The organism is Pseudomonas sp. zfem005 (genome assembly GCF_032621735.1).
Taxonomy (GTDB): Bacteria; Pseudomonadota; Gammaproteobacteria; order Pseudomonadales; family Pseudomonadaceae; genus Metapseudomonas; species Metapseudomonas solani.
Map to the genome: position 1 here is coordinate 54525 of NZ_JAVYJE010000011.1, position 219826 is coordinate 274350.

The 219826-nt window shown below is 65.1% G+C and carries 233 protein-coding genes, 2 tRNA genes and 3 pseudogenes (2 of these 238 only partly in view); 104 read left to right on the plus strand and 134 right to left on the minus strand.

Annotation, left to right across the window (positions count from 1 at the left end; all coding sequences use genetic code 11):
- Window positions 1–1389, plus strand: the 3' portion of a protein-coding gene (locus RTW82_RS23530) for a pentapeptide repeat-containing protein (RefSeq protein WP_169708304.1). It extends 144 nt beyond the left edge of the window; 1389 of the gene's 1533 nt are visible here — the last part of the coding sequence; the start codon falls outside the window, past its left edge; its stop codon occupies window positions 1387–1389.
- A 271-nt stretch (window positions 1390–1660) separates the two neighbouring features.
- On the opposite strand, the gene RTW82_RS23535 is transcribed toward RTW82_RS23530, so the two are convergent.
- The 7 genes from RTW82_RS23535 to RTW82_RS23565 form a co-directional block, all read right to left on the minus strand.
- Window positions 1661–1990 (minus strand): antiterminator Q family protein, encoded by a 330-nt coding sequence (locus tag RTW82_RS23535; protein ID WP_021216673.1) that lies wholly within the window; start codon window positions 1988–1990, stop codon window positions 1661–1663.
- A 105-nt stretch (window positions 1991–2095) separates the two neighbouring features.
- Window positions 2096–3352, minus strand: a complete 1257-nt coding sequence (locus tag RTW82_RS23540; protein WP_300936548.1) for a tyrosine-type recombinase/integrase — start codon at window positions 3350–3352, stop codon at window positions 2096–2098.
- Window positions 3353–3363: 11 nt separating this feature from the next.
- On the minus strand, window positions 3364–3600 hold the full coding sequence (locus RTW82_RS23545; RefSeq protein WP_169708299.1) for a hypothetical protein: 237 nt from the start codon (window positions 3598–3600) through the stop codon (window positions 3364–3366).
- A gap of 70 nt (window positions 3601–3670) precedes the next feature.
- The gene (locus RTW82_RS23550; protein WP_021216676.1) at window positions 3671–4366 is read right to left on the minus strand and encodes a hypothetical protein; all 696 of its coding nucleotides are present in this window, start codon (window positions 4364–4366) and stop codon (window positions 3671–3673) included.
- The gene (locus tag RTW82_RS23555; protein WP_031286784.1) at window positions 4353–5330 is read right to left on the minus strand and encodes a hypothetical protein; all 978 of its coding nucleotides are present in this window, start codon (window positions 5328–5330) and stop codon (window positions 4353–4355) included. Before RTW82_RS23555 ends, RTW82_RS23550 begins: the two co-directional genes overlap by 14 nt.
- Window positions 5320–5949, minus strand: coding sequence for a hypothetical protein (locus RTW82_RS23560; RefSeq protein ID WP_021216678.1), 630 nt, complete (start codon window positions 5947–5949; stop codon window positions 5320–5322). The genes RTW82_RS23555 and RTW82_RS23560 overlap by 11 nt, the downstream gene beginning before the upstream one ends.
- Before the next feature lie 34 nt (window positions 5950–5983).
- On the minus strand, window positions 5984–6187 hold the full coding sequence (locus RTW82_RS23565) for a Cro/CI family transcriptional regulator (protein ID WP_021216679.1): 204 nt from the start codon (window positions 6185–6187) through the stop codon (window positions 5984–5986).
- A gap of 106 nt (window positions 6188–6293) precedes the next feature.
- Between RTW82_RS23565 and RTW82_RS23570 the strand changes: the two genes are divergently transcribed.
- Entirely contained in the window at window positions 6294–7022 is a 729-nt protein-coding gene (locus tag RTW82_RS23570) for an XRE family transcriptional regulator (protein ID WP_300936549.1), read from the plus strand.
- 2 nt (window positions 7023–7024) lie between these two features.
- Here the strand turns inward: RTW82_RS23570 and RTW82_RS23575 are convergent, their stop codons facing one another.
- On the minus strand, window positions 7025–7270 hold the full coding sequence (locus RTW82_RS23575; RefSeq protein ID WP_021216681.1) for a hypothetical protein: 246 nt from the start codon (window positions 7268–7270) through the stop codon (window positions 7025–7027).
- 25 nt (window positions 7271–7295) lie between these two features.
- On the minus strand, window positions 7296–7544 hold the full coding sequence (locus tag RTW82_RS23580; protein ID WP_021216682.1) for a DUF1654 domain-containing protein: 249 nt from the start codon (window positions 7542–7544) through the stop codon (window positions 7296–7298).
- A 342-nt stretch (window positions 7545–7886) separates the two neighbouring features.
- Here RTW82_RS23580 and RTW82_RS23585 point away from each other — a divergent pair.
- The 3 genes from RTW82_RS23585 (at window position 7887) to csrA (ending at window position 9160) form a co-directional block, all read left to right on the plus strand.
- Window positions 7887–7961 (plus strand) — tRNA-Gly (locus RTW82_RS23585).
- 19 nt (window positions 7962–7980) lie between these two features.
- The gene (locus RTW82_RS23590; protein ID WP_021216683.1) at window positions 7981–8847 is read left to right on the plus strand and encodes a ParB/RepB/Spo0J family partition protein; all 867 of its coding nucleotides are present in this window, start codon (window positions 7981–7983) and stop codon (window positions 8845–8847) included.
- 112 nt (window positions 8848–8959) lie between these two features.
- A complete protein-coding gene (gene csrA, locus RTW82_RS23595) occupies window positions 8960–9160 on the plus strand; it encodes a carbon storage regulator CsrA (protein WP_021216684.1) in 201 nt (66 codons plus the stop codon).
- Window positions 9161–9379: 219 nt separating this feature from the next.
- On the opposite strand, the gene RTW82_RS23600 is transcribed toward csrA, so the two are convergent.
- Complete coding sequence (locus RTW82_RS23600; RefSeq protein WP_081672008.1) at window positions 9380–10177, minus strand: toll/interleukin-1 receptor domain-containing protein; 798 nt, start codon at window positions 10175–10177, stop codon at window positions 9380–9382.
- 101 nt (window positions 10178–10278) lie between these two features.
- Here RTW82_RS23600 and RTW82_RS23605 point away from each other — a divergent pair, with 101 nt between their 5' ends.
- From RTW82_RS23605 to RTW82_RS23625, 5 genes are all read left to right on the plus strand, one after another.
- A complete protein-coding gene (locus RTW82_RS23605; RefSeq protein ID WP_021216685.1) occupies window positions 10279–11610 on the plus strand; it encodes a DNA cytosine methyltransferase in 1332 nt (443 codons plus the stop codon).
- Window positions 11611–11663: 53 nt separating this feature from the next.
- Entirely contained in the window at window positions 11664–11930 is a 267-nt protein-coding gene (locus tag RTW82_RS23610) for a hypothetical protein (RefSeq protein WP_169708305.1), read from the plus strand.
- 30 nt (window positions 11931–11960) lie between these two features.
- On the plus strand, window positions 11961–12284 hold the full coding sequence (locus tag RTW82_RS23615; RefSeq protein WP_021216686.1) for a hypothetical protein: 324 nt from the start codon (window positions 11961–11963) through the stop codon (window positions 12282–12284).
- 230 nt (window positions 12285–12514) lie between these two features.
- Window positions 12515–13732, plus strand: coding sequence for a site-specific integrase (locus RTW82_RS23620; protein WP_021216687.1), 1218 nt, complete (start codon window positions 12515–12517; stop codon window positions 13730–13732).
- Window positions 13733–13762: 30 nt separating this feature from the next.
- Entirely contained in the window at window positions 13763–15352 is a 1590-nt protein-coding gene (locus RTW82_RS23625) for an ABC-F family ATPase (protein WP_031286787.1), read from the plus strand.
- A gap of 62 nt (window positions 15353–15414) precedes the next feature.
- Here RTW82_RS23625 and RTW82_RS23630 read toward each other — a convergent pair whose 3' ends face one another.
- The 4 genes from RTW82_RS23630 to RTW82_RS23645 form a co-directional block, all read right to left on the minus strand.
- Complete coding sequence (locus RTW82_RS23630) at window positions 15415–16632, minus strand: winged helix-turn-helix domain-containing protein (protein WP_316926637.1); 1218 nt, start codon at window positions 16630–16632, stop codon at window positions 15415–15417.
- A 22-nt stretch (window positions 16633–16654) separates the two neighbouring features.
- Window positions 16655–17155, minus strand: coding sequence for a DUF3291 domain-containing protein (locus RTW82_RS23635; protein ID WP_316926638.1), 501 nt, complete (start codon window positions 17153–17155; stop codon window positions 16655–16657).
- A 24-nt stretch (window positions 17156–17179) separates the two neighbouring features.
- On the minus strand, window positions 17180–18061 hold the full coding sequence (locus RTW82_RS23640; RefSeq protein WP_316926639.1) for a PhzF family phenazine biosynthesis protein: 882 nt from the start codon (window positions 18059–18061) through the stop codon (window positions 17180–17182).
- A gap of 62 nt (window positions 18062–18123) precedes the next feature.
- Window positions 18124–18354: a DUF1127 domain-containing protein gene (locus tag RTW82_RS23645; RefSeq protein WP_184489398.1), complete on the minus strand. Its 231-nt coding sequence runs from the start codon at window positions 18352–18354 to the stop codon at window positions 18124–18126.
- A gap of 97 nt (window positions 18355–18451) precedes the next feature.
- Here RTW82_RS23645 and RTW82_RS23650 point away from each other — a divergent pair, with 97 nt between their 5' ends.
- Complete coding sequence (locus RTW82_RS23650; RefSeq protein WP_043242941.1) at window positions 18452–19303, plus strand: LysR substrate-binding domain-containing protein; 852 nt, start codon at window positions 18452–18454, stop codon at window positions 19301–19303.
- An 87-nt stretch (window positions 19304–19390) separates the two neighbouring features.
- On the opposite strand, the gene RTW82_RS23655 is transcribed toward RTW82_RS23650, so the two are convergent.
- On the minus strand, window positions 19391–20143 hold the full coding sequence (locus tag RTW82_RS23655) for a sulfite exporter TauE/SafE family protein (protein ID WP_316926640.1): 753 nt from the start codon (window positions 20141–20143) through the stop codon (window positions 19391–19393).
- A gap of 100 nt (window positions 20144–20243) precedes the next feature.
- On the opposite strand from RTW82_RS23655, the gene RTW82_RS23660 reads away from it, so the two are divergent.
- Window positions 20244–21197 (plus strand): LysR family transcriptional regulator, encoded by a 954-nt coding sequence (locus RTW82_RS23660; RefSeq protein WP_021216695.1) that lies wholly within the window; start codon window positions 20244–20246, stop codon window positions 21195–21197.
- Between the two features lie 162 nt (window positions 21198–21359).
- Here the strand turns inward: RTW82_RS23660 and RTW82_RS23665 are convergent, their stop codons facing one another.
- Complete coding sequence (locus RTW82_RS23665) at window positions 21360–21866, minus strand: RDD family protein (RefSeq protein ID WP_021216696.1); 507 nt, start codon at window positions 21864–21866, stop codon at window positions 21360–21362.
- A gap of 153 nt (window positions 21867–22019) precedes the next feature.
- Here RTW82_RS23665 and RTW82_RS23670 point away from each other — a divergent pair, with 153 nt between their 5' ends.
- Together RTW82_RS23670 and RTW82_RS23675 are read left to right on the plus strand one after the other, a co-directional pair.
- Window positions 22020–22472, plus strand: a complete 453-nt coding sequence (locus RTW82_RS23670; protein ID WP_184489401.1) for a MarR family winged helix-turn-helix transcriptional regulator — start codon at window positions 22020–22022, stop codon at window positions 22470–22472.
- A gap of 149 nt (window positions 22473–22621) precedes the next feature.
- On the plus strand, window positions 22622–23647 hold the full coding sequence (locus tag RTW82_RS23675; RefSeq protein ID WP_316926641.1) for an alpha/beta hydrolase: 1026 nt from the start codon (window positions 22622–22624) through the stop codon (window positions 23645–23647).
- Between the two features lie 69 nt (window positions 23648–23716).
- Here the strand turns inward: RTW82_RS23675 and efp are convergent, their stop codons facing one another.
- From efp to RTW82_RS23690, 3 genes are all read right to left on the minus strand, one after another.
- A complete protein-coding gene (efp, locus tag RTW82_RS23680) occupies window positions 23717–24283 on the minus strand; it encodes an elongation factor P (RefSeq protein WP_021216699.1) in 567 nt (188 codons plus the stop codon).
- A gap of 43 nt (window positions 24284–24326) precedes the next feature.
- On the minus strand, window positions 24327–25454 hold the full coding sequence (gene earP, locus RTW82_RS23685; protein ID WP_316926642.1) for an elongation factor P maturation arginine rhamnosyltransferase EarP: 1128 nt from the start codon (window positions 25452–25454) through the stop codon (window positions 24327–24329).
- A gap of 164 nt (window positions 25455–25618) precedes the next feature.
- Window positions 25619–25837: a hypothetical protein gene (locus RTW82_RS23690; RefSeq protein WP_021216701.1), complete on the minus strand. Its 219-nt coding sequence runs from the start codon at window positions 25835–25837 to the stop codon at window positions 25619–25621.
- Between the two features lie 184 nt (window positions 25838–26021).
- Here RTW82_RS23690 and RTW82_RS23695 point away from each other — a divergent pair, with 184 nt between their 5' ends.
- Window positions 26022–26243, plus strand: a complete 222-nt coding sequence (locus RTW82_RS23695) for a hypothetical protein (protein WP_021216702.1) — start codon at window positions 26022–26024, stop codon at window positions 26241–26243.
- Window positions 26244–26320: 77 nt separating this feature from the next.
- On the opposite strand, the gene RTW82_RS23700 is transcribed toward RTW82_RS23695, so the two are convergent.
- Window positions 26321–26788 (minus strand): gas vesicle protein, encoded by a 468-nt coding sequence (locus RTW82_RS23700; protein WP_184489405.1) that lies wholly within the window; start codon window positions 26786–26788, stop codon window positions 26321–26323.
- A 342-nt stretch (window positions 26789–27130) separates the two neighbouring features.
- Between RTW82_RS23700 and RTW82_RS23705 the strand changes: the two genes are divergently transcribed.
- From RTW82_RS23705 to RTW82_RS23715, 3 genes are all read left to right on the plus strand, one after another.
- Entirely contained in the window at window positions 27131–27448 is a 318-nt protein-coding gene (locus RTW82_RS23705) for a hypothetical protein (protein WP_148304242.1), read from the plus strand.
- A gap of 193 nt (window positions 27449–27641) precedes the next feature.
- Entirely contained in the window at window positions 27642–28640 is a 999-nt protein-coding gene (locus tag RTW82_RS23710) for a hypothetical protein (RefSeq protein ID WP_043242939.1), read from the plus strand.
- 184 nt (window positions 28641–28824) lie between these two features.
- Window positions 28825–29904, plus strand: a complete 1080-nt coding sequence (locus tag RTW82_RS23715; RefSeq protein ID WP_271660763.1) for a hypothetical protein — start codon at window positions 28825–28827, stop codon at window positions 29902–29904.
- A 75-nt stretch (window positions 29905–29979) separates the two neighbouring features.
- On the opposite strand, the gene RTW82_RS23720 is transcribed toward RTW82_RS23715, so the two are convergent.
- Complete coding sequence (locus RTW82_RS23720; protein WP_316926643.1) at window positions 29980–30624, minus strand: DUF4124 domain-containing protein; 645 nt, start codon at window positions 30622–30624, stop codon at window positions 29980–29982.
- 235 nt (window positions 30625–30859) lie between these two features.
- Between RTW82_RS23720 and RTW82_RS23725 the strand changes: the two genes are divergently transcribed.
- Together RTW82_RS23725 and RTW82_RS23730 are read left to right on the plus strand one after the other, a co-directional pair.
- A complete protein-coding gene (locus RTW82_RS23725; protein WP_021216707.1) occupies window positions 30860–31471 on the plus strand; it encodes a hypothetical protein in 612 nt (203 codons plus the stop codon).
- 29 nt (window positions 31472–31500) lie between these two features.
- Entirely contained in the window at window positions 31501–31917 is a 417-nt protein-coding gene (locus RTW82_RS23730; protein ID WP_021216708.1) for a hypothetical protein, read from the plus strand.
- Between the two features lie 156 nt (window positions 31918–32073).
- On the opposite strand, the gene RTW82_RS23735 is transcribed toward RTW82_RS23730, so the two are convergent.
- Together RTW82_RS23735 and RTW82_RS23740 are read right to left on the minus strand one after the other, a co-directional pair.
- Window positions 32074–32163, minus strand: a tRNA-Ser gene (locus tag RTW82_RS23735).
- A gap of 93 nt (window positions 32164–32256) precedes the next feature.
- A complete protein-coding gene (locus RTW82_RS23740) occupies window positions 32257–32475 on the minus strand; it encodes a hypothetical protein (protein ID WP_184489408.1) in 219 nt (72 codons plus the stop codon).
- A 199-nt stretch (window positions 32476–32674) separates the two neighbouring features.
- On the opposite strand from RTW82_RS23740, the gene RTW82_RS23745 reads away from it, so the two are divergent.
- The 5 genes and pseudogenes from RTW82_RS23745 to RTW82_RS23760 all read left to right on the plus strand — a co-directional run bounded on the left by RTW82_RS23745 (window position 32675) and on the right by RTW82_RS23760 (window position 37160).
- Complete coding sequence (locus tag RTW82_RS23745; protein WP_021216710.1) at window positions 32675–33364, plus strand: crotonase/enoyl-CoA hydratase family protein; 690 nt, start codon at window positions 32675–32677, stop codon at window positions 33362–33364.
- Window positions 33365–33587: 223 nt separating this feature from the next.
- Window positions 33588–34613, plus strand: a pseudogene (locus tag RTW82_RS32275) (cache and HAMP domain-containing protein); the annotation flags it as partial.
- A 117-nt stretch (window positions 34614–34730) separates the two neighbouring features.
- The gene (locus RTW82_RS32280; protein WP_374981923.1) at window positions 34731–35471 is read left to right on the plus strand and encodes a methyl-accepting chemotaxis protein; all 741 of its coding nucleotides are present in this window, start codon (window positions 34731–34733) and stop codon (window positions 35469–35471) included.
- 48 nt (window positions 35472–35519) lie between these two features.
- Window positions 35520–36371, plus strand: coding sequence for a substrate-binding periplasmic protein (locus RTW82_RS23755; RefSeq protein WP_316926644.1), 852 nt, complete (start codon window positions 35520–35522; stop codon window positions 36369–36371).
- A 69-nt stretch (window positions 36372–36440) separates the two neighbouring features.
- Window positions 36441–37160 (plus strand): 1-acylglycerol-3-phosphate O-acyltransferase, encoded by a 720-nt coding sequence (locus RTW82_RS23760; RefSeq protein ID WP_316926645.1) that lies wholly within the window; start codon window positions 36441–36443, stop codon window positions 37158–37160.
- Between the two features lie 69 nt (window positions 37161–37229).
- Here RTW82_RS23760 and RTW82_RS23765 read toward each other — a convergent pair whose 3' ends face one another.
- The gene (locus tag RTW82_RS23765) at window positions 37230–38099 is read right to left on the minus strand and encodes an alpha/beta fold hydrolase (protein WP_316926646.1); all 870 of its coding nucleotides are present in this window, start codon (window positions 38097–38099) and stop codon (window positions 37230–37232) included.
- 189 nt (window positions 38100–38288) lie between these two features.
- Between RTW82_RS23765 and RTW82_RS23770 the strand changes: the two genes are divergently transcribed.
- Window positions 38289–39260: a magnesium and cobalt transport protein CorA gene (locus RTW82_RS23770; RefSeq protein ID WP_271660759.1), complete on the plus strand. Its 972-nt coding sequence runs from the start codon at window positions 38289–38291 to the stop codon at window positions 39258–39260.
- Between the two features lie 67 nt (window positions 39261–39327).
- Here RTW82_RS23770 and RTW82_RS23775 read toward each other — a convergent pair whose 3' ends face one another.
- A complete protein-coding gene (locus tag RTW82_RS23775; RefSeq protein ID WP_021216716.1) occupies window positions 39328–40050 on the minus strand; it encodes an amidotransferase in 723 nt (240 codons plus the stop codon).
- 330 nt (window positions 40051–40380) lie between these two features.
- Between RTW82_RS23775 and RTW82_RS23780 the strand changes: the two genes are divergently transcribed.
- The 3 genes from RTW82_RS23780 to RTW82_RS23790 all read left to right on the plus strand — a co-directional run bounded on the left by RTW82_RS23780 (window position 40381) and on the right by RTW82_RS23790 (window position 41319).
- The gene (locus RTW82_RS23780; protein ID WP_184489414.1) at window positions 40381–40605 is read left to right on the plus strand and encodes a hypothetical protein; all 225 of its coding nucleotides are present in this window, start codon (window positions 40381–40383) and stop codon (window positions 40603–40605) included.
- Window positions 40606–40619: 14 nt separating this feature from the next.
- Window positions 40620–40880, plus strand: a complete 261-nt coding sequence (locus RTW82_RS23785; RefSeq protein ID WP_316926647.1) for a hypothetical protein — start codon at window positions 40620–40622, stop codon at window positions 40878–40880.
- Between the two features lie 67 nt (window positions 40881–40947).
- On the plus strand, window positions 40948–41319 hold the full coding sequence (locus RTW82_RS23790) for a glutathione S-transferase N-terminal domain-containing protein (protein WP_021216719.1): 372 nt from the start codon (window positions 40948–40950) through the stop codon (window positions 41317–41319).
- 4 nt (window positions 41320–41323) lie between these two features.
- On the opposite strand, the gene RTW82_RS23795 is transcribed toward RTW82_RS23790, so the two are convergent.
- Window positions 41324–41839, minus strand: a complete 516-nt coding sequence (locus tag RTW82_RS23795; protein WP_316926648.1) for a hypothetical protein — start codon at window positions 41837–41839, stop codon at window positions 41324–41326.
- A gap of 379 nt (window positions 41840–42218) precedes the next feature.
- On the opposite strand from RTW82_RS23795, the gene RTW82_RS23800 reads away from it, so the two are divergent.
- From RTW82_RS23800 to RTW82_RS23840, 9 genes are all read left to right on the plus strand, one after another.
- A complete protein-coding gene (locus RTW82_RS23800; protein ID WP_316926649.1) occupies window positions 42219–43490 on the plus strand; it encodes an amino acid deaminase in 1272 nt (423 codons plus the stop codon).
- A gap of 77 nt (window positions 43491–43567) precedes the next feature.
- Window positions 43568–44920 carry a gluconate:H+ symporter gene (locus RTW82_RS23805; protein WP_184489417.1) on the plus strand — a complete coding sequence of 451 codons (1353 nt, stop codon included), beginning with the start codon at window positions 43568–43570 and terminating at the stop codon, window positions 44918–44920.
- A complete protein-coding gene (locus tag RTW82_RS23810) occupies window positions 44920–45777 on the plus strand; it encodes a MurR/RpiR family transcriptional regulator (protein WP_316926650.1) in 858 nt (285 codons plus the stop codon). Before RTW82_RS23805 ends, RTW82_RS23810 begins: the two co-directional genes overlap by 1 nt.
- A 3-nt stretch (window positions 45778–45780) precedes the next feature.
- Window positions 45781–47235: a D-aminoacylase gene (locus RTW82_RS23815; RefSeq protein WP_316926651.1), complete on the plus strand. Its 1455-nt coding sequence runs from the start codon at window positions 45781–45783 to the stop codon at window positions 47233–47235.
- 12 nt (window positions 47236–47247) lie between these two features.
- Window positions 47248–47640, plus strand: coding sequence for a RidA family protein (locus tag RTW82_RS23820; RefSeq protein WP_316926652.1), 393 nt, complete (start codon window positions 47248–47250; stop codon window positions 47638–47640).
- A gap of 4 nt (window positions 47641–47644) precedes the next feature.
- Entirely contained in the window at window positions 47645–48550 is a 906-nt protein-coding gene (locus RTW82_RS23825; RefSeq protein ID WP_316926653.1) for a sugar kinase, read from the plus strand.
- Window positions 48551–48742: 192 nt separating this feature from the next.
- Window positions 48743–50134, plus strand: a complete 1392-nt coding sequence (locus RTW82_RS23830; protein ID WP_316926654.1) for an EAL domain-containing protein — start codon at window positions 48743–48745, stop codon at window positions 50132–50134.
- Between the two features lie 173 nt (window positions 50135–50307).
- Window positions 50308–50553 (plus strand): hypothetical protein, encoded by a 246-nt coding sequence (locus tag RTW82_RS23835; RefSeq protein WP_316926655.1) that lies wholly within the window; start codon window positions 50308–50310, stop codon window positions 50551–50553.
- A gap of 118 nt (window positions 50554–50671) precedes the next feature.
- Window positions 50672–51310, plus strand: coding sequence for a cell wall hydrolase (locus RTW82_RS23840; protein ID WP_316926656.1), 639 nt, complete (start codon window positions 50672–50674; stop codon window positions 51308–51310).
- A 6-nt stretch (window positions 51311–51316) separates the two neighbouring features.
- Here the strand turns inward: RTW82_RS23840 and RTW82_RS23845 are convergent, their stop codons facing one another.
- A complete protein-coding gene (locus RTW82_RS23845) occupies window positions 51317–51811 on the minus strand; it encodes a DinB family protein (RefSeq protein ID WP_316926657.1) in 495 nt (164 codons plus the stop codon).
- Between the two features lie 39 nt (window positions 51812–51850).
- Window positions 51851–52729 (minus strand): LysR substrate-binding domain-containing protein, encoded by an 879-nt coding sequence (locus RTW82_RS23850; protein ID WP_316926658.1) that lies wholly within the window; start codon window positions 52727–52729, stop codon window positions 51851–51853.
- A gap of 154 nt (window positions 52730–52883) precedes the next feature.
- On the opposite strand from RTW82_RS23850, the gene RTW82_RS23855 reads away from it, so the two are divergent.
- The gene (locus RTW82_RS23855; protein WP_316926659.1) at window positions 52884–53513 is read left to right on the plus strand and encodes a DUF998 domain-containing protein; all 630 of its coding nucleotides are present in this window, start codon (window positions 52884–52886) and stop codon (window positions 53511–53513) included.
- Window positions 53514–53562: 49 nt separating this feature from the next.
- A pseudogene (locus RTW82_RS23860) lies at window positions 53563–53697 on the plus strand (glyoxalase superfamily protein); the annotation flags it as partial.
- 46 nt (window positions 53698–53743) lie between these two features.
- Here RTW82_RS23860 and RTW82_RS23865 read toward each other — a convergent pair.
- Window positions 53744–54796, minus strand: a complete 1053-nt coding sequence (locus tag RTW82_RS23865; RefSeq protein ID WP_316926660.1) for an AraC family transcriptional regulator — start codon at window positions 54794–54796, stop codon at window positions 53744–53746.
- A 242-nt stretch (window positions 54797–55038) separates the two neighbouring features.
- Between RTW82_RS23865 and RTW82_RS23870 the strand changes: the two genes are divergently transcribed.
- Entirely contained in the window at window positions 55039–55989 is a 951-nt protein-coding gene (locus RTW82_RS23870) for a transporter (RefSeq protein ID WP_271660746.1), read from the plus strand.
- Between the two features lie 222 nt (window positions 55990–56211).
- On the opposite strand, the gene RTW82_RS23875 is transcribed toward RTW82_RS23870, so the two are convergent.
- The 5 genes from RTW82_RS23875 to RTW82_RS23895 form a co-directional block, all read right to left on the minus strand.
- Window positions 56212–57420, minus strand: a complete 1209-nt coding sequence (locus RTW82_RS23875; protein WP_271661294.1) for a DSD1 family PLP-dependent enzyme — start codon at window positions 57418–57420, stop codon at window positions 56212–56214.
- An 84-nt stretch (window positions 57421–57504) separates the two neighbouring features.
- Complete coding sequence (locus RTW82_RS23880) at window positions 57505–58815, minus strand: D-arabinono-1,4-lactone oxidase (protein ID WP_410478844.1); 1311 nt, start codon at window positions 58813–58815, stop codon at window positions 57505–57507.
- A 94-nt stretch (window positions 58816–58909) separates the two neighbouring features.
- Complete coding sequence (locus RTW82_RS23885) at window positions 58910–59278, minus strand: c-type cytochrome (RefSeq protein ID WP_316926661.1); 369 nt, start codon at window positions 59276–59278, stop codon at window positions 58910–58912.
- Window positions 59279–59451: 173 nt separating this feature from the next.
- Window positions 59452–59943 (minus strand): GNAT family N-acetyltransferase, encoded by a 492-nt coding sequence (locus RTW82_RS23890; RefSeq protein WP_316926662.1) that lies wholly within the window; start codon window positions 59941–59943, stop codon window positions 59452–59454.
- Window positions 59944–60365: 422 nt separating this feature from the next.
- Window positions 60366–61052, minus strand: a complete 687-nt coding sequence (locus tag RTW82_RS23895; RefSeq protein ID WP_265168180.1) for an endonuclease I family protein — start codon at window positions 61050–61052, stop codon at window positions 60366–60368.
- A 316-nt stretch (window positions 61053–61368) separates the two neighbouring features.
- Here RTW82_RS23895 and RTW82_RS23900 point away from each other — a divergent pair, with 316 nt between their 5' ends.
- Window positions 61369–61725 (plus strand): hypothetical protein, encoded by a 357-nt coding sequence (locus RTW82_RS23900; RefSeq protein ID WP_021222126.1) that lies wholly within the window; start codon window positions 61369–61371, stop codon window positions 61723–61725.
- On the opposite strand, the gene RTW82_RS23905 is transcribed toward RTW82_RS23900, so the two are convergent.
- Window positions 61700–62578, minus strand: a complete 879-nt coding sequence (locus RTW82_RS23905; protein WP_021222125.1) for a DMT family transporter — start codon at window positions 62576–62578, stop codon at window positions 61700–61702. The two genes, RTW82_RS23900 and RTW82_RS23905, sit on opposite strands and share 26 nt — an antisense overlap.
- Window positions 62579–62728: 150 nt before the next feature.
- Between RTW82_RS23905 and RTW82_RS23910 the strand changes: the two genes are divergently transcribed.
- Both RTW82_RS23910 and putA read left to right on the plus strand, forming a co-directional pair.
- Window positions 62729–62965 (plus strand): DUF3820 family protein, encoded by a 237-nt coding sequence (locus tag RTW82_RS23910; protein WP_021222124.1) that lies wholly within the window; start codon window positions 62729–62731, stop codon window positions 62963–62965.
- Between the two features lie 254 nt (window positions 62966–63219).
- Complete coding sequence (gene putA, locus RTW82_RS23915) at window positions 63220–67194, plus strand: trifunctional transcriptional regulator/proline dehydrogenase/L-glutamate gamma-semialdehyde dehydrogenase (RefSeq protein WP_316926663.1); 3975 nt, start codon at window positions 63220–63222, stop codon at window positions 67192–67194.
- Window positions 67195–67784: 590 nt separating this feature from the next.
- Here putA and RTW82_RS23920 read toward each other — a convergent pair.
- The 6 genes from RTW82_RS23920 to RTW82_RS23945 all read right to left on the minus strand — a co-directional run bounded on the left by RTW82_RS23920 (window position 67785) and on the right by RTW82_RS23945 (window position 72492).
- Window positions 67785–68303: an ankyrin repeat domain-containing protein gene (locus RTW82_RS23920; protein ID WP_316926664.1), complete on the minus strand. Its 519-nt coding sequence runs from the start codon at window positions 68301–68303 to the stop codon at window positions 67785–67787.
- Between the two features lie 154 nt (window positions 68304–68457).
- Complete coding sequence (locus RTW82_RS23925) at window positions 68458–68754, minus strand: antibiotic biosynthesis monooxygenase family protein (protein WP_263403076.1); 297 nt, start codon at window positions 68752–68754, stop codon at window positions 68458–68460.
- On the minus strand, window positions 68751–68903 hold the full coding sequence (locus tag RTW82_RS23930; protein ID WP_158480955.1) for a hypothetical protein: 153 nt from the start codon (window positions 68901–68903) through the stop codon (window positions 68751–68753). Before RTW82_RS23930 ends, RTW82_RS23925 begins: the two co-directional genes overlap by 4 nt.
- A gap of 732 nt (window positions 68904–69635) precedes the next feature.
- Window positions 69636–70409 carry an enoyl-CoA hydratase gene (locus tag RTW82_RS23935; protein ID WP_316926665.1) on the minus strand — a complete coding sequence of 258 codons (774 nt, stop codon included), beginning with the start codon at window positions 70407–70409 and terminating at the stop codon, window positions 69636–69638.
- A gap of 24 nt (window positions 70410–70433) precedes the next feature.
- Window positions 70434–71372, minus strand: a complete 939-nt coding sequence (locus RTW82_RS23940; protein WP_316926666.1) for an iron-sulfur-binding ferredoxin reductase — start codon at window positions 71370–71372, stop codon at window positions 70434–70436.
- A complete protein-coding gene (locus RTW82_RS23945; RefSeq protein ID WP_031287450.1) occupies window positions 71365–72492 on the minus strand; it encodes a sensor domain-containing diguanylate cyclase in 1128 nt (375 codons plus the stop codon). The genes RTW82_RS23940 and RTW82_RS23945 overlap by 8 nt, the downstream gene beginning before the upstream one ends.
- Before the next feature lie 224 nt (window positions 72493–72716).
- Between RTW82_RS23945 and RTW82_RS23950 the strand changes: the two genes are divergently transcribed.
- The 4 genes from RTW82_RS23950 to RTW82_RS23970 all read left to right on the plus strand — a co-directional run bounded on the left by RTW82_RS23950 (window position 72717) and on the right by RTW82_RS23970 (window position 80300).
- The gene (locus RTW82_RS23950) at window positions 72717–74240 is read left to right on the plus strand and encodes a fumarate hydratase (protein ID WP_021218686.1); all 1524 of its coding nucleotides are present in this window, start codon (window positions 72717–72719) and stop codon (window positions 74238–74240) included.
- A 329-nt stretch (window positions 74241–74569) separates the two neighbouring features.
- Window positions 74570–76936 carry a type II secretion system secretin GspD gene (gene gspD / locus RTW82_RS23955; RefSeq protein WP_410478840.1) on the plus strand — a complete coding sequence of 789 codons (2367 nt, stop codon included), beginning with the start codon at window positions 74570–74572 and terminating at the stop codon, window positions 76934–76936.
- Window positions 76937–76987: 51 nt separating this feature from the next.
- Window positions 76988–79792 carry a M66 family metalloprotease gene (locus RTW82_RS23965; RefSeq protein ID WP_316926667.1) on the plus strand — a complete coding sequence of 935 codons (2805 nt, stop codon included), beginning with the start codon at window positions 76988–76990 and terminating at the stop codon, window positions 79790–79792.
- Window positions 79773–80300 carry a hypothetical protein gene (locus RTW82_RS23970; RefSeq protein WP_316926668.1) on the plus strand — a complete coding sequence of 176 codons (528 nt, stop codon included), beginning with the start codon at window positions 79773–79775 and terminating at the stop codon, window positions 80298–80300. The genes RTW82_RS23965 and RTW82_RS23970 overlap by 20 nt, the downstream gene beginning before the upstream one ends.
- A 13-nt stretch (window positions 80301–80313) precedes the next feature.
- On the opposite strand, the gene RTW82_RS23975 is transcribed toward RTW82_RS23970, so the two are convergent.
- The 16 genes from RTW82_RS23975 to RTW82_RS24050 all read right to left on the minus strand — a co-directional run bounded on the left by RTW82_RS23975 (window position 80314) and on the right by RTW82_RS24050 (window position 96493).
- Window positions 80314–81630, minus strand: a complete 1317-nt coding sequence (locus RTW82_RS23975) for an Nramp family divalent metal transporter (RefSeq protein WP_316926669.1) — start codon at window positions 81628–81630, stop codon at window positions 80314–80316.
- Between the two features lie 111 nt (window positions 81631–81741).
- Window positions 81742–82242, minus strand: coding sequence for a hypothetical protein (locus RTW82_RS23980; protein WP_021218681.1), 501 nt, complete (start codon window positions 82240–82242; stop codon window positions 81742–81744).
- 129 nt (window positions 82243–82371) lie between these two features.
- On the minus strand, window positions 82372–82674 hold the full coding sequence (locus tag RTW82_RS23985) for a ribbon-helix-helix domain-containing protein (protein WP_021218680.1): 303 nt from the start codon (window positions 82672–82674) through the stop codon (window positions 82372–82374).
- Window positions 82675–83151: 477 nt separating this feature from the next.
- Window positions 83152–83733: a DJ-1/PfpI family protein gene (locus RTW82_RS23990; RefSeq protein ID WP_263400466.1), complete on the minus strand. Its 582-nt coding sequence runs from the start codon at window positions 83731–83733 to the stop codon at window positions 83152–83154.
- An 88-nt stretch (window positions 83734–83821) separates the two neighbouring features.
- Window positions 83822–84385 (minus strand): DUF2846 domain-containing protein, encoded by a 564-nt coding sequence (locus tag RTW82_RS23995; RefSeq protein WP_263400467.1) that lies wholly within the window; start codon window positions 84383–84385, stop codon window positions 83822–83824.
- Between the two features lie 77 nt (window positions 84386–84462).
- A complete protein-coding gene (locus RTW82_RS24000) occupies window positions 84463–85620 on the minus strand; it encodes a phospholipase D-like domain-containing protein (protein ID WP_263400650.1) in 1158 nt (385 codons plus the stop codon).
- Window positions 85617–86198, minus strand: coding sequence for a YceI family protein (locus RTW82_RS24005; protein ID WP_184488749.1), 582 nt, complete (start codon window positions 86196–86198; stop codon window positions 85617–85619). The genes RTW82_RS24000 and RTW82_RS24005 overlap by 4 nt, the downstream gene beginning before the upstream one ends.
- Window positions 86199–86318: 120 nt before the next feature.
- The gene (locus tag RTW82_RS24010) at window positions 86319–87626 is read right to left on the minus strand and encodes an OprD family outer membrane porin (protein WP_316926670.1); all 1308 of its coding nucleotides are present in this window, start codon (window positions 87624–87626) and stop codon (window positions 86319–86321) included.
- 137 nt (window positions 87627–87763) lie between these two features.
- Complete coding sequence (locus tag RTW82_RS24015; protein WP_021217695.1) at window positions 87764–88534, minus strand: IclR family transcriptional regulator; 771 nt, start codon at window positions 88532–88534, stop codon at window positions 87764–87766.
- Between the two features lie 75 nt (window positions 88535–88609).
- Window positions 88610–90097 carry an amidase gene (locus RTW82_RS24020; protein WP_316926671.1) on the minus strand — a complete coding sequence of 496 codons (1488 nt, stop codon included), beginning with the start codon at window positions 90095–90097 and terminating at the stop codon, window positions 88610–88612.
- Window positions 90094–91428: a citrate-proton symporter gene (locus tag RTW82_RS24025; RefSeq protein WP_316926672.1), complete on the minus strand. Its 1335-nt coding sequence runs from the start codon at window positions 91426–91428 to the stop codon at window positions 90094–90096. Before RTW82_RS24025 ends, RTW82_RS24020 begins: the two co-directional genes overlap by 4 nt.
- Window positions 91429–91444: 16 nt before the next feature.
- On the minus strand, window positions 91445–92653 hold the full coding sequence (locus RTW82_RS24030) for a M20 aminoacylase family protein (RefSeq protein ID WP_263400471.1): 1209 nt from the start codon (window positions 92651–92653) through the stop codon (window positions 91445–91447).
- A gap of 144 nt (window positions 92654–92797) precedes the next feature.
- Window positions 92798–93130, minus strand: coding sequence for a hypothetical protein (locus tag RTW82_RS24035; RefSeq protein WP_021217699.1), 333 nt, complete (start codon window positions 93128–93130; stop codon window positions 92798–92800).
- Window positions 93127–94239 (minus strand): serine hydrolase, encoded by a 1113-nt coding sequence (locus RTW82_RS24040; protein WP_316926673.1) that lies wholly within the window; start codon window positions 94237–94239, stop codon window positions 93127–93129. The genes RTW82_RS24035 and RTW82_RS24040 overlap by 4 nt, the downstream gene beginning before the upstream one ends.
- A 109-nt stretch (window positions 94240–94348) precedes the next feature.
- Window positions 94349–95134 carry an MBL fold metallo-hydrolase gene (locus tag RTW82_RS24045; RefSeq protein ID WP_263400474.1) on the minus strand — a complete coding sequence of 262 codons (786 nt, stop codon included), beginning with the start codon at window positions 95132–95134 and terminating at the stop codon, window positions 94349–94351.
- Window positions 95135–95608: 474 nt separating this feature from the next.
- Window positions 95609–96493, minus strand: coding sequence for an acyl-CoA dehydrogenase family protein (locus RTW82_RS24050; RefSeq protein WP_316926674.1), 885 nt, complete (start codon window positions 96491–96493; stop codon window positions 95609–95611).
- Between the two features lie 138 nt (window positions 96494–96631).
- Between RTW82_RS24050 and olsB the strand changes: the two genes are divergently transcribed.
- Window positions 96632–97402, plus strand: coding sequence for an L-ornithine N(alpha)-acyltransferase (gene olsB / locus RTW82_RS24055; RefSeq protein WP_021217564.1), 771 nt, complete (start codon window positions 96632–96634; stop codon window positions 97400–97402).
- 14 nt (window positions 97403–97416) lie between these two features.
- A complete protein-coding gene (locus RTW82_RS24060) occupies window positions 97417–98190 on the plus strand; it encodes a lysophospholipid acyltransferase family protein (protein WP_316926675.1) in 774 nt (257 codons plus the stop codon).
- Between the two features lie 3 nt (window positions 98191–98193).
- On the opposite strand, the gene RTW82_RS24065 is transcribed toward RTW82_RS24060, so the two are convergent.
- Together RTW82_RS24065 and RTW82_RS24070 are read right to left on the minus strand one after the other, a co-directional pair.
- On the minus strand, window positions 98194–99054 hold the full coding sequence (locus tag RTW82_RS24065; protein WP_184488742.1) for a universal stress protein: 861 nt from the start codon (window positions 99052–99054) through the stop codon (window positions 98194–98196).
- Between the two features lie 69 nt (window positions 99055–99123).
- Window positions 99124–99705 carry an ACP phosphodiesterase gene (locus tag RTW82_RS24070; RefSeq protein ID WP_316926676.1) on the minus strand — a complete coding sequence of 194 codons (582 nt, stop codon included), beginning with the start codon at window positions 99703–99705 and terminating at the stop codon, window positions 99124–99126.
- Between the two features lie 141 nt (window positions 99706–99846).
- Here RTW82_RS24070 and RTW82_RS24075 point away from each other — a divergent pair, with 141 nt between their 5' ends.
- The 3 genes from RTW82_RS24075 to RTW82_RS24085 are packed head-to-tail and all read left to right on the plus strand — an operon-like array spanning window position 99847 to window position 102430.
- Entirely contained in the window at window positions 99847–100155 is a 309-nt protein-coding gene (locus RTW82_RS24075; RefSeq protein WP_021217560.1) for an ArsR/SmtB family transcription factor, read from the plus strand.
- A gap of 46 nt (window positions 100156–100201) precedes the next feature.
- Window positions 100202–101365 (plus strand): MFS transporter, encoded by a 1164-nt coding sequence (locus RTW82_RS24080; RefSeq protein WP_184488740.1) that lies wholly within the window; start codon window positions 100202–100204, stop codon window positions 101363–101365.
- A gap of 15 nt (window positions 101366–101380) precedes the next feature.
- On the plus strand, window positions 101381–102430 hold the full coding sequence (locus RTW82_RS24085) for an alkene reductase (RefSeq protein WP_316926677.1): 1050 nt from the start codon (window positions 101381–101383) through the stop codon (window positions 102428–102430).
- A gap of 531 nt (window positions 102431–102961) precedes the next feature.
- On the opposite strand, the gene RTW82_RS24090 is transcribed toward RTW82_RS24085, so the two are convergent.
- Window positions 102962–103804 carry an ATPase gene (locus RTW82_RS24090; RefSeq protein ID WP_316926678.1) on the minus strand — a complete coding sequence of 281 codons (843 nt, stop codon included), beginning with the start codon at window positions 103802–103804 and terminating at the stop codon, window positions 102962–102964.
- A gap of 314 nt (window positions 103805–104118) precedes the next feature.
- Between RTW82_RS24090 and RTW82_RS24095 the strand changes: the two genes are divergently transcribed.
- Window positions 104119–104379: a hypothetical protein gene (locus RTW82_RS24095; RefSeq protein ID WP_021217930.1), complete on the plus strand. Its 261-nt coding sequence runs from the start codon at window positions 104119–104121 to the stop codon at window positions 104377–104379.
- Window positions 104380–104387: 8 nt separating this feature from the next.
- Here RTW82_RS24095 and RTW82_RS24100 read toward each other — a convergent pair whose 3' ends face one another.
- The gene (locus tag RTW82_RS24100) at window positions 104388–105377 is read right to left on the minus strand and encodes an NAD(P)-dependent oxidoreductase (protein ID WP_316926679.1); all 990 of its coding nucleotides are present in this window, start codon (window positions 105375–105377) and stop codon (window positions 104388–104390) included.
- A 174-nt stretch (window positions 105378–105551) separates the two neighbouring features.
- Between RTW82_RS24100 and RTW82_RS24105 the strand changes: the two genes are divergently transcribed.
- Window positions 105552–106610 (plus strand): saccharopine dehydrogenase family protein, encoded by a 1059-nt coding sequence (locus RTW82_RS24105; protein WP_316926680.1) that lies wholly within the window; start codon window positions 105552–105554, stop codon window positions 106608–106610.
- A gap of 1 nt (window position 106611) precedes the next feature.
- On the opposite strand, the gene RTW82_RS24110 is transcribed toward RTW82_RS24105, so the two are convergent.
- Window positions 106612–107508 (minus strand): LysR family transcriptional regulator ArgP, encoded by an 897-nt coding sequence (locus tag RTW82_RS24110; protein ID WP_316926768.1) that lies wholly within the window; start codon window positions 107506–107508, stop codon window positions 106612–106614.
- 91 nt (window positions 107509–107599) lie between these two features.
- Here RTW82_RS24110 and RTW82_RS24115 point away from each other — a divergent pair, with 91 nt between their 5' ends.
- From RTW82_RS24115 to sodB, 3 genes are all read left to right on the plus strand, one after another.
- Window positions 107600–108007, plus strand: coding sequence for an ACT domain-containing protein (locus RTW82_RS24115; RefSeq protein WP_316926681.1), 408 nt, complete (start codon window positions 107600–107602; stop codon window positions 108005–108007).
- 3 nt (window positions 108008–108010) lie between these two features.
- Window positions 108011–108613, plus strand: coding sequence for a LysE/ArgO family amino acid transporter (locus tag RTW82_RS24120; RefSeq protein WP_316926682.1), 603 nt, complete (start codon window positions 108011–108013; stop codon window positions 108611–108613).
- A gap of 206 nt (window positions 108614–108819) precedes the next feature.
- Window positions 108820–109401, plus strand: a complete 582-nt coding sequence (gene sodB / locus RTW82_RS24125; protein WP_111263062.1) for a superoxide dismutase [Fe] — start codon at window positions 108820–108822, stop codon at window positions 109399–109401.
- 756 nt (window positions 109402–110157) lie between these two features.
- Here sodB and RTW82_RS24130 read toward each other — a convergent pair.
- From RTW82_RS24130 to RTW82_RS24180, 11 genes are all read right to left on the minus strand, one after another.
- Window positions 110158–110742, minus strand: coding sequence for a hypothetical protein (locus RTW82_RS24130; protein ID WP_316926683.1), 585 nt, complete (start codon window positions 110740–110742; stop codon window positions 110158–110160).
- Between the two features lie 87 nt (window positions 110743–110829).
- Window positions 110830–111168: a hypothetical protein gene (locus RTW82_RS24135; RefSeq protein ID WP_021217580.1), complete on the minus strand. Its 339-nt coding sequence runs from the start codon at window positions 111166–111168 to the stop codon at window positions 110830–110832.
- Window positions 111165–113474, minus strand: coding sequence for a hypothetical protein (locus RTW82_RS24140; protein WP_316926684.1), 2310 nt, complete (start codon window positions 113472–113474; stop codon window positions 111165–111167). The genes RTW82_RS24135 and RTW82_RS24140 overlap by 4 nt, the downstream gene beginning before the upstream one ends.
- Window positions 113423–113599: a hypothetical protein gene (locus RTW82_RS24145; RefSeq protein WP_316926685.1), complete on the minus strand. Its 177-nt coding sequence runs from the start codon at window positions 113597–113599 to the stop codon at window positions 113423–113425. Before RTW82_RS24145 ends, RTW82_RS24140 begins: the two co-directional genes overlap by 52 nt.
- Window positions 113600–113655: 56 nt before the next feature.
- Window positions 113656–114459 carry a hypothetical protein gene (locus RTW82_RS24150; protein ID WP_316926686.1) on the minus strand — a complete coding sequence of 268 codons (804 nt, stop codon included), beginning with the start codon at window positions 114457–114459 and terminating at the stop codon, window positions 113656–113658.
- Complete coding sequence (locus RTW82_RS24155; RefSeq protein WP_316926687.1) at window positions 114456–115046, minus strand: RNA polymerase sigma factor; 591 nt, start codon at window positions 115044–115046, stop codon at window positions 114456–114458. The genes RTW82_RS24150 and RTW82_RS24155 overlap by 4 nt, the downstream gene beginning before the upstream one ends.
- Before the next feature lies 1 nt (window position 115047).
- Window positions 115048–116826, minus strand: a complete 1779-nt coding sequence (locus RTW82_RS24160) for a VWA domain-containing protein (protein WP_316926688.1) — start codon at window positions 116824–116826, stop codon at window positions 115048–115050.
- A 222-nt stretch (window positions 116827–117048) separates the two neighbouring features.
- Window positions 117049–118488 (minus strand): PLP-dependent aminotransferase family protein, encoded by a 1440-nt coding sequence (locus tag RTW82_RS24165; protein ID WP_021217585.1) that lies wholly within the window; start codon window positions 118486–118488, stop codon window positions 117049–117051.
- Between the two features lie 209 nt (window positions 118489–118697).
- Window positions 118698–119507 (minus strand): OmpA family protein, encoded by an 810-nt coding sequence (locus tag RTW82_RS24170; protein WP_316926689.1) that lies wholly within the window; start codon window positions 119505–119507, stop codon window positions 118698–118700.
- Entirely contained in the window at window positions 119504–119860 is a 357-nt protein-coding gene (locus RTW82_RS24175) for a DUF4398 domain-containing protein (protein ID WP_374981886.1), read from the minus strand. The genes RTW82_RS24170 and RTW82_RS24175 overlap by 4 nt, the downstream gene beginning before the upstream one ends.
- Window positions 119861–119872: 12 nt before the next feature.
- Entirely contained in the window at window positions 119873–120694 is an 822-nt protein-coding gene (locus RTW82_RS24180; protein WP_263403431.1) for a substrate-binding periplasmic protein, read from the minus strand.
- A 114-nt stretch (window positions 120695–120808) separates the two neighbouring features.
- On the opposite strand from RTW82_RS24180, the gene RTW82_RS24185 reads away from it, so the two are divergent.
- On the plus strand, window positions 120809–121732 hold the full coding sequence (locus RTW82_RS24185; RefSeq protein ID WP_316926690.1) for an alpha/beta hydrolase: 924 nt from the start codon (window positions 120809–120811) through the stop codon (window positions 121730–121732).
- A gap of 61 nt (window positions 121733–121793) precedes the next feature.
- On the opposite strand, the gene RTW82_RS24190 is transcribed toward RTW82_RS24185, so the two are convergent.
- Window positions 121794–122723: an electron transfer flavoprotein subunit alpha/FixB family protein gene (locus RTW82_RS24190; RefSeq protein WP_316926691.1), complete on the minus strand. Its 930-nt coding sequence runs from the start codon at window positions 122721–122723 to the stop codon at window positions 121794–121796.
- Window positions 122724–123473, minus strand: a complete 750-nt coding sequence (locus RTW82_RS24195) for an electron transfer flavoprotein subunit beta/FixA family protein (RefSeq protein WP_031287067.1) — start codon at window positions 123471–123473, stop codon at window positions 122724–122726.
- 324 nt (window positions 123474–123797) lie between these two features.
- Between RTW82_RS24195 and RTW82_RS24200 the strand changes: the two genes are divergently transcribed.
- Complete coding sequence (locus RTW82_RS24200) at window positions 123798–125462, plus strand: electron transfer flavoprotein-ubiquinone oxidoreductase (protein WP_021217592.1); 1665 nt, start codon at window positions 123798–123800, stop codon at window positions 125460–125462.
- 59 nt (window positions 125463–125521) lie between these two features.
- Here RTW82_RS24200 and RTW82_RS24205 read toward each other — a convergent pair whose 3' ends face one another.
- Both RTW82_RS24205 and RTW82_RS24210 read right to left on the minus strand, forming a co-directional pair.
- A complete protein-coding gene (locus RTW82_RS24205) occupies window positions 125522–126082 on the minus strand; it encodes a DUF1285 domain-containing protein (RefSeq protein ID WP_316926692.1) in 561 nt (186 codons plus the stop codon).
- 10 nt (window positions 126083–126092) lie between these two features.
- The gene (locus tag RTW82_RS24210) at window positions 126093–126695 is read right to left on the minus strand and encodes a DUF4823 domain-containing protein (RefSeq protein WP_031287068.1); all 603 of its coding nucleotides are present in this window, start codon (window positions 126693–126695) and stop codon (window positions 126093–126095) included.
- Between the two features lie 381 nt (window positions 126696–127076).
- Between RTW82_RS24210 and RTW82_RS24215 the strand changes: the two genes are divergently transcribed.
- The 4 genes from RTW82_RS24215 (at window position 127077) to RTW82_RS24230 (ending at window position 134992) form a co-directional block, all read left to right on the plus strand.
- Window positions 127077–127337 (plus strand): PepSY domain-containing protein, encoded by a 261-nt coding sequence (locus RTW82_RS24215; RefSeq protein ID WP_316926693.1) that lies wholly within the window; start codon window positions 127077–127079, stop codon window positions 127335–127337.
- Window positions 127338–127885: 548 nt separating this feature from the next.
- Entirely contained in the window at window positions 127886–131983 is a 4098-nt protein-coding gene (locus RTW82_RS24220) for a CHASE domain-containing protein (RefSeq protein WP_316926694.1), read from the plus strand.
- A 5-nt stretch (window positions 131984–131988) separates the two neighbouring features.
- Window positions 131989–132975, plus strand: coding sequence for a diguanylate cyclase (locus tag RTW82_RS24225; protein WP_271660519.1), 987 nt, complete (start codon window positions 131989–131991; stop codon window positions 132973–132975).
- Window positions 132976–133378: 403 nt separating this feature from the next.
- Entirely contained in the window at window positions 133379–134992 is a 1614-nt protein-coding gene (locus tag RTW82_RS24230) for a methyl-accepting chemotaxis protein (RefSeq protein ID WP_316926695.1), read from the plus strand.
- Between the two features lie 147 nt (window positions 134993–135139).
- On the opposite strand, the gene RTW82_RS24235 is transcribed toward RTW82_RS24230, so the two are convergent.
- The 15 genes from RTW82_RS24235 to RTW82_RS24305 form a co-directional block, all read right to left on the minus strand.
- Window positions 135140–136108: a GTP 3',8-cyclase MoaA gene (locus RTW82_RS24235; protein ID WP_021217600.1), complete on the minus strand. Its 969-nt coding sequence runs from the start codon at window positions 136106–136108 to the stop codon at window positions 135140–135142.
- A gap of 86 nt (window positions 136109–136194) precedes the next feature.
- Window positions 136195–136833, minus strand: coding sequence for a TetR/AcrR family transcriptional regulator (locus RTW82_RS24240; protein WP_316926696.1), 639 nt, complete (start codon window positions 136831–136833; stop codon window positions 136195–136197).
- 556 nt (window positions 136834–137389) lie between these two features.
- Window positions 137390–138175 carry a TatD family hydrolase gene (locus tag RTW82_RS24245; RefSeq protein WP_021217602.1) on the minus strand — a complete coding sequence of 262 codons (786 nt, stop codon included), beginning with the start codon at window positions 138173–138175 and terminating at the stop codon, window positions 137390–137392.
- A 66-nt stretch (window positions 138176–138241) separates the two neighbouring features.
- Complete coding sequence (locus RTW82_RS24250) at window positions 138242–138598, minus strand: PilZ domain-containing protein (RefSeq protein ID WP_021217603.1); 357 nt, start codon at window positions 138596–138598, stop codon at window positions 138242–138244.
- A 35-nt stretch (window positions 138599–138633) separates the two neighbouring features.
- Window positions 138634–139620: a DNA polymerase III subunit delta' gene (locus tag RTW82_RS24255; protein ID WP_184489255.1), complete on the minus strand. Its 987-nt coding sequence runs from the start codon at window positions 139618–139620 to the stop codon at window positions 138634–138636.
- Complete coding sequence (tmk, locus tag RTW82_RS24260) at window positions 139613–140245, minus strand: dTMP kinase (RefSeq protein ID WP_316926697.1); 633 nt, start codon at window positions 140243–140245, stop codon at window positions 139613–139615. Before tmk ends, RTW82_RS24255 begins: the two co-directional genes overlap by 8 nt.
- Complete coding sequence (gene mltG / locus RTW82_RS24265) at window positions 140242–141297, minus strand: endolytic transglycosylase MltG (protein ID WP_271660515.1); 1056 nt, start codon at window positions 141295–141297, stop codon at window positions 140242–140244. Before mltG ends, tmk begins: the two co-directional genes overlap by 4 nt.
- Before the next feature lie 3 nt (window positions 141298–141300).
- Window positions 141301–142113: an aminodeoxychorismate lyase gene (pabC, locus tag RTW82_RS24270; RefSeq protein ID WP_316926698.1), complete on the minus strand. Its 813-nt coding sequence runs from the start codon at window positions 142111–142113 to the stop codon at window positions 141301–141303.
- Window positions 142113–143357: a beta-ketoacyl-ACP synthase II gene (gene fabF, locus RTW82_RS24275; protein ID WP_031287073.1), complete on the minus strand. Its 1245-nt coding sequence runs from the start codon at window positions 143355–143357 to the stop codon at window positions 142113–142115. The genes pabC and fabF overlap by 1 nt, the downstream gene beginning before the upstream one ends.
- 107 nt (window positions 143358–143464) lie before the next feature.
- Window positions 143465–143701, minus strand: coding sequence for an acyl carrier protein (gene acpP, locus RTW82_RS24280; protein WP_016493661.1), 237 nt, complete (start codon window positions 143699–143701; stop codon window positions 143465–143467).
- 187 nt (window positions 143702–143888) lie between these two features.
- Window positions 143889–144632: a 3-oxoacyl-ACP reductase FabG gene (gene fabG, locus RTW82_RS24285; RefSeq protein WP_021217609.1), complete on the minus strand. Its 744-nt coding sequence runs from the start codon at window positions 144630–144632 to the stop codon at window positions 143889–143891.
- Window positions 144633–144646: 14 nt separating this feature from the next.
- Complete coding sequence (fabD, locus tag RTW82_RS24290; RefSeq protein WP_184489251.1) at window positions 144647–145585, minus strand: ACP S-malonyltransferase; 939 nt, start codon at window positions 145583–145585, stop codon at window positions 144647–144649.
- Window positions 145586–145690: 105 nt separating this feature from the next.
- Window positions 145691–146701 (minus strand): phosphate acyltransferase PlsX, encoded by a 1011-nt coding sequence (plsX, locus tag RTW82_RS24295; protein ID WP_081672074.1) that lies wholly within the window; start codon window positions 146699–146701, stop codon window positions 145691–145693.
- A gap of 3 nt (window positions 146702–146704) precedes the next feature.
- Window positions 146705–146887 carry a 50S ribosomal protein L32 gene (gene rpmF / locus RTW82_RS24300; protein WP_013791824.1) on the minus strand — a complete coding sequence of 61 codons (183 nt, stop codon included), beginning with the start codon at window positions 146885–146887 and terminating at the stop codon, window positions 146705–146707.
- Window positions 146888–146900: 13 nt separating this feature from the next.
- Window positions 146901–147428 carry a YceD family protein gene (locus RTW82_RS24305; RefSeq protein ID WP_021217612.1) on the minus strand — a complete coding sequence of 176 codons (528 nt, stop codon included), beginning with the start codon at window positions 147426–147428 and terminating at the stop codon, window positions 146901–146903.
- 107 nt (window positions 147429–147535) lie between these two features.
- Between RTW82_RS24305 and RTW82_RS24310 the strand changes: the two genes are divergently transcribed.
- Together RTW82_RS24310 and RTW82_RS24315 are read left to right on the plus strand one after the other, a co-directional pair.
- The gene (locus RTW82_RS24310) at window positions 147536–148114 is read left to right on the plus strand and encodes a Maf family protein (protein ID WP_265168006.1); all 579 of its coding nucleotides are present in this window, start codon (window positions 147536–147538) and stop codon (window positions 148112–148114) included.
- A gap of 98 nt (window positions 148115–148212) precedes the next feature.
- Window positions 148213–149435 (plus strand): IS3 family transposase gene (locus tag RTW82_RS24315; RefSeq protein WP_410478842.1). Its coding sequence is split into 2 segments (ribosomal slippage): window positions 148213–148564 and window positions 148564–149435, totalling 1224 coding nucleotides; the frame shifts between segments, so codons are not numbered across the junction.
- A gap of 71 nt (window positions 149436–149506) precedes the next feature.
- Here RTW82_RS24315 and RTW82_RS24320 read toward each other — a convergent pair.
- The 5 genes from RTW82_RS24320 to RTW82_RS24340 form a co-directional block, all read right to left on the minus strand.
- Window positions 149507–149878 carry a hypothetical protein gene (locus RTW82_RS24320; protein WP_021219458.1) on the minus strand — a complete coding sequence of 124 codons (372 nt, stop codon included), beginning with the start codon at window positions 149876–149878 and terminating at the stop codon, window positions 149507–149509.
- A gap of 10 nt (window positions 149879–149888) precedes the next feature.
- Window positions 149889–150692, minus strand: coding sequence for a putative RNA methyltransferase (locus RTW82_RS24325; RefSeq protein WP_316926700.1), 804 nt, complete (start codon window positions 150690–150692; stop codon window positions 149889–149891).
- Between the two features lie 2 nt (window positions 150693–150694).
- Complete coding sequence (dapE, locus tag RTW82_RS24330) at window positions 150695–151834, minus strand: succinyl-diaminopimelate desuccinylase (protein WP_316926701.1); 1140 nt, start codon at window positions 151832–151834, stop codon at window positions 150695–150697.
- Window positions 151835–151928: 94 nt separating this feature from the next.
- Window positions 151929–154520: a glycosyltransferase gene (locus RTW82_RS24335; protein ID WP_021219455.1), complete on the minus strand. Its 2592-nt coding sequence runs from the start codon at window positions 154518–154520 to the stop codon at window positions 151929–151931.
- A gap of 221 nt (window positions 154521–154741) precedes the next feature.
- Window positions 154742–155890 (minus strand): iron-containing alcohol dehydrogenase, encoded by a 1149-nt coding sequence (locus tag RTW82_RS24340; RefSeq protein WP_316926702.1) that lies wholly within the window; start codon window positions 155888–155890, stop codon window positions 154742–154744.
- Window positions 155891–156043: 153 nt separating this feature from the next.
- Here RTW82_RS24340 and tcdA point away from each other — a divergent pair, with 153 nt between their 5' ends.
- Window positions 156044–156847, plus strand: a complete 804-nt coding sequence (tcdA, locus tag RTW82_RS24345; protein ID WP_316926703.1) for a tRNA cyclic N6-threonylcarbamoyladenosine(37) synthase TcdA — start codon at window positions 156044–156046, stop codon at window positions 156845–156847.
- A 133-nt stretch (window positions 156848–156980) separates the two neighbouring features.
- Here tcdA and RTW82_RS24350 read toward each other — a convergent pair whose 3' ends face one another.
- The 9 genes from RTW82_RS24350 to map all read right to left on the minus strand — a co-directional run bounded on the left by RTW82_RS24350 (window position 156981) and on the right by map (window position 165802).
- The gene (locus tag RTW82_RS24350; protein ID WP_316926704.1) at window positions 156981–157385 is read right to left on the minus strand and encodes a SufE family protein; all 405 of its coding nucleotides are present in this window, start codon (window positions 157383–157385) and stop codon (window positions 156981–156983) included.
- Window positions 157382–158584 (minus strand): cysteine desulfurase, encoded by a 1203-nt coding sequence (locus RTW82_RS24355; protein WP_316926705.1) that lies wholly within the window; start codon window positions 158582–158584, stop codon window positions 157382–157384. Before RTW82_RS24355 ends, RTW82_RS24350 begins: the two co-directional genes overlap by 4 nt.
- Window positions 158585–158686: 102 nt before the next feature.
- Complete coding sequence (dapD, locus tag RTW82_RS24360) at window positions 158687–159721, minus strand: 2,3,4,5-tetrahydropyridine-2,6-dicarboxylate N-succinyltransferase (RefSeq protein WP_316926706.1); 1035 nt, start codon at window positions 159719–159721, stop codon at window positions 158687–158689.
- A gap of 78 nt (window positions 159722–159799) precedes the next feature.
- Entirely contained in the window at window positions 159800–160147 is a 348-nt protein-coding gene (locus RTW82_RS24365) for an ArsC family reductase (protein WP_021219449.1), read from the minus strand.
- 117 nt (window positions 160148–160264) lie between these two features.
- The gene (locus RTW82_RS24370; protein ID WP_043243670.1) at window positions 160265–160486 is read right to left on the minus strand and encodes a hypothetical protein; all 222 of its coding nucleotides are present in this window, start codon (window positions 160484–160486) and stop codon (window positions 160265–160267) included.
- Window positions 160487–160495: 9 nt separating this feature from the next.
- Window positions 160496–160882, minus strand: coding sequence for a hypothetical protein (locus tag RTW82_RS24375; RefSeq protein WP_271658803.1), 387 nt, complete (start codon window positions 160880–160882; stop codon window positions 160496–160498).
- 162 nt (window positions 160883–161044) lie between these two features.
- On the minus strand, window positions 161045–162238 hold the full coding sequence (gene dapC, locus RTW82_RS24380) for a succinyldiaminopimelate transaminase (protein WP_316926707.1): 1194 nt from the start codon (window positions 162236–162238) through the stop codon (window positions 161045–161047).
- A gap of 40 nt (window positions 162239–162278) precedes the next feature.
- Window positions 162279–164981 carry a [protein-PII] uridylyltransferase gene (locus tag RTW82_RS24385; protein ID WP_316926708.1) on the minus strand — a complete coding sequence of 901 codons (2703 nt, stop codon included), beginning with the start codon at window positions 164979–164981 and terminating at the stop codon, window positions 162279–162281.
- Between the two features lie 38 nt (window positions 164982–165019).
- Entirely contained in the window at window positions 165020–165802 is a 783-nt protein-coding gene (map, locus tag RTW82_RS24390) for a type I methionyl aminopeptidase (protein WP_021219444.1), read from the minus strand.
- A 269-nt stretch (window positions 165803–166071) separates the two neighbouring features.
- Between map and rpsB the strand changes: the two genes are divergently transcribed.
- From rpsB to ispD, 23 genes are all read left to right on the plus strand, one after another.
- On the plus strand, window positions 166072–166815 hold the full coding sequence (gene rpsB / locus RTW82_RS24395) for a 30S ribosomal protein S2 (protein WP_021219443.1): 744 nt from the start codon (window positions 166072–166074) through the stop codon (window positions 166813–166815).
- A 127-nt stretch (window positions 166816–166942) separates the two neighbouring features.
- The gene (tsf, locus tag RTW82_RS24400) at window positions 166943–167812 is read left to right on the plus strand and encodes a translation elongation factor Ts (protein WP_021219442.1); all 870 of its coding nucleotides are present in this window, start codon (window positions 166943–166945) and stop codon (window positions 167810–167812) included.
- A gap of 199 nt (window positions 167813–168011) precedes the next feature.
- Window positions 168012–168755: a UMP kinase gene (gene pyrH / locus RTW82_RS24405; RefSeq protein ID WP_021219441.1), complete on the plus strand. Its 744-nt coding sequence runs from the start codon at window positions 168012–168014 to the stop codon at window positions 168753–168755.
- The gene (gene frr / locus RTW82_RS24410; RefSeq protein ID WP_021219440.1) at window positions 168752–169309 is read left to right on the plus strand and encodes a ribosome recycling factor; all 558 of its coding nucleotides are present in this window, start codon (window positions 168752–168754) and stop codon (window positions 169307–169309) included. The genes pyrH and frr overlap by 4 nt, the downstream gene beginning before the upstream one ends.
- Window positions 169310–169321: 12 nt before the next feature.
- A complete protein-coding gene (gene uppS, locus RTW82_RS24415; RefSeq protein WP_031287671.1) occupies window positions 169322–170068 on the plus strand; it encodes a polyprenyl diphosphate synthase in 747 nt (248 codons plus the stop codon).
- Window positions 170069–170070: 2 nt separating this feature from the next.
- Entirely contained in the window at window positions 170071–170886 is an 816-nt protein-coding gene (locus RTW82_RS24420) for a phosphatidate cytidylyltransferase (protein WP_316926709.1), read from the plus strand.
- Window positions 170883–172073 (plus strand): 1-deoxy-D-xylulose-5-phosphate reductoisomerase, encoded by a 1191-nt coding sequence (gene ispC, locus RTW82_RS24425; RefSeq protein WP_316926710.1) that lies wholly within the window; start codon window positions 170883–170885, stop codon window positions 172071–172073. Before RTW82_RS24420 ends, ispC begins: the two co-directional genes overlap by 4 nt.
- 14 nt (window positions 172074–172087) lie before the next feature.
- The gene (gene rseP, locus RTW82_RS24430) at window positions 172088–173437 is read left to right on the plus strand and encodes an RIP metalloprotease RseP (protein ID WP_316926711.1); all 1350 of its coding nucleotides are present in this window, start codon (window positions 172088–172090) and stop codon (window positions 173435–173437) included.
- A gap of 74 nt (window positions 173438–173511) precedes the next feature.
- The gene (bamA, locus tag RTW82_RS24435) at window positions 173512–175863 is read left to right on the plus strand and encodes an outer membrane protein assembly factor BamA (RefSeq protein WP_043243656.1); all 2352 of its coding nucleotides are present in this window, start codon (window positions 173512–173514) and stop codon (window positions 175861–175863) included.
- Between the two features lie 43 nt (window positions 175864–175906).
- On the plus strand, window positions 175907–176410 hold the full coding sequence (locus RTW82_RS24440) for an OmpH family outer membrane protein (protein WP_031287668.1): 504 nt from the start codon (window positions 175907–175909) through the stop codon (window positions 176408–176410).
- A 1-nt stretch (window position 176411) separates the two neighbouring features.
- Window positions 176412–177470 carry a UDP-3-O-(3-hydroxymyristoyl)glucosamine N-acyltransferase gene (gene lpxD, locus RTW82_RS24445; RefSeq protein WP_316926712.1) on the plus strand — a complete coding sequence of 353 codons (1059 nt, stop codon included), beginning with the start codon at window positions 176412–176414 and terminating at the stop codon, window positions 177468–177470.
- Between the two features lie 48 nt (window positions 177471–177518).
- A complete protein-coding gene (gene fabZ / locus RTW82_RS24450; protein ID WP_031287666.1) occupies window positions 177519–177959 on the plus strand; it encodes a 3-hydroxyacyl-ACP dehydratase FabZ in 441 nt (146 codons plus the stop codon).
- Window positions 177956–178732 carry an acyl-ACP--UDP-N-acetylglucosamine O-acyltransferase gene (gene lpxA, locus RTW82_RS24455; RefSeq protein ID WP_021219431.1) on the plus strand — a complete coding sequence of 259 codons (777 nt, stop codon included), beginning with the start codon at window positions 177956–177958 and terminating at the stop codon, window positions 178730–178732. Before fabZ ends, lpxA begins: the two co-directional genes overlap by 4 nt.
- Window positions 178733–178736: 4 nt before the next feature.
- Window positions 178737–179870 carry a lipid-A-disaccharide synthase gene (lpxB, locus tag RTW82_RS24460; RefSeq protein ID WP_031287665.1) on the plus strand — a complete coding sequence of 378 codons (1134 nt, stop codon included), beginning with the start codon at window positions 178737–178739 and terminating at the stop codon, window positions 179868–179870.
- Complete coding sequence (gene rnhB, locus RTW82_RS24465) at window positions 179870–180472, plus strand: ribonuclease HII (RefSeq protein WP_021219429.1); 603 nt, start codon at window positions 179870–179872, stop codon at window positions 180470–180472. The genes lpxB and rnhB overlap by 1 nt, the downstream gene beginning before the upstream one ends.
- A 142-nt stretch (window positions 180473–180614) precedes the next feature.
- A complete protein-coding gene (gene dnaE, locus RTW82_RS24470; RefSeq protein ID WP_184487679.1) occupies window positions 180615–184139 on the plus strand; it encodes a DNA polymerase III subunit alpha in 3525 nt (1174 codons plus the stop codon).
- A 112-nt stretch (window positions 184140–184251) separates the two neighbouring features.
- Complete coding sequence (accA, locus tag RTW82_RS24475) at window positions 184252–185202, plus strand: acetyl-CoA carboxylase carboxyl transferase subunit alpha (RefSeq protein WP_021219427.1); 951 nt, start codon at window positions 184252–184254, stop codon at window positions 185200–185202.
- Between the two features lie 46 nt (window positions 185203–185248).
- Complete coding sequence (gene tilS / locus RTW82_RS24480; RefSeq protein WP_410478845.1) at window positions 185249–186565, plus strand: tRNA lysidine(34) synthetase TilS; 1317 nt, start codon at window positions 185249–185251, stop codon at window positions 186563–186565.
- A gap of 165 nt (window positions 186566–186730) precedes the next feature.
- The gene (locus RTW82_RS24485; RefSeq protein WP_031287661.1) at window positions 186731–188362 is read left to right on the plus strand and encodes a CTP synthase; all 1632 of its coding nucleotides are present in this window, start codon (window positions 186731–186733) and stop codon (window positions 188360–188362) included.
- A gap of 3 nt (window positions 188363–188365) precedes the next feature.
- Window positions 188366–189211 (plus strand): 3-deoxy-8-phosphooctulonate synthase, encoded by an 846-nt coding sequence (gene kdsA, locus RTW82_RS24490; protein WP_043243649.1) that lies wholly within the window; start codon window positions 188366–188368, stop codon window positions 189209–189211.
- 147 nt (window positions 189212–189358) lie between these two features.
- Window positions 189359–190648 (plus strand): phosphopyruvate hydratase, encoded by a 1290-nt coding sequence (gene eno, locus RTW82_RS24495; RefSeq protein WP_021219423.1) that lies wholly within the window; start codon window positions 189359–189361, stop codon window positions 190646–190648.
- Between the two features lie 60 nt (window positions 190649–190708).
- Window positions 190709–190990, plus strand: coding sequence for a cell division protein FtsB (gene ftsB / locus RTW82_RS24500; RefSeq protein ID WP_021219422.1), 282 nt, complete (start codon window positions 190709–190711; stop codon window positions 190988–190990).
- Window positions 190987–191697, plus strand: a complete 711-nt coding sequence (gene ispD, locus RTW82_RS24505) for a 2-C-methyl-D-erythritol 4-phosphate cytidylyltransferase (protein WP_316926714.1) — start codon at window positions 190987–190989, stop codon at window positions 191695–191697. Before ftsB ends, ispD begins: the two co-directional genes overlap by 4 nt.
- On the opposite strand, the gene RTW82_RS24510 is transcribed toward ispD, so the two are convergent.
- The gene (locus tag RTW82_RS24510) at window positions 191673–192584 is read right to left on the minus strand and encodes a LysR substrate-binding domain-containing protein (protein WP_316926715.1); all 912 of its coding nucleotides are present in this window, start codon (window positions 192582–192584) and stop codon (window positions 191673–191675) included. The genes ispD and RTW82_RS24510 overlap by 25 nt on opposite strands.
- A gap of 104 nt (window positions 192585–192688) precedes the next feature.
- Here RTW82_RS24510 and RTW82_RS24515 point away from each other — a divergent pair, with 104 nt between their 5' ends.
- The 8 genes from RTW82_RS24515 (at window position 192689) to rpoS (ending at window position 199964) form a co-directional block, all read left to right on the plus strand.
- On the plus strand, window positions 192689–193801 hold the full coding sequence (locus RTW82_RS24515; RefSeq protein WP_316926716.1) for an S-(hydroxymethyl)glutathione dehydrogenase/class III alcohol dehydrogenase: 1113 nt from the start codon (window positions 192689–192691) through the stop codon (window positions 193799–193801).
- A gap of 95 nt (window positions 193802–193896) precedes the next feature.
- Window positions 193897–194742, plus strand: a complete 846-nt coding sequence (fghA, locus tag RTW82_RS24520; protein WP_316926717.1) for an S-formylglutathione hydrolase — start codon at window positions 193897–193899, stop codon at window positions 194740–194742.
- Window positions 194743–194855: 113 nt separating this feature from the next.
- Window positions 194856–195329: a 2-C-methyl-D-erythritol 2,4-cyclodiphosphate synthase gene (gene ispF, locus RTW82_RS24525; protein ID WP_316926718.1), complete on the plus strand. Its 474-nt coding sequence runs from the start codon at window positions 194856–194858 to the stop codon at window positions 195327–195329.
- Window positions 195326–196384, plus strand: a complete 1059-nt coding sequence (truD, locus tag RTW82_RS24530; RefSeq protein ID WP_316926719.1) for a tRNA pseudouridine(13) synthase TruD — start codon at window positions 195326–195328, stop codon at window positions 196382–196384. The genes ispF and truD overlap by 4 nt, the downstream gene beginning before the upstream one ends.
- A complete protein-coding gene (gene surE / locus RTW82_RS24535; RefSeq protein ID WP_021219415.1) occupies window positions 196372–197121 on the plus strand; it encodes a 5'/3'-nucleotidase SurE in 750 nt (249 codons plus the stop codon). The genes truD and surE overlap by 13 nt, the downstream gene beginning before the upstream one ends.
- A 41-nt stretch (window positions 197122–197162) precedes the next feature.
- Window positions 197163–197798: a protein-L-isoaspartate(D-aspartate) O-methyltransferase gene (locus tag RTW82_RS24540; protein ID WP_169708397.1), complete on the plus strand. Its 636-nt coding sequence runs from the start codon at window positions 197163–197165 to the stop codon at window positions 197796–197798.
- Between the two features lie 203 nt (window positions 197799–198001).
- Window positions 198002–198862, plus strand: a complete 861-nt coding sequence (locus RTW82_RS24545; protein WP_037021684.1) for a peptidoglycan DD-metalloendopeptidase family protein — start codon at window positions 198002–198004, stop codon at window positions 198860–198862.
- Between the two features lie 103 nt (window positions 198863–198965).
- Window positions 198966–199964, plus strand: coding sequence for an RNA polymerase sigma factor RpoS (rpoS, locus tag RTW82_RS24550; RefSeq protein ID WP_021219413.1), 999 nt, complete (start codon window positions 198966–198968; stop codon window positions 199962–199964).
- A 478-nt stretch (window positions 199965–200442) separates the two neighbouring features.
- On the opposite strand, the gene fdxA is transcribed toward rpoS, so the two are convergent.
- The 27 genes from fdxA to RTW82_RS24685 form a co-directional block, all read right to left on the minus strand.
- Entirely contained in the window at window positions 200443–200766 is a 324-nt protein-coding gene (fdxA, locus tag RTW82_RS24555; protein WP_021219412.1) for a ferredoxin FdxA, read from the minus strand.
- A 138-nt stretch (window positions 200767–200904) separates the two neighbouring features.
- Window positions 200905–203505: a DNA mismatch repair protein MutS gene (gene mutS / locus RTW82_RS24560; protein WP_316926720.1), complete on the minus strand. Its 2601-nt coding sequence runs from the start codon at window positions 203503–203505 to the stop codon at window positions 200905–200907.
- Between the two features lie 19 nt (window positions 203506–203524).
- On the minus strand, window positions 203525–204505 hold the full coding sequence (locus RTW82_RS24565) for a tyrosine-type recombinase/integrase (protein ID WP_316926721.1): 981 nt from the start codon (window positions 204503–204505) through the stop codon (window positions 203525–203527).
- A gap of 10 nt (window positions 204506–204515) precedes the next feature.
- Window positions 204516–204719 carry a DUF4224 domain-containing protein gene (locus tag RTW82_RS24570; protein WP_236247043.1) on the minus strand — a complete coding sequence of 68 codons (204 nt, stop codon included), beginning with the start codon at window positions 204717–204719 and terminating at the stop codon, window positions 204516–204518.
- 68 nt (window positions 204720–204787) lie between these two features.
- Window positions 204788–205597, minus strand: a complete 810-nt coding sequence (locus tag RTW82_RS24575) for a site-specific DNA-methyltransferase (protein ID WP_316926722.1) — start codon at window positions 205595–205597, stop codon at window positions 204788–204790.
- Window positions 205597–206145, minus strand: coding sequence for a hypothetical protein (locus tag RTW82_RS24580; protein ID WP_316926723.1), 549 nt, complete (start codon window positions 206143–206145; stop codon window positions 205597–205599). Before RTW82_RS24580 ends, RTW82_RS24575 begins: the two co-directional genes overlap by 1 nt.
- Entirely contained in the window at window positions 206142–206372 is a 231-nt protein-coding gene (locus RTW82_RS24585; RefSeq protein WP_316926724.1) for a hypothetical protein, read from the minus strand. The genes RTW82_RS24580 and RTW82_RS24585 overlap by 4 nt, the downstream gene beginning before the upstream one ends.
- Window positions 206369–206671: a hypothetical protein gene (locus RTW82_RS24590; protein WP_316926725.1), complete on the minus strand. Its 303-nt coding sequence runs from the start codon at window positions 206669–206671 to the stop codon at window positions 206369–206371. The genes RTW82_RS24585 and RTW82_RS24590 overlap by 4 nt, the downstream gene beginning before the upstream one ends.
- Window positions 206668–207741, minus strand: coding sequence for a hypothetical protein (locus RTW82_RS24595; RefSeq protein ID WP_316926726.1), 1074 nt, complete (start codon window positions 207739–207741; stop codon window positions 206668–206670). The genes RTW82_RS24590 and RTW82_RS24595 overlap by 4 nt, the downstream gene beginning before the upstream one ends.
- A complete protein-coding gene (locus tag RTW82_RS24600) occupies window positions 207738–207941 on the minus strand; it encodes a hypothetical protein (RefSeq protein WP_316926727.1) in 204 nt (67 codons plus the stop codon). Before RTW82_RS24600 ends, RTW82_RS24595 begins: the two co-directional genes overlap by 4 nt.
- A gap of 3 nt (window positions 207942–207944) precedes the next feature.
- Window positions 207945–208199 carry a DUF551 domain-containing protein gene (locus RTW82_RS24605; RefSeq protein ID WP_316926728.1) on the minus strand — a complete coding sequence of 85 codons (255 nt, stop codon included), beginning with the start codon at window positions 208197–208199 and terminating at the stop codon, window positions 207945–207947.
- Between the two features lie 166 nt (window positions 208200–208365).
- Entirely contained in the window at window positions 208366–208692 is a 327-nt protein-coding gene (locus tag RTW82_RS24610; protein WP_316926729.1) for a DUF4406 domain-containing protein, read from the minus strand.
- Between the two features lie 61 nt (window positions 208693–208753).
- Complete coding sequence (locus RTW82_RS24615) at window positions 208754–209632, minus strand: hypothetical protein (protein ID WP_316926730.1); 879 nt, start codon at window positions 209630–209632, stop codon at window positions 208754–208756.
- Between the two features lie 71 nt (window positions 209633–209703).
- Window positions 209704–209856, minus strand: coding sequence for a hypothetical protein (locus RTW82_RS24620; RefSeq protein WP_316926731.1), 153 nt, complete (start codon window positions 209854–209856; stop codon window positions 209704–209706).
- Window positions 209853–210170 carry a hypothetical protein gene (locus tag RTW82_RS24625; protein WP_316926732.1) on the minus strand — a complete coding sequence of 106 codons (318 nt, stop codon included), beginning with the start codon at window positions 210168–210170 and terminating at the stop codon, window positions 209853–209855. Before RTW82_RS24625 ends, RTW82_RS24620 begins: the two co-directional genes overlap by 4 nt.
- Window positions 210171–210172: 2 nt before the next feature.
- Entirely contained in the window at window positions 210173–210667 is a 495-nt protein-coding gene (locus RTW82_RS24630) for a hypothetical protein (RefSeq protein ID WP_316926733.1), read from the minus strand.
- Window positions 210667–210864 carry a hypothetical protein gene (locus RTW82_RS24635; protein ID WP_316926734.1) on the minus strand — a complete coding sequence of 66 codons (198 nt, stop codon included), beginning with the start codon at window positions 210862–210864 and terminating at the stop codon, window positions 210667–210669. Before RTW82_RS24635 ends, RTW82_RS24630 begins: the two co-directional genes overlap by 1 nt.
- 286 nt (window positions 210865–211150) lie before the next feature.
- On the minus strand, window positions 211151–212266 hold the full coding sequence (locus tag RTW82_RS24640; protein ID WP_316926735.1) for an RNA-directed DNA polymerase: 1116 nt from the start codon (window positions 212264–212266) through the stop codon (window positions 211151–211153).
- A 268-nt stretch (window positions 212267–212534) separates the two neighbouring features.
- Window positions 212535–212891, minus strand: a complete 357-nt coding sequence (locus tag RTW82_RS24645; RefSeq protein ID WP_316926736.1) for a four helix bundle protein — start codon at window positions 212889–212891, stop codon at window positions 212535–212537.
- A gap of 39 nt (window positions 212892–212930) precedes the next feature.
- The gene (locus tag RTW82_RS24650) at window positions 212931–213503 is read right to left on the minus strand and encodes a DUF1566 domain-containing protein (protein ID WP_316926737.1); all 573 of its coding nucleotides are present in this window, start codon (window positions 213501–213503) and stop codon (window positions 212931–212933) included.
- 30 nt (window positions 213504–213533) lie between these two features.
- Complete coding sequence (locus RTW82_RS24655) at window positions 213534–214016, minus strand: hypothetical protein (protein WP_316926738.1); 483 nt, start codon at window positions 214014–214016, stop codon at window positions 213534–213536.
- A 73-nt stretch (window positions 214017–214089) separates the two neighbouring features.
- Window positions 214090–214347, minus strand: a complete 258-nt coding sequence (locus RTW82_RS24660) for a hypothetical protein (protein WP_316926739.1) — start codon at window positions 214345–214347, stop codon at window positions 214090–214092.
- A gap of 258 nt (window positions 214348–214605) precedes the next feature.
- On the minus strand, window positions 214606–214851 hold the full coding sequence (locus RTW82_RS24665; protein ID WP_236207432.1) for a DUF1654 domain-containing protein: 246 nt from the start codon (window positions 214849–214851) through the stop codon (window positions 214606–214608).
- Window positions 214852–215157: 306 nt separating this feature from the next.
- A complete protein-coding gene (locus tag RTW82_RS24670; protein WP_043246237.1) occupies window positions 215158–215490 on the minus strand; it encodes a DNA-binding protein in 333 nt (110 codons plus the stop codon).
- A 2-nt stretch (window positions 215491–215492) separates the two neighbouring features.
- Entirely contained in the window at window positions 215493–215810 is a 318-nt protein-coding gene (locus tag RTW82_RS24675; protein WP_043246235.1) for a type II toxin-antitoxin system RelE/ParE family toxin, read from the minus strand.
- A 163-nt stretch (window positions 215811–215973) separates the two neighbouring features.
- Window positions 215974–216474 (minus strand): DUF4124 domain-containing protein, encoded by a 501-nt coding sequence (locus RTW82_RS24680; protein WP_316926740.1) that lies wholly within the window; start codon window positions 216472–216474, stop codon window positions 215974–215976.
- Between the two features lie 22 nt (window positions 216475–216496).
- Complete coding sequence (locus RTW82_RS24685; RefSeq protein ID WP_236207434.1) at window positions 216497–217165, minus strand: LexA family protein; 669 nt, start codon at window positions 217163–217165, stop codon at window positions 216497–216499.
- A 98-nt stretch (window positions 217166–217263) separates the two neighbouring features.
- Here RTW82_RS24685 and RTW82_RS24690 point away from each other — a divergent pair, with 98 nt between their 5' ends.
- The 6 genes and pseudogenes from RTW82_RS24690 to RTW82_RS24715 all read left to right on the plus strand — a co-directional run.
- Window positions 217264–217500, plus strand: coding sequence for a transcriptional regulator (locus RTW82_RS24690; RefSeq protein ID WP_236207435.1), 237 nt, complete (start codon window positions 217264–217266; stop codon window positions 217498–217500).
- Between the two features lie 69 nt (window positions 217501–217569).
- Window positions 217570–218178: a hypothetical protein gene (locus RTW82_RS24695; RefSeq protein WP_316926741.1), complete on the plus strand. Its 609-nt coding sequence runs from the start codon at window positions 217570–217572 to the stop codon at window positions 218176–218178.
- A 38-nt stretch (window positions 218179–218216) separates the two neighbouring features.
- Window positions 218217–218303: pseudogene (locus RTW82_RS24700) on the plus strand (helix-turn-helix domain-containing protein); the annotation flags it as partial.
- 405 nt (window positions 218304–218708) lie between these two features.
- The gene (locus RTW82_RS24705) at window positions 218709–219053 is read left to right on the plus strand and encodes a hypothetical protein (RefSeq protein ID WP_316926770.1); all 345 of its coding nucleotides are present in this window, start codon (window positions 218709–218711) and stop codon (window positions 219051–219053) included.
- On the plus strand, window positions 219040–219819 hold the full coding sequence (locus tag RTW82_RS24710; RefSeq protein WP_316926742.1) for a hypothetical protein: 780 nt from the start codon (window positions 219040–219042) through the stop codon (window positions 219817–219819). Before RTW82_RS24705 ends, RTW82_RS24710 begins: the two co-directional genes overlap by 14 nt.
- On the plus strand, window positions 219812–219826 hold the beginning of the coding sequence (locus RTW82_RS24715; RefSeq protein WP_316926743.1) for a hypothetical protein. Its footprint extends 213 nt past the window's final position; 15 of the gene's 228 nt are visible here — the first part of the coding sequence; the start codon lies at window positions 219812–219814; its stop codon lies off the right edge, out of view. Before RTW82_RS24710 ends, RTW82_RS24715 begins: the two co-directional genes overlap by 8 nt.

Here is a 219826-nt window from a genome sequence, read left to right on the forward strand (position 1 = left end):
CGTTCATTTACGCATCCAGACATTAAAACCAGAGCAGAACTCAAACCCAAAGCAGCACAGGCATTTTTTTGGTGTCTAGTGTCCAGAACTGCTACTACGGGTGTCGGGGTAATTGCGATTCTTTCACTATGGCTCGCTTTTTACCAAACCCGAACAATCAGCGAGCAATCATCTTTGATGAAAGCTCAGATATTTTTAATGGAGCAGCAAAATCAAGCTGCTCTTCTTCCAAACAACTCCGAGATTCTAGCAAAAATCGAGTCGGAAATTCCTAGCCATACAAGCATGTGTAATAAAAGAACAGACACTCTCTGCTGGGATGCTGATGGTAAGTTCCGACCATCACTTGCAACATCTAGCAGAATTGCTGCCACAACACACATGCTTCCACCGCGCAGAATAGTTCTGGAATCACCACCACGCTGCAGCGAAGCAATTTTCTCCGAGGCAGTACACGCACTATCAGCGGAGATAAACTTCGAAAGAATCTATCGCACAAAACCAAGCAAAGAACAAAAAACCGCAAGACTAAAAAATTTAGCAAAAGCCATACTTGAATCAAATTCAAAAGATAAAAACAGCATCACCGAGAGCTTATTCGAATCAGTATCACGCGAATTATTCACATCTAAAACCACAACACTTGAACAGCGAATAAGTTGCAAATCCATGAGCCCCGAAAGAGGCCAACTTCTAGTCGGCCTAGCCGCCGCAGAAGTAAATTTGACCGACCTTACCGCTAAAGGTGCTACTTTCACCAATTCAGCTGTAGCTGGAATTATTAGCTCTGAAGCCCTTAGCAACTTAGATCTTTCAGACTCGGACCTAGCAGCAGCATCGTTCAAAGGCCCTCTACAGAATGTACGTCTGAGCTATTCAAATCTAGGAACCAACACACTAGATAGCAGCAAGATATCAGACGTTGATCTAGCAGGCGCCGAACTCGAACTAGATATTGCCTCAACACTATTCGGCTTAGGCTTCATGAGAAACAACAGCCCAGAAAACTTTATTAGCAAGCTAGGATTTACTCTCTATAATTCGCGTGATAGAAGCGATATCAACAGTTTCTTATGCAAGGCAATCGTAGGCAAAACAATACTAGAGCTAACGGGGAGCGCCGACCACAAAAATACTTTTGAAAAGGAGTATCTTCAGACAGGAATATTATCTGAAACCAGGAAAACAACAGAAGGCCGGTACAATTCAAAAGGAATTCTGGTACAGGGAGTCCTCAAAGACCAATTAACTATATTCACGGAGCCAAACACGCCTGAAGAGGCCGTCATCAGCTACTTCCCAATGAGTGATTGCAACTCACTTCTTGAGATGGACAAAGTAATTTTGACGCCCGGACCTTCTAAAAGCAAAATTCAGGATCCCACATAAAACTCAACTAAGGAATATCCTAGCAGCGCTATGAAAGCAGAACATGGAACCATCACATCATCACAGACAGCGCTGCATAGAAAACCAAAATCAAAAGTGCAACAGCAATCGCAAGATCCCCAGTTAGATCAGTCGCCGGTGGCGACCGATCCTTCCTAACCGCCCGCGCCTCCGCCCTTCGCCTATTCCGTGCCCGTGAAGCCATGCCCACTCCTCCGTGATGCAAAGCCTCACCCTAAGCACTTCAGTGCCCTCCTCCTAGGACACCCCCTCAGGCAACCCGCCTCACCTCCAACGCCCCATCAACCCACGCCACTCCGGCCTTCCAGAGCTGCCGCGTCTTCTCCTCTCCGAACCCCATCCGCTTGCCTACGATGCGGAAGGTCGCACCGGTCGTGTAATACCGAACGATCACCTCTGCGCACTCCTCGTAACGCTGCCCCAAACGGGCCACCAACCGGTCGATCAGCAACGCGTCGTCATCGGTAATCATCGCTGCAGCCTGGTAGCCCCGGATGCTCAGCCCTCGCACGCTGGCGCCCTGCCTCGCCCAAATGCCCCACTGTTCCAGCAGGCGCTCAGTGTCTTTCGTTGTTGCCATGGTCGGTCTCCAGTTGGTTTCTGATGCCCTTCCATGCGGCCGGTGAGGCTCCTGCTCGTCACTGATTCGGTGCCGCAGCGGCCTGCGGTACCCGATTCGCCTCCTCTACCGTGAAGAATCCGGAATAGCGCTGTAAGACTCGTGGTTGCTGGGCTCAAGCTGAGTTGCTGAAACGGCGCGTCTTGCACCTGTCGCACCGTGAATGGCATCGAAGCCACGCTCGTCTAGCCAGACGTGCCAGCGCTTCAACGCATCCAGCTTCAGGTCGTCGGCCGAGGTGTTGATGTAGGTTTCCGCAGAGAAGCCCATCGAGTGGTTCAGCAGCATTTCGCCGATGAGGTAATCCACGCCCAGGTCTGCCCAGCCAGTACGCGCCAGCTTACGCAGGTCGTGGCTGGTCCACGCGCCACAGCCCAGGGTGGTGAACACTTCACTCGCCTGACGAGCGCTGAAGGGCAAGCCATCACGGTCCACCAGCAGGTGGCCATCGCCTTTGCGGCCTGTACGTTCGAAGTAGCGCTCCAGCAACGCCACCGCCTGGTCGGTCAACGGCAGCACATGCTCGGTACCGGTCTTGGTGTTCTCTGCCGGCAGCAACCAGAGCCGTTCCCGCAGGCTGACGTGGCGCCTGTGCGCCAACCGCGTCTCGCCGATACGGCTTCCATGCGCAAGCATCATCAGCGCCAGCATCGCTTCCCCGGGCTCGCGCTCGAAGTGCTCTCCCAGCAGCTTGAGCAGTGACTCAACGCTCATGCTGTGCAGCCGTGCCGGTCGGGGCTTGCTGCGGGCCTTCACGAAGCGCCGGAAGCGCATGTCCGCCAACGGGTTGGTCTCGATCATCCCCAGCTCACGGGCCTGCTCCAACGCCATCACCAGCACCCGGAAGATATGCCGCAAGTGCCCAACCGAGTAACGCTGCTGCAGCGGCCACATGAGCAAGGCATCCACCTGCTCCACATCGACCTCAGAAAGCAACAGATCGCCCAACCTGGGGATCAGGTGCAGCTTCAAGATCGACAGCACAGAGTCACGTCGCCTCGCTGACAACCCTCGGTTGGTTTCGACGCGCCCCTGGTACCAGGTCAGCAGCTCACCCAGCGTGTGCCAATGCCCCTTGCCAATCACCGCATCCGGGTCGGCAGCCAAACGAACACGAGTAGCCCCGATTACCTCCAACGCCACACGGGTGCTCAGCTCTGGATAGCCACCGACGCGACGCCACCGCCGGCGGTGAATCAGAAACCAGCTGCCGGCCTGCCGATTACCGGTGAAGCGGAAGCGCACTCCCGGGTGCCGAGGATCACGCAACTCCACCGCTCGCCCCTCGGCCTGTCGTCGCAACTCAGCGTCGCTGAAGGTCACAACCTGAGTCCTCACGGCTGCACCTCCTGCGAGACTTTGTGCGCCCCGATCAACCTCGGAATGTCATCAGCCAAACCGGTGTACGCGAACGGCACAGCCCCTCCAGGCGCAGACACCGTGTAGCGTTTCTCCGGCAATCGGCACAGCGCCACGGTGTAGCCACATGGGGTCTCCCAGCAGTTGGCAATCGGTTGTCGGTTTCGATCGCGCTTCGTGCGCCACTTAAGCTCCTGGGCCTTGTCAGCCATGGTGCTCCCCTTTCGCCTCAGCAAGAGTCGCTTCGAAGCGCTCCCGCTAGGCACGGTCATAGCGTTTGAGTTAGTCACGGCGCGATCTTGGTTTACGCCGTCTTCCAGCAGTCAGTCCGTTGCGAATGGCCTGAAGTCGCTCGCGCACATCCGGGGAAGCCGGGGCACGCTGCCCGGTGATCAACCCCGCAATTGCATGGCCATCCTGGGTAACGTGCTTGCCACGCAGATCCGCCAGCAGTGCCTCTCCCTCTGGTGCTGGCAGTCGTCGCAGCAGCACCGCGCTCTCCACGGCAGCGGCTCTACGCTCCGCGTCAAAGCCGATGGATAGGGTCCACTTCACGGGCCGTCGGCTCTGCCTTGCCGCTTCCAGCAACCGATCGTAAGCACTCAGAAACGCCATGCGTGCCCCAATCCGGTCGCGTACCACTAGGCTTGGCTTGGCCACCTGCAGAGCCGCAAGCACCTCCTCGGTCAACATCACGGACTCGAACTCATCAGCGGCCATCAACGCGATGGACCACGCCTCATCACGCCCTGGCCGACCATCGGCGATCAGCACCCGCTGCAGAATTGCGGCAAGGGTCAACCGGCCGGCCACCTCCCGCCGGCAAGCCTGCAACGCTGCCGCAATCACCGGCTCGTCGTAGCCCCTCAGGTCCTCGATCATCATCAACGCGGCGCTCTCGGTCAGCTGGTGCCCCATCGCTTCCGCTGTTGCGAACAGCGCCACCAGCAGCCCCTCCTCCTGCTCAGCCGTCAGCATCGCTGCCCCTCCTCGCCCTCAGCGTCTCCAGGGCTCGCTCGGCAGCGCTCACGTTCGCCTGCCGGCTCTCCAGCTCCTGGGCGGTCCGGTTGGTCATCTGCGTGTTGGTTGCCCACTGCGTGTGGTATGCCTCGGCCCGGCTCAACAGGTCACCAATGCCGTGGCAGCCGTTGATCAGCCTCGCGTCGTTGATGCTCAGGAAGTACGCCGCCACGTGGTGGGCCACATCGCTGCCCAGGCGGTCGATCAACTGGCCCACCTGCCCAGCCACTCTGGCGTTCCAGATCGGCCATGCCTTGTAGCGCTTGCGATAGGCCATCGCGTAGTTCGCCCAGGCTCGGTAGGTCTTGCAGGCGGGGTCCTTGGGGCCCGGCATGTCATCCGGGATCTTGCAGCGCGGCTCAACCATCGGAGCACTTGTAGCAGGGGTCGCTGCACCGCCTTTGGCCGGCTCTGCCGGACGGGGGTCGGTAATACTCTCTGCTGTAATCTCTTCTGTAGTCTCTGTTGTAGTCTTACTAAGGAATGCTGGTTTCCCGCAGCCATGCGTGCTGGTTTCCCTCACGCTTGCCTGTGGGTTATCCGCAGCCTTGTCTGCTGGTTTTCCGCATACTGGTTTGCGGGGTTTCCGCTTCCTTGTTTGCGGCGTTTCCAAGCCCAAGGCCGCAGCAATCGCCTGGATGTTCACGCGGTAAAACAGCCGACACGGAACGCCCTTTTTCTGCTCCTCCAGCACACCCGCGCGCACCAGTTTCTTTCGTGCCCCCTCCTGCTCGAAACGGGTCATACCCGTCTCTTCCTGCCATTCCTCCATGGTCTTGAAAAACCAGCCATCCGTGCCGTCGGTTCGCCTGGACCAGTACACCGCCTGGGACAGCATCAGCGCCCCCGTGATGCCCGCTCCGAACGAAACGAACGCCCGCTGAAACGCAATCGGGCGATCCAGCAGATCGCTAAGAATCATGTCCCCCGCCTCGTGGTGACACATCCCTGTGGGCTCTTTGTTCTGCCAGTACCCGCTGAGCAGCAACACGCAGCTCACAAGCCCGGCCCTCCATCGCCAACAGACTGTCGACCATTGCCGGCAAGTGCTCCAGATCGGCTTCGTCCACCACGCCGTCTGCCAACACCACTGCGCATGCCTCAACGGCACCGCCCATGCGCGACACCAGTTCACCGAAAGCCGTCATAGGGCAGTCACCGCTCACGTCATCCCGCACGGCGAGCAACCCGTAACGGTTACTCAACTCGTTCAGGCAACGCTCCCGGTACTCAGGCTCCAGCGCCGCCACCCACGCCTCCTCCAGCCAACAAGGGAATTCGATTTCCGCAGTGATCCAGCGACGTACCCGCTTCCACCAGGTCGCGGTCTGTTTCAGGTACTCCTTGCCGTCGTTACCGGCGATGGCATCCAGGTTGGGCACCTTCTTCAGCACCGCCCTGCTGCCCATCTGCTGGTGGATCACCTGGTTCAAACGCGTTGCGAAAGTGGTCTCGGGAATCGCGCGGGTCACCATCTGCTGCGCATGGTCGAGCAGTACCTGTTCTCGGCTGCAAAGCCGTCTGCGGGAAGACGCTGTCATATCCGCCTCCAGTTCATAGCTTGTTGGTGGCCGCTCATGGCGACGGCCTGCGAAGAGACGGGGACGGGAACGGCTTTACCTCTTCCGCCGAGTAAGTGCCGTCGTCGTTGAGCCACACGTGGATTTGACGTTCAAGCCTCAAGGCCTTGCTAAGCGCACCTTGGGTCAATCCAAGGAGGAAGGCCGCATTGCGCTGCCCTTTTTCCTTGGCAAATTCCTTTATGGGGATCGGTTTCATATCGCTCTCCAGTCGCTAGGGCGGCCCGGAGTATTGCCCTTGGAAATTATAAAAAACAATCGCTTGGAAACTTGCTGGCGATTGCCTGCGGAAATAAACTGCTGCAATGATTGGAAAACGTCAGCTCGAAGACTGGGAAAAGGCTGAGTGCGCTGCACTAAAAGCTGAAATCGCGGCCTTCAACGCCACAAAACCACGTGCGCAACGCATCACACAGGAAGCTGTGGGAGCAGCACTGGGCATGTATCAGGGCTCGGTCAGCAACTTTCTGAACGGCAGAACCCTTCTGAATATGGAGTTCGCGATTGGTATCTCCCAGCTCATAGGAGTACCTGTAGAGCGCTTCAGCCCTCGCCTTGCGAATCAAATTGCTCGAATGTCGGCAATAGCGGAAAGCGTCGGAGAAGGCCTGAACTCGCTACCGGTGAGAGAGGTTGGCAAGTACCCGCTTCTCAGCTGGGACTCCGCTGTGAAACGAATTGATACACCTAACTACATGTCGCCGGATGATGGAAAAGAGTGGTATGAGAGCCTCGAAAACCCTGGCAGCAACGGATATTGGCTTTCCAGCAAAGGCAAATCCATGGTCTCGGACACTTCACCCTCATTCCCTGACGGCTCACCGATCCTGGTTCAACCAGACGGCTTCGATCTGGTGGACGGCAAGTACTACATAGCCTATGCACCTGGCGTAGAAGCCACCTTCAAGCAGTACATAGTCGAAGCCGGGGTTAGGTATCTTGCTTCTCTAAACCCCAGCTTCAGGCCCATTGAGATGGGGAGCGACTGGAAGATCATTGGTCGCGTGATAGACGTTAAACCCACCTGCCTCTGAGCTCACGCCAAACGCTTCAGCTCACGAGCCACCAGGCTCCGGTACTCCTGAGGTTTCAGCTTCTCCAGCTCTCTATCCGCCCAAGCATTCCAGTTACTTTTGAGACCATCCCTCTCCAGGTGCATACGACGCGCTTCGTCTTTCGCACGGCCGAGATTCTCCTGCCAGAAATTGAACAGCCGCAGCTTCTCTTCCTCATGTGCATTGCGCTCATAGGGATGTAGATCAGCAAGATTCTGTACAAACATGTTCATCACCTCTGATTAGGGCTTATCAGGTCCAATTAGCTTCAGCTTCTTGCCAGGCAAGAGTCACTGCGCCGTCTTCATCCTGCTTAACAACCAGCCCATCGGAATCGCGCAGATCCTCAATCAAGCGCAACCAGTCCTCCATCCCCTCCCCCTCCTCCAGCCGGATCTTCACGCAGCGGGCCAGCTGGGCAGGAGGGGACATGACCAACCTCTGCACTCGCTGAGCAAGCAATTCGAAGGTGGAGCGCTTTGGAACCTGTGCTTTGGCCATGAGGAATCTCCGAATACTGTTTTTTTATACAGTACATCTGACAGACATTGCCTCGCAAGTCGGCGGAAGTATCTGTTTACGCATAGTTACGGCTTTTTGAATTGAATTAAATAATGTCCTGCGGAACTATCAATGCGAACAACGCACACCAACCAATCCGGAGGCTCGCCGGATACCACGGACAGGGGGAAGCCTGTTCCAGGCCCCGAATAGGGATCGACCTGCCCGAGAGGGAACAGCACAGCGCCCAACCGCCGGTGGCGCCAATAACAGCGGGCTGATGAATCGACTTCAGGCTTCCCAAAAGCCTTCCCCCCTTCCCCGCTCACACCGGGGCTTTTTGCGGGCGTAGCTCAGCGGTAGAGCTTCTGCCTTCCAAGCAGGAAGACGCGGGTTCAACTCCCGCCGCCCGCTCCACATTCATGAGGAATGGCGCATGTCTGCGAAATCCTTCAAACAGATGATCAAGGACGGTGAGCTGAGGCGCGCAGACGCCATGAAAGCCCGCCTGGAAGACCTCTACGAAGAGCCCGGCTTCAACCTCCGAAGCGAGGGTGAAGACCTGGACCAGAGCGTTGCCGAACTGGCCGAGTACATCTACCAGGGTGGCCAGCTCCCGCCGCTCGAAGTCCGGCCACGGGCCGAAGGCGGCCTATGGGTTGTCGATGGCCACCGTCGTCGTCGCGCCTACCTGAAACTCGACGCAGAAGGCCGCCTCCCCCGCGATCCGAAGGACAACGAAGCCTGGATCGCTATCACGGCATTCACCGGCAACGACGCCGAACGGGTGCTGCGAGTAATCACCAGCCAAGAAGGCCGCAAGCTCTCACCGCTCGAACTGGCGGAGGGCTACAAGCGCTTGGCAGCGTTCGGATGGAGCCCGGAACAGATCGCCCAGAAAATGGGCAGAACGCGGCAACACGTTGACCAGGTACTCGTCCTGGGCAATGCCAACTCAGACGTACAACAGATGGTCGCCTCGGGCGAGGTAGCCGCCAGCACAGCCACCACCCTCGTGCGTAGGCACGGCGAAGCGGCCGGTAAGGTACTGAAAGAGAAGCTGGACCAGATCAAGGCTGCCGGCGGCAACAAGGTAACCCCCAAGGCCATCGCCAAACCCGACATTCCGCGGGCCTTGCGCAGGGACCTGTACTCGGTTTGCAAATCAATTGCAGACAGCTTCCCCGAGCAAGTGCAGGCCGCCATAGCCGATGGCGCTGAGTACATCACCATCACGCTCAAGGCCGAACAGATAGATCGCTTCACCGAACTGGTACGCCAAACGGACGAAGCGTTGCAGTAAACCGCCACAGGCAAATGAGTGGCGTCCGAAAAGGGCCTCGGCCCTTGGGAGGGCTCGGGTTCTGGCTGAGTGCCGAGCCCCTCCCACCTCACTTCAACGAAAGGAAATCGACATGCTGATTCTTACCCGCCGCCTCGGCGAATCCATCCTCATCGGCGACGACATCACAGTCACCGTGATGAGCATCCAAGGCAACCAAGTGAAGCTGGCAATCAATGCGCCAAGGGATGTAGCGGTGCATCGTGAAGAAGTGGCGGAGCGTATTCGCCGAGCGGAGCAGCAAGAGAACTCCCTGATTAATTCAGCAAGGTAGCTTCATTAACTGGCCGCCCGACCAAGGCGGCCAGTTTACAGTTCCACATTGCAATATCGATGAGTCAATAGGGTTAAACGTCTCTTCGAATACAACAAAGCCCACTAGAAAACAACTAATATGGTAATACGAATAAAGCCTTTACCTCATTACACGTAATACTCACCACCACAGCACATTTCACCCCTTAATAGCCTGATTACTCTCAAAGATCCTTCTTTAGCTAGCAGGTGGAGGAACGCCATCTGGGCTTAAAATAGTTACATCCGGCCTGAACTTCCTTATTTCTCGCTCTACCAAACTGAGTGGAAGCCCATTTTTTTGGCTGAACTCGGTAATTACTTCTAGCGGCGCACCCGAAGTCACCAAATTTCTTAGCTGCGCACCCACCCTAGAAGATGCTGGTGTAAAGAAGAATCCATCATTAGTTTGGTTTTCAAGCCTACCAACACGCGTGGTCAAAGCCCTTGTATTAGAGAGAATCTCTTCCAGAATGCTGGTATCTGAGCGTGGTTCTACAGGACCTTGATTGGGAGACTGATCCAGTGCTTCTTGGAATTTCCCCCTGAATTGAGGCCAATAAGTATCAAACACCTGACTAAGTATACGCTCATCCAGCGCAGCTAAATCCAAAGTAGAGTTCAAAGACCGCACCAATTCCCACATTGACTCCTTTTCCGGAAGGGTATGATTAAACTGCGCCAACGGATCTTCAATATCCGAGGGCATCAGATCAATCAGGAATGTACATACTCTACTTGTACTTAACCCCTTAGCAAGCGCACCTGCCTCAAACAGAATCCAAGGCTTCAGCTTATTTTCCTGAGTCAGACAAACTATACCCACAGCGGTGTCGCGCAGTTGGTCCGAAATTTCTGTAAACCAAATTGAGCCACGATCTATATCTCTTGTAGATATCCATGGCCTTGATGCCTGCAATACGCACTTGATCCAGTCGCTCATCAACTCTGCTACAAGCCTGCTGCGGCGGCCCGACCAACTAATGAAAACCTTCATCAACACCTCCTGTGGCTAGCGTTCCTCAACTCTGTCGAACCTACTCCACCCAATTCCAAAACGCCACTACGGAGCAACCCACTTACGTAGATAGGTCACCGATGGCAATTACCTATGGAACAGTCTGCAGCGGTATCGAGGCAGCATCAGTCGCATGGAATGAACTCGAAATGCAGCCAGTCTGGTTCGCTGAAATTGATCCATTCCCTTGTGCCGTTCTGGCATACCACTGGCCGACAGTCCCTAACCACGGCGACATGACCAGGCTCGCCCGACAAGTACTTACCAACATCATCTCCGCCCCCGACGCCCTTGTGGGCGGCACTCCATGCCAGACCTACAGCATCGCCGGAGAGCGAGACGGCCTGGACGACCCTCGCGGCCTCCTGGCCATCACATATGTGGAGCTTGCAGATGCAGTTGACCATGTTCGAATCCTGCGCGGCGACCCCGAGTGCGTCTTCGTCTGGGAGAACGTCCCAGGCGTCCTCTCGGACAAGACGAACGCGTTTGGCCACATCCTCGGCACCCTGGTGGGCGAACCCGAACCGCTTCAGCCGGCAGGGGGACGCTGGACGGACGCTGGTTGTGTGTATGGACCCAAGCGAACAGCCGCATGGCGGGTTCTGGATGCCCAATATTTCGGCCTGGCCCAACGACGCCGCCGTGTGTTCGTTGTCGCAAGTGCTCGAAAAGGGTTCGATCCCATTGCGGTACTTTTTGAGCAGGAAAGCCTGCGCCGGGATTCTCCGCCGAGCCGCAACCAGGAAGAAAACCTTGCCGGCACCCTTGCTGGCGGCGCTCGAAGCCAAGGCGGATACAGCTCCGACGACATCCCCCTTACCGTAGGCGCCCTCACCGCGGGCTGCGGCCCAAACGGCCATGGTGGTAGCGGGCTGGCTACAGACAAGGGTGCCGATGCTGGCCACATCCTCGCCTTCGGCGGCAACAACCAGGCAGGCCCGATCAACGTCGCAACAGCCTGCAACGCCGGTTCTGCTGGCAGGCTCGATTTCGAGAGCGAAACATTTGTCGTGCACGGCAGCCAAGACCCGAGCACCGCTTACGACAGCGCCCACTCCCTGGGTAGAAATGGCGGCCGGGAAAATGCCGTGCTTGCGGTCCACCAGAACCAGCGCGCCGAGGTAAAGCTCAGCCCCGTATCAGGTGCACTGCAGAGCGGAGGCGGAACGGTTGGCCAGGGCTACGCCGCGGCCATGGTTGCCAATGAAGTTCGTCGCCTCACTCCTCGTGAGTGCGAGCGTCTCCAAGGCTTCCCAGATGACTACACATTGATCCCCTGGCGCGGTCGGCCCGCAGAAGAATGCCCCGATGGCCCTCGCTACAAAGCCCTGGGCAACAGCAAGGCCGTGCCGGTGGTGAGATGGATCGGGCAACGAATCCTGCAGCAGCTCAACCCAACCAAGCCCTGACCCTGTAATTCCATAACTACAGCTCTGCGTCACGTACGCGGGAGGATCTAGCCATGACTACAGATATTGAAAACCTGCATTGCCCAGTCTGCGACTGGCTCGAAGACCTTGAAGGGGATGACTGGGTTGAAGCGTGCCAACTAATTGCTACTTGGAGGAAGGAGAAAGACGAGAGGGAAGCGAAGGAAACACAGGTGGTTCATGTGCGCAGCGATGATCTACGTGCCGTTTACCGCGCAGTAATCGATGCAGATGAGGAAGGTCTAGCCGGTCACGCTGAGCCAATGATCAGGATTGCAGCCGCTTTACCTCAACCCTGAAGTTGCTCACAAGCCGAGGTAAGCATAGACATGACCAGCCTTCACCTTCTCCCGCTGGCAATTGTCACCAAGGATCAGGACGGCCTGTTTCTTGAGGTGATCGACGCAAGCGAGCTCGACACAGATGGACTGCTGCCGGAGGGCGCCGAACTCTGTCTTCTGAGCGTTGCCCTGGATCTGCAGGATGAACTATCCGCTCTGGCCACGGAGAACCGCGAGCTGAGGGAGCGAAACGAGCTTCTAGCCCAAAAGAAACTGCATCCCAAGCGCATACGTGACTTCAGCGTAGAGCGCCGCAATGCCCACGGCATCCTCAGCCGATGGCGGCAGGCCTACTGCGGCAACAACCACTGACTCCCAACTAACAATCACCACCTGCCGACAATGCCGGAAGGGAGGGTTTCTATGTCCGCTCTACAGCGGCCCATCGAGTACGAAGACAAGGTGCCCGAACAAGTCATGGCGACTCTGCTCGGGCTTTCATACAGAGCCCTGGAAACAAGAAGGAGCAAAGGCCAGATCCCGCTTGGCGTCTGGAACAAGGTCAATGGCCGCATCATCTATAGCAGACGGAGATATGACGAATGGCTCGACAGCCAATGGGTCTGCCCCGAGGGGTGGAAATCATCGGACAGTCAGTCCGCATCCGCTTCATGTGGGACGGCCAAAGGCGATGCGAGACGCTCGCGTATCCCGCCACGGCGAAAGGGATCAAGAGTGCATCCGGTCTTCGAGATCAAGTAGTTCAGGCGATCAAGTACGGCATCATGGACGATGCCAAATACGCGGAATTCTTTCCCAACTCAGCCATTGCAGAGGAAGTGCGAGGCGTCATCCCGCTCTTCGGCGAGTATGCACAACTGTGGCTGGACAGCCGCGAGATCGTCCTAGGCACCCGCGACAACTACAAGAGCACACTCAATCTCTACTGGATGCCCCACCTGGCGTTCGTGCGAATCAACCTGATCACCGTAACGATGCTCCGCAGGATTGTGACTGCAACCGAATGGTCGTCAGCCAGCGTGAAGCGAAATGCTTTGATCAAGCTATCAAGCATCATGGAAGGCGCTATCAAAGACGGCCTGATCTCCAAGAACCCTGTTGCCTCGATTGAGATGCCTCGCCGCTCCAAGAAGATTGTCGATCCCTTCTCTCGCGAAGAGGCAGAGCAGATCATCGCCTACCTCTACGCCAGCCTTGGCAAGTACTCACGCATCTATGCAGCGCTCTATGAGTTCTTGTTCTTCACCGGCATGCGTCCTGGCGAAGCTTTCGCATTGCGATGGGACGAAGTTGATGAGGAAGCCCGGCGCGCTCACGTGTGCCGCATTGTCGTCGACCGAGGCATTGAGGAGCGGGTAAAGACCAAAAACGAGCGAGACGTACTGCTGAATGAGCGTGCCCTGCACGCCCTCAAGGAGGCCAAGCGCATCGCCAAAATTAAGCAAATGGCGTCAGTCTCGGAGTTCGCCAATAGCCCATTCGTCTTCCCACCTAGCAAGGGCGGGCTGTGGATCAAGGAGCCAAGTGTTACTATTAAGCACTTTTACGCAGCCCTCGATGCCCTTGGCATCCGCCGGCGTCGGCAGTACGACGCCCGACATACCTACGCAACCATGTGCCTGATGGCTGGAATGAACCCTGCGTTCATCGCCGGACAACTGGGTCATAGCGTCCAGATGTTGCTCACCACCTATGCCAAATGGATCAGCTCAGCTTCCGATTGGAACGAGCTGAACAAGCTCCCTGCCAGAATCAAAAATGGTATGGAATTGGTACAGGATGAGGATGAAGGCGATTAACCACCCCTGAAAAGCCCGCAGGATAAGCACTTGATTTCTACAGCCAACATCACCATGCAGTTCGGCCCCAAGCCGCTGTTCGAGAACGTTTCCGTCAAGTTCGGCAACGGCAACCGCTACGGCCTGATCGGCGCCAACGGCTGCGGCAAGTCGACCTTCATGAAGATCCTCGGCGGTGATCTGGAGCCTTCCGGCGGCCAGGTGATGCTCGAGCCGAACGTGCGCCTGGGCAAGCTGCGCCAGGACCAGTTCGCCTATGAGAACTTCAGCGTCATCGACACCGTGATCATGGGCCACGAGGAACTGTGGCGGGTGAAGGCCGAGCGCGACCGCATCTACTCCCTGCCAGAGATGAGCGAGGAAGACGGCATGGCCGTGGCCGAGCTGGAGACCGAGTTCGCCGAGATGGACGGCTACACCGCCGAATCCCGTGCCGGCGAGCTGCTGCTGGGCCTGGGCATCCCGCTGGCCCAGCATTTCGGCCCGATGAGCGAAGTCGCTCCCGGCTGGAAGCTGCGCGTGCTGCTGGCCCAGGCGCTGTTCTCGGACCCGGAAGTGCTGCTGCTGGACGAGCCGACCAACCACCTGGACATCAACACCATCCGCTGGCTGGAAAACATCCTCACGGCGCGTAACAGCACCATGATCATCATTTCCCACGACCGCCACTTCCTGAACAGCGTGTGCACCCACATGGCGGACCTGGACTACGGCGAGCTGCGCCTGTTCCCGGGCAACTACGACGAGTACATGACCGCGGCGACCCAGTCCCGCGAGCAACTGCTGGCCGACAACGCCAAGAAGAAGGCGCAGATCGCCGAGCTGCAGACCTTCGTCAGCCGCTTCTCCGCCAACGCCTCGAAAGCCAAGCAGGCCACCTCCCGCGCCAAGCAGATCGACAAGATCCAGCTGGCCGAGGTCAAGCCGTCCAGCCGCGTCAGCCCGTTCATCCGCTTCGAGCAGCACAAGAAGCTGCACCGCCAGGCGGTGACCGTGGAGAAGCTGGCCAAGGGCTTCGAAGACAAGCAACTGTTCAAGGGCCTGGACCTGCAGATCGAAGCCGGCGAGCGCGTCGCCATCATCGGCCCCAACGGCATCGGCAAGACCACCCTGCTGCGCACCCTGGTCGGTGAAATGACCCCGGACGCCGGCAGCGTGAAATGGACCGAGAGCGCCGAGCTGGGCTACTACGCCCAGGACCACGCCCACGATTTCGAAGACGACGTCACCCTGTTCGACTGGATGGGCCAGTGGACCCAGGGCGGCGAGCAGCTGGTGCGCGGCACCCTCGGCCGCATGCTGTTCTCCAACGACGAGATCCTCAAGTCGGTGAAGGTGATCTCCGGTGGTGAGCAAGGCCGCATGCTGTTCGGCAAGCTGATCCTGAAGAAGCCCAACGTGCTGGTGATGGACGAGCCCACCAACCACCTGGACATGGAATCCATCGAGGCGCTCAACCTGGCGCTGGAGAACTACCCGGGCACGCTGATCTTCGTCAGCCACGACCGCGAGTTCGTCGGCTCCCTGGCCACCCGCATCATCGAGCTCTCGGAGACGGGCGTGACCGACTTCAGCGGCACCTACGACGACTACCTGCGCAGCCAGGGCGTGATCGTCTGACGCCCCGCTCCGCCCCATGAAAAAGCCCCGCCGATGCGGGGCTTTTTCTTGCCTGCGCGCCCCTAGCCGGGGAGCCCCGCCAAGGCGGCGCGCAGCCGCTGGGTGCCGGGGCGCTGGCAGGTGATGGCCACCGCCTCCAGCCCCAACCAGGTGGCGAGGCTACGCAGCTGCTCGGCCAGGGCCTGGATGCCGGCCTCGCTCAGGCCCTGGGGCTCTTCGTGCAGCGCGTGCACGGCGAGGCGGTCCTGGGCCCGCTCGGCGCGCAGATCGACTCGGGCGGGCAGGCGTTCGTCGTGCAGGAAGGGCAACACGTAGTAACCGTACTGGCGCTTCTCCGCTGGGGTGTAGATCTCCAGGCGGTAGCGGAAGTCGAACAGGCGCTCGGTGCGGGCGCGCTCCCACACCAGCGAGTCGAAGGGTGAAAGCAACGCACTGGCGCGCACCTTGCGCGGCACCGTCGGCTCGCCGATGCAGTAGCCGGGCTGCTTCCAGCCGCGCACCGTCACCGCCTGCAGGTCGCCGCTCTCCACCAGCTCGGCGAGGGCCTGGCGGCTGTCGGCCGGGTCCAGCCGGTAGTAGTCGCGCAGGTCCTTCTCGGCGGCCACGCCCAGGGCCTGCGCCGAGTGCAGCAGCAACTGGCGGATGGCGGCGTCTTCCGGCAGTTCGGCGGCGTTGAGCAGGTCCGCCGGGATCACCCGCTCGGGCAGGTCGTAGAGGCGCTCGAAGCCGCGACGGCCGGCGACCGTCACCTCCCCCGCGGCGAACAGCCATTCCATGGCGTGCTTTTCGGCGCTCCAGTCCCACCAGGGGCCGGCACGCTCCTGGCGGGTGCTCAGGGCACCGGCACCCAGGGCGCCCTGCTCGCGCACGGCGGCGAGCACGCGCTGGATCACCTCCTGCTGCTCGCGACCGAAGCGCGCCAGCTGCTGGTAGATGCCTCGCCCCTGGGCCGCACGCTGCATGCGCCAGCGCAGCGCCGGGTAGAGGTCCAGCGGCAGCAGCGAGGCCTCGTGGCCCCAGTATTCGAAGAACTCGCGGCGACGCAGCTTGCCCCAGGCCAGTTCATCCAGCAGCTCGCGCGGGTAGTCGCCGAGGCGCGAGAAGAACGGCAGGTAGTGCGAGCGCACCAGAGCATTGACCGAGTCGATCTGCACCACGCCGAGGCGCCCGGCCAGCGCACGGACGTGGCTGGCGCGGATGGCGCCACGGGGCGGCCGCATGAAGCCCTGGGCGGCCAGGCCCAGGCGGCGGGCTTCGGCGGCGCTGAGTTCGAGGGGCATCGGCGGGGTCCTGGCGGCGGGATCAGCCCAGGACATTAGCACCCGTCGTGGCAGCTTTCCCATCGTTCGGCACGGGCGCCGGCGGCGGGAAGGGATGGCGGAAGGTGAAGGCCCGTGGCCCCGGCCCCTGCTCGCGCAGCAGGGCCAGGCGTTCGGCGGCTTCCCGGGCATCGGGGCGATGCCCGGCGGGCACCCACCAGCACACCAGGTGCGCTTCGCTGATGCGCGCGAACCACTCGTTGCGGCGCTTGAGCATCTCGGTGTGGGCGCCACGGTAGGTGAAGTCGCGCAGGGATTCCATGTCCCGCCAGACCGAGAGGTTGACCAGCACGTCGTCGCCGAAGGGGCGGATCGCCGTGGCGTCACCGCCCTCGTCCTCCAGGCGCCATACGTAGCCGGGCGACGCTTCCGCCAGGCCATTGATGCGCGCCAGGTTGGCGACGAAATCGGCCATGCCGGGGGAATCCAGCGGCGCGGTCATCAACGCGATATTCAGTTGTGCCAGTTCGAAGGCCGGGGCCATCGGGGGTCTCCTTTCCGTGTGGCGTCAGATATCGAGGGTCAGGGTGTGCATCACCTGGGCGTTGCCGCCAGCCATCAGGCGCTGGATGCGGCCTTCGCCGTCCAGGTCCAGGTCGACGGTGATCAGGCTCGGCGAGGCCGGTTGCATCAGGTAGCCCTGCTCGATCAGCAGCTGCGCCCCGGGCAGGCCCACGCGGTCGTGCAGGTAGCAGGCCAGTGGCCCGGCGGCCATGCCGGTGGCCGGCTCCTCGGGGATGCCGAAGCGCGGCGCGAACATCCGCGCACCCGCCACGCGGCCAGGCTGACGACTGTCACGGGAGAAAGCGTAGAAGCCCACCACGTCCAGTTCCTCGCTGATGCGCTCGAGGGCTTCCAGGTCGGTGCGGATGCTCGCCACATCGGCTTCGCTGCGCAGGGGCACGACGACAAAGGCGACCCCGGTGCTGACCCGCGACGGCAGCAACCCCTCGGCCAGTTGCCCAGGCTCCAGGCCCAGGGCCGCGAGGCTTTCCGCCAGCAGGCGCGAGCCCGGCTCGACGTCCTGGTACTGCGGCGCGCGCTGCTCCATGAACACCCGCTCGCCCTCGATGAAGATGTCGCGGTTGCCGTCGATGGTTTCCTTGTTGCTCCAGCCCTCGCCGACCCGGCCCAGCTGGCGCAACAGCGAGAAGGTGGCCACGGTGGCGTGGCCGCAGTGGGGGATCTGCCGGTTGGGGGTGAAGAACTCCAGCTTGAAGGCGGCCTGCCCGGAGTCGGAGACGAAGGCCGTCTCCGACAACCCGAGCTGGGCGGCGATCGCCTGCTTCTGCGCCGCGCTGAGCGCATCGGCACCGACCACTACACCGGCGGGGTTGCCACCCTGCCCGCCATCGACGAACGCATTCACGATCCTGACTTCGACTTGCATCGCTTTTCCTTGTTGTGTGGGTGTTGCGTGGGTTCATTGTTGCCGGGGGTCGCTGCGTGGGTTCATTTGCCCAGCGGGTCGTCCCAGAAAGGCCGCTCGCTTTCCTGCATCACATCGCCCCGGGTCAGGCCCAGGTCCTTGAGCATGGCATCACTCAGGCTGGCCAGCTCACGGCGCTGGCTGTACAGCTGGTACCAGCGCAGCAGGCGGGTACCGAGGGAAAGATGGGAGCCACGAACGGCAGGCCGGTGGGTGGGGTGCAGCGTGCCTACGAAACCGAATTGACCTTTCATCGCATCGCCCTCCTTGTGGGGTTGGCGCCAGTTTCCCGCGACGCTTATGATCAATCCAACGAATGTTTCTTATGCACTGCATCTCAGGAATTGATGAATGAGCTACCCCGCCATCGACACCGAACTGCTGCGCACCTTCGTCGCTATCGCCGACAACGGTGGCTTCACCCGCGCAGCGGAAGTGGTCAACCGCACCCAGTCGGCCGTGAGCATGCAGATGAAGCGGCTGGAAGAGGACGTGCTGGAACGCACGGTGTTCGAGCGTGACGGCCGCCAGGTGCGCCTGACCGCCGAGGGGCAGATATTGCTGAGCTATGCGCGGCGCATTCTCAAGCTGCACGGCGAGGTGATGACCACCCTGCGCGAGCCGCACATGGTCGGCTCGGTGCGCATCGGCACGCCGGACGATTACGTGATGCGCTTCCTGCCCGGCATCCTCTCGCGCTTCGCCCAGTCCTACCCGCTGGTGCAGGTGGAGGTGCATTGCGAGTCGTCCTCGCAGTTGCTGCAGCGCCAGGACCTGGACCTGTCCATCGTCACCCGCGAGCCGGGCACCGAGATCGGCCAGCTGCTGCGCCAGGAGCGCTTCGTCTGGGCCGAGGCCATCGGCTTCAGCCCCCACGAGCAGACCCAGTTGCCGCTGGCGATGTTCAACACCGACTGCTTCTGCCGCGCCTGGGCCTGCAACGCACTGGACGCCATGGAGCGCCCCTACCGCGTCGCCTACACCAGCCCGAGCCTGTCGGCGATCATGGCGGTGGTCAGCGCCGGCCTGGCAGTCACCGCCCAACTGCAGAGCCTGATCACCACCGACATGCGCATCCTCGGTGAAGCGGAGGGGCTACCCACCCTGCCCGCCTGCAGCATCGTGCTGGTGCGCAACCCCCGCAGCAGCTCGCCGGTCACCGAGACCCTGGCCGAGCACATCGTCGAAGGCTTCCGCCTGTAGCTCCGGCAGCGGACCATTGGCAGGCATTCTGCGCTTGCGGAACGCCCGTCCTGCCCACGTCACGCACGGCGCCCGCTTCGAGGTCGATCACTCGAACGCCAGCATCACCGCACACACCAGCAGGAACACGCAGAACGCCGTGCGCAGCACCCGCTCCGGCAAGGCGTGGGCCAGGCGCACGCCCCAACTGATGCTGAGCAGGCCGCCGACAGCCAACGGGATGCCCATCGCCCAGTCGACGTGGTGGTTGAAGCCGTAGGTGGCGAGGGTCACCGCGGTGCTGGGTGCGGCGAGGGACAGTGACAGCCCCTGGGCAACCACCTGGGTGGTGCCGAAGACGCTGGTCAGCACCGGCGTGGCGACCACCGCCCCACCCACGCCGAACAGGCCGCCCATGGCGCCGGCGAAGCCACCGAGCACGCCCAGCCAGGGCCAGGGGTGGCGCAACTCGGCACTGGTGGCGGCCTTGGCCATGAACATCCGCGCGAAGTTGTAGGCCGCCAGCACCAGCAGGAAGGCGACGAAGGCCAGGCGCATGTTCTCCGCCTCGATGCGCACCGCGAACAGCGAGGCCAACCAGGCACAGCCGAAGCTGGTCACCGCCAGCAGCAGCGCATAGCGCGGGTCGATGCGGTTGCGCTGGTGGTAGCGCCACAGCGCCAGCAGCACGTTCGGCACCACCATCACCAGTGCGGTGCCCTGGGCCAGTTGCTGGTCCAGGCCGAAGAACACCCCCAGGGCGGGAATGGCGATCAGCCCGCCACCGATGCCGAACAACCCACCCAAGGTGCCAAGAGCCGCACCGAGCACCACATTCAACGCAATTGCCAGCAGATCCATAACGCCTCCGTTCCGATGACGCGCATGCTACGCAGCGGCGGCTACCACGGAAACGCACAGCAGCGCACAATGGCTTTGCGAAATCCGCATAGGCACCTCCATGAACCCCGATGCACTGACCGACCAACTGGCCCTCTTTCTCGATGTACTGGAAGCGGGCAGCTTCTCCGCTGCCGCCCGGCGCCACCCACTGACGCCTTCGGCCGTGGCCCGGCGCATCGACGCCTTGGAGCGCGGCCTCGGCAGCGCCCTCTTCACCCGCAGCACCCACGCGGTGCGCGCCACCCCGGCAGGCCTGGCCTTTGCCGAGCGGGCAAAACGGATACTCGCCGAACTGCGTCTGGCACGTGCCGAGGCCGTGTCCCTGAGCAGTGCGCCGGAGGGGCTGATCCGCATCGATGCGCCCGCCCCGTTCGGCCGCCGCCACTTGGCGCCGGCCATCGCCGAATTCCTCGTCACCTACCCGGGCCTGGATGTTCAGTTGCGGCTGATCGACAGCTTCATCGACATGCACGGCGCCCACCTGGGCGAGGTGGACCTGGTGCTGCGCATCGGCCCGCTGGCCGACACCCGCCTGGTGGCGACGCCGCTGTCGCCCCTGGTGCGCGTGCTCTGCGCCAGCCCCGATTACCTGCGCCGACGCGGCGTCCCCAGCGACGCCCGCGAACTGACCGAGCACGACGGCCTCGACTGGGATGCCCTCGCACCGCCCTATGCCTGGCGCTTCGAGGTGGAGGGCCGCGCCCAGGTGATCCGCCCCCGGCGCATGCGCATGACCGCGAACAACGCCGAAACCCTGTTGTTCAGCGCCGTCGCCGGACTGGGCGTCGCCCACCTGCCGACCTGGCTGATCAGCGACTACCTGCTGCGCGGGGAACTGGTGCCGCTGCTCTGCGAAAACGGCTTGCCCGCTCCGGAACCGAGCGGGATCTACGCCCTGCGCCTGGAGGGCGAAGCCAGCTCGCGGAGCCGGCTGTTGCTGGAGTTTCTCAAAAACCGCTTTGGCCCCGTACCGCCCTGGGACCTGGCCCTGAGCGGGCTGGGGCAGTCTTGAGGGTACGGTGCGGCAACGCCGGCGAAACGCTTCGCGAGCAGAGCTCGCTCCTACCGATCCAGGGCAGAGCGGGCAAGCGCCGCAACGTAGGATGGCGTAGAGCGAAGCGAAACCCATCACCACAGAATAACCGCCCGGATCAAAGCCCGGGCGGCCGCGCCATCAGTTGGGCAGTTGCACCACGCGGGTGCTGGCGGTCAGGTCGTGCAGGCAACGGCGATCCGCGCGGAAGATGAACAGGTAGTTCGCCAGCAATATCAGGCCGCCGATGATCGGGATGTAGGCGACCAGGCCCCAGAGCAGGTAGCGCTTGAGGTACATCGTGATCCACTCGGGCTTGTTGCCCTGCAGGTCGACGATGGCAAGCTTGAGCACGCGCTTGCCGACGGTCTGGCCGTAGTTCTTCAGGAAGTGCCCGTTGATCGCCAGGAACACCACGATACCCACCAGCGAACCCAACGCCTGCTGGCCGAAACCGGGCTGCACGCCCTCCATGAGCCCATCGTAGACACCCAGCAGGTAGCTGATGGGGATGGTGACGCACAACAGGATCAGCCCGTCGATCAGCGCAGCGCCGAAGCGCGAGCCGCGGGCAGCCAGCGGCAGGCCGGTGGCTTCGTGAGTCAGCTCCGCCTGGGGCGATTGGTAGGGGTTCTGGGCATCGGTCATTTACAGCTCTCCTTGCAGGGGTCTAGCCGGCAATTCTGGCTGCTGCGCACGGCGGCGCAAGTCCCAGTGCGCCGGAATGAGAACCGGTCAAATTTTGCTCACGAAAGGCTTGTGCGCTAAATTATGTCCATTTCCGCCCCCAAGGAGGCCGCCATGAATACCCCGCTGGAACGTTGCGACGATCTGCTGCTCGATAACCAACTGTGCTTCGCCCTCTACTCCACCTCCCTGCTGATGACCAAGGTGTACAAGCCGCTGCTCCAGGAACTGGGCCTGACCTACCCGCAGTACCTGGCGATGATGGTGCTCTGGGAAGGCGACGGAATCACCGTGGGCGATATCAGCGCCCGCCTGCTGACCGACCCGGGCTCCCTCACGCCCCTGCTCAAGCGCCTGGAAGCCGAAGGCCTGATCACCCGCACCCGCAGTAGCGCCGACGAGCGCGTGGTGGAGCTGCACCTCACCGAAAAAGGTCGCGCCATGCACCAGCAGGCCCAGCGCGTGCCCGCCTGCATCCTCGCCGCCAGCGAGATGGACATCGCCGGCCTCGGCCAGTTGAAGGACGAGCTGGTGAGCCTGCGCAGGAGCTTGCAGAAGGCCGTCTGACGGCCTTATTCCCATCTGGCTGAGCGCTATTCGTTTTTCTTCTCAAGAAATACCTTGCGCGCAAACTAAAAGATCGCTAACTTTCTCTTCACGCATTTAGTTAGCGCGCAATATTTTACGAAACCAAACGAATTCAACGGAGAACCACCATGAACACCCAGCGCATCGCAAACCTCCTCACCGGTAGCCTCCTCGCCCTGTCCATCGGCAGCGCCTTCGCCGCCGGCAGCCCCGGCGTCGAACACAACACCCAGGCATTCCTCGAAGCCCTCGAAGCCGGCAACGGCAAACCGCTGGAAACCCTCGCGCCGAAAGATGCCCGCGCCGTGCTGGTGGGTGCCCAGGCCGGGGTCAAGGTCGACCTCTCCGGCACCCGCGTCGAGAACAAGACCATCAGCATCAAGGGCCAGCCCCTGGAGCTGACCATCGTCCGCCCCGAAGGCGCCAAGGGTGACCTGCCGGTGTTCATGTTCTTCCACGGCGGCGGCTGGGTGCTGGGCGACTACCCCACCCACGAGCGCCTGATCCATGACCTGGTGGTGAACTCCGGTGCGGTGGCCGTGTACGTGAACTACACCCCCTCGCCCGAAGCCAAGTACCCCACCGCCATCAACCAGGCCTACGCGGCGACTAAATGGGTGGCCGAGCACGGCAAGGACATAGGCGTCGACAGCTCGCGCCTGGCAGTGGCCGGCAACAGCGTCGGCGGCAACATGGCGGCAGTGGTGGCGCTGATGGCCAAGGAACAGGGCACCCCGAAACTGCGCGCCCAGGTGCTGCTGTGGCCGGTGACCGACGCCAACTTCGAGACCGCCTCGTACAACCAGTTCGCCCAGGGGCACTTCCTCACCAAACCGATGATGCAGTGGTTCTGGAACAGCTACACCACCGACCCGAAGCAGCGCGCCGAGATCCACGCCTCGCCGCTGCGAGCCACCACCGAGCAGCTCAAGGGCCTGCCGCCGACCCTGATCCAGACCGCCGAATTCGACGTGCTGCGTGATGAAGGCGAAGCCTATGCCCGCAAGCTGGATGCCGCCGGCGTCGAAGTCACCGCCGTGCGCTACAACGGCATGATCCACGACTACGGTCTGCTCAACGTGGTCAACCAGGTTCCGGCGGTGCGCTCGGCCATGCTCCAGGCCGGCGCCGAGCTGAAGAAGCACCTGCAATAACCGCGACGGTTGAATCGCAGGCAACAAAAAGCCCGGCCTAGGCCGGGCTTTTCACATCTCGCGAAAGGCTTAGGCCTTGACGCGGGATTTGTACTCGCCGGTGCGGGTATCGATCTCGATGGAGTCGCCGATTTCGCAGAATGCGGAAACCTGCAGCTCGGCACCGTTGTTCAGGCGAGCGGTCTTCATCACTTTGCCGGAGGTATCGCCACGCACGGACGGCTCGGTGTAAGCGATCTGGCGAACGATGGTGGTCGGCAGTTCAACGGAAATGACTTTCTCGTTGAAGAAGATGGCTTCGCAGACGTCGGTCATGCCGTCTTCGATGAAGGTCAGTACGGCTTCCAGATCGTCTTTCTCGATCTCGTACTGGTTGAATTCGCTGTCCATGAACACGTACAGCGGATCGGCGAAGTAGGAGTAGGTAACTTCCTTGCGATCCAGGATTACCGGTTCCAGCTTGTCGTCGGCCTTGTACACGGTCTCGGTGGCGGAACCGTTGAGCAGGTTCTTCAGCTTCATCTTGACGACTGCGCTGTTACGGCCGGACTTGTTGAACTCGGCTTTCAGGATGACCCAGGGGGAGCCATTGATGTTGGCAACCTGGCCAGCGCGGAACTCTTGAGCGGTTTTCATACGAATATCCGATTTGGATGAGTGACAAAAAACAGGCCGCGTATCATATCCAATTTGTATAAAAATGCACCAGCCCCGCAGCCAGATCCCGCCGTCCCGCCTGCAAGTCGCACCATTGCTCGGCGTGAGCCTGCAGTTGGGCCTCGAACGGCTGCAGCGCCAGCCAGGCGGCGCCCATGTCACCACCCTGGTTCCAGGCGCGCCAGGCCGCCAGCAACACTTGCGCCGGGGCATCGTCCAGGCCGGCGACGTAGAGCGCGAGGAAGGCCTCGAGCTTCTCCAGGTGGACGTCCTCTTCCTGCTGGTAGATGTGCCAGAACAACGGCCGACCGGCCCATTGGGCGCGCACGAAGGAATCCTCCCCACGCACGGCGTTTAAGTCGCAGCACCAGAGCAGGCGATCGTAATCGTCCTGGGGCATGAAGGGCAGCACCTGCACGGACAGGTTGCCGCGCTGGCCCTTGGCGCCGACGGCCAGTGAATCGACACCGAGCCAGCGCGCCACATCGCCCAGTACACGGCCTTCCGGCACCAGCAGCTGGGTTGGCCGGGACTCCCCGGCCAGCGCGTCGAGCCAACCGGGCAGCGCCGCGTTCTCGTAGGCGAACAGGGAGATCAAGCGGGCACCGGCAACCCGCTCCACGCCAAGCGTTCGCAGGAACTCGGCCTGGGCGGCGGCATCACTGCGCAGCGCATTGCGTCGTTCGATCAGCCCGCGCTCGCGCAGCAGGCCGCCGGTGCCTTCGCTGAAGCCGGGGAAGAAGAAGAACTTCTGCAACCCACCGGCCTGCGGGGATGGCAGGCCGTGAAAGCTGCCGACCCAGTCTTCGGCACTGAGGTATTCCAAGTTCAACCAGAGCGGCGCCCTGTCGCGTGCGGCCATGGCGTCTATGTAGGTGGCGGGCAATTGGCAGGCGAACGCCTCGATCACTGCATCCGCAGGCTCCACCGGCTGCCACTCGGTCGCCCAGCGACGCACCTCTACGCCCTGGCGCAGCTGGCAGTCGGCCGCCGCGTCGGCATCCGGGCACAGGCGCGCGAAGGCGGCCGGCTCGTCCACCCACAGGCGCACCTGCAAGCCATGCTCGGCGGCCAGCTGCCGTGCCAGGCGCCAGGTCACGCCGATGTCGCCGTAGTTGTCGACGACGCTACAGAAAATGTCCCAGTTCACATGGGGGCTTCCGCGATAAAAAGCCGGCAGTTTACCTGCAGCCGGCCCGGGCGGAAAAAACAAGGCCCGCCAAGTGGCGGGCCAAAGGGGGGTGCGGGATGGGCACCAGGAATAAACGGGCAGCCCCACGCTGCCAAAATGCGCCGGAGCGGGCGCAAGAAACCTCAGGCGGCCATGGCCAGGAAACCCTTGTGGCGCTTGGCCATTTTCGCCATCTCCAACTCCCAGATGGCCTTGCTGGCGCTGGCCATGTCCTGGGTGGTGTAGGGGCCGGATTTGCGCTGGCCGTCGATCACCACGAACCAGCAGGCGAGATGCCCTTGCGCTCGCAGCGCCTCGGGGACTGCACTTCCAACCAGGGACATGATGTCGATATGTGGCATGGCGACCTCCTTAACTCTGTTGGGAGCCACTTTATGGGGGCCTGGCGCGGCTTTGAAATCAGTCGTCTCGATAGTGCTTATGGATAAGCGCAATCACAGCCGGCATCCCGTTCGGGAAAATCGGCAAAACCAATTCCCGCCCTGCCCGTCTATTGGCAAGAACACCCCCGGCAAGGAGGAAGACATGAACGGGCACAACCGCTACGAGATCATCTACAAGGAAAACGGCAGCCCACGCGCCTTGATGGTCGAGGTGGATTACCAGCCGTCCAGCGCCGACATCTACGGGTTGCTGATGGAGAAACACGGCATCCCCTTTACCGGGGAGCCGCGGGACAACGGCGACTACCTGCGCATGACGGCCGAGAAGGGCATCACCGACGTCGCGGTGCGGCGCAAGTACTGAAAGCAACGAGGATTAGAAGCAAGAAGCCCCGGTCGATGCCGGGGCTTTTCTATTGCTGTACGACTTCCGCGCAGTGATCAGCTCAGGGTGCCGAGGTTGAAACCGGTCACCGAAGCGAGGGTGCCGCGCCACAGCGTCAGCCCGGTGCAGGTCAGGCCACCGGCGGCATAGACGTTGACGTTCTTCAGGTGGATGTACTGCGGTGGCAGCAGCTTGGGGTCGTCGCCGGTGGTTTTGGTCATCACCCCGATGTTGGCGAAGGTGGCGCGGATCTCCTCCCTGCCCTCTTGGGGCCAGGAGTTGGCGTATTCGTCGGCGAACTCGGCGAAGTAAGTCTCCACGGAAATGAGCGTGCCGCTGATCATCCCCGCCCCGATGGTCAGCGTGATCCCGACCTCTACACCCAGGTCGTTGGCCTGACGCACCAGCATCTGCAGGAACCAGTCCATGCTGCGGCCCGTCCACTCGAAATCCTTGGCCTTGCTCAGGTCATACTCGGGCAGGGCTGCGGGCTCCTGCTTGGCGAGTTTGCTTGTATCGCTCATGTGTCCGTCTCCGTGGCGTTGTGGCTTTAAACCATAGGGTTATAGCACGCGCCTTCGTTGGACCCGCTACGCCGCGCAGGAGTTGCGGCCATGTGCCAGGTATGTAGGGGATCTAGGGGTCACCCCTAAGCCGTGTAAGAGATTGCCGACAAGTGGTTAAGAAATGAGCTAGCTATCACCTAGCCATCACCGTACACTTGGCGCCAAGTTCATGGCGAACCTGCTGGCGTAGCGCCCCCTGCAACGCAGCGTTCAATCAATCCAAGGAAAGCAATCCAAGCTGTCAGTTGTGACTCGACCAGGAAGGCCGATCACCGTCAGCTTCACCGTCGAGCAGTCGGAATGAGTACGGCCTTCAAGCGCTCCATCTTCGCAGCGTTAATGATCACCAGTGCTTTTTTCTCCACCACCAGCAATGCCGGCCAAGCCGTTGGAAACATGGGCGTCAGCTTGACGATCTCCAGTTCCTGCGCGGTCGACAGCGGCTATGACGCCAGCTCCCGCTCCTACAGCGTGACGCGTCAATCCTGCTCCAAGGGCGGTGAATACCAGGTGCGCACCGAGCACGCCAACGGTCACAGCGAAACCCTCGCCGACCAGGCCGTGACCCAGGTCAGCGGCGACGCCAAAGGCGACACCCGCGTAACGCTCTACTGGTAACAGCGATGCTTTCCATCGCCAGCGCGCAAGCCTGGCGATGACCCCGCGCCAATCCGCCACACCCGCGCCACCCGCCGTTTTCCTAGGGGTTCCCCCTAGCGCCTCTTTGCCATCATTTCCTGTCTTTGCGCCCTGTGCTCTGCTGTGCGCCGGTCAAACACCTGACCGATTCATCAAGGAAAAGGACTGAGAGATGAAAAAGCTAGCGAAGCTGGTACTGGCCGGCGCCGGATTGCTCGGCGCCCAGGGATTCGCCCTCAACGCCATCGCCGCCGAATTACTCGGCAAATGGGACCTCAACGGCGACGGCACGCTGGAAAGCGTGTACCGCGGCACCGGCGTGCTGGAAGTGCGCAACGCCGCCGGCGCCCTGGAGCGCAGCTACAACTTCGGCAACGTCACCTGGAGCCTCGCCACTGCCGCCAACACCGACAGCCAGCCAGGCGCGGAACTGGTGGTGAAGGCCGGCCCGGACGTGGCGATCGTCAACCATGCGCTCAACGACGTGCGCAAATACACCATCGGCAACACCCTGTTCGATGTGGTCGGCACCGCTCAGCTGGATGGCGGCCAGGGCGATGAGGTGATAGTCCGCGCCGGCAACGCCCTGGTGCTGATCTCCAACCTCAACCGCACCAAGCGCACCGTCAGCGATGGCATCACCGGCACCTGGCAATACCAGGGCGCCTACACCCTCGGCAACCTGCCCTACGCCACCCTCGCCTACACCGCCGGCACCAGCCTGCGCCTGTATGACTACAGCCTGCAGGCCGGTCGCGAGTTCCCCACCGACGGCGCCACCAGCGTCATCACCGCCGCCGACCTCGACGGCGCGCCCGGTAACGAACTGGTGGCCCGCTCCAGCAGCAACCTGCTGGTGATCACCGGTGGCGTGCAGACCGCCGTGCTCAGCAGCTACGCCGGTGGCACCGGCGCCAACTGGAACGTCCACGGCACCCTCGCCGACACCGACGGCCAGCCGGGGCAGGAAGTCATCCTCGCGCTGCCGGGCAAGGTGCGCGTGGTGCACCAGCGCACCGGCCAGGCCAAGGACTATGCCGTCTCCGGCACCTACGCCATCTATGCCGTCGCCGACCGTGACGGCGTGGCCGGCGCCGAGATCACCGTGGTCGACAGCGCCAACCGCACCTTCATCATCAATGACCGCCTCGGCACCATCAAACCGCTGTAACCCGCCAGCTCCCGGCCCCGGCCGGGAGCTACCCCACCCACTAGTACAGATGTACTAGTCCTTCTCCAAGCGTGAGCAGGTTGGCGTAACGTGACGGCCACCGCCGCTATGCTCGGCCGCCCCGACTATTCCCCGCCCCTTTCCAGGGCGGAATTTCCAGGACCGCATCCAGAAGGAACGCCCCATGAACAAAGGACTCCCCTGCCTCAGCCTTCTCGGCCTGGCCCTGCTCAGCGGTTGCGTCGCCCGGCCCTCGCTGATCGACCAGCAGAACCAGTACACGCAGGATGTCGAAGCCCAGGCGCGCCTGTTGCACGCCGCCACCGACGACCTGTTCGAAGCAGCGATGGCCAGCGGCATGGCGATAGTCGTCACCACCACCGTCAACCTCGACAGTCAGCAATACAACTTCGAGAACAATGACGACACGGTCCGCTTCGAGAAGCTGCGCACCGCCACCGCCGTGTGGCGCAATAGCACCAACCCCGACAGGCAGCTGTTCGTGGGCAACAACATGCAGGCCGAGAAGATCGGCGCCCACGGCTCCCACTACCAGACCGTGTTCGGTCGCACCCTCTACCAGATCTACATCGTCGAGCCCGGCCATTACGACCTGGTCGGCAGCCTCTACAACTCGCCGCGCACCAGCACGCCCAACCCGCGCACCAACCAGGACATCAAACCCTCGACGCTGGGCCAGGTGACGCTGGTGGAAAAGGAATTCACCGAGTTCGACCGCGGCCAGCGCTGGCAGGATGCCCAGTACCGCACGGAAACGGTGAACCAGAGCTACTGCGCCGCCGTGCGCGTGGTCAGCGGCGAATGCGTGAGCTGGGGCAACAACTCCTACGATGTCACCAACCAGACCGCCGCCGCCGGCTGGGTTTCCAGCGTCAGCGCACGCAAGGTGGCGAGCGTCGAAACCCACAGCGAACTGAAGAAGGCCTTCGCCTCCTTCGATGTCGCCCCTGGCGAGGCCATCGTGGTCGACGGCTTCTACCCCGAAGCGCCCAACGTCGGTTTCGAGGAGAAGGACTGCCGCCGCACCGCCAACGATAAGCTCGAGTGCGAACTCTCCGCTCTTTATATGGTGCGCATCCCCACCGGCCTGCAGGAGTTCCGCGGCGCCACCGACCCCTCCAAGTACGGCTACATGAAGATGAGCAAGGCCCTGGCCAACCTGCAGTACCGCCCGGTGAAGCTCAACGCCAAGCCGGTGAAGGATGAAACCATCTGGGGCGAAACCTACGTGCTCAAGCGCTGAGCTGACGGCAGGCCCTGAAACGCAGAAGCCCCCTGGAGTCCTCGACTCCAGGGGGCTTTTTCATGCACGCGAAGATCAGCGCTTGATGAAGGTGTACGGCGGCCGCTTGAACAGCGACTGATCCGGCAGCAGCTTCAGGCTGCCCGCCTCGACACCGAGCAGGGTGTACTCGGAACGCTCCGTAGCCTCGCGCTCCCCATTGCCCGAGAAGCCGTCCTTGAAGGTGTTGCGGGTCACCACCCGCAACGTGTCGCCCTTCAGCTCCCAGGTCCCGGCCGAGCGCCCGGTTCCCATGCTGTCGACCAGGGTGCCGGCAAAGCTGCCGTCGGCCTTGAAGGTCCAGTCCAGCGTTTCTTCATCGTTCTTCATGTACCAGCGCCCGACGATATCGGCGCTCTTGAAGGCCGAAGGCTCCGCAGGCGCGGCTTCGGTGGTCTGCTTCGCAGTCGCCTCGGGCGCCTTCTCGGCCGGAGACGCCGCCGCCCCCTTGATCTGCTCCGCCCCGCTCGGCGGGGGCACGTTGCCGAACTGCACCTTGCCGTTGGCATCCACCCATTTGTAGATCTGCGCCCCGGCCACCACCGGTAGCCCCGACAACACCATCACTGCGGCGAGCGCCGCCAGCCATTTCCCTGAAACCAAGATGCAGCTCCCGATGTACCCATGAGTGAAGCGCCGACCGGCGCCCATGACTGAAACCGAACATGCCCAAGCAGGCATGGCAGTTTCCGGGTTGCGTCAGCAACCGGCAACCCATGCAGCAGTGACCCCACGCGAAAAAACCGGCACTGCGCCACAGGCAGGTTGCGACAGGGCGCACAACCCGCCTGACAGCACCGCGCCACTAGCTCATGCGCCCTATTCAAGTCGCCACGAGCGCTCGCTAACGTCCGCGCTTTGCCGTGCAAGGGGCTGGGCTCTCCAGTTGCCAAGCGGCCCTTCATGGAAGACACGCATGAACATCAAGAACAAAGTCGTACTGGGCGTATCGCTGGCACTGCTGCTGATCCAGGTCCAGCAATCGGCGATGGCTGCCGACTGGTGGGTGATCTTCGGCACCGGCGACCAGCCCAACCGTGACCTCTTCTACGCCGACGGCGCCTCCGTCGCCGAACTCAAGATGGAATCCGGCCAGGCAGAACCTGCCCGCTCCGTCACCGTGGTGCAGATATTCGAAACCGCCGACGCCCCCGACTTCGTTGCTTACGACCTGCAGTTCCAGTGCAACAAGCGCCTGCTGAAGGTCAACACCGTCACCGCCTACAACCGCTCCGCCACCGCCTCCACCCTGCCGGCGCCCAAGGGCTGGAACCCGGTCCCGCAAAGCTGGATCGACCGCTCCTACGACTTCGCCTGCAAACCCGACGGGCGTGAAGCCAACGCGATGATGCGCCTCGGCAACACCACCGCCGACGTCCTCGCCACCGTCACCCGCACCAAGATGTGGGGCATCACCCGCCCAAGCGCCTATGAAGAGAACCACGGCCCCAACGCCGTGAAGAACAGCAGCCAGGGCGTCCTGCGCGACCTCGACCTCCTCCTGGGCAACAAGCCCGCCAACCCGTGACAGGCAGCCAGGCCCCAGGAGACAGACAAATGAAAGCGCTACGGATACTCGCCCTGGCCTGCCTGCCGCTCGCACTGGGCGGCTGCATCCAGATGGACACGCTCCCCGAGCTCTACGCCGCCAGCCAATGGAAGGGCCGCTCCGCCGAGGAAGCCATCAACTTCTTCGGCAAACCGGACCAGATGAACCCCACCGGCACCGGTGAAGTCGTGCTCAGTTGGTACAGCGACACGTCCTACTACCAGAACGAAGTGGTCGGCACCTCGTCGGAGCAGCAAGGCAACGTCATCGTCACCACCAACTACTGGGACAACGTCCACCACCCCAACCGCTGCATCATCACCATCACCGTCGACAAGTCGAAGACCATCACTGCCTTCGAAGCCGATGACGGGCAGATGCTGCTGTCCCACGGCTGTGCGCAGATCGAGTTCGGGCCGCCGTAATAAACGTAACGACCGGATACCTCAAAAGCGCAACCCCTGGCTCCACCGGAGATCAGGGGTTTTGGTTTCTGGGGATGCGGGGTGTATAGGCACTATTTCAAGGGCAAACAAAAAACCCCTGACTCTTTCGAATCAGGGGTTTCTGTATACGGAAAGTGGCGGTGAGGGTGGGATTCGAACCCACGATACGGTTTCCCGTATACACACTTTCCAGGCGTGCTCCTTCAACCGCTCGGACACCTCACCGGAATCTCTCCGAGGCGTCAGCCCCGTCGAGGTGCGCTAATTTAGTGGAGTGTTTTCCGGAATGCAAACATTTTTTTGAGAATTTTCATGCGCTTATGGAGAACGGGGCGAGTCGCCGTCCTGGCCGTTGCGGTAGTCGTCGAATTTGAGGCTGCCGAAGAAGATGAAGCCGAAGGAAACGAACACCCCGGCGACGAATAACAGGAGCACGCCGGTGGGGTTCTGCAGGGTGGCGCTGTTGGCCACGAGCAACGAGCCGAGCAGCAGAACGACGGCGAGGATGATGCTGGCGCTGTGGGCGAATCGGTCCATGGGAGCTCCTTTCGACAATGGACGCGAACTTACCGGCCTCCCGCGGCCCCGCCCAATTGTCCCTGCCCATCACCCCCATAGAGAACGCCTTATAGGGAGGAAACGCCCGGCCCGCCTGACTTGTCAGTCAGTCAAAGCGCTTTACCTGAATCCTGCGCCTGAGTAGTGTCTGCCCCATTCCACAACAAGGACCCCTGCCATGAGTGAGCTGATCTCCTACCAATTCGAAGACGGCGTCGCCACCCTGACCCTTGCCAATGGCAAGGTGAACGCCATTTCCCCGGACGTGATCGCCGCCTTCAATGCCGCGCTGGACCGCGCCGAGCAGGACCGCGCCATCGTCATCCTCACCGGCCAGCCGGGCATCCTCTCCGGCGGCTACGACCTCAAGGTAATGACCTCCGGCCCGCAGAACGCCGTGAACCTGGTCGCCGCCGGTTCCACCCTGGCGCGCCGCATGCTCGCCCACCCCTTCCCCATCATCGTTGCCTGCTCCGGCCACGCCGTGGCCAAGGGCGCCTTCCTGCTGCTGTCGGCGGACTACCGCATCGGCGTCGAGGGCCCCTTCAGCATCGGCCTGAACGAAGTGCTGATCGGCATGACCATGCACCACGTCGGCATCGAGCTGGCTCGTGACCGCCTGACCAAGGCCGCCTTCCAGCGCTCGGTCATCAACGGCGAGATGTTCGACCCCAAGGGCGCCCAGGAAGCCGGCTTCCTCGACAAGGTGGTGCCGGCCGAAGAACTGCTGGCCACCGCCCAGGCCGTCGCCCAACAGATGAAGAAGATCAACTCCACCGCCCACAAGAACACCAAGCTCAAGGTGCGCAAGGCGCTGCTGGAGACCCTGGACGCCGCCATCGAGCAGGACAAGCAGCACCCGCTCTGATCACACCGTCCCCTGTAGAAAGCCCGGCCCCGTGCCGGGCTTTTTCATTTCCGCCTCCTGCCTCGCTGTAGCCGCCTAGACTCCCATCCCAGACGAGCAGCAGAAATTTCCGACAAGTGATGGCACTTTGCTTCGGACAAGCTCGAAAAGCTGTATTACTTTTAAGCCATGACGCCGGGCACGGACGGAAGGCATCAGGCATTTCACTCGCCAGGAGCTCCGCATGAAGATTGCCCACAAGGTCAGCCTTGCCGCCGCTGCAGTACTCTTCCTCACCACCGCGCTCCTGTCCCTGGCCCAGGTCAGCCAGGTCCGTAGCACCCTTCGCGCCCAAGCTGAATCCAGCATTTCCGAATCCAGCAACGCCCTGGCCCGCCAGATCGAAAACTGGTTGAACGCCAAACTGCGCCTGCTGGACCTCATGTCCCAGACCATCGACAGCAAATACAGCCCCGAGGAAACCCAGCGCGTCGTCGATTCGACGATGCTGAAGAACGAATTCATCCTGGTGTTCGGCGCCCTCGAAGCCGACGGCAAGCCAATCAAGAACGACCCCTCCTGGCAGCCCAAGCCCGACTGGGACGGCCGCCAGCGCCCCTGGTACGCCACTGGCAAGGCCGGCAGCCAGGCCGTGCTCACCGAGCCCTACGTCGACTCCACCACCGGCGAGATCCTCATCTCCGCCGTTGCCCGTATCACCGATGCCGGCAAGTTTCTCGGCGTGATGGGCGGCGACATCCGCCTGAAGACCGTGGCCGACGCGGTCAACACCCTGGACTTCAACGGGGCCGGCTACGCCTTCCTGCTCAGCCGCAACGGCAACATCATTTCCCACCCCGACACCAAACTGAACGGCAAGCCCTACAGCGAACTGTTCGGCGGCAAGAGCCCGGCCCTGAACAAGGACCTGCAGGAAATCGATACCGGCGACCAGCAACTGCTGGTGTCCTTCACCCCGCTGCCCAACCTCAAGGGCATGGACTGGTACATAGGCGTCGTGCTCGACCAGGGCAAGGTGATGGCCGAAGCCAACGCCCTCAGCTGGCGCGCCGTGGTCGGTACCGTGCTGGGCGTGATCATCAGCCTGGTGCTGCTGGGCGTACTGATGAAGAGCGTACTGCGACCGCTGGATGCCCTGGGTGACTCGCTGCACGAGATCAACAGCGGCCAGGGCGACCTGACCAAGCGCCTGCCGGCCGCCGGCAACGACGAAATCTCCCTGGTAGCCCGCGAATTCAACAGCTTCCTGCAGAACCTGCAGACCCTGATCGGCGACGTGATGGGCAGCTCCCAGCAAGTGCGTGGCAGCACCGACCTCACCTCCAATGAAGCCGGCCAGGCCGCCAACCGCCTGCAGGTGCAACTGATGGAGCTGGACCAGCTGGCCACCGCCATGCAGGAGATGGCCTCCACCGCCGAGGAAGTGGCGCGCAACGCCCAGGCCGCCGCCCAGGCCGCGCTGGCCGCCAACGAGGAGACCGAGAACGGCGTCACCGTGGTCTCCCGCTCCACTGAGGCGATCAAGCAGCTCGCCAACGAGATGGACGACACCGGCCAGGCCATCAACGAGCTGGCCAAGCTCAGCCAAAGCATCGAATCCATCCTCTCGGTGATCACCAGCATCGCCGACCAGACCAACCTGCTCGCCCTCAACGCCGCCATCGAAGCGGCGCGGGCTGGCGAGTCCGGCCGTGGTTTCGCGGTGGTGGCCGACGAGGTGCGCTCCCTCGCCTCGCGCACCCAGCAGTCGACCCAGGAAATCCGCCAGATGATCGACCAGCTGCAGACCGGCGTCCGCCAGGCCGAGCAGCGCATGCAGCAAAGCCGCGACACCGCCAGCAAGACCGCCGACGATGCCGGCGCGGCCAACGACATGCTCGGGCGCATCCGCGATGCCATCAACCGCATCAACGACATGAACCTGCAGATCGCCACCGCCGCCGAGCAGCAGAGCGCCACCACCGAAGAGATCAACCGCAACACCACCAACATCCGCGACATCAGCCACGAGGTTGCCGGCGGTGCCGAGCAGCAGGTGCGTCAATGCGCGGTGATGGTGGAACAGGTCGGCCAGCAGGACAGGTTGCTCAGCCGCTTCAAGATCTGACCCGGGCAGGCCGCGCATGAAGCGCGGCCGCTTTGCCGGAGGCATGCCATGCGCGCGTTTCTGCTGGTGGCCCTGCTCTGCGCCACGGCCCTGTGCCGTGCCCAGGGACCAACGCCCGTCGAGGTCACCATCCTCTGCGACTCGGGCTACCCGCCCTATAGCTACGAGGAGAATGGCGAAGCCAAGGGGCTCTATACCGATATCCTGCGCAGGGTCTTCGCCCTGATGCCGGGCTACCGCGTCACCATCCGCCCGGTGCCTTGGCCGCGCGGCCTGGCGGAAGTGGCCAAGGGCAACGCCTTTGCCCTCTACCCGCCCTACTACCGCCCGGACGAACGCCCGTGGATGGAGTACTCGCGGCCGATCATGGAAGAGCGCCTGGCGGTGTTCATCCGCCCGGGGCTGGCCGGCACCCGGAATTTCGACGACTTCCCCAGTGCCTACGCCGGGCTGCGCGTGGGCCTCAACAGCGGCTTCGTCACGGTCAACTCCCAGCGCTACCGCGAGATGGTGGAGACCGGCGAGATCGACCAGTCCTACGCCCGCGACAACCGCACCAACCTGCTCAAGCTGCTGCGCCAGCGGATCGACGTCTACATCAACGATCGCCTGTCGATCCTCTGGGAACTGCAACAGATGCGCGAAGACGGCAGCATCACCGAGGAGGAAGCCATCAGCCTGGTGGAAGGCCCGGTTCTGGCCAGCGAACGCGGCCACCTCGGTTTCACCCGTCTCAATGCGGTCGCCTACCCCTACAAGGCCGACTTCATGCAGCGCTTCGACGCGGCACTGACCCAGGTACAGGCCAACGGCACCCTCGACCGACTGGCCGAACACTACAGCTCGCCGGAGTTCCTCCCTGCCACGGCCAGCGGTACAGAAAAGGTTACAACCCCCTGACCGGCAGCAATTGCCCAATAAAGTGCACACCCGTACACTGCGCGCCTTTTGTCTGACTGGGCGATATCGATGCTTTTCCTTCTGCGCATGATCCTCATGGGCGTGCACTTCATAATCGCCGGCATCGCCGGTCTGTTGCTCGGCATCTGCCGCCCATTCAACCCGGATAACAGCCGTCTCTGCGCCCGCTTCTATTCCCTGCCGGCGCTGCGCATCCTGCGCCTGGACGTGAAGCCCGACGTGAAGCTGCTGGAGCACGACAAGGCCTGCGTCATCGTCGCCAACCACCAGTCCAACTACGACCTCTACGTGCTCGGCCGCGTGGTGCCGCCACGCACCGTCAGCATCGGCAAGAAGAGCCTCAAGTGGGTGCCCTTCTTCGGCCAGCTCTACTGGCTCGCCGGCAACGTGCTGATCGACCGTGGCAACGCCCGCAAGGCCCGCGAAGCGATGCTCACCACCACCGAGACGCTGCGCAACAAAGACACCTCCATCTGGGTCTTCCCCGAAGGCACCCGCAACCTCGGCGAGGAGCTGCTGCAGTTCAAGCGCGGCGCCTTCCAGATGGCCATCGCCGCCGGCGTGCCGATCATCCCGGTGTGCGTCAGCAACTACGTCAAGCAGATGCGCCTGAACCGCTGGAACAGCGGCAAGGTCATCATCCGCGCCCTGCCCGCCATCCCCACCGCCGGCCTGAGCCTGGACGACCTGCCCGTGCTCATCGAGGAATGCCGGCAGAAGATGCTCGACTGCATCAACGCCATGGACCGCGAACTGGCCCAGGCCTGATCGTCCGCCCATGAAAAAGCCCGGCTCGATGCCGGGCTTTTTCGTTTGCGCGGGCGTGCAGGGTGGGCTTCAGCTCACGCGGCTCGAAGCCTGCCCCTGTGCAACCAGGATGCCCCGCTCCACCAACCACCCCAGCACGAACTCCGCCACCGAACCCGGCGCTCGCAGCCAGGCGCTGTGGGGGTTTTCGTGGGGCGGCCGGGGCGACGGCAGGCGCTGCACCCGGGCCGGTGCCTGGATCAGCGCGGCCAGGCCGAGGGTGGAGGCTTCCGGCGAGAAGTTATCGCCTTCGATATTGACGAAGAGCGAGGTCACGCCCACCCGCGCCGGCTCCGCCAGGGGCAAGCCGACATGCTTGAAGTTGCCGCTGAAGGCCACCCGCCCCCATTGGCGGATCAGGCTGCGCGCCTCGTAGCCGCCGAAGCCGATGCGCGGCCCCGGCAGGTAGCCGAGCACCGCTGTCATCAGGTTGAAGCTCAGCGCCACCAGCGGCGTCATCAGGCGCTTGCGGCCGTGCCAGTGGCGGTAATGGATGTTGCCGCAGGCGACGCCGATCACCGTCACCTCGGCATCCGGGTTAGCCGCGGCATAGAGCGCCGCGACATGCCCACCCAAACTGTGCCCCAGCAACACCTGGCGGCTGCCGGGGAAATGCCGCGCGGCCATGGCCAGCAGCTTGGGCACGAAATCCTCCACCAGCTCGCGGTAGCCATAGTCATGGCCGCGGTCCGGGCGCGGCCGGCTGGTGCCCTGGCCCGGCCAGTCGGCCACCAGCACATTGCAGCCGGCGGCCACCAGCGCCTGGGCCAACGCCTCGTACTTGCGCGCCGCCACGCCCATGGCGGGCATCACCACCAGGGCCGGCGCACCCGGTTGCCCCGGATGGATCGTCACCGGGCAATCGAAAGTACCCGCAGCGAAAGGGAATGCCTCGTTCACGCCTGTTCTCCTTGTTATGAGCGGGAGCCGCCGAATCTAGAGCAAGCGCCGCACCGGCACCATGACCCGCCGGGTAATTCGGCCGAAGTGCCCGCCTTTGTGGAAGAACTCCCCGCATCCACCGACACTCTCAAGCAGGGGCGGGTTAAGCTCACCGCCGCTCACCATTCGAACAAGGAAAACCAGCGCATGGGTCATGTGGTTGCCGCCGCCGTCTACGCCAAGGGCAAGAAGATCACCGACATCAGCCTCGACGAGGGCAAGGAGTGGGCGAAGAAGCCCGGCCATTTCGTCTGGATCGGCCTGCACGATCCTGGCGCCGAGGAACTGACCAACCTGCAGCGCCAGTTCGACCTGCATGAACTGGCCCTCGAAGACGCCCTGGTGCGCCACACCCGGCCCAAGCTGGAAACCTTCGGCGACGCCCTGTTCCTGGTGCTCTACTCGCCCATCCGCACCGACGACGGTCTCACCTTCGTCGAGACCCAGCTGTTCGCCGGCACCGGCTACGTGATCAGCGCCCGCTACGGTGCCTCGGCGCCTTACTCCCAGGTGCGCCAGCGCTGCGAAGCGCGCCCGCTGCTGCTGGAGCACGGCGAGGACTTCGTGCTCTACGCGCTGCTGGCCTTCGTCATCGAAAACTACCGTCCGCTGATGGACGGCTACCACCTGGAGCTGGAAGCCCTCGAGCAGTTGGTGCTCGACCGCCCCCTCAGCCAGGAAGATGTCGAGCACATCCAGGGCGTGCGCCGCGACCTGCTGCGCCTGCGCCGCTACATCGGCCCGCTGGCGGAAATCTGCCAGGAGCTGCAGCGCCTGGAGTTCCCCTTCATCGACAAGAACATGCGGCCCTACTTCCGCGACATCGCCATCCACGTCAACCGCCTGCTGGAAGACCTCACCGGCCTGCGCGAAATGGCCGACCACGCCATCGAGATCGGCCTGCTGCTGGAGTCCTCGCGCCAGAGCGTGGTGCAACGCAAGTTCGCCGCCTGGGCCGCCATCCTCGCCTTCCCCACCGCCGTGGCCGGCATCTACGGGATGAACTTCCAGAACATGCCGGAACTCACCTGGCACTACGGCTACTTCGGCGTGCTCGGCTTCATCGCCGTCGGCTGCACCGGGCTGTTCGCCAGCTTCAAGCGCTCGGGCTGGCTCTAGCCACGAGCCTTGCCGCGCGCCCATGAAAAAGCCCGCCATCAGGCGGGCTTTTCATGACACGAAGCGGTCAGGCCGCGTTACGGCCCTGGGCGACGAAACGCATCATCCACTCCGCCACCGTCGTGCCCTGGTGCTGCTTGTCCAGGCTGGCGACGCCCTTGCCGTAGATCTCATCGCCGAGGAACTGCTGGCGGATGTCCAGCAGCGCGCGGGAATAGTCGTGGATGAACTCCGGGTGGCCCTGGAAGCACAGCACCTGGTCGCCGATGGCGTAGGCCGCGTTCGGGCAGAAGTCGCTGGAGGCGATCAGGGTCGCGTTCTCCGGCAGTTGGGTGACCTGGTCCTGGTGGCTGATCAGCAGGGTCAGCTGGTCCAGTGCCGGGCTCATCCAGGCCGGTTGCTCGGCGATGCGGTAGGCATGGGTACCGACGCCCCAACCCTGGGTCGCACGCTCGGTGCGGCCGCCCAGCAGCAGCGCCAGCAACTGGTGGCCGAAGCACACGCCCAGCAGCTTGTCGCCGTTCTCGAAGCGCTCCAGCAGGTAGGTGCGCAGGGTCTGGATCCAGGGGTCATCACCGAAGGAGTCGGCCTTGCTGCCGGTCACCAGGTAGGCATCGAAGCGCTCGCCGGCCGGCGGGTAGTTGCCCTCCACCACGTTGTAGACACTGAACTGGGCCTCGATCGGCTGCTTGGCGAACAGTTGCTCGAACATCTTCCCGTAGCCCTGGTACTGGTCGACCAGTTCGGGGCGAAGGAGATCAGTTTCCAGAATGCAGATACGTAACGGCATGGCGGACTTCCTGAAGCAATGAAAGGGGCAGCGCAAAGTGTGCGATTTATTTAACACAGGCACCCCTATAAGGAAATAGCGCCTACACCGAAGCGCCATAGAGGCTGACTAACAGCGGGATAGGGAACAGCAGCGGAGACGCCGTATGGGGCGGCCTTTCAGCAGATTCCCTTGCCACTCAGGCACTTGGATCGATCGTCAATAAAATTTTACGAACCGCCCAGACCTATTGGTTTCGTCGATAGTTGAAATGCCTGATATCCGTTTTTCTATCGAATCGCTTTTCGCGAAGCTGTGCCCACTCCACGGAACAGCCAAGCGGAAACCACCATGAGCAACCTCACCCTCAAATACGCACGCAATGGCGCCCTGGCTTCGCTCGGGCTCTACACCATCGCCATCTCCCTGCTGCTGGTGGTGAGCTTCAGCTACGAAAAGGCCCGCCTGGGTGTCAGCCCGGTGGACGGCTCCATGGGCTTCTACCAGCAGCTCAGCCAGAGCGTGCCGGCGTTGCTGATGAGCCAGAAACCGGTCAGTGGACGGCAAAGCGGCTGAGGAGCGAAATCGCCATGAAGGCACAACGCAAACGGCTTCTCCTGCTCGCCGGCCTGGCGCTGATGACCAACGGCTTTTCGCTGATGGGTTACGCCCACGGCTCGGTGGGCGGCGTGGCCAAGAGCATCGAGGCCCGCCACGAGATCGACCGCCAGCTCGCCAACGAGGTGGCGCTCAAGGGCGAACTCGGCAGCCCGCCGATCCGCCGGCAGTTCCAGCTGCCCGCCGCCTTCGTCATGGATTCACTGCTCTGCTGCCGCGACCGGTTGGCGTGAAAGCCGGTCGCAGCGCTGCGCATCGGGTAGACTGCCGGCCCGTTTTCCGCCGCAAGGGTTACCAACCGTGTTCATCAAGGCACTCCGCATCGGCCTGGGTCAGCTGATCATCCTCATCGACCTCGTCACCCGCCCGCGCAAGCTGCGCCGCAGCCCCGAGGCGCAAGCCCGGGTCGAGGAGGAAACCGCCGGCCTCGCCCTCTACCAGTTCCACGCCTGCCCCTTCTGCGTGAAGACCCGCCGCACCCTGCACCGCCTCAATCTGCCGGTGCAGCTGCGTGATGCCAAGAACGACGAAAGCCACCGCGCAGCCCTGCTGGCCGGCGGCGGCAAGGTCAAGGTGCCCTGCCTGCGCATCGACGAGAACGGCGAAAGCCGCTGGATGTACGAATCCAACGACATCATCCGTTACCTCGAAAGCCGCTTCGCCCAGGCCTGACCCGCTAGTTACTGCCGCCCGCGCCTCCAGCACCGCCCGCCGCCCCACCCGCAGCGCCCGACCCCGCGGTCGAACGGCCCTGGCCGGTGGTCGGCGCGCCGGGCACGGCAGTGGAAGTCCCGGGCAACGCCGTCGAACGCCCCTGCCCCGTGGTCGGCTTGCCCGGCGCATTGGTCGGCACACCCTGCCCCGTCGTCGGCGTACCGGGCGCCGTGGCGGAGCTACCCTGGCCAGTGGTCGGCGAGCCCGGCGCGGTGGTCGGATTGCGCGTGGTAGAGGTCGGCGTCCCCACCGAGCGACCGGAGTCCTCAGCGCCTGGCGTAGCCGCCGAAGACGGCACCCCGGAATTGTTCAACGCCGGTTGCTCGCCCTTGCGCTCTGCCTCCATGTTGGCGCCGATCTGGTCGCGCTCCTGCTCCATGGTCAGGTCCTCGTCATCGGCCAGCACCGCCGTGGAAACGGCGCCGACCAGCAGCAGCAACGGAAGATTCAGCCGTCTCATCTCAACCTCCAGGTTCATTCGGCATGACCTAGGGTGGACCCTGGCCAACGGCCGGGCGTTCAGCCAAAAGCGTGCGCGCAACCTCGATGTGCAAGCGCCGATCTCCGTGATCGCAGCGCTCATCGCCCGATGAATCCATGAGTCGGCACTGGCCAGGGGTGAGCCGATGCACCGTCCCGCACCGCCAACGCATCCAGCCGCCCGGGCGGGCGAATCCGGAACATCGCAGGTCGGAGAACACGCAGCCACGACAAGGAATCCGGCCAATACCCTGGCAATACGCTGTTTGCCGCAGATCCGCTCGCGTTTCCGAAGCTGCAAGGCAGGCCCGCTGGCACGTAGCGGAACGTCGGGAGGTAGTGGTACTTGTTTTCAGCGAACCAAGGAGGAAGACCCGATGGCTGAAAACAAATTTCAAGAACGGCCGCTCGACCCCAACGGCAAAGGCCTTGGCCCAGCACCCAGCGGCTGCCATATCGCCGACGTTACGAGCCTGGGCTGGAACATCCTCGCCGACGACGTCAGCCTGCCGGTCGCTGTACTGCGCCAGAGCCGCCTCGAACACAACCTGGCGTGGATGAGCCGGTTCATCCGCCACTACGGCGTACAGCTGGCACCCCACGGCAAGACCACCATGAGCCCCGCACTGTTCCGCATGCAGCTCGAACAGGGCGCCTGGGGCATCACCCTGGCCACCGCCCCACAGGTGCAGGCCGCCTACAACCACGGTGTGCGGCGTGTGCTGATGGCCAACCAACTGGTAGGCAAGGCGAACATGGCGCTGGTCGCGCACCTGCTCCGGGACCCGGCCTTCAGCTTCTGTTGCCTGGTGGATTCCAGCACCAACGTCGAGGCACTGGGGCGCCACTTCTCCGCCACCGGCCAACGCCTGCGGGTGCTGCTGGAGTTCGGCGTGCAAGGCGGTCGCACCGGTATCCGTGACGAGCGACAGGAGGCCGAGGTGCTCGCAGCCATCGGGCGCTGGCCTGGCACCCTCAGCCTGGTGGGCTGTGAAGTCTACGAAGGCGTGTTGCAGGACGAGCCCAGCGTTCGGAACCTGCTGCGCCATGTACTGGAACGCACGCGGCAGCTGGCCGCCAAAGGTTGCTTCGACGAGCCCGAGGTGATCCTCTCCGGCGCGGGCTCCGCCTGGTACGACGTGGTCGCCGAAACCTTCGGCGGCCAGGACATCGGCCAGCCCCTGCAGGTGATCCTGCGCCCGGGCTGCTACCTGACCCACGACGAAGGCATCTACCGCGAAGCGGCGCAGCGGATCCACGCCAGCAACACCGTGGCCAGGGAAATGGGTAGCAGCCTGCTGCCAGCGCTGCAGCTCTGGGCCCATGTGCAGGCGCTGCCCGAACCGGGCCTGGCGATCATCGGCCTGGGCAAGCGCGATGCCGCGTTCGATGCGGGCATGCCCCTGCCGGCGCTTCACCACCGCCCTGGCCGCGAGGCGCCGCCGGTGGTCGTTCCGGCCGCCTGGAAGATCACGCGGATGATGGATCAGCACGCCTTCCTGGAAACGCCCCCCGATGCCGACCTGCAAGTGGGCGACCTGCTTGCGTTCGATATCTCCCACCCCTGCCTGACCTTCGACAAGTGGCGCCAGTTGCTGCTGGTGGATGACCACTACCGGGTCATCGGCGCGGTGGAAACCTTCTTCTAGCTCACCCCCTGGAACGAGCCGGTTCCCGCCTTATCAGGCGGGGCGGCCGGCCTTTGCCCCGAGAAAAGGAGCACACCATGCCCGCCAGTTCCGGCACCTACCTGCTGATCCACGCACTGCTCGCCATCATTGCCCTGGTGCTGCTGATCGCGCGCTATCGGCTCAACCCCTTCATCGTCATCACCCTGGTGTCCATCGGCCTGGCCCTGACCACCGGCATGCCGGCCCAGGACATCATGGTCGCGTACGAGGCCGGCGTCGGCCGCACCCTCGGCCATATCGCGCTGGTGGTGGCCCTCGGCACCATGCTCGGCAAGATGATGGCCGAGTCGGGCGGCGCGGAACGCATCGCCCAGACCCTGATCACCCGCTTCGGTGAGCGCAACGCCCACTGGGCCATGGCCGCCATCGCCTTCCTCTGCGGGCTGCCACTGTTCTTCGAAGTGGGCTTCGTGCTGCTGGTGCCCATCGCCTTCACCGTGGCCCGCCAGGTCGGGGTATCGATCCTGATGACCGGCCTGCCCATGGTGGCCGGGCTATCAGTGGTGCATGGGCTGGTCCCCCCACACCCGGCGGCCATGCTGGCGGTGGGCGAATACTCGGCGCAGGTCGGCAGGACGGTTCTCTACGCCATCGTTGTCGGCATTCCCACGGCGGCGATCGCCGGGCCCCTCTTCACCCGACTCGTGGCCCCGCGCATCCAGTTGCCCGCCCACAACCCCATCGGTGAACAACTGCTCGGCTCCGGCAAGCCCGTGGCATCGCTGCCAGGCTTCGGCATCACCATCGGCACCATTCTGCTGCCGGTGGCGCTGATGCTGCTTGGCGGCTGGGCCGATCAACTGAGCACCCGGGGCAGCGGGCTTCACCAGTTCCTGTCGTTCGTCGGCAACTCGGTGATCGCCCTGCTGATCGCCACCCTGTTCAGCTTCTGGAGCCTGGGTCTGGCCCGTGGTTTCAACCGCGACTCCATTCTCAAGTTCAGCACCGAATGCCTGGCCCCCACCGCTGCCATCACCCTGCTGGTGGGTGCCGGCGGCGGCCTCAACCGCATCCTCATCGAAACCGGCATCACCACCGAGATCGTCGCCCTGTCGTCCCGCTTCGAGCTCTCGCCGCTGTTGCTGGGCTGGCTGGTGGCCGCGCTGATGCGCATCGCCACCGGCTCGGCCACCGTCGCCATGACCACGGCCGCCGGCATCGTCGCCCCCATTGCGCTGGCCAGCGGCTACCCGCACCCGGAGCTGCTGGTACTGAGCACGGGCGCGGGCTCGCTGATTCTCTCCCACGTCAACGATGGCGGCTTCTGGCTGATAAAGGAGTACTTCAACATGACCGTGGTCCAGACCCTGCAGACCTGGACGGTCCTGGAAACGCTGATCTCGGTGGTCGCCCTGGCCCTCACCTGCGGCCTGGCCCTGGTGCTGTGATGGACATCCTCTACATCATCCGCAGCCGCCAGGGCCGGCTCAGCGGCAACGCGGCGCGCATCGCCGAGGCCGTGCTGCACGACGTGGCCTTCGCGGCCGCAGCCAGCATCGATCAACTGGCGGCCAAGGCCGGCGTGAGCAAGGCCGCGATGTCGCGCTTCGCCCGATCGATGGACTGCAACGACCTGCGCGACCTGCGGCTCAAGCTGGCCCGGGCCTCCCTGGTCGGCCGCCGCTTCCTCGCCGGGGCTGCCACACCGGCGCTGCCTTTCCACGAACAGATCCTGGCAGACGTGGAAAACAGCCTGCGCCACCACCTCGACGGACTCGACCAGGCGCACCTGAGTGCCGCAGTGGACCTGCTGGCCTCCGCCCGCCGCCTCTACGCCTTCGGCATGGGCGGCTGCTCCACGCTGCTATCGACCGAGTTCCAGTTCCGGCTGGTGAGGCTGGGCTACCCGGTGTCCACCTACCACGACCCGGTGATGATGCGCATGGTGGCCTCCACCCTGGCGGAGGGCGACCTGCTGATCGTGCTGTCGCTCACCGGCACGCCGCCCGACCTGCCGAGCGTCCTGCGCCTGGCCAGGGACTACGGCGCCCGGATACTCGCCCTCACCCGAGCGGACGGCCCCCTCGCCGCGCTGGCCGACATCGTGCTGCCCGTGCACCTGGACGAAACCGAGTTCATCCATAAACCGACAGCCGCCCGCTACGGGATGCTGCTGATCATCGACCTCCTCGCCACCGAGCTCGCCTTGCGCAACGCCGAAGCCAGCCAGGAACTCCTGCGCCGGGTGAAGCTGGCGCTGGACGGCTATCGCCAGGGCGAGGACCGACTTCCGCTGGGGGACTGACACATGAACCACTACGACACACTGATCCGCCGCGCACAGGTCATGGACGGCAGCGGGACGCAAGGCTTCGTCGCCGACGTCGGCCTGCTGGACGGCCGCATCGCCCTGATCGGCGAGGCCGGCGATGCCACGGCCGAGCGCACCGTCGATGCCGATGGGCTGATCCTGGCCCCGGGCTTCATCGACGTGCACACCCACGACGACCTGGCGCTCATCCGTAACCCGGCCATGCTGGCCAAGCTGAGCCAGGGCGTGACCACGGTGATAGTCGGCAATTGCGGCATCAGTGCCGCCCCCGTGCGCCTGACCGGCTCTCCGCCGGACCCGATGAACCTGCTAGGGACGGCGGAGGCCTTCTGCTACCCGCGCTTCTCGGACTATCGCTCGGCGGTGGAACGGGTCCGTCCGGCGGTCAACGTCGCGGCACTGGTGGGGCACACCGCCTTGCGCAACAACCACCTGGACCGCCTCGACCGCAGCGCCACGGAAGCCGAGATACGCGCAATGCGCAGCGAGCTGGCAGCCAGCCTGGCCGAGGGCGCCATCGGCCTGAGCAGCGGCCTGGCTTATGCCTCGGCCCATGCAGCCGACGCCAACGAGGTGCGCCAGCTGGCCGAAGAGCTGAGCCGCTTTGGCGGGCTCTACACCACCCACCTGCGCGACGAGTTCGACGGCATCCTCGGTGCGCTGGACGAAGCGCTCGCGACCGGCCGCCATATCGACGGGCCGGTGGTGGTGTCCCACCTGAAATGCGCCGGTGTCGGCAACTGGGGCCGAAGCGCCGAGGTGCTCGCCCACCTGGACGCCGCCAGCACCGGGCAACCCCTGGGCTGGGACTGCTACCCCTACGCCGCCAGCTCGTCCACCCTCGACCTCAAACAGGTCACCGACGCCTACGAAATCCTCATCACCTGGTCGGAGCCGTACCCCCACATGGCTGGGCGCACGCTGGTGCAGATCGCCGCCGATTGGGCGCTTCCCCTGCTGGAGGCCGCGCGGCGCCTGCAGCCCGCCGGTGCGGTGTACCACTGCATGAGCGAAGCGGACGTGCAGCGCATCCTCGCCCACCCGCTGACCATGATCGGCTCGGACGGCCTTCCGGAAGACCCGCAACCCCACCCGCGGCTGTGGGGCACCTTCCCCCGCGTGCTCGGCCACTACGCCCAGGACATCGGCCTGTTCAGCATCGAAGAGGCGCTGCGCAAGATGACCTCGCTTCCCGCCAACCGCTTCGGCCTGCATGAACGAGGCGTGGTCGCCCGCGGCTACTGGGCCGACCTGGTGCTGTTCGACGCCCTGACCCTTTCCGACGTCGCCAGCTACACCGACCCGCAACGCCCCGCCACCGGCATCCACGCCGTCTGGGTCAACGGCACCCTGGCCTATTGCCCGGGGGAGGCCTGCCCAGACAGGGCGGGCCGCTTCCTGGCCCGCGACACCCCCTCCCCCGTGAACTGAAAGGAGCACCCCATGACCGAACTCAAACGCTACACCCGCGCCAGCGGCACCGCCGGCCAACCCATGCCCTTCGCCCGCGCCGTACAGGCCGATGGCTGGCTCCACGTCTCCGGGCAGACGCCCCTCCGCGACGGTGTGCTGGTGGATGGCGGCATCGTCCCGCAAGCCCGCCAGTGCCTGAACAACCTGATGGAGATTCTCGACGAGGCCGGTTATCGACCCGAGCACGTGGTGCGCTGCGGGGTCTGGCTGGATGACCCGAGGGACTTCGGCGCCTTCAACGCGGTGTTCCTCGAGTTCTTCGGCGACCACCCGCCAGCCAGGGCCTGCGTGGTCTCCAGCATGGTCATCGACTGCCGGGTCGAGGTCGACTGCATCGCCTACCGTGCGCCCGAAGGGAGGTAGCCGCATGCGCATCGCCTGCCTTGGAGAATGCATGGTGGAGCTCGCCGGCAACCCGCTGCGCCGCAGCTTCGGTGGCGACACCCTGAATACCGCGCTCTACCTCGCCCGCCTGCTGGCCGGGACGGCGCACCGGGTCGAATACCTCAGCGCCCTCGGCGATGACACCCTGAGCGAGGAGATGGAGCAAAGCTGGATCGAAGAAGGCATCGACACCCGGGAAGTGCTACGGCTACCGGGTCGTCGCCCCGGCCTCTACCTCGTGGAGGTGGACGCGCTGGGCGAACGGCGCTTCCACTACTGGCGCGAAGACAGTGCCGCACGCCACTGCTTCTCCAGCGGCGCAGCACTGGCGCGCTGGGTCGACCGCTCACGCATCGACATGCTCTATCTTTCCGGCATCAGCCTCGCACTGTTCCCGCCGCCGCGCCGGGAGGAGCTGCTGGTCGCGCTCGCCGCGTTCAAGGCCGAAGGGGGCCAGATCAGCTTCGACAACAACCTGCGGCCAGCACTCTGGAGTGCCACGCACGCCCGCCCGGTTCACGATCAGGTACTGGCACTGACCGATACCGCCCTGCTGACGCTGGCTGACGAATGCCAGCTGCACGGCACGCTGGGCGCACAGGCTGCTGCTGATCGCGCCCTGGGCCTGGGCTGCACGGAAGTGGTGATCAAGCGCGGAGGCGAGCCCTGCCTGGTAGCCACGGCGGAGCAGCGCATCGAGGTCCCCGCCCGCCCGGTGACCCGGGTGGTGGACAGTTGCGCGGCGGGCGATGCATTCGCCGCCGGCTACCTCGCCGCACGCATCCAGCAGCAGCCACTCCGGTTGGCGGCGGAAAGCGGGCACCGCCTGGCTGCAGCCGTGATCCAGCATCCGGGCGCGATCATTCCCCGCAGCGCGATGCCCATCTGAGCTGAAACCGACAACGACGAAGCCGGCCCGGGGCCGGCTTTGCGTCACCGCGCCGTTCACCGCCGACGCGCTGCCCCAGGTCACTTTCTCCAGCGGCGACATCGCCATCCCGACGCCCTCGAAAAGCGCCTTCTATAATCCACTCCAGCCTGCAGGGAGCCTTGTGGAGAGCAGGCTGTACGGGAACGCCGAATGATTGCGAAATCACGTTTCTTCAAGCGCGTCAGACAGCTCTGGCACGCCGCCGACCTGGTGTCGGTGGCCCAACGCCGCGAGCGGCGCATGCGTTTGCTGGCGAGCTGCGTGATGCTGGTGCTGGGGGTGATCTGGGCGGTGATCTTCGCCCTGCGGGGGTTCTGGGCCATCGTCGCGATGGATGCGGTGCTCATCGTCTCCGGCCTCACCGTGCTGATGCTCACCGTGCGCAACAAGGCCCGCAGCGCCAACCTCATCCTGTTCAGCGTGCTGATCGTGATCATCGCCGGCACCGCCATCGTGCTCGATGTGCCCAATGCCGCCGCGCCCCGCGCCACCCACCTGTACCTGTTGCCCCTCACCCTCGCCGCGCTGATGGCGTTCCGCGACGAAGGCCCATGGCTGCGCTACGGCATCGCCCTGCTGTGCCTGCTCACCTTCACCTGCCTCGCCTCCAGCAACTGGGCGCCCATCCTCGGCTACAGCCTGCCGGACGAGGTGCGCACACCGGGCTCCTGGGGCCAGGCCGGGGCGGCGATGGCGATGTTCTTCGCCCTGCTCCACGTGCTGCAGACCGACGCCGCCGAGCGCTCGGTGCTGGAGCGCGAGCTGCAGGCCGCGCTGCGCGAGCAGCAGTTCGAGCTCCACTACCAGCCCCAGCTGAACGTCGCCGGCCGGGTGATCGGCGCCGAGGTGCTGATCCGCTGGCGCCACCCGCAGCGGGGCCTGCTGCCCCCCGGCGAGTTCATCGACCACGCCGAGCGCAGCGGGCTGATCATCCCCATCGGCAAGTGGGTGCTGGAGCAGGCCTGCGCGCAACTGCGCACCTGGGCGGACGACCCGGCCCGCTGCGACCTGTGCCTGGCCGTCAACATCAGCCAGAAGCAGTTCCGCCAGGCCAGCTTCGTGCCCGAAGTCCTGGAGATGCTGCGGCGCTACGGCATGGACGCGCGGCGCCTGGAACTGGAGTTGACCGAGACCGTGCTGGTGCAGGACCTGGAAGACCTGACGCAGAAGATGTCGGTCCTGGTGCAGCACGGCGTGTCCTTCTCCCTGGACGACTTCGGCACCGGCTTCTCCTCCCTCAGCCACCTCAAGCGACTGCCCCTGGGCAAGCTGAAGATCGACCGCTCGTTCATCTGCGACCTGCTCACCGACGCCAGCAGCGAAGCCATCGTGCGCAGCGTCATCGCCCTGGGTCAGAGCATGGGCCTGACGGTGATCGCCGAAGGTGTGGAAACCGAAGCCCAGAAGGACTTCCTCCTGCGCCACGGCTGCGCGCAGTTCCAGGGCTACCTGCTGAGCAAGCCGCTGCCACTGGACGCCTTCCTGGACTTCACCCAGGCCATCACCGAACGGGAAAGCCGCGCGGGCAGCGGCATGTCGTAGGCGCAACTGGCAAGACGGTTCCGCAGCGGTAAAAGGTGACTTAGAGCCACGCCACCGGAGCCACCCATGCCGCTCACGCCCCTGCTGCGCTGCCACGACCTGCACGCCACCCGCCGTCACTAACGCGATGCCCTGGCTTCACCACCCTCGACTCGGCGCACGCGAGCCTCACCGTGCAGCTGCAGGATTGCCGCCTGATCTTCACCGAACAGAACCTGTGGGCCGCTCCCGTCGCCTGCTCCGGCACCCTCTACCTCGCCATCGCCGACGTCGCCCGCTACTACGAGCAGGTAAGGGACAAGGCCGAGATCGCCTGGCCCCTGCAGGAGATGGACTACGGCTCAAGGGAGTTCGGCATCCGCGACTGCAACGGCTACACCCTGGCCTTCACCCAGGTCGCGCCCGCCACCGGGGAATGATTGAGCGGCGCCGCAGTCTATCCCTCAAGCGCGGCAAGCCAGACGGCAGCCACGCCGACAACCGCCCCGCCTTGCCCCCAGGGGCGGCCCCGAACGCACAGCGATGGCGAGGTCGATCATGCGCTGGATACCAGGAATGCTTTGCGTCGCCGCCCTGCTGATCGGCGGCCCAACCTCCGCCGGGGAAACCCGGCAAAAAGCCCAGGCGGCGGAAACCAAGGCCGAGGTGCTGGAAGAAAAAGCCGCCAACCAGGCGCCACTCCCCGCTGGCACCCCGCCCATCACCCGCAGCGAAGCCAAGGCCGTGGACCCGGCCGGCGAAGCCCCTTTGGACGATCCCATCACCTGCCTCGCCCGCTCCATCTACTGGGAAGCCAAGGGCGCCCCGGCGCAAGACATGGAATCGGTGGCCAACGTGGTGATGAACCGCCTCGGCAACGAGCAGTTCCCCAAGACCGTTTGCGCAGTGGTCAAGCAAGGCTCGGAAAGCAAGAGCTGCCAGTTCTCCTGGTGGTGCGACGGCCGCCCCGATGAAGCCGTGGAAGAAGAACGCTTCACCCTCGCCCGCGAAATCGCCCGCAAGGCCCTCAACGGGCAATTGCAGGACCGCACCCACGGCGCCCTGTATTTCCACGACCGCAACGTCTCGCCGTCCTGGGCGAAGACGTTCACCCGCACGGCGCAGACCAAGCGCCTGCTGTTCTACAAACCGCGCCTCGAAGAGCCACTGGCCGGTGCGGAAGACACCCGCCCCTAGGGGCCGTCAGCGGGCTTCCCGACGCGCCGGCTCGGTGGCGTGCACGAACACCGTGTAGGTGTCCGCCGGGTGCGCCACGCCGGCCAGGTCCAGCGCGTGGGCGATGTTGCCGCGGTGGTAGGTGGCGTGGTTCAGCACGTGGAAAAACATCTCTTCGCGGGTCAACCGGCCCATGCGGCCATCGGTAAAGCGGAAGCTGATTGCTTCGGCGGCGGCGGCAGGCTCCAGCGCCGCCACCTGTTCGGCGTACCACTGGCCGGAAGCGAGCAGCCGGCGCTGCAACACCTCATAACCCGGCACCGCCTCGGTGTTGGTAGCCGGGTGAGGTTCCGCCGTGCCCGTGAGCCGCGCGCGGAACAGGTCCTCGACTATCACCATGTGGTTGAGCTGTTGCAGGGTGAAGGCCAGCGAGTCGGGGAAGCGCTCGGCGTCGATGAGGCCGATGGCCTCCAGCGCGCGTCGGTCCGCCCAGCACTTGTACTGAAAGGCCTTGGTCAACATCGGGGGTCCTCGGGGTCGGGTGGCTCGGAAACGGGGGCGTCACATCGACGATGGAGCTTCGCCTTCGGCGAGCAACCAGCGGGTGAAGGTCGCGAGCGCAGGTGGCGATTCGGCGGCGGGCCGGGTCACCAGCACGTAGCGCTCGCTGAGTTGCGGCAGCGTCGGCCAGGGCGCGCTCAGCCGGCCTTCGCCCAGTTCGTCCTCGACGTAGCGACGCGGCACCAGCGCCATGCCGAAGCCCGCCTTGGCAGCCTCGATGAGCAAGGCATAGCGGTCATAGACCGGGCCCGTCGTGGCGCTGGGCAAGGCCATGCCGGCCAGCTCCGCGTAGCGCGACCAGCCATAGGGGCTCTCGTGCTTGTGCAGCAACGGCATGCGCGCGTGCACCTCGTCCGCCAGGCGCGGGTGGCAGACCGCGACCATCGGCGCCTCGAACAGCGGCTGCACCTGCATGGAACGCCAGATGGGGTGGTCGTAGTTGATCGCCGCGTGCAGGTCGCTGTCCTCCAGGGTGAAGGGCTGCGTGCGCTCGCGCAGGTTGATCTCGATATCGGGGTGGCGTTGGCGGAAGCGTGCGAGCCGGGGAATCAGCCAGCGGCTGGCCAGGGTGGGGATGACGCCGATCTCCAGGGCGGTGCCAGCGGATGTTTCGCTCATCACCTGGCGGGTGTGGCGCTCCATGTCCGCCAGCAGTGTGCGCATCTGCGCCGCGTAGCGGGTGCCAGCGCTCGAAAGCTCGACCCGGTTTCCCACGCGAAGGAACAGGCGCACCCCGAGGAGCTGCTCCAGCTTGGCGATCTGCCGGCTGATGGCGCCTTCGCTCAGCGAGAGCTCCTGCGCGGCCCTGGCGAAGCTCTGGTGGCGCGCGGCAGCCTCCAGGGCGAGCAAGGCGGAGGTGCTGGGCAGGCGTCTGGTCATCGGTGGCCATCCGTGGATCGATGGGGCGACAGGATGACGCATGCGCAAGCTGCCTTGCAAAAAATTCGGTAACCGTATGCAGGGGTGCGCCCTAGCATGGAGCCGTGATTCCGCAGGAGTCGGAACGCCATCCGTGATGAGTGGGAGTACTGCCGTGAAGACGATTGACCGGGCCCTGCTGGGGCTGGGCGTGCTGATTCCGTTCTGGCTGTTCGCCGGTGTCGCGCTGACCGCGCTCGCCTACCCCGGCTACAGCCACCTCGACCAGGCGATGAGCCAACTGGGGGCCGCAGGAGCCCCCACCCGGGGCTTCTCCGCCTGGGTGAACAACGCTCCATTGGGGCTGCTGTTCGTGCTCTTCGCGGTGGGTGTGGCGAAGCGCTTCCAGGCCTCGCGCCTGGCCCTGCTGAGCGCTGCGCTGATCGCCCTGCATGGCCTGGCCAGTTTCGCCACCGGCTACTTCCCCTGCGACCAGGGCTGCGCACCGGCACAACCGTCGCTCTCGCAACAGGTGCACAACCTGGCAGGGCTGGTGATGTTCCTCTCGCTGACCCTGGCCAGCGCACTGTGGGTGTTTCTCGGCCGGCGCCTGCTCGGCGCCCCCGGCTTCGGGCTGTTCTCGGCGCTCTGCGTGGTGCTGGCCCTGACAACCGTGGCGCTGATGGGCAAGGCCTTCGCCGATGGCCACCTCTTCGGCCTCTACCAGCGACTCAACTACGGGGTCTCGGTGATTTGGGTCGCGGCCCTGGCGCTGCTCACCCTGTGGCGGGATCCACGGCGCTAGTTCGCGGATCCCCCCTCACACGAACGGGCTCGCCGACACGGGAGCCCTTATCACTACCCTGCGCGATGAACTGCTCGGCAAACGCTACAACTACGGCCGCCCGGACATCGTCCAGCAGGACTGGGGCCAGGAACTGCAGGTGTACGACCCCTTCGGCAACCGCATCAGGTTCTGTCAGTACTGAGTGAAAGGACGGCGGGCTGGGTGGATGCGTCCACCCAGCCCGCTAGCTAGTCAGCGCCCGTGGACAGGGATGGCGCCTCATCGCGATACGCCGAAGGGCTGAGCCCCGTCCAGCGCTTGAAGGCCCGGCGGAAGCCGCGAATGTCGCTGTAGCCGAGCTCCTCGGCGATACGCTCGATGGGCATCTCCGGGTTGCTCAGCAGGCTCATGGCCCGCGCGCGGCGCACCTGCTCCTGCAGGGCGTCGAAGGTCATGTCGTGCTCGGTCAGGCGGCGGCGCAGGGTGCGGCTGCTCATGTTCAGCTCGCTGGCCACCTTGTCGATATGGCAGCCCTGGGCCAGGTCGCGGGCGATGGCCCGCTCCACCGTCTGCAGCAGGCCCATCTTCTGTTGCACCTGGGCGCACTCCAGCTCCAGCAGGTTGAGCGCCTGGCGCAGGGCGACGGGCTGGTGGCTGGGCAGCTGCATGTCCAGCCAGAGGCTGTCGATCACCATGCGGTTGTGCAGGCAGCCGAAGTGCAGGTTGGGGCCCAGCAGGCGCTGGTACTCGGCCTCATAGGCCGGCGCGGCGTGGGTGAACTCGAAGCGCAGGGGCTGGAACTCGCTGCCGATCAGCGCGTTGTTGTAGACCACCAGGCTGGCGAAGAACTCTTCCACGGCGAACAGCTGCACATCGGCGTAGGGCAGCCGGCATTCCACTTCGACGAAGCTTTCGCCCGCGCCTTCGCGCAGGGTGTAGACGGCCATGCCGCCGGAGGTGTGCTGGAAGCGCTGGCCGATCTCGAAGGCGTCGCGCAGGGTCTTGCACAGGGACAGCACATGGCCCAGCAGGCCAAGGGTGCCGAGCACGTTGCGGTGCCCCACCCAGAGGCCGAGGCCGCGCTCGGGCAAGGCGGCCAGCGCGCGCTGGATCATGGTCACGGCCTGGCGATAGGAGATGCGCTGGGCAGGGTCCTGCAGCTCTTCGAGGGTGAAGCCGAGCCCGCGGCACAGGCGTTCGCCGCTGACGCCCTTGTCGTGCGCCACCTCCGCGAGGGTCTGCAGGAGGAAGGGCGAAACCAGGGCGAGGTCGAACTGGGCATCGGTGGTGGTAATGGACATGGCGAGCGGTTCCCCAGCCACGCGCCCGGAATTCTTGTTCTGGGTAGGGGCATGGCGGCGCCATCATATCGCGTTAGCGGGTGTCCCAGATGAGGGTGTAACTGAATATTGCGGCCTGGCCCCGAAAGGCCCCCTGATTGTCCGGCAATGCCCTGCATCCCTTGGCCTTGAGCGCTTATTTCTATGCAGCGGCCCGGGCCACGCCCCGGAGCCGTCCGCCAACAATAAGAAATGAGCTCACTATGAAACCTATCCGTGTCCCCCGGCTGTCCGTGCTGGCAGCCTCCCTCGCCATGGCGACCTCCCTCTCCTCACCGGCCCAGGCCACCGAAAACGGTGTCGACAACATCGGCCCCGGCACCGACGGCTTCTTCGTCCTGCCACTGGACGTGAACAACCTGCCGGACCACATGTTCGCCTTCAACCTCTACTACAACCACTACGAGTCGAAGAAGCTGGACATCAGCTCCCTCGGCGGCAAGGTGCCGGACGTGAAGATCACCTCCGACGCACTCATCCCGCGCCTGGACTACCTCAGCCCGCTGCGGGTGTTTGGTGGCCGTGTCGGCGGCTACGTCGCGCAGCCCTATATGCGCCAGCAGGTGGCCATGTTCGGCATGCAGAGCGAACGTGAAAGCCAGGGCGACACCACAGTCGCACCGCTCATCCTCTGGGACATGGGCAAGGACCTGACCCTGGGCGCCGCCCTGGAGATCACAATCCCCACCGGCAGCTACGACGCCGCGCGCCCGGCCAACACCAGCAACAACTTCTACACCTACAAACCGATGCTTTCGGCGACCTGGCAGCCCGACGACCGCACCGAGCTGTCGATCAAGACCACCTACAGCTTCAACGAGGAAAACCACGACACCGACTACCGCTCCGGTCAGCTGTTCCACTTCGACTACTCCGCCAGCTACCGGGTGACCGACAACCTGCGCCTGGGCCTGAACGGCTACTACGTGAAGCAGACCACCGACGACGAGCAGTTCGGCAGGACGGTGACCTTCATGGGCGAGGATGTGGACGACGGCGTGCGCGGCCAGGTCTTCGCCATCGGCCCGGCCGTGCACCTCACCTTCCTCAAGTACGCCAGCGTGGAGATGCGCTGGGCCAAGGAATTCGCCGTGGAGAACCGCCCGGAAGGCGAGATGTTCTGGGCCAAGCTGAACCTGCCCTTCACCCTCTGACAGGCAGACACGAAAACCCCGGGCCAATGCCCGGGGTTTTCGTTTTGCATCCTGCATCACGCGGCAATGCGCCTTGTAGGTCGGGTGCAACCCGACAGGGCTGGGCACGAGGGCAAACGCGGGTTTCACCCGCCCTACTTATCTGCCTACGTAGCGAGCCCCTGCATCGCCCCGTTGGGCCTCGCTGCGCTCGGCGCCAACCTACGGCGGTGTGCCATCCACTCAGCTATACACCGGCCAGGTGTCGACGATGCGCCCATCGCGCACCGCCAGCAGGTCGCCGAACTGCAGCAGGATGGATTCCGACTGGGTCGGCCGCAGGAACACCTGGTCATCCACGCCCAGGCCGACGGCGTGGGAGCCGTTGACCATTTCCTGGTTGGAGCTGCGCCCATAGAGGCCGTTGAACTGCAGCCCCCTGGGCGACTCCGGCTCGGCCATCCAGTTGCCGCCGTAGATGAAGAAGGTCTCGCGCTGGTTCGGGTCCCACCAGGAGAACAGCGCCGACTTGCCGTCCAGCGCCGGGATCCGCACCGCACCGGTGCTCTTGAGTACCGGCGTGGCGATATAGGCCGCCGGCTGGTGCTCCTCCAGGGACGGCAGGTCGTAATGGGTGGGCTTGAGCAGCGCCGAGCCCACCGACACCTCGCTGCTGGTGCGCTCGCGCTCGTGCATGCGGTAGCTCGGGCTGCCGGCGGTGTTCAGCGTCAGGCCCGGGCGCCACAGCGCGGCGTGCTGGGTGCGGGTGTAGTCGACGAAGCCGTCGTAGAGGGTCATCACCTTGGCGAACAACTCCTCGGGCGAGCCGAGGATGCCCGGCACGCCCATGCCGACGAAGGGGTCGTAGCCCATGAAGCCGGCGAACTCCAGGTGCTGCGGGTTGGCGCCGATCAGGCCGAGCATCCGCCCCAGGGTCGCCTGGTCCTGAACGCCGCCGCGGTGCAGCCCCACATCCAGCTCGATGTTGATGCGCATGCGCGTGTTCAGGCCCTTGGCCAGTGCCAGGTACTGCTCCAGCCGCTCGGGGGTGTCGAGCAGCCATTGCAGCTGGGTCGTCGGGTCGAAGGCGCCGCGATGGCTTTCGTAGAACAGTTGCGCCGAGCGCACCGGCATCGGCTTGCCGAGCAGCAGGTCGGAGTCGGGGAAGCGCTCGGCGTCGTGATTGAGGAAGGGCTGGTGGAACGACATCATCCGCCGGGTGCCCGCGCGCTTGGCGATGTAGTCGAGCAGCTGCGGCGACGGCAGCGACTTCTCCACCAGGCGCAAGGCCTTGCCGGCACGGCGCACCGACTGCATCACCACGTCGATGTTGTGGTCCAGCCGGTCCAGGTCGATCAACATCACCGGGTGCATCGGCCCCCGCTCCTTGAGCTCGCGGTTCAGCCGCGCGAAGTAATCGCTGTAGGGGGCGCCCTTGTCGGCCGGGCGCATCCAGGCACCGACACCGGCGAGCAGCACGCCGGCACCGGCGGTACCGACGAGGAATTTGCGACGGTTCATGGTTTCTCCTTGTTATCAGGCCACGCCGAGGATCGAGGACAGGTGCGCATTGAGGAACTTGCCGCTCGGGTCCAGCGCCTGGCGCACCTCGGTGAACTCCTTCCAGCGCGGGTAGAGCGGCTGCAGGGTCCGCGCATTCAGCGTGTGCAGCTTGCCCCAATGCGGCCGGCCGGCGTACTTCCAGAAGATCGGTTCGACGGCGGCGAAGAAGTTGTGGTGGTCCATGCCGTAATGCTGGTGCACGGAGATCGAACAGCTGTCGCGCCCCTCGAACATGCTCAGGGGAATGTCGTCGGCCTTCACGTAGCGGTACTCGATGGGGAACCAGGTGCGCAGGTCCTTCTCGCGGATCAGCGCAAGGATCTCCCGCAGGCAGGCCGGGCCGTGCTCAGCGGGCACCGAGTACTCCATCTCGTTGAAGCGCACGTTGCGCACGTTGGCGTAGATCTCGTAGGAGTCGCCGACCCGGTCATCGAAGCTGGCGATATGGCGCAGGCTGTTGAGCAGCGCACGGCGTGCGGCGGGGAAGTCGCTGCCGTACTTGTCGAGGTTCTCGATGATCTTCACGAACTCGTTGCCCCCCTCCTCCGCCGGGTCCAGCGGCGGTGTGGCCGGGTCGGTGGTCTCGTTGAGGGCGATGGACAGCGCGTAGTCGGAATGGGTGATCACCAGCATTTCCCAGTGCTGGTTGTCACGGGTGAGGTTGTCCACGTCCTCCAGCAGCTCCTCGGTGCTGGCGATCCACTGCTTCTCGCGCAGCCGGTAGGCCTCGCGGTTCTGCATGCGCACCCGGGTGGCGATGCCGAAGGCGCCAAGGGACACCCGCGCGGCATTGAACACCTCGGGATGGCGCTGGGCGTCGCAATCCAGCACCTCGCCGCTGGCGGTCACCAGTTGCAGGCCGGTGACATGAGCGGAATAGGAGCCGAAACCGACGCCGGTGCCGTGGGTCGAGGTGGCGATCGCCCCGGCCAGGGTCTGGTAGTCGATGTCGGCCATGTTGTGCAGGGCCTGGCCCACATCCTTGAGCGCCGGGCCCATCAGCGACATCGGCGTGCCGGCGGCGAACTCCGCCTGCAGGGTGGCCGGGTCGTGGCTGAGCAGACCATTGAAATAGGCGAGCGACACCAGGGTACCGTCGGTGGGCACCAGGGCGCTGAAGGAGTGGGCCGAGCCCACCGGGCGGACCTTGCCTTTGGCCTGGCGGATGGCCTGGACCAGCTCGTCCAGGTTCTGCGGGGCGAGGCGCGCCTGGGGCAGGCAGCTCTGCCCGCCGGACCAGTTGCGCCAGGGAATCAGGCGGGGTGCGCGGACCAGTTCCGCCATCGCCGGGGTGCAGGCCAGGGCCGTGAAGGCGCCAGCGACGCCGGCCCGCTGCAGCAGCTGGCGTCGGGTGAGATTCATAACCATGGAGGACGCCTTATTCGAGGTGCTGACCGGACATGAAGGAAATCAGCGCCAGGAACTGTTCTTCCGAGCACTGCATGCACATGCCCATCGGCGGCATGCCCTTGAAGCCATTGATGCTGTGGTCCAGCAGGCTGTCCGTACCCTGGGCTACACGAGGCGCCCAGGCCGCGGTGTCGCCACTCTGCGGGGCGCCGGAGGCGGGGTTGGCGTGGCACAGCTTGCAACTGGTGTCGTAGACCTTGGCCAGGGCCGGGTCGGTGGGGGCCAGGGTGGCGGCGTTCTGCGGCGCGGCCGGCTTGGCCTCCTCGCCACAGCCGCCAAGCAACCCGGCCAGGGCCAGCAGGGCGGCGGGAATCAGCAGTGTTCTGGGTTTCAGCATCGCACTCCCCTCTTCTACCGTGCCAGGCTGCCGGCACGGGCTCTTGTTGTGGTGGGTAGAGGGCAACGTTAAGCCAGCTGCTCGACAAGGGCTGAGGGCAATCGCGGACAGCCAGGGGGGCTTAAGGGGACAGCGCGGTGATTTCCGGCCAGGGACGGTGCCGGGATGGAGGCTTAGCCAATGGCCTTGGCCATCTCGCTGGTGGCCGCCCAGCCCAGCGCCTCGTACACCGGGCGACCGACCTGGGTCGCATGCAGCACGGCAAAGCCCAGGCCACGACGGGTGAATTCGGCCTCCGCCAGCTTCATCAGCGCCGACGCCAGGCCCCGACGCCGGTAGTCGGGCTCGACGAATACGTTCAGCACATAGCCGCGCTGGCCCAGCTCAGGATGGGCGGGGTGCGGCGGCCATTCGATGCTCATCATGCCGATGGCCGCCGCAATGCGCGCCTCGTCCATCAGCGCGAAGCCGTAGTAGCGGCCGTCGGCCAGGCGCTCCCGCAGCCACGGGCGGAAGTGCTCGGTCATCACCCGCAACCCCGCCGGGTCGCCTCCCGCCTCGAGGAACATCGCCTCGCGGTGCACGCAAACCCGCTCCAGGTCGTCCGGCACCAGCCGCCGCGCCTGCAGGTCAGGAAATTCGATACCGCCGGGAATTCCGTCCATCGCACTGCCCTCTTCATCGATGATCGATGCTAGGACGCAAGGCGCGGCGGCCGATAGGCACAGATCGCTGGGAAAAACGGCATACAGCGCCGGACTGCCCTGTAGAGGCGACTTCAGTCGCCCTGAACTACCCGGCCATTCGCAACCGGGGGCCTGCGGACGCTCTTTCGCGGCTGAAGCCGCTCCCACAAAGGGTGCCTCCACTGCCGCGTCGTGGGAGCGAATTCATTCGCGATGCGATGTTCCAGAAGGGTTCGCGGCTGATTCGCGGCGCAACCTGTAGGGGCGACTTCAGTCGCCAAGCAGCCCGCAGGGCTGCCCTCCGCAAGGCCGGGGCAACTCCGTTGCCCTGGGCGACTGAAGTCGCCCCTACATCGCGCAGATCAGGTTCGACACCTTCTTTCGCAGCAAGACAGCCACCCTCACTTGCACAACTTCAGGTTCACCGCCCCCACGAAGTGGTTGCCGTGGCCCATGGCGCAGGCGACGCGCTGGTTGCGATTGCGCTCCCAGGCTTCGGCCGGATACTGCTTGTTCCAGGCGCTGTAGAGCTGGCGGTCCTGCTTGGAGAGGCGCAGGCCGTAGCGTTCGCTCATGTAGAAGTAGGTGCGCGCGATCATGCCGCGCACCTGCTGGCGCGGCATGGCCTTGCGTGCCTTGAAGTCCACCACCATCGGGCAGGCGCCGTACTGGCTGGGCTTTTGTGGCAGCCAGCCGAAGCCGTAGTTGCTGCGGTCGCCGTTCACCTCGCCGATGCTCGGCACCAGGTTGTGCAGGTCGGCCTCGGCGCGGCGGAAGGCGGCGTCGTGCCTGGCGCAGTTCTCGCGCCCGCCCTTCTGCCAGCACTGGCGCTGATGGCCGATGACCCAGGCCGGGACGATGTGCTCCCACTCGATGCGCTTGGCCCGCTGGGCATTGGTGCGGGGCACGTAGCCGCAGCTCTTCAGGTCGACCTTGTTGCCGTTGTAGCGGCAGCCGCAATAGAACTCGACGGGGTGGGGGGCGTAGAGCTTCCAGGCGACCTTCTTGGCTTCCTGGAAGGTGCGGGGGGCGGAGGCGTGGGCGGTGCCGGCCAATAGAAGGCTCAGCAGCAGGACGAGACGGATCATTACTTCTGGGGTTCCCGGTACGGCTGTTTTCAAGGCCTTCACTGACAACGTTTATTCATCGGAGTTTGGTTGCAAACGAAGCGGCGAAGCTGATAGATGTATAAATATACAGTATTTCAGAGAAGCGTCCTATGAACCTTTCAGCCCCAACCGCCTTGCCAAAACCACTGTCACAAATCCCTGGGATCATCGTCTCCCAGGTCGCCGGTCTCGGCTTTCCACCCCGCTTGCCGAAGCGGCCGGCCCCCCGCCCCCTGCGCCAGTCGGCTGGAAGCCGCAACAAGGCGCAAGGCCTGCATTGAGGAGGAGAACAGGGATGGTCGACGTACTGCAGCTGAAATACACGGTCAATCGCATGGCCGTGGACGAGGTGAGCGAGGCGGTCGCGGAACTGCGCCTGGAAGGGCTGGTGACCGACGGCAAGACGCCGTTCACACGGGTGCACTTCAACACCTGCCTGGCGGAGATCGAGGCGCTGTTCCAGCGTGCCGGTTACCACAAGCAGCTCGATGTGGTGGGTTACCAGGGGCTGGCCTATGCCCTCTTCGACCCGGCCCGCTGGGAACCGGTGGAGGTGCTGCGCTGGCTCAAGGAATACGTCGACAACGCCCAGGCCAGCCACACGCTGGCCCGCAGCGCCGACGACTTCAGCGCCGCTGCGCGTAGGCCGTGAACAGGCCGCTGCCGACGATCACCAGGATGCCAGCGATACCGATGGCATCCGGCGCGTGGCCGAAGAGCAGGAAGCCGAGCAACCCGGCGAAGACGATCTGCCCATAGCTGAACGGCGCCAGCAGCGCCGGTGAGGCGTGGCGGAAGGCCTGGGTCAGCAGCACGTGCCCGCCCATCCCGCAGGCACCCAGCGCCAGCAACAGCAGGCCGTGGGCCAGCGTGGTCGGTGCTTCCCAGAAGAACGGCACCAGGGTGCTCATGATCAGGGTGTTGGTGATGCCGGTGATGAAGTTGCTGGTGCCCGGGCTGTCGGTCTGGCTCAGGCGCCGGGTGAACAGCTGGTAGAAACCGAAGCACAGCGCCGAGGCCAGCGGCAGGAGGATCGCCGGGGTGAACAGCGAGCTGCCCGGCCGCACGATCAGCATCACCCCGCCCAGACCCAACAGCACCGCCACCCATTGCCCGCGGGTGACGCGCTCGCCGAGGAAAGGCACCGACAACGCGGTCACCACCAGCGGCGCCAGGAAGTTCACCGCCGTGGCCTCCGCCAGGGGGATGTAGCGCAGGCCGGTGGTGAAGAACAGGCTGGTGCCGATCAGGCACAGCGCCCGGCCCAGCTGCAGCAGCGGGCGCTGGGTACGCAGCACGCGCAGGCCCTCGCGGGGCAGCAGGAAGCCCGCCATCAGCAGCGTGTGCACCAGGTAGCGCACCCACACCACCATGACGATCGGGTAGAAGGCCGACAGGTACTTGGAGATCGCGTCATGGCTGGAGAACAGGAAAATCGCCAGGCACACCAGCAGGATGCCCTTCAGGGGCTCCTCTCGTCGCAGCGATGGGGGGTTGGTGCTCATGGGGATTCCGGGGTGGTCCGCGCCCTATTTGGTAGCAGACTAATGATTAGGCGGCTCAAAAATATCGGCTTCGTGACTCAGGCTCAAGTGACAGTAGCCGGTTAGCAGGTATTCTTGCCCACTTCCCTCCTCCCGGCCGGCACGAGACCGATGAAACCCGAAGACCTGCTGCTCCTGGTGACCCGTGAAATGCCCTACGGCAAGTACAAGGGCCGCCTGCTCGCCGACCTGCCCGGCCATTACCTCAACTGGTTCGCCCGTGAAGGCTTCCCGAAAGGTGAGATCGGCAGACTGCTCGCCCTCATGCAGGAGATCGACCACAACGGCCTGAAGCCGCTGCTCGACCCCTTGCGCCGCCCCGGTGCAGCCCGTCGGCCCGCCGATTGATTCCACAGGTGCAACCAGAAAGCGTCTAGGCTTGTGACTGGCCGGTTACCCTGCCACCGGCCACCGGGTTGCACCTTATAAGGAAGCGCTACAGGCCACGGGCACCAAGGCGGTGCGGCTTTTGCTGCACGGCCCGGCCAATGGTCGGATTGACTGGAAAAACTTAGGTTGCACCTGGTTGCACCTCGCTTCATGCGCAGCTACTCTTGGCGCCGCAAAAGCCGTCGCGACCACGGCAAGAATGAGGATAAGAAATGGCAACCACCACCACCCTGGGCGTGAAGCTCGACGAAGCCACCCGTGAGCGCCTGAAAGAAGCCGCCCGCCAGATCGACCGCACGCCCCACTGGCTGATCAAGCAGGCTATCTACAGCTACCTGGAGACCCTGGAAAGCGGCAAGACCCTTCCCGAGCTCCAAGGCATCGCCGCGCGCCTGGCCGAGGGTGACCTGGAGGCCGTGGAAGCCCTGATCGATCCGATCCACCAGCCGTTCCTCGACTTCGCCGAAAGCATCCTGCCGCAGTCCGTGCTGCGTGCCGCCATCACCGGGGCCTATCGCCGCCCCGAGGAAGAAGTGGTGCCGATGCTGCTGGAGCAGGCCCGCCTGCCCGCCGACATGGCCGACGCCACCTACAAGCTCGCCTACGGCATCGCCGAGAAGCTGCGCAACCAGAAGAGCGCCAGCGGCCGCGCCGGCATCGTCCAGGGCCTGCTGCAGGAATTCTCCCTCTCCTCCCAGGAAGGCGTGGCGCTGATGTGCCTGGCCGAAGCCCTGCTGCGCATCCCCGACAAGGGCACCCGCGACGCCCTGATCCGCGACAAGATCAGCAACGGCAACTGGCAGCAGCACCTGGGCCAGAGCCCCTCGATGTTCGTCAACGCGGCCTCCTGGGGCCTGCTGATCACCGGCAAGCTGGTGTCGACCCACAACGAGGCCGGCCTCTCCAGCTCGCTGAACCGCATCATCGGCAAGTCCGGCGAGCCGCTGATCCGCAAAGGCGTGGACATGGCCATGCGCCTGATGGGCGAGCAGTTCGTCACCGGCGAAACCATCGCCGAAGCCCTGGCCAATGCCAGCAGCTTCGAGACCAAGGGCTTCCGCTACTCCTACGACATGCTCGGTGAAGCCGCGCTGACCGAAGAAGACGCCCAGCGCTACCTGGCCTCCTACGAGCAAGCCATCCACTCCATCGGCAAGGCGTCCCACGGCCGCGGCATCTATGAAGGCCCGGGCATCTCCATCAAGCTCTCCGCCCTGCACCCGCGCTACAGCCGCGCCCAGTACGAGCGGATGATGGACGAGCTGTACCCGCGCCTGCTGTCGCTGACCCTGCTGGCCAAGCAGTACGACATCGGCCTGAACATCGACGCCGAGGAAGCGGACCGCCTGGAAATCTCCCTCGACATGCTCGAACGCCTCTGCTTCGAGCCGCAGCTCAAGGGCTGGAACGGCGTCGGCTTCGTCATCCAGGCCTACCAGAAGCGCTGCCCGTACGTGATCGACTACGTCATCGACCTGGCCCGCCGCAGCCGCCACCGCCTGATGATCCGCCTGGTGAAAGGCGCCTACTGGGACAGCGAGATCAAGCGCGCCCAGGTCGACGGCCTGGAAGGCTTCCCGGTCTACACCCGCAAGGTCTACACCGACGTTTCCTACATCGCCTGCGCCCGCAAGCTGCTGGCGGTGCCGGATGCCATCTACCCGCAATTCGCCACCCACAACGCCCACACCCTCTCGGCCATCTACCACATCGCCGGGCAGAACTATTACCCCGGCCAGTACGAGTTCCAGTGCCTGCACGGCATGGGCGAGCCGCTGTACGAGCAAGTGGTGGGCAAGGTCGCCGAAGGCAAGCTGAACCGCCCGTGCCGCATCTACGCACCGGTGGGCACCCACGAAACGCTGCTGGCCTACCTGGTCCGCCGCCTCCTGGAAAACGGCGCCAACACCAGCTTCGTCAACCGCATCGCCGACCAGACCATCTCCATCAAGCAACTGGTGGAAGACCCGGTCGTCAGCATCGAAGCCATCGCCGCCGCCGAAGGCGCCCTGGGCAAGCCGCACCCGCGCATTCCCCAGCCCCGTGACCTGTACGGCGCCGCCCGCGCCAACTCCAGCGGCATCGACATGTCCAACGAGCACCGCCTGGGCTCCCTGTCCAGCGCCCTGCTCAGCAGCGGCCATGCCGACTGGCGTGCCCAGCCGATGCTCGGCTGCAACGCCAGCGCCGGCGAAAGCCTGCCGGTGGCCAACCCGGCGGACCGTCGCGACATCGTCGGCCACGTGCAGAACGCCAGCCTGGAAGACGTCGGCAACGCCGTGCTCGCCTCGCTGACCGCCGCCCCCATCTGGCAGGCCACCCCGCCGGTGGAGCGCGCCGCCGCCCTGGACCGCGCCGCCGACCTGATGGAAGCCGAGATCCAGCCGCTGATGGGCCTGCTGGCCCGCGAAGCCGGCAAGACCTTCGCCAACGCCATCGCCGAAGTGCGCGAAGCGGTGGACTTCCTCCGCTACTACGCCGCCCAGGCGCGCCACGACTTCGCCAACGACAGCCACCGCCCCCTGGGCCCGGTGGTGTGCATCAGCCCGTGGAACTTCCCCCTGGCGATCTTCAGCGGCCAGGTAGCCGCCGCCCTGGCCGCCGGCAACACCGTGCTGGCCAAGCCCGCCGAGCAGACCCCGCTGATCGCCGCCCAGGCCGTGCGCATCCTGCTGCAAGCCGGCATCCCGGAAGGCGCCGTGCAGCTGCTGCCGGGTGAAGGTCACACCGTCGGTGCCGCACTGGTGGCCGACGAGCGCGTCAAGGGCGTGATGTTCACCGGCTCCACCGAAGTCGCCGGCATCCTCGCCCGCAACGTCGCCGGCCGCCTGGACTCCCAGGGCCGCCCGATCCCGCTGATCGCCGAAACCGGTGGCCAGAACGCGATGATCGTCGATTCCTCCGCACTGGTTGAGCAGGTGGTCACAGACGTGGTCGCCTCCGCCTTCGACAGCGCCGGCCAGCGTTGCTCGGCCCTGCGCGTGCTGTGCATCCAGGAAGACGTCGCCGACCGCGCGCTGGAAATGCTCAAGGGCGCCATGGCCGAATGCCGCCTGGGCAACCCGGACAACTTTGCCATCGACATCGGCCCGGTGATCGACGCCGAAGCCAAGGCCGGCATCGACAAGCACATCGACGCCATGCGCAAGAAGGGCCGCCACGTGTTCCAGATCGCCCGTACCGAAGGCGACGTGATGAGCCGCGGCACCTACGTGATGCCGACCCTGATCGAACTGGAAAGCCTCGACGAGCTGGAGCGCGAAGTCTTCGGCCCGGTGCTCCACGTGCTGCGCTACAAGCGCCAGGACCTGGACCAGCTGCTGGACCAGATCAACGCCACCGGCTACGGCCTGACCCTGGGCGTGCACACCCGAATCGACGAGACCATCGCCAAGGTGGTGGACAAGGCCCACGCCGGCAACCTCTACGTCAACCGCAACATGGTCGGCGCCGTGGTCGGCGTGCAGCCCTTCGGCGGTGAAGGCCTCTCCGGCACCGGCCCGAAAGCCGGCGGCCCGCTGTACATGTACCGCCTGCTGGCCACCCGCCCGGTGGACGCCGTGAGCCGCACCTTCAAGCGCATGGACGAACAGGCCGCCGACACCCACCTGCGCACCAGTCTGCAGCAACGCCAGGGCAACCCCCTCGCAGCGCTGAAGGAATGGGCGGGCAAGGAAGGCAAGGCCGAGCTGGCCAGCCTCTGCGACGGCTTCGCCGAACTCTCCCAGAGCGGCCTGACCCGCACCCTCCCCGGCCCGACCGGCGAGCGCAACACCTACATGCTGCTGCCCCGCGCCAACGTGCTGGGCCTGGCCGACGACGAAGGCGACCTGCTGGTACAGCTGGCCGCCGCCCTCGCGGTCGGCAGCGCGGTGATCTGGCAGGAAGGCGACCTCACCAAGGCCCTGCGCGGCAAGCTGCCCAAGGCGGTACAGGCGCGCATCCAGCTGGTCGCCGACTGGAAAGCCGAAGGCGTGGAATTCGACGCCGTGCTGCACCACGGTGACTCGGACCAGCTGCGCGGCATCTGCCAACAAGTGGCTGCGCGCAAAGGCCCGATCATCGGCGTCCAGGGCCTGTCCCAAGGCGAGACCGCGGTACCACTGGAGCGCCTGCTGATCGAGCGCGCCCTGAGCGTCAACACCGCAGCGGCCGGCGGCAACGCCAGCCTGATGACCATCGGCTGATGGCCGGCGGGCCCGGCGAACACCTGGCCCGCCACCCGTTCCAACCAGGGGCTTCTGCCCCTGGCGCCCGCCTCCTCAAGAGGGATGTGGGCACCCAAGGTTCCCGGTGATCCGCCTGGCGCCTTTTCCAACAGGCGGCTCGTCCCGCCATCCAAGGCCTTCGGGCAAAGGAGCAGCGCCACAAGCGCCGCTCCTTTTTCATTTCTGGTGTTTGGAAATCTGAGAGGAAGGCTTTCGCGGGTTGCACCCGCCCTACGGCCGCCCCCTTTCCACGCCCTGTCGCCGACAGCTTTTGTAGGGTGGATGACGCTCTTTTCATCCACCAGGCGGTGCTACCTGTGAACTCGGAGCCCCGTAGGTTGGGCTGAGGTACGAAGCCCAACGCAACAGACCCGAACCACGCAACGTTGGGCCTCGCTACGCTCGGCACCAACCTACGGCACCGTGCCGTTGTAGGTCGGGTGCAACCCGACAAGGGGGTGCACCACGACAACGCGGGTTTCACCGGCCCTACGGGGTGACGGGGATGCGGCGGGCGCGGAGGCAATCCAGTCGCGGATAAATCCGCTCCCACCGTGCCCCATCCGGGATCAATGCCGGGCGGACAGCCGCTCCAGCGCTTGCGCCGCGCCCATCTGCCGGGCGGCGGACAGGGCGGTGGCGCCGCCGGCATCGGTGGCGTCGATACGGGCGCCATGGGCCAGCAGGCTGTCGATGATCTCGCCCCGGTTGAACATGGCCGCCATCATCAAGGCCGTCTTGCCGTCGGGCGTCGCGCCTTCCACATCGGCGCCGTGGGCGAGCAGCAGCTCGACCATGGCCAGGTCGCCCTTGAAGGCGGCACCGGCGAGCGGGGTCTGGCCGTTGTTGTTGCGCAGGTCCGGGTCGGCGCCGCGCTCCAACAAGGCACGCACCGTGTCTGTGTGGCCGTGGTAGCTGGCCAGCATCAGCAGGCTGTCGCCCTTGTGGTTGCGCAGGTCCGCCGGCAGCCCCTGGTCGAGCAGTGCCACCAGGTTGTGTGCATCTCCGGCGCGGGCCAGGTCGAACACCTTGTTGGCGAATTCCAGGGTGGCGTCATCCAGTGCGGCCGCTTTGTCTTGCTCGCTCATCAGGCTCTCCTTGAAGTGGCAGCCAGGCTGCGGAAATCAGTGGGGCCGATGATAGGGAAGCAGCCGAAGCGCGGCTCTTAGGGATTCTCTATAGGGTTGAAAGCCGCTGCGGATCGAGCGGGTACGCCTGCGCCATTGCAGCGCCGCGGTGAAGCTAGAGGGTGTCGCTGGAGTAGCTCGCCTCCAGCACCAGGGCGCCTTGCAGCACCTCCGCCAGGCATTGGCCGCAGGTGCCGTCGCAATAGTGCTCCAGCGCCGCCTGGCTGGCCCAGCGGCCCTGCAGCAACCACAGGTCGGGGTCACCCGGGGCGCGCAGCACCTCATGGCTGATGCAACCCTCGATGCGCCGCGCCGGTTCGACCAGGGCGAGCAGGCGCTCGCCCAGCTCGGCCGAACGCCCGTTGCGGGCGCGGATCGAGGCGAGGCTGGTAAAGGATGGGGATGGGGTCATGGACTGTTCTCCTCTTGCGCGTGGCCCAGGACACAGGCCTCGATCAATGGCGTGGCGAGAAACAGGGACGTCAGCACCAGCAACCACAGGATCACCGGCAGTGCTGCACGATCGGCCTTGCGCGGGTTGCTTCGCTGTTGCTCTCGCATCGCCTTCGACCTCGGCATGCGGCGCCCGTAGTCAGCGCCAATACAGCGAAAGACTACGGGCGGGAAGGCTTTCCCGGTTAGACGATTCCTGCGGGATGCTTGCCTGATCCTGCGAATCTCATGGCTCTGTCTGCATTAAGTGTTGCTAGAGGATTTGAACTCAGCTGATTGCCGAGCTCTGGTGATGTTTCTGGTTTCGCCCCCCGGGCGAGTCCCTTTTCTCAGTCGCCAGAAAAGGAACCAAAAGGGCTTGCCCCATCATCCGGCCCCGGCTCCGCCGGGGTTCCCTCACTCCATCGCCGCTCTGGGGGCCGGCTCGATGGGCCATCCATGGCCTGGCGCGCCTCTCGCGGCATCCATGCCGCTCGTCCCCCGGCGCAACGACTGCGTTCGGCCTCCTGGAGGGGCGTTGGCGGCTGCTCCAACTTTCTTCGCTCAAATCCACACATTGATGTGCGCACCAACCCAACGTGCACGTAGCGGTGGCTTTCGTAGGATGGCGTAGAGCGAAGCGAAACCCATGCGGTGGAGATGGCAGAAATACTTTGGTGCCCGGAAAGCACCGTGCTTGAGCTCCTGCATTAAAACCACAACAGCTAACGCACACAGAGCCAATGAATCGCCCCTACAACGTCCCCATCAGCCAGGTGGGCGCAACAGATGCGTACGGTGCCGTAGGTTGGCGCCGAGCGCAGCGAGGCCCAACACAGCGATGCCCGGGAAGGTTGAAACTCAGGCGAACCTGGAGAAATCCGGCTTGCGGCGCTGCATGAACGCCGAGAGCGCTTCGATGGCTTCGGGGGTGCGCAGGCGCTGACCGAACAGCTCGCCCTCTTCCATGATCACCTGGCGCAGTTCCTCGCGGCCCGGTTCGCGCATCAGGCGCTTGCTCACCGCCACGGCAGAAGGTGCCAGTTGCTCGAAGCGCTGGGCCATTTCACGGGCGCGGGCCAGGGTCGCGGCGCCGCTGTCCAGCGCCTCGTTGGCGATGCCCCAGGTCGCCGCCTGCTCGCCGGTGAAGGATTCGCCGAGCAGCAGCAGCTGGGCGGCACGGGCGTGGCCGAGCATGCGCGGGAGGATCAGGCTGGAGCCGAACTCCGGGCACAGCCCGAGGTTGACGAAGGGCATCTTCAGCTTGGCGTCGCGGGCCACGTAGACCAGGTCGCAATGCAGCAGCAGCGTGGTGCCGATGCCCACCGCCGGTCCGTTCACCGCCGCCACCACCGGTTTGGCGAAATCGAACAGCGACTTCATAAAGCGGAACACTTCGCTGTCCAGCCCGGACGGCGGCGCCTGGATGAAGTCGGCGACGTCGTTGCCACTGGTGAAGCAGGTCTCGCTGCCGGTGATCAGCACCGCGCGCACGCTGCGGTCTTCGCCGGCCGCGTCCAGGGCATCGGCCATGGCGCCGTACATGGCGCGGGTCAGGGCGTTCATCTTGTCCGCGCGTTGCATGCGGATGGTCAGCAGGCCCTGGTCACGTTCCAGGTGAATGTGCTCGCTCATGGTGGCTCCTCGGCGGTGGCCGCCTTAGAAGGAGCGGCTCAGGAATACGTCGGCCAGCAGTTGGTTGCGTGGCACGCCGGCCAGATAGAGGCGGCGCGCGAAGTCTTCGACGCTGGCGGGGCTGCCGCAGAGTAAGGCGACGGTCTGGCGCGAAACAAGCCGGAGATCGGCCAAAACACCTTGCAGCTGCGCCGGGGTCGTCAGTTCGACGCGCAGGCTGTCGTGGCGCGCGGCCAGGGCCTGCAGGGGCTCGGCGAGGTAATGCGCGGCCGGGTCATGGGCCAGGTGAATGAGGCGTATCGCGCCCTGGTGATGCTGGCGCAAGGCCTCGCGGAGAATGCCCCAGAGCGGCGCCAGACCGGTGCCCGAGGCGAGGATCAGCAGCGGGCGGCCGGCCCAGTCGGGGTCGTAGTGCAGCGCGCCGCCACGCAGTTCACCCAGGCGCAGCGTATCGCCGACCTGTAGCAGGCGCAGCGCATCGGCGAAGGCGCCGGGCTGGCGGCAGTCGATATGGAATTCCAGCCAGGGTTCCTCCCCTGGCACGCTGGCCAGGGAATAGGGCCGGGCGATGCCCTCGGCGCTCCACAGCAGCAGGTGCTGGCCGGCGCTGTAGCGCAACGGCCGCTGGGGACGCAGGCGCAGCCGCGCGACATCGCCCAGCCAGTCCAGCGCCACCACTTCGGCGGGGATGCCATCGCGTTGCGGGTCGAAGGCGTCCACCACCAGGTCGCCCACCACCTGGCACTGGCAGGCCAGGCGCCAGCCTTCGGCGCGGCGCTCGGGGTCCAGCGCTTCGGGGCGGGCATCGAGCGGCTCGCCGGCCAGGCAGCGCACCAGGCAGGCATGGCAACTGCCGGCCCGGCAACTGAAGGGCACCTTGCATCCGGCGGCGTTGAGCTGGTCCAGCAGGTTGCTGGACGGTGGTACGGTCCAGCGTCTACCCGCGACCTCTATTTCAGGCACCCTGCTCCTCCCACGCAGCAGCGCAGCGGTTACGTCCGCCACGTTTGGCCCGATAGAGTGCCTGATCGGCCCGCTGCAGCGCATCATCCAGATCATCCTGGATGCCCAGCAGCGTCATGCCGGCGGACAGGCTCAGCCCGTCCACCTCGACGCCCACCGGCTCGGCACTGGCGAAGGCTTCGCGCAGGCGCTCGCAGCAGGCGGTGAGGCGGTCGGCATCGCAGTTGGGCAGCAGCAGGACGAACTCCTCGCCACCGTAGCGCGCCAGGGTGTCGCCATCGCGCAGGCAGGCCCGCGCCACGGCGGCGAAGGTCTGCAGCACACGGTCGCCGGCGGCGTGGCCATGAACGTCGTTGATGCGCTTGAAGTGGTCGAGATCGATCAGCGCCAGACCGTGCTGGCGACCGGGGGCCAGGCCGTCCAGCTCGCGGGTGGCCAGGCGCAGGAAATGCCGGCGGTTGAACAGCCCGGTCAGCTCGTCGGTGGCCACCAGGTCTTCCAGCTGGCGCATCATGCCGCGCAGGGTGTCCTGGTGCGCCTGCAGGGCGAAGCGGCGTTGGCGCATGCGCTGGCGCAGGGCCTGCACATAACTGGCGAACAGGGTCAGCCAGGACAGCACCACGAACAACGCGCACACCTGCAGCACCGCCAGGGCCGGATCGGCGAGGCGCATCTGGTACGCCTCCCACAGGTTGAGCCCGGTGAAGGCGAAGAAGCCGATGGCCGCACAGCGTACGAAAACCCTGGGCTGCAGCTGGAACACGCCGAACAGCATGATCAGTACATAGACCACCAGCAGTGCGCCCCGGGCGCCCTCCAGGTCGGACAGCAGCAGGGTGTGCCAGGCGAGGGCCACCAGCACCTGCGCTTCGGTCAGGCTGGGATCACGGAATTCCAGGTTGCGGCCGCTAAGGAAGATGAACAGGAAGCACGCCTGCGACAGCACGATCAGCCCGCAGGCGGCCAGGGCACTGGTCATCGATGCCTGGTACAGGTCACCCAGCACGGCGATCCAGAACAGCGCCAGGGCAAGCGCATAGGTAGCCGCCGCCATGCCGAAGCGTTTCAGCAGCAGGCTTTGCAGCGCTCTATGGGTGACCCGTTGACTCGCTGTGCTCATGGGCTCCGTCCCGTGCTGGCACGATGCCGCCACTGTACGCGCGTGATCACAAAAAACCTAGGGGACGCGCACGGGCGATCAGCGACCAAGGTCGACTGTCGGCGGGTGTGCCCGCGCTTGAGCACGCGGTATACTTCCGCGCCATTTTCACCCCCAATCAGAATGCGCGCCGGGTCGTGGTCCGGCGCTTCCCGATGTTCCCGAATTCAAGAGGAGCGCGCCCCATGACCGTGATCAAACAGGACGACCTGATACAGAGCGTCGCCGACGCCCTGCAGTTCATCTCCTATTACCACCCCGTCGACTTCATCCAGGCCATGCATGAGGCCTACCTGCGCGAGGAGTCGCCCGCCGCGCGCGACTCCATGGCGCAGATCCTGATCAACTCGCGCATGTGCGCCACCGGCCACCGCCCGATCTGCCAGGACACCGGCATCGTCACCGTGTTCGTGCGCGTGGGCATGGACGTGCGCTGGGATGGCGCCACCCTGAGCGTCGACGACATGATCAACGAAGGCGTGCGCCGCGCCTACAACCTGCCGGAGAACGTCCTGCGCGCCTCCATCCTGGCCGACCCGGCCGGTGCGCGTAAGAACACCAAGGACAACACCCCGGCGGTCATCCACTACTCCATCGTTCCCGGCAACACCGTGGAAGTGGACGTGGCGGCCAAGGGCGGCGGCTCCGAGAACAAGTCGAAGATGGCCATGCTCAACCCCTCCGACTCCATCGTCGACTGGGTGCTGAAGACCGTCCCCACCATGGGCGCCGGCTGGTGCCCGCCGGGCATGCTCGGCATCGGCATCGGCGGTACCGCCGAGAAGGCTGCGGTAATGGCCAAGGAAGTGCTGATGGAGTCCATCGACATCCATGAGCTGAAAGCCCGCGGCCCGCAGAACAAGCTCGAAGAAATGCGCCTGGAGCTGTTCGAGAAGGTCAACCAGCTGGGCATCGGCGCCCAGGGCCTGGGCGGCCTGACCACCGTGCTCGACGTGAAGATCATGGACTACCCGACCCATGCCGCCTCCCTGCCGGTGTGCATGATCCCCAACTGCGCCGCCACCCGTCACGCCCACTTCGTGCTCGACGGCTCCGGCCCGGCCGAACTGCAAGCGCCGCCGCTGGACGCCTACCCGGAGATCGTCTGGGAAGCCGGCCCGTCCGCGCGCCGTGTCGACCTCGACACCCTGACCCCGGAAGACGTGCAGAGCTGGAAGCCGGGCGAAACCGTCCTGCTCAACGGCAAGATGCTCACCGGCCGCGACGCCGCCCACAAGCGCATGGTCGACATGCTCAACAAGGGTGAACAGCTGCCGGTGGACCTCAAGGGCCGCTTCATCTATTACGTCGGTCCGGTCGACCCGGTGGGTGACGAAGTGGTCGGCCCCGCCGGCCCCACCACTGCCACGCGCATGGACAAGTTCACCCGCCAGATCCTCGAACAGACCGGCCTGCTGGGCATGATCGGCAAATCCGAGCGCGGCCCCATCGCCATCGAGGCGATCAAGGACAACAAGGCCGTGTACCTGATGGCCGTCGGCGGCGCCGCCTACCTGGTAGCCCAGGCGATCCGCAAGTCCAAGGTCCTGGCCTTCGCCGAACTGGGCATGGAAGCGATCTACGAGTTCGAAGTGAAGGACATGCCGGTCACCGTCGCCGTCGACACCAACGGCGAGTCGGTGCACATCACCGGCCCGGCGATCTGGAACAAGAAGATCGTCGAAAGCCTGGCGGTGGAGGTGAAGTAAGCCTCCCCCGCTATACAAGAAGCCCGGCCCCGTGCCGGGCTTTTTCATGGGTGCAGGAAATCTACCGGCGCTCGGTGGGCAGCACAGCGACCGAAGGGAAAAGCCGCCAACGACGGGAAAGATGCAGGGATTTTCTGAAATATGCGGACCAGTCGCACATGCCCGACTGGTCAGGATTAATACTGTGAAACTGTACACAGTTGCTCACTGATTTTTAGTACAGGCGTGCAACTTTACATATCCTCGCCAGTCGCTCGGCCCAGGGCAGGGCCCTCCATAGAAAAACCAGCAAGGCGCACGGATGCGCGGATGTCTGTCGAGCTCTCCACATGCTTCGGATCACCCCCGTATCCCTGCCCCGGCGCCTGGCGGCCTGCGGCCCGCTGCTGGCGCTATGCGCCTGCCTCACCCTCCCATCGCTGCACTGCGAGGCGGCACCGACGGCCGCTGCAGCGCCATCGGCCGAGAGCGCCAGCGAAGCGCGCTGGACCATCAACCTGCGCGACGCCGACATCGCCGACTTCACCGAGCAGGTCGCCAGCATCAGCGGCCAGACGCTGGTGCTCGACCCGCGCGTCAAGGGCCGGGTCACCGTCCTCTCCGAATCGCCGCTGACCCTCAGCGAGGTCTACCAGTTGTTCCTGTCGGTGATGAGCACCCACGGCTACACGGTGGTGGCCCAGGGTAACCAGGCCCGCGTCGTGCCCGACATCGAAGGCCGCAGCGTTGCCAACAGCCCCACCGGCAGCGGGCCGGAAACCTTCGAGACACGCCTGATCCAGGTGCAGCAGACCCCGGTCAACGAGCTGCTGCCGATGATCCGCCCGCTGGTGCCGCAGAACGGCCACCTGGCGGCCATCCCCTCCAGCAACGCGCTGATCGTCAGCGACAAGCATGCCAACATCGAACGGCTGATGGCCCTGATCGGCCAGCTCGACCGTGCCGGCGCCGAAGACAGCGCGTTCTACGACCTCCAGCACGCCTGGGCCAAGGACGTGGCCGCGATGCTCCAGGAAAGCCTGCGCCGGGGCCAGACCGCCGGCAACGGCAACGCCCAGGTCATCGCCGACCCACGCACCAACCGCCTGTTGCTGCTCGGCCCGCCCGAAGCCCGCGAACGCCTGCTGCGCATGGCCAAGCAACTGGACACCGCGCCCATCCGCGCGGCTAATACCCGGGTGGTGCGCCTGCGCCACGGCGACGCCAAGGACCTGGCCAAGACCCTCGGCGAACTCTCCGAGCAACTGCGCGGCGCCACCTCGCCCACCACCACCCAGGCGCCGGTGCTGATCCGCGCCGACGAGGGGCTCAACGCCCTCATCCTGATGGCCGAGCCGGACATGGTCGGCCAGTTGGAAGAGCTCGTGCAGCAACTCGATGTGCCCCGGGCCCAGGTGCTGGTGGAAGCGGCCATCGTCGAGATGTCCGGCGATGTCAGCGAGGCCCTCGGCGTGCAATGGGCCATCGATGGCCGCTCCGACGGCAGCCCCATCGGCGGCACCAACTTCAGCAACACCGGGTTGTCGGTGGGCACCCTGCTCGGCGCCATCGAAGCCAAGACGCCGATCAGCCTGCCCGACGGCGCCATCGTCGGCATCGGCAACGACAACTTCGGCGCCCTGATCACCGCCCTCTCGGCCAGCGGCCACAGCAACCTGCTGTCCACGCCGAGCCTGCTCACCCTCGACAACCAGCAGGCGGAAATCCTCGTCGGCCAGAACGTGCCCTTCCAGACCGGCTCCTACACCACCGACGCCGCCGGCTCCAACAACCCCTTCACCACCATCGAGCGCAAGGATGTCGGCGTCACCCTCAAGGTCACCCCGCACATCAACGAAGGCGGCACCCTGCGCCTGGTGATCGAGCAGGAAATCTCCTCCATCGCCCCCAGTACCGGCGCCGCCTCCCGGGCGGTGGACCTGGTCACCAACAAACGCATGATCAAGAGCACGGTGCTGGCCGACAACGGCCAGGTGATCGTGCTCGGCGGGCTGATCCAGGACGACGTCACCCGCAGCGAAAGCAAGGTGCCGCTGCTGGGCGACATACCGCTGCTCGGCGGGCTGTTCCGCTCCAGCAAGGACGTCAACGTCAAGCGCAACCTCATGGTCTTCCTGCGCCCCCGGGTGGTGCGCGATGGCCCGCGCCTGGCCGACCTGAGCCAGGAGAAGTACCAGGACCTGCGGCAACTGGCGGGCCAGGACAGCCAGCGCGCCCTGCCCCAACAGCCGCTGCAACTGTTCCAGCCGGCTGGGCAGCAAGGCCCGGCAGCCACTCCGCCGCCCCGCCCGGCGCCCGCTCCAGCGCCCACGCCAGCAGCCGCCCCCGAGGCCGCGGCCGTGCGCGCCTATGCCGCGCCCACCGAGCGCCCCATCCAACCCGTCGCAGCGAGCGTCGCGCCACCGGCCAAGGCGCCGGAACCAGCGGCGACACCCGCCCCCAAACCCGCACCCGCACCGGCGGTGGCGCAGCGTTTCAGCATCAACCTCATCGAGGGCAGCAGCGAGCAATACATGCGCGCGCTGATGGCCCGTCACCCCGGGGAGCCCCTGCGCATCCAGCGCACGCAGCGCGATGGCCGGGACTGGTACCGCATGTTCTATGGCGACTACCCCCAGGCGGAGGCGGCCGAACGCGCCCTGCACAACCTGCCGGCCAGCCTGCCCAGCCACCGTGGCCAGGTGACCGCCCTGTAGTCCGACGACCGAATAACCACAACAACGCCGAACCGGAACTAGCGAGGGAACATGTTGCGCAAGATCGTTCTTATTTACGGATTGCTGAGCCTGGCCGGCTGCCTGGACCTGGGCGGCGGCGGAGGTGGCGGGGGCAGCAGCGCCGGCTCGGGCGGCTCCAACACCGTCACCACCCCGCCCACCCAGCCGGGCACCCCGCCCGATACCGGCAGCCCCGAAGAACCGGTCACGCCGCCCGTCACCCCGCCTGTGACCCCACCGGTGACGCCGCCGGTGACGCCACCGGGCGACCGCTTCCCCGAGCCGAGCGCAGCCGTGGTCGACGAGGTGAACGCCCTGGGCTTCTACGACCAGACCGCCGATGGCCAGACCCGCCCCGTGCGCAACGACCTGAGCGGCACCCTCGCCGCCATGCTGCAGTTCGTGCAGAGCCACTCGGTGGACCCGCAGGACAACGAAGCGAAGAACATGCCGCGCCTGACCAGCGAGCGCGAAGCCCTGCTGCTGGTCACCCCGGCCCCGGAGCAACCGCTGCCCAGGTCCATGCGCGTGCAGGTGCTGGTGGACGGCGCCCTCAAGGGTGAGCTCGCCCTGCGCCACCCCGACGAGCTCTACCGTGCCGACCGCACCGGCAGCGACGCCCGCCCCGACGTGGTCTATTCGCGCCGCGCCTGGTCGGCCGTGCTGCCCTGGAGCTGGGTGGTGCCAGGCATGAGCCTGCAGGTCAGCGACGACCAGGGCCGCACCGGCCAGCGCAGCGCCGAAGCCTTCGACTTCGCCCCGCCCGCCGAGCTGCTGGTACAGGCCATCCGCATCGGCATGCTGAGCAACGAGGTTCCGGGCGGCCAGCACTGGTTCAACAGCCAGCCGGCACAAGCCGCCACCGACTACTTCCAGACCGTGCCCATCGCCCGCCTGGTGGCCAGCCAGTACGAGGACGTGCTGCTGCGCAAGGTGATGGTGGCCAACGGCACGATCTACGACGCCGACCTCGGCCAGGTCAGCGCCACCACCGGCGACGTCTACAGCGGCGACATGCGCGAGAACACCGCCAAGTCCACCTTCAGCACCGGCATCAACCTGGCCAACTGGGGCATCACCAGCGCCGGCATGGCCAGCCAGGAGCAGCCGCAGCTGACCAACTCGGCGGTCATCCACCACGCCCGCGGCCAGTACGCCAACGGCCCCGTCAACCACGGCCTCAGCGGCGGCAACGGCATCCTCACGCTGATCGACTCGGTGGGTAACGAATTCAGCCACGAGATCGGCCACCACTACGGCCTGGGCCACTACCCGGGGCAGAGCGGCGACAACTACTTCTGGTCCGGCCATCACCACGACAGCGGCTGGGGCTACATCGCCTACCGCAAGCGCATGCGCGCCAACCTGCACTGGACCCGCGCCAAGACCGGCGGCCTCAACGGCATGCCGATCTACGCCGATGCCTACAGCTTCGCCACCGACGCCATGGCCGGCGGCAACTACGCCAGCGGCCTGTCGCACTACACCCACTACACCGGCTACAGCACCCGGCAGAAGATCCAGCCGGCGCTGAACCGCGCGGTCTGGGCGGCGGATTCCACCACCGGCTACCGCAAGTGGGACGCCAGCACCCGCAGGATGGAGGTGTTCCAGCCGAAGACGCCGACCTCCAGCACCGTCTGGTACAACAGCGCCGACGGCAACTACCGCAAGCCGCGCCTGTTCGGCGTCCCGGTCATCACCCTGCTCGGCGGCTACGACCCGGTCACCCACGACGCCGTGCTCTACCCGGCGCTGCGCGGCAACTGGGGCCAGGTCTACGACCTGCCGGCGCCGAACGCCGCCGCCACCAGCCAGCAATGCTGGCTGGAGGTCAGCTTCGCCAGCGGCGCGACCCAGCGCATCGCCGTCGCCCCGACCCGCCTGGGCAGCAACGCCAACAAGCTGCACGTCAACCTGGCGCAGGCCGAGCAGCCTACTGCGGCGGCCCTGCAGTGCCGCGACACGGCCGGAGCCGCCACCACCGAGCTGGCCAGCCTGATCATTCCCCAGGGGCTGCCGGCCATGGCGCCGGCCGTCATCGTCGGCCGTGACGCGCGCTTCGACGCCCTGCGCAACGAAGAGCTGCCCAAGCTCGACAACGCCCTGGCCGCCCTCGCCGGGCAAGCGGTGCCGGCCCTCAAGGGCGAGGCCCGGGTGCTCTACGACAGCTACAGCGACAGCCCCGACGGCCTCTCCGGCGCAGCCCAGCAGGTGCTGCAGCGCCTCAACGAACAGCAGGCCAAGGCCCTGCGCCTGAACCGCTGGCTGGACGCCTACGGCAGCCGCCTGGCCAGTGACGCCGAGGCCGCCAAGGCCCTCGACACCCTGCTGGCCACCCTGCAGCTCGACCCCACCCCGCTGCTGCCAGCGGCCCAACTGATGACGATGAACAACGGCAACTGCGTGCGCATCGAGCAGGCCGACGGCGCCTGGAAACCCTACGTCGCCGCCAAGGCCCAGTGCACCGGGGGGATCGAGGAGAAATGGCGGGTCGACGCCAGCGGCCGCATCCACAGCGCCGCCCAGCCGGCGCAGTGCCTGACCGCCAGCGGCGACATCGGCCTCAGCCCCTGCGACAGCCAGGTGGACGCCCAGGCCTGGGACCTCTCCGCCCTGCCGCAACTCAAGTACGGCAGCCGCTGCATGGACCTCTCCGGGGGCTACCTCACCGACGGCCGCGGCAAGCTGATCACCTACGGCTGCACCGGCGGCGCCAACCAGAAGTGGTACGGGCTGACGCTCAACGACAACGGGCTGTTCCCGCTGCTGCAGAGCCGCAACCTCAACCTGTTCAGCGCCTATGCCGAGCAACGTGCCAGCACCGCGCCCTAGCCCGCACCCGGGTCGCCGCAGCCTGGCGCTGCTGGCGGCCCTGTTGGCGAGCGCCCCCGCCCTGGCGGTACAACTGCCAGGAGCATTGCTCGCCGAGCCCGCCCCGCTGTCGCTGCAACCCCCTTCCCCGCTGCGCCCCTTGGTCGGCCTCGACGGCTGGCGCCTGTACAGCGTCTTCAGCCGGGGCGACGGCCAGGGCACGGCCTCCCTCAGCCTCGACGACGCCACCCTGCTGACCGTGCAGGCCGGCGTCCGGCTGCCCGGTGGCATCGAAGTGCTTGAAGTGCAGCGGGATCGCTTGCTGCTGCGACGAGGCACCGAGGTGGGCGAGCTGGTGATCCAGGGGCGCGCGTCCCGGGGTGCGGAGCTGTCCCCAGGCCCCGTCGTCGCCGAACGGGCGCCGGTCCTGCCCACGCTGCCGGCCGGCTGCGAATCCTTCGCCCAGGCGGGTGTACCCCTGGATGAGCTGCAGGCCCTGGGTGGCTGCCCTGAGGTGAACGCCCCCTAGCTGCTGGCGCTTTTCAGGCCATCCAGAAATACAGCAACGTCAGGTTGGCCAGGGAAATCAGCCCGAACAGGCTCCAGGCGACGGTGGCCACCAGGCGGCTGTTGGCGAAGGGGCCCATCAGCGCCGGGTCGCTGGTGAAGCGGATCAGCGGCCACAGGGCGAACGGCAGCTGCAGGCTCAACACCACCTGGCTCAGCACCAGCAGCTTGCCCACTGCGCTGTCCCCCAGCCAGACCACGCCGATCAGCGCCGGCACCAGCGCCAGGGCGCGGGTGATCAGGCGGCGCTGCCAGCAGGGGATCTTCGCCCGCAGGAAGCCCTCCATCACCACCTGGCCGGCGATGGTGCCGGTGAAGGTGGAGCTCTGCCCCGCCGCCAGCAGGGCGAAGCCGAACAGGAAGCTGGCCAGTGCGCCGCCCACCAGCGGGTCGAGCAGGTGGTAGGCGTCCTGGATTTCCACCACCTCGGTGTGGCCGCTGCCGTGGAAGGCCGCCGCCGCGAGGATCATGATCGCTGCGTTCACCAGCAGCGCCAGGGACAGCGAGCCGATGGTGTCGAAACGGGCGAAACGGATGGCGCTGCGCTTGCTCGCCTCGTCGTCGCCGTTGACCCGGGTCTGCACCACCGATGAGTGCAGGTAGAGGTTATGCGGCATCACCGTGGCACCGAGGATGCCGATCGCCAGGTACAGCGGCTCCTGGCTGGAGAGCACGTCCCAGGACGGCCGCAGCCCGGCGGCGACGTCCGGCCAGTAGGGTTTGATTAGCATCAGCTCGACGAAGAAGCAGGCGCCGATGGTGGTGATCAACCCCAGCACGATGGCTTCCAGGCGACGGAAGTTGGCGCCTTGCAGGGCCAGCACGATCAGCGTGTCGAAGGCGGTCAGCACCACGCCGGTGGTGATGGAGACGCCCAGCAGCAGGTGGAAGGCCAGGGCCGCGCCCAGCACCTCGGCCAGGTCGGTGGCGATGATCGACAGCTCGGCGAGCAGCCACTGCCCACGCGCCACGCCGGGGCGGTAGCGCTCCCGCGAGAGCTGCGCCAGATCACGCCCGGTGGCGATGCCCAGGCGCGAGCAGAGGCTTTGCAGCAGCATGCCCGAGAGGCTCGCCAGCACCACCACGAACAGCAGCGCATAGCCGAAGCGCGAACCCGCCTCGATGGCCGTCGCCCAGTTGCCCGGGTCCATGTAGCCCACCGACACCAGCAGGCCGGGGCCGACGAAGAGCATGAGCTTGCGCCCCAGGGACGCGTTGGCCGGCACCGCCACGCTGTGGCTGACGGCGGAGGGGCAGAACGGCGCGGTGGCCGTGGTGGGCAGCTTGTACATCGGGGGCGCGCCGAGCGGAGGGGATGACGCAGCTTAAACGCCGCGACGCTCTGCGCAAAAGCCCACTCGCGTGGGAGTGGGTCGGCCCTGGCAGGGGCCGACCCGGCGGGATCAGAGCTTGGCTTCCAGCGCCTTCTGGATGGCTTCGGCGCGGGCATCGACGTCGTCGACGTTGGTGTAGGGCTTGAAGTTCAGGCTCAGCACGCCGCCGTCGAAGGCCACGCCTTCGGGGTAGTTGCTGGAGGGCGCGGTGGCTTCGTCATAACGCACCACCACCTTGCTCAGCTTGGCCTTGAGTGCCTGCTTGCCCATGTCGTCCACGGCCACGGAGGCGAAGGCCTTCTCCAGCGGGGTGAAGTAGACCTGCTTCCAGAAACCGTCCTGGGTGTAGTTCTGCGACTGGTCGGGCAGCGCGATGCTGTTCCACTGCACGTCCACCGGCACCTCGAAACCGGCGGCGGTCTGGATGGCCTTCAGTTGCTCGACGTAGGGGCCTTCCTGGTAGGCGGTGATGGCGCGGCGCTCGGCCAGGGACGGGTCAGCGAAAGCGCTGGTGCCGGCAAGCAGGCTGGCGGCGAGAAGGGAAGCGGAGATGAGGCGTTTGGCAGCCATGAAGAAAACTCCTGGGATCTGGGCTCCAGCCACGACGGCGACTGGTAGACGCGCGGCCAAGGCATCCCTGCCACGCGCGCGAACAGCCTAGACCGCCCAGTCAGGGAATTCCGCCGACCGCCGCAAGTTTCAGCCAGCCCGTCGCGGCAAGACCGCCAGGTTGACCGGCGCGCTGCGCTGGGCCAGGTAACGGGTGCAGCTCACCCGCAGGAAGGAGGCGAAGTTCACCACCTCGCCGCGGTAGTCCATGACTTCTTCGTAGAGCTTGGCGATCAGCTGGTTGGTGGTCATGCCGTCCACCTCGGCGATCTCCCGCAGGATGTCCCAGAACTGGTTCTCCAGACGCAGCGTGGTCACCACGCCACGGATGCGCAGCGAGCGCGAGCGGGACTCGTAGAGGATCGGGTCGGCCTTTACATAGAGTTCGCACATGGAGCGGGTTCCTTTCTCGGGTGTGCCCTGAAAACCTGCAGGGGTGGATTCATTTGAACCTGGTAAACCACATCCTTGGGACGTCGTCATGAGCCATCGGCTCTGCCTATAACGATTCGACAGGATGAACCCGTGCCGTAGGGTGTGCCGTGCGCACCTCCGCTCGGTGCTTCCGGCGAGCTCCAGGTGCGCGCAGCACACCCTACGTCCGGAGTGAGCGACCGCTGCATGCTCCGCAGTCTTATGGTTCCCACGCTCAAAGAGCCAAAAGCAAAGCCAGGTTCCAAGAGCGTGGATGTTCACTCACCAAGCGGTGCTCAGCGGCGCCATTGTGCATCGAACGCCCACATGGCGCCGCACTTACGGGGTGGCACTTCGTAGGATGGCGTAGAGCGAAGCGAAACCCATCACGCGGTGCCACAGGCGGAACCGGGAATCCACTGATCCCCGGAACCACGGGCAACGCAGACTCGCCCCTTACAGGGTGATACGCGTGCCCAGCACCTCGAGGAACTTCGCCAGCCAGGCCGGGTGGGCGGGCCAGGCGGGGGCGGTGACCAGGTGGCCGTCGACGTGGGCCTGGTCCACGGGGATGTCCACGTATTCGCCACCGGCCAGGGTCACTTCCGGGCCGCAGGCCGGGTAGGCGCTGCAGGCGCGGCCCTTGAGCACGCCGGCGGCGGCCAGCAGCTGGGCGCCGTGGCAGACGGCGGCGATGGGTTTCTTGGCGGCGTCGAAGGCTTTCACCAGCTCGATCACCCGGGCGTTCAGGCGCAGGTATTCGGGGGAGCGGCCGCCGGGCACCACCAGGGCGTCGTAGTCCTCGGCGCGGACCTTGTCGAAATCGAAGTTGAGGGCGAAGTTGTGCCCCGGCTTCTCGCTGTAGGTCTGGTCGCCCTCGAAATCGTGGATGGCGGTGCGCACGCTCTGGCCGGCGCGCTTGTCCGGGCATACCGCGTGCACGGTGTGGCCGACCATCGACAGGGCCTGGAAGGGCACCATGGTTTCGTAGTCTTCGACGTAGTCGCCAACCAGCATCAGGATCTTCTTCGCCGCCATGGCGGGTTCCTCCGTGTAGGGCCTTCGAGGATTCAAAGGGTAGACGAAGTATCCGCCCGCCCTCCCCGCACCGGGTAACAGGCGGCTACTACAGATCGTCCAGCGGCTCGCCGGCGGAACCGAAGCGCTGCAACGGCTGCACCTCGTGGGTGGCGGCGATCTCGCTGGCACCCAGCTCCGTGCCCACCAGCTGCAGCGGGCCGTCGCCTTGGGGCGGCAGTTCGGCGTTGCGCGGCGGCGGGTTGAGTTCGTCGTAGCGCAGGTAGTAGGTGGCGCCGGCCTCGGCGTCGAGGGCGAAGCTGGTGATTTCGGTGAAGTCCAGCGGGCCGCCGGCGAAGAAGGTCCAGTAGCTGCCCAGCAGCGGCCGGCGCATCTCCAGGCGGTAGCTGGCGGTCTCGAACTCCAGGGGCAGGTAGGCGTTGCTGGGCAGCGCACCGATCAGCTCGCCGTTGAGGAACAGGCCCGGCGCTTCCAGTTCCTGGTCGGCCCAATCGCTTTGCGGCCGGTAGAGGTAGACCAGCGCATGGTCGGCGTCGCTGGGCGTGCGCGCGGCGAAGGCCGGTCCATCGCTGGCACCGAAGAAGGCCCCGGGGGTGGAGCAGCCGGACAGCAGCAAGGCGAGGAGTGACAGGGCGGGCAGCGGACGGCGCATGGGCGCATCTCTTGTTGTGGTTATGCACAGCAGAGTAGCCGGCACACGGGGCTCGCCGACACCCGACAAAGGTTCGGCTAGCGGCGACGGTCCAGCAGGTTGACGGCGAGGCGGTCGAGCCAACCCCAGAGCCGCTGGTAGAAGCGCTTGATCAAGGGCCGCGCGTGCCAGGCGTCGAGGGTGATCTCGCGGCTGTCGTCGAAGTCGCGGCTCAGGCTGGCGACCACCTGGGCGGTGAAGTGGCGGTCCAGCGCTTCCAGGTTGGCTTCCAGGTTGAAGCGCAGGTTCCAGTGGTCGAAGTTGCAGGAACCGACGCTGACCCAATCGTCCACCAGCACCATCTTCAGGTGCAGGAAGCGCGGCTGGTATTCGAAGATGCGCAGCCCGGCGCGCAGCAGGCGCGGGTAGTAGCGCTGGCCGGCGAAGCGCACCGGCGGGTGGTCGGTGTTGCGGCTGGTGAGCAGCAGGCGCACGTCGACGCCCCGCCGCGCGGCCTTGAGCAGCGCCCGGCGGACCTTCCAGCTGGGCAGGAAATAGGGTGTGGCCAGCCAGATGCGCGTCTTGGCGTTGCGGATGCTGCGCACCAGGGATTGCACGATATCCAAGTGCTGGCGGGCGTCGGCGTAGGCCACCCGGCCCATGCCGATACCGGCCGAGGGTTGCGGTGGCAGGCGCGCCAGGCCGGGCGCCTCGTCGGGGCGCCAGGGGCGCCGGTGCAGGTTGGCCAGCCATTGGTAGTCGAAGATCAGCTTCCAGTGCACCACCAGCGGCCCCTCGATGGCGACCATCGCCTCGTGCCAGCGGCTTTCGGGCTCCTGGGGCTGCCAGAACTCGTCGGTGGAACCGGTGCCGCCCACATAGGCGACACGGTCGTCCACCACCAGGATCTTGCGGTGGTCGCGGTAGAAGTTGCGCACCCCGCGCCGCCAGCGCACCGGGTTGTAGAACTGCAGCTGCACGCCGGCCAGCACCATGCGCTCGCGCAAGGCCGAACCGAGCTTCTTGCTGCCGAAACCGTCGAACAGGCAACGCACCTTCACCCCGCGCTGCGCCGCCAGGCACAGCGCCTCGGCCAGCGCCTCGCTGCAGCCCCCGTCTTCCACCAGGTAGAGCTCCAGGGACACATGGTGCTCGGCCCGGGCGATGTCGGTGAGCATCGCCGGGAAGAACTGCGGCCCGTCGATCAGCAACTCGAAGCGGTTGCCGGCCTTCCAGGGGAAGATGTGGCCCATCAGCGCGCGGTGAAGATCAGCACGGCCCCTACCGGCACCGAGAGGCTGATGGAGGGCAGGCCGGCCATTTCGCGCAGCATGCCGAGGGAGTCGGTGAGGCCGAAGTCCTCCACCTGCAGCACCAGCGGCGCCAGGGTCACCACCTGGAAGCGGCGGTCATCCAGGCGCGTGGCCAGCAGCTCGGTGCTGTAGTCGTGCTCGCGGCCGTGCAGCTTCACCTTCAGCGGCAGGCGCAATTCCAGTTGGGCGCCGGGGGCCAGGTCGGTGATGGGACGCAGGTCGAGCTGGGCGAAGACTTCCGCCTCGGGGTTGCGCTCGATCTCGAAGAACAGGTCGCGCAGGCGCTGGTCCCGCAGCGGGATGCCGGTGCTCACCGACTCCAGCTCGACACGCAGGTGCGCCTTGCCGCTGTCGGCGATGGTGCCGTGCAGGGTGAGGAAGCGATGCACCTCGGAAAGGTTGCCGCCCTTGGTGGAGATGAAGGACAGGCGCGAGGACTCGTTGTCCAGGTACCAGTCGGCCTGCACCGGCAGCGCAAGGGCGCCGAGCAGGGCGGGAATCAGGGGAATTAACTTGGACATGCAGGCTCCTGTCGCACAATCGCGCCACCTTAACCGGCAGCCGTTGCGCCTGCAAACCGCGAGCGCCGGGGCGGCTGGCGCTCAGGGTGGGAGGCGGCCGGGAACACCCCGGCCAACCGATCAGAAGCTATAGACGTAGTTCAGATACAGGCGTTCCGCATTGTGGGTGATGATCCCGGCGGGCCCCCGCGAGGGGGTGAAGCGGGTCACCCCGTCGGCACGCCCCTTGGTGTGGAACTCGTTGTGCAGCCAGATCAGACTCAGGCCATCCAGCAACCCGGCGAAGCGGTATTGCAGCACGCTCTGGAATTCCCGCCGGGAGAAGCCGTCGTAGCCGGCGGCGTGGTCGGAGAAGGCGTAGTGGCTGTCCAGGCGCAGGCGTGGCAGGCCAAGGGCCGAGAAGTCGGTGCCGGCCACCAGCTTGAACATCTCCTCGTCTTCGACACCGAACAGGTAGAACAGCTTGGCGCTGCTGTTCCAGGTGCCGTGGTCCTGGCTGAAGAAGAAGCGGTCGAAGTCATCGCCACGCACCTTGTTCCAGGTCATGCCCAGGTAGTGGTGCGGCCAGCGCATGCGCGCGGAGAGATCCAGGTAGCGCGCCCGGTGCGAGGCGTCCGCGTCGTACAGCCCACGCACGCCCTCGCGCTCGAACAGGCGCCCGGCGTCCTGCTGGGCACCGAGGGTGGCGTAGAGATCGAGAAAGCGCTCGCCGCCCAGGCCGAAGCTGCGCTCGACCTTCGCCGAGCCCACCCGCAGGTAGTCCTCCGACTCGCTGTACTCCAGCTTCAACGCGCCGAGCCCGGGCAGCTCCATACCCAGGGCGAACAGGTGCAGGGCATCGATCTTCTGCCCGCGGAAGTTGCTCAGGTCATCCGCCCAGCCCGACTCGTTGCGCGCGCTGAAGCCGTTGATACGGCTGTAGCGCAGCTCCAGGCCGGGGCGGCGGAACTCCACATCCGCGCCCAGGGTGGAGGGCGGCAGGATGCGGCTGAAGAGTTCGTCCTGGTACTGGCCGTAGCGCCGGCTCTTCTTGCCGACGCCCAGTTGCAGCTCGCCCGGCTCGCCTTCCAGGCGGGCGCGCAGGTAGGCCTCGATCGGCTTGGCGATGCCGTGGGGCGACTGCACCGAATGGCCCGCCTCCAGGTTGCTGATGCTGGTGGCATCGCTGCCCACGTGCAGGTCGTTGGCCAGGCCGTAGGCGTAGTCGAAGCCGAGCACCTCGCGGTACCAGCCGGAGTTGAAGCTGAGCAGCGTGGCCTGCACCCATTCGTCGCGCACGGGGCCGACTTCGCCGCCGTTGCTTTCCTTCCAGTAGTACTGGCTGTAGCGCACGGCGAGCTTGCTGTCTTCGAGGAAGGTGCCGCCCTGGCACAGGCCGGCGAGCGTGAGGCAGGCGAGACCCGCCAGGCCCTTTTCGAGCATGTTCATCTCATGTCCTTCTTGTTGTTCTGGATGAGGTGGATGCCGTCCGGACGGGCAGGCTCCATTGTCGATCCGGGACCGGGAAGGGCAATCGAATTGGGTTCCGCCCCACGGAACGGGGCGGCGGAGGGAAGCCCGTGGCTTCAGCCGAGGCTGCGTTGCAGGTCGTCGACGGCGTCGGCGAGGTCGTCCAGGTGGCGCCGGCTGACACACTCGACGCTGTCCTGGTCCCGTGGCCAATGCAGGGCCACGCTGCCCACCAGGCGCCCCTGGCGGTGCACCGGCAAGGCCATGGCGCGGATCAGGAAGGGCAGGCGCACCGAGTACTCCCAGGAGCCTTCGATGCGCTCGCCGAAGCCCTGGTCGTGGGTCTGCCGGTGGGCGAGCAGCAGCGCCTCGCCCGGCAGCGCATGGCGTTCGGCGAGGCGTTGCAGCTGCTCATCGTCCAGGGCGGCCAGGCAGGCGCGGCCCATGGCCGAATCGGCCAGGCTGGCCTTCAGCCCCACCACCAGGCGGTTGGCCGGGTAGCGGCGGCGCAGCACCTCGGGCACCGCGCTTTCCACCACGTGCAGGTCGTCGCCATCGAAGAACGACAGGTCGGCCACCAGCCCGGTGCGCTCGGCCAGCTCGCTGAGCAGAGGCGATGCCAGCTCCACCAGCTGGCGGGCGAAGCGCTGGTCCGGGTCACCGAACAGGCGCTGTGCACTGAGCCGGTAACGCCGGTCGCACAGGCCCCGGTAGAGCCAGCCCCGGTCCAGCAGAGTGTGCAGCAGGCGCGAGACCGTGGCCTTGGGCAGCCCGGTCAGGTAGTGCAGCTCCTCCAGCCCGAGCGAATCGTGCTCCCCCAGCAGCTCGACGATGGCCAGGGCGCGCTCCACCGACCGTACGGTGCCGCCTGCTTCTCTGCTTTGCATACCCGCCTCCATCACCCCGCCAACCGAGGCACCGGCCGACAACAGCAAGATACGGACCCACCCGCTGCACGCCCCTCAAGTGCCGCCGAGCAACGCCGGTGGGCGCCGCTGCACCCACTGCGTCTGCAACTCGTGGGCGTGGGCCAGCTGCAGCACGGCCAGGTCGCCACGGGGCGGCCCCACCAGCTGCAGCCCGGTGGGCAGCCCATTGGCGCCGAACCCCGCCGGCACGCTCATGGCCGGCAGGCCCGCCAGGGTCACGCCCACCACCACTTCCATCCAGCGGTGGTAGCTGTCCATCGCCCGGCCATCGATGGCCGGCGGCCAGTGCTGCGTTGCATCGAATGGAAACACCTGGGTGCACGGCAGCAGCAGGTAGTCGTAACGCTCGTACAGCGCCAGCAAGGCGCGGTACCAGTCGCTGCGGTCCAGCGAGGCCTGGAAGACGTCCCGGGCCGACAGGCGCAGCCCGCCCTCCACTTCCCAGATGGCTTCCGGCTTGAGCTGCGCGCGGCTGGCCGGGTCGGCATGGGCCTGGCCCAGGCTGCCGGCGATCAGCCAGTGGCGATGCACCAGCCAGCAGCGCCAGAGCCGCTCCGGGTCGAACGCCACGCTGCACGGCTCCACCTCGCAGCCGAGGGCACGGAAATCATCCAGCGCCGTTTCGCACAGGCCAAGCAGCCCCGGCTCCATGGGCAGGTGGCCGCCCAGGTCGCCCAGCCAGCCGATGCGCAGGCCGCGCACGTCGCGCTCCAGCGAGCCGGCCAGGTCGTCCCCGGTGTTCAGCGACAGCGGCGCCCCCGCCGCATAGCCCGCCTGGGTGCGCAGCAAGGCGGCGACATCGGCCACGCTGCGCCCCATGGGCCCTTCGGTGGCCAGCTGCTGGGCGAACAGCTCCGGCGTCGGCCCCAGCGGCACCCGCCCCTGGGACGGGCGCAGGCCATAGACGTTGTTGAAGGCGGCGGGGTTGCGCAGCGAGCCCATCATGTCGCTGCCATCGGCCACCGGCAGCATGCGCAACGCCAGGGCCACCGCCGCCCCGCCGCTGCTGCCCCCGGCGCTGAGCCCCGGGTCGTAGGCATTGCCGGTGGTGCCGTGGACGCGGTTGTAGGTGTGCGAGCCGAGGCCGAACTCCGGGGTGTTGCTGCGACCGATGAAGATCGCCCCGGCGGCGCGGGCGCGGGCCACCACGTGGGCGTCCTGAGCGGTCACCTGCCCGGCGAACAGCGGCGAGCCGAAGCTGGTGACCATGCCGGCGACGGCGGCCAGGTCCTTGGGCGCCTGGGGCATGCCGTGCATCCAGCCAAGCCACTGCCCCTGCGCCAGCAGGCGGTCGCGCTGCTCCGCCTCGGCCAGCAGGTGTTCGTCCGGCCGCACGCCCACCAGGGCGTTGACCCGTGGGTTGAAGCGGTGGATCTGTTCCAGGTAGGCCTGCATCACCTCCCGGCAGGACAGCTGCCGGGTACGGATGGCCTCGGACAGCGCCAGCGCGCCGAGGGCGACGATCTCGCTGCTCGCCGCCTGCACAGCCAGCTCGGCGAGGGGGTATTCGAAACGGCTCATTCGACGAGGCTCCGGGTGGATTGAGCGAGCAGCCGGCGGCGCTCGCGGCGCTCCAGTGCAGCGGGTGCACCTTCGCGCAGGTACCAGGCCGAGACCAGCCCGATGCTGGCGGCGAACAGCACGTAGTAGGCCGGGGCCACTGGGTCGGCGGTGACCTGGGTCAGCCAGGTGACGATGAAGGGCGCGAAGCCGCCGAAGAGCATCACCCCCAGGTTGTTGGACAGCGCCAGCCCGGTGGAACGCACGCCGGTGGGGAACTGCTCGGCGCCGGCGGTGGGGCCCGGCCCGTAAAGGGTGCCGATGGAGGCGCACAGCAGCAGCTGCATCACCAGCAGGCGCTCCAGGCCCGGCGCCGCCGCGACCCAGTTGAACAGCGGGTAGACCAGCACGAGGAAGGCGAAGGTGCCCGCCAGCAGCACCGGCCGTCGGCCGTAGAGATCGGAGAGTGCACCGGCGATGGGGATCACCAGGGTCATCAGCGCCACCGCCGCCATCTGCACCATGAACACCTGGTCCAGGGGCAGGCCGAGCTGCTTGTGGGCGAAGGTGGGCATGTTCACCAGCACCACATAGAAGGCCACGGTGCCGCTGATGGTGTTGCCCAGGGTCACCAGCACGGCGCGCCGGTTGTCCCGCAGCATCCGCCCCAGGCTGAGGTTTTCCCCACCCTGGCTGGCGCGGCTTTCGAGGAAGGCTTCGGTCTCTTCCATGTGCCGGCGCATCCACAGCCCCACCGGGCCGATCAGCAGGCCGATGACGAAGGGCAGGCGCCAGCCCCAGCTGTCCAGCGCCTCCGGCGAGAGGCTGTGGGTGACCAGCGCGCCCATGCCGGAGCCGGCGAACACCGCCAGGCACTGGCCGAACAGCTGCCAGGAGCCATAGAGGCCACGGCGGTTGGCCGGTGCGCACTCCACCAGGAAGGCCGTGGCGCTGGCGTATTCGCCGCCGGTGGCGAAGCCCTGGATCATCCGCGCGACCACGATCAGCAGCGGTGCACCGAGGCCGATGGCGGCGTAATCCGGGGCGAAGGCGATCAGGGCGATGGAGAGGGTCATCAGCAGGATGATCAGCTGCATGGCCGCCTTGCGTCCCTTGCGGTCGGCATACAGCCCCAGCAGCACGCCCCCCACCGGGCGCATGAAGAAGCCGACACCGAAGGTGGCCAGGGCCATCAGCAACGAGGTGTATTCGTTGTCGGACGGGAAGAACAACCTGGCGATGATGCTGGCCAGGAAGCCGTAGACGATGAAGTCGTACCACTCGAGGGCGTTGCCGATGACGGCAGCGGTCACCTGGCGGCCGCGCGAGGCGCCGCGGGTTGGCGTGTGCATGGTGAGCCTCCGGGGCTTAGGCGTGGGCGCGGGTCGCGCGGCTGGGCTGTTGGCTGCGGGCGGCCTGGAGCCAGGCTTCCGCCAGGGCGGCCCAGTAGGCGGCGCCACGGCCGAGGATGTCGTCGTTGAAGTCGTAGCCGGGGTTGTGGACCATCGGCCCCTCGCCGTTGCCGATCACCAGGTAGCTGCCGGGGCAGCGCTGCAGCATCCAGCCGAAGTCCTCGCTGCCCATCAGGGTTTGCGCCTCCTGCACGGCGCCCTCCCCCAGCAGGGCGCTGGCGACGTCACGGGCGAAGGCGGTTTCGGCCGCGTGGTTGACCGTGACCGGGTAGGCCGGGCGGTGCTCGATGGCCACCTGGCAACCGTGGCTCGCGGCATGCCCGCGGATGATGGCGGTGACCCGCTGCAGCTGCAGCTCGCGCACATCCGGGTCCAGCGCCCGTAGGCTCAGGCGCAGCAACGCGCTCTGCGGCACCACGTTGGCCGCCTCCCCCGCCTGCAGCGCGCCCACCGTGACCACGGCGGCACGTTGCGCATCGATGTTGCGCGCCACCACCGTCTGCAGGGCCATGACGATATCGGCGGCGGCCACCAGCGGGTCGACGCACAGGTGCGGCATGGAGCCGTGGCCGCCGACGCCGGTGACGACCACTTCCAGCAGGTCCTGGGAGGCCATCACCGGCCCGGCGCGGAAGGCCATGCGCCCCGCCTCCAGCCCCGGCATGTTGTGCATGGCGAACAGCGCATCGCAGGGGAAGCGTTCCAGCAGGCCGTCGGCGAGCATCGCCTCGGCGCCGCCCTGGCCCTCTTCGGCGGGCTGGAAGATCAGGTTGAGGGTGCCCTCGAAGCGCCCGGCCTCGGCCAGGTAGCGCGCGGCCCCCAGCAGCATCGCGGTGTGGCCGTCATGGCCGCAGGCGTGCATGCAGCCGGCGTGGCGGCTGCTGTGGGCGACCCCGGTGGCTTCGGTGATGGGCAGCGCATCCATGTCGGCGCGCAGCCCCAGGCGCCGCGTGCCATCGCCCCGGCGCAGCACGCCGACCACGCCGGTGCGGCCGACACCCCGGTGCACCTCGTAGCCCCAACCCTCCAGGGCACGGGCCACCAGCTCGGCGGTGCGGGTTTCCTCGAAGCCCAGTTCGGGGTGGGCGTGGATGTCCTGGCGCAGGCGACGCAGCTCGTCGTCGATGCCATGCAGCCAGGCAGGGATGTGCGCGTAACGGGTCATTGTTGTTGTTCTCCTCGTCGTGGCCACCCGGGAAGGCGGCCCGGCCCCAGTCAAGCGCCACGGGGCGAGGAGAACAATCGAAGACGGTTCCACAGGGTGGAACACCGGGCGCGGGCGCGTGGCCCGCCCCGGTGGGCGCCGCCGTCAGGGCAGGCGGTCGGCCTCGGGCAGCAGCTGGCAGCCCTGGCGCGGGCCGAGCCAGGCGGCGGTGGAGGTGGCGCCGAGGCCACGGGAGGTCACGCGCTTGGCGGCGGCGTCATCGAGGAAGGCGCTGGTGGGCACGTACTGCTTCACGTAGCCCACGCAGTAGTCCGCCGGGTTGTCCATGACGTAGCGGCAGGAGCAGTACTCCTTGGCGGTGTAGGCGCTGATGATGCCGGGGAAGGCCTGGATATGGACGCGGTTCTGCCAGGCGAGGCCGGCCAGCACCAGGAGCAGCAGCACCAGGATGGCGAGGATCGGGTGGCGGCGGATCATGGCTGCACCTCCTGGGCGAAGGCCGCCTGGGCCAGCTTGAGGAACTGGTTGTGCTGGTAGCTCTTGTCGCGGTCATCGGCGTAGCGAACGATCACCAGCTTCTGCGCCGGCAGCACGTAGAGCGCCTGGCCCCAGTGGCCGAGGGCGGCGAAGGTGTCTTCGGGCGCATCCGGCCAGGGCTTGGCGCTGCCCTCCACCACCGCGTTGAGCCACCAGTGCCCGCCGGGCACGGCATCGTCGGGGTGCTTGGGGTCGGTGCGGAATTCGGCGAAGGGCTTGCGGTTGAACGCCACCCATTCCTTGGGCAGCAGCTGGCGCTCGCCCCAGCGCCCGTCGCGCTGCATCAGCAGGCCGACGCGGGCGAGGTCACGGGCGCTCATGTACGCATAGGACGAGCCGACGAAGGTGCCGGCAGCGTCGGTTTCCCACACCGCCGAACGGATGCCCAGGGGGTCGAACAGCGCGGTCCAGGGGTAGTCCTTGTAGGCGGCGCCGACCATGCCCTTGAGCGCGGCAGAGAGCACGTTGCTGTCGCCGCTGGAGTAGCGGAAGCGCTTGCCCGGCACGGCGTCGAGCGGGTGCGCGGCGGCGAAGGCGGCCATGTCACCACGGCCCCGGGTGTAGAGCATGGCCACCACCGAGGACTTCAGCGGCGCGTATTCGTAGTCTTCCTGCCAGGCCAGGCCCGAGGCCCAGTGCAGCAGGTGGTTCATCTGCACCGCGCCATGGCCGGCGAAGGCCGGGTAGTGGCGGGCGACCGGGTCGTCGAGCTTGAAGCGGCCTTCGCCGTAAGCCACGCCCAGGGTGGCGGCGAGCAGGCTCTTGCTCACCGACCAGGTGAGGTGCGGCGTCTCGGCGCGGGTGGGGCCGGCGTAGCGTTCGTAGATGAGTTCGCCATCGCGGATCACCACCACGGCGTCGGTGCGCACGCCCTTGCGTTCGACATCGTCACGGGTGGGGAAGGCATAGGCTTCGAAGGCGTCGAGGGCGGCGCCGGACGGTTTGGCGCCCTGGGCCCATTCGGCGCCGGGCCAGGTTTCGCCGTGGGCGAGCGTGGCGGCGCAGAGGCCGAGCGTCAGGCTCAGGGTTCGCAGCAGCGGGACGGGCATTGGTCAGCCTCTTGTTGTCAGCGGAGGCGGAACCCTAGCACGGGGAAGATGACGCTAAAAAGCGCCGAACGTGCCGCTTCAAGGGACATTCGGCGCGAAAGGTCAGTGCTCAGCGCGGCAGGCGGTAGTCGTCCGGGCCCATCAGGTCGAGGCCGCATTGCAGGTTCTCGATCCAGTAGAGGAAGGCGCTGATCATTTCCTTGCCCACGAAGGGGCGGCCGTGTTGCGGCACGATCATTTCCACATCCATCTCGCGGACCATGGCGGCCCACAGGCGGCAGGCCTTGTTGCCGGCCATGTAGCGGCGGTGGAAGCCCTCCATCTCGGGCACGTGGTTGACGAAGTCGCGCACCGGGTTGGCGTCGTCGACCATGGACGCGCCCATGTCGCCGGAGAAGAGGATCTTGCTGATCGGGTCGTAGACCTGGAAGTTGCCCACCGAGTGCAGGAAGTGCGCCGGCACCGCCTTGAGGTTGCAACGCCCCAGGGGGATCGACTGGCCACGGTCCGGCAGCGCGATGATGCGGTCGTAGGTGGAGATGCCGTGGCTGATGGCCAGGTAATTGGCCGTCAGGTGCGGCAGGAAGCGCGCCCAGAGCTTGGAGCAGATGACCTTGGCGCGGGTGTGCAGCAGCCACTTGTCCAGCGACGCGATGATGTCCGGGTCCTGGTGGGAGGCGAAGATGTAGGTCAGTTCCTGCAGCGGGATGTGCTTGGACAGCTCCAGCGACAGGGGGGTGTAGGTCAGGTCGCCGCCCGGATCGAGCAGCAGATATTGCTCGTGGTCGGTGATCAGGAACTGGTTGGACTGCACGCCATCGCCACTGACCAGGTCATCGAACATCAGGCATTGGTGGGTGCCGTTATCGAACAGCACTATGGGTTCACGCCGCATGGAAACCTCGAATTGGTTGCTGCGGCCAGCATCGGGGTTGTGGATTTTTCCCGTACTGACCTGAATCAAGCGAACCCGGCGTCAAGGGCGAAAACGTCGCAGGGGCGGGCGCTACGTCGCGATTGGCGTGGAGCGATGTGCGGCGGGCGATGAGCCGCCCTGCACGGAGATGGGGCCGGCGTAGGGTGGAGGACGCTTTTTCCTCCACCAGGCGAGGGCCGGCGGGGCTCCGACGGCGTCGGGTTGCACCCGACCTACCGGTGCGTGCCGTAGGTTGGCGCCGAGCGCAGCGAGGCCCAACGGTGCAATGGTCGGCCGCGCGGTGTTGGGCTTCGTGCCTCAGCCCAACCTACGGGGTCCCGTGCCCCGGCCAGCCTCGATTTCCTTCCAGAGGTCCGGCCGGGCCCCCGATGATGGGTTTCGCGTAGCTCTACCCATCCTACGAAACAAGCCCAACCTACGGAGTTCTGCGGTTCAGCCCAGGCCGAGGCTGGCGCGGGCTTTTTCCAGGCGTTTGGCGCGGGGGCCGACGGCGAGGCTGAGCACGCCCTGGTCCCGTTGCCACAGCGAGGCCCATGCCTGCGGGCCGTTGGCGAGGGCGCTTTCCAGCTCGGGGCGCAGGCCGTCGAACTGGGCGAACAGGCCGGCCAGCATCAGGTGCATCGTCGGGCTGGTGGCGCACAGCCGGGAGACCTCGGCGGCGCTGCCGAGCAGCCCCAGCAGGCGCAGTTGCAGGGGCTCCGGCCAGCCGCTGTCACGGCCGACGCCGAGCAGCCAGCCGCCCATGGCGGCGAGCACGTGCAGGTCTTCGATGCTGCGGAAGGGCTTCACGTAGGCGTCCCAGCCATCGCCGGCCAGGCGCTCGCAGTGGGCGGCATCCAGGTGCAGGCGGGCGTGGGGGATGTCCGGCATCAGCGGCAGCGACGGCAGGGTCTCGATGCGCACGCCCGGGGCGCCATTGCGCACCACCACCAGGGCCAGGCGCGGCGGCTGGCCCTCGGCCTCCTCGCGGGCGGCCACCAGCAGCCAGTCGGCGGCATCGGCGGCGGTGACGAAATCCTTGCGCCCGGACAGGCTCAGGCCGGCCAGGCGGGTGTGCATGTCAGCCGGGCGGGTGCTGCGACTTTCGGTCACGCACAAGGCGCCGAGGCTTTGCGGCGCAGAAGGCCAAAGCAGGCGCAGGGCCCCCTGGTAGCCGGCGAGGAAAGCCAGCCCCGGGGTCGCCGCGAGCCGGCCGCCGAGCACCGCCAGTTCGAAGGGCGAGGCCTCGCCCAGGCGTTCCAGAAGCGCGCCGTACCAGTCCTCCATGGGGGCTGCGGGCAGGCGGTCGTTGATCTCCAGCAGGCGTTGCCAGGTCATTTCAGGCTCCTTTGGTCGCTGTCATTCAAGCATCACGGAAACGTCATGGTGGTGACACCGGGTCTCCCTAGCCTGACTTTGCACAACAAGATCGACCGGCTGCAACCGGGATCTAGCCGGCTAACGGAGGCTTTATTCATGACCCAGATCGCAATGACCCGCGACAACGCCGCCCGCGGCGAAAAAAGCCCACGTCGCCTGCAGGCCGAGCGCCTGACCGGCGTCGCCGCCCTGCGTGAAGCCCAGGCCCTGCGCTACCGCGTGTTCAGCGCGGAGTTCGATGCCAAGCTCAAGGGCGCCGAGTTCGGCCTCGACATGGACGACTACGACCCGCACTGCATGCACATCGGCGTGCGCGACCTGGACAGCGATTGCCTGGTGGCCACCACCCGCCTGCTGGACCACCGCGCCGCCAACGATATCGGCCGCTTCTACAGCGAAGAAGAATTCCAGCTGGTGGGCCTCGGCGAGCTGCAGGGCCCGGTGCTGGAGATCGGCCGCACCTGCGTCGACCCGGCCTACCGCAACGGCGGCACCATCGCCGTGCTCTGGAGCGAACTGGCCGAAGTGCTCAACGAAGGCGGCTACCGCTACCTGATGGGCTGCGCCAGCATCCCCATGCAGGACGGCGGCATCCAGGCCCAGGCCATCATGCAGCGCCTGCGCGAGCGCTACCTGTGCACCGAGCACCTGCGCGCCGAACCGCGCACCCCGCTGCCGGCGCTGGAGCTGCCCGGCAACGTCATCGCCGAGATGCCGCCACTGCTCAAGGCCTACATGCGCCTGGGCGCGAAGATCTGCGGCGAACCCTGCTGGGACCAGGACTTCCAGGTCGCCGACGTGTTCATCCTGCTCAAGCGCGACGAGCTGTGCCCGCGCTACGCCCGTCACTTCAAGGCGGCGGTCTGAGCAGAGGCGACGGCATGAGCAAACTGCGCCTGTACCTGCGCATCGCCCGCCTGCTGGCGGTGGTGGGCCTCGGCCTGCTGCTGGCGTGCTGGGTGGTGGTGCTGGAACGCATGTTCCGCGGCCGCGACATCATGGTGCGGCGCCAGCGCCTGACCCGCTGGTTCCTCGCCCGCCTGGCCGGTGCCCTGCCCTTCCGCGTGAAGGTGACGGGCGACGTACCGCGCCAGCCGATGCTGTGGGTGTCCAACCATGTGTCCTGGACCGATATCCCGCTGCTGGGCATGCTCGCGCCGCTGTCGTTCCTGTCCAAGGCCGAAGTGCGCGCCTGGCCCATCGCCGGCTGGCTGGCGCACAAGGCCGGCACGCTGTTCATCCGCCGTGGCGCGGGCGACAGCAACCTGGTGGGCCAGCAGCTCGCCCGCCACCTGGGGCTGGGCCGGCAACTGGCGATCTTCCCCGAAGGCACCACCACCGACGGCAGCCTGCTGCGCACCTTCCACAGCCGCCTGCTGACCAGCGCCTGCGAGACCGGCGTGGCGGTGCAGCCGGTGGCGATCCGTTACCTGCGCAACGGCCAGCGTGACGAGATCGCGCCCTTCATCGGCGACGACGACCTGCTTTCGCACCTGCTGCGCCTGTTGGGCAGCGAGGTGGCCGAGGTGGAGATCCACCTGCTGCAGCCCATCCCCAGTGCCGACCTGAGCCGCACGCTGTTGAGCCGCCAGGCCCACCGCGCGATCCAGACGGTGCTGTTCGGTGAAGAGGCCGCCGAGGAGCTGGCGGCCTGAGCCTCAGTCCCGCATCGGCGGGACGGCGAGGATGTCGCACTCGAACTCGCGCAGCGCCGCATCGGCGACGCTGCCGATCAGCACCCGCTTGATCCCGCCCATGCCCCGAGTGCCCAGCACCAGCAGGTCCGGCGGCGAGTCGGCCATGACCCGCCGCAGGATGGTCATCGGCAGCCCCTCTTCCACCCGTTGCTCCCCCACCACGCCCAGCAGGCCCTGTTCTTCGAGGAAGCCGGCCAGGTTGAGCCGCGCATTGCGCTCTTCGCTGGAGAGGTGATCGTCGAGCATCGGGGTGGTGATGCCGGCGTTCATCAGCATCACCCTGGCGAAGGGTTCGTAGGCGTGCACCGCCCGGCAACGCGCGCCATCCATCAGGCCCAGCGCCTTGGCCGCACGCACGGCACGGGCCGAGGTGGGCGAGAGGTCAAGGGCCAGCACCAGGTCGCGGTAGGAGGACTCGGGCTCGCGGTTGACCACCAGCACCGGTTTCTCGCAGGTGCGCACCACGCGCTCCAGGGTGGTGCCGACGAAGACGTCGCGCAGGGCGTTGCGTCGGTGAACCCCCATCACCAACAGGTCGATATCGCCCCAGCGCGCGCATTCGGCGATGCGCGGCGCCGGGTCACCGGTCTCCACCCAGATTTCCGGGGCACGGCCGGCCAGCTCGGTGAACTCATCGCGGCGCGCCTCGAGGTACCGGCAGATCTGCTCCACCTCCAGCTCGACGCGCAGCTGCGGCTGGTCGCTGTCCACCACATGGAGGATGAACCAGGGGCAATCGAACTGCCGCACCAGGCTCGCGGCGCGCAGCAGGGCACGCTCGGAGCGCGAGGACAGGTCGGTCGCCAGCAGCAGGGATTTCATGGGGCACCTCCGTAACCAGTTAGCTACTGATATTGCACGCCGGTACGGGGTTGCAGCGCTTGATGCAGGTCAAGCCGGGCGGGATGCCTCGCGGGCGAAGCCCTGCAGCTCGGGGTAGAAACGACGGAAGGTCTCGCTGAGTGGCTGGTACAGCTGTTCGATCTCCTCATAGGCGCCATCCAGCAGGCCGGGCCGGGAAAAGCGTCGCGACATGCCGGCCAGCACCTGCTCGATGATCGCGAAGTCTTGGTAGCTGCCGAGCCAGTCCTGGGCGGCCATGCGCGGGGCGATGAAGGCCAGCCGCTCGGGCAGCGCCGGCTCCTCGGCCAGCACCCGGTAGACCTGGCCGGTGAAGGCCGGTAGCGGCACCTCGGCATAGCGCCGCCAGTCCCGCGCCAGGCAGTGGTCGAAGAACAGGTCGAGGAGGATGCTGGCGACGCGGCGGCGCGAGGCCGGGAACAGCGCCTTGGCCTCGGCGGTGAGCGGGTGGGCGTCGGTGAACACGTCGATGCGCCGGTGCAGGCGGATGCCGGCCTCGATGTCCGCCGGCCAGCGCCCGTCCAGCGGCCCCTTGACGAAATCGCCGTAGAGGCTGCCGAGCAGTTGGGCGGGCTGGTCACCGCCGAGGTGCAGGTGGGCGAGGTAATTCATTAGCCAAGCTTACGCCTCTAGCCGAGGGCGCTTCCATCAGCCGGCGTGATGAAGACTATCGGCACAAACGATCCTGTATCGTTTTTAGCCGATATATAGTTCGTCCATTCCCGATATGGCTTCACCCGGAACCCCGAAGCAATGACCACGCCCATCGACATCGACGAAATCATCAAGGCCCTCGCCCACCCGGTGCGGCGCGAGATGCTGCAGTGGCTGAAAGACCCGCACAAGCATTTCGTCGAGCAGGACCACCCCTTCGAGATCGGCGTCTGCGCCGGCAAGTTCGACCAGCGCACGGGGCTTTCGCAGTCCACCGTTTCGGTGCACCTGGCGACCCTGCAACGCGCCGGACTGGTCACCAGCCGCAAGGTCGGGCAGTGGAACTTCTTCAAACGTAATGAAGCCGTAATCAGTGAATTCCTTCGCCAGATGAGCGACCAGCTCTAGGCCTTCGACTACCTGCCACCACCCACAATCTTCCAGGAGCAGGCCAATGCCGACTTCGCTTCTCGTCCTCGCTTTGTCCGCGTTTGCCATCGGCACCACGGAATTCGTGATCATGGGCCTGCTGCCCGACGTCGCCGCCGACCTCGGCGTGTCGATTCCCGGCGCCGGCTGGCTGGTCACCGGCTACGCCCTGGGCGTGGCCGTGGGCGCCCCGTTCATGGCCATGGCCACCGCCCGCTTCCCCCGCAAGGCCGCGCTGCTGGCACTGATGGGCATCTTCATCCTCGGCAACCTGCTCTGCGCGGTGGCCGCCAACTACGAGCTGCTGATGCTGGCACGGGTGGTCACCGCCCTCTGCCACGGTGCCTTCTTCGGTATCGGTTCGGTGGTCGCCGCCAGCCTGGTGCCGGAGAACCGCAAGGCCTCGGCCGTGGCGCTGATGTTCACCGGGCTGACCCTGGCCAACGTGCTCGGCGTGCCCCTGGGCACCGCGCTGGGCCAGGCCGCCGGCTGGCGCTCGACCTTCTGGGCGGTGACCCTGATCGGCGTCGCTGCGCTGATCGGCCTGTGGCGCGTGCTGCCCAACCGCCATGACGAAGAGAAGGCCGACATGCGCCGCGAACTGGCCGCGCTCAATGGCGCGGGGCTGTGGCTGGCGCTGTCCACCACCGTGCTGTTCTCCGCCGCGGTGTTCTGCATCTTCACCTACGTGGCGCCGCTGCTGGGCGAAGTCACCGGCGTCTCGCCCCGTGGCGTGACCCTGAGCCTGCTGCTGATCGGCCTGGGCCTGACCCTGGGCAACGTCATCGGCGGCCGCCTGGCGGACTGGAAGCTGGCGCAGACGCTGATGGGTGTGTTCGTCGCCCTGGCCATCGCCTCCACCGTCCTGAGCTGGACCAGCGCTGCGCTGATCCCCACCGAGATCACCCTGTTCCTCTGGGCCACGGCCGCCTTCGCCGCCGTGCCCGCCCTGCAAGTCAACGTGGTGGCCTTCGGTGCCGGTGCGCCGAACCTGGTCTCCACCCTGAACATCGGCGCCTTCAACGTGGGCAACGCCCTCGGCGCCTGGGTCGGCGGCCTGGTCATCGACCAGGGCCTGGGCCTGACCCGCGTCCCCCTGGCCGCAGCCGTGCTGGCGATTCTCGCCCTGGTCGCGACCGTCCTTACCTTCAGTCAACGCAAACCCGAGCTGGAAACCGCTCTCGACTAATCCGAGGTGTATCCCATGGCAACGCTTTTCGATCCCATCAAGATCGGCGAACTGGAACTCGCCAACCGCATCATCATGGCCCCGCTGACCCGCTGCCGCGCCGACGAAGGCCGCGTGCCCAACGCGCTGATGGCCGAGTACTACACCCAGCGCGCCTCCGCCGGCCTGATCATCAGCGAGGCCACCTCCGTGACCCCGCTGGGCGTCGGCTACCCCGACACCCCCGGCATCTGGAGCGACGAGCAGGTCAAGGGCTGGAGCAACATCACCAAGGCCGTGCACGCCAACGGCGGCAAGATCGTCCTGCAGCTGTGGCACGTGGGCCGCATCTCCGACCCCAGCTACCTGGACGGCGAAACCCCGGTGGCGCCGAGCGCCATCGCCGCCAAGGGCCATGTCAGCCTGCTGCGCCCACTGCGTGACTACCCGGTGCCCCGCGCCTTGGAGACCGAAGAGATCGGCGACATCATCGAGGCCTACCGCGTGGGCGCCGAGAACGCCCAGGCCGCCGGTTTCGACGGCGTGGAACTGCACGCCGCCAACGGCTACCTGATCGACCAGTTCCTGCAGGACAGCACCAACAAGCGCAGCGATATCTACGGCGGCTCCCTGGAGAACCGCGCACGCCTGCTGCTGGAGGTGACCGATGAGCTGATCAAGGTCTGGGGCGCCGGCCGCGTGGGCGTGCACCTGGCACCGCGCGCCGACTCCCATGACATGGGCGACTCCAACCGCGCCGAGACCTTCGGCTACGTGGCCCGCGAACTGGGCAAGCGTGGCGTGGCCTTCATCTGCGCTCGTGAGAAGGTCGCCGACGACAGCCTGACCCCGAGCCTGAAGGAAGCCTTCGGCGGCGTGTTCATCGCCAACGAACGCTTCACCAAGGAGCAGGCCAACGCCTGGCTGGCGGAAGGCAAGGCCGATGCGGTGGCCTTCGGCATCCCCTTCATCGCCAACCCCGACCTGCCGGCCCGCCTGGAGCAGGACGCCCCGTTGAACGAGCCGCACCCGGAAACCTTCTACGGCAAGGGCCCGGTCGGCTACATCGACTACCCGCGCCTGTAAGCGACAACGCTGGCGATAAAGCAAAGCCCCGGCCCATAAAGCCGGGGCTTTTTCGTGGCTGTGTATTAAGAGCGGGCGAATGAATTCGCCCCTACAGGTGCAAATCCGTAGGGCGGGTGCAACCCGCGAGAATCGTGCGCCGCAAACGTCGGGTTGCACCCGACCTACAGGCCCCACAAACCCATGCGGGGGCGATGTAGGGCGGGCCGGGCGGCGTTCCGCTTCAGCCCACCAGCAAACGCCGGGGTGCATCCGGTCCACAGGGTGCTCCCGGCAGCATCGCTTGGTGGATGAAAAGAGCGTCATCCACCCTACATCCCGGTCAGCCCAGAGGTTGAGCCAAACGCAAGCGCCGCCGGCCAACACGAGCCGTAGGATGGCGTAGAGCGCAGCGAAACCCATCACCACCTTTGCCGGTGAGAACGGAGCGCGATGGCATGAAGAGCAAGGTGCCCCCGGCGGCATTGCGATCCGTCTGGGCACAAAAAAACCCCGGTCCTGGCGGAGCGGGGCTTTTCGCTACAGCACGGATCAGCGGGCGTTGATCTGCTGCTGCAGGTTCTGCACCTGGCTTTGCAGGGTGCTGATGTTGCGGGTCATCTGCGCGCGGAAGGCGTCGAACTCGGCGGTGTTGCCACCCGCGTTCTGCGCCGGGGCCGGGCGGTTGTCGAGTTCGCTGCGTAGCACCAGCAGGTCCTGCTCCAGGCTCTTGATCGCCTGGTTGGGGTTGCCCTGCTTCTTCAGCGCGTCGATTTCAGCGGAGAGGGCCTTGAGGCGCTCGTCGACCTTGGAGGAATCACCCTGGGCGGCCTTGAGCTTGCCCTGTTCGTCGGCCAGGCCCTTGAGGCGACCATCGAGCTGGCCGGCGGCGCCTTCCTGGGCCTTGATGTCGGCGGCGAGCTGGTCGACGCGCTTGCCCTGCCCGCCGACCTGGGTATTGAGGCTCTGCTGCTGCTTGCCCATCTCGGCGACCTTGGCCTGCAGCTGCTTGAGTTCGAGCTTGAGGGATTCGCTGCCGCTGGTGACGTTGGATTCGGTGGCGACCACCTTGCCGCTGATGTCCTGGATGCGACCGGCGGCTTCCTCGCTGATGCGGGCGAAGCTTTCCTGGGTGGCGACCAGTTGCTGCTCCATCAGGGAGATCTGCTGGAAGCTCCACCAGCCGAGACCGCAGAAGGCGATCAGCAGCGCGCCGATCAGGGCCCACAGCGGGCCGGTGCTGGGCACCTTGACCGCCGCTGCATGGCCGTAGCTGGCCGCACGGGCCGGTTGAGCATGGTGGGCATGGACCTGCTGGCCGTACTCGTCGCGATCCCGGGCATCGGTAGTCAGGCTGGGAACATCGTCCAGTTCATCGAGAGCATCGTTACGCATGGTAGACCTTCGGAAGAGAGCGCTAAGGGCCGTGGCTGGCCACAAGTGCGCGAGTATACCGCTTCGTTGGGGCGGCATCAGCGTCGCGCCAAGCTGGTGCGAATCCGCACTGCCGCGGGGCGACGCACGGTCGATCGACCCGCTGCAGGCCCCAGGGTTCCTGGGGGCGTGAACTGGTACGCACTTTGCTATCACTGCAGTGAGGTGTCTTGGGGGCACTTCAACCAGGCGGGCCCATGCAGTAGGGGCCCGACGCTCCGCCGGTCGGGGAAGACAGGGACGGAGCTCTCTTCTGATTCATGGGGGGATTACGCGTGGAACTGACCAAAGCCGTACTGGACTGCATGCAAACCCTGCGTCGGCAGATTCGCGACGAGCAGGCCCTGGATATCCGTCTCAGCCAGCCCGACGCCATCCAGTCGATGCTCAAGGCCTGCGCCGATTCCCGGCAGGCGAACATCATCAGCCTGGGCGAACGCCTCAGCGAACTCACCGGCATCCGCGTGCAGAAGGTGCTGAGCGAGGAAGAGCTGATCCGCAAGTACACCCAATACGCCGGCCCGCTGCGCGGCTGAACCGCGCCTCAGGGCTGCTGGGCCTTCCACCAGGTGCAGAACTCGTCCAGTGCCGACCAGACGCTGGTCGTGGGCTCGTATTCCAGGTAGTGCCGCGCACGGCTGATGTCGAGGGAGAAGTCCCGCGCCATCACCGCCACGCCGAGGCGGAACAGCGAAGGCTCCGGGCGCCCGGGCAGCACCTTGCAGACCGTCTCGTTGAGGGCGGCCGCGCCGTAGGCCAGGCCGAAGGGCATGTGCCGGGTCACCGGTGGCAGGTCGAGGCGGCGCAGCACGTAGTTGACCACGTCCCACAGCGGCACCGGCTGGCCGTTGCTGATGTTGTACACCTTGCCCAGCGCCGGGCCCGCCGCCAGAAGGCCGCTGAGTAGGACCTCGTTGAGGTTGTGCACGCTGGTGAAGTCCACCTTGTTCAGGCCGTTGCCGATGATTGCCAGGCGACCCTTGCGCTGCATGGCGATGAGCCGCGGGAAGATGCTGGTGTCGCCGGCACCGGTGACGAAGCGCGGGCGGAAGGCGATCACTTCCAGGCCGAACTCCTCGGCGGCGAAGACCTTCTGCTCGGCCAGGTACTTGGTGGCGCCGTAGTGATCGGAGAAGCGCTTGGGCACCTGCTCCTCGCGGATGCCCACGTGGGAGCGCCCGTCGAAGTAGATGGAGGGTGAGGACAGGTGCACCAGGCGGCGCACCTTCTGCTTGAGGCAGGCTTCGACGATGTTCTCGGTGACCTCGACGTTGGCCTGGTAGAAGTGCGGGTAGCTGCCCCAGACACCCACCGCACCGGCGCAATGCACCACGGCCTCGACGTCACGGCAGAGCTCGCGGGCCAGGTCGGGGTCGGCCAGGTCGCCCTGGACGAACTCGGCGCCACGCTTGACCAGGTGCTCCACGGCTTCCGGGCGCCGGCCGTTGATGCGCACCGACATGCCCTGCTCCAGCGCGAAGCGGGCAAAGCGCCCCCCGATGAAGCCGCTCGCCCCGGTTACCAGAATCTTCATTGCCTATCCCCTGTTCTCGTTGTGCCTGCGACTCTAGCAGCGTGCGCCGGATGGCGCCGTGGCGTCGCGAGCCAGCCGCCCGACCTTGAAAGCCAAGACGCCCAACCTTGGTCCGGCATCACGTGGCGCGGACCCGGCTAGTCTTGTCGGCCACGACAACGAGGGAGACGCGGCATGGGTGAAACAACCTGGATGATCTACGGCGCCAATGGCTACACCGGCCAGTTGGTGGCCGCCGAAGCGGTGCGTCAGGGCCTGACGCCCATACTGGCCGGGCGTAACGCGAAGGAGGTGCAGCGCATCGCCGACGAGCTGTCGCTGCCCGCCCGCTCCTTCGACCTGGCCGACCCGGCGGCGAGCCGCGCGGCACTGGCCGGGGTCAGCGTGGTAGCCCACTGCGCCGGCCCCTTCTCCGCCACCAGCGCGCCGATGATCGAAGCCTGCCTGGCCAGCGGCTGTCACTACGTGGACATCACCGGCGAGATCGCCGTGTTCGAACAGGCCCGCGCCTATGACCTGCTGGCCCGCAAGGCCGGCCGGGTGGTCTGCCCCGGCGTGGGCTTCGACGTGATTCCCACCGATTGCGTGGCCGCCTGCCTGAAGCAGGCGCTGCCGGATGCCAGCCACCTGGCCCTGGGCTTCGACACCGGCAGCGGCCTGTCGCCGGGCACCGCCAAGACCTCGGTAGAGGGCCTGCGCCTGGGTGGCCAGGTGCGCCGCGATGGCGAACGGGTGGGCGTGCCCCTGGGCTACCGCCAGCGCCGCATCGACTTCGGCCGTGGCGCGAAGAACGCCGTGACCATCCCCTGGGGCGATGTCGCCACCGCCTACTACTCCACCGGCATCCCCAACATCGAGGTGTACCTACCGGCGCCACCGGCGGCGGCCCTGGGCATGCGCCTGATCCATCCCCTGCGCGGCCTGCTGGGCGGGGCGGCGGCGCAGAAGTGGCTCAAGGCCCAGGTGGACAAGCGCGTGCGCGGCCCTGATCAGGCGACCCGCGAGCGGCTGCGCACCTGGGTCTGGGGCGAAGCGCGCAACGCCGCCGGCGAGGTGCGCACTGCTCATCTGGAGACTGCCAACGGCTACGAGGTGACCGTTCACGGCGTGCTGCTCGCCGTGAATCACCTGTTGGCCCATGACGGCCCCGGCGGCTACGGCACGCCGTCGCGGCTGTTCGGCGAGCGCTGCGTGGAGCGGCTGCCGGGCAGCGGGGCGATCCGTATCGCCTGATTCAGTCCTGCACCAGCCAGCGGTCAGCGGCACGGGCCAGGTGCTCGGTGAGCTGGCCGAGCAGCTCGCCGCCATGGCGCCAGTGGTGCCAGTAGAGCGGCACGTCGATGGGGCGGTCGGGGATCAGCTCCAGCAACTCGCCCCGCGCCAGTTGGCTCTGGACCTGGTGCTCGGGCACCAGGCCCCAGCCGAGGCCGCCTTCGGTGAGGCGCACGAAGCCCTCGGACGAGGGGCAAAGGTGATGGGGGAAGCTGCCAGCGATCCCCAGGGATTCCATATAGCGGTGCTGCAGCAGGTCGTCCGGGCCGTAGACGATGGAGGGCGAGCGGGCCAGCGCCGCCGGCGTCACGCCCCCGGAGAAATGCCGGGCGATGAAGGCCGGGCTGGCCAGGGCGCGGTAGCGCATGGCGCCCAGGGGGATGCTGCGGGCGCCGGCCACCGGGCGCTCGGCGCCGCACACGCAGCCCGCCACCTCGCCGGCGCGCATGCGCTTGAGGCCCACGTCCTGATCCTCCACCACCAGATCCATCAACACGTCGTGGCGTGAGCAGAAGTCGCCCACCGCCCGCGCCCACCAGGTGGCCAGGGTGTCGGCATTGAGGGCGATGCGCAGGCGCTCGCGGGGGCCGCCTTCGTCCAGGGCCGGCACCTGGGCCTGCAGGTCGCGCTCCAGCAGGCGCACCTGTTGCACATGGTTGAGCAGGCGGGTGCCGACATCCGTGGGCGTGGGCGGCGCGGCGCGCACCAGTACCGGCTGGCCGACCCGCGCTTCCAGCAGCTTGATGCGCTGGGACACCGCCGATTGCGACAGACCGAGCACCTGCGCCGCACGTTCGAAGCCGCCCTGCTCCACCACCGCCGCGAGGGCGGCCAGCAACTTGTAGTCGAACAAATCGATTTTCCTAATAGGGGATCAGCATGATTTGTTTTTCTTATACACGCCCGCACCCCAGACTCGCCACATCTCCCCTCCGCACAGGACCGCCCCCATGGCTGGCGAAACCTCCCTCGCGCTGCTGATCCGCAGCATGTCCCCCGAACTGAACCCGGGCGACTACGTGTTCTGCACCCTGGCCGACGCCACCGCGCTGCAGGGGAGCGAAACCCTGGGCAGCTTCCGCGAACGCGAGGGGCTGACCGTCATCCTGCGCCGCGAGGACGCCGACCGCCTGGCCCTGGCTTACGACTACGTAGCCGCCTGGATCACCCTGGAGGTGCATTCCTCCCTGGCGGCCGTGGGCCTTACCGCAGCCTTCGCCGGCGCCCTGGCCCAGGCGAACATCAGTTGCAACGTCATCGCCGGCTACTACCACGATCACCTGTTCGTCGCCCGCGACGACGCCGAACGCGCCCTCTCCACCCTGCGCGCCCTGGCCGCCAGCGCCGGGGAGGCCTGAGCCATGTGGCAGAGCTACCTCAACGGGATGCTGGTGGCGGCGGGGCTGATCATCGCCATCGGCGCGCAGAACGCCTTCATCCTGGCCCAGAGCCTGCGCCGCGAGCACCACCTGCCGGTGGCCGCGCTCTGCGTGCTGTGCGACGCGGTGCTGGTGTGCGCCGGGGTCTTCGGCCTGGCGACGCTGCTGGCGCAGAACCCGACGCTGCTGGCCATCGCCCGCTGGGGCGGCATCGTCTTCCTCAGCTGGTACGGAGCCAAGGCCCTGCTCCGCGCGCTGCGCCCGCAGACCATGGACCAGGCCGCCAACACCGGCCCGCGCTCACGCAAGGCGGTGCTGCTAGCGGCCCTGGCGGTGACCCTGCTCAACCCCCACGTGTACCTGGACACGGTGCTGCTGATCGGCTCCCTCGGCGCTCAGCAACCGGTGCCCGGGGCTTACGCCCTGGGCGCTGCGAGCGCGTCGCTGATCTGGTTCTTCGCCCTGGCGATCGGCGCCGCCTGGTTGGCGCCCTGGCTGGCGCGCCCGGCCACCTGGCGCCTTCTGGACCTGGCCGTGGCAGTGATGATGTTCGCCATGGCGGCACAATTGCTGAACGGTCTCTGAGCACCCCTTGTCGAACCCTTCGCGCACGGTTCAAAGGCCCTGGCGCCGGGATTTCCACACGTTTGCTGCGTGGTTATGCCGCAGGGCCGATGCTATGATCCGGGCTTCGCGGCGAAAAAAGAGTACAAACTCGCAGCCGCCCACCGGCCGCCCGTGAACGGCCTCGCGCCCCGCGCACAAATCCAGACCTGATGAAGGAGATAGACATGGCTTTTGAATTGCCGCCGCTGCCGTACGAGAAGAACGCCCTCGAGCCGCACATTTCCGCCGAGACCCTGGAATTCCACCACGACAAGCACCACAACACCTACGTCGTGAACCTGAACAATCTGGTTCCGGGCACCGAATTCGAAGGCAAGAGCCTGGAAGAGATCGTCAAGACCTCCTCGGGCGGCATCTTCAACAACGCAGCCCAGGTGTGGAACCACACCTTCTACTGGAACTGCCTGAGCCCCAACGGCGGTGGCCAGCCCACCGGCGCCCTGGCTGACGCCATCAACGCGGCCTTCGGTTCCTTCGACAAGTTCAAGGAAGAGTTCAGCAAGACTTCCATCGGCACCTTCGGCTCCGGCTGGGGCTGGCTGGTGAAGAAGGCCGACGGCTCCCTGGCCCTGGCCAGCACCATCGGTGCCGGCTGCCCGCTGACCAGCGGCGACACCCCGCTGCTGACCTGCGACGTCTGGGAACACGCCTACTACATCGACTACCGCAACCTGCGTCCGAAGTACGTCGAGGCGTTCTGGAACCTGGTCAACTGGGACTTCGTAGCCAAGAACTACGCTGCCTGAGACCCGCTCCAGCTCCACGGAAAGACCCGGCCCTAGCGCCGGGTCTTTTCATTTGTGCCGGCGAAATCAACGGCTCTGTCTGCGTTAAGTGTTGCTAGAGGATTTGAGTCCAGCTGATTGCCGAGCTCTGGTGATGTTTCTGGTTTCGCCCCCCCGGGCGAGTCTCTTTTGGCAGTCGCCCCCAAAAGAAACCTCCCCCGGCGCAACGACTGCGTTCGGCCTCCTGGAGGGGCGTTGGCGGCTGCTCCAACTTTCTTCGCTCAAATCCACACATTGGTGTGCGCACCAATTCAACGTGCACGTAGCGGCGGCTTTTGTAGGATGGTGTAGAGCGAAGCGAAACMCATTGGTGTGCGCACCAATTCAACGTGCACGTAGCGGCGGCTTTTGTAGGATGGTGTAGAGCGAAGCGAAACCCATGCGGTGGAGGTGGCAGAAATACTTCGGTGCCCGGAAAGCACCGTGCTTGAGCGCCTGCATTAAAACCACAACAGCTAACGCAGACAGAGCCAATTCATTCGCGATGGAATACCCGGCGACTCGCCGCCCTGTGCCGGCGGCGAGTCTTTCGCGGCTGAAGCCGCTCCCACAGGGAGAGCCCGCCGCGAGAGCGGACATGCCTGCGTTGGGCCTCGCTGCGCTCGGCGCCAACCTACGGCACCGCGCCCAACCCGAACCACGGTGCCAACCGGTGTGTAGGGTGGATGGCGCTCTTTCCATCCACCGGCGGAGTACCCGGCGAGTGCGGTAACCCCGTTACTGCTTGAACTCGAACTGCAGCTCCGCCCCTTCCACCGAGCGCCAGTAGTCGTCTTCCTTCTCGTTGGTGAGCAGCTTGCCGTTGAGCTGGAAGGGGCCTTCGGTGGGCGCCTTCTCGGTGAACATCGGCGGCAGCAAGGGCTCTTCGGCCTTGCGCTCTTCCACGATCTCGGGCTCGAGTTTGTCCACCAGGTGCTTGGGCAGGCGCAGGTCGAGCTTGGCCTTGGGCAGTTCGGTCTTTTCCGGCTTGCGTGCATTGCCGGCGGGGCTGGTGGCCGGCTGGGCCGCCTTGGCAACGGGCTTGGCGTCCGCCTTCGGCTTGGTTTCCGCCTTGGCTTCTGGTTTGGCTGCGGGCTTCTGTTCGGGCTTGGCGGTGGGCTTGGGCGTTTCGCTCGCCACCTTGGGGGCCTCACTGGCGGGCTTGGCCGCTGGTGCCTCCTTGGCTGGGGCGGCCGGCGCCGGCTTCTCGGCCTGGGTCACCGGTGGCGGGCTGGCGGGGGGCTTCTGCGGGGGCGGCGCTTCCTGCTCACAGCCGGCGAGCAGGCCGAGGAACAGCAATAAAGCGAATGGGAAACGGGTCATGGGCAGTGTGCAAGGCAAGGCATGAAGGGCCATGCTCGCCCCTCACTCCCGCCCTGGCAACCCCGAAACCGGGAACTTGCCAAAGCTTTACACCCCTTCCCGACCGGTAAAGACCGCCCAGATCAGCAGGCCGAAGGCCAGGGTGTGGATCAGACTGCCGAGCAGGTTGATGGCGGCGTAGAAGTACATGGGCTCCGCGTCGGGCCAGATATCGAAGGCCAGGATCGGGATCAGCGCATGCAGGGCGATGGTCATGCCCTGCCACACCAGCAGGATCAGCATGCTGGCCAGGCACAGGCCGGCGGCGCGGGGCTGGGCGCGCCAGTAGCGGGCGGCCAGGGCGCAGCCCAGCAGCCAGACCACCACCAGTGGCAACAGGCCGATGGTGGTGAACAGCGAGAGGATCGCAGTGGGGCTGTCGGTCATGGGGTTCTCCAGGGGTCGAGGTGTCTTGTGTCCTGTTGCAGCCAGAGGCCGAAGCGCTCCTGCTCCGCCTCGGACAGCCAGAGCGGCCCTTGGTGCCGCAAGGGTTCCGCTCGCAGCGCCAGCAGTTCATCGAGGCTGAAACGACGCGGCTCGCCGTCGTCGCCCTCCACTTCGTAGGCATAGGCATGGACGCGCATGCGCAGGCCCTCGGCATCGAAGCCTTCGAAGCGCGGCATAAGACCGATGGGATCGGCGCAGCGGTGCAGGCGGTGTTCGTGGGTATCCAGCACCAGCAGGTGCCAGAGCGGATAGCTGCCGGCCCGTGGATCGTGGAACTCGCCGAAGCGGGTCAGCGCCAGGTAGAGGCCATCGGCCGACCAGATCATCGCCGGGCCCAGGTCGGCGATCGCGCAGCCGGATGCCGTGAGCAGGCAACCGCCCAGGCGGGGCTCCTGCTCACGCAGGTAGCTGTCGGCGAAGCGGCTTTCACAGCCGAACAGCCAGGCGGCATCCCCGCCGCCTGGCGCAGGCAGGACGAAATCCCCCTGCGCGTTGGCAACCGGCGGGCACTCGGCCAGGCGCCAGGCCGGCAACGGGCGCAGCGCGTCGGGGTCGACCACCACCCGCGCCACCTCGTAATAGAGGCGCTCGCCACCAGCGGCCATGAAGGTGGCGGCCCGCTGTGCGTCCGGGGCCGCCTCGGTGAAGCGCTGCAGGGGGCCGGATTCGTGCCCTTCGGGCAGGCGCCCGAGGACATGGGCGAGGCTGACGACACCCTCGTGGAAGTCATGCAGCCGGGCGATCAGCAAGGGTTGCTCCAGCACCCGCAGGCGGCGCTCGCGGATATCCGCCACCACCAGGCGATGGGGCACGGCCGGAGCCTCGGCGAACGCCACCAGGGCCAGGTAACGCCCGCAATCGGAAACGCGGTGGTCCAGGCACCATTCACCGTCGAGCAGCCAGTCACCGATGCGGCAAACGAAAGCGCCCTGGCGGCCGTCCGCGCCGTCGCGCAACCAGTCCAGGTGGGGCTCCACGCCATTGGCCAGGGCCTGCAGCTTCAGGCTGGCGCCAGTGCGCCCCGCGCCGTCCAGCGATACGCCGAGGCTGAGTTGCGTCAGCCGGTGCTCGCCGGCCAGGGCACGGCCCTGCTCGTCGAGGCCGGCCAGGGTCTCGCTGTCGCTGTGGATGCTGTAGAGGCCGTAACCGAAGCCAAGATGGTCGGTGCCGGCGAAGTCGAGATAGGCGGCGCGCCACAGCTGCCGCCCGTCGATACGCAGCGGTGCGCCCAGGTTGAGGCGCGGCTCGCCCTCCAGGGCCTGCCAGGGCTCCTCCAACTGACGCCAGCCGCCCCCCTCTTCCCACAACCAGCAGTCGTTGCTCCAGCCCCGTTCCAGCTCGGCGGTCGGGCGCGCACGGCACACCAGGGCACGGCCATCGTCGCGCCAGATCACCGCTTCGCCGTCCGCCAGCAGCAGGCCGCTGGGCTGGTCATCGAGCCACAGCTCGCAGGCGGGGTTGGCCAGGGGGGCGAGCGGGTTGTCCAGTTCACGCAGGCTGGCCGGCAGGTACGGCAAGCCCCGCAGGCGGTGCGCGTCGGCGGGAGCAGGAAACTCGCGGGGGACGGGCAGGCGCTCGACCCAGGCCGGGCTGAGCCAGAGGTCGCCGAGCGCGACGAAGTCTTCGCTCTGGGCGCTGGCCAACAGCTCATCGAGACGCACCTCACGGGCCTGGTTGGCCACCAGCGGGCTGTAGCGGCCGCGCAGCACCTCGCCATCGAAGGCATCCAGCTCCCAGAACTGCTGGCCGTTGGCGCACTGGTACAAGCGGCGCAGCTGGCGGTCGAAGATCACCAGGCCCCATTCGCCTCGCGAGGGGATGGGTGCGGCAAGGTAACGGCCGTCACTGGAGAAGCACAGCGAGCTGCCCAGCCCCTCCAGCACCACGCCGTCGGGCAGCAGGTGGTCGCAGAAGGCGGGCCCGCCCATGGCGATTTCGCTCCAGTTAAAGCTGTGCACCGGCTGGCCCTCGGGCGTCAGCAGCGGGCCATCGCTGCCCCAGGCGTTGGCCCCCGGCGCAGGCGCGGGCTCGGCGATACCCAGGCGGCGCTCCCAGGCGGCCAGCGCGGCGAGGCCGCAGAACACCGCGACTATGCCGGCGAAGATGCCCCAGTAGCCGGGTAGCGCGCGACCGACGCCAATGCCCAGGCCGATCATGGCGCAGGACAGCTGCGGGTTGAGGCGCCGCGCCAGGGTCATGCGGCCCAGGCGCGCGGCGAGGCCCACGACCAGAGCGAACAGCGCCACCAGGGCTGCCGACAACGACAGGCGCAGATGACGATGGGCAGGAGGGTCAGCGCCAGCTGCACCAACAGCTCCAGCAGCAGGCGGCCGAAGCCCTTGTCGTCAGGCTCGGTGGATGGGATGGACAATCGCGCGCTCCTTGCGCCGCTCGCGGCCCCGGCGGTTCAACACCGCCGGGGCCGGATCAGCGGCGTTTCCCGAGCCGAGCCAGCTCGGCCTCGATATCCAGTTGCGGGTTGGCTTCACGCAGGCGCGCCAGCAGCGCGTCGGCGGCCTGGGTATCGCCCTTCTCGCGCAGTTGCAGCAGCGCTTCGAGTTGCTCCACCAGGGTGGCTTCCTTGGCCTTGCCCGGTGCCATGCGCGGCTTGGCGGCCAGGGCGGAGGCTTCGGCCTTCATGGTTTCGACGGCCTGCTCGCGCACTTCGGCCTGGTCGGACAGGGCATCCACCGGAGCCTGGCGCTCGGCGTCTTCAGCCAGGCGCGAGGCCGCCATCTTCTTCGCCTCGCGGGCCATCTGCGGTGCCTCGGCCTGCGCCGGAGCGGCGTAGGCCTGGATGGAGGGCTCCGGGGCACTCTCCATGCTCCCGGCCACGGCGGTGTCGCCGGCCGCGACGCTGGAGCGGGCGATCGGTGCAGCAGCGGGCGCGGCGGGCACTATGGGCGCCGGCATCATCATCGCCGCCGGTGCCGGGGCGCTGTTGCCGTAGTCGAGGTCAGGGCGGTCGAGGTTGCGCCAGGTGAGGCTGACACCGATGCCCAGGCAGGCCAGGCCGGCGAAAGCCACGGACCAGCGCTGGCGACCACCCGGGCCGAACAGCCAGGCGTGCAGGCGCTCGGCCAGGCTCGGCGTGGCGGGACGCACGGCGGCACGCGCCGCGGCGAGGATGCGCGCATCCAGCTCGGCGGACGGCTCGCCCCCTTCATGGGCACGGAAGTGGGCGAGCATCTGCTGCTCCAACCCTTCCGGCTTGCGTGGGTCCTGGTTCATGTGGATACCTCCTCGGTGGCGGCCGGATCGGCCAGCAACCGACGTAGCTTCTGCATCGCGTAGCGCAGGCGGCTCTTCACCGTCTCGGCAGGCGTGCGGGTCATCTCGGCGATCTCGTGCACTTCGAGGTCGCCATGGGCGCGCAGCAGGAACACCTCGCGCTGCTCGCCGGGCAGCTCTTCCAGGGCGGCCTGCAGGCGCTGGCGGTCACGGCTGAGGCTGAGCTGCTCCGCCGGGTCTTCGCTGCTGCCAGGCAGGGCGTCGCCATGGGCCTGCTCGTCGAATTCCTCGACACGCCCGTTCAGCCGCCCGTGCTTGCGCCAGTGGTCGATCAGGCGGTTGCGGGCGATCTGGTAGAGCCAGGTCTTGAAGGCCACCTGCTCGCGCTGCTCGGTGGCGCTGCGGATCAGGTTCAGCCAGGTTTCCTGGAAGATCTCCTCGGCCAGGCTGGCGTCGCCGCACAGCCCGCAGAGAAAACGGTAGAGGCCGAGGCGATGGCGTGCGTAGAGCACGCCAAAGGCCTCGGCATCGCCGAGTCGGTAGCGCCGCAGCAGGGCGGCGTCGTCATCCGTGATGGATTCGCTCAAGTCACTCGATCCGTGCCTGTGAAGGAGTTGGATTTTGCAGACTTTGTGCGAGTTCGACCAGTTGCACGAACTCCCCGCGCAGGCCGAAGCGGTCTTCACCCTTGGCGCCTCGGGCCAGCGTGGCGCTGTCGGCGAGGGAGAAGCTGCCGGTGTATTGCCCACCCTTGAGCTGCTGGGCGAAGGCGGCCACTGCCGTGGCGAAGCGCAGGTCTTCGCTGGCGTCCTTCAGGGCCGGCACGTCACTGGCGGCGATGGGGCGCTCCAGCAGCTTGCTCTGCTCGCTGCCCGGCGCCTTGTAGCGGATGCGCAGCCAGGCCAGCTCGGAAGATTTGCCATCGGCCTTCTGCGCCTGCTGGTAGCGCAGCGGCTCCAGCCAGCCCTTGCCGACGACCGGGACGATCTCGTAGAGCGCGGTGACGGTGTGGCCCGCGCCGATCTCGCCGGCATCGACCTTGTCGTTGCTGAAGTCTTCGCGCTTGAGGGCGCGGTTCTCGTAGCCCAGCAGGCGGTATTCGCTGACCTGGGCGGGGTTGAACTCGACCTGCAGCTTGACGTCCTTGGCCACCACCTTGAGGGTCGAGCTGAGCTGGTCCACCAGCACCTTGCGCGCCTCGCGCAGGCTGTCGATGTAGGCGTAGTTGCCGTCGCCGGCATCGGCCAGTTGCTCCATCAGCTGTTCGTTGTAGTTGTCGGTGCCGAAGCCCAGGGTGGTCAGCGAGACCCCGCCCTTGCGCTTCTCGGCGGCCAGTTGCTTGAGGCTTTCGAAGTCGCTGATGCCGACGTTGAAGTCACCGTCGGTGGCCAGCAGGATGCGGTTGATGCCGTTCTTCAGCAGGCCCTTCTGCGCTTCGGCATAGGCCATCTGGATGCCGGACTCGCCCGCCGTGGAGCCGCCGGCGGCGAGCTGGTCGATGGCGGCACGGATCTTCGCCTTGTCGCTGCCGGGGGTGGATTCGAGCACTACGCGGGCCTCGCCGGCGTAGGTGACCAGGGAGACGCGGTCTTCGGCGCGCAGCTGGTCCACCAGCAGCTTGAGGGTGCCCTGGACCATGGGCAGGCCGTCGCGGCGGTCCATGGAGCCGGAGACGTCCACGAGGAACACCAGGTTGGCCGGCGGCAGCTGCTCGACCTGGGTGTCGGACGCCTTGATGGCGATGCGCAGCAGGCGCGCCTCGGGGTTCCAGGGCGAACGCGCCAGCTCGGTGCCGATGCCGAAGGGCACGTCGCCCTGGGGCAGCGGGTAGGCGTAGGGGAAGTAGTTGACCAGCTCTTCCAGGCGCACCGCGTCCTTGGGCGGCAGTTGCCCGTCGTTGAGGAAGCGACGGACGTTGGCGTAGCCGCCGGTGTCGACGTCGATGCTGAAGGTGGAGACCGGGTCGCTGGCCACGGCATGGATGGGGTTGTCGGCCAGGTGCGCGTACTGCTCGCGGCCCTCGTCGCGGTAGCCGGCGGCCAGGGCGTCGCTCATGGGCGCGGGGGCCACGGGCATGACCATCGACCCCGCCACCGCGATGGGGGCCGAGCGCTTGGCTACCGCAGCGGGGGCATAGGCGGCGTTCGGCTCGGCGGCGGGCTTGGCCAGCTCCTGCAGGCGCGCGTCATCGGCGTTGGCGCTCAGCGAGCCAGTGACTTCAGCTTCGGTTTCGACCTTGGCCTTGGTCTCGCTCGCACCGGGCGTGGTGCCGGATTCATGCCCCTGGCAGGCGGCCAGGGCGAGCAGCAGGCCTGCGGCGAAACCGGCGGCGAGGGGTTGGCGGAGCAGTGCGGCGGGGGTGGTCATGGCGGGTCTCCTGGGGACGGAATGTCCATACGCACCAGTAGACGGGGGCGGCGATCAGGTCGGGTTAAAGGGTGATGAAATTATTTCGGGGCGGGGCGTGGCCCCTGGGAGCGAATTCACTCGCGATGATCGCCGTGCCAGGCCATCGCGGTTGAACCCGCTCCCACAATCAGGGCATCGCCGATCGATGTAGCCCCGGCTTCAGCCCGGGGCCGGCCGGCATCAGAAGTAGCTACCGGCCTCCTGGCACAGCTGCTTGGCGAGCATGCCGAGGGTCATGATGGCGCGCTCCGCCTCGCGGTTCCACGGGATGCCGCAGTTGAGCCGCACGCAGTGGTTGAACTGCTCGGTGTTACTGAAGATCAGCCCCGGCGCGATGCTGATGCCCTGCTGCAGCGCGCGGACGTGCAGGTCCTTGGTGTTGACCTTGGCCGGCAGGCTGATCCACAGGATGAAGCCGCCGTTGGGCCGGCTCATCTGCGTGCCTTCGGGGAAGTACTGCTGCACCCCCAGCTGGAAGGCGGTGAGGTTCTTGCGGTACTCCTGGCGGATGTAGCGCAGGTGCCGGTCGTAGCCGCCGTTCTCCAGGTAGGCGGCGACGCCCATCTGGGTGACGCTGCACGCGGAGTGGGTGCTGAAGGTTTGCAGGCGCTGGATTTCCTCCTGGTACTTGCCGGCGATGATCCAGCCGATACGCACGCCCGGGGACAGCGTCTTGGAGAAGCTGGAGCAGTACACCACGCGCCCTTCGCGGTCGTGGGCCTTGAGTGCCTTGGAGGGGCCCTGCTCGAACATCAGTTCGCCGTAGATATCGTCTTCGATGATCTGGATGTCGAAGTCCGACGCCAGGCGCAGCAGCTGCTTCTGGCGCTCCTCGGGAATGGTGCCGCCCAGGGGGTTGCTGAGGCGCGAGGTGAGCACCAGCGCCTTGATCGGCCACTGGTTGGCGGCCAGTTGCAGGGCCTCCAGGCTGATGCCGGTGGTGGGGTCGCTGGGGATCTCGATGACCTTGAGGCCGAGCAGGTCCGCCAATTGCAGCAGGCCGTAATAGGTGGGCGACTCGGCGGCGATCAGGTCGCCGGGGCGGGTCAGCACGCGCAGGCTCATCTGCAGCGCATCCACGCAGCCATGGGTGATGACCACGTCGGTGGGGTTGACCACCACGCCGGCGTCGCGCATGCGGATCGCCACCTGGCGGCGCAGCGGTTCGAATCCGGGGCTGAACATGTAGCTGAAGGCGCGCGGGCTGTGGAAGCGGGTGACCTTGGCCAGTTGCTGATGCAGCGCACGGACCGGGAGGTAGTCCACATGGGGCACGGCGGCGCCCAGGGGGAACACGCCTTCACGGCGGGATTCGGTGAGCACCTGGTTGATGATGCTGGCGCGGGTGACCAGGCCCGGCCGCTCGACCCGGGCGATATCCGGGGTGGAAGCGGTCAGTGCCGGGGTCTGGTGCACGTAGAAGCCGGACTGTGGGCGCGCGCGGATCAGCCCCTGATCCTCCAGGTTGGCGTAGGCCTGCAGCACCGTGGCATGGCTGACATTGAGCTGCGAGCTCATCTTGCGTACCGAGGGCACGCGCTCGCCAGGCTGGTAGACACCACGGCGGATGTCTTCGGCCAGTTGCTGGGCGATGCGTTGATAGAGCAACAGATTGGTCATGGCGGCGGCACCTGGTTCACTGGACCGAAACAGTACCGGAGCAGTAACGAATTGCACCGGTACAGCACAGGAAATTGTGGGCCATACAGTGCGCTTTCGCCAGTGACTGTATCGCTTCAGTCCGCCGTGACTCCTCTACTGGGTGCAGCTGTACGGGCAATAAAAAACCCCGGGAGCCAAAGCCGCCGGGGTTCCTGGAACAGCGGGGATCAGCGGGGGGCGCCGAGCTTGCCCTTCTCGTCGGAGAACACGATCTCGACGCGACGGTTCTGCGCCCGGCCATGGGACGAGGCGTTCTCGGCCACCGGGAAGGCTTCACCGTAGCCGACCACTTCCATGCGCTTGGCGTCGATGCCGAGGTCGCTCAGGACATCCGCCACCGCCTGCGCGCGGTCACGGGACAGGGCGAGGTTCTCTTCGCGAACACCGCTGCTGTCGGTGTAACCCTCGATGCGCACCACGCGACGCGGGTTGATCTGGAGGAACTGCACCAGCTTGAGCACGGTGCGGTTGGCCGAGGCCTTGAGCTCGGCACGGCCGGTGTCGAAGAGCACGTCGCCCAGGGTCATCACCAGGCCACGGTCGGTTTCGGTGGCGGCCAAGGCGACCATCTGCTCTTCCATCCAGTCGCCCTGTTGCTGGGCGCTGAGCAGCTTGGCCTCGCGCAGGGCCAGTTGCAGGCGCTCCTGGTCGACTTGCAGCTTGGCGGCGCGCTCCTGGTTGAGGTTGAGCTCGCTGTGCTGGCTGGCGATCTCGCTGTAGCGCTCACTGAGGTAGGCGTAGTGCTCGACGTCCTGGTCGTTGCCCAGGTAGTTGGACAGGCGCTCGGCGCGGGCCAGGGATTCACCGGCGCGGATCACGTCCTTCGGTGCGCTGCGCAGCACGTCCGGATCTTCCTTGACCTTCTGGAACTGGATGCGGGCGGCGTCGAGGCTGTCTTCGGCACGCTGCGGGTTGGCGCAACCGGCGAGCAGGCCGAGACCCAGCAACAGGCCAGCGAGGGCGATACGAGGGCTCATTGCAGTTCCCCCAGTTGCTTGCGCAGGCGGTTGATGCGGGCAGTGATGTCAGCGAGCTGGGCCTTGCTCTTAGCGGTCAGCACCTTGGATTCGGCCAGGCGCGCATCCAGCTCGGCCTGTTCGGCGAGGACGCGGGCGCGCTTGTAGTCCTGCTCCCCCATGTTCTTCTGCGCCAGGGCGAGCTTTTCTTCCGCCTGCTTCATTTCGGGAAGCTGCTCGCTGTTGGCACCCACGGCCCGGGCCTGGGCCACGGCCTGTTCGGTGAGGCGGAGCTGCTCCACGGGAGCGGGGTCATTGGCACAGCCGGCCAAGGCGAGGACAGCCAGGCCGATGGCCAGAATGCGTTGTTCGATCACGGAGGTTTCCTAGGGTTTCGGAGCGCTGGCCGGCTGCAATTGCTGAGCCTTCCAACGCTCGAGATTGCGCTGCAAGAAGACTTGCGGGGCACCTGCGGCGGTCAATTCTGTCATTTTTTTCGCCAGTTGTCCGCGCAGCCAGGGGTCGTTGCAGGCCGAGTTGTGAGACAGCGTGAGGTACAGGCCCTCACTGGAGATCGGCGGCTCCAGGGCTTCGAGGTCATCCGCCATGCCGAGCGTGTCGGCCAGGGCGAGGCCCGGGTAGCGCTCGTAGAGCACGTACTCGGTGCGCTCCAGCACGAGCTTCTGGTACGCCTGGGTGAGGCTCGGCACTTCTTCGAGGGTGAGGTTCGCCTTGGCGAAGGCGTCGAAGGCCTGGCCGAAGCTGTTGTTCACCAGGGTGCCGCCGGTGTGGCCAAGCAGGTCTTGCCACTGGGTGTAGGGGAAGCCGTGGCCACGCTTGACCCAGACCACGCTGGGGGTATCGAGGAAGGCCGGGTGGACGTAGTCCATGGTTTCCAGCCGCGGCAGGGTGAGGAAGGCGCCGGCGAGCAGGTCGACGCGGCCGGTGCGCACCTCGTCCTGGGCGCGGGACCAGGGGCCGGTGTAGAGGATGTCGATCTTCAGCCCGAGCTCTTCGCCGATGCGCTTGAGCAGATCGGCATTGGCGCCGACCAGCAGCTTGGGGTTCTGCGGGTCACGCCACAGGTACGGCGGGTACTCGGGGTTGCCCGTGGCGACCAGGCGCTCGCACTTGCCGGCCGCATGACCCTGCCCCGACAGCGTGGCCAGGACCAGCAACAACGGAGCGATGAATGGGCGTATGTGCATCAGGGGCTTCCTGGACCGGACCTTGGTTTGGGCAATGCGCGCACGGCGCTGCATCCCTCTAGCGTCATGCTAGCTTAGGCGAACTGCAATAATTTTTTGCGATAAGGACGCGCCATGAAAAAACTGCTTATCGGACTTGTGACGTTGCTGGCAGCGCTGGCCGCCACCCTGTACTTCTCCCCCGCTGCCCTGATGGCCACGGCGCGCTTCGTGGAGTGCCAGCTGGCGGGGCTTTCCGCCCACAGCACGACGGTCGGCGACCTGGATATCGCCTATTACGAAGGCGGCCCGGCCAGCGGCGAAACCCTGGTCATGGTCCATGGTTTCGGTGCCAACAAGGACAACTGGCTGCGCATGGCGCGGCACTTCACCGACCGCTACCGCGTGATCGCCCTGGACCTGCCCGGCTTCGGCGACAGCAGCAGGCCGGCCGGCAGCTACGACGTCGGCACCCAAGCCGAGCGGCTGGCCTCTTTCATCGCCACCCTGGGCGCCGGCAAGGTGCACCTGGTGGGCAATTCCATGGGCGGGCACATCGTCGCCCTCTACGCCGCGCGCTACCCGCAGCAGGTGCGCTCGCTGGCGCTGTTCGACAACGCCGGTGTCACCGCCCCGCACAAGAGCGAACTGTACGAGCGACTGGAGCGCGGCGATGCCAACCCGTTGATCGTGGGCTCGGTCACGGACTACGACCAGCTGATGGACTTCGTCTTCGTCGAGAAACCGCCGATGCCCGGCTCGCTGAAGCGCTACCTGGCCGAGCAATCGATGGCCAACCGCGAGCATTACCAGAAGGTCTTCCAGCACCTGGTGCAGCGCTACGTGCCGCTGGAGCCGGAGCTGCCGAAGATCACCGCCCCGACCCTGCTGCTGTGGGGCGACCGGGACCGGGTGCTGGATGTGTCTAGCATCGAGGTGATGAAACCTCTGCTGGGCAAATCCAGCGTGGTGGTGATGAAGGAGTGCGGCCACGTGCCGATGATCGAGCGCCCGGCCGAAACCGCCGCGCACTACCAGGCCTTCCTCGATTCCCTGTGATTTCGCAGACAATAAAAAACCCGCTCGATGAGCGGGTTTTTCATGGGTGCGGAAAACTGGATCAGACCAGTTTTTCCAGCTCCGGTACGGCTTCGAACAGGTCAGCCACCAGGCCGTAATCAGCCACCTGGAAGATCGGGGCTTCTTCGTCCTTGTTGATCGCGACGATGACCTTGGAGTCCTTCATGCCCGCCAGGTGCTGGATGGCACCGGAGATACCGACCGCGATGTACAGCTGCGGAGCGACGATCTTGCCGGTCTGGCCAACCTGCATGTCGTTCGGCACGAAGCCGGCGTCGACAGCGGCGCGGGAAGCACCGACGGCAGCGCCCAGCTTGTCGGCCAGGGCGTACAGGTGCTTGAAGTTGTCACCGTTCTGCATGCCACGGCCGCCGGAAACGACGATCTTGGCAGCGGTCAGTTCCGGACGGTCGGACTTGGCCAGCTCTTCGCCCACGAAGGCGGACTTGCCAGCGTCGCTACCGGCACCGACGGCTTCGATGGCAGCGGAACCGCCTTCAGCGGCAACCGGGTCGAAACCAGTGGTACGCACGGTGATGACCTTGACCGAAGCCGAGGACTGCACGGTGGCGATGGCGTTGCCGGCATAGATCGGACGCTTGAAGGTATCGGCGCTTTCGACCGCGATGATCTCGGAGATCTGGTCAACGTCCAGCTGGGCGGCAACGCGCGGCAGGAAGTTTTTGCCGTTGGTGGTGGCGGGAGCCAGGATGTGGCTGTAGCCCTTGCCCAGTTCGGCGATCAGCGGCGCGACGTTTTCCGGCAGCTGATGAGCGAAGGCGGCGTTGTCGGCAACCAGGACCTTGGAAACGCCAGCGACCTTGGCAGCGGCTTCGGCAACAGCGCCGACACCGGCACCAGCGACCAGGACATGGATGTCGCCACCGATCTTCTGGGCAGCGGCAACGGTGTTCAGCGTGGCAGCGGCCAGGGCGGCATTGGTGTGTTCAGCGATAACCAGGATAGTCATTTAGATTACCTTCGCCTCGTTCTTCAGTTTCTCGACCAGTTCAGCCACGGACTTGACCTTGATGCCGGCGCTGCGGGCAGCAGGCGCTTCGACTTTCAGGGTCTTGACGGTGGAAGCGGTGGAAACGCCCAGGGCGTCCGGGGTGACCACGTCCAGCGGCTTTTTCTTGGCCTTCATGATGTTCGGCAGCGACGCATAGCGCGGCTCGTTCAGGCGCAGGTCGGTGGTGACGATAGCCGGCAGGTTCAGGGCTACGGTCTGCAGGCCGCCGTCGATCTCACGGGTGACGTTGACCTTGTCGCCAGCCACTTCGACCTTGGAAGCGAAGGTGCCCTGGGCGTAGCCGGTGAGGGCGCCGAGCATCTGGCCGGTCTGGTTGTTGTCGCTGTCGATGGCCTGTTTGCCAAGGATCACCAACTGGGGCTGTTCCTTGTCGGTAACGGCTTTGAGCAGCTTGGCCACGGCCAGGGAGCTGAGCTCTTCTGCGCTCTCGACCAGGATGGCACGATCGGCACCAAGCGCCAGGGCGGTACGCAGCTGCTCTTGAGCAGTGGCCGGGCCGATGGTGACGACGACGATCTCAGTCGCCACGCCCTTTTCCTTCAGACGGACGGCTTCTTCCACGGCGATTTCGCAGAAGGGGTTCATCGACATCTTGACGTTGGCGAGGTCGACGCCGGAGTTGTCCGCCTTGACGCGAACCTTGACGTTGTAGTCGACCACTCGTTTGACAGCTACAAGAACCTTCATGGATTCCTCGTTACTCTCCGGTGAATAAGAATGTCGCCAAGGACGAGCCTCTGGCGGGTGATGCTCGTCGGCCGGAACCGACGGTCAGCCCATACGGCGAGCGCAAAACCGCCCGTATCTTGACCGTAACGCCTATTCCGGTCAATACGGGAAAATACCCCGCCATAAGCCGCAGAGCCTTATCCTATCAGGCTTCTACAAAATTCAAACAAACGTTTGTATTGGACCCGCCAAAGGGTGTGGATATAATGCGCCAGCTCTGGCCAGGGATCGAGCCTAGCCCTCCCTTATAAAATATCGAAGAGAGCCTTGAGGAGAATGACTGTGGAACGCGAATACATGGAATTCGACGTCGTCATCGTCGGTGCCGGCCCTGCGGGCCTGTCCGCCGCGTGCCGACTGAAGCAAAAGGCCGCCGAAGCTGGTCAGGAGATCAGCGTATGCGTGGTCGAGAAAGGCTCCGAAGTCGGTGCCCACATTCTCTCGGGTGCCGTGTTCGAACCGCGCGCTCTGAATGAACTGTTCCCTGACTGGAAAGAGCTTGGCGCCCCGCTGAACACTCCGGTCAAGCGCGACGACATCTATATGTTGAAAGATGCCGAAGGCGCCATCAAGGTTCCTGACCTCTTTGTGCCGAAAACCATGCACAACGAGGGCAACTACATCATCTCCCTGGGCAACCTGTGCCGCTGGCTGGCCCAGCAGGCCGAAGGCCTGGGCGTGGAAATCTACCCGGGCTTCGCTGCCCAGGAAGCCCTGATCGACGAGAACGGCGTGGTTCGCGGCATCATCACCGGCGACCTCGGCGTGGATCGCGAAGGCCATCCGAAGGAAGGCTACTACACCCCCGGCATGGAACTGCGTGGCAAGTACACCCTGTTCGCCGAAGGCTGCCGTGGCCACATCGGCAAGCAGTTGATCAAGAAGTACAACCTGGACTCCGACGCCGACGCCCAGCACTACGGCATCGGCATCAAGGAAATCTGGGACATCGACCCGGCCAAGCACGAGCAGGGCCTGGTGGTGCACACCGCCGGCTGGCCGCTGTCGGTCATGGGCACCGACAACACCGGTGGCTCCTTCCTTTATCACCTGGAGAACAACCAGGTGGTGGTCGGCCTGATCATCGACCTGTCCTACTCCAACCCGCACCTGTCGCCCTTCGACGAATTCCAGCGCTACAAGCACCACCCGGTGATCAAGCAGTACCTGGAAGGCGGCAAGCGCGTCGCCTACGGCGCCCGCGCCATCTGCAAGGGCGGCCTGAACTCGCTGCCGAAGATGGTCTTCAAGGGCGGCGCCCTGATCGGCTGCGACCTGGGCACCCTGAACTTCGCCAAGATCAAGGGCAGCCACACCGCCATGAAGTCCGGCATGCTGGCGGCTGACGCCGTGGCCGAAGCGGTACTGGGCGGCAAGGAAGGCGGCGACGAACTGACCACCTACGTCGAGGCGTTCAAAGCCAGCTGGCTGTACGACGAGCTGTTCCGCAGCCGTAACTTCGGCCCGGCCCTGCACAAGTTCGGCCCGGTCATCGGTGGCGGCCTGAACTGGCTCGACCAGAACATCTTCGGCGGCAAGATCCCCTTCACCCTGCACGACACCGTGCCGGACTACGCCTGCCTGAAGAAGGCCAGCGAAGCGCCGAAGATCAACTACCCGAAACCCGACGGCAAACTCAGCTTCGACAAGCTGAGTTCGGTATTCCTCTCCAACACCAACCATGAAGAGGAACAACCCTGCCACCTGAAGCTCACCGACCCGAGCATTCCGGTTGCCCAGAACCTGCCGCTCTATGACGAGCCTGCGCAGCGTTACTGCCCGGCCGGCGTGTACGAGATCGTGACCCAGGAAGACGGCGAGAAGCGCTTCCAGATCAACGCGCAGAACTGCGTCCACTGCAAGACCTGCGACATCAAGGACCCGGCCCAGAACATCACCTGGGTGGCGCCGGAAGGCACCGGTGGCCCGAACTACCCCAACATGTAAACGCGACAAACAAAAAAGGCCCCTCGGGGGCCTTTTTTGTTGCCTGCGAAAAGCCCCTGTCAGGGCTCCTCGCCAATGGGGAAGAACTGCCCGCCGGACCAAACGCCCAGCCAGTTGCGGCCGTCGATCTCGCGCACCACGGCCAGCTCCACCAGCTGGTAGAAGACATTGCGATGGATCAACGCTTCCAGGTTGGTGCGCACATGCACATAGGGCGCCGGCTCCTGGGTCACCGGATCGGTCTCGACACGGATCGGGTGCTCGGTGCCCGCCTCCACCTCGTCTTCCACGTTGGTGACGAAGCGCAGCACCTGCTCCTCGCCTTCCCCGCTCACCTCGACGCTCACCGCCACGAAGGGCGCGTCATCGACCGTGATGCCGACCTTCTCCACCGGGGTGACCAGGAAGTAGTCGTCACCATCGCGACGGATGATGGTGGAGAACAGCTTGACCATCGGCTTGCGCCCGATGGGCGTGCCCAGGTAGAACCAGGTGCCATCACGGGCGATGCGCATGTCGATGTCGCCGCAGAAATCGGGGTTCCACAGGTGCACCGGTGGCAGCCCCTTCTCCTTGGGGATCTGCGCCAGCAGGTCGCCGGCCTTGCCCGGGTCGTTCATCACATCCTCCTCAGCGGCCCAGCCCCATGAGGCTGCGCGCGTATTGTCTCAACGGCGGCCCGATCAGGTCTTCGGGCTTCTGGTCATGAAAGGTGAACAGGCCACCCCGGTGGGTGATCCGTGCCGTGTCCACCAGATAGCGGTTACCGGTTTCGATCAGCATCAACTGGATGACGCCGTTATCGACACCGAGCCGATCCACCGCCTCCTGATCCTCCCACTCCTCCACCGTGCCGATACGGTCATCGGCATCGGCGAAACGGCTGTAGAGCAGGTAGTTGGCACCCAGCGAACGGGCCTCGCTCATCGCCTGCTCGAGGCTCACCGGCTGGCTTGCACGACGCACCAGCGGGAAGTATTCGACGAAGCCCTTGAAGGCCTCTTCGGCCACCACGTTGGGCTTGGTGCGGGTCCCGCCCTGCGGGGAAAAACTGCTCTGGGCGATGTAGATGAACGAATCCGGCTGCAGCCGCCAGGACATGGAGCGATAGGTCTCGCTGTGGTCCAGCAGCCCGGCATCGCTCATCTGCTCGCGGGCGCCCAGGGTCATGTCGCTGACCTTCATGCAGCCCCCGAGGGCCATCAGCGCCAGCAACAGCATCAAACTACGCATTCTCGATCCTCCACGGCCGGCGACGAAAAACCGGCACTTGGCGCAACGATGCAGCTTCCGCGCCATCACGTACTCCGCCGCCAATCCGAGCTGCCCAGCAGCCCGGCACACGCCCTCGAGCGCCTGCCAGCGCGTCCGCGCAAGCCGCTACTGCGCGTTGCGGCCCTGCGCCAGAGTGCGCAGCGGGCGTTCCATCCAGGGCACGGCACCGTCGGAACCCTGGCGCGAATCGGCGTCTGCAAGAGCTGACCCCGGGAGCCAGGAGAAATTCAGGCAGCACAGCCTCCATCAGCCGCGCCCGAATGTCGATATCGCACCCCTCAACTCCCTTGAGCTTCGGTGCGCGGAGTGAAGCCTCCCAACGCCATCAAGGACGTCATCATGCGCTACCTGCTGCTTCCCGCCCTGCTCATCGCCAGCACCGCGGCCCTTGCCTTCCCCAGTGCACCACCGCCGAACGCTTCACCTGAACAACTCCAGGCACCGCTGAAGGAACAGGGCTACCCGATCGACACGTTCAAGATCACGCCCGGCAACTGCTATGGGATCTACGGCTTCGACAAGGACAAGGACAAGCGCAAGGCCGAAATCTATCACGCCCCGGTTACTGGCCAACCGGTCACGAGCCGGGTGGAAAACTGATGGGCGGGGCGACCATCCGGCTCTGGGGCCCCGTCGTCCTCCTGTTCCATGCCTCGGTCGCTGGCGCCTTCTTCGCCAACCACCTGCTCACCGGAGAAGGCAACGCCTGGCACACCAGGCTGGGCGAACAGCTCCAGCTCCGCGCGCCCGGGTACCCCTGCAGGTGCAGGTCCGGGGAGGCGTGGCGCTCCCCCAGGCGGCCGAAGTGAAGCGAGAACAACGACTCCCATTGCGAATGGATCATGTCTGGCTGCCAACGTGCGTTTCGATGGGGCGAGTACTCGCAACCAATCCGAATGGAGCCTGGAGCGGGCCCGAGTCGACGGCAGGCCGGCTGCAGGCGACGTCATTCGCCGGGAAGCCAGGCCAAGGGCCATCTATAGTGAGGAGGCAACAGCGAGTCGGCGTCCTCTCCATAGAGCGAATGATGTCACCGTGATACTGGACATAAGTACGCTGGCGCCTTTACGGAAAAAGACAGGAAAGTCAGGGCTCGATGCGCGCCGCCAAGGTCGCCTCGACCTCCAACCGGCGTGAGACTCGAGTGGATGAAGGCAAAGTCATGGATTCACATCGCCATCTGGATGGCAGCGGTACTGCTCTCGGGCCTGCTGCTCAGCGCGCTGGCCAGTTTCCAGCAGGTCCGGTCCATCGACGACCACGTGCAGCAGGCCCTGAAGGATGAAAGCCGCGAGGTCGAAGGCGACCTCATGTCGCGCCTGCGCATCTACGAGTTCCGCCTCAGGGGCTGGCGCGGCGCCATCCACATGCTGGGAATCGACAACGTCACCCTCGACCTGTTCACCCGCTACAGCCGGGCCCGCAATCTCCAGGAAGAATTCCCCGGGGCCCGCGGTTTCGGTTTCATCCGCCGGGTCAAGGTCAACGAGGAGGCGGACTTTCTGCGCCGGGTCAGGGCCGATGGCCAGCCGAACTTCACCCTGCACCAGTTCGCCCCCTTCCAGGGCGAGCGCTACGTGATCCAGTACATCGATCCGCCGGAGGTCAATATCGACGCCATCGGCCTGGACATCGCCTCCGAGCCCCTGCGCCGGATCGCCGCGCAGCGCTCGATGCTCAGCGGCAAGGCCACGCTGACCGCCCCCATCACCTTCGTCAACGAATCCAGGGAGGCCTATCGCTCCTTCCTGTTCCTGCTGCCCGTCTACAGCACCCCGGATACCCCTGCCGATCTCCCGTCCCGCCATGAGGAAATCCTCGGATGGAGTTATGCCCCGCTGGCGATGAGCGAGGTGATGACCGACCTCGACCTGCCCGTGGACAGCCTCCACCTGGAGATCTACGACAAGACCGACGCCCCGCAACGCAAGCTCATCTTCGAGACCCACCACCAGAGCCCGGATGGCGAGCTGGTCCAGACCTACAGCTTCGAACGCGAGGTCTATGGGCGGACCTGGCTGTTCCAGGTCAGCGCCCACGCGGCGTTCGTCGAGTCCCTGGACCCCGTGCACCCCGCCAGGGTGTTCGTGGTCGGGCTGCTGGCCAGCCTCCTGCTCACCGGCATGGTCGGCACCCTGCTGCTGTCACGCCAGCGCCAGCACCAGGTGATGGCCGGCCAGGCGCGGCTGGCGACCATCGTCGAGAATTCCAGCGACGCGATCATCGGCGAGGCGCTGGATGGCCGGATCATCACCTGGAACCGTGCTGCCGAGCAGATGTTCGGCTACACCGAGGCGGAGATCCTCGGCCGCCCCCTCGCCCCCCTGCTGGTCCCGCAGGAACGCCTGGCCGAGGATGAAGCGCTGCTCGAACGGGTGGCACGCGGGGAGCGCGGCCCGACGCTGGAAACCCAGCGCCTGCACAAGGAGGGTCGCCTGATCGATGTGACCATCACCTGCAGCCTGATCCGCGAGGCCGACGACAGCATCCTCGGCGCGGCGAAGCTGATGCACGACATCAGCGACCGCAAGCGCGCGGAGAACTACCTGCGCCAGTTCAACGCCAACCTCGAGCAACAGGTCAGCGAACGCACCGCCGAGCTCTCCCGGGTCGCGGGCCTGCTGCAGGCGGTGCTCGACGCCTCGTCCGAGGTGTCCATCATCGCCGTGGACATGCAGGGCGAGATCGTCGTCTTCAACCGGGGCGCGGAACTGCTGCTGGGCTATACCGCCGCCGAAATGATCGGCATCCGCAATCCCCTGGACTTCCACCTGCCAGAGGAAGTCCAGGCACGCGCGGCCGAACTCAGCCGCGAATACGGCCGCCCCATCGAGGGGATGGAGGTGTTCCGCTGCAAGCCCGACGAGCAAGGGGCGGAAACGCGCCAGTGGACCTATATCCGCAAGGACGGCTCGCAGATCCAGGTGTCCATGGTCATCACCTCCATCCGCACGGAGACCGGTGCGCTCATCGGCCACCTGGGCATCGCCCAGGACATCACCGAACGCCTGCGCAGCAGCGCCGAACTCCACGCCGCCAAAGCCTCGGCCGAAAGCGCCAACGCCGCCAAGAGCCTGTTCCTGGCGAACATGAGCCACGAGATCCGCACCCCTATGAATGCGGTCATCGGCATCGCCCACCTGTTGCAGGGCACGCGCCTGGACGAACAGCAGCAGAACCTGCTCGGCAAGCTGCAGATCGCCGGGCGCTCCCTGCTGGGGATCATCAACGACATCCTCGACATCGCCAAGATCGAGGCCGGCGAGATGCTTCTGGAGAACAGCCCGTTCCGCCCGCGCCGGCTGTTCGGCGACCTCGCCGAACTCTTCGCGCCCCAAGCCGAAGCCAAGGGCCTGCGGTTCGCGGTCAGGGCCGACGAGTTGCCCGAGCAACTCACAGGCGATGCATTGCGCCTCAACCAGATCCTCATGAACCTGGTCGGCAACGCCCTCAAGTTCACCGCCTCGGGCGGTATCGAGGTCAATGTCGAGTGCACCCGCGAGACCGATGAGCGCTGCTGGCTCCGCATCAGTGTCCAGGACACCGGCTGCGGCATCGATGCCGAAGTGATCGAACGGCTGTTCTCCCCCTTCACCCAGGCAGACACCTCCACCACCCGCCGCTTCGGCGGCACGGGGCTGGGCCTGTCGGTGGTACGCGGCCTGGCCGAGAAGATGGGCGGAACGGTCGGTGTGCACAGCACCCTCGGGGCGGGCAGCGAATTCTGGGTACGCCTGCCGTTCAACCGGGTCAGCGACGACCAGGCCTTGTCGGAAGCCGCGTCCAGCCTGGACGTGCTGGTGGTCAGCCAGGACGAGGGCGAACGCCAGCGTCTCACCCAGTTGTGTCGCTCCCTGGGCTGGCGAGCCACCCCATTCTTCAGACGGGAAGACCTGCTCGAACACCTCGGACAACGGCTCGCAGGCCGCCATCCACTGGCCGACGTACTGCTACTCGACCACTTGGCCGGCGACGATGTGCTGGAGACACTCGAACAGCTCAGGGCGCTGCTGGGACGCGAACGCATGCCCAGCAGCGTGGTGTTCTCGGCGCCACGGACATCGGCTGCACCCACCCTGGAAGATGCACTGGTGGACCATTACGCCCGAACGCCACTGGACGGCTCCGATCTCTACAACGCCATCGCTGCCGCCAGCCTCAGGCATCCCAACGGCCACGGCGAGAAACTGATCCACGCCACCGAGCTGGACATCACCCAGGCCCGGTGGCTGGAGGGCATAAGGCTGCTGCTGGTGGATGACAGCGACATCAACCTCGAGGTGGCCAGTCTCATGCTTCAACAGCAGGGCGCCGAGGTGCAGACCTGCATGAATGGCCGCCAGGCGCTGGATTGTCTGCGCGAGGACACCACCGCCTTCGATGTCGTGCTGATGGACCTGCACATGCCGGAAATGGACGGGTTCGAGGCCACCCGCCGACTGCGTGGCGAACTCGGCCTGCAACGACTACCCGTGCTCGCCCTGACCGCCGGAGCGTTGCCGGAAGAGCGTCGCCAGGCCAAGGCGGCCGGAATTGACGAGTTCCTCAGCAAACCCCTGGAACCCAAGGTACTGATCCGCGCCATCCGCCGCGCGGTCCAGGACTCCCGGGGCGCTCCCCTACCCATACGTCCGATCGAGACGCCCACCGGGCCTTCCCGCCCATGGCCGACGATAGAAGGCATCGATACCGTTGAAGTCGCCCAGCGCATGAGTCACGACCTGGAGCTGTTCAACTCGTCGCTGCGGCGGCTGTTCAGCGAGTTCCGCGAATTCCGCGACGACGAGGCGACCCAGCGACGCCTTCAGGACGACCCGCCCGGGCTGACAGCGCGCCTGCACAAGCTCAGAGGGTCGGCGGGGATGCTCGGTGCCCGGTGCCTTCACAAGCTTGCAGGTGAGGCGGAGACCCTGCTACGGATCGACCCCGACGCCCCAGACCTGCCGACACTGCTCGGGCGCTTGGTGGAGGCCTATCTAGAACTCGAACGCCAGACGAACATCGAGGAGATCACCCTCCCCCGCAGCGACGCGGACCATCTGGCAGCGGGCCCCGCGCTGGCGAGGCTGATCGACCACCTGCGCGACCACGACATGGCCGCGCTGGAGCAGTTCGCCCAGGCATGCCCCGCCATCCAGGTTTCGAGCCAGGCACTGGCCGAACAGGTCTGGCAGGCGATCGACAACCTGGACTTCGAGCAGGCGCTGCACCTGCTCGAATCCGCAGGCCTCGTGGCCAAGGAGTGACACCCATGGACTACACACCCTCCCTGCTGATCGTGGATGACGACACCTCGGCGATCCGCATCCTCAGCAAGGCGATCGGCCGTCTCGGCAAGATCCGCTTCGCCACCAACGGCCCCGATGCACTCCGGGCGGCACGGGAGGAAAGGCCCGACCTGGTCCTGCTGGATGCCGAAATGCCCGGCATGGGCGGCTTCGAGGTCTGTGAACGGATGAAGACCGAAATGGAATTGCGCGACGTCCCGGTCATCTTCATCACCAGCCATACCGAGGCGAGCATGGAGGAAGCGGGCCTCGCCCTGGGCGCGGTGGACTTCATCGGCAAGCCCATACGCCCCGCCATCGTCCATGCGCGGGCGAAGACGCACCTGCACCTGAAGCTGGCCATGGACCGGCTCAACCTGCTGGCGCAAACCGACGGCCTGACAGGCCTGGCCAACCGCCGCTTCCTCGATCAGAACATCGAACGCGAATGGCTGAGGACACGCCGCAACGGGCAGCCCTTCTCGTTGCTGCTGATGGATATCGACTACTTCAAACGCTACAACGACCGTAACGGCCACTTGCAGGGCGACCAGTGCCTGATCGCCGTCGCCCATGCCCTGCGCGCCAGCATCAACAGGCCCGCCGACCTGGTGGCCCGCTATGGGGGTGAAGAGTTCGCCGTGCTGTTGCCCGAAACCGACCATGTCGGCGCCTGCCGCATAGCCGAACAACTGGGGGACGGTGTCAGGCACTTGAATATCCCTCATCTCGACAGCCCCCACGGGAAAGTGACTGTTTCAATCGGCGTCGCCAGTTTCGATGAAGAAAGTCCCAGTTGGCCGCATACCAGTGAGAGCAATGAAGTCGCACCGGATATCGCAAGGCTTCTCGAATTTTCGGATGCCGCCTTATATGAGGCCAAGGAAGCGGGCCGGGATTGCAGTCGTTTCAGGAACATCGAACTTGCAGCGTTATTGCCAGCGAGTGGTTCGGGTATCAAGAAAGGCTAGCGGTGTAAGGATCACAAGGGCCTGGATGATTACACGCGCTGTTGAAATCGCCGATGCGACACAGCTCGACAAGACGGGCCCTGCGCAATAGAGCGCTACCCGCAATCAATAACAGCAAGCAAATTCCAGTGCGAATTATTATCGATAATTCAACCTGCAACTAAAGTCTGGTACCGCCTGTCGCCAATGAAAACACAGTAAGAACAGGCGGAAATTCGATAAAAGCACTTTGCCATCAATTCCCTGCAAACAGGAACTTGCTGTCGCTGTAACGACAACGACTAATTGTCGCCTACTTGAATTCACGCACTTTTCACAAGAAGCTCGTTAAACATCCGCCCATGACCTAAAACTTCTATCGGGCACACACATCGCTACACCCGTGCAACTTGGGGAGATCATCATGCTGATTCGCTCGTTACGTGTCTCCACCCGTATCAATGCCGGCTTTGCGGTGCTGGTCACCTTGTTGATGCTGGTCGGGGGCGGCTCCCTGATGCAGATGCACCAGATGCATGACAGCTCCCAAGCGGTCGATGGAAACTGGCTGCCCAGCATCGTCGCGATCAGCCACATGGACGAGGCGACCCTCCAGCTTCGAGCCTCCACGCTGCGGGCCCTGGTGACATTCGATGAAGCAGCCAAGGCCCGCCTCGTCACAGACGAAGCCACACTGCAAAAAGCCCAGGACACCTACAGCAAACTGATTTCGAGCGACGAGGAGCGGAAGCTCTTCGATCGCTATGTCGAGCACCTGCGCGGCTACCTGGAGGTCCGCCGCGCAGTGGTACAACGCTTGGCAGCCGGTGAGCGGGAAGCAGCCGAGTCGATCGTGACCACCAGGCTCAATGAACTGGGAGCTGCACTCGGCACCGATCTCCAAGCATTGATGGAAATCAATGAGGAGGGCGCGAGTCAAGCCTCCGCAGCCAGTAGCTCAGCCTTCGAGCGCGCCATTGCGCTGGTGGGTTTGATCCTCGCTGGGGCCGTCGGCCTGGCCGTCATCCTTGCCCTCCTCCTCTCGCGCAGCATCGTGCGGCCGCTGAACCAGGCGGTCGAAGTGGCGAGCCAGGTATCCCAGGGCGACCTGAGCCGTGACATTCCGGTTGAAGGGCACGACGAGGCGACCTCCCTCATGAGCGCCCTGCGCGGCATGCAGCAGAACCTGCGGCAGACCATCAGCCTCATCGCCGACTCCTCCACCCAGCTCGCCTCGGCCTCCGAGCAACTGCATGCGGTGACCGAAGACACCAGCCGGGATCTCCTGCGGCAGAACCAGGAAATCGAGCAGGCGGCCACGGCCTGCAACCAGATGAGTGCGGCGGTGGATGGGGTGGCCCACAACGCGGCTACGACCATGGACGCTTCGCGCCAGGCCGACACCGCCACGCGCCATGGCCGCGAGCAGGTGGGTGAGACGGTGCGCTCGATCAACGCCCTGGCGACCGACGTGACCGGCAGCGCCGAGCGTGTCGAGAAGCTCGCCCGGCAGATGCAGGACGTCGGCAAGGTGCTCGATGTGATCCGCTCGATTGCCGAGCAGACCAACCTGCTGGCCCTTAACGCCGCCATCGAGGCCGCCCGTGCCGGCGAGCAGGGGCGCGGCTTCGCGGTGGTGGCCGATGAGGTTCGCCTGCTGGCACAGCGCACCCAGCAATCCACCCAGGAAATCGAGCAGATGGTTAACCAGCTGCAGCAGGAAGCCAGCGCCACCGTCGCCACGATGCAGGGCAGTTCGCGCCTGGCCCAGACAACGGTGGACCTCGCCCAGGCCGCCGATGGCAGCCTGGGCGACATCGCTCGGACCATCGCCTCGATCAACGAGCAGAACGTCCAGGTGGCCAGCGCTGCCGAACAGCAGGCCGCTGTAGCACGCGAGGTCGACCGCAGCCTGGTCAACATCCGCGACCTGTCCACCCAGACCTCGGCGGGAGCCAGCCAGACCCGCTCCTCCAGCCAGGACCTGTCGCGCCTGGCCGTGGAGCTCAAGTCCGCCGTCGCCTCGTTCCGCCTGTGACGAGTCATATGCCGCCTGAGAATCACCGTCTCGATGGCGATGCGTCGCTGACGTCGAGGCGCTGCTGGTGGGCCAGGTGGACGACGAACGCAATCTCACGACCTGAGTCGCCCGAGCTGCGTTTAACGGCACAGGGCGTACGGGCGCTCAGCCGCCGATGATCTTCATGACGGTGACGCCGCCGGAGAAGGCGATGTCCTGCTTGTCCGCCAGAGCCTTCACCAACAGCCGCTGCAGCCCGGGCAGGGCCTGGTGGCGCGGCTTCTCCAGCAGGTCGCCGACGTAGTGGCGGTTGCTCGACGACAGGCAGCCATGCAGCCACCCCGTTGAAGACAGGCGCAAGCGCGAACAGGTGCGGCAGAACGGCACGCTTTCGTTGGCGATGATGCCGAAGTGGCCGAGGCCGGGTATCTGGTAGCGCAGCGCGGTGGCATCCACCGGCGCTTCGGCCTGGACGAATTCGTGGCGTTCGCCGATCAGGGCGAGCAGCTCGTCGAGCCCGATGAACTGTTGCTGGAAGCCGACGCCATCACGGGCCAAATGTCCCATGCGCATCAGCTCGATGAAACGCAGCTCGAAACCGTTTTCCAGGCAGTACTCCAACAGCGGCAGGACCTGATCGAGGTTCTGCCCGCGCAGGGGCACCATGTTGAGCTTGATCTTCAGCCCCGCCGCCTTCGCATCGGCCAGCCCCTGCAGCACGGTCTTCAGGTCGCCGCCACGGGCGATGCCACGGAAGGCGTCCGCGTCGAGGGTGTCCAGGGAAACGTTGATACGGCGGATGCCACAATCCACCAGCAACGGCAGCTTGCGCGAAAGCAGTTGGCCATTGGTGGTGAGGCTGATGTCGTCGAGGCCGAGGCAGCTGACGCCACGAAGGAAGTGGTCGAGCTTGGGGCTCACCAGCGGCTCGCCACCGGTGATGCGCAAACGCTCGATGCCGGCGGCTTCCATCAGGTAGGAGACACCGCGCACCATGGCCTCGGCGGAGAGTTCGTCCTGCGCCGCGACCAGGCGCTTGCCATCCGGCACGCAGTAGGTGCAGGCGTAGTTGCAGGCGGCGGTAAGGCTGATGCGCAGGTTGCGGAAGCGCCTGCCTTGGCGGTCGACGATCATGGGGCGCTCCGACGGGGGACAGGGCGCAGTATATCGCTGCGCCCCATCCTGTCCCATGGCTTAGCAGCCGGGACCAGAAGGATCACTCAGCCCGATGGCACGTCATTCTCGCGCTTGCGCTTGTTGCCCATGCGCACACCGATGTCCATGAGGAACTGGAAGAAACCTTCCTGATCTTCCAGGACGTTGCTCCAGAACGGCGAGTGGTAGAGCGCCACGGCGCCATGCACCAGGGCCCAGGCCGCGCAGTAGTGGAAATAGGGCGGCACGTCTTCCAGCTTGCCTTCGGCGATGCGGCCCTTGATCAGCTGGGTCAGGCGCTCGAAGTTGGAGGCACGGATCTTGTGCAGCTGCTCGACCATCTCGGGCACCTGGCTGTTCTTCACCACCTTCTCTTCCAGGCGGTCGAACAGGCGATAGCGCTGCGGGTCGCGCATGCGGAACTCGAAGTAGGCGCGCGACAACGCTTCCTTGTCACGGTCCACGTCCGCGGAATGCAGCAGCTCGTTCAGGTCACGCTCGTAGTCGAGCATCAGGCGCAGGTAGATCTCCGCCTTGGACTTGAAGTGCTTGTAGATGGTGCCTTTGCCGATGCCCACCGCGTCGGCGATCATCTCGACGGTGACGCTGTCTTCACCCTGCTCGAGGAACAGTTTCAGAGCGGTGTCGAGGATTTCCTGCTCGCGGCGGCGAAACTCACGGACTTTACGGGGTTCTTTCTGCATAAAGGGACTGTAGGGTCAAAAATCAAGCCGGGTATTATGCCTAACTAGCGCCAAAATGCACGGATCATCCGACTATGAGCCTATTGCCAGATGGGTTCTGCATGTTTCAGCCCCTCTGTTATAAGGCCGGAAACCGCGAACCAGAAGGGTTTCAGGGGTTACACGGGTGAACGCCTAGCCATCAGGCAGTGGGCTTTCAAGCCGTCTCCCCGCCCTACTTACGCAAAAAGAACTGAGCTCCTGCAGCAATCCGGGGTGCGACCATTGAGCGCAGCCCGGTCAGGAACAGGCGGAGCCGTCATACCCAGGTGCCAACCCTGCAAGCAGACGCTTGAGGACTCAGCCGCCTTCCGCGTATTCCAAATCTGTTTAAAAAACGAGCAGCGGCATCTGGACGCAGGGGGATATTGACCAATACTCAAATGACTGGCGTGCGGCATCTCCCCCCAAGTGCCCCGTCAGTCGAGGTACCGAGGATCGCGTACCTTTGTTTTACTCCTAATGGTCTTGACCCGGATTCATCCCCCAGAACCCGGGTTTTTTTTGCCCGCGAGTTTTAGCCCGCCAGGCGCGCCAGGGGGAACAGGCGCTGGAAGTTCTCGGTGGTCTGCTCGGCGAAGCGCTCGAACTCCACGCCCCTCAGTTGCGCCAGGAACTCGGCGACCTCACGCACGTACTGCGGGAGGTTCGGCTTGCCGCGGTGGGGGATGGGCGCGAGGTAGGGCGAATCGGTTTCCACCAGCAGGCGGTCGGCAGGCACCTGCCGCGCCACGTCGCGCAGCGCTTCGGCATTGCGGAAGGTGACGATGCCGGAAAGCGAGATGTAGAAGCCGATATCCAGCGCCGCCTTGGCCATCTCCCAATCCTCGGTGAAGCAATGCAGCACGCCCGCCTGGGGCAGCGCCGCCTCGCGCAGCAGCGCCAGGGTATCGGCGCGGGCCTCGCGGGTGTGCACGATCACCGGCTTGCCGGTGATGCTCGCGGCTTCCAGATGAAGGCGGAAGGCCTGCTGCTGCAGTTCGGCGGCTTCGGGCTCGTAGTGGTAATCGAGGCCGGTTTCACCGATGGCGGCGACGCGGGGGTGATCCAGCTCGCCCAGCAGCCAATCCAGTGCAGGCGCTTCACCGGGAGCGAGATCCAGCGGGTGGACGCCGACCGAGCAGTGCACGTCGGCGTAGCGACTGGCCAGGTCCTTGACCGCAGCGGCGTTGTCGGCGCTGACGCCGATGCAGAGGAAATGCCCGACGCCACGGGCGCGTGCAGCATCCAGCGCCGCATCGAGGGAACCGCCATGGGCGGCAAGATCGAGGCGATCGAGGTGACAGTGGGAATCGACCAGCATGTTTCGGATCACTTGAACGTCAGGGGAGGCGCCGACCGGAGTCGACGCGGCGGGCGGGAGCCCTTCTTACATGGTGTGGGTCGGGCGGTCCGACTTGAGGGCGCCGGCGAGGTAGGTCTCGATCTTGTTGCGAGCACCGGTGTCGCCATCGTTGAACTGTACGCCGATACCGGCGGCACGGTTGCCTTGCGCCCCCTTGGGGGTAATCCAGACGACCTTGCCGGCCACCGGGATTTTTTCCTGCTCGTCCATGAGGTTGAGGAGCATGAACACTTCGTCGCCGAGCTTGTAGCTCTTGTTCGTCGGGATGAACAGGCCGCCGTTCTTGATGAAGGGCATATAGGCGGCATACAGCACGGACTTGTCCTTGATGGTCAAGGACAGAATCCCGTTACGCGGGCCCAGATTGGGTGGCAGGCTCATGCGGCTTTCCTGGCTAGCTGGCTCAGCGGTGGATTCTAGCCCGGTCCGGGCAGGCTTGCCCACTGCACCAGCAAGGCTTCGAGAAGCAAGACACGGTTGAGGTTGGCCTTGCCGAGCACCTTCTGCCGCTGCTGCAGCAACCAGTCCTGGAACGCCAACACCTTGTGCTGGGGCGCCTTGTCGGCGAGGTACTGGACCACCTTGCGCATATCGGCCAGGCCCAGGCCTTGCTCGTCATGGGTCAGCTGGTAGCGCAGCATCAGTTGCGCCCAGTCGCAGAACCAGTCGAACAACAGGATCAGCGGCACTGCGTTCCAGCCTTCGGCCAGTGCGCTCGCCCCCACCTGCTGCTTGATCAGTTTCTTCACCCCATCCACCACCTGGGCGCGCTGCTCGAGCACGGCCTGCCCATGCAGACGCTGGGCGGTAAGCGGCGAACCACCCGCCAGCACCAGCAGGTCACGGCGGATCTGTTCGTCGGTATCCGGCAGTGCGCGCGCGAGCCAGGCCAGGCTGTCGGCCTCACCAGGCAACGGGCAGGCCTGCTGTACGCAACGGCTCTTGATGGTGGGCAGGAGGCGGCTGGGCTGGTGGCTGATGAGCAACAGCACGGTGTCGCCCGACGGCTCCTCAAGGCTTTTCAGCAAGGCGTTGGCGGAGTTCAGGTTCATGGCCTCGGCCGGCTCCAGAAGCACCACCTTGCGCCCGCCAAGCTGCGCCGTTTGCACGACGAAGCCGACCAGCTCACGAACCTGATCGACCTTGATCGCCTTGTCGGCTTCTTCCGGCTCCAGCACGAAGTTATCCGGGTGGGTGCCGGCGGCCAGCAGGTAGCAGGACTTGCACTGCCCGCAGGCATCCAGGCCCTGGGGCTTCTGGCACAGCAGGCGTGCCATCAGCCGCTCGGCCAGGGCGCGCTTGCCGATACCGGCGGGCCCGTGCAGCAGATAGGCATGGGCGTGACGCGGCCGACCGGCCAGGTGCTGCCAGAGGGATTCCTGCCAGGGATAGGCTTCAGCCACGGCAACGCTCCAGCAGTTCGGGCAGCAAGGCCTCCAGGGCCTCCTGCACGCTCACCAGGGAGGCGGCGGCGTCGAGCACGTGGTAGCGCTGAGGGGCAGCAGCGGCACGCTGCAGGTAAGTCTGGCGCACGGCTTCGAAGAAACCACGGTCCTCCTGCTCGAAGCGATCCAGGCGGCCACGGGCGGCAGCGCGACTGAGGCCGACGTCCACCGGCAGGTCGAAGACCAGGGTCAGGTCCGGGCGCAGCTCACCCTGGACGAAGGCTTCCAGTTGCGCGATGCGCTCCACCGGGAGCCCGCGCCCACCGCCCTGGTAGGCGTAGGTGGCATCGGTGAAGCGATCACAGAGCACCACCTGGCCACGGTCCAGGGCCGGGCGGATGACGCCGGCGATGTGCTGGGCACGGGCGGCGAACATGAGCAGCAGCTCGGTATCGGCGGCCATGGCCTCGTCACTGGGTGCCAGCAGCAGCTCGCGGATGCGCTCGGCGAGGGGCGTACCGCCAGGCTCACGGGTCAGCACTACATCGACGCCATGGTTGCGCAGGCGTTCGGCGAGGAAGTCGCGGTTGGTGCTCTTGCCGGCCCCTTCGGGGCCTTCGAGCGTAATGAACAGACCGCTCACGGGGTGTCCTTGTTGGTAGTGGGCGCGGGGCTGGACCGGTAGTCCGCCCGTCGCTTCAACTGATATTCGCGCACCGCCTGGTTGTGGGCGGCGAGCGACTCGGAAAATACATGGCTGCCGTCGCCACGGGCGACGAAGTAAAGGCTCTTGCCTTCCACCGGGTGCATGGCGGCATGGATGGCCTCACGCCCGACCATGGCGATGGGCGTCGGCGGCATGCCGGCGATCACGTAGGTGTTGTAAGGCGTGGCCTCGCGCAGGTGGGCGCGGGTGATCTTGCCGGCATAGCGCTCGCCCAGGCCGTAGATGACGGTGGGGTCGGTCTGCAGCAGCATGCCCATCTGCAGGCGCCGCACGAAGACGCCGGCGATCTGCCCGCGCTCGCTGGGTACGCCGGTTTCCTTCTCCACCATCGAGGCCATGATCAGTGCCTGGTAGGGATCGGCATAGGGAAGCTTGTCCGCGCGCTTTTCCCATTCGTCCTGCAGCACCTGCTCGAGGCGTTGATGCGCCTGCTTGAGCAGGTCGATGTCACGCATGCCGCGCACATAGCGGTAGGTGTCGGGGAAGAAACGCCCCTCGGGATGCTGGCCCTCCAGGCCAAGGCGCTTCATCAGCTCCTCGTCGCTGACATCGGCCAGGGTCTGTTCCAGCTTCACCTGCTTGGCCAGGGCCGTGCGCAGCTGGCGGAAGTTCCAGCCCTCCACCAGGGTCAGGCTGTACTGCACCACCTCGGCACGCTGCCAGAGACCAAGCAGTTGTGCTGCGTTCATCCCCGGCGCCATGCGGTATTCGCCGCTGTGCAAGGATTGGCCCGCGAGGTTGAAGCGCCAGTATTGGCGCAGCCAGAAGGCCCCTTGAATGACCCCCTCCTCTTCCAGTCGATTGAGCAAGCCACCAGGGGTCGAGCCGGCCGGCACGTCGAGCAACTGCTCTTCGGTCAGCACGAGTGGCTGCTCCAGGGCTTCACGCTGCTGCCAACCGGCAAACGCGAACACGAGGCCGCCGAGGATCAGGCCACTCTGCAGCAGCACGAGCAATTTGCGTATCACGAATCAGCTATCCAGTAGGTCGCGGGCAAGGGCCTGCAGTTTACGGGTGAGCGGCCCGACCGACCAGTCGTGACCCGCGAAGCGGCGCACGGGCCAGACGCCGTAGAGGCTGTTGCAGAGGAAGACTTCATCGGCCGTGAGCAGTTCCTCGTAACCGATGTCGCGCACCTGGGTGGCGATGCCCTGGGCAGCGGCCTGGTCCAGCAACTCCGCGCGCATCACCCCGGCGACCCCGCTGCGCCCGAGATCGGCGGTCAGGAGTACACCCGCGCGGACTATGAAGAGGTTGCTGAAAACCCCTTCGATGACCCGCCCGGAAACGTCGCGCATCAGGCCTTCGGCGAAGCGCACATCCTGCCACTCGGCACGGGCCAGAACCTGCTCCAGGCGATTGAGATGCTTGAGCCCGGCGAGCAGCGGCTGCTCGGCCAGGCGGGTGACGCAGGGGAATAATTCGATGCCCTGTTCGGCGTGACCTTCGGGATAGGCGGGATAGGGGCTGCCCATGAGGATGCGCCGCGGCGGCGTGCCTGGCAGTGCATAGCCGCGCAGGCCATCACCGCGGGTCACCATCAACTTGGCAACGCCCTCACCGAGCTGGGCAGAGAACGCCAGCAGCTCCTCACGCACGAGGTCGAGATCAAGATCGAAGGACAAACGCCGCGCGCCTTCGGCAAGGCGCGCGAGGTGACGCTCCAACAGGCCGGGCCGACCGCCGCATACGGCAATGGTCTCGAATAGACCATCGCCGTAGGCCAGGCCACGGTCCTTGAGGGACAGTGACCCGGCCGGGCGGCCGTCGACCCAGCTCTGCATCAGTCGGCGAACCGACGGAATACCAGGGAGCCGTTGGTGCCACCAAAGCCGAAGGAGTTGGACAGCACCACGTCGATCGGCATGGAGCGGGCTTCGTGGGGCACGAAGTCGAGGTCGCAGCCCTCGTCCGGGTCGTCCAGGTTGATGGTCGGCGGCGCCACCTGATCACGGATCGCCAGCACGCTGAAGATCGCCTCGACGGCACCGGCCGCACCCAGCAGGTGGCCGGTCATGGATTTGGTGGAGCTCACCGCAACCTTGTAGGCGTGGTCGCCGAACACGCTCTTCACCGCCGCTGCTTCAGCCTTGTCGCCAGCCGGAGTGGAGGTGCCATGGGCGTTGATGTACTGCACCTGGTCGCCGTTCAGGCCGGCATCACGCAGGGCATTGTGCATGCAGCGGGCGGCACCGGCGCCGTCTTCCGGCGGCGAGGTCATGTGGTAGGCGTCGCCGCTCATGCCGAAGCCGACCAGCTCGGCATAGATGGTGGCGCCACGGGCCTTGGCGTGCTCCAGCTCTTCGAGAACCAGCGCACCGGCGCCGTCGGACAGCACGAAGCCATCACGGCCACGGTCCCAGGGGCGGCTGGCTGCCGCCGGGTCATCGTTGCGGGTGGACAGGGCACGGGCAGCACCGAAGCCACCCAGCCCCAGGCCACAGGCCGCCATTTCGGCGCCACCGGCGACCATCACGTCAGCTTCGCCATAGGCGATGTTGCGCGCGGCCATGCCGATGCAGTGGGTGCCGGTGGTGCAGGCGGTGGCGATGGCGTAGTTCGGCCCCTGGATACCCAGGTGGATCGACAGGAAGCCGGACACCATGTTGATGATCGAGCCCGGCACGAAGAACGGCGAGATACGCCGCGGCCCCTGCTCGATCAGCGATTTGCAGTTGTTCTCGATGTTGGTCAGGCCACCGATCCCGGAGCCCATGGCAACGCCGATGCGCTCACGGTTGGCATCGGTTACTTCCAGCCCGGAATCGCGCATAGCCTGGAAGCTGGCAGCGAGGCCGTACTGGATGAACAGGTCGAGTTTGCGAGCTTCCTTGGCGGACAGGTACTGCTCGACATCGAAGCCCTTCACCGAACCACCGAAACGGGTGGTGTAGGCGGAAAGGTCCATATGCTCGATCAGGCCGATGCCACTGCGGCCAGCCAGAATTCCTTGCCAGCTGTCCGGGACGTTGTTGCCCAGCGGCGACAGCATGCCCAGGCCAGTGATCACGACGCGTCTACGCGACACAGCGCTCTCCTCTATTTTTTTCTACACGGCGGTTGGATGACGCTTAAAGAAAAGCCGCACGACCTTGGAGGTCGTGCGGCTTTTCCGAGTCGGGAATCGACGATTACTTATTGCGCGTGCGCGTTGATGTAATCGATAGCTTCCTGAACGGTGGTGATCTTCTCAGCTTGCTCGTCCGGGATCTCGGTCTCGAATTCCTCTTCCAGAGCCATCACCAGCTCAACGGTGTCAAGGGAGTCGGCGCCCAGGTCTTCGACGAAGGAAGCGCTGTTGGTGACTTCGTCTTCTTTAACGCCCAGTTGCTCGGCGACGATTTTCTTGACGCGTTCTTCGATGGTGCTCATACCTTGTTTTCACTCCTATGGAAAAATCCGTGCAGCTTGGGCTGCAGTGTATAGAAAGGGTTTTCCGCATTTCAAGCGGGATGCCAACCCCTCCAGGCCCTGTCTGGACCCGTCCATAACCCAATTGCACTTATGTACCGGATTTTAGACAGCTCCTATGACAGTTTCCTGAAGGGAATCGTCACATTCAGCTCATGTACATGCCGCCGTTCACAGGGATAGTAGCTCCGGTGACGTAGGATGCGCTATCGGATGCGAGGAATGCGACCACCTTGGCGATCTCCTCGGCCTGCCCCAGACGCCCCAGCGGAATCTGCCCCAGCAGTGCATCGCGCTGGGCTTCCGGCAGTTCACGGGTCATGTCGGTATCGATGAAACCGGGCGCCACCGAGTTCACGGTGATGGCGCGGGAGCCGACTTCACGGGCCAGGGCCCGACCGAAGCCTTCCAGGCCGGCCTTGGCGGCGGCGTAGTTCACCTGCCCGGCGTTGCCCATGGCACCTACCACCGAACCGATGTTGATGATGCGCCCCCAGCGAGCCTTGGTCATGCCACGCAGCACGGCCTTGGAGAGGCGATAGAGGCTGTTGAGGTTGGTGTTGATGACGTCGAACCACTCGTCATCCTTCATGCGCAGCATCAGGTTGTCACGGGTGATACCGGCGTTGTTCACCAGGATCAACGGCTGGCCAAGGTGCTGCTGGATGTGTTCGAGGGTGCTGGCGACGGATTCGTCATTGCTCACATCGAGCACCAGGCCGGCGCCTTCGACGCCGTTTTCCTTGAGGTATTCGGCGATGCGCTCGGCACCGCTCGGGGTGGTGGCGGTGCCGATGACGACAGCCCCCATGCGACCCAGCTCCAGCGCGATGGCCTGGCCGATACCACGGCTCGCACCAGTGACCAGGGCGACCTTACCTTGCAGACTCATAGTCTTCTCCTTGCTCAGGCCAGCGCAGCGCGAGCGGCTGCGAAGGCGTCGGGGGTATCCAGATTGTGCGTGCCAATGCCTTTCACGCAGCGCTTGTTCAGGCCAGAGAGAACCTTGCCGGGACCACACTCGACCAGCTCGGTCACACCCTGCTCCGACAGGCGAACGATGGACTCCACCCAGCGGACCGGGCTGTACAGCTGGGCCAGCAGGTCGCCCTTGAGAGAGCCGAGATCAGCCACGACGGCGGCACTGACGTTCTGCACCAGCGGAATCTGCGGCGCCTGCCAGGCAATGGCTTCGACCGACTCGGCGAAGCGTTCGGCCGCCGGGCGCATCAGCGCACAGTGGGACGGCACGCTGACCGGCAGCGCCATGGCGCGCTTGGCACCACGGGCCTTGCAGGCCTCGATGGCACGCTCGACGGCAACGGCGCTGCCGGCGATCACTACCTGGCCCGGGGCGTTGAAATTGACCGCGCTGACCACGTCACCTTGCGCAGCTTCGGCGCAGGCGGCCAGTACGTCGGCATCTTCCAGGCCGAGGATCGCAGCCATGCCGCCCTGCCCCGCCGGAACGGCCTGCTGCATGAGCTGGCCACGACGCTCCACCAGCTTCACCGCATCGGCGAAACCCAGGCTGCCGGCAGCGACCAGCGCCGAGTATTCACCCAGGCTGTGACCGGCGACATAAGCCGGGCGGGCGCCGCCCTCGGCCAGCCACAGACGCCAGAGTGCGATGGACGCAGTGAGGATGGCCGGCTGGGTTTTGTCGGTCTGGTTCAGCTGCTCTTCCGGGCCCTGCTGGGTCAGTGCCCAGAGGTCATAACCCAGGGCCTCGGAGGCCTCGGCGAAGGTATCCAGGACCAGCTTCTGCGAAGCGCCGTGCTCGGCCAGCATGCCCAGGGACTGGGAGCCTTGACCGGGGAAAACGAATGCGAGGGATGCGGACATCGGAACTATTCCCTTGTTTGCCTTGATCGATGTACAGGAACGCCGGGCATAGCCAAGCGCAACGAACTGACAGTTGGATGACAAGCCGCAGACAGCGGTCACATCCTAGAGCAACAGATCCTCGAGACGCCCATGCAGGCGCTGGGGAAGGTTCTCGCGAATCTCGATGAGGGCGCGCCGTATGGCGCTCTGGAAGCCATCGGAACCGGCGGCCCCATGGCTTTTGACGACGATACCCTGGAGACCCAGGAAGCTCGCGCCATTGTGCCGAGCGGGCGTCAGGTCCCCCTGCAGGCGGCGCAGCAACGGCAGCGCCAGGGCACCGACCATGCGCGAGCCGAAGCTGTCGGTGAACAACGCTTCGATGCGCGCGGAGATCATCGAGGCCAGGCCTTCGCTGGACTTGAGCAGGATATTGCCGACGAAGCCGTCGCACACCACCACATCGGCCTCGCCCCGGTACAGGCCATCACCCTCTATGTAGCCGATGTAGTTCAGGCCTTCAGCCTGCTGCAGAAGGCTGGACGCCAGCTTGACCTGCTGGTTGCCCTTGATGTCCTCGGTGCCGACGTTGAGCAAGGCGATACGCGGGCGCGCCTGCCCGAGCGCCTCGGCAGCGACGGAACCCATTACAGCGAATTGATAGAGGTGCTCGGCACTGCAATCGACGTTGGCGCCGAGATCCAGCAAATGACAATGCCCCTTGGCCGTGGGCACGGCGCTGACCATCGCAGGGCGATCGATGCCCGGCAGGGTCTTGAGCATGTAACGGGAAAGCGCCATCAGAGCACCGGTATTGCCGGCGCTCACGCAGGCCTGGGCACGACCGGCACGGACCAGGTCGAGGGCGATACGCATGGAGGAGTCGGGCTTGCCACGCAAGGCCTGGGATGGACGCTCGTCCATGCCGATGACTTCGGATGCATGTTCGATGGACAGCCGCTGACGATCGACGCCGCTTTCACGGGCGATCAACTCTTCGAGGAGCTGGGCTTGACCAACAAGAATGAGGTGGAGCGAGGGGAACTCAGCCAGGCAGGCGATGCTGGCCGGGACAATGCAACGGGGACCGAAGTCCCCGCCCATTGCGTCAATCGCGATGATCGGAGCGGACAAGGATTACTCGTCAGCGCCCTTGTCGATCACTTTGCGACCACGGTATACGCCTTCCGGGGATACGTGGTGACGCAGGTGTACTTCACCGGTGCTCTTCTCGACGGACAGGGCGTTGGCCTCGAGGGCATCGTGGGAACGACGCATGTCGCGGGCAGAGCGGGATTTTTTGTTCTGCTGAACAGCCATAATTAATTAACTCCTAAACGTTTGGGTCACGCTTTAACTGCGCCAATACACTGAACGGGTTGGACCGCGTCACCTCGTTCTCACTCGGCTCGGGCTCATCAAGCCCTTCCGGCTGCTGGCAATCTTCAGGGTCATGGGCCGGAACAATGGGCAAGGCGAGCAACAGCTCATCCTCGACCAGAGTCAGAAGATCCAGAGGATCCTCACCCACTTCCAGCACGTCATAGCCCTTGGGCAGTGACTCGCTGTCCGCACCTTCCTTCACCACAGCGTACGTACACTCGCTGTGGATCGGCAGTACGACCAGCTCCAGACAACGCTGGCATACCATCTTGACCTCTACATCGATTTCACTGCGGATAATCGCTGCCCTGCGCTCATCGCGCCCGAAAACAAGTTTCGTGCGTACGATGCCTGCAGTGTCGGCAAGCGGGTCGCAGAGTCGCTCAAGACTGGAGAGCTGCAGCTCACCCTGGAGGGTTACGCCGCGATCTGCCATCTTGCGCGGATCGACGTGAGGTGGAATCGGCCCATTCAACATAGGCGCGACATTCTAGGGATGCACCTGTCACCTGTCAAAACAAATTCCGCCCTGTCCGCCACGTGGCAAGGCCTATAGAATTTCCGCTTCCTGACTGGGAGATCAGCATGCCACCACTGGTGCTTGCATCCAGCTCGCCCTACCGCCGCGAGCTTCTTGAACGCCTTCGCCTGCCCTTCACCTGGAGTGCACCCGCGATAGACGAAACCCGACATCCACACGAGTCGGCCGAGCAACTGGTACGCCGCCTGGCCGAAGAAAAGGCCCGCGCGCTCGCGGACCTGCACCCCGGCCACCTTATCATCGGCTCGGACCAGGCCGCCGTGCTGGGCGAGCAGATACTCGGCAAACCCCTGGAGTTCGAACGCGCCCGCAGCCAGCTACTGGCGGCCAGCGGCACCAGCGTCACCTTCCTCACCGGCCTAGCACTGCTGAACACACGCAGCGGCCGCTGCCAGGTGGACTGCATCCCCTTCACGGTGAACTTCCGCTCCTTGAGCGAAGCGACCATCGAGCGCTACCTGAACATCGAGCAGCCCTACGACTGCGCCGGCAGCTTCAAGGCCGAAGGGCTGGGCGTGAGCCTGTTCCGCTCCACCCAGGGCGAAGACGCCACCAGCCTGGTGGGCCTCCCCCTGATCCGCTTGGTCGACATGCTGCTCGACGAAGGCCTGGAACTGCCATAACGAAAAAGCCCGGCATCAGCCGGGCTCTTCCTTATATATAGGCAGTGTCCCGTCCTGAATAAGGTTTACACCTTCGCCCTTATTTCAGGAGAGCCCCGATGGCAGAAGGTATCCGTCGCAGTCAGCGTGATTACACGCAGGCTTTTAAACTGGCAGTGGTCGATCAGATCGAAAAAGGCGAAATGAGCTACAAGGAGGCTCAGGCTCGCTACGGCATCCAGGGCCGCTCGACGGTGCTGGTGTGGTTACGCAAGCATGGTCGGCAGGACTGGAGTCAGGGAGCCTCCATTCGATCCGCCAGGAGCAAGCCGATGTCCGAACCCAACCTGCCACTGACGCCGGAGCAGCGCATCAAGGAGCTGGAGCAGCAGCTGGAAGTCATGAGCCAGAAGGCCCAGTTCTTCGAAGCGGTCGTGAACGTACTGAAGAACGACTACGGCGTATCCGTTGTAAAAAAGCGTCCCGGCAAGTCCTCACGCAAGGGCAAATCCCAGCGCTGAGCGTTAGCAGGGCTTGCCAGTTCATGGGCTTGAGTCGCCAAGCCTATTACCAGCGTAACCACTCGGCGGACCAGCGTTCCGAGCAAGATTCGCTGATTGCCCAGGTCGTGCGTGAGGTACGGATGCGGCAGCCCCGTCTGGGGGCGCGCAAGTTGCATTTTTTGCTGCAGGATCAGGCCAGGATCGCGTTCCATGTGGGCCGGGATCGCCTGTTTAGGGTGCTGGCGGAGCATCGCCTGCTGGTCAAACCCAAGCGGGCGTACCACAAGACCACCCATAGCTTTCACCGGTTCTATCGTCATCCGAATCTGCTCAAGCCAGGGCTGCAGCAGGTGTTGCCCTGCGCCCCGGAGCAGGTATGGGTGGCGGACATTACCTATCTGCCGAGCCAGAGCGGTCCGCTGTACCTGAGCCTGGTCACCGATGCCTATTCGCGCAAGATCGTCGGCCATCACGTCCACGACAGCCTGCATGCCGAGTCGGTGGCCCGGGCCTACAGCCAGGCGCTGCGGTACCGCACGACGCGGANCCCCCTGGTGCATCACTCCGACCGAGGCATCCAGTACTGCTCGGAGCTGTACCAACGCCTGCACGTGCAGCACGGGGCAACCTGCTCGATGACCGATGGTTACGACTGTTACCAGAATGCGCTGGCTGAGCGCGTCAACGGCATCCTGAAGAACGAGTTGCTGGAGCACCCTCCTACCGGCCTCGGACAGGCGCGTCGCATGGTGCGCGAAGCCGTCGATATCTATAACCGGGAGCGGCCTCACCTGGCTCTGAAATACAAAACGCCCGATGCGGTGCATCGGGCGCTTTGAGGTATGGAGCTTGGCCTGAAAGGTGTAAACCTATTTCAGGACTAGACATGCAACACCACTCGCGGCTGCACTCAGTCGGTGCGCCAGACGATCTCGCTGCTGCCTTGGGCGTTGACCCTGATCCAGCGGTCCGCATCGTCCTCGCCTTCTTCTTCCTGCCAGCCACCCGGTGCGCAACGGATTTCCACGCCCAGCGCGGCGAACGCGGCCAGTGCGCAGGAGAGGTCGTCCTCCCAGGGCGTCGCATCGCTCTCCAGCAGCAGGCTGTGCCATTTGCCCACCGCGCGCGGCAGCCAGGTCACGGGGATGCCGCCGGCGTTGCATTTGAAGGTCTGGCCCTTCTGCTGCCAGGGCGAGCAGTCGCCCAAGGCCTGCGCCAGCCAGGCGGAAACGGCGTCCTGGTCGGCGTCCTTCAGGTAGATCTCGATATCGGGTTGGCGCATGGCGGGGGTCCTAGTTTCTGACGATCCAATCGTAGCGTATGGAGACCGTCACTTCGAAGGCGTCTTTGATCACGGCGGCACGGCGTTCGGCGCTGGCGCGCCAGCCGTGGGGCGTCATGGCCAGAAGGTCGGCACGGGCTTCGCTGCTGGCCAGCTGCAGGTCGAATTCGAGGGTTTCGCTGTGTTCCAGCTTCATGCCCTCGGGGATCAGTGTCAGGTGCTTCTCGTCGTCGTAGTCGCGGACCTCGTCATACAGGCGTTCGCGCAGCTGCATCAGGTGGCCGCGGGTCGGGCCCATGCGCAGCAGGCCACCGCCGGGGGCGAGCAGGCGGCGGGCCTCCTGCCAGTCCAGCGGGCTGAAGACGCTGGCCAGGAGCTGGCAGCTGGCGTCCGCCAGGGGCACGCGGGCCATGCTCGCCACCAGCCAGGTCAGGCCGGGCGCGCGGCGGCAGGCACGCTTCACCGCTTCGCGGGAGATGTCCAGGCCGTAGCCGTCGGCGTCGGGCAGCGCATCGGCGATCTGCGTCGTGTAGTAGCCCTCGCCGCAGCCGATATCCAGCCAGCGCGCAGGGCGGCGTTCGGCAGCCAGCTGCGCCAGGCGGGCGGCCAGCGGCGCGTAGTGGCCGCCTTCGAGGAAGCGTCGGCGGGCCTCGACCATGGCGGCGTTGTCACCGGGGTCGCGGCTGTTCTTGTGCTGCACCGGCAGCAGGTTCAGGTAGCCCTGGCGGGCGCGGTCGAACCGGTGGTTGGCCGGGCAGGCAACGCCGTTGTCCACGGGGGACAGCGGCGCCTGGCAGATGGGGCAGGTGAGCATGATCAGGCCAGCAGCCGTACGAGGGTCTGCTGGTAGATCTCGGTCAGCAGGTCGAGGTCGCTGGCCAGCACGCGCTCGTTGACCTGGTGGATGGTGGCGTTGACCGGGCCGAGCTCGACCACCTGGGTGCCCATGGTGGCGATGAAGCGGCCGTCGGAGGTGCCACCGCTGGTGGACGGGGTGGTCTCGCGACCGGTGACGGCCTTGATGCTGGCGGCCACGGCGTCGAGCAGTTCGCCCGGCTCGGTGAGGAACGGCAGGCCGGAGAGGGCCCATTCCACGTGGTAGTCCAGGCCGTGCTTGTCGAGGATGGCATTGACCCGCTGCTGCAGGCCTTCGACCGTGGATTCGGTGGAGAAGCGGAAGTTGAACACCGCCACCAGCTCACCCGGGATCACGTTGGTGGCGCCGGTGCCGGAGTTGAGGTTGGAGACCTGGAAGCTGGTGGGCGGGAAGAAGGCGTTGCCGTCGTCCCAATGCTCGGCGGCGAGTTCCGCCAGGGCCGGGGCGGCGAGGTGGATCGGGTTCTTCGCCAGGTGCGGGTAGGCCACGTGGCCCTGGATGCCGCGCACGGTGAGGGTGGCGCCGAGGGAGCCACGGCGGCCGTTCTTCACCACGTCACCCACCAGTGTGGTGCTGGAGGGCTCACCGACGATGCACCAGTCCAGGCGTTCGCCACGGGCGGCCAGGCGCTCGACCACAGCCTTGGTGCCATGGTGGGCGGGGCCTTCTTCGTCGCTGGTGATGAGGAAGGCGATGGCGCCCTGGTGCTGCGGGTGCTCGGCGACGAAGCGCTCGACGGCGATGATCATCGACGCCAGGCTGCCTTTCATGTCGGCGGCGCCACGGCCGCAGAGCATGCCCTGCTCGTCGATCTTGGCGTCGAAGGGCTGGTGCTGCCAGGCCTGCAGCGGGCCGGTGGGCACCACGTCGGTATGCCCGGCGAAGCACAGCACGGGGCCTTCACCGCCACGGATGGCCCAGAAGTTCTCCACGTCCTCGATGCGCATGCGTTCGATGCGGAAGCCGACCGCTTCCAGGCGGCGCATCATCAGCTCCTGGCAGCCTTCGTCGACCGGCGTGACCGAGGGGCGGCGGATGAGGTCGCAGGCGAGCTCGAGGGTGGGGGAGAGGGCGGTCATGCAGGGCTCCGGTAAGGCGGCAAGGCGTGAAAAGGACGACATCTTAAAACATAAACGGCGGCCATTGGCCGCCGTTTAGGTCACTCGCTACGGGTCAGGCCGTGGCTTCCGGATGGGGCTGTTCCAGCGGCTTGGGCGCCGAGGAGAGCAGCGCCATGATCAGCGCGGCGAGGTAGGGCAGCGACTGCACCAGCAGCATGGCCACCCAGAACTTCACGTCGGCGCTGGGCAGGCCCTGGACGATGCCGATGCCGATGGCGGCGCCCCACAGCAGGAGCATCACGAAGACTTCTTCGCGGGCTTCCGCCAGGGCCATCATCAGGCCGTGGTTGCTGCGCATCTTCGGCGTGCGGAAGAACGGGATGCTGGTGGTGAAGAAGCCGTACAGCACCGCCTTGGCGATGGTGTGCGACAGGGCCAGGCCCGCTACCGCGGCGCAGAACGCGTCCTTCAGGTTGACGCCGACGGCGCGCTGGTAGAGGAACACGATCTTCGCCACCTTGAAGAAGAACAGCGCCAGCGGCGGGATGGCGAAGATCAGCAGCGGCGGGTCGACCCGTTGCGGCACGATGATCATCGCGGCCGACCAGAGCAGCGCACCGATGGTGAAGAAGATGTTCAGGCCGTCGGCGATCCACGGCAGCCAGCCGGCGATGAAGTGGTAGCGCTGGCCACGCTTGAGCTCGGAATCCTTGCCGAGGAACAGGCTGCGGGCGTGCCCCTTCATGATCTGGATGGCGCCATAGGCCCAGCGGAAGCGCTGCTTCTTGTAGTCGATGAAGGTGTCCGGCATCAGGCCCTGGCCGAAGCTGTCATGGGCGTAGGCGGCGGCATAGCCTTTTTCGAACACGCGCAGGCCGAGCTCGGCGTCTTCGCAGATGGTCCAGTCGGCCCATTGCAGCTCGTCCATCACGGTGCGGCGGATCATGGTCATGGTGCCGTGCTGGATGATCGCGTTGCGGTCGTTGCGGGTCACCATGCCGATGTGGAAGAAGCCCTTGTACTCGGCGTAGCAGAGCTTCTTGAAGGTGTTTTCCTTGCCGTCGCGGTAGTCCTGCGGCGACTGCACCACGGCGATCGAGGGATCGGCGAAGTGCGGGACCATGTGCTTGAGCCAGTTGGGGTTCACGCAGTAGTCGGAGTCGATCACCGCCACGACTTCGGCGTCAGGCGCGGTGTGCGGCAGGATGTAGTTCAGCGCGCCGCCCTTGAAGCCGGCGAGCGGGGCGACGTGGAAGAAGCGGAAGCGCGGGCCGAGCTGTTCGCAGTACGCCTGCACCGGTTCCCAGACGGCCGGGTCCTTGGTGTTGTTGTCGATGATGATGACTTCGTAGTCTGGATAGTCCAGTGCGGCGAGGGCGTCGAGGGTCTGTTTGACCATCTCCGGCGGCTCGTTGTAGCAGGGCACGTGGATCGACACCTTGGGCCGGTAGGGCGAGTCGCCTATCACCGGCAGGAACGGCCGGCGACGGGAGCGTACCCAGACTGCCTCGGCCAGTTCATGGGCCTCGGTGAGCAGGACGATGAACACGCCCAGGGCACCGACGCCCAAGAGCACGCCGACGGTGAGGCTGAACCAGGTGCTGTATTGCTGGCTGTAGTCGTAGGCGATCCACACCAGCACCGAGCCACCGGCGAAGGCGACGAAGGTGAGGAAGGTGCGGCCGCGCTGACGCAGGGCGCTGCCGTCGATGAGCATCAGGGCCAGGGCCAGCAGGGCCATGACCACCGAGGCGACGGCGAGCATGCGCCATTGCGGGATGGCGATCACCGGGCCTTCGAAGTTGAACTTGGGCTGGCGCTCCAGGTTGTAGACACCCCAATAGGCACCCACCGAGCCTTCGTCGCTGGCCTTCCACGGCTGGTCGAAGGCTTCGATCACGAAGTAGTTGTAGCCCTGGGCGTTGAGGGCGTTGACCAGGGTGCGCAGGTAGATGGCCTGGTCGGCCTGGGAGGCGTCGGCGCCGCCGCGCATGCGGCCGTTGCTCGGCCAGCCCACTTCGGAGAGCAGCAGCGGCTTTTTCGGGAAGGCCTTCTTCAGGTCCTTGGCGCGCTCCAGCACGAACTGGGTGGAGTCCTCCATGGGGATGAATTCCCAGTAGGGCAGGACGTGGGCGGCGACCAGGTCGACGTGGTTGGCCAGCTCCGGGTACTTCAGCCAGATGTGCCACTGCTCGGAGGTGGTCACCGGCACCTTCACGGCCGCGCGGACGCGGTCGAGGTAGACGGAGAGGTCCTTGCGGCTGATCTCGCGGCGGAACAACGCTTCGTTGCCGACCACTACGCGCACGACGCTGCGCGAGTTGTTGGCGATTTCGATGGCCTTGGTGATCTCGCGCTCGTTGCGCGCTTCATCCGGGCTGATCCAGATGCCGAGGGTCACGCGCAGGCCGAATTCCTCGGCGATGCGGGGGATGTCGGCGAGGGTGCCGTCCACTGAGTAGGTGCGGATGTTGTCGGTCTGCTTGCTCAGCAGCTCGAGGTCTTCACGGATCTGCTCGTCGGTGGGGTAGCGGTCCTGCTGGGGGTTCTGGTCCACACGGAACGGCGAGTAGGAGTAGCCGGAGATCTGCTCGGGCCAGTCCGGGGCACTGACGGGACGGTTGTAGAGCGCCCAGATTCCGGTGAACAACGCGGCGACCGCCACGAAGACCACCAGGTTGAGTCCAAATTTACGCGATGGCATAGGGATTTCAGGTTCCGAAGCGTGGAACGGGGAGATAGCGCCAGCGAGCGCTGGTCGGCGCGCATGCTACTCCGGCGTCCGGCGACTGTATAGATTCTGTACGAACGATAGCCGTGCCTGCCGGCCATTGCACACAGGCTTTGTCCCTGGGGTTGCGGAGAAGTTCGCGGCGATTTCCCGGGCCCGTCGCTGGCGTTGTGTCAGGCCCGGTACGAAGGGGATTACAGGGCACGCAGAAGGATGCGCTCGCTGGCTTCCAGGTCGAGGTCGCGACGCTCGCTGAGGGCCGTCATGCCGTGGCGCTCCAGCTGGGCCAGCACCTGGGGGATGGCTTCCGCGTCCAGGCCGTGGTCGGCGAGGCGGGTGGGCACGCCCAGGGCTTCGAAGAAGTCGCGGGTGGCGGCGATGGCGCCGTCGATCCGGGTGTCTTCGTCCCCTGTCAGGCCCCAGACCCGCTCGGCGTACTGGGCCAGCTTGGCGCGCTTGGGTTCGCGGCGCTCGGCCAGCAGCGCCGGCAGCACCACGGCCAGGGTCTGGGCATGGTCGAGGTGATAGAGGGCGGTGAGCTCGTGGCCGATCATGTGGGTCGCCCAGTCCTGCGGCACGCCGCAGCCGAGCAGGCCGTTGAGGGCCTGGGTGGCGCACCACATGAGGTTGGCGCGCACGGCATAGTCCTCGGGGTTGGCCAGGGCCTTGGGACCTTCCTCTATAAGGGTGAGCAGCAGGCCTTCGGCCTGGCGGTCCTGCAGCGGCGCATCGGCGGGGTAGGTGAGGTACTGCTCCAGGGTGTGGACGAAGGCGTCGACCACGCCATTGCCGATCTGCCGCGCCGGCAGGCTGAAGGTGGTGCGCGGGTCGAGGATGGCGAAGCGCGGGTACAGCAAGGGGCTGGAGAAGGGCAGCTTCTCCTGGCGCGTCACATGGGTGACCACGCCGTGGGGGTTGCTCTCCGAGCCGGTGGCGGCAAGGGTCAGCACGCAGCCCATGGGCACGGCCGCCTTGGCCCGGGTGCCGGTGAGCAGGTCCAGCGGGTCGCCGTCATGGCACAGGGCCGCGGCGATGAACTTGCTGCCGTCGATCACCGAGCCGCCGCCAACGGCGAGGATGAAGTCGCAGCCTTCGCGGCGCGCCAGTTCCGTGGCTTTTACCAGGGTGTCGAATTGCGGGTTGGCCTCGATGCCGGCGAAGCGGGTCAGCGCATAACCGGCCAGGGCCTGTTCCACCTGCTGCCAGACGCCGTTCTGGAAGATGCTGCCGCCGCCGTGGGTGACCAGCACCCGGCTGCCGGCGGGAATCTCACGGGCCAGCTTGTCGATCTGGCCTTCGCCGAAATGAATGCGGGTGGGGTTATAGAAGGTGAAGTTGCGCATGCTTGGCTCCCTTGTTGTTATCGGCCGACTATAGCGCTGGCGGGCAGCGGGCCGATCTATGGCTCACCATTCAGCGGTGTCGGGCTTGGGATGGCGGTCGACGCTTCCTATAATGCGCGCCCGGCCAGGTGGCTGGCGAGTTGGGAGCTAGGCATGAGTACAGACGAACGTTTCGGTGGCATCGCCCGCCTTTATGGCCTGGAGGGCGCCGCGCGCCTGCAGGCGGCGCACGTGGCGGTGGTGGGCATCGGCGGCGTCGGCTCCTGGGCGGCCGAGGCGCTGGCGCGATCCGGCGTTGGTGAGATTTCCCTGTTCGACCTGGACGATGTCTGCATCACCAACACCAACCGCCAGGTGCACGCCATCGCCGGTGCCGTGGGGCGGGCCAAGGTGGAGGTGATGGCCGAGCGCATTCGCGCCATCAACCCGGCTTGCGTGGTGCATGCGGTGGCCGACTTCGTCACCCGCGAGACCATGGCCGAGTACATCACCCCCGAGCTGGATGCGGTGATCGACTGCATCGACAGCGTGGCGGCCAAGGCGGCGCTGATCGCCTGGTGCAAGCGCCGCAAGATCCAGATCGTCACCACCGGCGGCGCGGGCGGCCAGGTGGACCCGACGCAGATCCAGGTCACCGACCTGAACAAGACCTTCAACGACCCGCTGGCGGCCAAGGTGCGCTCCATGCTGCGCCGCGACTACAACTTCTCGCGCACGGCGGGGCGCACCTACAGCGTGCCTTGCGTGTTCTCCACCGAGCAGCTGCGCTACCCCAAGCCCGATGGCTCGGTGTGCCAGCAGAAGAGCTTCGTCGGTGAGGGCGTGAAGCTGGACTGCGCCGGCGGCTTCGGCGCGGTGATGATGGTTACTGCCAGCTTCGGCATGGCCGCTGCGGCCAAGACCGTGGACAAGCTGGTGGCCGGTGCGCGGCAGCCGTCGGAGCGTGCTGCTGGCTAGAGGGTTGTTCCGGGAATCTCATCGCGAATGAATTCGCGCCTACCCAAGGATGCTGATGACTCGCATGAGCCCTTGGCCGTAGGGCGGGTGAAACCCGCCGGCTGTAGCGGCCTTGTGTCGGGTTGCACCCGACCTACCTAGCGGTCTTGCGTATCTGTTCGAGCACGGCGTTGAGGCCGTTGCTGCGGGACGGGGAGAGCTGGCGGCCGAGGCCGAGCTGGGTGAACCAGTCGGCGAGGTCGAGGGCGGCCAGCTCCTCTGGCGGCAGGCCCTGGACGCGCACCAGAAGCACGGCCAGCAGGCCGCGGATCAGCCGGGCGTCGCTGGCGGCGCGGAAGTGGCGCTGGCCATCCTTCATTTCACTGACCAGCCAGACCTGGCTTTCGCAGCCATGCACACGGTTGGCGTCGCTGCGTTCTTCGTCTGCCAGGGGCTCCAGGCGCTCGCCCCATTGCATCAGCAGGCGCGCACGCTGCTCCCAACTGCCGGCGCCGGTGAAGGCTGCGAGGGCCTCGGAGGCGGCGGGTGGCAGGTTCATCGCAGCAGCTCCAGGGCCTTGTCCAGGGCAACGAAGAAGCGCTCCAGGTCGGCGCTGTCGTTGTAGAGGCCGAGGGAAACACGGATCGCGCCACTGAGGCCGAGCCCCTTGTACAGCGGCATGGCGCAGTGGTGCCCGGCACGCACGGCGATGCCCTGTTCGGTGAGCAGGTGGGCGAGGTCGGCGTTGTGCACGCCTTCGACGCCGAAGCAGGCCAGTGCCACCCGGGGCTCGCCCACCAGGCGCACACCGTCGCGGGCGGCGAGGCCGGCCAGCAGCTTGGCGTGGAGCACGGTCTCGTGGGCGGTGACGGCGGCCGCATCGAGGCTGCCGAGGTAATCCAGCGCGGCGCCGAGCCCGATCACCGGGGCGATGGCCGGGGTGCCGGCCTCGAAGCCCAGGGGCGCGCTGTGGAAGTCGGCGTCCTGGTAGTCGGCGCGGTGCACCATCTCGCCACCGAACTGCCAGTGGTCCAGACGGGCCAGGGCATCGGCCTTGCCATAGAGCACGCCGACCCCTTCCGGGCCGTAGAGCTTGTGCCCGGAGAACACATAGAAGTCGCAACCCAGGGCCTGTACGTCATGACGGCCGTGGACCACGCCCTGGGCGCCATCCACCACGGTCAGCGCGCCCTGCTGGCGGGCCATGGCCAGCAGCTCGGCGAGGGGCTGCCAGCGGCCGAGCACATTGGACAGCTGGCTGACGGCGAGCAGGCGGGTACGCGAATCGATCAGCTGGCGGGCTTGGTCGAGGTCGATATCGCCCCGTGCATCCAGCGGCAGCACCACCAGTTCGAGCTGGCGACGGCGTGCCAGCTGCTGCCAGGGCAACAGGTTGGCGTGGTGTTCCAGGGCGCTGATGACGATGCGATCACCGGGCGCGAAGTGCCGCTCCAGCCCATAGGCCAGCAGGTTGAAGGCTTCGGTGGCGCCACGGGTGAAGACGATCTGCGCCGGGTGGGCGGCGTTCAGCCAGTGGGCGACGCGGGTGCGGCTGCCTTCGAAGGCCCGGGTCGCCCGCTCGCCCGGCAGGTGCTGGGCACGATGCACATTGGCCGCGCCGCTGGCGTAGTAACCGAGCAGGGCATCGAGCACCGCCTGGGGCTTCTGCGAGGTGGCGGCGCTGTCCAGGTAGGTCTGCCCCTCGGCGTCGAGGGCCGAAAGGGCGGGGAAGTCGGAGCGCCAGGGGGACGGAAGCATAGCGATGAGCCTGAGACCGGAAAGTGCTGGAAGCCAGAAGCTGGAAGCCGGAAGTACTCGAGGTCACTTCCGGCTTCTGGCTTTCGACTTCAAGCTGTCTTTTTAATTATGCGCGTGAAGGGCTTCGTTCAGCTCAATGGCCGTCTTGTTGGTCTTGCACTCGACGGCGCCGTTCTGCGAGTTGCGGCGGAACAGCAGGTCGGGCTGGCTGGCCAGGTCGCGGGCCTTGACCACTTTCACCAGGGCGTTCTGGTCGTCCAGCAGGGCGACCTTGGTGCCGGCGGTGATGTACAGGCCGGCTTCGACGATGTTGCGGTCGCCCAGGGGGATGCCGATGCCGGCGTTGGCGCCGATCAGGCAGCCTTCGCCCACGGCGATGACGATGTTGCCGCCACCGGAGAGGGTGCCCATGGTGGAGCAGCCGCCGCCCAGGTCGGAGCCCTTGCCGACGAAGACGCCAGCGGAGACGCGGCCTTCGATCATGCCCGGGCCTTCGGTGCCGGCGTTGAAGTTGATGAAGCCTTCGTGCATCACGGTGGTGCCTTCACCCACATAGGCGCCCAGGCGGACGCGGGCGCTGTCGGCGATGCGCACGCCGGCGGGGACCACGTAGTCGGTCATCTTGGGGAACTTGTCCACGGAGAAGACTTCCAGCAGCTCGCCCTTCAGGCGCGCTTCCAGCTGGCGCTCGGCCAGTTCGCCGAGGTCGACGGCGCCGTGGCTGGTCCAGGCGACGTTCGGCAGCAGCGGGAAGATGCCGGTCAGGTTCAGGCCGTGGGGCTTGGCCAGGCGGTGGGACAGCAGGTGCAGCTTGAGGTAGGCCTCGGGGGTGGAGGTCAGGGCGGCGTCTTCGGCCAGCAGGGTGGCGACCAGCGGCTTCTGGCTTTCGGCCAGGCGGGTCAGCAGGGCGGACTGGGCCGGGTCGATTTCCTTGAGCGCGGAGGCCAGGTCAGCGGCCTGGGCATTGCTGAAGGCGATGGCCTGGTTGCCGGCGCTGTAGCTGAGGATCGGGGTGATGGCCTCGACCAGCTGGGCGCTGGGCTTGAGCAGGGGCTGGGCGTAGAAGACTTCCAGCCAGTTGCCCTGGCGGTTTTGGGTGCCGACGCCGAAAGCGACGCTGAAGAGTTGGGTGGACATGGGAATTCCTCGTTCTGAATAGGTTGGATCAGGCGGTCCGGTCGATGGCTTGCCGGGCGGTGCCGAGACGGTGTGCGGTCACTTGAAGGCGGCGGCGTAGAGCTCGGGCTTGAAGCCGACCAGGGTGCGGGTGCCCAGGTCGAGTACCGGTCGCTTGATCATCGACGGCTGGGCCAGCATCAGTTCGATGGCCTTGGCCTGGTCGAGATCGGCCTTCTGCGCGTCGTCGAGTTTGCGGAAGGTGGTGCCGGCACGGTTGAGGACGGTTTCCCAGCCATGTTCGGCACACCATTTCTGCAGATTGGCGCGGTCGATGGCGGAAGCCTTGTAGTCGTGGAAGGCATAGCTCACGCCCTGCTCGTCGAGCCAGGTGCGGGCCTTCTTCATGGTGTCGCAGGCCTTGATGCCGTAGAGGGTGATGGTCATGGGGCAGCTCGGAATCACGTAAACCAAGGGGGCGCGCAGCCATGGGCGCGCGACGTCGGTCGGCGATTATGCCACGCGGGATTGCCCGATGGGGCGCCTGCGCGGCGCACCGTGCCGTCAGAGGAAGAACACAGCGAGGCCGAGCACAGCGACGACTGCGCCGAGGGCGCGCACGAGTGTCGGCGCCGATTGGAGCTGGCGCTCGGGGGCCAGGCGTACCAGGGGGTAGCGGCCATAGAAGCGCGCCAGGGCAGTGGACACCTTGCCCGGGGCGAGTAGCAGATAGAGCGCGACGGCGAGCAGGAGGATGCCGATTGCCAGGCGGAGCGTGCTGTCCATTCGAAACTCCTAGAGTGCCCAGCGCGTGACGTTGTGGGACACGCTGATATCGACGCCGCCGTAGTCGGTCGAGACGCTGGTGGGGATCATCGGGCCATTGGGGATCTTGATGCCACCGCCGATCTTGACGCCAGCACCGGCTTCCACGGAGACGCCGCCCATGTAGCCGTAGCCCTCGAAGCTGTCGGAGGACTTGGCGGCATCGTCGCTGAAGCGGAAGGTGCGGGATGTGGCGCGGAATGCGGGAAGACCTACGCCGATGCCGGCCATGTAGACGGTGTAGAGAGAGGTGCGGCCGTTGCTGGTGTCGCGTACTTCGGCGTTGAACACGCCGCCGCCGACGATGACGTGGCCGACCGCGCCGCCGATGGTGATGGTCACTTCGAAGACTTTCATCCTGACTCCTGCTCCATGGATGGCGGGCCCCGGTTCAACCGGGGTCTGCGAGCTCATCCTTCCCTGGATGAGAGGCCGGATTTTCAGGGCCCCTGCGCCAAGGGGCAAGCTTGGATGTTCGGCTTTGTGACACCTGCCCCGTTCGCTGACCGGGCAGTCGGATCAGAGGCTGCGGACGAAGTCGCGGATGCGCTCGGCGGCTTCGATGCACTCGGCGAGCGGTGCTACCAGGGCCATGCGCACGCGGCCGGCGCCGGGGTTGAAGCCGTCCACCTCGCGGGAGAGGTAGGAGCCGGGCACCACGGTGACGTGCTCGCGGGCGAAGAGCTCGCGGGTGAAGGTCTGGTCGTCCACCGGGGTTTTCGCCCAGAGGTAGAAGCCACCGTCCGGGCGTTGCACGTCGAGCACGCCACCGAGGATGTCGAGCACGGCGTCGTACTTCTCGCGGTACAGGTCGCGGTTGGCGCGCACGTGGGCTTCGTCGTTCCAGGCGGCGATGCTGGCCAACTGGGTCTGCACGGGCATGGCGCAGCCGTGGTAGGTGCGATAGAGCAGGAAGGCCTTGAGGATGGCGGCGTCACCGGCGACGAAGCCGGAACGCAGGCCCGGCAGGTTGGAGCGCTTGGACAGGCTGTGGAACACCACGCAGCGGGCGAAGTCGCTGCGGCCCAGTTCGGCGCAGGCGCTGAGCAGGCCGGCGGGCGGGTTGGCTTCGTCGAAGTACAGCTCGCTGTAGCACTCGTCGGCGGCGATGACGAAGTCATGCTCGTCGGCCAGGGCGATCAGCTTCTTCAGTTGTTCGACCGGCACCAGGGCGCCGGTGGGGTTGCCCGGGGAGCAGAGGAAGAGGATCTGGCAGCGCTGCCAGACCTCGACCGGTACGGCGTCGAAGTCGGGGTTGAAGCCGTTCTCCGCCAGGCAGGGCAGGTAGTGCGGCTCGGCGCCGGCGAGCAGGGCTGCGCCTTCATAGATTTGGTAGAAGGGGTTCGGGCTGACCACCAGGCCGTTGTCGGTGCGGTTGACCACGGTCTGGGTGAAGGCGAACAGCGCCTCGCGGGTGCCGTTGACCGGCAGCACGTGGCGGGCGGCGTCGAGCCAGCCGGCCGGTACCTTGAAGCGGCGCTCGCACCAGGCGGCGATGGCTTCACGCAGGGCCGGGATGCCGAGGGTGGTGGGGTACACGGCCATCTGCTCGAGGCTATCGGCCAGGGCCTTGGCGACGAAGTCCGGCGAGCGGTGCTTGGGCTCGCCGATGGACAGGGCGATGGCCTTCTTGTCGGCGGGCTGCACGCCGCCGAGCAGGGCGCGGAGCTTTTCGAAGGGGTAGGGCTGCAGGTGGTTCAGCGCGTCGTTCATTCGTTGTTCCTGGCTACTGCGAGCGGCTGCACGGGCGCGCTCAGATACTGATGCGATTCGGGTCCACGCCCTGGGCGTTGGCTTCGGACAGCTGCGAGACGATGGCGGCCTGCAGGCGCCGGCACAGCTCGGGGTCGGCCAGCGGCTGGTTGTCGGCGTCGGTGACGAAGAACACGTCTTCCACCCGCTCGCCGAGGGTGGCGATCTTGGCGTTCTGCAGCGACAGGTCGAAGTCGAGGAAGATGCGCCCGATGCGCGCCAGCAGGCCGGGGCGGTCGGGGGCGATCAGTTCGAGCACGGTCACCGGGCGCTGGGCGTCGTTGGAGATGGTCACCTGGGGCGGGAAGGCGAAGTGCTTGAGCTGGCGCGGTACGCGGCGCTGGATGATCGCCGGGTACTCGTCGGGGTTCTTCAGCGCCTCGATCAGGCCCTCGCGGATTTCCTTCACCCGCGCCGGGTTGTCGCCGATGGAGCCACCGGCGGTGTCGAGCACGATGTAGGTGTCGAGGGTGAACTGGCTGGTGGAGGTGATGATCCGCGCGTCGTGGATGTTGAGGTTGAGCTGGCTCATCGCGGCCACGGTCACGGCGAAGAAGTCGTGCTGGTCCGGGGCGTAGATGAAGATCTGGGTGGCGCCCTCGAACTCGCGCTGGGCGGTTTCCTTGATCAGCACCAGCGGGTCGTTGCCGGCCGGGTGCTGGAGGATGGCTTCGGTGTGCCAGGCCACGTCGTTGGCGGTGTGGCGCAGGAAGTAGTCGTCGCCGAGCTGGGACCAGAGTTGCTCGGCGTCGTCCTGGTCGATGCCGTTGCGCACGAGGATGTCGATGGCGGCGGTCTGGGTCTGGCGGATCTGCTCTTCGCGGTCCAGCGGGTTTTCCAGGCCGCGGCGCAGGGCGCGCTTGGTTTCGGTGTAGAGCTGGCGCAGCAGGCTGGCGCGCCAGGAGTTCCAAAGGCTCGGGTTGGTGGCGTTGATGTCGGCCACGGTGAGTACGTAGAGGTAGTCGAGGTGGGTCTGGTCGCCGACCAGCTGGGCGAAGTCGAAGATCACCTGCGGGTCGGAGAGGTCCTTGCGCTGCGCGGTAGTGGACATGACCAGGTGGTTCTGCACCAGCCAGGTGACCAGGCGCGAGTCCCAGGCCGGCAACTGGTGCCGGGCGCAGAAGGCTTCGGCGTCGACGGCGCCGAGCTCGGAATGGTCGCCGCCACGGCCCTTGCCGATATCGTGGTAGAGACCGGCGATATAGATCAGCTCGGGCTTGGGCAGCTTGTCGATGACCTTGCTGGCCAGGGGGAACTTCTCCGCCAGTTCGGGCCACTTGAGCTTGCGCAGGTGCTTGATCAGGTTGAGCGTGTGGGCGTCGACCGTATAGATGTGGAACAGGTCGTGCTGCATCTGCCCGATGATGTGGCCGAACTCGGGCAGGTAGAGGCCGAGGATGCCGTAGCGGTTCATCCGTCGCAGGTTGCGGTGGATGCCCTGGTACGACTTGAACAGCTCGATGAACAGGCTGGTGTTGCGGATGTCGCTGCGGAAGTCGTCGTCGATCAGGTGGCGGCTGTCGCGCAGCAGGCGGATGGTGTCGGCACGCACGCCCTTGATCTCGGGGTGCTGGGCCATCAGCACGAAGATTTCCAGCAGGGCGAAGGGGGTGCGCTTGAAGACGTTGGGGTGGGTGACTTCGATGTAGCGGTCACGCAGCTGGAAGCGGCTGTTGAGCGGCTGCGCGGGCGACGACTCGGCGCTGCGCAGGATGACTTCCTCGAAGTGCTGGTTGATCAGGTCGCTGAGCTCGGCGACGCCCATCACCACGCGGTAGTACTTCTGCATGAAGTGTTCGATGGCCTGCTTGGCATCGTCGCCCTGGAAGCCCAGCAGCCCGGCCAGCTTGCGCTGGTGGTCGAACAGCAGGCGGTCCTCGGCGCGGCCGGCGAGCATGTGCAGGGCGTAGCGCACCTTCCAGAGAAACTCCTGGCTGGAGGCGAGCATGCTGCATTCGCTTTCCACGAGGAAGCCTTCCTTTACCAGGGCGTGCAGGTTGAGGCTGCCGAACTGGCGGCGGGCGACCCAGAGGATGGTCTGGATGTCGCGCAGGCCCCCAGGCGAGCCCTTCACGTTGGGCTCGAGGTTGTATTCGGTGTCGTTGTACTTGGCGTGGCGGGCCTTCTGCTCCTGGCGCTTGGCGAGGAAGAAGTCCTTGCTCGGCCACATGCGCTCGGGGCTGGTGACGTCCTGCATGCGCCTGCGCAGGCTTTCCGGGCCGGCGATGGTGCGGCTTTCCATCAGGTTGGTGACCACCGTCAGGTCGGCGCGGGCCTCATCGGCGCATTCGTCCACCGAGCGCACGCTCTGCCCGACTTCCAGGCCGATGTCCCAGAGCAGGGTGAGGAAGCCCTCGATGGATTCGCGAAAGGTTTCGTGGTCGGCGCTGTCCAGGAGGATCAGCAGGTCGATGTCGGAATAGGGGTGCAGCTCGCCCCGGCCGTAGCCGCCGACCGCCAGCAGGGCGATGTCGGCGTCTTCGCTCCAGTCGAAGCGCTCCCAGGCGGCGCGCAGGAGCTGGTCGACGAACCAGGCGCGGTCTTCCACCAGGCGGCGGATGTCGCGACCATTGGCGAAGCGGGTGTCGAGCACCTCCTTCGCCTGGCGGATGGCCTTCTTGAAGGCGGCGATGGGGCTGGATTTCAGCGCCAGCTCGGCCTGGAACTGGCCGCGGTCGAACAGTTCGGGATCCACCTGCGGCATCGGTCGCCTTCCTTATAGCTGTGGGGCGGGGTCAGGACTCAGGCAGAAACCCGGGGAATGGTGTCGTCGCTGCGCAGGGTGAAGATCTCGTAGCCGGTCTCGGTCACCACCAGGGTGTGTTCCCACTGCGCGGAGAGCTTGCGGTCCTTGGTGATGGCGGTCCAGCCGTCGCCCAGTACCTTGGTCTCGGCACGGCCCTGGTTGATCATCGGCTCGATGGTGAAGGTCATCCCCGCCTTGAGCTCCATGCCGGTGCCGGCACGGCCGTAGTGGAGGATCTGCGGCTCTTCATGGAACACCGCGCCGATGCCGTGGCCGCAGAACTCGCGGACCACCGAGAAGCCGTTCTTCTCGGCATGCTTCTGGATCACCTCGCCGATGTCGCCCAGGCGGCAGCCCGGCTTGACCAGTTCGATGGCCTTGTACATGCACTCCTGGGTGACCTGGGACAGGCGCTCGGCCCAGACCGGCACCTTGCCGACGTGGAACATGCGGCTGGTGTCGCCGTGGTAGCCGTCCTTGATGACGGTTACGTCGATGTTCAGGGTGTCGCCGTCCTTCAGCGCCTTCTCGTTGGGAATGCCGTGGCACACCACATGGTTGATCGAGGTGCAGATGGACTTGGGGAAGCCTTTGTAGTTGAGCGGGGCGGGAATCGCTTTCTGCACGTTGACGATGTAGTCGTGGCAGATGCGGTCGAGTTCTTCGGTGGTCACGCCGGGTTTGACGTGCTCGCCGATCATCTCCAGGACTTCGGCGGCCAGGCGGCCTGCCACGCGCATCTTTTCGATTTCTGCGGGCGTCTTGATGGTCACGGTCATGGCGGTTCTCGAGCGTTTCTATATAAAGGGTGCAATCTTAACAGCTGGAAGCCCGAAGCTTGAAGCTGCAAGAAGGCCCGACGCGTCTCGCTTCGGGTTCCGAGCTTATAGCTTCGGGATGAATTCTGTGCTATAAAACGCGCCGCTTTATGGGCAACCCTGTCCTGAAGCACAAACCCCACACACGTATCGACACGATTTCCTGGGTGCCCGCAAGGGTTGGAGATTGGGGTACGTGGAGGCCTAACCCGACTTATCAAGGAACTATCATGTCCCAAGTCAACATGCGCGATATGCTGAAGGCCGGTGTGCACTTCGGCCACCAGACCCGTTACTGGAACCCGAAAATGGGCAAGTTCATTTTCGGCGCGCGTAACAAGATCCACATCATCAACCTTGAAAAAACCCTGCCGATGTTCAACGAGGCCCTGTCCTTCGTTGAGAAACTGGCTGCAGGCAAAAACAAGGTTCTGTTCGTCGGCACCAAGCGTTCCGCTGGCAAGATCGTCCGCGAAGAAGCTGCTCGTTGCGGCTCCCCGTACGTCGATCACCGCTGGCTCGGCGGCATGCTGACCAACTACAAGACCATCCGTCAGTCGATCAAGCGTCTGCGTGATCTGGAAGGTCAGGCTCAGGACGGCACTTTCGCCAAACTGACCAAGAAAGAAGCGCTGATGCGCACCCGCGATCTGGAAAAACTGGAACGCAGCCTGGGTGGTATCAAGGACATGGGCGGCCTGCCGGACGCTCTGTTCGTGGTTGACGTTGACCACGAGCGCATCGCTATCACCGAAGCCAACAAGCTGGGCATCCCGGTCATCGGCGTAGTCGATACCAACAGCAGCCCGGAAGGCGTTGACTACATCATCCCTGGTAACGACGACGCCATCCGCGCCGTTCAGCTGTACCTGGGTGCCATGGCTGACGCCGTACTGCGTGGCCGTCAGAACGCCAATGGCGGTGCTGACGAGTTCGTCGAAGAAGCTGCTGCTTCCGAGGCTGCCGAAGGCTGAGGCCGGCGCGCTTAGCGTTACCCGGTGCGCAAGAAGGGGGCTAGGCCCCCTTTTTGCCACCTTAGATATTTGTCTGCCCGGAATGCCGGGCTGAATGGTTGAAAACCTATTCAAGAGGATAGCGAACATGGCAGAGATTACTGCAGCCCTGGTTAAAGAACTGCGCGAGCGCACCGGCCTGGGCATGATGGATTGCAAGAAGGCCCTGACCGCGGCCGAAGGCGACATCGAAAAAGCCATCGACGACATGCGTGCCGCGGGTGCCATCAAGGCTGCCAAGAAGTCCGGCAACATCGCTGCCGAAGGCGCCATCGCCGTCAAGGTTGCTGCCGACAACAAGGCCGCCGTGATCATCGAAGTCAACTCCCAGACCGACTTCCTGGCTCTGCAGGACGACTTCAAGAACTTCGTCGCCGCCACCATCGACCAGGCTTTCGAAGAGAAGCTGACCGACGCCGCTCCGCTGGTTGCCTCCCGCGAAGACGCCCGTCTGGCCCTGGTTTCCAAGACTGGCGAAAACGTCAACATCCGTCGCCTGACCCGCGTCGAGGGTGACGTCGTGGGTGCCTACCTGCACGGCCACCGCATCGGCGTTCTGGTCAGCCTGAAAGGCGGCAGCGTCGAACTGGCTCGCGATATCGCCATGCACGTGGCTGCCAGCAACCCGCAGTTCCTGAACGCTTCCCAGGTTTCCGAAGAAGCCGTTGCCAAGGAAAAGGAAATCTTCCTGGCCCTGAACGCCGACAAGATCGCCGGCAAGCCGGAAAACATCGTCGAGAACATGGTCAAGGGCCGTATCGCCAAGTTCCTCGCCGAAGCCAGCCTGGTCGAGCAGCCGTTCGTCAAGGATCCGGAAGTCAAGGTCGGTGACCTGGCCAAGAAAGCCGGCGCCGAGATCGTTTCCTTCGTACGTTACGAAGTAGGCGAAGGCATCGAGAAGGTCGAAGTGGACTTCGCTGCCGAAGTTGCTGCTCAAGTCGCTGCAACCAAGCAGTAAGACAGCCTAGGCTGTCGCCCTGGAAGAGGCTGCCCGCTCACGCGCGCGGCCTCTTCGTCAAACTGGGGAGCCCTTTTGGGTGGCTCCGTGGCCAGGCCCGCCAGGCGGGCACCAAGTGCCGCGTGCGTAGTCGAAGCTACGCTCCAGAACGCGGGAGCCCCGTGCTCCATGAATTCAATACGCCGCAGGAGAACTCGTAATGGCTCAGCAGGTGAGTGGTCGTCAACCTCGCTATAAACGCATTCTGCTCAAACTCAGCGGCGAAGCCCTGATGGGTGCCGAGGAGTTCGGGATCGATCCGAAGGTCCTGGACCGCATGGCGCTGGAAATCGGTCAGTTGGTGGGCATTGGCGTCCAGGTCGGCCTGGTCATCGGCGGCGGCAACTTGTTCCGCGGTGCCGCCCTCAGTGCCGCCGGCATGGACCGGGTCACCGGCGACCACATGGGCATGCTGGCCACCGTGATGAACGGCCTGGCCATGCGCGACGCCCTTGAGCGTTCCAACATCCCCGCGCTGGTGATGTCGGCCATCTCCATGGTCGGCGTGACCGATCACTACGACCGCCGCAAGGCTATGCGCCACCTCAAGAGTGGCGAAGTGGTGATCTTCTCCGCCGGCACCGGCAACCCATTCTTCACCACCGACTCGGCGGCCTGCCTGCGCGCCATCGAGATCGATGCTGACGTGGTATTGAAAGCCACCAAGGTGGATGGCGTGTACACTGCCGACCCCTTCAAGGATCCGAACGCCGAGAAATTCGATCACCTCACCTATGACGAGGTGCTGGATCGCAAGCTGGGCGTGATGGACTTGACGGCGATTTGCCTGTGTCGTGACCAGAAGATGCCGCTGCGGGTCTTCAACATGAACAAACCCGGCGCCCTGTTGAACATCGTTGTGGGTGGCGCCGAAGGAACCCTGATCGAGGAGGGCGAGCAATGATCAACGAGATCAAGAAGGACACGCAGGAACGCATGACGAAGACCCTGGAGTCGCTGGGTCATGCCTTCGCCAAGATCCGCACCGGCCGTGCGCACCCGAGCATTCTGGACAGCGTGATGGTGTCTTACTACGGCACCGATACCCCGCTGCGCCAGGTGGCCAACGTGACCGCCGAGGATTCCCGCACCCTGGCCCTGACCGTGTTCGACAAGAGCATGATCCAGGCGGTCGAGAAGGCCATCATGACGTCCGACCTCGGCCTGAACCCGGCCACCGCGGGCACCACCATCCGCGTACCGATGCCGGCCCTGACCGAGGAAACCCGCAAGGGCTACACCAAGCAGGCTCGCGCTGAAGCCGAGAACGCCCGTGTCGCGGTGCGTAACATCCGCCGTGATGCGCTGGCCCAGCTGAAGGACCTGGTAAAGGAAAAGGCGATCAGCGAAGACGAAGAGCGTCGCGCCGCTGATGATGTGCAGAAGCTGACCGACAAGTTCGTCGCTGAGGTCGATAAGGGCCTGGAAGGCAAAGAAAACGACCTGATGGCTGTCTGACGGCACCCGCATATGGAAAAGAAAGGCGTTTCTCCAGCGATCCCGCGTCATGTGGCGATCATCATGGATGGCAACAATCGCTGGGCAAAGAAGCGCCTGCTGCCAGGCGTCGCCGGCCACAAGGCCGGTGTCGACGCCGTTCGTGCGGTTATCGAGGTGTGCGCCGAGGCCGGTGTCGAGGTGCTCACCCTGTTCGCATTCTCCAGTGAGAACTGGCAGCGCCCGGCCGAAGAGGTCGGCGCGCTGATGGAGCTGTTCCTCTCGGCCTTGCGCCGGGAGGCGCGGCGCCTGAACGACAACCAGATCCGCTTGCGCATCATCGGTGATCGTTCGCGCTTTCACCCTGAGTTGCAGGCTGCGATGCGTGAAGCCGAGCTGCTGACCGCCGGCGAGCATCGCTTCACCCTGCAGATCGCCGCCAACTACGGTGGCCAGTGGGACATCACCCAGGCCGCTCAGCGCCTGGCCCGTGAAGTCCAGGCCGGGCACCTGCAGGTGGACGAAATCACTCCCGGGCTGTTGCAGAACTGCCTGGCCACTGGCGACCTGCCGCTGCCTGACCTGTGCATCCGCACCGGTGGCGAGCATCGCATCAGTAATTTCCTGCTCTGGCAGTTGGCCTATGCCGAGCTGTATTTCTCCGATCTGTTCTGGCCTGACTTCAAGCACGAAGCCATGCGCAAGGCCCTGGCCGATTTCGCCATGCGCCAGCGCCGGTTCGGCAAGACCAGCGAACAGATAGAAGCCGAGGCCCGCTAACGATGCTGAAACAACGAATCATCACCGCGCTGGTGCTGCTGCCCATCGCGCTGGGAGGTTTCTTCCTGCTCGATGGCGGCGCTTTCGCGCTGTTCATCGGCCTGGTGGTCAGCCTGGGTGCCTGGGAATGGGCGCGTCTCGCCGGTTTCGGCGCCCAGCCTGCCCGTGTTGGTTATGCCGCACTGGTGGCGGCCCTGCTGTTCGGTCTTTACCAGCTGCCGGCCCTGGCGCCCTGGGTTCTCGCTGCCGGCATCCTCTGGTGGGTGGCAGCGACCTTGCTGGTGCTCGGTTATCCCGCCAGCAGCCGCTACTGGGGTGGCTCTGTGGGCAAGCTGGTCATCGGCCTGCTGATTCTCCTGCCGGCCTGGCAAGGCCTGGTGCTGTTCAAGCAGTGGCCGCTGGCCAACTGGCTGATCCTTGCGGTGATGGTGCTGGTCTGGGCTGCCGATATCGGCGCCTATTTTTCCGGCAAGGCCTTCGGCAAGCGCAAGCTGGCTCCGGCCGTCAGTCCCGGCAAGAGCTGGGAAGGGCTGATCGGCGGCCTGTGCACCAGCCTGCTGATCACCCTCGGCGTGGGTATCTTCCGCGGCTGGGCGGGCGGTGAGCTGCTCGCCGGCCTGCTCGGTGCGGCGCTGGTGGTGTTGATCTCGGTGGTGGGCGACCTCACTGAAAGCATGTTCAAGCGCCAGTCCGGCATCAAGGACAGCAGCAACCTGCTGCCTGGCCATGGCGGCGTGCTCGACCGTATCGACAGCCTCACCGCGGCCATCCCGATGTTCGCCGCGCTGCTGTGGATCGCGGGCTGGGGCAGTCTGTGAGTCGTCCCCAGCGCATTACCGTGCTGGGGGCCACCGGCTCCATCGGCCTCAGCACCCTGGACGTCATTGCGCGGCACCCGCTGCGCTACGAAGCCTTTGCCCTGAGTGGTTTCAGTCGCCTGTCCGAGCTCCAGGCGCTGTGCCTGCGGCACCGCCCGCGCTATGCCGTGGTGCCCGACCAGGAGTCCGCCCGCCAGTTGCAGGCCGGCTTGCAGGGTGCCGGCCTGACCACCGAGGTGTTGGTGGGCGAGAGCGGGCTGTGCGAGGTCGCCTCCCATCCCGAGGTCGATGCGGTCATGGCCGCCATCGTCGGTGGGGCCGGGCTAAAACCGACCCTGGCGGCGGTCGAGGCCGGCAAGCGCGTGCTGCTGGCCAACAAGGAAGCCCTGGTGATGTCCGGTGCGCTGTTCATGCAGGCGGTGCGCCACAGTGGTGCTGTACTGCTGCCCATCGACAGTGAACACAACGCGATCTTCCAGTGCCTGCCCGGCGACTACGCCCGTGGGCTGGCCCAGGTCGGCGTGCGACGCATCCTCCTCACCGCGTCCGGTGGCCCGTTCCGCGAAACATCGCTGGACGCGCTGCGCGATGTGACCCCCGAGCAGGCCTGTGCCCATCCCAACTGGTCCATGGGGCGCAAGATCTCCGTGGACTCGGCGAGCATGATGAATAAGGGGCTCGAGCTGATCGAGGCCTGCTGGCTGTTCGATGCAAGCCCGGCGCAGATCGAGGTGGTTATCCACCCTCAGAGCGTCATTCATTCCCTGGTCGACTACGTCGACGGTTCGGTGCTGGCCCAGTTGGGCAACCCCGACATGCGCACGCCCATCGCCCATGCCCTGGCCTGGCCGGAGCGTATCGACTCCGGTGTCTCGCCCCTGGATCTGTTCCGTATCGGCCGTCTGGATTTCCAGGAGCCCGATGAAACACGTTTCCCCTGCCTGCGCCTGGCGCGACAGGCGGCGGAGGAGGGCGGCAGCGCCCCAGCGATGCTCAATGCCGCCAACGAGGTGGCCGTGGATGCCTTCCTCGGGCGGCGGATTCGCTTCACCGAGATCGCGAGTATCATCGATGAGGTGCTGAACCGCGAATCGGTGCTGGCGGTCGAAACGCTGGACGCCGTGCTGCTCGCGGACGCCCGTGCACGCGCTGCGGCGCAGGATTGGCTGGCCCGTCACGGGCGCTAGCCCGGAGGTTTACGATGAGCGCGCTTTACATGGTTCTGGGCACCCTGGTGGCGCTCGGTGTGTTGGTTACCTTCCACGAGTTCGGCCACTTCTGGGTCGCTCGCCGCTGCGGCGTCAAGGTCCTGCGGTTCTCCGTCGGCTTCGGCACCCCGCTGGTGCGCTGGCATGACCGCCAGGGCACCGAGTTCGTGATCGCCGCCATCCCCCTGGGCGGCTACGTGAAGATGCTCGACGAGCGCGAGGCGGAGGTACCTGCCGCGCTGCTCGACCAGTCGTTCAATCGCAAGCCTGTCGGCCAGCGCATCGCCATCGTCGCCGCCGGCCCCATCGCCAACTTCCTTCTCGCGCTGCTGTTCTTCTGGGTCCTGGCCATGTTGGGTACCCAGCAGGTGCGCCCAGTAGTGGGTTCGGTCGCCCCCGACAGCATCGCCGCCCAGGGTGGCTTGCAGGTGGGGCAGGAAATCCTCTCCATCGACGGCAAGGCGGTCAGCGGCTGGGGTGGGGTGAACCTGCAACTGGTGCGTCGTCTCGGTGAAAGCGGTGAATTGAACCTGGTGGTGCGAGGCGAAGGCTCGTCTGCCGAGACGCCGGTGCAGCTCCATCTGGATAAATGGCTGAAGGGCGCCGACGAGCCCGATCCCATCGGCTCTCTCGGCATCCGTCCCTGGCGCCCGGCCATGCCGCCGGTGCTGGACGAGGTGCCGGAAGGTCCGGCGCAGGCAGCTGGCCTGCGCCCTGGTGACCGTATCCGCGCGCTCGACGGGCAGGTGCTCGACGACTGGCAGCAACTGGTCGATTTCGTCCGCAGTCGTCCCGGGCAGCGCATCACCGTGCGCTACGAGCGTGACGGCCAGGTCGCCGAGATGCCGGTCACCCTGGGTGCGCGTGGAGAGGGTGAAGCCCGCAGCGGCTTCCTCGGCGCGGGTGTCAAGGCGGGGGAGTGGCCGAAAGAGATGCTGCGCGAGGTCAGCTTCGGTCCGCTGGATGCCATAGGTGAGGCAGCGGGTCGCACCTGGTCCATGAGCCTGCTAACTCTGGATTCCCTAAAGAAAATGTTGCTCGGCGAGCTCTCGGTAAAAAACTTGAGCGGGCCGATAACCATTGCTAAAGTGGCGGGCGCTTCAGCCCAGTCCGGCGTGGGAGATTTCCTGAATTTCCTGGCCTACCTGAGCATAAGCCTGGGGGTTCTCAATCTGTTGCCAATTCCCGTCCTGGACGGGGGGCACCTGCTGTTCTACCTGATTGAATGGGCGCGTGGACGACCACTGTCAGAGCGGGTGCAAGCGTGGGGGGTGCAGATCGGCATCAGTCTTGTCGTCGGGGTCATGCTATTGGCTCTGGTGAACGACCTGGGTCGTCTGTAACGCGTCACTGAATTCCGGATCTGCCGCCCTTCGCGGCAGATTCCTTATTATCAGTTGGAATAAAAAAGGACTTCATGAAACGCCTGCTGCTAACTGCGGTGCTCGCCGCACTCATGATCGGCGAAGTTCACGCCGAGTCCTTCACCATCTCCGACATCCGCGTAAACGGCCTGCAGCGGGTATCCGCCGGCAGCGTGTTCGGTGCTCTGCCGCTCAACGTCGGCGATCAGGCGGATGACCGCCGCTTGGTTGAAGCCACTAGGGCCCTGTTCAAGACCGGTTTCTTCCAGGACATCCAGCTTGGCCGTGACAACGGCGTTCTGGTGATCACCGTGGTCGAGCGCCCGTCGATTTCCAGCATCGAAATCGAGGGCAACAAGGCCATCACCAGCGAAGACCTGCTCAAGGGCCTGAAGCAGTCCGGCCTCTCCGAGGGCGAGATCTTCCAGCGTGCCACCCTCGAAGGCGTGCGTAACGAACTGCAGCGCCAGTACGTGGCCCAGGGCCGTTACTCCGCCGAGATCGACGCCGAAGTGATCCCGCAGCCGCGCAACCGTGTCGCGCTGAAGATCAACATCAACGAAGGCACGGTTGCCGCGATCCAGCACATCAACGTGGTGGGTAACACCGTATTCCCCGATGAGGACCTGATCGGCCTCTTCGAGCTGAAAACCACCAACTGGCTGTCTTTCTTCAAGAACGATGACAAGTACGCCCGCGAGAAACTCTCCGGTGACCTGGAGCGCCTGCGTTCCTATTACCTGGACCGCGGCTACATCAACATGGACATCTCCTCCACCCAGGTGTCCATCACCCCGGACAAGAAGCACGTCTACATTACCGTCAACGTCGATGAGGGCGAGAAGTACACCATTCGCGACGTGAAGCTCTCCGGCGACCTGAAGGTGCCTGAAGAGGAAGTGAAGGCGCTGCTGCTGGTCAAGGAAGGTCAGGTCTTCTCCCGCAAGATCATGACCACCACGTCCGAACTGATCACCCGCCGTCTGGGTAACGAGGGTTACACCTTCGCCAACGTCAACGGCGTGCCTCAGGCACATGACGAAGATCACACCGTTTCCGTGACCTTCGCCGTCGACCCGGGCAAGCGTGCCTACGTCAACCGCATCAACTTCCGTGGCAACACCAAGTCCGAGGACGAAGTGCTGCGTCGCGAAATGCGTCAGATGGAAGGTGGCTGGGCGTCGACCTACCTGATCGACCAGTCGAAGACCCGCCTCGAGCGCCTGGGCTTCTTCAAGGAAGTCAACGTCGAGACCCCGCAGGTCCCCGGCACCGACGACCAGGTGGACGTCAACTACAGCGTGGAAGAGCAACCCTCCGGCTCCATCACCGCCAGCGTCGGCTTCGCCCAGAGCGCAGGCCTGATCCTTGGTGGCTCGATCAGCCAGAACAACTTCCTCGGTACCGGTAACAAGGTCAGCATCGGCCTGACCCGCTCCGAGTACCAGACCCGCTACAACTTTGGTTTCGTCGACCCCTACTGGACCGTCGACGGTGTGAGCCTGGGCTACAACGCCTTCTATCGCACCACCGACTACGACGACCTCGATGTCGACGTATCCAGCTACTCGGTGAACAGCCTCGGTGGCGGCGTCAGCGTCGGCTACCCGATCAACGAGACCTCGCGCCTGACCTTCGGCCTGACCGTGCAGCAGGACGAGATCGACACCGGCCTGTACACCGTCGACGAGATCTTCGACTTCATCCGCCAGGAAGGCGACAGCTACCTGAACTTCAAGGGCTCCATCGGCTGGTCCGAATCCACACTGAACCGTGGCGTGCTGGCCAACCGTGGTCATTCCCAGAGCCTGGTGCTGGAAAGCACCCTACCGGGCAGCGACCTGTCGTTCTTCAAGCTCGACTACCGCGCCCAGCTGTTCACCCCGCTGAGCCAGAACACCGCGCTGCGCTGGCACACCGAACTGGGCTACGGCGACAGCTACGGCTCCACCTCCGAACTGCCGTTCTACGAGCATTACTTCGCCGGCGGCTTCAACTCGGTGCGTGGCTTCGAAGACAGCAGCCTCGGTCCGCGCAGTACGCCGAGTCGGGGTAAAAACCCTGGCACCATCACCGACCCGGACCAGGATCCGCTGCCCTTCGGTGGCAACGTACTGGTACAGGGCGGCGTAGAGCTGCTGTTCCCGCTGCCCTTCGTCAAGGACCAGCGCCAACTGCGTACCGTGCTGTTCTGGGACGTGGGTAACGTGTTCGACACCAGTTGCTCGTCCACCGCGACCAACTGCAGCAGCATCAACGCAGGCGACCTCGCCAGCTCCGTGGGTGTGGGGCTGACCTGGATCACCGCGCTGGGGCCGTTGAGCTTCAGCCTGGGCATGCCGGTGAAGAAGCCGGACAATGCCGACACCCAGGTATTCCAGTTCTCCCTGGGCCAGACTTTCTAATTGCTGATCAAGAAGACAACAGTGTTTGTTGCAGGAGTGCATCGTGCGTAAGTTGACTCAAATCGTTCTGGTTGCCGCGGCCCTGATGGCCTCTCCGGCTTTTGCCGAGATGAAGGTTGCGGTACTGAACTATCAGATGGCGCTCCTCGAATCGGATTCGGCGAAGAAGTACGCCGTGGATGCCGAGAAGAAGTTCGGCCCGCAGCTGACCAAGCTGAAGACCCTGGAAAGCGACGCCAAGCGCATCCAGGATCGCCTGGTCAAGGAAGGCGAGAAGATGCAGCAGGCTGAGCGTGAGCGCCTGGAGCTCGAATTCAAGCAGAAAGCCCGTGACTTCCAGTTCCAGTCCAAGGAACTGAACGAAGCCAAGGCCGTGGCTGATCGCGAGATGCTCAAGCAGCTCAAGCCGAAGCTGGACCAGGCCGTCGAAGAAGTCCTGAAGAAGGGCAGCTACGACCTGGTGCTGGAGCGTGGTGCGGTGATCGATGTCAAACCTCAGTACGACATCACCCGCCAGGTCATCGAGCGCATGAACCAACTGCGCTGATATGACCGCCCCGACCTTTACCCTCGGCCAGTTGGCCGAGCGTCTCGACGCCACCTTGCGTGGCGACGAGGCAAGGGTTGTCTCCGGATTGGCCACCCTGCAGGACGCTGGCCCCGATCAGCTGACCTTCCTGGCCAATCCGCAGTACCGCAAGTTTCTCGTCGATACCCGCGCTGCCGCCGTGCTGCTGACCCCGGCCGATGCCGAAGGCTTCACCGGTGACGCGCTTCTGGTGCCCAACCCCTACCTGGCCTACGCCCGGCTCTCCCACCTGTTCGATCCCAAACCCGTCTCCGCTGCCGGTATCCATCCGAGTGCGGTAGTCGCGGCCGATGCCATCGTCGATCCGTCGGCGAGCATCGGGCCTGGCGCGGTGATCGAGTCCGGTGCGCAGATTGGCGCGGGCGTCACCGTTGGCGCCTACAGCGTAATCGGTGCCCGCAGCGTGGTGGGCGAGGGTGGCTGGCTGGCGCCGCGAGTCACGCTTTACCACGATGTCCGCATCGGTAAGCGTGTGGTCATCCAGTCGGGTGCCGTGATCGGTGGCGAGGGCTTCGGCTTCGCCAACGAGAAGGGCGTCTGGCAGAAGATCGCGCAGATCGGCGGCGTCACCCTGGGTGACGATGTCGAGGTGGGTGCCAATACCACCATCGACCGCGGCGCCCTGGCCGACACCCTGATCGGCAACGGTGTGAAACTGGACAACCAGATCATGATCGCCCACAACGTCCAGATCGGTGACAACACCGCTATGGCCGGTTGCGTGGGTATTTCGGGTAGTACCAAGATCGGCCGCAACTGCATGATTGCAGGCGGCGTCGGCATGGTCGGGCATATCGAGGTCTGCGATGGCGTGTTCGTCACCGGCATGACCATGGTCACCCGTTCCATTACCGAGCCTGGTGCCTATTCCTCCGGTACCGCTATGCAACCTGCGGCGGATTGGAAGAAGAGCGCAGCCAGGATTCGCCAGTTGGATGACATGGCGCGTCGTCTGCAACAGCTGGAAAAGCGCCTGGCGTCAGTGACCCCGGGCGGGGATGCTTCATCTGATGCGTGACCCGCGCAGCGCCGCGCATCCCCAATCCCCTTTTAAGGCTCCAGGAAAATGATGGACATCAACGAGATTCGCGAATACCTGCCGCACCGCTACCCTTTCCTTCTGGTGGATCGGGTCGTGGATCTGGATATCGAAGGCAAGCGCATTCGCGCCTACAAGAATGTCAGCATCAACGAGCCATTCTTCAACGGCCACTTCCCCGAACACCCGATCATGCCGGGCGTGCTGATCATCGAAGCGATGGCCCAGGCTGCCGGCATTCTCGGTTTCAAGATGCTCGACGTGAAGCCGGCCGACGGCACCCTGTATTACTTCGTCGGCTCCGACAAGCTGCGCTTCCGCCAGCCGGTGCTGCCGGGTGACCAGCTGATCCTCGAAGCCAGCTTCCGCAGCGTCAAGCGCAGCATCTGGAAGTTCGAGTGCCAGGCCAGTGTCGATGGCAAGGAAGTCTGCTCGGCCGAAATCATTTGTGCGGAACGCAAATTATGAGTTTGATCGACCCTCGCGCCATCATCGATCCGTCAGCTCGGCTGGCGGATGACGTCCAGGTCGGCCCCTGGTCGATCATTGGACCCGATGTGGAAATCGGCGAGGGTAGCGTGGTCGGCCCCCATGTAGTGATCAAGGGCCCGACCCGCATCGGCAAGCACAATCGCATCTACCAGTTTTCTTCGGTAGGCGAGGACACGCCCGACCTGAAATACAAGGGCGAGCCCACCCGGCTGGTGATCGGCGATCACAATGTGATCCGCGAAGGCGTCACCATCCACCGGGGTACCGTGCAGGACCGATCCGAAACCACCATTGGCGACCACAACCTGCTGATGGCCTATGTGCACATCGGCCACGACAGCGTGATCGCCAATCATTGCATCCTGGTCAACAACACCGCGCTGGCGGGCCATGTCCATGTGGATGACTGGGCGATCCTCTCCGGCTTCACCCTGGTCCACCAGTTCTGCCGCATCGGCGCCCACAGCTTCTCCGGCATGGGCACCGCCATCGGCAAAGATGTTCCGGCCTATGTCACCGTGTTCGGCAACCCCGCCGAGGCGCGCAGCATGAACTTCGAGGGCATGCGCCGTCGTGGTTTCTCCGCCGAGGCGATCCAGGCCCTGCGCCGTGCCTACAAGGTGGTCTACCGCCAGGGGCTGACCGTCGAGCAGGCGCTCGCCGAGCTGGCCGAATCCTCCGAACAGTTCCCCGAGGTTGCGGTGTTCCGCGACTCGATCCAGTCCTCGACCCGCGGCATCACCCGCTGAGCCCATGACCCGTCCATTGCGCATCGCGCTGGTCGCCGGCGAGGCGTCCGGCGACATTCTCGGCTCCGGCCTCATGCAAGCCCTCAAAGCCCGTCACCCCGATGCCGAATTCATTGGCGTCGGTGGACCGTTGATGGAGGCCGAAGGGCTGGTTTCCTATTTCCCCATGGAGCGTCTCGCGGTGATGGGGCTGGTCGAGGTACTCGGCCGCCTGCCTGAGCTGCTGCGCCGTCGCAAGCGGCTGATCGCCACCCTGATCGACGCACGCCCGGACGTTTTCATCGGTATTGACGCCCCCGACTTCAACTTGGGCGTCGAGCTCAAGTTGCGTCGCGCCGGCATTCGCACCGTGCATTACGTCAGCCCCTCCGTGTGGGCCTGGCGGCAGAAGCGCGTGCTGAAGATTCGTGAAGGCTGCGACCTGATGCTCACCCTGTTCCCCTTCGAGGCGCAGTTCTACGAGGCCCATCAGGTGCCCGTGCGTTTCGTCGGGCACCCGCTCGCCGACACCATTCCGTTGCAGGCCGACCGTGCCGCCGCCCGCGCGGCCATCGACGTCCCGGAGGATGTGTCGCTGGTTGCGCTGATGCCCGGCAGCCGGGGCGGCGAGGTGGGCAAGCTCGGCAGCCTGTTCCTCGATGCTGCCGAGCGCATGCGTTCCATGCGTTCGGGCCTGCACTTCGTACTGCCGTGCGCCAGCCCCGCTCGACGCCAGCAGCTGGAGCAGATGCTGGCGGGCCGGAACCTGCCGCTGACGCTGCTCGATGGTCGTTCGCACCAGGCCCTGGCGGCGTGCGACGCGGTGTTGATCGCATCGGGCACCGCGACCCTGGAAGCCTTGCTGTACAAGCGCCCGATGGTGGTGGCCTACAAGGTCGCCCCCATGACCTATCGCATCCTCAAGCGCTTGGTGAAAAGCCCCTATGTTTCGCTGCCCAACCTGCTGGCCCAGCGCCTGCTGGTTCCCGAGTTGCTGCAGGATGCCGCCACGGCGGAGGCGCTGGCGCAGACGCTGGTGCCGCTGCTCGATGGCGGTGATGTGCAGACCGAGGGCTTCGACGTGATTCACCGTACCCTGCGCCTCGACGCTTCCAAGGAAGCGGCCGGTGCAGTACTCGAGCTGATAGGAAGCCGCTGATGCAACTCGGTCTGGATTTCGCCCTGGTGGAAGAACTGGTTGCCGGCGTCGACGAGGTGGGCCGCGGCCCGCTTTGCGGCCCCGTGGTCACTGCAGCGGTGATCCTCGATCCCGCGCGCCCCATTCTTGGCCTCAATGATTCGAAGAAGCTCACCGAGGCACGCCGTGAGGCGTTGTTCGACGAGATCCGCGAGAAGGCCCTGGCCTGGTGCATTGCCCGCGCCGAGGTGGAGGAGATCGATCGCCTGAATATCCTCCACGCCACCATGCTGGCCATGCAGCGTGCGGTCGAAGGGCTGAGCATCACCCCGAAACTGGCGCTCATCGACGGCAACCGCTGCCCGAAACTCGCCGTGCCCAGCGCGCCGGTGATCCAGGGCGACGCCAAGGTGCCGGCCATCGCCGCTGCCTCGATCCTGGCCAAGGTCAGCCGTGACCGCGAGATGCAGGAGCTGGACGCGCTGTACCCCGGCTACGGCATGGGCGGGCACAAGGGGTACCCCACGCCCGTGCATCTGGAAGCCTTGCGCCGCCTGGGCGCTACGCCCATTCACCGGCGCTCCTTCGCGCCGGTACGGGCGGTGATCGAAGGCGCCGACTGACGCCCGTCAGTCCGCCTGATCCTCATTTGATCGGCCTGCCGGAGCGCGTTCCGGCAAGCGGCCGTTTCCCGACTTGAAGCCTGCTGCCGCTTCCGCTGTACAATCCCGGCCTTGCCGTTTTTGCGTTTTGAATAGGACCGCCATGACTGTCGCCTTCGTCCATCTCCGTCTGCATTCCGAATACTCCCTGGTCGACGGCCTGGTACGGGTCAAGCCCCTGATCAAGGCCGTTGCGGGGGCCGGTATGCCCGCCGTCGCGGTCACCGACCAGAGCAACATGTGCTCCCTGGTCAAGTTCTACAAGGCGGCCATGGGCGGTGGCATCAAGCCGATCTGCGGCGCCGACATCTGGCTGGCCAGCCCTTATGAGGACGGCCCGCTGACGCGCATGACCCTGCTGGTGATGAACGCCAAGGGTTATCGCAACCTTACCGAACTCGTGTCCCGGGGCTGGTCGGAAGGCCAGAGCAACGACCTAGTGATCATCCAGCGCGACTGGGTGAAGGAGGCCGCCGAAGGCCTGATCGCCCTCTCCGGTTCCAAGGAGGGCGAGATTGGCATGGCGCTGCTCAACGGCGACCAGGCGGGGGCCGAGGCCTTGCTGGCCGAGTGGCAGGCCGTTTTCCCCGATCGCTTCTACCTGGAGCTGCAGCGCACCTCCCGGGTCAACGATGAGGAGCACGTGCACGCAGCCGTCGCCCTGGCAGACCGCTGTGGTGCCCTGCTGGTGGCGACCAACGACGTGCGCTTCATCAAGCCCGGCGACTTCGATGCTCACGAGACCCGCGTCTGCATCGGCGAGAGCCGCGTCCTTGACGATCCGCGCCGGCCACGCAACTTCTCCGACCAGCAGTACCTGAAGTCCCCGGAGGAGATGGCCGAGCTGTTCGCCGACATTCCCGAGGCGCTGCAGAACACCGTCGAGATCGCCAAGCGTTGCAACATCGAGGTGCAGCTGGGCAAGCACTTCCTGCCCGACTTCCCGACGCCCAACGGCATGGGCATCGACGACTACCTGCGTCACGCCTCCTACGAGGGGCTGGAAGAACGCCTCAAGGTGCTCTGGCCCAAGGACACCACGCCCGACTACGAGGAAAAGCGCCAGCTTTACATCGACCGGCTGGAGTTCGAACTGGGCACCATCATCCAGATGGGCTTCCCCGGTTACTTCCTGATCGTTGCCGACTTCATCCAGTGGGCCAAGAACAACGACGTGCCGGTGGGCCCTGGTCGGGGCTCGGGTGCCGGCTCCCTGGTGGCTTACGTACTCAAGATCACCGACCTCGACCCGCTGGCCTATGACCTGTTGTTCGAGCGCTTCCTCAACCCCGAGCGGGTTTCCATGCCCGACTTCGACGTCGACTTTTGCATGGACGGCCGTGACCGCGTGATCGACTACGTGGCCGACAAATACGGGCGCAACGCGGTAAGCCAGATCATCACCTTCGGCTCCATGGCGGCCAAGGCGGTGGTGCGCGATGTGGCGCGGGTGCAGGGCAAGTCCTACGGCCTGGCCGATCGCCTGTCGAAGATGATTCCCTTCGAAGTGGGCATGACCCTGGAGGCCGCCTTCAATCAGGAGGAGGCGCTGCGCGACTTCCTCAAGGTCGACGAGGAAGCCCAGGAAATCTGGGACATGGCCCTGAAGCTCGAAGGCATCACCCGTGGTACCGGCAAGCACGCCGGTGGCGTGGTGATTGCGCCGACCAAGCTCACCGACTTCTCGCCCATCGCGTGCGACGAGGAGGGTGGCGGCCTGGTGACCCAGTTCGACAAGGATGACGTTGAAGCCGCCGGCCTGGTGAAGTTCGACTTCCTCGGCCTGCGTACGCTGACGATCATCAAGTGGGCCATGGAGATGATCAACCGGGAGCGGGTCAAGGAAGGCAAGCCCCTGGTGGATATCGACCGCATCCCGCTGGATGACAAGAAAACCTACGACATGCTGCAGAAGGCGGAGACCACCGCGGTCTTCCAGCTCGAATCCCGCGGCATGAAGGAGCTGATCAAGAAGCTCAAGCCCGACTGCCTGGAAGACATGATCGCCCTGGTGGCGCTGTTCCGCCCGGGCCCGCTGCAATCGGGCATGGTGGACGACTTCATCAACCGCAAGCACGGTCGGGCCGAGCTGTCCTACCCGCACCCGGACTACCAGTACGCGGGCCTCGAGCCCGTGCTCAAGCCCACCTACGGCATCATCCTGTACCAGGAACAGGTGATGCAGATTGCCCAGGTGATGGCGGGCTACACCCTCGGCGGCGCGGATATGTTGCGCCGTGCCATGGGCAAGAAGAAGCCCGAGGAGATGGCCAAGCAGCGTGGCGGCTTCATCGAAGGCTGCTCCAGCAACGGTATCGACGAGAACCTCTCGGGCAACATCTTCGACCTGGTGGAAAAGTTCGCCGGCTACGGCTTCAACAAATCCCACTCGGCAGCCTACGGCTGGGTCTCCTACCAGACCGCCTGGCTCAAGGCGCACTTCCCGTCGCCCTTCATGGCGGCGGTACTCACGGCGGACATGCACAACACCGATAAGGTGGTGACGCTGATCGAAGAGTGCCGGAACATGAAGCTGCGCATCGTCGCGCCGGACGTGAACAACTCCGAGTACCGCTTCACCGTCGATGACGCCGGGCAGATCATCTACGGCCTGGGCGCCATCAAGGGTGTGGGCGAGGGCCCGGTGGAGGCGATCACCGAGTGCCGCGCCGAGGGCGGCCCGTTCAAGGACCTCTTCGATTTCTGCAACCGCATCGACCTCAAGCGCGTCAACAAGCGTACCCTGGACGCCCTGATCCGAGGCGGCGCACTGGATCGCCTCGGCCCGTTCTTCAGCGAAGAGCCCAAGGCCTACCAGGCGGGCATCGACCGCAACCGCGGGGTGCTCCTGGCGTCCATGGAGGAAGCCATCCAGGCTGCCGAGCAGACGGCGCGCAGCCACGACAGCGGACACATGGACCTGTTCGGCGGCCTGTTCGCCGAACCCGAAGCGGACATGTACGCCAACCATCGCAACGCCAAGGAGCTGTCCCTCAAGGAGCGGCTCAAGGGCGAGAAGGATGCCCTGGGGATCTACCTCACCGGGCACCCGATCGACGAATACGAAGGCGAGGTGCGTCGCTTCGCCCGCCAGCGCATCGTCGAGCTGAAGCCTGCGCGTGACACCCAGACCATCGCCGGCCTGATCGTCAACCTGCGGGTGATGAAGAACAAGAAGGGCGACAAGATGGGCTTCATCACCCTCGACGACCGTTCCGGTCGCATCGAGGCGTCGCTGTTCGCCGATGCCTTCAACTCCGCCAGTGCATTGCTGCAGACCGACGCGCTGGTGGTGGTCGAGGGCGAGGTCAGCCACGACGATTTCTCCGGCGGCCTGCGCCTGCGTGCCAAGCGCGTGATGAGCCTGGAGGAGGCCCGCACGGGGCTCGCCGAGAGCCTGCGGATGAAGGTCGACCACAGCGTCCTGCAGGGCGATCGCCTGCGCTGGCTGGCTGATCTGTGCAATCGCCATCGTGGCTCCTGCCCGATCACGCTGGACTACAGTGGAGCGAGTGCCAAGGCGTTGCTGCAGTTCGGTGAGCAGTGGCGGATCGACCCCGCCGACGCTTTGATTCAGGCATTGCGTGACCAGTTCGGGCGCGACAACGTCTTCCTGCACTACCGCTGAAGCGAAGGGGCGCCCGGTCGCCCCTCGTTTTCTCGACCCACACGCGCCCTTCCTTTAAGGTAGGGCGCCAAATGGAACCAGCCGCCTGGCCCCACGCGCACGACGGAAGCCTATGAACCCGAATTTTCTGGATTTCGAACAGCCGATCGCTGACCTGCAAGCCAAGATCGAGGAGCTGCGCCTGGTCGGCAACGACAACGCGCTGAACATCACCGACGAAATCTCCCGCTTGCAGGAGAAGAGCAGCGCGCTCACCGAAAGCATCTTCGGCAACCTGACCAGCTGGCAGATCGCCCAGTTGGCACGCCACCCGCGCCGCCCCTACACCCTCGATTACATCGAGCACATCTTCACCGAGTTCGACGAGCTGCATGGCGATCGCCACTTCTCCGACGACGCGGCCCTGGTCGGTGGCGTTGCCCGCCTGGACGACCAGCCGGTGATGATCATCGGCCACCAGAAAGGCCGTGAAGTGCGCGAAAAGGTACGCCGCAACTTCGGCATGCCGCGCCCCGAGGGTTATCGCAAGGCCTGCCGCCTGATGGAGATGGCCGAACGCTTCAAGATGCCGATCCTCACCTTCATCGACACCCCCGGCGCCTACCCGGGCATCGATGCCGAAGAGCGTGGCCAGAGCGAAGCCATCGCCTGGAACCTGCGCGTGATGGCGCGCCTGAAGACCCCGATCATCGCCACCGTCATCGGTGAGGGTGGTTCCGGTGGTGCGCTGGCCATTGGCGTCTGCGACCGCCTGAACATGCTGCAGTACTCCACCTACTCGGTGATCTCGCCGGAAGGCTGCGCGTCCATCCTGTGGAAAACCGCCGAGAAGGCACCAGATGCCGCCGAGGCGATGGGCATCACCGCCGAGCGCCTCAAGGGCCTGGGCATCGTCGACAAGGTGATCGGCGAACCCCTGGGTGGCGCCCATCGCGAACCGGCCGTAGCGGCCGCGTCGATTCGTGCAGAACTCACTTCGCAACTGCAAGCCCTGAAGAAGCTCGACACCGACGACCTGCTGGCTCGTCGTTACGAGCGCCTGATGAGCTATGGCGTGGCCTGACGGCCATGGGGACGAGCGCGTGACCGCAAGCGGCCACTCGCTCGTCCTGAAGCTCGAATCCCTCCTGTTGGTTGCCGTCGCCCCCTGGCGTGACGCACCGGCCTGGCGGGTGGCCTTCTCCGGAGGGCTGGATTCCACCGTCCTGCTGCACCTCCTGGTGCGCCTCACCGAACGCGAGCGCCTGCCACCTCTCTCCGCCATCCATGTTCACCACGGCCTGCAGCCCGCTGCAGAGGCCTGGCCTGCCCATTGCCAGCGCATATGCGACGGGCTGGGTGTGCCGCTGGATGTGGCGCGGGTGCGGGTGGCGCCGGGCAACAGCCTGGAGCGTGCTGCGCGCGATGCCCGTTATGCCGCCTTCATCGCTCGGCTCGGGGCAGGGGAGGTGCTGATGAGTGCCCAGCACCGTGACGACCAGGCGGAAACCCTGCTGTTCCGCCTGCTGCGTGGCGCAGGGGTGCGTGGCCTGGCGGGGATGCCGGGCAGTCGCGTGCTGGGGGATGATGGTGTTCTGCTTCGGCCGCTGCTGCAGGTGCCTCGCGCTGAACTCGAAGCCTGTGCGCGTGAGCTGGGGCTGGAGTGGGTCGAGGACCCGTCCAACGATGACACCGAATTCTCCCGCAACTACTTGCGTCAACGGATCATGCCGGCACTTGCCGAGCGCTGGCCGCAGGCGTCGTCGAGTATCGCCCGCAGTGCCGAGCATCTGGCCGAAGGCGAGGCGCTGCTCGGCGAACTGGCGCAACTGGATTTGCAGGCGGCACGTAGCGACAGCGCTTTCCCCTGGCTGCTGCTGCCGTCCCTGGAGCTGGCGCCGTTGATCGGCTTGTCTCCGGCCCGGCAGCGCAATGCCCTGCGCCACTGGCTCAACGCGTTCACCGCGATGCCGGACAGCGGGCACTGGGCGGGCTGGGATGACTTGCGTGATGCCGGCTCCAGTGCCAGCCCGGTCTGGAAACTCGAGGGCGGAGAACTGCGGCGCGCCGACGGACGGCTGTGGTGGTTGCCCGGCAGTTGGCAGCAGGGGGTGTTGGCGGGCGGGCAATGGCCTGAGCCCGGCAAGGTGCTGGAGTTGCCCGGCAACGGCCAGTTGCAGCTTGTCGGCGAGCCCCCGCAAGGTGCGCTCGAGGTGCGCTACCGCCAGGGCGGCGAAGTGCTCGATGTCGCGGGGCGTGGGCGTCGCGACCTCAAGCGTCTCCTCAACGAGAGCGGCCTGCCGGCGTTCGTCCGTGGGCGCCTGCCACTGCTCTACCGCAGGGGTGAACTGCTTGCCGTGGCCAATCTCCCGGGCCTCGCCGGGCCTGCGGATGCGCGCTGGCGACTGCGCTGGACACCGCCGACGAATGACCAAGGTTTGAGCTGAAAGGGTCTTTCCGGTAGACTACGCTCCCGTCTTACAGAGCTCTTGCTGATTCCTTCGGAGTCGGCGGGAGTTTGCCGTTTTGGCACTGTTCCAGATTGCAGGCTTCGGCCTTACTTCGCTCTCCCCGGCGGCCTTCCGCCTAAACGCAGACTTCTAGGGTTTTTCATGACGCGCTACATCTTCGTCACGGGTGGTGTTGTTTCTTCATTGGGGAAAGGCATCGCCTCGGCATCCTTGGCCGCCATTCTGGAAGCGCGGGGACTGAAGGTCACCATGCTCAAGCTGGATCCGTACATCAACGTCGATCCCGGCACCATGAGCCCCTTCCAGCACGGTGAAGTGTTCGTCACCGAGGACGGCGCAGAGACCGACCTCGACCTGGGCCATTACGAGCGCTTCGTGCGCACCACCATGACCCAGAACAACAACTTCACCACCGGCCGCGTCTACGAGGACGTGCTGCGCAAGGAGCGCCGTGGTGACTACCTGGGCGCCACCATCCAGGTCATCCCGCACATCACCGACGAGATCAAGCGTCGCATCATCAAGGGCGCCGGCGATGCCGACGTCGCGATGGTCGAGATCGGCGGCACCGTGGGTGACATCGAGTCCCAGCCCTTCCTCGAAGCCATTCGCCAGTTGCGCGTGGAAGTGGGCGCCAAGCGCGCCATGCTGATGCACCTGACCCTGGTCCCCTACATCGCCACTGCCGGCGAGACCAAGACCAAGCCGACCCAGCACTCGGTGAAGGAACTGCGCTCCATCGGTCTGCAGCCCGACGTACTGATCTGCCGCTCCGACCATGAAGTCGACCTGTCTTCGCGTCGCAAGATCGCCCTGTTCACCAACGTGGAAGAGCGCGCGGTCATCGCCCTGCAGGACGTCGACACCATCTACAAGATTCCTTCCGTGCTCCATGCTCAGGGCCTGGACGACTTCGTCGTCGAGCGCTTTGGCCTGCAGTGTGGCGGTGCCGACCTCTCCGAATGGGATCGCGTCGTCGATGCCAAGCTGAACCCGGAGAAGGACGTCACCATCGCCATGGTCGGCAAGTACATGGAGCTGCTGGACGCGTACAAGTCGCTGATCGAAGCGATGAGCCACGCCGGCATCCAGAACCGCACCAAGGTCAACCTGCGCTACATCGATTCCGAAGATATCGAGAACCAGGGCACCAGCCTGCTGGAAGGCGTCGACGCCATCCTGGTTCCCGGCGGCTTCGGCCTGCGCGGCGTGGAAGGCAAGATCACCACCGTCAAATACGCACGCGAGAACAAGATCCCCTACCTGGGCATCTGCCTCGGCATGCAGGTGGCGGTCATCGAGTTCGCCCGCAACGTGCTGGGCTGGACCGACGCCAACTCCACCGAATTCGACAAGGCCAGCGGCCACCCGGTCGTGGGCCTGATCACCGAGTGGGAAGATGCCACCGGTGCCACCGAGATCCGTACCGAGGCGTCCGACCTGGGCGGCACCATGCGCCTTGGCGCCCAGGCCTGCCAGCTGGAAAGCGGCTCCCTGGTGCATGCCTGCTACGGCAAGGATGAAATCGTCGAGCGCCACCGCCACCGTTACGAAGTGAACAACAACCTGCTGCCGCAACTGCGCGAAGCGGGTCTGAAGATCACCGGTCGCTCCGGCGACGGCGCCCTGGTCGAAGTGGTCGAGGCTCCGGATCACCCCTGGTTCGTCGCCTGCCAGTTCCACCCGGAGTTCACCTCCACGCCGCGTTACGGTCACCCGCTGTTCAGCGGCTTCGTCAACGCCGCCCTGGCGCAGAAAGCGAAGAAGGCCTGACCCATGGCGCAGAAGATCATCCGCGTCGGTGACATCGAGATCGCCAACGACAAGCCCTTCGTGCTGTTCGGCGGCATGAACGTGCTGGAGTCCCGCGACCTGGCACTGAAGGTCTGCGAGGAATACGTCAGGGTCACCGACAAGCTCGGTATCCCCTACGTCTTCAAGGCCAGCTTCGACAAGGCCAACCGCTCGTCGGTGACCTCCTTCCGCGGCCCCGGCCTGGAAGAGGGCCTGAAGATCTTCGAGGAAGTGAAGAGGACCTTCGGCGTGCCGATCATCACCGACGTGCACGAGCCGCATCAGGCCGCGCCCGTCGCCGAAGTCTGCGACATCATCCAGCTGCCGGCCTTCCTCTCACGCCAGACCGACCTGGTCGTGGCGATGGCGAAGACCGGTGCGGTGATCAACATCAAGAAAGCCCAGTTCCTCGCGCCCCAGGAGATGAAACACATCCTGGCCAAGTGCGAGGAGGCGGGTAATGACCAGCTGATCCTCTGCGAGCGCGGTTCCTCCTTCGGGTACAACAACCTGGTGGTGGACATGCTCGGCTTCGGCATCATGAAGCAGTTCCAGTACCCGGTGTTCTTCGACGTCACCCATGCCCTGCAGATGCCGGGTGGTCGCGCCGACTCCGCGGGTGGCCGCCGCGCCCAGGTCACCGACCTGGCCAAGGCCGGCATGAGCCAGGGCCTGGCCGGCCTGTTCCTGGAGGCGCACCCGGATCCGGACAACGCCAAGTGCGACGGCCCCTGCGCCCTGCGCCTGGACAAGCTGGAACCGTTCCTCGCCCAGCTCAAGCAGCTGGATGATCTGGTCAAGAGTTTTCCGCCGATCGAGACTGCCTGAACGGGCAAATCTCCGGTAAAGTGCCGGGCGCGCGTTATCTGACCGATCGGTCAGGTCAAGGGCCGGATCTGCCCAAGTGAACGTCCGCCCGCGCCGCCCCTCTAATTCCGCTGCAGCGTCATCGTCAACTTTGGAGTGCTAACAACAATGGCAAAGATCGTCGACATCAAGGGCCGTGAAGTCCTGGATTCCCGCGGTAACCCCACCGTCGAGGCGGATGTGATCCTGGACAACGGTATCGTCGGCAGCGCCTGCGCGCCGTCCGGTGCCTCCACCGGTTCCCGTGAAGCCCTCGAGCTGCGCGATGGCGACAAGAGCCGCTACATGGGTAAGGGCGTGCTGAAAGCCGTTGCCAACATCAACGGCCCGATCCGCAGCCTGCTGCTGGGTAAAGACCCGGTCGACCAGAAAGCACTCGACCAGGCGATGATCGCCCTCGACGGCACCGAGAACAAAGCCTCCCTGGGCGCCAACGCCATCCTCGCCGTGTCCCTGGCCGCCGCCAAGGCCGCCGCCCAGGACCAGGACCTGCCGCTGTACGCGCACATCGCCAACCTCAACGGCACCCCGGGCCAGTACTCCATGCCGGTGCCGATGATGAACATCATCAACGGTGGCGAGCACGCCGATAACAACGTCGACATCCAGGAGTTCATGGTCCAGCCGGTTGGCGCCAAGACCTTCTCCGATGGCCTGCGCATGGGCACCGAGATCTTCCACCACCTCAAAGCCGTGCTGAAGGCCCGTGGCCTGAACACCGCCGTGGGTGACGAAGGTGGCTTCGCCCCGAACCTGACCTCCAACGAAGACGCCCTGGCCGCCATCGCCGAAGCCGTCGCCAATGCCGGTTACAAGCTGGGCACCGACGTGACCCTGGCCCTGGACTGCGCTGCCAGCGAATTCTTCGAAGACGGCAAGTACAACCTGTCCGGTGAAGGCAAGTCGTTCGACGCCGAAGGCTTCGCCGACTACCTGAAAGGCCTGACCGAGCGCTTCCCGATCATCTCCATCGAAGACGGCCTGGACGAGTCCGACTGGGCTGGCTGGAAGATCCTCACCGACAAGATCGGCGAGAAGATCCAGCTGGTGGGCGACGACCTGTTCGTCACCAACACCAAGATCCTCAAGGAAGGCATCGAGAAGGGCATCGGCAACTCGATCCTGATCAAGTTCAACCAGATCGGCTCGCTGACCGAAACCCTGGAAGCCATCCAGATGGCCAAGGCCGCCGGCTTCACTGCGGTGATCTCCCACCGCTCCGGTGAAACCGAGGACAGCACCATCGCCGACCTGGCCGTAGGCACCGCCGCCGGCCAGATCAAGACCGGCTCCCTGTGCCGTTCCGACCGCGTGTCCAAGTACAACCAGCTGCTGCGCATCGAAGAGCAGCTGGGCGGAAAGGCGCCTTACCGTGGTCGTGCCGAGTTCCGCGGCTAAGCCGGGGATGATAAAAAGGGCAGCGAAAGCTGCCCTTTTCGTATGGAAACTTCTCTTTCGATGGCCAAATCCCCTTACTGGTTGTTCGTCGTACTGATCCTGGCCTTGTCCGGGTTGCAGTATCGCCTGTGGGTGGGCGACGGCAGCCTGGCGCAGGTGACGGACCTCGAGCGGCAGATCGCCGACCAGAAGGGCGAGAACGAACGCCTGCTGGAACGTAACCGCATCCTCGAGGCCGAGGTTTCCGAGCTCAAGAAGGGCATGGAGACCGTGGAAGAGCGCGCGCGTCACGAACTGGGCATGGTCAAAGAGGGCGAAACCCTCTATCAGTTGGCCGAATGAGTCCCCCCGAACTCCCCGCCTTCTGGGCCGTGATCCCGGCCGCCGGTGTCGGCGCCCGGATGCGTGCCGACCGCCCCAAGCAGTACCTGGAGCTGGCCGGGCGGACCATTCTCGAACACAGCCTCGCCTGCTTCCTCGACCATCCGAACCTCAAGCGCGTGGTGGTCGGCCTTTCCGTCGATGACCCGTACTGGCCCGAACTGGATTGCGCCAGCGACCCGCGCATCGAGCGGGTGGATGGCGGCAAGGAACGTGCCGATACCGTGCTCAAGGCGCTGCTGCGCCTGGACGAATTGGGCGCACGCCCGAATGACTGGGTGCTGGTGCACGACGCTGCCCGGCCCAACCTGTCGCGCGGTGATCTCGACCTGCTGCTGGCCGAATTGGCCGATGACCCTATCGGCGGCCTGCTGGCGGTGCCGGCGCGCGACACCCTGAAGCGTGCCGGGCCTGATGGCCGTGTGGCCGAGACCGTCGACCGCAGCGTCATCTGGCAGGCCTATACGCCGCAGATGTTCCGCTTTGGCAGCCTGCATCGCTCCCTGGCCGATGCCCTGGTCTCGGGCGTCGCCGTGACCGACGAGGCGTCGGCCATCGAATGGTCGGGACAGGCGCCGCGCCTGATCGAAGGACGTGCGGACAACCTCAAGGTCACCCGCCCGGAAGACCTCGACTGGCTGCGTCAGCGCTGGGCCGGCCGGCACTGATCGCGATAGGCCGGGTGGTTCGCCAGGCCTTCCTTCAACAAATCCACCAATTGGCGCACCTTGGGCGACAGGTGACGCTGCTGTGGATAAATCGCCCAGACTGCCGTGTTCGGCGGCTGATGCTGCTCCAGCAGTGAAACCAGCCGGCCGTTCTGCAGGTGCTCCAGCACGTAATAGTCCGGCAGCTGGCACAGACCGAAGCCTCGCAGCGCCGCATCCAGCACCGCCTCGCCACTGTTGCAGCGCCAGTTGCCCTGAACCCGTACCGTCTGTTCCCGCCCTTCGGCGAGGAAGCTCCACTGGTCCGAGCTGCCGATCAGGCAGTTGTGCCGGCCGAGCTCCGACAGGCTGTGGGGGCGACCGTAGCGTTCCAGGTAGGAGGGCGCGGCACACAGGTACATGACCCGGGGCGCCAGGCGCGTGGCCACCAGCCGCGAATCTTGCAGGCGACCGAGGCGGATGGCCAGGTCCAGGCCCTCGTGGACCAGGTCCAGCGGGCGATTGCTCAGCTCGATCTCCACCCGCAACTGCGGGTGCCGGGCCATGAACTCATTCACCAGGGGCACGATGAAGCGCTCGCCGTAGGCGACGGCGCAGGTCATGCGCAGCAGCCCCTTGGGCTCGCCGGTGAGGTCGTTGACCGCGCGCAAGGCTTCGTCGCGTGCATCCACCAGGCGCTGGCAGTGCTGCAGGAAGGTCTGTCCGGCTTCGGTCAGCGCGACCTTGCGTGTGCTGCGATAGAACAGGCGGGTCTGCAGGCGCTCTTCCAGCCGCGCCACCTGGCGGCTTACATGGGACGAGGACAGTCCCAGGCGCTCGGCGGCAGCGGTGAAGCGGCCGGTCTCGGCCACGGCGACGAATTCGTCCAGTCCTTCCCAACGGCTCATCGACTATCCCCATTCAGCAATAATGTTTTGCTTTGTGGCGGATTATTTACCATTGAGCGCTCATCTACACTCCCCGCCATCGTTAAATCCACTGGAGAGTCACCATGATCAAGTCGCGCGCCGCCGTTGCCTTCGAGGCCGGCAAACCCTTGCAGATCGTTGAAGTGGACGTCGCTCCGCCAAAAGCCGGCGAAGTGCTGGTGCGTATCGTCGCCACCGGCGTCTGCCACACCGACGCCTACACCCTCTCCGGCGCGGATTCCGAAGGCGTGTTCCCCTGCATCCTCGGCCACGAAGGTGGCGGCATCGTCGAGGCGGTGGGTGAGGGCGTGACCTCCCTGGCCGTGGGCGACCAAGTGATCCCGCTCTATACGGCCGAGTGCCGCGAGTGCAAGTTCTGCAAGTCCGGCAAAACCAACCTGTGCCAGAAGGTGCGCGCCACACAGGGCAAGGGCCTGATGCCCGACGGCACCAGCCGTTTCTCCTACAACGGCCAGCCGATCTACCACTACATGGGCACCTCGACCTTCTCCGAGTACACCGTGGTGCCGGAAATTTCCCTGGCGAAGATTCCCAAGGAAGCGCCGCTGGAGAAGGTCTGCCTGCTGGGTTGCGGCGTGACCACCGGCATCGGCGCGGTGCTCAACACCGCCAAGGTGGAGGAGGGCGCCACCGTGGCCATCTTCGGCCTGGGTGGCATCGGCCTGGCGGCGATCATCGGCGCCAAGATGGCCAAGGCCTCGCGCATCATCGCCATCGACATCAACCCGGCCAAGTTCGATGTGGCCCGTGAGCTGGGCGCGACCGACTTCATCAACCCTAAGGACCACGACAAGCCGATCCAGGACGTGGTGGTCGAGCTGACCGACGGCGGCGTCGACTATTCGTTCGAGTGCGTCGGCAACGTGCAACTGATGCGCGCCGCCCTCGAGTGCGCCCACAAGGGCTGGGGCGAGTCGGTGATCATCGGTGTCGCCGGTGCCGGCCAGGAGATCAGCACCCGTCCGTTCCAACTGGTGACCGGTCGCGTCTGGCGCGGTTCGGCCTTCGGCGGCGTGAAAGGCCGCACCGAGCTGCCGAGCTATGTGGAAAAGGCCGAGAAGGGCGAGATCCCACTGGATACCTTCATCACCCACACCATGGGGCTGGACCGTATCAACGAAGCCTTCGACCTGATGCATGAAGGCAAGAGCATCCGCACCGTCATTCATTACTGAGCTAGCTAGAAGCCTGAAGCTTGAAGCTGGAGGTAGCGATGCCTTTTGCTTCGGGCTTCCAGCTTCTGGCTCACTGCTCGGACGGAGTCCGTTCAATGACCCTTGAAATCGTTTCCAGCAACAAGAGCTTCGGTGGTTGGCACAAGCGCTATCGCCACCGTTCCACCACGCTCAACTGCGACATGGTCTTCGCCGTCTACCTGCCGCCTCAGGCCGAACAGGGTGCGAAGCTGCCGGTGCTGTACTGGCTGTCGGGGCTGACCTGCAGCGACGAGAACTTCATGCAGAAGGCCGGTGCCCATCGCCTGGCCGCCGAGCTGGGGCTGATCATCGTCGCCCCGGACACCAGCCCGCGCGGTGCCGATGTGCCGGGTGACCCGGACGGTGCCTGGGACTTCGGCCTGGGCGCCGGCTTCTACCTCAACGCCACCCAGGAACCCTGGGCGCGCAACTACCGGATGCATGACTACGTGGTGCAGGAGCTGCCGGCGCTGATCGAGGCCAACTTCCCGGTCTCGGATAAACGTGGCATCAGTGGGCATTCCATGGGCGGCCATGGCGCGCTGGTCTGCGCGCTGCGCAACCCGGGGCGCTATCAGTCGCTGTCGGCCTTCGCGCCCATCGTCAACCCGATGGCGTGCCCCTGGGGCGAGAAGGCGTTTTCCCGCTACCTCGGCGATGACCGCTCGCGCTGGCGCGAATGGGATGCCTGTGCCCTGATCGCCGAGGCGGGCGAGCGCCTGCCGATCCTGGTGGACCAGGGCGACCGCGATGATTTCCTGGTCAACCAGCTCAAGCCCGAGGCGTTGCAGGCCGCCGCCACGGCTGCTGATCATCCGCTGACGCTGCGCCTGCAGCCGGGCTACGACCATAGCTACTACTTCATCGCCAGCTTCATCGACGATCACCTGCGGCACCACGCCGCTGCGTTGAAAGGCTGAGTCCGCTTGGAGTGATCTGAGGGCTGGAAGCCGGTCTGGCTTCCCGCTTCCCGCTTCCCGCTTCCGCTTTCAGTTAGAATCGCGCCCTGACTTTTCAGGGCGTTTTTCTGACTATGCGAATTGGCCACGGTTACGACGTGCATCGCTTTGGCGAAGGGGATTTCATCACCCTGGGCGGCGTGCGCATCCCTCACAAGTTCGGGCTCATCGCCCATTCCGACGGCGACGTGCTGCTGCACGCACTCTCCGACGCGCTGCTGGGCGCCGCGGCGCTGGGTGATCTCGGCAAACACTTCCCGGATACCGACCCGCAGTTCAAAGGCGCCGACAGCCGCGCGCTGCTGCGCCATGTGCTGGTGCAGGTGCGCAACAAGGGCTGGAAGGTCGGTAACATCGACGCCACTATCGTCGCCCAGGCGCCGAAGATGGCCCCGCATATCGAGACCATGCGTGCGCTGATCGCCGAAGACCTCGGCGTCGAGCTGGACCAGGTCAACGTCAAGGCCACCACCACCGAGAAGCTCGGTTTCACCGGGCGCGAGGAGGGGATTGCGGTTCACGCAGTCGCCCTGTTGCTGAAGGCATGAACGAACTCGAACTGCTGGGCCCGCGTGCCTATGGGGAGCCCCTGGGGCAGGCCGTGCTCAAGGCCATCGCCGAGGACTTCCAGGTCGACGAAGTGCTGGACATCCCCCTCGCCGGCGAGGGCGAGCACCTGTGGCTGTGGGTGGAGAAGCGCGAACTGAACACCGAGGAGGCCGCTCGGCGTATCGCCCGTGCCGCCGGGGTGCCGGTACGCACCATCAGCTATGCCGGCCTGAAGGATCGCCAGGCGCTGACCCGCCAGTGGTTCAGCCTGCACCTGCCAGGCAAGGCCGACCCGGACCTTTCCGCTGCCGAGAACTCGAGCCTGCGCATCCTCAAGAGCGCCCGCCACAAGCGCAAGCTGCAACGCGGCGCGCACTCAGCCAACGGCTTCACCCTGCGTCTCACGCGCCTGGCCGCTGACCATGAGGCCCTGGATGCACGGCTGACCGCCATGGCTGCCGGCGGTGTGCCCAACTACTTCGGCCTGCAGCGCTTCGGCCATGGCGGCGGCAATGTCGTCGACGCCCGTGCCTTTGCCGAGCGCCGTGAGCTGCCGGAGCAGCGCAACCTGCGTTCACGCCTGCTGTCGGCTGGGCGCAGTTACCTGTTCAACCGTGTACTCGCCGAACGTGTCGGCAAGGGCAGCTGGAACCGCGCGGAGGTTGGCGATCTGCTGGCCTTCACCGACAAGCGCAGCTTCTTCATGGCCGGCGAGGAGGAGTGCCGGGACCCGCGCCTGGCGATCCTCGACCTGCATCCGACCGGTGCTCTGTGGGGCGAAGGCCCGTCCCCGGCGGGCGGCGACAGTGCCGCGCGCGAGCAAGCGCTGGCCGATGCCGAGCCCGCCTTGCGCGACTGGTTGGCGGATGCGGGCATGGCGCACGAACGGCGCATCCTCCGCCTCCCCATCGGCGGCCTTACGTGGCATTATCCCGAGCCTGACGTTCTGCAACTGGAATTCGTCCTGCCGGCTGGATGCTTCGCTACCGCAGTGGTTCGCGAGCTTGTCGATCTGGTGCCGGCAGGGCAGACGGACAACCCATGCGTATTCTGATTTCCAACGACGACGGGGTGAATGCACCCGGCCTCGCCGCCCTGCATGCTGCGCTAGAAAGTTATGCCGATTGCGTGGTCATCGCCCCTGACCAGGACAAGAGCGGTGCCAGCAGCTCGCTCACCCTGGATCGGCCGCTGTGCCCGCAGCGCCTCGACAACGGCTACATCAGCATCAACGGTACGCCCACCGATTGCGTGCACCTCGGGCTCAACGGCCTGCTGGAGCAGACGCCGGACATGGTGGTTTCCGGTATCAACCTCGGTGCCAACCTGGGTGACGACGTGCTTTATTCCGGCACGGTCGCGGCTGCTCTCGAGGGCCGCTTCCTCGGGCTGCCGGCGTTCGCCTTCTCGCTGCTTTCGCGGCAGCCGGAGAACCTCGCCACTGCCGCGCATTTCGCTCGCAAGCTGGTCGAGGGGCATGCTCAGCTCGATCTGCCGCCGCGTACCGTGCTCAACGTGAACGTCCCCAACCTGCCGCTGGATCGCATCCGCGGCATCCAGGTGACCCGCCTCGGCCATCGCGCCCGTGCGGCGGCGCCGGTCAAGGTGGTCAACCCGCGGGGCAAGGAAGGTTATTGGATCGCGGTCGCCGGCGACGCCGAGGATGGCGGCCCGGGTACCGACTTCCATGCGGTGATGCAGGGCTACGTCTCCATCACGCCGTTGCAGCTGGACCGTACGTTCACCCAGGGCCTCGACAGCCTCGAAGGCTCACTGGGGAGGCTGTTCTGATGGCTCGCGAGCAGGACGATCTGCTGCGCCGGGGGATCGGCATGACTTCCCAGCGCACTCGCGAGCGTCTGATCCAGCGCCTCTATGAGGAAGGGCTGTCCAACGCCCATGTGTTGGAAACCATCCGTCGCACGCCACGTCATCTGTTCGTCGACGAGGCGCTGGCGCATCGCGCCTATGAAGATACGGCGCTGCCCATCGGGCACAACCAGACCATCTCCCAGCCGTACATGGTGGCTCGCATGAGCGAGTTGCTGCTGGCGGCGGGGCCGTTGGACAAGGTATTGGAGATCGGTACCGGTTCCGGCTACCAGACCGCCATCCTGGCGCAGCTGGTGGAGCGTGTGTTCTCCGTCGAGCGCATCCAGAGCCTGCAGGATCGCGCCAAGGAGCGCCTGGTCGAGCTCAACCTGCGCAACGTGGTGTTCCGCTGGGGCGATGGCTGGGAGGGCTGGTCCGCACTTGCGCCCTACAACGGCATCATCGTCACCGCCGGCGCCGCCGAGGTGCCCCAGGCGCTGCTGGATCAACTGGCTCCCGGTGGGCGCCTGGTCATTCCGGTAGGTGCGGGCGACGTTCAGCAGCTGATGCTGATCATCCGCGAGGAGCAGGGCTTCTCGCGCCATGTGCTGGACGCCGTGCGCTTCGTGCCGCTGCTCAATGGGCCGCTCGCCTGAACTCGGCGGGTGAGTCGACGTACTATCCTCCGACCTTCGGGGAACCCGCGCGCCGATCGCCTTTCTGATTGGCAGACAGATAATGCGTCGTTGCGGTCCGGCCATGTAGCGGCCAGCCTGGAACGAGCAAAGGGTAACTGGCCCTGAACGATAAATTCGACACAATAAGTACGACCTTTGGGCGTTGGGGAAAGGGGACAGGAATGAGCCTGGCCATTAGGCAGAGGATCAGCATGGGAAGCACACGAGGACTGTTGTCCGTCGTTGCCGTCGGCTTGTTGCTGGCAGGGTGCGCCAGCTCGCCGCCTGGCGGTGTGCAGGTGGTCGACCGCGATGGCCGTGCCGCTGCCCAGCAGCGCCAGCCGGTGACCACGGGTCAGTACCGTGTCCAGCGGGGCGATACCCTCTATTCCATTGCCTTCCGTTTCGGCTGGGACTGGAAAGCCCTGGCTGCCCGCAACAACATTCCCGCGCCCTATGTGATCCGTCCGGGGCAGACGATCCGCTTCGACGGGCAGTCCAATTCCGCTCCGGTACGTTCCGTTGCGACAGCGCCTGTCGTCACTACGCCACCGCCAAAGCAGCCCACTACGCAGCCGAGCCAGCCGGCTCAGAATCAGCCCACCAAGCCCGTGCCGCCACCTGTCGCGACCACGCCGGCAACGACCCCGACCTTGCCTGTAACCCGCTCAGCGACTGGCTGGGCGTGGCCTGCGAACGGCACGATGATCGGCCGTTTTTCCTCAAACGGTAGTTTGAATAAAGGGATTGATATAGCAGGTGAATTAGGCCAGCCTGTTTTGGCTGCATCGGATGGTTCCGTTGTTTACGCCGGGAGTGGATTACGGGGCTACGGCGAATTGGTGATCATCAAGCACAGCGATACCTACGTAAGCGCCTATGGTCACAACCGCAGGCTGCTGGTACGGGAAGGACAGCAGGTCAAGGTCGGACAGACCATTGCAGAGATGGGCTCAACGGGTACTGACCGGGTGAAGCTTCACTTTGAAATTCGCCGCCAAGGTAAGCCTGTAGATCCACTGCAATATCTGCCTCGTCGTTGATCCGACGTCGGCCCGTCACCCACGTGGGATGGACGGGCTCAGGCGTAGCCAGGGAAATGGCGTCGTCAGAGCTTGTTGTCGAACTCAGCAAGGGACAACAACAATGGCACTCAATAAAGAAGCGCCGGAGTTTGACGTCGACGACGAGCTGCTCCTCCTGGAGCCAGGCGTCGTCATGGACGAGGGATTGAGCGAGGAGCACGAGTCTCCCCCCAGCACCAAATCCAAGTCGAGCTCACTCAAGCAGCACAAGTACATCGACTACACGCGCGCCCTAGACGCGACCCAGCTTTACCTCAACGAAATCGGCTTTTCCCCCCTCCTGACTCCGGAAGAAGAAGTGCACTTCGCGCGCCTGGCGCAGCGTGGTGATCCCGCCGGACGCAAACGCATGATCGAGAGCAACCTGCGCCTGGTGGTGAAAATCGCCCGACGCTATGTCAACCGGGGGCTCTCCCTGCTGGATCTGATCGAAGAGGGCAACCTCGGCTTGATCAGGGCGGTCGAGAAGTTCGACCCGGAGCGGGGCTTCCGCTTCTCCACCTATGCGACCTGGTGGATACGCCAGACCATCGAACGCGCGATCATGAATCAGACCCGGACCATCCGGCTGCCGATCCATGTGGTCAAGGAACTCAACGTCTATCTGCGCGCAGCGCGGGAGTTGACCCACAAGCTCGATCACGAGCCCTCCGCCGAAGAAATCGCCAACCTGCTCGAGAAGCCGGTTGAAGAGGTGAAGCGGATGCTCGGCCTGAACGAGCGGGTTACCTCGGTGGACGTTTCCCTGGGCCCGGATTCGGACAAGACGCTGCTCGATACCCTGACCGACGACCGTCCTACCGACCCCTGCGAGTTGCTGCAGGATGACGATTTGTCGCAGAGCATCGATCAATGGCTTTCCGAATTGACGGACAAACAGCGTGAGGTCGTCGTGCGCCGCTTTGGCTTGCGCGGTCATGAAAGCTGCACGCTTGAGGAAGTCGGCCAGGAAATCGGACTGACCCGGGAACGGGTGAGGCAGATCCAGGTGGAAGCCTTGAAGCGCCTGCGGGAGATTCTTGAGAAGAACGGCCTTTCGAGTGATGCCTTGTTCCAATAACCGATAGTGATCCGAAGAAACCCGGCCTTGGCCGGGTTTCTTTTTGGGGAGCCGATCAGGAACAAGTGGTTATGCCGCCGTTTCGCTGTTTGCGCATAACTTGCTTGTAAGTATTCGCTTACAAGTGGTGTAAGTGTTATGGGTCAAAAGCCAGTCGATAATGTGGCGAGATCACTGAGGTTTATTTTTAAGTTATTGAAAATAAAAGCTTTTTATTTTTAAGCCTAACGCCGCACGCCGCTGTTTCACCAACAGGTGCCCTTGTTCGATTACCTGGAGTCGCTATCATCAGCCCCATGCAACACGGAACGTTGCGGGCCGATACGGACTTCGGCCAGGAGCGTCACGGGATGTGACTCATCAGGATGATGAAAGGGATTTAAAGGGATAGGGACAAAAGAGTGGGCGGGCAACCGCCCCTTTTTTTGCCCGCAAAAAACAAAGGCCCGCGATTGCGGGCCTTTTTGCTGTCTGGCGATCAGCGCTCCAGTTGCGGGAGCTTGCCTTTGACGCCATCCCACTCTTCGGCGTCTGCCAGGGCGTCTTTCTTCTCGGTGATGTTCGGCCAGACTTCAGCGAGATCACGGTTGAGCTCGATGAACTCCTGCATATCCTCCGGAACTTCGTCCTCGGAGAAGATGGCCTGGGCCGGGCATTCGGGTTCGCACAGTGCGCAGTCGATGCACTCGTCCGGGTGAATGACCAGGAAGTTCGGGCCTTCGTAGAAGCAGTCCACCGGACAGACTTCCACACAGTCAGTGTATTTGCATTTGATGCAGTTGTCGGTGACGACGAAGGTCATTCTAATTCTCTCCTCAGCGGCGGCTCGGAAACCCTGGCTAATTGGGCTCCCCGGCTCTGGAATGGCGTCTCCGGCTCAGGCTTGTGGTCGGAGCTCGTCCAGAGCGCGCGGGATTCTAACAGCTTGTGCGCTATGGCGTTAGATTCGAGCCTTCAATGTATATAACAACTCCAACGCGCGGCGTGGGGTCAGGTCGTCTGGTTGCAGCTTCGCCAGCTCGTCCAGCACCGGGTGCGGGAGGCTCGCGAACATGTCGCTCTGCATCGGCGGTACGGGTTGCCCAGGTGCTGCTTTCGGCGCTTCGTGGGGCAGGCTGGTTGTCTCCAGGCGCGCCAGATGCTGGCGGGCGCGCTGGATCACGTCGGCTGGAACGCCCGCAAGCTGAGCCACCGCCAGTCCATAGCTCTGGCTGGCAGGGCCTGGCAGCACATGGTGCAGGAAGACGATGCGTTCGTTGTGCTCGGTGGCGTTGAGGTGGACGTTGGCCACCACCGGCTCGCTTTCCGGCAGCACGGTCAGCTCGAAGTAGTGGGTGGCGAACAGCGTGTAGGCGCGCAGGCGCGCCAGGTGCTCGGCGGCGGCCCAGGCCAGGGACAGGCCGTCGAAGGTGCTGGTGCCACGGCCCACTTCGTCCATCAGCACCAGGCTGCTGTCGGTGGCGTTGTGCAGGATGTTGGCGGTCTCGCTCATCTCCACCATGAAGGTGGAGCGGCCGCCGGCCAGGTCGTCGCTGGAACCGATGCGGGTGAAGATGCGGTCCACCGGCGACAGTTCGCAACTGGCAGCCGGCACGAAGCTGCCGATATGGGCCAGCAGGACGATGAGGGCGGTCTGGCGCATGTAGGTCGATTTACCGCCCATGTTCGGGCCGGTGATGATCAGCATGCGCGTGGCGTCGTCCAGCGACAGGTCGTTGGCCACGAAGGGGGTCTCCAGTACCTGTTCCACCACCGGGTGGCGACCTTGCACGATGCGCATGCAGGGCTCTTCGACAAAGCGGGGGCGGTTCAGGTCGAGGTTCAGCGCGCGCTCGGCCAGGTTGCTCAGCACGTCCAGCTCGGCCAAAGCGGCGGCGGTGTCCTGCAGCGGCGCCAGCTGTTCGATCAACTGCTCCAGCAGCTCCTCGTAGAGCATCTTTTCACGGGCCAGGGCGCGGCTCTTGGCCGATAGCGCCTTGTCCTCGAATGCCTTGAGCTCGGGGGTGATGAAGCGTTCGGCACCCTTGAGGGTCTGGCGGCGGATGTAGTCGGCGGGAGCCTGCTCGGCCTGCACACGGGGCAGTTCGATGAAGTAGCCGTGGATGCGGTTGTAGCCGACCTTGAGGTTGGGCAGGCCGGTGCGCGCCTTCTCGCGGGCCTCCAGATCCATCAGGTATTGGCCGGCGTTCTCGCTCAGGGCTTGCAGCTCGTCCAGTTCCGCGTCGTAGCCGGTCTTGATCACGCCACCGTCACGGATCACCGCGGGCGGTGTTTCGATTATGGCGCGGGCCAGCAGCTCCGCCAGTTCCGGGTAGGTGCGGATGTTGGTGGCCAGGACGCCAAGGTGCGGTGCTTCCAGGCCGGTCATGGCCTGCTGCAGCTCCGGCAGGGCGGCCAGGGCGTCGCGAAGGCGGGCCAGGTCGCGAGGGCGGGCGTTACGCAGGCCGATACGGGCGAGGACGCGCTCGACGTCGCCGATTTCCTTCAGTTGCGGCTGCAGGCCTTCGAAGCGGAAGCGCTCCAGCAGGCAACTGATGGAATTCTGGCGAGCTTCCAGTACGTCACGGTCGCGCAGCGGGCGGTTCAGCCAGCGGCTCAGCAGGCGGCTGCCCATGGCGGTCTGGCAACGGTCGACCACCGATTGCAGGGTGTTGTCACGCCCGCCGGCGAGGTTGATGTCCAGCTCCAGGTTGCGGCGGCTGGCGCCATCGAGGATCACCGTGTCATCCAGGCGATCATGGCGCAGGCTGCGCAGGTGGGGCAGGGCGGTGCGCTGGGTTTCCTTGGCGTAGCCCAGCAGGCAGCCGGCGGCGCCGATGGCCAGGGTCAGGTTTTCGCAACCGAAGCCCTTGAGGTCCTGTACGCCGAACTGTTGGCACAGGCTCTTGCGTGCGGAATCCCGATCGAAGTCCCAGGGCGCGCGACGGCGCACGCCACGGCGTTTCTCCGCTGGCAGGCCTTGGGGCCAATCGTCCGGGATCAACAGTTCGGCAGGATTCATGCGTTCGAGTTCGGCCAGCAGGTTTTCCCAGCCCTTGATCTCCTGCACGCTGAAGCGGCCGCTGGTGATGTCCAGCACGGCCAGGCCGAACAGGCGTTCGTCGCCCAGTACCGCACCGATCAGGTTGTCGCGGCGCTCATCCAGCAGGGCCTCATCGCTGATGGTGCCGGGAGTGATGATGCGCACCACCTGGCGTTCGACCGGGCCCTTGCTGGTGGCCGGGTCGCCGATCTGCTCGCAGATGACCACCGACTCGCCCAGCTTCACCAGTTTGGCGAGGTAGCCTTCCACCGAATGGAAGGGAATGCCCGCCATGGGGATCGACTTGCCGGCGGACTGGCCACGGGCGGTGAGGGTGATGTCGAGAAGCTTGGCCGCCTTCTTGGCGTCTTCGTAGAAGATCTCGTAGAAGTCACCCATGCGATAGAACATCAGCTGGTCCGGGTGCTGGTTCTTCAGCCGCCAGTACTGCTGCATCATCGGGGTGTGGTCGGAAAGCTCGTTGTTATGGGCTTCGGCAGGGGCCTGTCTTTTTGACATAGGGGTGTTTGTCTAATACTCAGCGCACTTTGACAGGCATTGTCGGGGCCTGAGCGATCTTCGGCAACCGCCCGCGTAGATATCGTGCGGTCATTCTCGGGTCGCTATGGCCGCCCAGCGCCTGGGCGTTTTTACCCTCGGCATCGGCATCTGTCAGGGACTTCGCGCGGATGTCGTGGATGGTCACATCAGGCACGCCCGCCTTTTCCCTCGCCAGCGCAAATGCTTCCTTGATCGTGTGGTAGGACACCGGCCTGCCGGCGCGGGCGCAGAACAAAGTGAGCGTGCGCACCTTCCTTGGCAGAGCCTTGGCTCGAGCAATCACCTCTTCGAGGTCGTGGGTCATGGCCACGACCAACTTGGCCCCCGTCTTCTGCTGCACGAACGCCACACCCTCCTCCGAGATGTCCGACAGGTGGATGCTGATCACGTCGCTGATGCGCTGGCCGGTAAGGTAGGCCATCTCCAGTATGTTGCGCACATAGGGGCTGCAGGCGGCCAGGATGGCCGAGAACTCTGCGTCGGTGATGTACCGGTCGCGCCGTGCCTCCTCGTGGCGCCGGACCCCCACGCAGGGGTTTGAATCGACCTCACCCCACTCCAGGGCGTAACTGAACACGATACGGGCGACGGAAAGGATGCGGTTGCACATGTTCGGGGTGCCGGCGAGATCCACCTTCACCGCGGCGATGTGCTTCGGCATGACCTGTCTTGGCTCGAACTCCGCGAATATGTCCTTCAGTCGCTCTGCTGCGGCTTCATACTGCGCCACCGTGTTGGCGGCCAGGCGCTTGACCTTGAAGTGGTGTGCAAGAGCCCTGTCGATGAGCTCCGGCATACCGCCCAGGGCCGCCTGTGAGGTTTTCCGGGCGTACTCAAGTAATGACGCCTGGTAGTCCTCGCCCAGCCGCAACCACTTCCCTCCCTTCACCAGGTAGTACGCCCCGTGCTTGTGGTACATGCACGCCGGCAGGTGCCGATCCTTCTTCCTTGGACGCATGTCCCCCTCCTCACGACCCCGTCAGACGCAGCCGGGGCTCCTTCTTCTGCTGCTGGGAAGCCCCCAGCCTGGCAAGCACTACGTCTCGAAGAACCTTCGGGCGCCCGTCAGCACCTATCACATATCCGAAACGATGATCATCGAGCCAGCGTATTTGCGCGCTGGCGCGGGACCGCCCCGTCAGGTCGGCCACTTCTTCAGGTGTCATGAACATGACGATACCTCCCCGCCGGTATCCGGCAGGCTGTGGTGGGGTAGGGGAGTTGTAAGGTGGGGGGGGATTTACAGCTGCAGTGTTTGCTGCTGAAGGAGTTGCGTATTGCATCCAGTTAGAGCGTTTCCCTGCTCTTCCGGTACTGACTCAAGGATGCGATGCAGGGCTGTATCCAGATAGCCAAGCGGCTCTCCATCCTCCCCGCAGTCCTTGTCGATGCCGATGTAGTCGCAGCCGCATTGCATGGCCGCCACACCACTGGTACCGCTCCCGCAGGTGTTGTCGAGGACCAGCATCCCTGGATTGGTGTAGGTGCGAACCAGGAATTCCATCCAGGCGACAGGCTTCTGTGTGGGGTGGTAGCTGGACTTCTGCTTGTCGCTGGAGAAGAACTGAACTGTTCGCGGATAGCGCTCCGTGGAGTCATAGCTGGTCACCTCCCCGGCCTGACCGTAGACCTCAGAGCGTTGCGCGCGGGTCGACGTCTTGCGAGCATGCCCCGAGGTCATCTGCGGGTTGTAAACAGGCTGCTTCCGGTAGAACACCAGCGCAGATTCGTGCGCCCGCAGTGGCTGCTTCTTCGCGTTGAGGAAGCCGGTGGCGTTCCCCTTCTCCCAGATCCACTCATAGCGGAACAGGTCAGGTCGGCTGGCCACCAGCATTGAGGTGAACGGCTGAGCGGCGCAGAGGACAATGGCTGCATTCGGTTTGGCGATCCGCAGGTACTGCTCCCACATCGGCTCCAGAGGTATGACGGAATCCCAGGAGCACTTGGTGGTGCCGTAGGGTAGGTCTGCCAGGATCAAATCGACCGAGGCGTCTGCGATCCCCTTCATCACCTCCAGGCAATCCCCCCGGATTAGCTGGAATCTACCCATCACTCCCCCTCCTCAGCCTGGCGGGTGGAGAGGGAGCGCAGTACGTCTTCTGCCGCCTCAATGCGGTAGAGGCATGCATCCCACCGCTTCGTCGAGTTTCCAGGGTTCTCGCGCTCGAAGTCCTCCTTCGCCTGCTTGGCGTCGAAAAACTCCTTCACCGCCTCGGACCACTCCCTCGGCACGCTTACCGCGTCGGGCTGCTGGGGTGGGAGGGCGTAGAGCGGCGCATTGTCGGGCAGCTCTCGGCCGATGCTGTTCAGAACAGCGCGCACCGGCTCCGCGTGCTCTTCGTTGTGATGAACGCGCCCGATGACTTCCTGCCCCCTGATCGCGGCGAGCTCGGCGCGGAGCTGGTCGCGCTCGGCCTCTGCGGCTCGGCGTTTTTCGTACTCTCGCGCCCAGTCCTGGCATTCGCTATTTGCCGCCTTCCATGCCTGTTCATGTGAAGCCAGCAGAGCGTCGTAGTCGGCTGCCAGCACAACCTGCTGATAGCTGTCCATGTCGCATGTGTCATTTGTAGGAGCCAGGAATCGCTTCACATCGCTCATCGGTCGTCCTCCTGGGGCTGGTTGCGCATGAAGTCAGCCATGTCACCCATCTGCGCGACGATGGCGGCCTCTTCGGTGTTGTGGATTGCGATGATCTTGGCCTTCTGCTTCAGGCACGCGCCGCAATCAACCTGGGCCCAGTCAGAGGACGTACTGCTGAAGCCGCCCAGCCAAGTGCCGCATTGGGCCTGCTCTATCTCGTCGTCGTAAGAGAAGTGGGTCTTCACAGGTCGTTCTCCTGGGGCGGGGTGGTGTTGTAGCGCTGCCAGTCCTCGCCGTATTCCCAGCAGTACGTTGCCGGCCAGGCGCCGCGCGCTCCTTCCTTCACGAACTCGTAGCGCATAGCGAATTCACCAGAGCGATCAGGCACCGACTTGACCCACTTGTGGACCGGGCCGCCCAGCTGCCAGCCCGGGTACTGATTGACCGCCTCGCGCATGAACTCGTCGAGGTTGTGATGGCCGCGACTCATGACGATGTAGGTGTCGCTGCCGACGCTTTCGACTTCCAGTGGATGAGCCTTCATTCGGATTCCCCTTGGCTCGGCGCTGCCGGCTGCAGGTTCGGGTTCAGGCGCAGGTCGTGCCCCGAATACAGTTCGGCAACGGTGTCACCTTCCTCCGCCCAGTACTCAGCGAGGCTGGGGTCCTGGGTCCAGTCCATCACGTCGCCCGCGTGCAGCTTGACGAACATGAACGGCTCCGGCGCCTCGACAGCCTGCTGCTGTTCGGATGCAGGCGGGGTGGGGGCGGACTTGATCAGCGCCTGATACCACCAGTACGGCAGGCGCTCTTCCTTGCCGGATATCGGGCTGATCTGGTTCAGCATCGCCTCGTTGGGCTGCGCAGGGATGAGTTTCCACCCCTCCGGCACCCCAGCAGCAGGCGGGGCGGAGAGCGCGGCGCGGAGCACGATTCGAAACCAGTCTTTGTGTTTGTCTTCCGGCTGTTGACCGCCTTCGCAGTTGAACAGCCACACCCATGCCGGGGCCCCACCGGGCATACGTGCATTCATGGCTTTTTCGAGCATAGCGTCTGTTACATCCACCTCTTCCCCATCCTCGATATGAGTAGGAGTGAGCGCGGTACTGCTCAGAACTGCTCGCACTGCTTCATCAGGCGTTGCGCCCTCGGCATATTTTTGGGCAACGCCGTCGTCGCCATACAGCTCGGCGTGCCACTGGCCCTCATACTCTGGGGTCAGGGCAATGCGGTGCTCGCGGATCAACTGCACGGTGTCGTCATTCAGCAGCCCTTGAATAATCATCGCTGCCGTTTTGACTGCTGCCCGCAGGTCCGCAAAGGCACCCGCCTCAGCCACTCCCACAAACGCCAGGGCCTCCTTTCGCCATCCATACGATGGCTGCTCCCCCTGCACCTGCGCGGCGGGAGGGGTGGCAGGACGGAGGACGTGCCCGTACGGGTAGTCACGCCGGCCGCCCATTTCGGTCCAGGCTTGAAGCACGCCTGGCACGAAGATCATGGTGCACCCTGTAACTGGGTCCTTCTTGAGCCACGAAAAGTACTGCTCCTTGCTGTGCGGCAGGTATGCCTCCGCGCCATCCGGGGCATCGGCCCAGTTAACTTGCTCGGTCATGGAAGTCTCTCCCAAACATTGTGATCGGCCAGAGTTTCTTTACTGACCGGGATGGTTCGCATGTCTACGCCCTGCAGATCGCAGGAATCGCCTTTGTCGGTGATGACGAGGTAGCGGCGATTGGTGGGAAGGTGGAGGTAGCGGGGTGCGTTTCTGGCCAGGGCATCGGTCTGGAGCTTTCTTGCGCCGTCGGTGAACATGGCTCAGTCCTCCGGTTCTTCAGGAAGGGGCATCCAGTGGCTTGCATCGCGGATGCAGGAGTAGCCGCTGTAAACGGGTTCGAAGAAGTCGTTTCCCTGCTTGCCGCCGTAGTTGCGCACAAGCTGGTAGTTGGCCAGGCGCTGGGCGTGCTTCCGTGACCAGATATCAACAGTCACGCCAGCCTCAGGCATACGCTCACTGCACTTGATCCAGCCGTCTTTGCGCCGCTGCACGGCGGATTCGGAGAGGCCGGTCATGGCTAATCCCTCCCGGGGAATCGATAGATGCGGGTCGGTGGCTGAAGCCCGGGGTCATCGTTTAGCGCCTGGAAGTGGCACCAAGAGCGCTCCATGAATCGAAGCCATGCGATGCGACGGCCTACGCGGATCGGGCGCCAAGCGAAGAAGCGCTCCCATTTCTCGCTCATGCCGGCACCGCCTCCCGGGCAGGTTCCCGGATGTCAGCGGCGTTGATGCGGATGATCCCGAGCTCGCAGGCGATGTGGTGTTCCAGTCGCACGCCCTTGGACTGGTGCCAGCCTGGGAGCAGGGCAACGGTGTCGCAGGTGATGAGCTGGGGGATATCCAGCTTCATGTAGTCCGCCCACTCGTAGCCATCGATGATGCCGTGCTCTGCGGGGTTGACCACGTCATAGCCCAGGCTGCGCAGGCGAGCAGCTTCGGCATCGAACAGCGGGAAGTTGAACTCGGGGAGCCCAGTCATAGGGCCGGCCAGGTAGATTCGGCGCATGGTGTATCCCTCCAGCGCAGTGCGCAGAGTAGGTTGGGATGGGGTGGGTTAGGCTGTGGCGTCAGTCGCCGCAGAAGCAGTCGATATTCTCAGTAACGAGGCCGGCCTGCTCGAAGTCGAAGGATTCCTGGGTGGCCATGCGTTCGGCGTACCACCCCATATGGGCGTACTTCGGTCGATCCTGGCGGAATACCTGGGCGAACTTTTCTTCGGTGCCGGACCACCAGAGAACTCTGGAAGGGTCTTCGATGATCGCCCGGTAGATCTTGTCTTCGGACTTCTTCCAGCACAGGTCGCAGTTGCCGAGGTCAGAGTCGATGCCGAGATCGAAGGGCTGACGGCTCCAGAACTCCGCCACGTCGTCCTTCGTAACGCCTGCTTCGTATGGTGGGCAAATACTCTCCCACCGCGAATTGCCCTTGGCGTTTGCTGCCATCATCTTGTGATAACGCCGCGGCTCGTCACGGCGAATCCCGATGATGCAATCCCACTCGTCGTATCCAAGCGAGCGCATGTATTTCTCAGTCACCCGGATCTTCAGGTGCCCGGTGCACAGGTTGTTCGAGAAGTTGGGGAGGATGGGCGGGAGGCCTTTTTCTACCCGGCGATACTCAGCGAAGTACGCAAGCATCATGTCGAACGGCTCACCGTTGCGGGATGCCGTCTCGAAGTCGACGACCTTGAACCAGGGCTTGTCCTTCGGCTGCCCGTACACTCGGTCGTACTCCAGGTAAACCACCCCCAAGCCCCAGCGCTTGTCCATCTCGTTGATGAAGACCAGGGTGCGGTCATCTTCCTTGCCAGTGTTCTGGAAGGTCACGATCACATCGGGCGGCAGCTTGCCGTCATGCGCGTCGAGGATGTCATGCATCATTTTCCCAGACGTACGCCCGCCGCTGAGACCGATCTGCGCAGGCCCAGTAATGCGATAGGGGTTCATGCTTTCTCCAGGTCGTCCAACTCCATTCCGCTGGTGCGGATGGATGGGGTGGGTATGGGAGGGGGTAAGGTCTAGCGGTGGGTGATGATGCATTCCCAGGTGCCGGCGCCCCGGACAAGGGTTCCGCCGAACTCTTCGCACTGGCCTTGGTACATCGTCCAGAGCCAGTAGACGACCACCATGAAGATGATCATCCCGAGGTCGAACCAGAGGTTCCGCTTCATTGATCCTCCAGCGCGTTGAGTCGTGCGGCCTCAGCGGCGCCGGCCTGATTGAGATGGCGCGCTACGTTATCCGTGATGGTGATTTCGTGGCGCGGCACGGCCAGGAACCGCTTAGCACCCTCAGGCCCGAGTGAATGGATGTTCATGATCAGCAGCTGGATGCACTCGGCTATCTCGCTGAGGCCACCCCAGCTCATGAGGTCCCGCAGCATCGACAGGATGCCTGGCCGCACGCGGTGCCGGAGCTCAACCTCGCCGCGCTCCTTGCGCCGCGCTGCTGCGTCGGCTGATCGTTGCTGGCTGGTCTTGGCCATGGTCAGCGCTTCTCCGGGAACACGATGTTGAAGTGCTTGCAGACCCTGAGGAACACGCCATCGGTGAGGCGAGATGCCCGGCGGGCTTCAAGGCGGGTCAGGCCGATGGCCAGGTAAGCCTGCAGTTTTTCCCTGTGCACCTTGTAGCGCTCCAGGTGGGAGTTGTTCCGGCCGTCCTGGAACTCGATGCCGTGGTCCAGGGCGAACAGCGCCAGGCGCTTCCTGTCGATCCCCACCATCTCCGCCACGGTAGTGACGGTGTAGCGCGCCGCCAGTTCGCGGATCTTGGGCAGCTTGGCCATGGCCTCCTCGTAGCGCCGCTCCTGCGGGGTCGGCTGGCGGTCGGCCAGGGACTGGTCCTTGAGGTGCTTCTTCAGCTCGCCTCGGGCCTTGGCCAGGGCATATCGGCGCGGGAATCGGTCGGGGTCTATGCCCGCTGCGCTGCCCAGCATGGCCACCTGCTGCTGGTGGTTGCGAATGCATCCAGTGGAGAGCATCACACCACCTGCTGCGCCTGGTGGCGCTTGTAGCCGAGCACCCAGAGGCTGCCGAGGCGCTCGGTGAAGACGGGCCTGGTGTAGCCATAGCGCTCGGCGATGGCTGCGGCTTCGCGGATGTTCTTGCCGGCGAACTCTTCGACTTCGTCGGCCTGGTGCTGGCGCTGCTGCATGTCGTTCTCCTTGGTTGCGTGCATAGGTCGCCGGCCTCACCGGAAGCAGACACTTCCGCAAGGCCTATCCGGCATGGCCGGCGGCGTATGGACTCAACAAAAAGGGCTGGCCAGCGATGCTGGGCAGCCCTGCCTCCGTACCTGTGTTCGTCTACTTCATGGCCAATCCCTCCGCAGTTGCACCTGGGTACCGGTGCCGCTCGTGCTCTCGTTGTTGCCCCGCGCGCGGCGTCATGCGTTGCGCGGTGGAGCCCCGTGTCGGTTCGGGGAATAGGTGCAGGCGGCAGGCGCTTCCCTGCTTGCATCTGGACTAGCCATTCCTGGCCCCGGACTCGCCTGCGAAAGCTTTCCGGTAAGTCTTGGTCAGGCCGCCGTCAACGATGCGGCCCCGTTTGAGAAGGATGCGCGCCAGGGCGGCCCTGTCCTTCTCGCTGCTGCCGGCCTGCCTCAGTAGGCCGAAGTAGCTGTTGGCGGTCTCCAGCAGTTCTTCCTCAGGTACCGTTGCGACTCGGCGAAGGGCCTGCGCCACCGACTTCTTCCTGGTGGTGCGCCGCCATGGCTTGATCACGTGCCCGACGAAATCGACGCCTCGATCAACGGGCTGGAGGATGGTCTTCTTGGGGTTCAGCTTCACACCCAGGCTCGGTAGGAACTCCTCGATCTGTGCGAGCCACTCGTTCAGTTGCCGCGGTGATTCGTGCAGCAACAGGAAGTCGTCGACGTATCGGATGTAGTGGCGGCACCGAAGTTGGCGCTTCACGAACTGGTCCAGCGCGTCCAGGAAGACGTTGGCGAAGAACTGGCTACTCAGGTTGCCGATGGGCAGACCCAGGTGAGCAGGTTGCGCAACGAGGCGCTTGTGCTGCGGCACTCTCGCGAAGAGATGGCGCGGGCTGCGCACCTCGTAGTTCTCGCGAGGTTCGTGCATCAGCACCTTTAGCGCTAGCTGCCGCCACCAAGGCTCTTCGATTCTCCTGGCCAACTGCGTCGCCAGCACGCGCTTGTCGATGCTGACGAAGAAGTTGGCCAGGTCGCACTTCAGGTAGAACACTGGCCTGGACCAGTTCTGCGTGGCGCTTCTGATCTTGTGCTCAAGGCGCCTTGCGGCGTACAGCGTGCCGCGCTCGGGTATACAGGCACAGCTGTCCGCTACGAAGCTGCGCTCGATCCCTGGGCCAATGCGGTTGTAGAGCAGGTGGTGAACGATGCGATCCCGGAAGTCTGCCGCCCACACCTCTCTGGCCTTTGGCCTGGTGACGACGAAGCAGATCGACTTCCCTGGGATGTATGCGCCTGCCTCCAAATCCTCGTAGAGGGTCAGTAGGTTTTCTTCCAGGCCTTCCGCGAACTTCAGCGCGCTGGCAGTGTTGCTCTTGTGCCGGCGGCAGTCGTAATAGGCCTGGACCAATTCTTCGAAAGGAAACATCGCAACACCTGCATCTGCGGACGGCGCGGACGCGAAACTCGTTGTTCTTGTCGTTGTTGTTCGTGTTGCCGTCGGTGAAGTTCGTGTTGAAGGCGTTGTTGGACGAGTACTGCGACATGCCTTGCTATCTACGTCGCCCGGCCGAGTGCTCAGCCGAGAAACTGCGCCGGACCTGCCAGAAGCTCTGGTGGTTTCCGTGGTGCGCATGGCGGTGCCCAAAGGCAGCGGCAAGACCAGATTCAGCGCTCAGGCGTGATAGCCGTAGCCATCACGCAGCGGGCGCGGTTGCGAATTTCCCTTTCCAGGCGTTTGCCTGTTTTCCAATTGAGGCGGTGAGCTGCATCGCAGAGGCGTGTTGCTTGAGGCTGATGAAGCGGCGGTGCGCCAGGGCGCGGAGCAGGTAGTTCATCATCCAGATGCTTTCCAGCAACTGGTTCAGGTGAGGAACCTTGTCCTTCGCCATGTTGGCGCGCCCGATCAGCACCATGATCTGCAGGGCCTCGTCACGCAGCTTTGAGCCAATGACCTGCTTCAGGTCTCGCGGGATATTGCGCACGAGATCGAGAGTCAGGCCGAGCAGGTCTTCGGCTGCCTTGTGGATCTGCAGTTCGGTGTGCATGGCCATCCTGGCCTCCTTGCGGTCGCTCCTGACCGAATGAATGGATTAACGAATGAATCTGCGGACGGCGCGGACGCGAAACTCGAGGCTCTTGCCGTAGTTGCCCGTGTAGCCGTCGGTGAAGAGCGTGCCGAAGGCGGTGGTGGACGAGTACTGCGTACTGCTCCAGTGCCAAGTCTTGCTGAACAGCTCCGGCACGTTCACCCACCCCAGCATCAGCTCGGCCTGGGAGGGCAGGTAGAAGTCGGCATGTCCATCAGCTTCGACGGAAGCTGCGTACTCGGCTGCAGGATGGCCACCTTCTTCGATCAGGGCTTTGGTGTTCACCAGGCCATCCCAGTTGCTGGTGGCCTCGGAGTCGTTACCGTATCCGCCCCACTTGAGGTCCGATGCGTCGGCCTTGGCGAAGATCAGGTAGTAGTCCGGCTGCCCGTCGCGACCCCGGAGCAGTCCGCCGTTGATTCCGCCTTGCATGGGCCACTCGGCGCCGATGGGCGGGATATCGGACGGTGCGACCTGGTCTTGCTGATCTTCGAGAAGGGCCATCGCATACGTGGCGAACTGGTGGTCGCTGGTGGTAATGGTGGTCCCATTGGCATTGATGGTAATGAGGCTCATGGCGACTCCAAAAAGGAATGAAGGAGCGGATTACTGAAGGATGAGAATCTTGCGGACGGCGCGGACGCGAAACTCGTCGCCCTTGTCGGTGCAGCCCGTGAAGCCGACGGCGAAGCCCGTGAGGAAGGCGGTGAGGGACGAGGACTGCGAACTCGACCAGTACCAGCGATCCTGGAAGCCCTCGATCTCACCGGCCTGCTTGGCCGCGTACAGGGCTGCCAGCTCCAGGGCTGAGGGGATGAATATCCCCTCACCGATCTCCAGGGCCAGCTTGGCGATGGGGCTTCCGGCCTCGGCCATGGCGATGGTGTTTGCAGCGCCGTCGCGGTAGGACTGGGCGCCTTCGACGTCCTGGCCGTACTCGCCCCATTCGCCGGAGAACTCGCGATCCTTGCCCAGATCAACCAGGGCGTACTCCAGACCGTTGAGCCAGTAGCGGTTTGCGAAGATGCCGTCAGCCAAGGCTTGGCCGATAGCGGGAAGGTCTGCTGCTTTGATTTCGGTGATGGTCATTGCGGTTTCCTTGTCGGTGTTGGGCTACATCCCGCAGCCAGCTCTGGGGAACTGGCTGAAGTGATGCCTCCCGCTACAGCGCAACGATCAGCACCATGGCAAAGCCCAGATAGAAGCCCATAAAGGCGTTCAGATTCCGGTACATGGCTTGTTCCTCCATGTGGCCCTTGGCACTACTGTTGCTGTAGCCGGTTGATGGGGTGCCTATTGCCGCCGGCTGGCGGTGCGCATTGCGTGCAGGTCGTTCTCTCAGTCGGGTAGAGCCCTTGATCAGCCGTCTCTGGTCGCCCCGCGGGGTCGCCATCGCGTTGGCAGGTGTTTTCCTCAGCACCTGTCTGATCACCGGTCGCCGCAGAGGCAATGCGTTCTGCTGTTGATGGTGTCCACCCGACTTTCTGTCGCCCCACGGGTAGTGGCCGGGGCTGCCTCGCCGCTGTGCGGCTAGCTGTTCATGGCGCTGGTTGTTAAAGAGCGGCGCCCTTTCGGGCTGGCCGGCGGTGTTCTGCTGGCGTGACTACAAATTAGCAACTGCTAATTATTCGCGCAATAGCAAATGCTAATTTTCTTTTGGGAGGTGAATCCACGCGGCTCAGCAGTTGTTGCTGAACCAGGCAACATGGATGCTGCCGTCGGGGCGGTGGGTGAGGGCTACGCCCTCGGTGTCGCGGATTTCTTCGAGGAGGCGATCCCAGTCGGAAGTGCTGTCGCAGGGCTCGCGGTAGATCACGGCCTGGTGCTCGACCTGGGCGCGCGGAGTGCTCAGCAGGAGCTGAACACGGCGGGTGAGGTGGTAATAGCTGCTCTGCTCCGGGCGCTGAAGCGCTTCTTCTGCCATTGCTACTGCTCCTTGGCTGTATATGCATACAGTATTTCGGCAGGCGATGGCCTTTCAATACCTGGGCGGCTTCCTACCTTGGTAGGTGTGTAAAGTTTTCAGTCGGGTTCAGTCGCGCTCTGGCGCGAGCACGGTCTCGCGCCAGTCCCTGAACTCGTACTTGGGCGGGACGACACAGCGAAGGGGGAGCGGAGCCAGGCAGGGGCGAATGACCTGCAGCTTTTCGACCCGCCCCCTTCAGCAGGTGTTGGAAGGGTAGACCAGAATGAAAAAGCCCCGCACTGGTCGGGGCTTGTAGACAAGGCATCAAGCGGCCTGATGGTCTTCCTGGCTGTGAGTCACGACCTTGGATAGGCCAAGGCCAACAGATGAAAGCACCTTTGTCAGGGTCAGTAGCCCTGGGTTTCCGCCTGCCGCAAACTGCCTGTAGAGGTTGCCGCGATTTAGACCGGTATCCTGAGATACCTTCTGGAAGCCGCCGCGGGCCTCAATAATTCTTCGGACTGCGTTCAGGAACACGGCCTCGCCACCCTCTTCATCGATCTCTTCGAGAGCTGCTACGAGATACTCCAGCGCGAAGTCCTCGTCATTGCGCAGCATCTCAAGGACACTGTCCTCGTGGTTGCTTACGCTTTTCATCGTCAGTCACCCTTTATGGCCCTCCAGATCTGGATGGCCTGCTCTATATCGTTCTGTTGTCGTTGCTTTGTACCGCCGCCCAGCAAAAGAAGAATCTCGCCGCCGGAAATGACGTAATAGACGCGATAGCCAGGGCCAAAGTGAAATTTCAGCTCGGAAACCCCTTCGCCAACCGGCTCAGAGTCACCGAAATTTCCCTGCGCCGCACGCTCCACACGAGTGGTGATTCGCGCCTTTGCCTTGGTATCACGTAGCGAATCAAGCCATGCCTGGTAAAGGTCAACGCCGTTGTCGGTATGGGCGTGATTCACTTCGTACATTCAAATTGTACCTTTTAACGGACAGTTGGCTAATTAAAAGATTTCATCGATTTGTAGAAAAGCTATACACCGTCGATACGCGATACCGGCTCTGTCAACCGTTGCGCTTGACTCATTCAAGCCTTCTTCGCATTCCAGATCAGCAGCACCCTGGCGTGGATGGTCACGATGCCTTCCCGCCGAAGCCGCCCTGTACAGCCTTCACACATCCGCCTTCGTCATAGAAGTAGGATGATCCGCCGCTGGCCCAGTGGTAGGCGTACTGGTTGCCATTCACCCTGCTGGGGGAGCCCCATGCCGAACGAGCTGAGCCTGTTGGCATTCCTATGACTACCTGGTTACGGATGACCATCGTCCGAAGCTCTGTGCTAGAGAACTGCCGGCAGACCGAGTAGGTGCCGCCCGAACTAAAGGACCGTCCAGAGGAGCTTGGCTGAGCTGCTCGCCGCTGTTGCTCCTTGACCTGCTTCTCCGTAGCGAGCTGGCCTCCGACCTCATATGTATCGACCTGAATTTCATGGGCCGGGCTTGCTTGAGCCCCGTCGCAAGGCCGATCAGAAAAGATGATCTTCCCGTTAGCGCCTGGGCACTTGTAGATGGCGGCCTGGGCGCCGTGCATCACCATCACTGCCAACACGCCAGAAAGCAGTACCTGCAGCTTCATGCGACCTCCCTGTCGGCTTCCCTTAAAGCAGCTTCATCTTCGCTTCGCGCACCACTCCGATGATCCGGCAGTTGCCGTTGATCTCGATGGGGTTGTAGCCGGTATTCAGCGGCTTCAGGTACAGCTTTCCGCCGTCCTGGACCAGCTTCTTGAATGTGGATTTCTCTTCGGTATCAAGCTTGGCGACCACCAGGTGGCCTGGCTGCGGCTCGATGCCGGTATCGACGAGGATCAGCATGCCTTCGGGGATGCTGGGTCCGGAAAGGGAGGTCATCGAGTCGCCCTCCACCTCCAGCCAGAACGCCGGGCCCTTCACCTTGGTATCCGTCTTCTCGAAGCGATCTTCAGCGCCTGGCTCGTAAGCTTGGATCGCGTCGCCCCAACCACCAGCTACCACGCTGCTGACCACAGGGAAGCGGTAGTAGCGGCTTGGCTGAGAAGCAGGGGAGACATTGCTCAGCCCCTCATTGCCGACTGAGTTCTGAGCCGCCGCTGGCGCAACAAGGGTTCCCGCGGCGCATCCGATCTTGGTTTCCATGTTCGCCGCGGCACGCTCGCCAAGGTTCCGATGGCCATTGAGGATCTGCGATAGATACGAGGAATCCAGATCGTGCTGGTCCGCGAATTCCTTGAGTGACGCCGAGCCAATGAGCCGGCGCAAAGCGCTGATGCGCAGTTGGTGAATGTCCATTTCCAAAGTCTGTCCGGCTGTTAGCAAACAGTAAATTACGGTTTGCTATTGCTGGTGCAATTAGCAGTTGCTAATCTGGCTGCACATAGGAGGTGCCCATGACCTTGCACGACTACATCAAGGCGCTGCGGAAGGATGAGCTGGAGGTTTTCGCCAGCCGTTGCGACACATCCGCCGGCCAGCTGAAGCAGATCGCTTACGGCCACCGCCAGGCCAATCCGGCACTGGCGATAAACATCGAGCGCGAATCCAGCGCCGCCGTCTCCTGCGAAGAGATGCGGCCGGACGTCGACTGGGCGTACCTGCGCCAGAGCGGCAAGGCGCAAGTCGCGTAGCGACTATCAGGGATACCGAAGATGGGGTCGTGTTCGTTCATGGCTCCACGATAAGAGCAGGAGAGCAAGATGACACTGTCCAAACCGCGACAGAACTGCAGCCGGGACCAGGTGCTGATTGCGCACGCCCAAGAGCAGATCGCACGCACGTCGTTCTCGACCGACCACTTCGCACATGCGCTGAACACCATCCTGCTGGAGACCATGGGCGACCAGGTCGACGCCAAGAAGGTGCCGGACCTGCGCGATACCTCAATTGACGGCGCCAAGTACATGCGGGATGCCGCCAACTGGCTGAAGCGCGTGCAGCGCTGGCTGGATCGCTCCGTGGATTTCCCGGCCTGGCTGGAAGAGGCCTGGGTCGAAGCCCTCGAACCCGAATACCGCGAGCGCTGCCTGCAGGAGCTGGCCAGCCGTTACGGCCTGCTGGCGGTGCGGGAGCTGGGTGGCGATGCCTGCCCCGTGACCGCGTTCGGCCAACTGGTGACCCGCATGGGTTCCACCGTGGAGGCCTGCGGCCATGTGCTGGCCGATGGGCTGATCGATGAGCGAGACCTGCCGAACCTCCCCGCGATGATCGAGGTGCTGCTGGCCGCCGAGAGCCGCTGCTGCCAGTTGAGGCGCGCGGCTGAGAACGTGCTTGGCAGCAAGCAGCCTGCCCTGAGGTCCGTGCCGTGAGTACCGTGATCATGTCGGCCTGCTGGCCGCTGCAGGGGATGACCGCCACCCAGAAGGCGGTGCTGATATCGCTGGCGGACAACGCCAACGACGAAGGGGTGTGCTGGCCTTCGGTGTCGAACATCTCGTTGCGCACCTGCCTGTCGGAGCGTGCGGTGCAGGGGGCGATCAAGTGGCTGTGCAGCGTAGGGGCCCTGGCCACCAGTGACCGCACTGGGCGCTCCACCATATACACCGTGACCCCCGAAGCATATGCACCCCCGCAGCAGCTGCACCCCCGCACCAAATGCACCCCCGCAGCAGATGCGGGGACACCTCCGCAGGATATGCACCCCACCCCCGCAGATGGTGCACCCCACCCCCGCAGCAGCTGCACCCAGAACCGTAATAGAACCAAAAGAGAACCGTCAGAAGAACCGCAATCCTCTTTGCCGACCGTCCCGGCCGGCCAGCGGAAAGCCAAGCGGCCGACCAAGGCTCAGAGCCAGGAAGCGGAGCTAGCTCGCCAGGAAGCCTGCAGGGCGATCTGGATGGCCTACTCCGAGGCCTACCTGCAGCGCTACAACGCCAAGCCGGTGCGCAACGCCAAGGTCAACGCCCAGGTCGGCGACCTGCTGAAGCGCCTCGGCGCCGAGGAAGCCCCGGCGGTGGCCGCCTACTTCGTCGGGATCAACGACGCCTACCTGATCCGCAGCTACCACGAGTTCGGCCAGCTGCTGGCCAAGGCCGAGGCCTACCGCACCGCCTGGGCAACCCAGACCCAGGTAACCGGGCGCACTGCCCAGCAGGCTGAGAAGACCCAGGCCAACCTGAGCGCCGCCCAGGCCGCCCTGCAGGTCCAGCGCGAGAGGAGGGCGGCCAATGCTCACGCCTGACCAGGAAGACCAGCTGCTGGTGTCGCTGTTCGCCACCGCTGAGGCCATGGGGCAGGAGCTGACCCAGGCCGCAGGCCTGATGATGGTCGACGACCTCAAGGGCTACCCGGAGCAGGTGGTGGCCGCTGCGCTGCAGGCTTGCCGCAGGGAGCTGACAGGCAAGCTCACCATCGGCGCGATCCTTCAGCGTGTACAGGCCGCTGATGGTCGCCCAGGTCGGGACGAAGCCTGGTCCATCGCCCTGGCCGCCTCCGACGAGTTCGAGTCAGTGATGCTGACCGAGGAGATCCTGGCAGCGCTGCAGGTGGCCAAACCCAGCCTGGATATGCGCGACAAGGTCGGCGCCCGGATGTCGTTCCTCAGCGCCTACGACCGCCTGGTGGAGACAGCGCGCCGCGAAGGCAATCCGGTTAACTGGTCGCTCTCCATCGGCTACGACCTGCAGCGCCGCGCCATGGCAGTCGAGCAGGCAGTACTGCTGCAGCGCCTACCTGCTCCGGTTGGCCAGCAGTTGCTCGCCGACCTGCGCGAACAAGGCGTGCCAGTAAGCCAGGACGGTGCCGCTATTGCCGGACTGCTCACCGGCCGCACTGGAAACCCATCCCCCCAGCTCCGCGAGCGGCTCATGGGCCTGAAGCAATCCCTGGCCGAACAGAAGGGCGCCCGCGCCAAGGCGCGCCGCGAAGAACTCACCCAATACGACGAACGCCTGAAGGCCCGGCACGCAGAGCTGATGGCCCAGGCACAAGGAGCGGACCATGTCTGACAAGCTG

What these genes read in the sequence shown, in the direction of transcription:
- RTW82_RS23535 (WP_021216673.1), bottom strand. Translation starts at nt 1,990, where the DNA reads ATGGCAACAACGAAAGACACTGAGCGCCTGCTGGAACAGTGGGGCATT.
- RTW82_RS23545 (WP_169708299.1), bottom strand. Translation starts at nt 3,600, where the DNA reads ATGGCTGACAAGGCCCAGGAGCTTAAGTGGCGCACGAAGCGCGATCGA.
- RTW82_RS23550 (WP_021216676.1), bottom strand. Translation starts at nt 4,366, where the DNA reads ATGCTGACGGCTGAGCAGGAGGAGGGGCTGCTGGTGGCGCTGTTCGCA.
- RTW82_RS23555 (WP_031286784.1), bottom strand. Translation starts at nt 5,330, where the DNA reads ATGATTCTTAGCGATCTGCTGGATCGCCCGATTGCGTTTCAGCGGGCG.
- RTW82_RS23560 (WP_021216678.1), bottom strand. Translation starts at nt 5,949, where the DNA reads ATGACAGCGTCTTCCCGCAGACGGCTTTGCAGCCGAGAACAGGTACTG.
- RTW82_RS23565 (WP_021216679.1), bottom strand. Translation starts at nt 6,187, where the DNA reads ATGAAACCGATCCCCATAAAGGAATTTGCCAAGGAAAAAGGGCAGCGC.
- RTW82_RS23570 (WP_300936549.1), top strand. Translation starts at nt 6,294, where the DNA reads ATGATTGGAAAACGTCAGCTCGAAGACTGGGAAAAGGCTGAGTGCGCT.
- RTW82_RS23575 (WP_021216681.1), bottom strand. Translation starts at nt 7,270, where the DNA reads ATGTTTGTACAGAATCTTGCTGATCTACATCCCTATGAGCGCAATGCA.
- RTW82_RS23580 (WP_021216682.1), bottom strand. Translation starts at nt 7,544, where the DNA reads ATGGCCAAAGCACAGGTTCCAAAGCGCTCCACCTTCGAATTGCTTGCT.
- RTW82_RS23590 (WP_021216683.1), top strand. Translation starts at nt 7,981, where the DNA reads ATGTCTGCGAAATCCTTCAAACAGATGATCAAGGACGGTGAGCTGAGG.
- csrA (WP_021216684.1), top strand. Translation starts at nt 8,960, where the DNA reads ATGCTGATTCTTACCCGCCGCCTCGGCGAATCCATCCTCATCGGCGAC.
- RTW82_RS23600 (WP_081672008.1), bottom strand. Translation starts at nt 10,177, where the DNA reads ATGAAGGTTTTCATTAGTTGGTCGGGCCGCCGCAGCAGGCTTGTAGCA.
- RTW82_RS23605 (WP_021216685.1), top strand. Translation starts at nt 10,279, where the DNA reads ATGGCAATTACCTATGGAACAGTCTGCAGCGGTATCGAGGCAGCATCA.
- RTW82_RS23610 (WP_169708305.1), top strand. Translation starts at nt 11,664, where the DNA reads ATGACTACAGATATTGAAAACCTGCATTGCCCAGTCTGCGACTGGCTC.
- RTW82_RS23615 (WP_021216686.1), top strand. Translation starts at nt 11,961, where the DNA reads ATGACCAGCCTTCACCTTCTCCCGCTGGCAATTGTCACCAAGGATCAG.
- RTW82_RS23620 (WP_021216687.1), top strand. Translation starts at nt 12,515, where the DNA reads ATGGCTCGACAGCCAATGGGTCTGCCCCGAGGGGTGGAAATCATCGGA.
- RTW82_RS23630 (WP_316926637.1), bottom strand. Translation starts at nt 16,632, where the DNA reads ATGCCCCTCGAACTCAGCGCCGCCGAAGCCCGCCGCCTGGGCCTGGCC.
- RTW82_RS23635 (WP_316926638.1), bottom strand. Translation starts at nt 17,155, where the DNA reads ATGGCCCCGGCCTTCGAACTGGCACAACTGAATATCGCGTTGATGACC.
- RTW82_RS23640 (WP_316926639.1), bottom strand. Translation starts at nt 18,061, where the DNA reads ATGCAAGTCGAAGTCAGGATCGTGAATGCGTTCGTCGATGGCGGGCAG.
- RTW82_RS23645 (WP_184489398.1), bottom strand. Translation starts at nt 18,354, where the DNA reads ATGAAAGGTCAATTCGGTTTCGTAGGCACGCTGCACCCCACCCACCGG.
- RTW82_RS23650 (WP_043242941.1), top strand. Translation starts at nt 18,452, where the DNA reads ATGAGCTACCCCGCCATCGACACCGAACTGCTGCGCACCTTCGTCGCT.
- RTW82_RS23655 (WP_316926640.1), bottom strand. Translation starts at nt 20,143, where the DNA reads ATGGATCTGCTGGCAATTGCGTTGAATGTGGTGCTCGGTGCGGCTCTT.
- RTW82_RS23660 (WP_021216695.1), top strand. Translation starts at nt 20,244, where the DNA reads ATGAACCCCGATGCACTGACCGACCAACTGGCCCTCTTTCTCGATGTA.
- RTW82_RS23665 (WP_021216696.1), bottom strand. Translation starts at nt 21,866, where the DNA reads ATGACCGATGCCCAGAACCCCTACCAATCGCCCCAGGCGGAGCTGACT.
- RTW82_RS23670 (WP_184489401.1), top strand. Translation starts at nt 22,020, where the DNA reads ATGAATACCCCGCTGGAACGTTGCGACGATCTGCTGCTCGATAACCAA.
- RTW82_RS23675 (WP_316926641.1), top strand. Translation starts at nt 22,622, where the DNA reads ATGAACACCCAGCGCATCGCAAACCTCCTCACCGGTAGCCTCCTCGCC.
- efp (WP_021216699.1), bottom strand. Translation starts at nt 24,283, where the DNA reads ATGAAAACCGCTCAAGAGTTCCGCGCTGGCCAGGTTGCCAACATCAAT.
- RTW82_RS23690 (WP_021216701.1), bottom strand. Translation starts at nt 25,837, where the DNA reads ATGCCACATATCGACATCATGTCCCTGGTTGGAAGTGCAGTCCCCGAG.
- RTW82_RS23695 (WP_021216702.1), top strand. Translation starts at nt 26,022, where the DNA reads ATGAACGGGCACAACCGCTACGAGATCATCTACAAGGAAAACGGCAGC.
- RTW82_RS23700 (WP_184489405.1), bottom strand. Translation starts at nt 26,788, where the DNA reads ATGAGCGATACAAGCAAACTCGCCAAGCAGGAGCCCGCAGCCCTGCCC.
- RTW82_RS23705 (WP_148304242.1), top strand. Translation starts at nt 27,131, where the DNA reads ATGAGTACGGCCTTCAAGCGCTCCATCTTCGCAGCGTTAATGATCACC.
- RTW82_RS23710 (WP_043242939.1), top strand. Translation starts at nt 27,642, where the DNA reads ATGAAAAAGCTAGCGAAGCTGGTACTGGCCGGCGCCGGATTGCTCGGC.
- RTW82_RS23715 (WP_271660763.1), top strand. Translation starts at nt 28,825, where the DNA reads ATGAACAAAGGACTCCCCTGCCTCAGCCTTCTCGGCCTGGCCCTGCTC.
- RTW82_RS23720 (WP_316926643.1), bottom strand. Translation starts at nt 30,624, where the DNA reads ATGCCTGCTTGGGCATGTTCGGTTTCAGTCATGGGCGCCGGTCGGCGC.
- RTW82_RS23725 (WP_021216707.1), top strand. Translation starts at nt 30,860, where the DNA reads ATGAACATCAAGAACAAAGTCGTACTGGGCGTATCGCTGGCACTGCTG.
- RTW82_RS23730 (WP_021216708.1), top strand. Translation starts at nt 31,501, where the DNA reads ATGAAAGCGCTACGGATACTCGCCCTGGCCTGCCTGCCGCTCGCACTG.
- RTW82_RS23740 (WP_184489408.1), bottom strand. Translation starts at nt 32,475, where the DNA reads ATGGACCGATTCGCCCACAGCGCCAGCATCATCCTCGCCGTCGTTCTG.
- RTW82_RS23745 (WP_021216710.1), top strand. Translation starts at nt 32,675, where the DNA reads ATGAGTGAGCTGATCTCCTACCAATTCGAAGACGGCGTCGCCACCCTG.
- RTW82_RS32280 (WP_374981923.1), top strand. Translation starts at nt 34,731, where the DNA reads ATGGAGCTGGACCAGCTGGCCACCGCCATGCAGGAGATGGCCTCCACC.
- RTW82_RS23755 (WP_316926644.1), top strand. Translation starts at nt 35,520, where the DNA reads ATGCGCGCGTTTCTGCTGGTGGCCCTGCTCTGCGCCACGGCCCTGTGC.
- RTW82_RS23760 (WP_316926645.1), top strand. Translation starts at nt 36,441, where the DNA reads ATGCTTTTCCTTCTGCGCATGATCCTCATGGGCGTGCACTTCATAATC.
- RTW82_RS23770 (WP_271660759.1), top strand. Translation starts at nt 38,289, where the DNA reads ATGGGTCATGTGGTTGCCGCCGCCGTCTACGCCAAGGGCAAGAAGATC.
- RTW82_RS23775 (WP_021216716.1), bottom strand. Translation starts at nt 40,050, where the DNA reads ATGCCGTTACGTATCTGCATTCTGGAAACTGATCTCCTTCGCCCCGAA.
- RTW82_RS23780 (WP_184489414.1), top strand. Translation starts at nt 40,381, where the DNA reads ATGAGCAACCTCACCCTCAAATACGCACGCAATGGCGCCCTGGCTTCG.
- RTW82_RS23785 (WP_316926647.1), top strand. Translation starts at nt 40,620, where the DNA reads ATGAAGGCACAACGCAAACGGCTTCTCCTGCTCGCCGGCCTGGCGCTG.
- RTW82_RS23795 (WP_316926648.1), bottom strand. Translation starts at nt 41,839, where the DNA reads ATGAACCTGGAGGTTGAGATGAGACGGCTGAATCTTCCGTTGCTGCTG.
- RTW82_RS23800 (WP_316926649.1), top strand. Translation starts at nt 42,219, where the DNA reads ATGGCTGAAAACAAATTTCAAGAACGGCCGCTCGACCCCAACGGCAAA.
- RTW82_RS23805 (WP_184489417.1), top strand. Translation starts at nt 43,568, where the DNA reads ATGCCCGCCAGTTCCGGCACCTACCTGCTGATCCACGCACTGCTCGCC.
- RTW82_RS23810 (WP_316926650.1), top strand. Translation starts at nt 44,920, where the DNA reads ATGGACATCCTCTACATCATCCGCAGCCGCCAGGGCCGGCTCAGCGGC.
- RTW82_RS23815 (WP_316926651.1), top strand. Translation starts at nt 45,781, where the DNA reads ATGAACCACTACGACACACTGATCCGCCGCGCACAGGTCATGGACGGC.
- RTW82_RS23820 (WP_316926652.1), top strand. Translation starts at nt 47,248, where the DNA reads ATGACCGAACTCAAACGCTACACCCGCGCCAGCGGCACCGCCGGCCAA.
- RTW82_RS23825 (WP_316926653.1), top strand. Translation starts at nt 47,645, where the DNA reads ATGCGCATCGCCTGCCTTGGAGAATGCATGGTGGAGCTCGCCGGCAAC.
- RTW82_RS23830 (WP_316926654.1), top strand. Translation starts at nt 48,743, where the DNA reads ATGATTGCGAAATCACGTTTCTTCAAGCGCGTCAGACAGCTCTGGCAC.
- RTW82_RS23840 (WP_316926656.1), top strand. Translation starts at nt 50,672, where the DNA reads ATGCGCTGGATACCAGGAATGCTTTGCGTCGCCGCCCTGCTGATCGGC.
- RTW82_RS23845 (WP_316926657.1), bottom strand. Translation starts at nt 51,811, where the DNA reads ATGTTGACCAAGGCCTTTCAGTACAAGTGCTGGGCGGACCGACGCGCG.
- RTW82_RS23850 (WP_316926658.1), bottom strand. Translation starts at nt 52,729, where the DNA reads ATGACCAGACGCCTGCCCAGCACCTCCGCCTTGCTCGCCCTGGAGGCT.
- RTW82_RS23865 (WP_316926660.1), bottom strand. Translation starts at nt 54,796, where the DNA reads ATGTCCATTACCACCACCGATGCCCAGTTCGACCTCGCCCTGGTTTCG.
- RTW82_RS23870 (WP_271660746.1), top strand. Translation starts at nt 55,039, where the DNA reads ATGAAACCTATCCGTGTCCCCCGGCTGTCCGTGCTGGCAGCCTCCCTC.
- RTW82_RS23875 (WP_271661294.1), bottom strand. Translation starts at nt 57,420, where the DNA reads ATGCGCCCGGCCGACAAGGGCGCCCCCTACAGCGATTACTTCGCGCGG.
- RTW82_RS23880 (WP_410478844.1), bottom strand. Translation starts at nt 58,815, where the DNA reads ATGGCGGAACTGGTCCGCGCACCCCGCCTGATTCCCTGGCGCAACTGG.
- RTW82_RS23885 (WP_316926661.1), bottom strand. Translation starts at nt 59,278, where the DNA reads ATGCTGAAACCCAGAACACTGCTGATTCCCGCCGCCCTGCTGGCCCTG.
- RTW82_RS23890 (WP_316926662.1), bottom strand. Translation starts at nt 59,943, where the DNA reads ATGGACGGAATTCCCGGCGGTATCGAATTTCCTGACCTGCAGGCGCGG.
- RTW82_RS23895 (WP_265168180.1), bottom strand. Translation starts at nt 61,052, where the DNA reads ATGATCCGTCTCGTCCTGCTGCTGAGCCTTCTATTGGCCGGCACCGCC.
- RTW82_RS23900 (WP_021222126.1), top strand. Translation starts at nt 61,369, where the DNA reads ATGGTCGACGTACTGCAGCTGAAATACACGGTCAATCGCATGGCCGTG.
- RTW82_RS23905 (WP_021222125.1), bottom strand. Translation starts at nt 62,578, where the DNA reads ATGAGCACCAACCCCCCATCGCTGCGACGAGAGGAGCCCCTGAAGGGC.
- RTW82_RS23910 (WP_021222124.1), top strand. Translation starts at nt 62,729, where the DNA reads ATGAAACCCGAAGACCTGCTGCTCCTGGTGACCCGTGAAATGCCCTAC.
- putA (WP_316926663.1), top strand. Translation starts at nt 63,220, where the DNA reads ATGGCAACCACCACCACCCTGGGCGTGAAGCTCGACGAAGCCACCCGT.
- RTW82_RS23920 (WP_316926664.1), bottom strand. Translation starts at nt 68,303, where the DNA reads ATGAGCGAGCAAGACAAAGCGGCCGCACTGGATGACGCCACCCTGGAA.
- RTW82_RS23925 (WP_263403076.1), bottom strand. Translation starts at nt 68,754, where the DNA reads ATGACCCCATCCCCATCCTTTACCAGCCTCGCCTCGATCCGCGCCCGC.
- RTW82_RS23930 (WP_158480955.1), bottom strand. Translation starts at nt 68,903, where the DNA reads ATGCGAGAGCAACAGCGAAGCAACCCGCGCAAGGCCGATCGTGCAGCA.
- RTW82_RS23935 (WP_316926665.1), bottom strand. Translation starts at nt 70,409, where the DNA reads ATGAGCGAGCACATTCACCTGGAACGTGACCAGGGCCTGCTGACCATC.
- RTW82_RS23945 (WP_031287450.1), bottom strand. Translation starts at nt 72,492, where the DNA reads ATGAGCACAGCGAGTCAACGGGTCACCCATAGAGCGCTGCAAAGCCTG.
- RTW82_RS23950 (WP_021218686.1), top strand. Translation starts at nt 72,717, where the DNA reads ATGACCGTGATCAAACAGGACGACCTGATACAGAGCGTCGCCGACGCC.
- gspD (WP_410478840.1), top strand. Translation starts at nt 74,570, where the DNA reads ATGCTTCGGATCACCCCCGTATCCCTGCCCCGGCGCCTGGCGGCCTGC.
- RTW82_RS23965 (WP_316926667.1), top strand. Translation starts at nt 76,988, where the DNA reads ATGTTGCGCAAGATCGTTCTTATTTACGGATTGCTGAGCCTGGCCGGC.
- RTW82_RS23975 (WP_316926669.1), bottom strand. Translation starts at nt 81,630, where the DNA reads ATGTACAAGCTGCCCACCACGGCCACCGCGCCGTTCTGCCCCTCCGCC.
- RTW82_RS23980 (WP_021218681.1), bottom strand. Translation starts at nt 82,242, where the DNA reads ATGGCTGCCAAACGCCTCATCTCCGCTTCCCTTCTCGCCGCCAGCCTG.
- RTW82_RS23985 (WP_021218680.1), bottom strand. Translation starts at nt 82,674, where the DNA reads ATGTGCGAACTCTATGTAAAGGCCGACCCGATCCTCTACGAGTCCCGC.
- RTW82_RS23990 (WP_263400466.1), bottom strand. Translation starts at nt 83,733, where the DNA reads ATGGCGGCGAAGAAGATCCTGATGCTGGTTGGCGACTACGTCGAAGAC.
- RTW82_RS23995 (WP_263400467.1), bottom strand. Translation starts at nt 84,385, where the DNA reads ATGCGCCGTCCGCTGCCCGCCCTGTCACTCCTCGCCTTGCTGCTGTCC.
- RTW82_RS24005 (WP_184488749.1), bottom strand. Translation starts at nt 86,198, where the DNA reads ATGTCCAAGTTAATTCCCCTGATTCCCGCCCTGCTCGGCGCCCTTGCG.
- RTW82_RS24010 (WP_316926670.1), bottom strand. Translation starts at nt 87,626, where the DNA reads ATGAACATGCTCGAAAAGGGCCTGGCGGGTCTCGCCTGCCTCACGCTC.
- RTW82_RS24015 (WP_021217695.1), bottom strand. Translation starts at nt 88,534, where the DNA reads ATGCAAAGCAGAGAAGCAGGCGGCACCGTACGGTCGGTGGAGCGCGCC.
- RTW82_RS24020 (WP_316926671.1), bottom strand. Translation starts at nt 90,097, where the DNA reads ATGAGCCGTTTCGAATACCCCCTCGCCGAGCTGGCTGTGCAGGCGGCG.
- RTW82_RS24025 (WP_316926672.1), bottom strand. Translation starts at nt 91,428, where the DNA reads ATGCACACGCCAACCCGCGGCGCCTCGCGCGGCCGCCAGGTGACCGCT.
- RTW82_RS24030 (WP_263400471.1), bottom strand. Translation starts at nt 92,653, where the DNA reads ATGACCCGTTACGCGCACATCCCTGCCTGGCTGCATGGCATCGACGAC.
- RTW82_RS24035 (WP_021217699.1), bottom strand. Translation starts at nt 93,130, where the DNA reads ATGATCCGCCGCCACCCGATCCTCGCCATCCTGGTGCTGCTGCTCCTG.
- RTW82_RS24040 (WP_316926673.1), bottom strand. Translation starts at nt 94,239, where the DNA reads ATGCCCGTCCCGCTGCTGCGAACCCTGAGCCTGACGCTCGGCCTCTGC.
- RTW82_RS24045 (WP_263400474.1), bottom strand. Translation starts at nt 95,134, where the DNA reads ATGCGGCGTGAACCCATAGTGCTGTTCGATAACGGCACCCACCAATGC.
- RTW82_RS24050 (WP_316926674.1), bottom strand. Translation starts at nt 96,493, where the DNA reads ATGACCTGGCAACGCCTGCTGGAGATCAACGACCGCCTGCCCGCAGCC.
- olsB (WP_021217564.1), top strand. Translation starts at nt 96,632, where the DNA reads ATGACCCAGATCGCAATGACCCGCGACAACGCCGCCCGCGGCGAAAAA.
- RTW82_RS24060 (WP_316926675.1), top strand. Translation starts at nt 97,417, where the DNA reads ATGAGCAAACTGCGCCTGTACCTGCGCATCGCCCGCCTGCTGGCGGTG.
- RTW82_RS24065 (WP_184488742.1), bottom strand. Translation starts at nt 99,054, where the DNA reads ATGAAATCCCTGCTGCTGGCGACCGACCTGTCCTCGCGCTCCGAGCGT.
- RTW82_RS24070 (WP_316926676.1), bottom strand. Translation starts at nt 99,705, where the DNA reads ATGAATTACCTCGCCCACCTGCACCTCGGCGGTGACCAGCCCGCCCAA.
- RTW82_RS24075 (WP_021217560.1), top strand. Translation starts at nt 99,847, where the DNA reads ATGACCACGCCCATCGACATCGACGAAATCATCAAGGCCCTCGCCCAC.
- RTW82_RS24080 (WP_184488740.1), top strand. Translation starts at nt 100,202, where the DNA reads ATGCCGACTTCGCTTCTCGTCCTCGCTTTGTCCGCGTTTGCCATCGGC.
- RTW82_RS24085 (WP_316926677.1), top strand. Translation starts at nt 101,381, where the DNA reads ATGGCAACGCTTTTCGATCCCATCAAGATCGGCGAACTGGAACTCGCC.
- RTW82_RS24090 (WP_316926678.1), bottom strand. Translation starts at nt 103,804, where the DNA reads ATGCGTAACGATGCTCTCGATGAACTGGACGATGTTCCCAGCCTGACT.
- RTW82_RS24100 (WP_316926679.1), bottom strand. Translation starts at nt 105,377, where the DNA reads ATGAAGATTCTGGTAACCGGGGCGAGCGGCTTCATCGGGGGGCGCTTT.
- RTW82_RS24105 (WP_316926680.1), top strand. Translation starts at nt 105,552, where the DNA reads ATGGGTGAAACAACCTGGATGATCTACGGCGCCAATGGCTACACCGGC.
- RTW82_RS24115 (WP_316926681.1), top strand. Translation starts at nt 107,600, where the DNA reads ATGGCTGGCGAAACCTCCCTCGCGCTGCTGATCCGCAGCATGTCCCCC.
- RTW82_RS24120 (WP_316926682.1), top strand. Translation starts at nt 108,011, where the DNA reads ATGTGGCAGAGCTACCTCAACGGGATGCTGGTGGCGGCGGGGCTGATC.
- sodB (WP_111263062.1), top strand. Translation starts at nt 108,820, where the DNA reads ATGGCTTTTGAATTGCCGCCGCTGCCGTACGAGAAGAACGCCCTCGAG.
- RTW82_RS24130 (WP_316926683.1), bottom strand. Translation starts at nt 110,742, where the DNA reads ATGACCCGTTTCCCATTCGCTTTATTGCTGTTCCTCGGCCTGCTCGCC.
- RTW82_RS24135 (WP_021217580.1), bottom strand. Translation starts at nt 111,168, where the DNA reads ATGACCGACAGCCCCACTGCGATCCTCTCGCTGTTCACCACCATCGGC.
- RTW82_RS24150 (WP_316926686.1), bottom strand. Translation starts at nt 114,459, where the DNA reads ATGAACCAGGACCCACGCAAGCCGGAAGGGTTGGAGCAGCAGATGCTC.
- RTW82_RS24160 (WP_316926688.1), bottom strand. Translation starts at nt 116,826, where the DNA reads ATGACCACCCCCGCCGCACTGCTCCGCCAACCCCTCGCCGCCGGTTTC.
- RTW82_RS24165 (WP_021217585.1), bottom strand. Translation starts at nt 118,488, where the DNA reads ATGACCAATCTGTTGCTCTATCAACGCATCGCCCAGCAACTGGCCGAA.
- RTW82_RS24170 (WP_316926689.1), bottom strand. Translation starts at nt 119,507, where the DNA reads ATGAGCCCTCGTATCGCCCTCGCTGGCCTGTTGCTGGGTCTCGGCCTG.
- RTW82_RS24180 (WP_263403431.1), bottom strand. Translation starts at nt 120,694, where the DNA reads ATGCACATACGCCCATTCATCGCTCCGTTGTTGCTGGTCCTGGCCACG.
- RTW82_RS24185 (WP_316926690.1), top strand. Translation starts at nt 120,809, where the DNA reads ATGAAAAAACTGCTTATCGGACTTGTGACGTTGCTGGCAGCGCTGGCC.
- RTW82_RS24190 (WP_316926691.1), bottom strand. Translation starts at nt 122,723, where the DNA reads ATGACTATCCTGGTTATCGCTGAACACACCAATGCCGCCCTGGCCGCT.
- RTW82_RS24195 (WP_031287067.1), bottom strand. Translation starts at nt 123,473, where the DNA reads ATGAAGGTTCTTGTAGCTGTCAAACGAGTGGTCGACTACAACGTCAAG.
- RTW82_RS24205 (WP_316926692.1), bottom strand. Translation starts at nt 126,082, where the DNA reads ATGAACGACCCGGGCAAGGCCGGCGACCTGCTGGCGCAGATCCCCAAG.
- RTW82_RS24210 (WP_031287068.1), bottom strand. Translation starts at nt 126,695, where the DNA reads ATGCGTAGTTTGATGCTGTTGCTGGCGCTGATGGCCCTCGGGGGCTGC.
- RTW82_RS24215 (WP_316926693.1), top strand. Translation starts at nt 127,077, where the DNA reads ATGCGCTACCTGCTGCTTCCCGCCCTGCTCATCGCCAGCACCGCGGCC.
- RTW82_RS24220 (WP_316926694.1), top strand. Translation starts at nt 127,886, where the DNA reads ATGAAGGCAAAGTCATGGATTCACATCGCCATCTGGATGGCAGCGGTA.
- RTW82_RS24225 (WP_271660519.1), top strand. Translation starts at nt 131,989, where the DNA reads ATGGACTACACACCCTCCCTGCTGATCGTGGATGACGACACCTCGGCG.
- RTW82_RS24230 (WP_316926695.1), top strand. Translation starts at nt 133,379, where the DNA reads ATGCTGATTCGCTCGTTACGTGTCTCCACCCGTATCAATGCCGGCTTT.
- RTW82_RS24235 (WP_021217600.1), bottom strand. Translation starts at nt 136,108, where the DNA reads ATGATCGTCGACCGCCAAGGCAGGCGCTTCCGCAACCTGCGCATCAGC.
- RTW82_RS24240 (WP_316926696.1), bottom strand. Translation starts at nt 136,833, where the DNA reads ATGCAGAAAGAACCCCGTAAAGTCCGTGAGTTTCGCCGCCGCGAGCAG.
- RTW82_RS24245 (WP_021217602.1), bottom strand. Translation starts at nt 138,175, where the DNA reads ATGCTGGTCGATTCCCACTGTCACCTCGATCGCCTCGATCTTGCCGCC.
- RTW82_RS24250 (WP_021217603.1), bottom strand. Translation starts at nt 138,598, where the DNA reads ATGAGCCTGCCACCCAATCTGGGCCCGCGTAACGGGATTCTGTCCTTG.
- pabC (WP_316926698.1), bottom strand. Translation starts at nt 142,113, where the DNA reads ATGCAGAGCTGGGTCGACGGCCGCCCGGCCGGGTCACTGTCCCTCAAG.
- acpP (WP_016493661.1), bottom strand. Translation starts at nt 143,701, where the DNA reads ATGAGCACCATCGAAGAACGCGTCAAGAAAATCGTCGCCGAGCAACTG.
- fabG (WP_021217609.1), bottom strand. Translation starts at nt 144,632, where the DNA reads ATGAGTCTGCAAGGTAAGGTCGCCCTGGTCACTGGTGCGAGCCGTGGT.
- fabD (WP_184489251.1), bottom strand. Translation starts at nt 145,585, where the DNA reads ATGTCCGCATCCCTCGCATTCGTTTTCCCCGGTCAAGGCTCCCAGTCC.
- rpmF (WP_013791824.1), bottom strand. Translation starts at nt 146,887, where the DNA reads ATGGCTGTTCAGCAGAACAAAAAATCCCGCTCTGCCCGCGACATGCGT.
- RTW82_RS24305 (WP_021217612.1), bottom strand. Translation starts at nt 147,428, where the DNA reads ATGTTGAATGGGCCGATTCCACCTCACGTCGATCCGCGCAAGATGGCA.
- RTW82_RS24310 (WP_265168006.1), top strand. Translation starts at nt 147,536, where the DNA reads ATGCCACCACTGGTGCTTGCATCCAGCTCGCCCTACCGCCGCGAGCTT.
- RTW82_RS24320 (WP_021219458.1), bottom strand. Translation starts at nt 149,878, where the DNA reads ATGCGCCAACCCGATATCGAGATCTACCTGAAGGACGCCGACCAGGAC.
- RTW82_RS24325 (WP_316926700.1), bottom strand. Translation starts at nt 150,692, where the DNA reads ATGCTCACCTGCCCCATCTGCCAGGCGCCGCTGTCCCCCGTGGACAAC.
- dapE (WP_316926701.1), bottom strand. Translation starts at nt 151,834, where the DNA reads ATGACCGCCCTCTCCCCCACCCTCGAGCTCGCCTGCGACCTCATCCGC.
- RTW82_RS24335 (WP_021219455.1), bottom strand. Translation starts at nt 154,520, where the DNA reads ATGCCATCGCGTAAATTTGGACTCAACCTGGTGGTCTTCGTGGCGGTC.
- RTW82_RS24340 (WP_316926702.1), bottom strand. Translation starts at nt 155,890, where the DNA reads ATGCGCAACTTCACCTTCTATAACCCCACCCGCATTCATTTCGGCGAA.
- tcdA (WP_316926703.1), top strand. Translation starts at nt 156,044, where the DNA reads ATGAGTACAGACGAACGTTTCGGTGGCATCGCCCGCCTTTATGGCCTG.
- RTW82_RS24350 (WP_316926704.1), bottom strand. Translation starts at nt 157,385, where the DNA reads ATGAACCTGCCACCCGCCGCCTCCGAGGCCCTCGCAGCCTTCACCGGC.
- RTW82_RS24355 (WP_316926705.1), bottom strand. Translation starts at nt 158,584, where the DNA reads ATGCTTCCGTCCCCCTGGCGCTCCGACTTCCCCGCCCTTTCGGCCCTC.
- dapD (WP_316926706.1), bottom strand. Translation starts at nt 159,721, where the DNA reads ATGTCCACCCAACTCTTCAGCGTCGCTTTCGGCGTCGGCACCCAAAAC.
- RTW82_RS24365 (WP_021219449.1), bottom strand. Translation starts at nt 160,147, where the DNA reads ATGACCATCACCCTCTACGGCATCAAGGCCTGCGACACCATGAAGAAG.
- RTW82_RS24370 (WP_043243670.1), bottom strand. Translation starts at nt 160,486, where the DNA reads ATGGACAGCACGCTCCGCCTGGCAATCGGCATCCTCCTGCTCGCCGTC.
- RTW82_RS24375 (WP_271658803.1), bottom strand. Translation starts at nt 160,882, where the DNA reads ATGAAAGTCTTCGAAGTGACCATCACCATCGGCGGCGCGGTCGGCCAC.
- dapC (WP_316926707.1), bottom strand. Translation starts at nt 162,238, where the DNA reads ATGAACGACGCGCTGAACCACCTGCAGCCCTACCCCTTCGAAAAGCTC.
- RTW82_RS24385 (WP_316926708.1), bottom strand. Translation starts at nt 164,981, where the DNA reads ATGCCGCAGGTGGATCCCGAACTGTTCGACCGCGGCCAGTTCCAGGCC.
- map (WP_021219444.1), bottom strand. Translation starts at nt 165,802, where the DNA reads ATGACCGTGACCATCAAGACGCCCGCAGAAATCGAAAAGATGCGCGTG.
- rpsB (WP_021219443.1), top strand. Translation starts at nt 166,072, where the DNA reads ATGTCCCAAGTCAACATGCGCGATATGCTGAAGGCCGGTGTGCACTTC.
- tsf (WP_021219442.1), top strand. Translation starts at nt 166,943, where the DNA reads ATGGCAGAGATTACTGCAGCCCTGGTTAAAGAACTGCGCGAGCGCACC.
- pyrH (WP_021219441.1), top strand. Translation starts at nt 168,012, where the DNA reads ATGGCTCAGCAGGTGAGTGGTCGTCAACCTCGCTATAAACGCATTCTG.
- frr (WP_021219440.1), top strand. Translation starts at nt 168,752, where the DNA reads ATGATCAACGAGATCAAGAAGGACACGCAGGAACGCATGACGAAGACC.
- uppS (WP_031287671.1), top strand. Translation starts at nt 169,322, where the DNA reads ATGGAAAAGAAAGGCGTTTCTCCAGCGATCCCGCGTCATGTGGCGATC.
- RTW82_RS24420 (WP_316926709.1), top strand. Translation starts at nt 170,071, where the DNA reads ATGCTGAAACAACGAATCATCACCGCGCTGGTGCTGCTGCCCATCGCG.
- rseP (WP_316926711.1), top strand. Translation starts at nt 172,088, where the DNA reads ATGAGCGCGCTTTACATGGTTCTGGGCACCCTGGTGGCGCTCGGTGTG.
- bamA (WP_043243656.1), top strand. Translation starts at nt 173,512, where the DNA reads ATGAAACGCCTGCTGCTAACTGCGGTGCTCGCCGCACTCATGATCGGC.
- lpxD (WP_316926712.1), top strand. Translation starts at nt 176,412, where the DNA reads ATGACCGCCCCGACCTTTACCCTCGGCCAGTTGGCCGAGCGTCTCGAC.
- fabZ (WP_031287666.1), top strand. Translation starts at nt 177,519, where the DNA reads ATGATGGACATCAACGAGATTCGCGAATACCTGCCGCACCGCTACCCT.
- lpxA (WP_021219431.1), top strand. Translation starts at nt 177,956, where the DNA reads ATGAGTTTGATCGACCCTCGCGCCATCATCGATCCGTCAGCTCGGCTG.
- lpxB (WP_031287665.1), top strand. Translation starts at nt 178,737, where the DNA reads ATGACCCGTCCATTGCGCATCGCGCTGGTCGCCGGCGAGGCGTCCGGC.
- rnhB (WP_021219429.1), top strand. Translation starts at nt 179,870, where the DNA reads ATGCAACTCGGTCTGGATTTCGCCCTGGTGGAAGAACTGGTTGCCGGC.
- dnaE (WP_184487679.1), top strand. Translation starts at nt 180,615, where the DNA reads ATGACTGTCGCCTTCGTCCATCTCCGTCTGCATTCCGAATACTCCCTG.
- accA (WP_021219427.1), top strand. Translation starts at nt 184,252, where the DNA reads ATGAACCCGAATTTTCTGGATTTCGAACAGCCGATCGCTGACCTGCAA.
- RTW82_RS24485 (WP_031287661.1), top strand. Translation starts at nt 186,731, where the DNA reads ATGACGCGCTACATCTTCGTCACGGGTGGTGTTGTTTCTTCATTGGGG.
- kdsA (WP_043243649.1), top strand. Translation starts at nt 188,366, where the DNA reads ATGGCGCAGAAGATCATCCGCGTCGGTGACATCGAGATCGCCAACGAC.
- eno (WP_021219423.1), top strand. Translation starts at nt 189,359, where the DNA reads ATGGCAAAGATCGTCGACATCAAGGGCCGTGAAGTCCTGGATTCCCGC.
- ftsB (WP_021219422.1), top strand. Translation starts at nt 190,709, where the DNA reads ATGGCCAAATCCCCTTACTGGTTGTTCGTCGTACTGATCCTGGCCTTG.
- ispD (WP_316926714.1), top strand. Translation starts at nt 190,987, where the DNA reads ATGAGTCCCCCCGAACTCCCCGCCTTCTGGGCCGTGATCCCGGCCGCC.
- RTW82_RS24510 (WP_316926715.1), bottom strand. Translation starts at nt 192,584, where the DNA reads ATGAGCCGTTGGGAAGGACTGGACGAATTCGTCGCCGTGGCCGAGACC.
- RTW82_RS24515 (WP_316926716.1), top strand. Translation starts at nt 192,689, where the DNA reads ATGATCAAGTCGCGCGCCGCCGTTGCCTTCGAGGCCGGCAAACCCTTG.
- fghA (WP_316926717.1), top strand. Translation starts at nt 193,897, where the DNA reads ATGACCCTTGAAATCGTTTCCAGCAACAAGAGCTTCGGTGGTTGGCAC.
- ispF (WP_316926718.1), top strand. Translation starts at nt 194,856, where the DNA reads ATGCGAATTGGCCACGGTTACGACGTGCATCGCTTTGGCGAAGGGGAT.
- truD (WP_316926719.1), top strand. Translation starts at nt 195,326, where the DNA reads ATGAACGAACTCGAACTGCTGGGCCCGCGTGCCTATGGGGAGCCCCTG.
- surE (WP_021219415.1), top strand. Translation starts at nt 196,372, where the DNA reads ATGCGTATTCTGATTTCCAACGACGACGGGGTGAATGCACCCGGCCTC.
- RTW82_RS24540 (WP_169708397.1), top strand. Translation starts at nt 197,163, where the DNA reads ATGACTTCCCAGCGCACTCGCGAGCGTCTGATCCAGCGCCTCTATGAG.
- RTW82_RS24545 (WP_037021684.1), top strand. Translation starts at nt 198,002, where the DNA reads ATGAGCCTGGCCATTAGGCAGAGGATCAGCATGGGAAGCACACGAGGA.
- rpoS (WP_021219413.1), top strand. Translation starts at nt 198,966, where the DNA reads ATGGCACTCAATAAAGAAGCGCCGGAGTTTGACGTCGACGACGAGCTG.
- fdxA (WP_021219412.1), bottom strand. Translation starts at nt 200,766, where the DNA reads ATGACCTTCGTCGTCACCGACAACTGCATCAAATGCAAATACACTGAC.
- mutS (WP_316926720.1), bottom strand. Translation starts at nt 203,505, where the DNA reads ATGTCAAAAAGACAGGCCCCTGCCGAAGCCCATAACAACGAGCTTTCC.
- RTW82_RS24565 (WP_316926721.1), bottom strand. Translation starts at nt 204,505, where the DNA reads ATGCGTCCAAGGAAGAAGGATCGGCACCTGCCGGCGTGCATGTACCAC.
- RTW82_RS24570 (WP_236247043.1), bottom strand. Translation starts at nt 204,719, where the DNA reads ATGTTCATGACACCTGAAGAAGTGGCCGACCTGACGGGGCGGTCCCGC.
- RTW82_RS24575 (WP_316926722.1), bottom strand. Translation starts at nt 205,597, where the DNA reads ATGGGTAGATTCCAGCTAATCCGGGGGGATTGCCTGGAGGTGATGAAG.
- RTW82_RS24580 (WP_316926723.1), bottom strand. Translation starts at nt 206,145, where the DNA reads ATGAGCGATGTGAAGCGATTCCTGGCTCCTACAAATGACACATGCGAC.
- RTW82_RS24590 (WP_316926725.1), bottom strand. Translation starts at nt 206,671, where the DNA reads ATGAAGGCTCATCCACTGGAAGTCGAAAGCGTCGGCAGCGACACCTAC.
- RTW82_RS24595 (WP_316926726.1), bottom strand. Translation starts at nt 207,741, where the DNA reads ATGACCGAGCAAGTTAACTGGGCCGATGCCCCGGATGGCGCGGAGGCA.
- RTW82_RS24600 (WP_316926727.1), bottom strand. Translation starts at nt 207,941, where the DNA reads ATGTTCACCGACGGCGCAAGAAAGCTCCAGACCGATGCCCTGGCCAGA.
- RTW82_RS24605 (WP_316926728.1), bottom strand. Translation starts at nt 208,199, where the DNA reads ATGACCGGCCTCTCCGAATCCGCCGTGCAGCGGCGCAAAGACGGCTGG.
- RTW82_RS24610 (WP_316926729.1), bottom strand. Translation starts at nt 208,692, where the DNA reads ATGCGCCGAATCTACCTGGCCGGCCCTATGACTGGGCTCCCCGAGTTC.
- RTW82_RS24615 (WP_316926730.1), bottom strand. Translation starts at nt 209,632, where the DNA reads ATGAACCCCTATCGCATTACTGGGCCTGCGCAGATCGGTCTCAGCGGC.
- RTW82_RS24620 (WP_316926731.1), bottom strand. Translation starts at nt 209,856, where the DNA reads ATGAAGCGGAACCTCTGGTTCGACCTCGGGATGATCATCTTCATGGTG.
- RTW82_RS24625 (WP_316926732.1), bottom strand. Translation starts at nt 210,170, where the DNA reads ATGGCCAAGACCAGCCAGCAACGATCAGCCGACGCAGCAGCGCGGCGC.
- RTW82_RS24630 (WP_316926733.1), bottom strand. Translation starts at nt 210,667, where the DNA reads ATGCTCTCCACTGGATGCATTCGCAACCACCAGCAGCAGGTGGCCATG.
- RTW82_RS24635 (WP_316926734.1), bottom strand. Translation starts at nt 210,864, where the DNA reads ATGCACGCAACCAAGGAGAACGACATGCAGCAGCGCCAGCACCAGGCC.
- RTW82_RS24640 (WP_316926735.1), bottom strand. Translation starts at nt 212,266, where the DNA reads ATGTTTCCTTTCGAAGAATTGGTCCAGGCCTATTACGACTGCCGCCGG.
- RTW82_RS24645 (WP_316926736.1), bottom strand. Translation starts at nt 212,891, where the DNA reads ATGGCCATGCACACCGAACTGCAGATCCACAAGGCAGCCGAAGACCTG.
- RTW82_RS24650 (WP_316926737.1), bottom strand. Translation starts at nt 213,503, where the DNA reads ATGAGCCTCATTACCATCAATGCCAATGGGACCACCATTACCACCAGC.
- RTW82_RS24655 (WP_316926738.1), bottom strand. Translation starts at nt 214,016, where the DNA reads ATGACCATCACCGAAATCAAAGCAGCAGACCTTCCCGCTATCGGCCAA.
- RTW82_RS24665 (WP_236207432.1), bottom strand. Translation starts at nt 214,851, where the DNA reads ATGGCAGAAGAAGCGCTTCAGCGCCCGGAGCAGAGCAGCTATTACCAC.
- RTW82_RS24670 (WP_043246237.1), bottom strand. Translation starts at nt 215,490, where the DNA reads ATGAAAAGCGTAAGCAACCACGAGGACAGTGTCCTTGAGATGCTGCGC.
- RTW82_RS24675 (WP_043246235.1), bottom strand. Translation starts at nt 215,810, where the DNA reads ATGTACGAAGTGAATCACGCCCATACCGACAACGGCGTTGACCTTTAC.
- RTW82_RS24680 (WP_316926740.1), bottom strand. Translation starts at nt 216,474, where the DNA reads ATGAAGCTGCAGGTACTGCTTTCTGGCGTGTTGGCAGTGATGGTGATG.
- RTW82_RS24685 (WP_236207434.1), bottom strand. Translation starts at nt 217,165, where the DNA reads ATGGACATTCACCAACTGCGCATCAGCGCTTTGCGCCGGCTCATTGGC.
- RTW82_RS24690 (WP_236207435.1), top strand. Translation starts at nt 217,264, where the DNA reads ATGACCTTGCACGACTACATCAAGGCGCTGCGGAAGGATGAGCTGGAG.
- RTW82_RS24695 (WP_316926741.1), top strand. Translation starts at nt 217,570, where the DNA reads ATGACACTGTCCAAACCGCGACAGAACTGCAGCCGGGACCAGGTGCTG.
- RTW82_RS24705 (WP_316926770.1), top strand. Translation starts at nt 218,709, where the DNA reads ATGGCCTACTCCGAGGCCTACCTGCAGCGCTACAACGCCAAGCCGGTG.
- RTW82_RS24710 (WP_316926742.1), top strand. Translation starts at nt 219,040, where the DNA reads ATGCTCACGCCTGACCAGGAAGACCAGCTGCTGGTGTCGCTGTTCGCC.